The organism is Streptomyces sp. NPDC028907, assembly GCF_055564995.1.
In genome coordinates, this window is sequence record NZ_JBVHVE010000003.1 from 282,080 (window position 1) to 506,200 (window position 224,121).

The 224,121-nt window shown below is 70.4% G+C and carries 217 protein-coding genes, 1 tRNA gene and 9 pseudogenes (1 of these 227 running past the window's edge); 115 read left to right on the forward strand and 112 right to left on the reverse strand.

Features of this window, described 5'->3' with window-relative positions:
- Both ACZ4UU_RS10260 and ACZ4UU_RS10265 read left to right on the forward strand, forming a co-directional pair.
- Positions 1-1,747, forward strand: the 3' portion of a protein-coding gene (locus tag ACZ4UU_RS10260; protein ID WP_468038345.1) for a (Fe-S)-binding protein. 536 nt of this gene lie to the left of the window's left edge; 1,747 of the gene's 2,283 nt are visible here — the last part of the coding sequence; its start codon lies beyond the left edge, outside the window; it ends in the stop codon at positions 1,745-1,747.
- A 101-nt stretch (positions 1,748-1,848) separates the two neighbouring features.
- A complete protein-coding gene (locus ACZ4UU_RS10265; protein ID WP_468038347.1) occupies positions 1,849-2,142 on the forward strand; it encodes a zinc-ribbon domain-containing protein in 294 nt (97 codons plus the stop codon).
- Positions 2,143-2,211: 69 nt separating this feature from the next.
- Here ACZ4UU_RS10265 and ACZ4UU_RS10270 read toward each other — a convergent pair whose 3' ends face one another.
- Entirely contained in the window at positions 2,212-2,901 is a 690-nt protein-coding gene (locus ACZ4UU_RS10270) for a DUF2637 domain-containing protein (protein WP_468038349.1), read from the reverse strand.
- A gap of 423 nt (positions 2,902-3,324) precedes the next feature.
- On the opposite strand from ACZ4UU_RS10270, the gene ACZ4UU_RS10275 reads away from it, so the two are divergent.
- On the forward strand, positions 3,325-3,777 hold the full coding sequence (locus tag ACZ4UU_RS10275) for a GNAT family N-acetyltransferase (protein WP_468038351.1): 453 nt from the start codon (positions 3,325-3,327) through the stop codon (positions 3,775-3,777).
- 17 nt (positions 3,778-3,794) lie between these two features.
- Here ACZ4UU_RS10275 and ACZ4UU_RS10280 read toward each other — a convergent pair whose 3' ends face one another.
- The gene (locus ACZ4UU_RS10280) at positions 3,795-4,463 is read right to left on the reverse strand and encodes a nitroreductase (RefSeq protein WP_468038353.1); all 669 of its coding nucleotides are present in this window, start codon (positions 4,461-4,463) and stop codon (positions 3,795-3,797) included.
- A gap of 166 nt (positions 4,464-4,629) precedes the next feature.
- Between ACZ4UU_RS10280 and ACZ4UU_RS10285 the strand changes: the two genes are divergently transcribed.
- A complete protein-coding gene (locus ACZ4UU_RS10285) occupies positions 4,630-5,280 on the forward strand; it encodes an FMN-dependent NADH-azoreductase (RefSeq protein WP_468038355.1) in 651 nt (216 codons plus the stop codon).
- A 67-nt stretch (positions 5,281-5,347) separates the two neighbouring features.
- Here the strand turns inward: ACZ4UU_RS10285 and ACZ4UU_RS10290 are convergent, their stop codons facing one another.
- The gene (locus ACZ4UU_RS10290) at positions 5,348-5,827 is read right to left on the reverse strand and encodes a MarR family winged helix-turn-helix transcriptional regulator (protein WP_468038357.1); all 480 of its coding nucleotides are present in this window, start codon (positions 5,825-5,827) and stop codon (positions 5,348-5,350) included.
- A 202-nt stretch (positions 5,828-6,029) separates the two neighbouring features.
- Here ACZ4UU_RS10290 and ACZ4UU_RS10295 point away from each other — a divergent pair, with 202 nt between their 5' ends.
- Complete coding sequence (locus ACZ4UU_RS10295; RefSeq protein WP_468038359.1) at positions 6,030-7,340, forward strand: FG-GAP repeat domain-containing protein; 1,311 nt, start codon at positions 6,030-6,032, stop codon at positions 7,338-7,340.
- A gap of 20 nt (positions 7,341-7,360) precedes the next feature.
- On the opposite strand, the gene ACZ4UU_RS10300 is transcribed toward ACZ4UU_RS10295, so the two are convergent.
- Entirely contained in the window at positions 7,361-7,510 is a 150-nt protein-coding gene (locus ACZ4UU_RS10300; RefSeq protein WP_468038361.1) for a hypothetical protein, read from the reverse strand.
- Between the two features lie 204 nt (positions 7,511-7,714).
- Here ACZ4UU_RS10300 and ACZ4UU_RS10305 point away from each other — a divergent pair, with 204 nt between their 5' ends.
- The 4 genes from ACZ4UU_RS10305 to ACZ4UU_RS10320 all read left to right on the forward strand — a co-directional run bounded on the left by ACZ4UU_RS10305 (position 7,715) and on the right by ACZ4UU_RS10320 (position 11,283).
- A complete protein-coding gene (locus ACZ4UU_RS10305; RefSeq protein WP_468038363.1) occupies positions 7,715-8,452 on the forward strand; it encodes a DUF5701 family protein in 738 nt (245 codons plus the stop codon).
- A 132-nt stretch (positions 8,453-8,584) separates the two neighbouring features.
- Positions 8,585-8,887: a hypothetical protein gene (locus tag ACZ4UU_RS10310; protein ID WP_468038364.1), complete on the forward strand. Its 303-nt coding sequence runs from the start codon at positions 8,585-8,587 to the stop codon at positions 8,885-8,887.
- Positions 8,888-9,016: 129 nt separating this feature from the next.
- Entirely contained in the window at positions 9,017-10,033 is a 1,017-nt protein-coding gene (locus ACZ4UU_RS10315) for a Yip1 family protein (protein WP_468038365.1), read from the forward strand.
- A 209-nt stretch (positions 10,034-10,242) separates the two neighbouring features.
- Complete coding sequence (locus tag ACZ4UU_RS10320) at positions 10,243-11,283, forward strand: glycoside hydrolase family 5 protein (RefSeq protein ID WP_468038366.1); 1,041 nt, start codon at positions 10,243-10,245, stop codon at positions 11,281-11,283.
- A gap of 154 nt (positions 11,284-11,437) precedes the next feature.
- Here ACZ4UU_RS10320 and ACZ4UU_RS10325 read toward each other — a convergent pair whose 3' ends face one another.
- On the reverse strand, positions 11,438-11,956 hold the full coding sequence (locus tag ACZ4UU_RS10325) for a phosphoribosyltransferase (RefSeq protein WP_468039178.1): 519 nt from the start codon (positions 11,954-11,956) through the stop codon (positions 11,438-11,440).
- A gap of 20 nt (positions 11,957-11,976) precedes the next feature.
- Positions 11,977-12,552 carry a dCTP deaminase gene (gene dcd, locus ACZ4UU_RS10330; protein WP_030054451.1) on the reverse strand — a complete coding sequence of 192 codons (576 nt, stop codon included), beginning with the start codon at positions 12,550-12,552 and terminating at the stop codon, positions 11,977-11,979.
- Between the two features lie 627 nt (positions 12,553-13,179).
- Here dcd and ACZ4UU_RS10335 point away from each other — a divergent pair.
- Positions 13,180-13,253: transfer RNA gene (locus ACZ4UU_RS10335), tRNA-Gly, on the forward strand.
- 242 nt (positions 13,254-13,495) lie between these two features.
- Here ACZ4UU_RS10335 and ACZ4UU_RS10340 read toward each other — a convergent pair.
- Entirely contained in the window at positions 13,496-14,437 is a 942-nt protein-coding gene (locus ACZ4UU_RS10340) for a TIGR03564 family F420-dependent LLM class oxidoreductase (protein WP_468038368.1), read from the reverse strand.
- Positions 14,438-14,617: 180 nt separating this feature from the next.
- Positions 14,618-15,541: an SDR family oxidoreductase gene (locus ACZ4UU_RS10345; RefSeq protein WP_468038370.1), complete on the reverse strand. Its 924-nt coding sequence runs from the start codon at positions 15,539-15,541 to the stop codon at positions 14,618-14,620.
- Positions 15,542-15,629: 88 nt separating this feature from the next.
- On the opposite strand from ACZ4UU_RS10345, the gene ACZ4UU_RS10350 reads away from it, so the two are divergent.
- Positions 15,630-16,223: a TetR/AcrR family transcriptional regulator gene (locus tag ACZ4UU_RS10350; protein ID WP_468038371.1), complete on the forward strand. Its 594-nt coding sequence runs from the start codon at positions 15,630-15,632 to the stop codon at positions 16,221-16,223.
- A gap of 568 nt (positions 16,224-16,791) precedes the next feature.
- Entirely contained in the window at positions 16,792-17,058 is a 267-nt protein-coding gene (locus ACZ4UU_RS10355; RefSeq protein WP_355842727.1) for a PLD nuclease N-terminal domain-containing protein, read from the forward strand.
- Between the two features lie 112 nt (positions 17,059-17,170).
- Here the strand turns inward: ACZ4UU_RS10355 and ACZ4UU_RS10360 are convergent, their stop codons facing one another.
- From ACZ4UU_RS10360 to ACZ4UU_RS10390, 7 genes are all read right to left on the reverse strand, one after another.
- Entirely contained in the window at positions 17,171-18,409 is a 1,239-nt protein-coding gene (locus tag ACZ4UU_RS10360) for a sensor histidine kinase (RefSeq protein ID WP_468038373.1), read from the reverse strand.
- Positions 18,410-18,678: 269 nt separating this feature from the next.
- Positions 18,679-19,692, reverse strand: coding sequence for a YdcF family protein (locus ACZ4UU_RS10365; protein ID WP_468038375.1), 1,014 nt, complete (start codon positions 19,690-19,692; stop codon positions 18,679-18,681).
- Between the two features lie 151 nt (positions 19,693-19,843).
- A complete protein-coding gene (locus tag ACZ4UU_RS10370; protein WP_048584149.1) occupies positions 19,844-20,491 on the reverse strand; it encodes a response regulator transcription factor in 648 nt (215 codons plus the stop codon).
- On the reverse strand, positions 20,488-21,678 hold the full coding sequence (locus ACZ4UU_RS10375; RefSeq protein WP_468038377.1) for a sensor histidine kinase: 1,191 nt from the start codon (positions 21,676-21,678) through the stop codon (positions 20,488-20,490). Before ACZ4UU_RS10375 ends, ACZ4UU_RS10370 begins: the two co-directional genes overlap by 4 nt.
- Complete coding sequence (locus tag ACZ4UU_RS10380; protein WP_468038379.1) at positions 21,675-22,364, reverse strand: ABC transporter permease; 690 nt, start codon at positions 22,362-22,364, stop codon at positions 21,675-21,677. Before ACZ4UU_RS10380 ends, ACZ4UU_RS10375 begins: the two co-directional genes overlap by 4 nt.
- Before the next feature lie 29 nt (positions 22,365-22,393).
- Positions 22,394-23,329, reverse strand: coding sequence for an ATP-binding cassette domain-containing protein (locus ACZ4UU_RS10385; RefSeq protein ID WP_468038381.1), 936 nt, complete (start codon positions 23,327-23,329; stop codon positions 22,394-22,396).
- A gap of 243 nt (positions 23,330-23,572) precedes the next feature.
- The gene (locus ACZ4UU_RS10390; protein ID WP_468038383.1) at positions 23,573-24,676 is read right to left on the reverse strand and encodes a LacI family DNA-binding transcriptional regulator; all 1,104 of its coding nucleotides are present in this window, start codon (positions 24,674-24,676) and stop codon (positions 23,573-23,575) included.
- 242 nt (positions 24,677-24,918) lie between these two features.
- On the opposite strand from ACZ4UU_RS10390, the gene ACZ4UU_RS10395 reads away from it, so the two are divergent.
- Entirely contained in the window at positions 24,919-26,478 is a 1,560-nt protein-coding gene (locus ACZ4UU_RS10395) for a glycoside hydrolase family 31 protein (protein ID WP_468038385.1), read from the forward strand.
- Between the two features lie 221 nt (positions 26,479-26,699).
- Here ACZ4UU_RS10395 and ACZ4UU_RS10400 read toward each other — a convergent pair.
- The 3 genes and pseudogenes from ACZ4UU_RS10400 to ACZ4UU_RS10410 all read right to left on the reverse strand — a co-directional run.
- A pseudogene (locus tag ACZ4UU_RS10400) lies at positions 26,700-26,885 on the reverse strand (Beta-galactosidase C-terminal domain); the annotation flags it as partial.
- A 452-nt stretch (positions 26,886-27,337) separates the two neighbouring features.
- Positions 27,338-27,748: a PIN domain-containing protein gene (locus tag ACZ4UU_RS10405; protein ID WP_355842771.1), complete on the reverse strand. Its 411-nt coding sequence runs from the start codon at positions 27,746-27,748 to the stop codon at positions 27,338-27,340.
- Positions 27,745-27,966, reverse strand: a complete 222-nt coding sequence (locus tag ACZ4UU_RS10410; RefSeq protein WP_048584141.1) for a type II toxin-antitoxin system VapB family antitoxin — start codon at positions 27,964-27,966, stop codon at positions 27,745-27,747. The genes ACZ4UU_RS10405 and ACZ4UU_RS10410 overlap by 4 nt, the downstream gene beginning before the upstream one ends.
- Positions 27,967-28,643: 677 nt before the next feature.
- Here ACZ4UU_RS10410 and ACZ4UU_RS10415 point away from each other — a divergent pair.
- From ACZ4UU_RS10415 to ACZ4UU_RS10440, 6 genes are all read left to right on the forward strand, one after another.
- The gene (locus ACZ4UU_RS10415) at positions 28,644-28,991 is read left to right on the forward strand and encodes a GntR family transcriptional regulator (protein WP_468038388.1); all 348 of its coding nucleotides are present in this window, start codon (positions 28,644-28,646) and stop codon (positions 28,989-28,991) included.
- Entirely contained in the window at positions 28,988-29,974 is a 987-nt protein-coding gene (locus tag ACZ4UU_RS10420) for a DUF1648 domain-containing protein (RefSeq protein ID WP_468038390.1), read from the forward strand. Before ACZ4UU_RS10415 ends, ACZ4UU_RS10420 begins: the two co-directional genes overlap by 4 nt.
- 347 nt (positions 29,975-30,321) lie before the next feature.
- Positions 30,322-30,933, forward strand: a complete 612-nt coding sequence (locus tag ACZ4UU_RS10425) for a sporulation delaying protein family toxin (protein ID WP_468038392.1) — start codon at positions 30,322-30,324, stop codon at positions 30,931-30,933.
- Between the two features lie 96 nt (positions 30,934-31,029).
- Positions 31,030-31,632, forward strand: a complete 603-nt coding sequence (locus tag ACZ4UU_RS10430; RefSeq protein ID WP_468038394.1) for an SdpA family antimicrobial peptide system protein — start codon at positions 31,030-31,032, stop codon at positions 31,630-31,632.
- Positions 31,632-32,597, forward strand: coding sequence for a sporulation-delaying protein SdpB family protein (locus tag ACZ4UU_RS10435; protein ID WP_468038396.1), 966 nt, complete (start codon positions 31,632-31,634; stop codon positions 32,595-32,597). The genes ACZ4UU_RS10430 and ACZ4UU_RS10435 overlap by 1 nt, the downstream gene beginning before the upstream one ends.
- Positions 32,598-32,703: 106 nt before the next feature.
- Complete coding sequence (locus ACZ4UU_RS10440; RefSeq protein ID WP_468038397.1) at positions 32,704-33,048, forward strand: hypothetical protein; 345 nt, start codon at positions 32,704-32,706, stop codon at positions 33,046-33,048.
- A 36-nt stretch (positions 33,049-33,084) separates the two neighbouring features.
- On the opposite strand, the gene ACZ4UU_RS10445 is transcribed toward ACZ4UU_RS10440, so the two are convergent.
- The 8 genes and pseudogenes from ACZ4UU_RS10445 to ACZ4UU_RS10480 all read right to left on the reverse strand — a co-directional run bounded on the left by ACZ4UU_RS10445 (position 33,085) and on the right by ACZ4UU_RS10480 (position 39,216).
- Positions 33,085-33,285, reverse strand: a complete 201-nt coding sequence (locus ACZ4UU_RS10445; RefSeq protein ID WP_468038399.1) for a transposase — start codon at positions 33,283-33,285, stop codon at positions 33,085-33,087.
- A 491-nt stretch (positions 33,286-33,776) separates the two neighbouring features.
- Positions 33,777-34,073: pseudogene (locus ACZ4UU_RS10450) on the reverse strand (tyrosine-type recombinase/integrase); the annotation flags it as partial.
- A gap of 116 nt (positions 34,074-34,189) precedes the next feature.
- Positions 34,190-35,254 (reverse strand): CU044_5270 family protein, encoded by a 1,065-nt coding sequence (locus tag ACZ4UU_RS10455; RefSeq protein ID WP_468038401.1) that lies wholly within the window; start codon positions 35,252-35,254, stop codon positions 34,190-34,192.
- Positions 35,251-35,871 carry an RNA polymerase sigma factor gene (locus tag ACZ4UU_RS10460; RefSeq protein WP_468038403.1) on the reverse strand — a complete coding sequence of 207 codons (621 nt, stop codon included), beginning with the start codon at positions 35,869-35,871 and terminating at the stop codon, positions 35,251-35,253. Before ACZ4UU_RS10460 ends, ACZ4UU_RS10455 begins: the two co-directional genes overlap by 4 nt.
- Positions 35,872-35,942: 71 nt before the next feature.
- Complete coding sequence (locus tag ACZ4UU_RS10465) at positions 35,943-36,752, reverse strand: class I SAM-dependent methyltransferase (RefSeq protein ID WP_468038405.1); 810 nt, start codon at positions 36,750-36,752, stop codon at positions 35,943-35,945.
- 114 nt (positions 36,753-36,866) lie between these two features.
- Positions 36,867-37,853 (reverse strand): transporter, encoded by a 987-nt coding sequence (locus ACZ4UU_RS10470; RefSeq protein WP_468038407.1) that lies wholly within the window; start codon positions 37,851-37,853, stop codon positions 36,867-36,869.
- A complete protein-coding gene (locus ACZ4UU_RS10475) occupies positions 37,850-38,764 on the reverse strand; it encodes an ABC transporter ATP-binding protein (RefSeq protein WP_468038409.1) in 915 nt (304 codons plus the stop codon). The genes ACZ4UU_RS10470 and ACZ4UU_RS10475 overlap by 4 nt, the downstream gene beginning before the upstream one ends.
- Entirely contained in the window at positions 38,761-39,216 is a 456-nt protein-coding gene (locus ACZ4UU_RS10480; RefSeq protein ID WP_468038411.1) for a GntR family transcriptional regulator, read from the reverse strand. Before ACZ4UU_RS10480 ends, ACZ4UU_RS10475 begins: the two co-directional genes overlap by 4 nt.
- Positions 39,217-39,273: 57 nt before the next feature.
- Here ACZ4UU_RS10480 and ACZ4UU_RS10485 point away from each other — a divergent pair, with 57 nt between their 5' ends.
- Positions 39,274-40,899 carry a glycosyltransferase family 39 protein gene (locus ACZ4UU_RS10485; RefSeq protein ID WP_468038413.1) on the forward strand — a complete coding sequence of 542 codons (1,626 nt, stop codon included), beginning with the start codon at positions 39,274-39,276 and terminating at the stop codon, positions 40,897-40,899.
- A 52-nt stretch (positions 40,900-40,951) separates the two neighbouring features.
- Here ACZ4UU_RS10485 and ACZ4UU_RS10490 read toward each other — a convergent pair whose 3' ends face one another.
- From ACZ4UU_RS10490 to ACZ4UU_RS10530, 9 genes are all read right to left on the reverse strand, one after another.
- Entirely contained in the window at positions 40,952-42,874 is a 1,923-nt protein-coding gene (locus ACZ4UU_RS10490; protein WP_468038415.1) for a protein-arginine deiminase domain-containing protein, read from the reverse strand.
- A gap of 139 nt (positions 42,875-43,013) precedes the next feature.
- Entirely contained in the window at positions 43,014-43,286 is a 273-nt protein-coding gene (locus ACZ4UU_RS10495) for a hypothetical protein (protein WP_468038417.1), read from the reverse strand.
- A gap of 65 nt (positions 43,287-43,351) precedes the next feature.
- Positions 43,352-43,927 carry a hypothetical protein gene (locus tag ACZ4UU_RS10500; RefSeq protein ID WP_468038419.1) on the reverse strand — a complete coding sequence of 192 codons (576 nt, stop codon included), beginning with the start codon at positions 43,925-43,927 and terminating at the stop codon, positions 43,352-43,354.
- On the reverse strand, positions 43,924-45,303 hold the full coding sequence (locus tag ACZ4UU_RS10505) for a hypothetical protein (RefSeq protein ID WP_468038421.1): 1,380 nt from the start codon (positions 45,301-45,303) through the stop codon (positions 43,924-43,926). The genes ACZ4UU_RS10500 and ACZ4UU_RS10505 overlap by 4 nt, the downstream gene beginning before the upstream one ends.
- Positions 45,300-46,109 (reverse strand): ABC transporter ATP-binding protein, encoded by an 810-nt coding sequence (locus ACZ4UU_RS10510; RefSeq protein WP_468038423.1) that lies wholly within the window; start codon positions 46,107-46,109, stop codon positions 45,300-45,302. The genes ACZ4UU_RS10505 and ACZ4UU_RS10510 overlap by 4 nt, the downstream gene beginning before the upstream one ends.
- A gap of 56 nt (positions 46,110-46,165) precedes the next feature.
- The gene (locus tag ACZ4UU_RS10515) at positions 46,166-46,984 is read right to left on the reverse strand and encodes a zf-HC2 domain-containing protein (protein WP_468038425.1); all 819 of its coding nucleotides are present in this window, start codon (positions 46,982-46,984) and stop codon (positions 46,166-46,168) included.
- Positions 46,981-47,541 (reverse strand): RNA polymerase sigma factor, encoded by a 561-nt coding sequence (locus ACZ4UU_RS10520; RefSeq protein ID WP_468038427.1) that lies wholly within the window; start codon positions 47,539-47,541, stop codon positions 46,981-46,983. The genes ACZ4UU_RS10515 and ACZ4UU_RS10520 overlap by 4 nt, the downstream gene beginning before the upstream one ends.
- Before the next feature lie 94 nt (positions 47,542-47,635).
- A complete protein-coding gene (locus ACZ4UU_RS10525; protein ID WP_468038429.1) occupies positions 47,636-48,310 on the reverse strand; it encodes a response regulator in 675 nt (224 codons plus the stop codon).
- Positions 48,307-49,521 carry a sensor histidine kinase gene (locus ACZ4UU_RS10530; protein WP_468038431.1) on the reverse strand — a complete coding sequence of 405 codons (1,215 nt, stop codon included), beginning with the start codon at positions 49,519-49,521 and terminating at the stop codon, positions 48,307-48,309. Before ACZ4UU_RS10530 ends, ACZ4UU_RS10525 begins: the two co-directional genes overlap by 4 nt.
- Positions 49,522-49,641: 120 nt before the next feature.
- Here ACZ4UU_RS10530 and ACZ4UU_RS10535 point away from each other — a divergent pair, with 120 nt between their 5' ends.
- From ACZ4UU_RS10535 to ACZ4UU_RS10545, 3 genes are all read left to right on the forward strand, one after another.
- Positions 49,642-49,839 (forward strand): hypothetical protein, encoded by a 198-nt coding sequence (locus ACZ4UU_RS10535; RefSeq protein WP_468038433.1) that lies wholly within the window; start codon positions 49,642-49,644, stop codon positions 49,837-49,839.
- 11 nt (positions 49,840-49,850) lie between these two features.
- Positions 49,851-50,549, forward strand: coding sequence for a hypothetical protein (locus ACZ4UU_RS10540; RefSeq protein ID WP_468038435.1), 699 nt, complete (start codon positions 49,851-49,853; stop codon positions 50,547-50,549).
- Positions 50,550-50,626: 77 nt separating this feature from the next.
- Entirely contained in the window at positions 50,627-52,363 is a 1,737-nt protein-coding gene (locus tag ACZ4UU_RS10545; RefSeq protein ID WP_468038437.1) for a serine/threonine-protein kinase, read from the forward strand.
- Between the two features lie 113 nt (positions 52,364-52,476).
- Here ACZ4UU_RS10545 and ACZ4UU_RS10550 read toward each other — a convergent pair whose 3' ends face one another.
- From ACZ4UU_RS10550 to ACZ4UU_RS10560, 3 genes are all read right to left on the reverse strand, one after another.
- On the reverse strand, positions 52,477-52,929 hold the full coding sequence (locus ACZ4UU_RS10550; RefSeq protein ID WP_468038439.1) for an RICIN domain-containing protein: 453 nt from the start codon (positions 52,927-52,929) through the stop codon (positions 52,477-52,479).
- Positions 52,930-53,100: 171 nt separating this feature from the next.
- On the reverse strand, positions 53,101-53,910 hold the full coding sequence (locus tag ACZ4UU_RS10555) for a trimeric intracellular cation channel family protein (RefSeq protein ID WP_468038441.1): 810 nt from the start codon (positions 53,908-53,910) through the stop codon (positions 53,101-53,103).
- Between the two features lie 44 nt (positions 53,911-53,954).
- A complete protein-coding gene (locus tag ACZ4UU_RS10560; protein ID WP_468038443.1) occupies positions 53,955-54,083 on the reverse strand; it encodes a hypothetical protein in 129 nt (42 codons plus the stop codon).
- Here ACZ4UU_RS10560 and ACZ4UU_RS10565 point away from each other — a divergent pair.
- The 8 genes and pseudogenes from ACZ4UU_RS10565 to ACZ4UU_RS10600 form a co-directional block, all read left to right on the forward strand.
- A complete protein-coding gene (locus tag ACZ4UU_RS10565; RefSeq protein ID WP_468038445.1) occupies positions 54,067-54,378 on the forward strand; it encodes a hypothetical protein in 312 nt (103 codons plus the stop codon). The genes ACZ4UU_RS10560 and ACZ4UU_RS10565 overlap by 17 nt on opposite strands.
- A 241-nt stretch (positions 54,379-54,619) precedes the next feature.
- On the forward strand, positions 54,620-55,177 hold the full coding sequence (locus tag ACZ4UU_RS10570; protein ID WP_468039180.1) for a SigE family RNA polymerase sigma factor: 558 nt from the start codon (positions 54,620-54,622) through the stop codon (positions 55,175-55,177).
- Between the two features lie 2 nt (positions 55,178-55,179).
- Positions 55,180-56,019 (forward strand): hypothetical protein, encoded by an 840-nt coding sequence (locus ACZ4UU_RS10575; protein WP_468038447.1) that lies wholly within the window; start codon positions 55,180-55,182, stop codon positions 56,017-56,019.
- A 104-nt stretch (positions 56,020-56,123) separates the two neighbouring features.
- Positions 56,124-57,077 (forward strand): hypothetical protein, encoded by a 954-nt coding sequence (locus tag ACZ4UU_RS10580; RefSeq protein WP_468038449.1) that lies wholly within the window; start codon positions 56,124-56,126, stop codon positions 57,075-57,077.
- Positions 57,074-58,546: a peptidoglycan-binding protein gene (locus tag ACZ4UU_RS10585; RefSeq protein ID WP_468038450.1), complete on the forward strand. Its 1,473-nt coding sequence runs from the start codon at positions 57,074-57,076 to the stop codon at positions 58,544-58,546. Before ACZ4UU_RS10580 ends, ACZ4UU_RS10585 begins: the two co-directional genes overlap by 4 nt.
- On the forward strand, positions 58,543-59,229 hold the full coding sequence (locus ACZ4UU_RS10590) for an ABC transporter ATP-binding protein (RefSeq protein ID WP_468038452.1): 687 nt from the start codon (positions 58,543-58,545) through the stop codon (positions 59,227-59,229). The genes ACZ4UU_RS10585 and ACZ4UU_RS10590 overlap by 4 nt, the downstream gene beginning before the upstream one ends.
- Complete coding sequence (locus ACZ4UU_RS10595) at positions 59,226-60,467, forward strand: ABC transporter permease (RefSeq protein WP_468038454.1); 1,242 nt, start codon at positions 59,226-59,228, stop codon at positions 60,465-60,467. The genes ACZ4UU_RS10590 and ACZ4UU_RS10595 overlap by 4 nt, the downstream gene beginning before the upstream one ends.
- 43 nt (positions 60,468-60,510) lie before the next feature.
- Positions 60,511-60,666 (forward strand): annotated as a pseudogene (locus ACZ4UU_RS10600) (metallophosphoesterase); the annotation flags it as partial.
- A gap of 1,228 nt (positions 60,667-61,894) precedes the next feature.
- On the opposite strand, the gene ACZ4UU_RS10605 reads toward ACZ4UU_RS10600, so the two are convergent.
- Complete coding sequence (locus ACZ4UU_RS10605; protein ID WP_468039182.1) at positions 61,895-63,163, reverse strand: PucR family transcriptional regulator; 1,269 nt, start codon at positions 63,161-63,163, stop codon at positions 61,895-61,897.
- 386 nt (positions 63,164-63,549) lie between these two features.
- Here ACZ4UU_RS10605 and ACZ4UU_RS10610 point away from each other — a divergent pair, with 386 nt between their 5' ends.
- Positions 63,550-64,374 carry a DUF4394 domain-containing protein gene (locus tag ACZ4UU_RS10610; protein ID WP_468038456.1) on the forward strand — a complete coding sequence of 275 codons (825 nt, stop codon included), beginning with the start codon at positions 63,550-63,552 and terminating at the stop codon, positions 64,372-64,374.
- A gap of 758 nt (positions 64,375-65,132) precedes the next feature.
- On the opposite strand, the gene ACZ4UU_RS10615 is transcribed toward ACZ4UU_RS10610, so the two are convergent.
- Both ACZ4UU_RS10615 and ACZ4UU_RS10620 read right to left on the reverse strand, forming a co-directional pair.
- On the reverse strand, positions 65,133-65,828 hold the full coding sequence (locus tag ACZ4UU_RS10615; RefSeq protein ID WP_468038458.1) for a type 1 glutamine amidotransferase domain-containing protein: 696 nt from the start codon (positions 65,826-65,828) through the stop codon (positions 65,133-65,135).
- 23 nt (positions 65,829-65,851) lie between these two features.
- Positions 65,852-66,613, reverse strand: a complete 762-nt coding sequence (locus ACZ4UU_RS10620; RefSeq protein ID WP_468038460.1) for a type 1 glutamine amidotransferase domain-containing protein — start codon at positions 66,611-66,613, stop codon at positions 65,852-65,854.
- A 105-nt stretch (positions 66,614-66,718) separates the two neighbouring features.
- On the opposite strand from ACZ4UU_RS10620, the gene ACZ4UU_RS10625 reads away from it, so the two are divergent.
- Entirely contained in the window at positions 66,719-67,627 is a 909-nt protein-coding gene (locus ACZ4UU_RS10625; RefSeq protein ID WP_468038462.1) for a LysR family transcriptional regulator, read from the forward strand.
- A 446-nt stretch (positions 67,628-68,073) separates the two neighbouring features.
- Here ACZ4UU_RS10625 and ACZ4UU_RS10630 read toward each other — a convergent pair whose 3' ends face one another.
- The 6 genes from ACZ4UU_RS10630 to ACZ4UU_RS10655 form a co-directional block, all read right to left on the reverse strand.
- Entirely contained in the window at positions 68,074-68,661 is a 588-nt protein-coding gene (locus ACZ4UU_RS10630) for a TetR/AcrR family transcriptional regulator (RefSeq protein WP_003999404.1), read from the reverse strand.
- Between the two features lie 116 nt (positions 68,662-68,777).
- Positions 68,778-68,918 (reverse strand): hypothetical protein, encoded by a 141-nt coding sequence (locus ACZ4UU_RS10635; RefSeq protein ID WP_468038464.1) that lies wholly within the window; start codon positions 68,916-68,918, stop codon positions 68,778-68,780.
- 560 nt (positions 68,919-69,478) lie between these two features.
- Positions 69,479-70,690 carry a LuxR C-terminal-related transcriptional regulator gene (locus tag ACZ4UU_RS10640; protein ID WP_468038466.1) on the reverse strand — a complete coding sequence of 404 codons (1,212 nt, stop codon included), beginning with the start codon at positions 70,688-70,690 and terminating at the stop codon, positions 69,479-69,481.
- A 162-nt stretch (positions 70,691-70,852) separates the two neighbouring features.
- On the reverse strand, positions 70,853-72,841 hold the full coding sequence (locus ACZ4UU_RS10645) for a zinc ribbon domain-containing protein (protein WP_468038468.1): 1,989 nt from the start codon (positions 72,839-72,841) through the stop codon (positions 70,853-70,855).
- 214 nt (positions 72,842-73,055) lie between these two features.
- The gene (locus tag ACZ4UU_RS10650) at positions 73,056-73,205 is read right to left on the reverse strand and encodes a hypothetical protein (RefSeq protein ID WP_468038470.1); all 150 of its coding nucleotides are present in this window, start codon (positions 73,203-73,205) and stop codon (positions 73,056-73,058) included.
- A 249-nt stretch (positions 73,206-73,454) separates the two neighbouring features.
- Positions 73,455-73,649 carry a hypothetical protein gene (locus ACZ4UU_RS10655; RefSeq protein WP_468038472.1) on the reverse strand — a complete coding sequence of 65 codons (195 nt, stop codon included), beginning with the start codon at positions 73,647-73,649 and terminating at the stop codon, positions 73,455-73,457.
- A gap of 575 nt (positions 73,650-74,224) precedes the next feature.
- Between ACZ4UU_RS10655 and ACZ4UU_RS10660 the strand changes: the two genes are divergently transcribed.
- The 5 genes from ACZ4UU_RS10660 to ACZ4UU_RS10680 all read left to right on the forward strand — a co-directional run bounded on the left by ACZ4UU_RS10660 (position 74,225) and on the right by ACZ4UU_RS10680 (position 82,243).
- The gene (locus ACZ4UU_RS10660) at positions 74,225-77,449 is read left to right on the forward strand and encodes a bifunctional cytochrome P450/NADPH--P450 reductase (protein WP_468038474.1); all 3,225 of its coding nucleotides are present in this window, start codon (positions 74,225-74,227) and stop codon (positions 77,447-77,449) included.
- A gap of 67 nt (positions 77,450-77,516) precedes the next feature.
- A complete protein-coding gene (locus tag ACZ4UU_RS10665; protein WP_468038476.1) occupies positions 77,517-78,923 on the forward strand; it encodes a flavin monoamine oxidase family protein in 1,407 nt (468 codons plus the stop codon).
- A 36-nt stretch (positions 78,924-78,959) separates the two neighbouring features.
- Positions 78,960-79,448 carry an SRPBCC family protein gene (locus ACZ4UU_RS10670; protein ID WP_468038478.1) on the forward strand — a complete coding sequence of 163 codons (489 nt, stop codon included), beginning with the start codon at positions 78,960-78,962 and terminating at the stop codon, positions 79,446-79,448.
- A gap of 73 nt (positions 79,449-79,521) precedes the next feature.
- The gene (locus tag ACZ4UU_RS10675; protein ID WP_468038480.1) at positions 79,522-80,586 is read left to right on the forward strand and encodes a zinc-binding dehydrogenase; all 1,065 of its coding nucleotides are present in this window, start codon (positions 79,522-79,524) and stop codon (positions 80,584-80,586) included.
- A gap of 565 nt (positions 80,587-81,151) precedes the next feature.
- On the forward strand, positions 81,152-82,243 hold the full coding sequence (locus tag ACZ4UU_RS10680) for an SGNH/GDSL hydrolase family protein (protein ID WP_468039184.1): 1,092 nt from the start codon (positions 81,152-81,154) through the stop codon (positions 82,241-82,243).
- Between the two features lie 31 nt (positions 82,244-82,274).
- On the opposite strand, the gene ACZ4UU_RS10685 is transcribed toward ACZ4UU_RS10680, so the two are convergent.
- From ACZ4UU_RS10685 to ACZ4UU_RS10695, 3 genes are read right to left on the reverse strand one after another with little or no spacing between them, the layout of a single operon-like run.
- Complete coding sequence (locus ACZ4UU_RS10685; protein WP_468039186.1) at positions 82,275-82,490, reverse strand: winged helix-turn-helix transcriptional regulator; 216 nt, start codon at positions 82,488-82,490, stop codon at positions 82,275-82,277.
- A gap of 46 nt (positions 82,491-82,536) precedes the next feature.
- Positions 82,537-83,673 (reverse strand): sensor histidine kinase, encoded by a 1,137-nt coding sequence (locus ACZ4UU_RS10690; protein ID WP_468038482.1) that lies wholly within the window; start codon positions 83,671-83,673, stop codon positions 82,537-82,539.
- On the reverse strand, positions 83,670-84,296 hold the full coding sequence (locus ACZ4UU_RS10695; RefSeq protein ID WP_468039188.1) for a response regulator: 627 nt from the start codon (positions 84,294-84,296) through the stop codon (positions 83,670-83,672). Before ACZ4UU_RS10695 ends, ACZ4UU_RS10690 begins: the two co-directional genes overlap by 4 nt.
- Before the next feature lie 356 nt (positions 84,297-84,652).
- On the opposite strand from ACZ4UU_RS10695, the gene ACZ4UU_RS10700 reads away from it, so the two are divergent.
- Both ACZ4UU_RS10700 and ACZ4UU_RS10705 read left to right on the forward strand, forming a co-directional pair.
- A complete protein-coding gene (locus ACZ4UU_RS10700) occupies positions 84,653-85,180 on the forward strand; it encodes a hypothetical protein (protein ID WP_468038484.1) in 528 nt (175 codons plus the stop codon).
- A 138-nt stretch (positions 85,181-85,318) separates the two neighbouring features.
- Entirely contained in the window at positions 85,319-86,605 is a 1,287-nt protein-coding gene (locus tag ACZ4UU_RS10705) for a DUF418 domain-containing protein (protein WP_468038486.1), read from the forward strand.
- Positions 86,606-86,720: 115 nt separating this feature from the next.
- Here the strand turns inward: ACZ4UU_RS10705 and ACZ4UU_RS10710 are convergent, their stop codons facing one another.
- The 4 genes from ACZ4UU_RS10710 to ACZ4UU_RS10725 form a co-directional block, all read right to left on the reverse strand.
- Positions 86,721-86,981 (reverse strand): hypothetical protein, encoded by a 261-nt coding sequence (locus ACZ4UU_RS10710; protein ID WP_468038488.1) that lies wholly within the window; start codon positions 86,979-86,981, stop codon positions 86,721-86,723.
- 199 nt (positions 86,982-87,180) lie between these two features.
- Positions 87,181-89,022, reverse strand: a complete 1,842-nt coding sequence (locus tag ACZ4UU_RS10715) for an ABC transporter ATP-binding protein (protein WP_468038489.1) — start codon at positions 89,020-89,022, stop codon at positions 87,181-87,183.
- Positions 89,023-89,216: 194 nt separating this feature from the next.
- Complete coding sequence (locus ACZ4UU_RS10720) at positions 89,217-89,447, reverse strand: hypothetical protein (RefSeq protein ID WP_468038490.1); 231 nt, start codon at positions 89,445-89,447, stop codon at positions 89,217-89,219.
- Positions 89,448-89,709: 262 nt separating this feature from the next.
- Positions 89,710-92,643, reverse strand: a complete 2,934-nt coding sequence (locus ACZ4UU_RS10725; RefSeq protein WP_468038492.1) for a GH32 C-terminal domain-containing protein — start codon at positions 92,641-92,643, stop codon at positions 89,710-89,712.
- 266 nt (positions 92,644-92,909) lie between these two features.
- Here ACZ4UU_RS10725 and ACZ4UU_RS10730 point away from each other — a divergent pair, with 266 nt between their 5' ends.
- The 6 genes from ACZ4UU_RS10730 to ACZ4UU_RS10755 all read left to right on the forward strand — a co-directional run bounded on the left by ACZ4UU_RS10730 (position 92,910) and on the right by ACZ4UU_RS10755 (position 99,136).
- Complete coding sequence (locus ACZ4UU_RS10730) at positions 92,910-93,944, forward strand: LacI family DNA-binding transcriptional regulator (RefSeq protein ID WP_468038494.1); 1,035 nt, start codon at positions 92,910-92,912, stop codon at positions 93,942-93,944.
- A 142-nt stretch (positions 93,945-94,086) separates the two neighbouring features.
- Complete coding sequence (locus ACZ4UU_RS10735) at positions 94,087-95,388, forward strand: extracellular solute-binding protein (RefSeq protein WP_468038496.1); 1,302 nt, start codon at positions 94,087-94,089, stop codon at positions 95,386-95,388.
- 86 nt (positions 95,389-95,474) lie between these two features.
- Positions 95,475-96,401, forward strand: a complete 927-nt coding sequence (locus ACZ4UU_RS10740) for a carbohydrate ABC transporter permease (protein ID WP_468038498.1) — start codon at positions 95,475-95,477, stop codon at positions 96,399-96,401.
- 1 nt (position 96,402) lies between these two features.
- The gene (locus ACZ4UU_RS10745; protein WP_403338651.1) at positions 96,403-97,275 is read left to right on the forward strand and encodes a carbohydrate ABC transporter permease; all 873 of its coding nucleotides are present in this window, start codon (positions 96,403-96,405) and stop codon (positions 97,273-97,275) included.
- A 38-nt stretch (positions 97,276-97,313) separates the two neighbouring features.
- Positions 97,314-98,804 (forward strand): glycoside hydrolase family 32 protein, encoded by a 1,491-nt coding sequence (locus ACZ4UU_RS10750; protein WP_468038500.1) that lies wholly within the window; start codon positions 97,314-97,316, stop codon positions 98,802-98,804.
- Positions 98,805-98,923: 119 nt separating this feature from the next.
- Entirely contained in the window at positions 98,924-99,136 is a 213-nt protein-coding gene (locus tag ACZ4UU_RS10755; protein ID WP_468038502.1) for a hypothetical protein, read from the forward strand.
- A 77-nt stretch (positions 99,137-99,213) separates the two neighbouring features.
- On the opposite strand, the gene ACZ4UU_RS10760 is transcribed toward ACZ4UU_RS10755, so the two are convergent.
- Positions 99,214-99,771, reverse strand: a complete 558-nt coding sequence (locus tag ACZ4UU_RS10760; protein WP_468039190.1) for an ImmA/IrrE family metallo-endopeptidase — start codon at positions 99,769-99,771, stop codon at positions 99,214-99,216.
- A gap of 191 nt (positions 99,772-99,962) precedes the next feature.
- Between ACZ4UU_RS10760 and ACZ4UU_RS10765 the strand changes: the two genes are divergently transcribed.
- Together ACZ4UU_RS10765 and ACZ4UU_RS10770 are read left to right on the forward strand one after the other, a co-directional pair.
- Positions 99,963-100,658 carry a response regulator gene (locus ACZ4UU_RS10765; protein WP_468038504.1) on the forward strand — a complete coding sequence of 232 codons (696 nt, stop codon included), beginning with the start codon at positions 99,963-99,965 and terminating at the stop codon, positions 100,656-100,658.
- On the forward strand, positions 100,655-101,773 hold the full coding sequence (locus ACZ4UU_RS10770; RefSeq protein WP_468038506.1) for a sensor histidine kinase: 1,119 nt from the start codon (positions 100,655-100,657) through the stop codon (positions 101,771-101,773). Before ACZ4UU_RS10765 ends, ACZ4UU_RS10770 begins: the two co-directional genes overlap by 4 nt.
- A gap of 82 nt (positions 101,774-101,855) precedes the next feature.
- Here the strand turns inward: ACZ4UU_RS10770 and ACZ4UU_RS10775 are convergent, their stop codons facing one another.
- Positions 101,856-102,050, reverse strand: a complete 195-nt coding sequence (locus tag ACZ4UU_RS10775; RefSeq protein WP_468038508.1) for a hypothetical protein — start codon at positions 102,048-102,050, stop codon at positions 101,856-101,858.
- A 69-nt stretch (positions 102,051-102,119) separates the two neighbouring features.
- Here ACZ4UU_RS10775 and ACZ4UU_RS10780 point away from each other — a divergent pair.
- Positions 102,120-102,323, forward strand: a pseudogene (locus tag ACZ4UU_RS10780) (DUF418 domain-containing protein); the annotation flags it as partial.
- 255 nt (positions 102,324-102,578) lie between these two features.
- Here ACZ4UU_RS10780 and ACZ4UU_RS10785 read toward each other — a convergent pair.
- The 3 genes from ACZ4UU_RS10785 to ACZ4UU_RS10795 all read right to left on the reverse strand — a co-directional run bounded on the left by ACZ4UU_RS10785 (position 102,579) and on the right by ACZ4UU_RS10795 (position 106,191).
- A complete protein-coding gene (locus ACZ4UU_RS10785) occupies positions 102,579-104,147 on the reverse strand; it encodes an alpha/beta hydrolase (protein WP_468038510.1) in 1,569 nt (522 codons plus the stop codon).
- Entirely contained in the window at positions 104,144-105,364 is a 1,221-nt protein-coding gene (locus ACZ4UU_RS10790) for a serine hydrolase domain-containing protein (protein ID WP_468038512.1), read from the reverse strand. Before ACZ4UU_RS10790 ends, ACZ4UU_RS10785 begins: the two co-directional genes overlap by 4 nt.
- Positions 105,365-105,576: 212 nt before the next feature.
- Entirely contained in the window at positions 105,577-106,191 is a 615-nt protein-coding gene (locus ACZ4UU_RS10795; RefSeq protein WP_468038514.1) for a TetR/AcrR family transcriptional regulator, read from the reverse strand.
- A 105-nt stretch (positions 106,192-106,296) separates the two neighbouring features.
- Between ACZ4UU_RS10795 and ACZ4UU_RS10800 the strand changes: the two genes are divergently transcribed.
- The 3 genes from ACZ4UU_RS10800 (at position 106,297) to ACZ4UU_RS10810 (ending at position 108,962) form a co-directional block, all read left to right on the forward strand.
- Positions 106,297-107,694 (forward strand): MFS transporter, encoded by a 1,398-nt coding sequence (locus ACZ4UU_RS10800; protein ID WP_468038516.1) that lies wholly within the window; start codon positions 106,297-106,299, stop codon positions 107,692-107,694.
- A gap of 165 nt (positions 107,695-107,859) precedes the next feature.
- Positions 107,860-108,387 (forward strand): aspartate carbamoyltransferase, encoded by a 528-nt coding sequence (locus tag ACZ4UU_RS10805; RefSeq protein WP_468038518.1) that lies wholly within the window; start codon positions 107,860-107,862, stop codon positions 108,385-108,387.
- 53 nt (positions 108,388-108,440) lie between these two features.
- Positions 108,441-108,962: a GNAT family N-acetyltransferase gene (locus ACZ4UU_RS10810; RefSeq protein WP_468038520.1), complete on the forward strand. Its 522-nt coding sequence runs from the start codon at positions 108,441-108,443 to the stop codon at positions 108,960-108,962.
- Positions 108,963-109,243: 281 nt separating this feature from the next.
- Here ACZ4UU_RS10810 and ACZ4UU_RS10815 read toward each other — a convergent pair whose 3' ends face one another.
- Positions 109,244-110,122, reverse strand: coding sequence for an alpha/beta fold hydrolase (locus ACZ4UU_RS10815; RefSeq protein ID WP_468038522.1), 879 nt, complete (start codon positions 110,120-110,122; stop codon positions 109,244-109,246).
- Positions 110,123-110,577: 455 nt separating this feature from the next.
- On the opposite strand from ACZ4UU_RS10815, the gene ACZ4UU_RS10820 reads away from it, so the two are divergent.
- From ACZ4UU_RS10820 to ACZ4UU_RS10835, 4 genes are all read left to right on the forward strand, one after another.
- Entirely contained in the window at positions 110,578-112,077 is a 1,500-nt protein-coding gene (locus ACZ4UU_RS10820) for an MFS transporter (protein ID WP_468038524.1), read from the forward strand.
- 214 nt (positions 112,078-112,291) lie between these two features.
- A complete protein-coding gene (locus ACZ4UU_RS10825) occupies positions 112,292-112,861 on the forward strand; it encodes a TetR/AcrR family transcriptional regulator (protein WP_468038526.1) in 570 nt (189 codons plus the stop codon).
- 310 nt (positions 112,862-113,171) lie between these two features.
- Complete coding sequence (locus ACZ4UU_RS10830) at positions 113,172-114,302, forward strand: 4Fe-4S binding protein (protein WP_468038528.1); 1,131 nt, start codon at positions 113,172-113,174, stop codon at positions 114,300-114,302.
- Positions 114,303-114,497: 195 nt separating this feature from the next.
- The gene (locus tag ACZ4UU_RS10835) at positions 114,498-115,067 is read left to right on the forward strand and encodes a TetR/AcrR family transcriptional regulator (RefSeq protein ID WP_468038529.1); all 570 of its coding nucleotides are present in this window, start codon (positions 114,498-114,500) and stop codon (positions 115,065-115,067) included.
- A gap of 25 nt (positions 115,068-115,092) precedes the next feature.
- Here the strand turns inward: ACZ4UU_RS10835 and ACZ4UU_RS10840 are convergent, their stop codons facing one another.
- Positions 115,093-115,617 (reverse strand): TetR/AcrR family transcriptional regulator, encoded by a 525-nt coding sequence (locus ACZ4UU_RS10840; RefSeq protein WP_468038530.1) that lies wholly within the window; start codon positions 115,615-115,617, stop codon positions 115,093-115,095.
- Between the two features lie 91 nt (positions 115,618-115,708).
- Here ACZ4UU_RS10840 and ACZ4UU_RS10845 point away from each other — a divergent pair, with 91 nt between their 5' ends.
- Complete coding sequence (locus ACZ4UU_RS10845) at positions 115,709-116,524, forward strand: oxidoreductase (protein ID WP_468038532.1); 816 nt, start codon at positions 115,709-115,711, stop codon at positions 116,522-116,524.
- A gap of 107 nt (positions 116,525-116,631) precedes the next feature.
- On the opposite strand, the gene ACZ4UU_RS10850 is transcribed toward ACZ4UU_RS10845, so the two are convergent.
- Together ACZ4UU_RS10850 and ACZ4UU_RS10855 are read right to left on the reverse strand one after the other, a co-directional pair.
- Entirely contained in the window at positions 116,632-117,003 is a 372-nt protein-coding gene (locus ACZ4UU_RS10850; RefSeq protein WP_468038533.1) for a DUF1330 domain-containing protein, read from the reverse strand.
- 84 nt (positions 117,004-117,087) lie between these two features.
- Complete coding sequence (locus tag ACZ4UU_RS10855) at positions 117,088-117,789, reverse strand: SDR family oxidoreductase (RefSeq protein WP_468038534.1); 702 nt, start codon at positions 117,787-117,789, stop codon at positions 117,088-117,090.
- Positions 117,790-118,039: 250 nt separating this feature from the next.
- Between ACZ4UU_RS10855 and ACZ4UU_RS10860 the strand changes: the two genes are divergently transcribed.
- A complete protein-coding gene (locus tag ACZ4UU_RS10860) occupies positions 118,040-118,405 on the forward strand; it encodes a hypothetical protein (protein ID WP_468038536.1) in 366 nt (121 codons plus the stop codon).
- Positions 118,406-118,452: 47 nt separating this feature from the next.
- The gene (locus ACZ4UU_RS10865) at positions 118,453-118,821 is read left to right on the forward strand and encodes a metalloregulator ArsR/SmtB family transcription factor (protein ID WP_468038538.1); all 369 of its coding nucleotides are present in this window, start codon (positions 118,453-118,455) and stop codon (positions 118,819-118,821) included.
- 191 nt (positions 118,822-119,012) lie between these two features.
- On the opposite strand, the pseudogene ACZ4UU_RS10870 reads toward ACZ4UU_RS10865, so the two are convergent.
- The 3 genes and pseudogenes from ACZ4UU_RS10870 to ACZ4UU_RS10880 form a co-directional block, all read right to left on the reverse strand.
- Positions 119,013-119,186, reverse strand: a pseudogene (locus tag ACZ4UU_RS10870) (NAD(P)-binding protein); the annotation flags it as partial.
- Between the two features lie 209 nt (positions 119,187-119,395).
- Positions 119,396-120,511: an ACR3 family arsenite efflux transporter gene (arsB, locus tag ACZ4UU_RS10875; protein WP_468038540.1), complete on the reverse strand. Its 1,116-nt coding sequence runs from the start codon at positions 120,509-120,511 to the stop codon at positions 119,396-119,398.
- On the reverse strand, positions 120,508-120,816 hold the full coding sequence (locus tag ACZ4UU_RS10880) for an ArsR/SmtB family transcription factor (RefSeq protein WP_468038542.1): 309 nt from the start codon (positions 120,814-120,816) through the stop codon (positions 120,508-120,510). The genes arsB and ACZ4UU_RS10880 overlap by 4 nt, the downstream gene beginning before the upstream one ends.
- Before the next feature lie 92 nt (positions 120,817-120,908).
- On the opposite strand from ACZ4UU_RS10880, the gene ACZ4UU_RS10885 reads away from it, so the two are divergent.
- Both ACZ4UU_RS10885 and ACZ4UU_RS10890 read left to right on the forward strand, forming a co-directional pair.
- The gene (locus ACZ4UU_RS10885) at positions 120,909-121,322 is read left to right on the forward strand and encodes an arsenate reductase ArsC (RefSeq protein ID WP_468038544.1); all 414 of its coding nucleotides are present in this window, start codon (positions 120,909-120,911) and stop codon (positions 121,320-121,322) included.
- Complete coding sequence (locus ACZ4UU_RS10890; RefSeq protein WP_468038546.1) at positions 121,319-121,549, forward strand: hypothetical protein; 231 nt, start codon at positions 121,319-121,321, stop codon at positions 121,547-121,549. Before ACZ4UU_RS10885 ends, ACZ4UU_RS10890 begins: the two co-directional genes overlap by 4 nt.
- A gap of 85 nt (positions 121,550-121,634) precedes the next feature.
- On the opposite strand, the gene ACZ4UU_RS10895 is transcribed toward ACZ4UU_RS10890, so the two are convergent.
- Both ACZ4UU_RS10895 and ACZ4UU_RS10900 read right to left on the reverse strand, forming a co-directional pair.
- On the reverse strand, positions 121,635-122,297 hold the full coding sequence (locus tag ACZ4UU_RS10895; protein ID WP_468038548.1) for a response regulator: 663 nt from the start codon (positions 122,295-122,297) through the stop codon (positions 121,635-121,637).
- Positions 122,294-123,421, reverse strand: a complete 1,128-nt coding sequence (locus tag ACZ4UU_RS10900; RefSeq protein ID WP_468038550.1) for a sensor histidine kinase — start codon at positions 123,419-123,421, stop codon at positions 122,294-122,296. Before ACZ4UU_RS10900 ends, ACZ4UU_RS10895 begins: the two co-directional genes overlap by 4 nt.
- 228 nt (positions 123,422-123,649) lie before the next feature.
- On the opposite strand from ACZ4UU_RS10900, the gene ACZ4UU_RS10905 reads away from it, so the two are divergent.
- Entirely contained in the window at positions 123,650-124,078 is a 429-nt protein-coding gene (locus ACZ4UU_RS10905) for a DUF6223 family protein (protein WP_468038552.1), read from the forward strand.
- 142 nt (positions 124,079-124,220) lie between these two features.
- Here the strand turns inward: ACZ4UU_RS10905 and ACZ4UU_RS10910 are convergent, their stop codons facing one another.
- Entirely contained in the window at positions 124,221-124,580 is a 360-nt protein-coding gene (locus ACZ4UU_RS10910) for a hypothetical protein (RefSeq protein WP_468038554.1), read from the reverse strand.
- Between the two features lie 162 nt (positions 124,581-124,742).
- Positions 124,743-125,654, reverse strand: a complete 912-nt coding sequence (locus ACZ4UU_RS10915; RefSeq protein ID WP_468038556.1) for an alpha/beta fold hydrolase — start codon at positions 125,652-125,654, stop codon at positions 124,743-124,745.
- Between the two features lie 114 nt (positions 125,655-125,768).
- Here ACZ4UU_RS10915 and ACZ4UU_RS10920 point away from each other — a divergent pair, with 114 nt between their 5' ends.
- Complete coding sequence (locus ACZ4UU_RS10920; RefSeq protein WP_468038558.1) at positions 125,769-126,386, forward strand: TetR/AcrR family transcriptional regulator; 618 nt, start codon at positions 125,769-125,771, stop codon at positions 126,384-126,386.
- A gap of 281 nt (positions 126,387-126,667) precedes the next feature.
- Here the strand turns inward: ACZ4UU_RS10920 and ACZ4UU_RS10925 are convergent, their stop codons facing one another.
- A complete protein-coding gene (locus ACZ4UU_RS10925) occupies positions 126,668-127,030 on the reverse strand; it encodes a winged helix-turn-helix transcriptional regulator (protein ID WP_468038560.1) in 363 nt (120 codons plus the stop codon).
- Between the two features lie 96 nt (positions 127,031-127,126).
- Between ACZ4UU_RS10925 and ACZ4UU_RS10930 the strand changes: the two genes are divergently transcribed.
- The 3 genes from ACZ4UU_RS10930 (at position 127,127) to ACZ4UU_RS10940 (ending at position 130,389) form a co-directional block, all read left to right on the forward strand.
- Complete coding sequence (locus ACZ4UU_RS10930) at positions 127,127-128,008, forward strand: NAD(P)-dependent oxidoreductase (RefSeq protein WP_468038562.1); 882 nt, start codon at positions 127,127-127,129, stop codon at positions 128,006-128,008.
- A 249-nt stretch (positions 128,009-128,257) separates the two neighbouring features.
- The gene (locus ACZ4UU_RS10935) at positions 128,258-128,923 is read left to right on the forward strand and encodes a hypothetical protein (protein ID WP_468038564.1); all 666 of its coding nucleotides are present in this window, start codon (positions 128,258-128,260) and stop codon (positions 128,921-128,923) included.
- A gap of 251 nt (positions 128,924-129,174) precedes the next feature.
- On the forward strand, positions 129,175-130,389 hold the full coding sequence (locus tag ACZ4UU_RS10940) for a lactonase family protein (protein ID WP_468038566.1): 1,215 nt from the start codon (positions 129,175-129,177) through the stop codon (positions 130,387-130,389).
- An 86-nt stretch (positions 130,390-130,475) separates the two neighbouring features.
- Here the strand turns inward: ACZ4UU_RS10940 and ACZ4UU_RS10945 are convergent, their stop codons facing one another.
- Positions 130,476-131,807 carry a phosphatase PAP2 family protein gene (locus tag ACZ4UU_RS10945; protein WP_468039192.1) on the reverse strand — a complete coding sequence of 444 codons (1,332 nt, stop codon included), beginning with the start codon at positions 131,805-131,807 and terminating at the stop codon, positions 130,476-130,478.
- Positions 131,808-132,064: 257 nt separating this feature from the next.
- Here ACZ4UU_RS10945 and ACZ4UU_RS10950 point away from each other — a divergent pair, with 257 nt between their 5' ends.
- Positions 132,065-132,529, forward strand: coding sequence for a DUF5990 family protein (locus ACZ4UU_RS10950; protein ID WP_468038568.1), 465 nt, complete (start codon positions 132,065-132,067; stop codon positions 132,527-132,529).
- 28 nt (positions 132,530-132,557) lie between these two features.
- On the opposite strand, the gene ACZ4UU_RS10955 is transcribed toward ACZ4UU_RS10950, so the two are convergent.
- A complete protein-coding gene (locus ACZ4UU_RS10955; RefSeq protein ID WP_468038570.1) occupies positions 132,558-132,941 on the reverse strand; it encodes a hypothetical protein in 384 nt (127 codons plus the stop codon).
- Between the two features lie 235 nt (positions 132,942-133,176).
- Positions 133,177-133,494 carry a hypothetical protein gene (locus ACZ4UU_RS10960; protein WP_468038572.1) on the reverse strand — a complete coding sequence of 106 codons (318 nt, stop codon included), beginning with the start codon at positions 133,492-133,494 and terminating at the stop codon, positions 133,177-133,179.
- A gap of 79 nt (positions 133,495-133,573) precedes the next feature.
- Here ACZ4UU_RS10960 and ACZ4UU_RS10965 point away from each other — a divergent pair, with 79 nt between their 5' ends.
- Positions 133,574-133,855, forward strand: coding sequence for a hypothetical protein (locus ACZ4UU_RS10965; protein WP_468038574.1), 282 nt, complete (start codon positions 133,574-133,576; stop codon positions 133,853-133,855).
- Positions 133,856-134,218: 363 nt separating this feature from the next.
- On the opposite strand, the gene ACZ4UU_RS10970 is transcribed toward ACZ4UU_RS10965, so the two are convergent.
- The gene (locus ACZ4UU_RS10970) at positions 134,219-134,968 is read right to left on the reverse strand and encodes a transposase (protein ID WP_468038576.1); all 750 of its coding nucleotides are present in this window, start codon (positions 134,966-134,968) and stop codon (positions 134,219-134,221) included.
- A 486-nt stretch (positions 134,969-135,454) separates the two neighbouring features.
- On the opposite strand from ACZ4UU_RS10970, the gene ACZ4UU_RS10975 reads away from it, so the two are divergent.
- The 8 genes and pseudogenes from ACZ4UU_RS10975 (at position 135,455) to ACZ4UU_RS11010 (ending at position 145,075) form a co-directional block, all read left to right on the forward strand.
- On the forward strand, positions 135,455-136,990 hold the full coding sequence (locus ACZ4UU_RS10975; protein WP_468038578.1) for an alanine/glycine:cation symporter family protein: 1,536 nt from the start codon (positions 135,455-135,457) through the stop codon (positions 136,988-136,990).
- Positions 136,991-137,246: 256 nt separating this feature from the next.
- Complete coding sequence (gene nhaA / locus ACZ4UU_RS10980; RefSeq protein WP_468038580.1) at positions 137,247-138,545, forward strand: Na+/H+ antiporter NhaA; 1,299 nt, start codon at positions 137,247-137,249, stop codon at positions 138,543-138,545.
- A gap of 18 nt (positions 138,546-138,563) precedes the next feature.
- Complete coding sequence (locus ACZ4UU_RS10985) at positions 138,564-138,824, forward strand: hypothetical protein (RefSeq protein ID WP_468038582.1); 261 nt, start codon at positions 138,564-138,566, stop codon at positions 138,822-138,824.
- A 171-nt stretch (positions 138,825-138,995) separates the two neighbouring features.
- Entirely contained in the window at positions 138,996-140,237 is a 1,242-nt protein-coding gene (locus tag ACZ4UU_RS10990) for a cation:proton antiporter (RefSeq protein WP_468038584.1), read from the forward strand.
- A 41-nt stretch (positions 140,238-140,278) separates the two neighbouring features.
- Entirely contained in the window at positions 140,279-140,539 is a 261-nt protein-coding gene (locus tag ACZ4UU_RS10995; protein ID WP_468038586.1) for a hypothetical protein, read from the forward strand.
- A 226-nt stretch (positions 140,540-140,765) separates the two neighbouring features.
- Complete coding sequence (locus ACZ4UU_RS11000; protein ID WP_468038588.1) at positions 140,766-144,146, forward strand: family 78 glycoside hydrolase catalytic domain; 3,381 nt, start codon at positions 140,766-140,768, stop codon at positions 144,144-144,146.
- Positions 144,147-144,210: 64 nt separating this feature from the next.
- Positions 144,211-144,351, forward strand: a pseudogene (locus ACZ4UU_RS11005) (FtsX-like permease family protein); the annotation flags it as partial.
- A gap of 13 nt (positions 144,352-144,364) precedes the next feature.
- On the forward strand, positions 144,365-145,075 hold the full coding sequence (locus ACZ4UU_RS11010; protein WP_468038590.1) for a peptidoglycan-binding protein: 711 nt from the start codon (positions 144,365-144,367) through the stop codon (positions 145,073-145,075).
- Positions 145,076-145,089: 14 nt separating this feature from the next.
- Here ACZ4UU_RS11010 and ACZ4UU_RS11015 read toward each other — a convergent pair whose 3' ends face one another.
- The 6 genes from ACZ4UU_RS11015 to ACZ4UU_RS11040 all read right to left on the reverse strand — a co-directional run bounded on the left by ACZ4UU_RS11015 (position 145,090) and on the right by ACZ4UU_RS11040 (position 153,173).
- A complete protein-coding gene (locus ACZ4UU_RS11015) occupies positions 145,090-146,733 on the reverse strand; it encodes a VWA domain-containing protein (protein WP_468038592.1) in 1,644 nt (547 codons plus the stop codon).
- Positions 146,734-146,752: 19 nt separating this feature from the next.
- Entirely contained in the window at positions 146,753-147,952 is a 1,200-nt protein-coding gene (locus ACZ4UU_RS11020) for an AAA family ATPase (protein ID WP_468038594.1), read from the reverse strand.
- A 698-nt stretch (positions 147,953-148,650) separates the two neighbouring features.
- A complete protein-coding gene (locus tag ACZ4UU_RS11025) occupies positions 148,651-149,676 on the reverse strand; it encodes a hypothetical protein (protein WP_468038596.1) in 1,026 nt (341 codons plus the stop codon).
- Positions 149,673-151,847, reverse strand: coding sequence for a hypothetical protein (locus ACZ4UU_RS11030; RefSeq protein WP_468038598.1), 2,175 nt, complete (start codon positions 151,845-151,847; stop codon positions 149,673-149,675). The genes ACZ4UU_RS11025 and ACZ4UU_RS11030 overlap by 4 nt, the downstream gene beginning before the upstream one ends.
- A 12-nt stretch (positions 151,848-151,859) precedes the next feature.
- On the reverse strand, positions 151,860-152,297 hold the full coding sequence (locus ACZ4UU_RS11035) for a hypothetical protein (protein ID WP_468038600.1): 438 nt from the start codon (positions 152,295-152,297) through the stop codon (positions 151,860-151,862).
- Positions 152,298-152,795: 498 nt separating this feature from the next.
- Positions 152,796-153,173, reverse strand: a complete 378-nt coding sequence (locus ACZ4UU_RS11040) for an ArsR/SmtB family transcription factor (RefSeq protein WP_468038602.1) — start codon at positions 153,171-153,173, stop codon at positions 152,796-152,798.
- Positions 153,174-153,350: 177 nt separating this feature from the next.
- Between ACZ4UU_RS11040 and ACZ4UU_RS11045 the strand changes: the two genes are divergently transcribed.
- Together ACZ4UU_RS11045 and ACZ4UU_RS11050 are read left to right on the forward strand one after the other, a co-directional pair.
- On the forward strand, positions 153,351-154,727 hold the full coding sequence (locus ACZ4UU_RS11045) for an FAD-dependent oxidoreductase (RefSeq protein WP_468039194.1): 1,377 nt from the start codon (positions 153,351-153,353) through the stop codon (positions 154,725-154,727).
- A gap of 28 nt (positions 154,728-154,755) precedes the next feature.
- Entirely contained in the window at positions 154,756-155,214 is a 459-nt protein-coding gene (locus ACZ4UU_RS11050; protein ID WP_468038604.1) for an ArsI/CadI family heavy metal resistance metalloenzyme, read from the forward strand.
- Positions 155,215-155,319: 105 nt separating this feature from the next.
- On the opposite strand, the gene ACZ4UU_RS11055 is transcribed toward ACZ4UU_RS11050, so the two are convergent.
- Both ACZ4UU_RS11055 and ACZ4UU_RS11060 read right to left on the reverse strand, forming a co-directional pair.
- Entirely contained in the window at positions 155,320-155,925 is a 606-nt protein-coding gene (locus ACZ4UU_RS11055) for a TetR family transcriptional regulator (RefSeq protein WP_468038606.1), read from the reverse strand.
- Between the two features lie 78 nt (positions 155,926-156,003).
- Complete coding sequence (locus ACZ4UU_RS11060; RefSeq protein WP_468038608.1) at positions 156,004-156,960, reverse strand: DsbA family protein; 957 nt, start codon at positions 156,958-156,960, stop codon at positions 156,004-156,006.
- Between the two features lie 381 nt (positions 156,961-157,341).
- Between ACZ4UU_RS11060 and ACZ4UU_RS11065 the strand changes: the two genes are divergently transcribed.
- Positions 157,342-158,499 (forward strand): LLM class flavin-dependent oxidoreductase, encoded by a 1,158-nt coding sequence (locus tag ACZ4UU_RS11065; RefSeq protein WP_468038610.1) that lies wholly within the window; start codon positions 157,342-157,344, stop codon positions 158,497-158,499.
- Between the two features lie 2 nt (positions 158,500-158,501).
- Positions 158,502-159,785 (forward strand): acyltransferase family protein, encoded by a 1,284-nt coding sequence (locus ACZ4UU_RS11070; RefSeq protein WP_468038612.1) that lies wholly within the window; start codon positions 158,502-158,504, stop codon positions 159,783-159,785.
- 219 nt (positions 159,786-160,004) lie between these two features.
- Here the strand turns inward: ACZ4UU_RS11070 and asnB are convergent, their stop codons facing one another.
- Entirely contained in the window at positions 160,005-161,852 is a 1,848-nt protein-coding gene (gene asnB, locus ACZ4UU_RS11075; RefSeq protein ID WP_468038614.1) for an asparagine synthase (glutamine-hydrolyzing), read from the reverse strand.
- A 394-nt stretch (positions 161,853-162,246) separates the two neighbouring features.
- On the opposite strand from asnB, the gene ACZ4UU_RS11080 reads away from it, so the two are divergent.
- Together ACZ4UU_RS11080 and ACZ4UU_RS11085 are read left to right on the forward strand one after the other, a co-directional pair.
- Positions 162,247-163,461 carry an MFS transporter gene (locus ACZ4UU_RS11080; RefSeq protein WP_468038616.1) on the forward strand — a complete coding sequence of 405 codons (1,215 nt, stop codon included), beginning with the start codon at positions 162,247-162,249 and terminating at the stop codon, positions 163,459-163,461.
- Positions 163,462-163,681: 220 nt separating this feature from the next.
- Positions 163,682-164,350 carry a response regulator transcription factor gene (locus ACZ4UU_RS11085; RefSeq protein WP_361936974.1) on the forward strand — a complete coding sequence of 223 codons (669 nt, stop codon included), beginning with the start codon at positions 163,682-163,684 and terminating at the stop codon, positions 164,348-164,350.
- Positions 164,351-164,396: 46 nt separating this feature from the next.
- Here ACZ4UU_RS11085 and ACZ4UU_RS11090 read toward each other — a convergent pair whose 3' ends face one another.
- Genes ACZ4UU_RS11090 through ACZ4UU_RS11105 form a run of 4 tightly spaced genes read right to left on the reverse strand, consistent with a single transcriptional unit; the run spans position 164,397 to position 166,969 of the window.
- Positions 164,397-165,188, reverse strand: coding sequence for a 4'-phosphopantetheinyl transferase family protein (locus ACZ4UU_RS11090; RefSeq protein ID WP_468038619.1), 792 nt, complete (start codon positions 165,186-165,188; stop codon positions 164,397-164,399).
- Positions 165,185-166,063, reverse strand: a complete 879-nt coding sequence (locus ACZ4UU_RS11095; protein ID WP_468038621.1) for an arylamine N-acetyltransferase family protein — start codon at positions 166,061-166,063, stop codon at positions 165,185-165,187. Before ACZ4UU_RS11095 ends, ACZ4UU_RS11090 begins: the two co-directional genes overlap by 4 nt.
- On the reverse strand, positions 166,050-166,508 hold the full coding sequence (locus ACZ4UU_RS11100; RefSeq protein ID WP_468038623.1) for a MaoC/PaaZ C-terminal domain-containing protein: 459 nt from the start codon (positions 166,506-166,508) through the stop codon (positions 166,050-166,052). The genes ACZ4UU_RS11095 and ACZ4UU_RS11100 overlap by 14 nt, the downstream gene beginning before the upstream one ends.
- A complete protein-coding gene (locus tag ACZ4UU_RS11105) occupies positions 166,505-166,969 on the reverse strand; it encodes an FAS1-like dehydratase domain-containing protein (RefSeq protein WP_468038625.1) in 465 nt (154 codons plus the stop codon). The genes ACZ4UU_RS11100 and ACZ4UU_RS11105 overlap by 4 nt, the downstream gene beginning before the upstream one ends.
- 395 nt (positions 166,970-167,364) lie before the next feature.
- Here ACZ4UU_RS11105 and pdhA point away from each other — a divergent pair, with 395 nt between their 5' ends.
- The 4 genes from pdhA (at position 167,365) to ACZ4UU_RS11125 (ending at position 171,433) form a co-directional block, all read left to right on the forward strand.
- Positions 167,365-168,474, forward strand: coding sequence for a pyruvate dehydrogenase (acetyl-transferring) E1 component subunit alpha (gene pdhA / locus ACZ4UU_RS11110; RefSeq protein WP_468038627.1), 1,110 nt, complete (start codon positions 167,365-167,367; stop codon positions 168,472-168,474).
- Position 168,475: 1 nt separating this feature from the next.
- On the forward strand, positions 168,476-169,456 hold the full coding sequence (locus ACZ4UU_RS11115; RefSeq protein WP_468038629.1) for an alpha-ketoacid dehydrogenase subunit beta: 981 nt from the start codon (positions 168,476-168,478) through the stop codon (positions 169,454-169,456).
- 30 nt (positions 169,457-169,486) lie between these two features.
- The gene (locus ACZ4UU_RS11120) at positions 169,487-170,746 is read left to right on the forward strand and encodes a dihydrolipoamide acetyltransferase family protein (protein ID WP_468039196.1); all 1,260 of its coding nucleotides are present in this window, start codon (positions 169,487-169,489) and stop codon (positions 170,744-170,746) included.
- A gap of 93 nt (positions 170,747-170,839) precedes the next feature.
- Positions 170,840-171,433: a TetR/AcrR family transcriptional regulator gene (locus tag ACZ4UU_RS11125; RefSeq protein WP_468038631.1), complete on the forward strand. Its 594-nt coding sequence runs from the start codon at positions 170,840-170,842 to the stop codon at positions 171,431-171,433.
- A 14-nt stretch (positions 171,434-171,447) separates the two neighbouring features.
- Here the strand turns inward: ACZ4UU_RS11125 and leuA are convergent.
- The 6 genes and pseudogenes from leuA to ACZ4UU_RS11155 all read right to left on the reverse strand — a co-directional run.
- Positions 171,448-173,166: pseudogene (gene leuA, locus ACZ4UU_RS11130) on the reverse strand (2-isopropylmalate synthase); the annotation flags it as partial.
- Between the two features lie 111 nt (positions 173,167-173,277).
- Positions 173,278-173,529, reverse strand: a complete 252-nt coding sequence (locus ACZ4UU_RS11135; protein ID WP_361925905.1) for an acyl carrier protein — start codon at positions 173,527-173,529, stop codon at positions 173,278-173,280.
- Complete coding sequence (locus ACZ4UU_RS11140; protein ID WP_468038634.1) at positions 173,526-174,662, reverse strand: beta-ketoacyl-ACP synthase III; 1,137 nt, start codon at positions 174,660-174,662, stop codon at positions 173,526-173,528. The genes ACZ4UU_RS11135 and ACZ4UU_RS11140 overlap by 4 nt, the downstream gene beginning before the upstream one ends.
- Positions 174,659-175,705, reverse strand: coding sequence for a 3-oxoacyl-ACP synthase III family protein (locus ACZ4UU_RS11145; protein WP_468038636.1), 1,047 nt, complete (start codon positions 175,703-175,705; stop codon positions 174,659-174,661). The genes ACZ4UU_RS11140 and ACZ4UU_RS11145 overlap by 4 nt, the downstream gene beginning before the upstream one ends.
- 101 nt (positions 175,706-175,806) lie before the next feature.
- Positions 175,807-176,694, reverse strand: a complete 888-nt coding sequence (locus ACZ4UU_RS11150) for an arylamine N-acetyltransferase family protein (protein WP_468038638.1) — start codon at positions 176,692-176,694, stop codon at positions 175,807-175,809.
- A complete protein-coding gene (locus ACZ4UU_RS11155; protein WP_468038640.1) occupies positions 176,691-177,902 on the reverse strand; it encodes an FAD-dependent monooxygenase in 1,212 nt (403 codons plus the stop codon). Before ACZ4UU_RS11155 ends, ACZ4UU_RS11150 begins: the two co-directional genes overlap by 4 nt.
- Before the next feature lie 264 nt (positions 177,903-178,166).
- Between ACZ4UU_RS11155 and ACZ4UU_RS11160 the strand changes: the two genes are divergently transcribed.
- From ACZ4UU_RS11160 to ACZ4UU_RS11210, 11 genes are all read left to right on the forward strand, one after another.
- Positions 178,167-179,009, forward strand: a complete 843-nt coding sequence (locus ACZ4UU_RS11160; protein ID WP_361925897.1) for a 2-amino-3,7-dideoxy-D-threo-hept-6-ulosonate synthase — start codon at positions 178,167-178,169, stop codon at positions 179,007-179,009.
- A complete protein-coding gene (locus ACZ4UU_RS11165) occupies positions 179,006-180,142 on the forward strand; it encodes a 3-dehydroquinate synthase II family protein (protein ID WP_468038642.1) in 1,137 nt (378 codons plus the stop codon). The genes ACZ4UU_RS11160 and ACZ4UU_RS11165 overlap by 4 nt, the downstream gene beginning before the upstream one ends.
- Before the next feature lie 170 nt (positions 180,143-180,312).
- A complete protein-coding gene (locus ACZ4UU_RS11170; RefSeq protein WP_468038644.1) occupies positions 180,313-181,746 on the forward strand; it encodes a class I adenylate-forming enzyme family protein in 1,434 nt (477 codons plus the stop codon).
- Positions 181,743-182,954: an enoyl-ACP reductase FabV gene (gene fabV, locus ACZ4UU_RS11175; protein WP_468038646.1), complete on the forward strand. Its 1,212-nt coding sequence runs from the start codon at positions 181,743-181,745 to the stop codon at positions 182,952-182,954. Before ACZ4UU_RS11170 ends, fabV begins: the two co-directional genes overlap by 4 nt.
- Before the next feature lies 1 nt (position 182,955).
- Positions 182,956-183,561, forward strand: a complete 606-nt coding sequence (locus ACZ4UU_RS11180) for an acyl carrier protein (protein ID WP_468038648.1) — start codon at positions 182,956-182,958, stop codon at positions 183,559-183,561.
- Positions 183,558-184,754 (forward strand): beta-ketoacyl-[acyl-carrier-protein] synthase family protein, encoded by a 1,197-nt coding sequence (locus ACZ4UU_RS11185; protein ID WP_468038650.1) that lies wholly within the window; start codon positions 183,558-183,560, stop codon positions 184,752-184,754. Before ACZ4UU_RS11180 ends, ACZ4UU_RS11185 begins: the two co-directional genes overlap by 4 nt.
- Positions 184,751-185,488: a ketosynthase gene (locus ACZ4UU_RS11190; RefSeq protein ID WP_468038652.1), complete on the forward strand. Its 738-nt coding sequence runs from the start codon at positions 184,751-184,753 to the stop codon at positions 185,486-185,488. Before ACZ4UU_RS11185 ends, ACZ4UU_RS11190 begins: the two co-directional genes overlap by 4 nt.
- Before the next feature lie 50 nt (positions 185,489-185,538).
- A complete protein-coding gene (locus ACZ4UU_RS11195; RefSeq protein ID WP_468038654.1) occupies positions 185,539-186,051 on the forward strand; it encodes a PaaI family thioesterase in 513 nt (170 codons plus the stop codon).
- Complete coding sequence (locus tag ACZ4UU_RS11200; RefSeq protein ID WP_468038656.1) at positions 186,048-186,605, forward strand: flavin reductase family protein; 558 nt, start codon at positions 186,048-186,050, stop codon at positions 186,603-186,605. The genes ACZ4UU_RS11195 and ACZ4UU_RS11200 overlap by 4 nt, the downstream gene beginning before the upstream one ends.
- A 100-nt stretch (positions 186,606-186,705) precedes the next feature.
- Positions 186,706-187,410 carry a 3-oxoacyl-ACP reductase FabG gene (gene fabG / locus ACZ4UU_RS11205; protein ID WP_468038658.1) on the forward strand — a complete coding sequence of 235 codons (705 nt, stop codon included), beginning with the start codon at positions 186,706-186,708 and terminating at the stop codon, positions 187,408-187,410.
- A 40-nt stretch (positions 187,411-187,450) separates the two neighbouring features.
- Positions 187,451-187,618 carry a hypothetical protein gene (locus tag ACZ4UU_RS11210; protein ID WP_361925876.1) on the forward strand — a complete coding sequence of 56 codons (168 nt, stop codon included), beginning with the start codon at positions 187,451-187,453 and terminating at the stop codon, positions 187,616-187,618.
- A gap of 86 nt (positions 187,619-187,704) precedes the next feature.
- On the opposite strand, the gene ACZ4UU_RS11215 is transcribed toward ACZ4UU_RS11210, so the two are convergent.
- The gene (locus tag ACZ4UU_RS11215) at positions 187,705-188,622 is read right to left on the reverse strand and encodes a ScbA/BarX family gamma-butyrolactone biosynthesis protein (protein ID WP_468038659.1); all 918 of its coding nucleotides are present in this window, start codon (positions 188,620-188,622) and stop codon (positions 187,705-187,707) included.
- A gap of 135 nt (positions 188,623-188,757) precedes the next feature.
- On the opposite strand from ACZ4UU_RS11215, the gene ACZ4UU_RS11220 reads away from it, so the two are divergent.
- Positions 188,758-189,390: a ScbR family autoregulator-binding transcription factor gene (locus ACZ4UU_RS11220; RefSeq protein WP_468038661.1), complete on the forward strand. Its 633-nt coding sequence runs from the start codon at positions 188,758-188,760 to the stop codon at positions 189,388-189,390.
- Positions 189,387-190,367, forward strand: a complete 981-nt coding sequence (locus ACZ4UU_RS11225; RefSeq protein WP_468038663.1) for an NAD-dependent epimerase/dehydratase family protein — start codon at positions 189,387-189,389, stop codon at positions 190,365-190,367. Before ACZ4UU_RS11220 ends, ACZ4UU_RS11225 begins: the two co-directional genes overlap by 4 nt.
- Positions 190,368-190,455: 88 nt before the next feature.
- Here the strand turns inward: ACZ4UU_RS11225 and ACZ4UU_RS11230 are convergent, their stop codons facing one another.
- The 8 genes from ACZ4UU_RS11230 to ACZ4UU_RS11265 all read right to left on the reverse strand — a co-directional run bounded on the left by ACZ4UU_RS11230 (position 190,456) and on the right by ACZ4UU_RS11265 (position 199,123).
- Positions 190,456-191,940 carry an alpha/beta hydrolase gene (locus ACZ4UU_RS11230; protein WP_468038665.1) on the reverse strand — a complete coding sequence of 495 codons (1,485 nt, stop codon included), beginning with the start codon at positions 191,938-191,940 and terminating at the stop codon, positions 190,456-190,458.
- Positions 191,941-192,124: 184 nt separating this feature from the next.
- Positions 192,125-192,682, reverse strand: coding sequence for a DUF3291 domain-containing protein (locus ACZ4UU_RS11235; RefSeq protein WP_468038667.1), 558 nt, complete (start codon positions 192,680-192,682; stop codon positions 192,125-192,127).
- 319 nt (positions 192,683-193,001) lie between these two features.
- On the reverse strand, positions 193,002-193,334 hold the full coding sequence (locus ACZ4UU_RS11240; RefSeq protein ID WP_468038669.1) for a hypothetical protein: 333 nt from the start codon (positions 193,332-193,334) through the stop codon (positions 193,002-193,004).
- 162 nt (positions 193,335-193,496) lie between these two features.
- A complete protein-coding gene (locus tag ACZ4UU_RS11245) occupies positions 193,497-194,102 on the reverse strand; it encodes a hypothetical protein (protein WP_468038671.1) in 606 nt (201 codons plus the stop codon).
- Between the two features lie 17 nt (positions 194,103-194,119).
- Positions 194,120-195,598, reverse strand: coding sequence for an ATP-binding protein (locus ACZ4UU_RS11250; RefSeq protein ID WP_468038673.1), 1,479 nt, complete (start codon positions 195,596-195,598; stop codon positions 194,120-194,122).
- Positions 195,595-196,278: a response regulator gene (locus ACZ4UU_RS11255; RefSeq protein ID WP_468038675.1), complete on the reverse strand. Its 684-nt coding sequence runs from the start codon at positions 196,276-196,278 to the stop codon at positions 195,595-195,597. The genes ACZ4UU_RS11250 and ACZ4UU_RS11255 overlap by 4 nt, the downstream gene beginning before the upstream one ends.
- A 23-nt stretch (positions 196,279-196,301) precedes the next feature.
- Entirely contained in the window at positions 196,302-197,939 is a 1,638-nt protein-coding gene (gene murJ, locus ACZ4UU_RS11260; RefSeq protein WP_468038677.1) for a murein biosynthesis integral membrane protein MurJ, read from the reverse strand.
- Positions 197,936-199,123 (reverse strand): lipid II:glycine glycyltransferase FemX, encoded by a 1,188-nt coding sequence (locus ACZ4UU_RS11265; RefSeq protein ID WP_468038679.1) that lies wholly within the window; start codon positions 199,121-199,123, stop codon positions 197,936-197,938. The genes murJ and ACZ4UU_RS11265 overlap by 4 nt, the downstream gene beginning before the upstream one ends.
- Before the next feature lie 217 nt (positions 199,124-199,340).
- Here ACZ4UU_RS11265 and ACZ4UU_RS11270 point away from each other — a divergent pair, with 217 nt between their 5' ends.
- Positions 199,341-200,570 carry a L,D-transpeptidase gene (locus ACZ4UU_RS11270; protein WP_468038681.1) on the forward strand — a complete coding sequence of 410 codons (1,230 nt, stop codon included), beginning with the start codon at positions 199,341-199,343 and terminating at the stop codon, positions 200,568-200,570.
- Between the two features lie 102 nt (positions 200,571-200,672).
- Positions 200,673-201,467, forward strand: a complete 795-nt coding sequence (locus tag ACZ4UU_RS11275; protein ID WP_468038683.1) for a polysaccharide deacetylase family protein — start codon at positions 200,673-200,675, stop codon at positions 201,465-201,467.
- Positions 201,468-201,535: 68 nt separating this feature from the next.
- Here ACZ4UU_RS11275 and ACZ4UU_RS11280 read toward each other — a convergent pair whose 3' ends face one another.
- A complete protein-coding gene (locus ACZ4UU_RS11280) occupies positions 201,536-203,140 on the reverse strand; it encodes an alpha/beta fold hydrolase (RefSeq protein ID WP_468038685.1) in 1,605 nt (534 codons plus the stop codon).
- Positions 203,141-203,296: 156 nt separating this feature from the next.
- Between ACZ4UU_RS11280 and ACZ4UU_RS11285 the strand changes: the two genes are divergently transcribed.
- The 8 genes from ACZ4UU_RS11285 to ACZ4UU_RS11320 all read left to right on the forward strand — a co-directional run bounded on the left by ACZ4UU_RS11285 (position 203,297) and on the right by ACZ4UU_RS11320 (position 209,433).
- Entirely contained in the window at positions 203,297-204,367 is a 1,071-nt protein-coding gene (locus ACZ4UU_RS11285; RefSeq protein WP_468038687.1) for a DNA polymerase III subunit beta family protein, read from the forward strand.
- 24 nt (positions 204,368-204,391) lie between these two features.
- A complete protein-coding gene (locus ACZ4UU_RS11290; protein WP_468038689.1) occupies positions 204,392-204,910 on the forward strand; it encodes a hypothetical protein in 519 nt (172 codons plus the stop codon).
- A gap of 107 nt (positions 204,911-205,017) precedes the next feature.
- On the forward strand, positions 205,018-206,115 hold the full coding sequence (locus ACZ4UU_RS11295; protein WP_468038691.1) for a sugar ABC transporter substrate-binding protein: 1,098 nt from the start codon (positions 205,018-205,020) through the stop codon (positions 206,113-206,115).
- 100 nt (positions 206,116-206,215) lie between these two features.
- Positions 206,216-206,554, forward strand: coding sequence for a MerR family transcriptional regulator (locus ACZ4UU_RS11300; RefSeq protein ID WP_468038693.1), 339 nt, complete (start codon positions 206,216-206,218; stop codon positions 206,552-206,554).
- 239 nt (positions 206,555-206,793) lie between these two features.
- Positions 206,794-206,997, forward strand: a complete 204-nt coding sequence (locus ACZ4UU_RS11305; RefSeq protein WP_007383480.1) for a cold-shock protein — start codon at positions 206,794-206,796, stop codon at positions 206,995-206,997.
- A gap of 219 nt (positions 206,998-207,216) precedes the next feature.
- Positions 207,217-208,683 (forward strand): DEAD/DEAH box helicase, encoded by a 1,467-nt coding sequence (locus ACZ4UU_RS11310; RefSeq protein WP_468038695.1) that lies wholly within the window; start codon positions 207,217-207,219, stop codon positions 208,681-208,683.
- A 26-nt stretch (positions 208,684-208,709) separates the two neighbouring features.
- Positions 208,710-208,997 carry an SCO5918 family protein gene (locus ACZ4UU_RS11315; protein ID WP_468038697.1) on the forward strand — a complete coding sequence of 96 codons (288 nt, stop codon included), beginning with the start codon at positions 208,710-208,712 and terminating at the stop codon, positions 208,995-208,997.
- A gap of 55 nt (positions 208,998-209,052) precedes the next feature.
- The gene (locus ACZ4UU_RS11320; RefSeq protein ID WP_468038699.1) at positions 209,053-209,433 is read left to right on the forward strand and encodes a hypothetical protein; all 381 of its coding nucleotides are present in this window, start codon (positions 209,053-209,055) and stop codon (positions 209,431-209,433) included.
- 58 nt (positions 209,434-209,491) lie between these two features.
- Here the strand turns inward: ACZ4UU_RS11320 and ACZ4UU_RS11325 are convergent, their stop codons facing one another.
- Positions 209,492-211,552, reverse strand: coding sequence for a glycoside hydrolase (locus ACZ4UU_RS11325; RefSeq protein ID WP_468038701.1), 2,061 nt, complete (start codon positions 211,550-211,552; stop codon positions 209,492-209,494).
- A 312-nt stretch (positions 211,553-211,864) separates the two neighbouring features.
- Between ACZ4UU_RS11325 and ACZ4UU_RS11330 the strand changes: the two genes are divergently transcribed.
- A complete protein-coding gene (locus ACZ4UU_RS11330) occupies positions 211,865-212,866 on the forward strand; it encodes a LacI family DNA-binding transcriptional regulator (protein ID WP_468039198.1) in 1,002 nt (333 codons plus the stop codon).
- Here ACZ4UU_RS11330 and ACZ4UU_RS11335 read toward each other — a convergent pair.
- The 3 genes from ACZ4UU_RS11335 to ACZ4UU_RS11345 all read right to left on the reverse strand — a co-directional run bounded on the left by ACZ4UU_RS11335 (position 212,863) and on the right by ACZ4UU_RS11345 (position 216,451).
- Entirely contained in the window at positions 212,863-213,387 is a 525-nt protein-coding gene (locus ACZ4UU_RS11335) for a universal stress protein (protein WP_468038703.1), read from the reverse strand. The two genes, ACZ4UU_RS11330 and ACZ4UU_RS11335, sit on opposite strands and share 4 nt — an antisense overlap.
- Before the next feature lie 18 nt (positions 213,388-213,405).
- Positions 213,406-214,662 carry an arsenic transporter gene (locus tag ACZ4UU_RS11340; RefSeq protein WP_468039199.1) on the reverse strand — a complete coding sequence of 419 codons (1,257 nt, stop codon included), beginning with the start codon at positions 214,660-214,662 and terminating at the stop codon, positions 213,406-213,408.
- Between the two features lie 82 nt (positions 214,663-214,744).
- Positions 214,745-216,451 (reverse strand): amidohydrolase, encoded by a 1,707-nt coding sequence (locus tag ACZ4UU_RS11345; RefSeq protein WP_468038705.1) that lies wholly within the window; start codon positions 216,449-216,451, stop codon positions 214,745-214,747.
- A gap of 254 nt (positions 216,452-216,705) precedes the next feature.
- Between ACZ4UU_RS11345 and ACZ4UU_RS11350 the strand changes: the two genes are divergently transcribed.
- Positions 216,706-217,752 carry a helix-turn-helix transcriptional regulator gene (locus ACZ4UU_RS11350; protein WP_468038707.1) on the forward strand — a complete coding sequence of 349 codons (1,047 nt, stop codon included), beginning with the start codon at positions 216,706-216,708 and terminating at the stop codon, positions 217,750-217,752.
- A 42-nt stretch (positions 217,753-217,794) separates the two neighbouring features.
- On the opposite strand, the gene ACZ4UU_RS11355 is transcribed toward ACZ4UU_RS11350, so the two are convergent.
- Entirely contained in the window at positions 217,795-217,935 is a 141-nt protein-coding gene (locus ACZ4UU_RS11355; RefSeq protein ID WP_468038709.1) for a hypothetical protein, read from the reverse strand.
- Positions 217,936-218,055: 120 nt separating this feature from the next.
- Between ACZ4UU_RS11355 and ACZ4UU_RS11360 the strand changes: the two genes are divergently transcribed.
- The gene (locus ACZ4UU_RS11360; RefSeq protein ID WP_468038711.1) at positions 218,056-219,582 is read left to right on the forward strand and encodes an SDR family oxidoreductase; all 1,527 of its coding nucleotides are present in this window, start codon (positions 218,056-218,058) and stop codon (positions 219,580-219,582) included.
- A 31-nt stretch (positions 219,583-219,613) separates the two neighbouring features.
- Positions 219,614-220,452, forward strand: a pseudogene (locus ACZ4UU_RS11365) (deoxyribodipyrimidine photo-lyase); the annotation flags it as partial.
- A gap of 103 nt (positions 220,453-220,555) precedes the next feature.
- Here the strand turns inward: ACZ4UU_RS11365 and ACZ4UU_RS11370 are convergent.
- Positions 220,556-220,843 (reverse strand): annotated as a pseudogene (locus ACZ4UU_RS11370) (ATP-binding protein); the annotation flags it as partial.
- A 176-nt stretch (positions 220,844-221,019) separates the two neighbouring features.
- Between ACZ4UU_RS11370 and ACZ4UU_RS11375 the strand changes: the two are divergent.
- Positions 221,020-222,291 (forward strand): helix-turn-helix domain-containing protein, encoded by a 1,272-nt coding sequence (locus tag ACZ4UU_RS11375; RefSeq protein ID WP_468038713.1) that lies wholly within the window; start codon positions 221,020-221,022, stop codon positions 222,289-222,291.
- Positions 222,288-222,845, forward strand: coding sequence for a flavoprotein (locus tag ACZ4UU_RS11380; protein ID WP_468038715.1), 558 nt, complete (start codon positions 222,288-222,290; stop codon positions 222,843-222,845). The genes ACZ4UU_RS11375 and ACZ4UU_RS11380 overlap by 4 nt, the downstream gene beginning before the upstream one ends.
- A 130-nt stretch (positions 222,846-222,975) precedes the next feature.
- On the opposite strand, the gene ACZ4UU_RS11385 is transcribed toward ACZ4UU_RS11380, so the two are convergent.
- Together ACZ4UU_RS11385 and ACZ4UU_RS11390 are read right to left on the reverse strand one after the other, a co-directional pair.
- Positions 222,976-223,371 (reverse strand): hypothetical protein, encoded by a 396-nt coding sequence (locus ACZ4UU_RS11385; protein WP_468038717.1) that lies wholly within the window; start codon positions 223,369-223,371, stop codon positions 222,976-222,978.
- A gap of 78 nt (positions 223,372-223,449) precedes the next feature.
- Positions 223,450-224,118: a TetR family transcriptional regulator gene (locus tag ACZ4UU_RS11390; protein ID WP_468038719.1), complete on the reverse strand. Its 669-nt coding sequence runs from the start codon at positions 224,116-224,118 to the stop codon at positions 223,450-223,452.
- Positions 224,119-224,121 lie beyond the last annotated feature (3 nt).

Consider the following 224,121-nt stretch of genomic DNA (forward strand, 5'->3'; position numbering starts at 1 on the left):
CCACGTGGACAGCTACGAGGCCTCGTTCTTCATCTCGTACCCGGTGGTGTCGTGGCTGGAGGGCATGGACCTCTCCACGCTCCAGAACCTCACCTACTTCTTCGCCGGGCTGAAGATCGCGACCTCCTTCATCTGGATGATCACGGTCGCCCTGAAGACCGACATGGGTGTGGCCTGGCACCGCTTCCTGGCGTTCCCGAACATCTGGTTCAAGCGCAACGCCGACGGTGAGACCTCGCTCGGCGCGCTGCTGCCGATGACCTCGGGCGGCAAGCCGATCGACTTCACCGACCCCGGTGAGGACGACGTCTTCGGTGTCTCCCAGGTCGAGCAGTTCTCCTGGAAGGGCCTGCTGGACTTCTCCACCTGCACCGAGTGCGGGCGCTGCCAGTCGCAGTGCCCGGCCTGGAACACGGGCAAGCCGCTCTCCCCGAAGCTGCTGATCATGTCGCTGCGCGACCACGCGCACGCCAAGGCGCCGTACCTGCTGGCCGGTGGCGGCAAGAGCATGGAGGGCGAGGAGAAGGCGTCCGAGGAGCAGCTGAAGGACGTCCCGGCCGCGGCTCTCGCGGAGGCCGAGCGTCCCCTCATCGGCACCGCGGAAGAGAACGGCGTCATCGACCCGGACGTCCTGTGGTCCTGCACCACCTGCGGCGCCTGCGTCGAGCAGTGCCCGGTGGACATCGAGCACATCGACCACATCGTCGACATGCGCCGCTACCAGGTGATGATCGAGTCCGCCTTCCCGTCCGAGGCGGGCACGATGCTCAAGAACCTGGAGAAGAAGGGCAACCCCTGGGGCCTGGCGAAGAAGCAGCGCCTGGAGTGGCTGAAGGAAGTCGACTTCGAGGTGCCGGTCGTCGGCAAGGACATCGAGGACCTCACCGAGGTCGAGTACCTGTACTGGGTCGGCTGCGCCGGCGCCCTGGAGGACCGGGCCAAGAAGACCACCAAGGCCTTCGCCGAGCTGCTGCACATGGCGGGCGTCAAGTTCGCGATCATGGGCGGCGACGAGAAGTGCACCGGTGACTCCGCCCGCCGCCTGGGCAACGAGCCCCTGTTCCAGGAGCTCGGCATGGAGAACGTCATGGCACTGAACATGGCGTTCGGCGAGGAGATGGACGACGAGGGCAACGTCACGCCCGAGTCGAAGAAGCCGAAGTCCGCGAAGAAGATCGTCGCCACCTGCCCGCACTGCCTGAACACGATCGGCAACGAGTACCCGCAGATCGGCGGCGACTACGAGGTCATCCACCACACCCAGCTGCTCCAGCACCTCGTCGACGAGGGCAAGCTGGTCCCGGTCACCCCGGTCGAGGGCATCATCACCTACCACGACCCCTGCTACCTGGGCCGGCACAACAAGATCTACACCCCGCCGCGCGAGATCATCGCCAGCGTCCCGGGCCTCAGGAACGAGGAGATGCACCGCCACAAGGAACGCGGCTTCTGCTGCGGCGCCGGCGGTGCGCGGATGTGGATGGAGGAGCGGATCGGCAAGCGCATCAACAACGAGCGCGTCGACGAGGCCCTCTCCACCAACCCGGACATCGTGTCCACCGCCTGCCCGTTCTGCCTCGTCATGCTGACCGACTCGGTCAACGGCAAGAAGAACGAAGGCAAGGCCAAGGAGTCCATCCAGGTCGTCGACGTCGCCCAGCTCCTGCTGGAGTCCGTCAAGACCCCGGTCGACCCCGAGGACACCGCGGCGACGGAGAGCGAGCCGGAGCCCGAGCCGGTGAAGTAGCCGAGCCCGACAGCACTACAGCGCCCCCTGTTCCGTATGGGACAGGGGGCGCCGTGTTGCGGCAGGCTGTAGGCAGGAACTGATCGGAAAGGACCTCCGACGTGATCATCTTCGGCACCAAGGGCTACCTCTACCAGCTCGCGATACTGACGCTGGTGTGTGGCCAGTGCGGCAACCCCGCCGCGCACACCCTGCGCAAGCGCGTCACCAAGTTCACGCTGTTCTTCGTGCCGCTGTTCCCCGTCTCGACCAAGTACGCGACCCAGTGCACCTTCTGCGGCGCGGAACAGAAGGTGACCGGGGAGCAGGCGGAGCAGCTGCAGGCGCAGGCCCTGTCCGGCGGGCAGGGCGGTCAGCAGCCGTACGGTCAGCCCCAGCAGCCGTACCGGCCCTGAGCCACCGACGGGAATCCGCCGGCCGGGCACCCGCCGGCCGGGAATTCCGTCCGAACCCCCCGGGCCGGGCTACGACTTCGGCTGCTTGGATCCGTTGATCGCGTCGGCGGCGTGCCTGGGACCGGGGCGCGAGGAGAACTGGCCGACGAGTTCACGGAAACAGACCAGAGCGGTGATCGGCGGAATTCCGACGACGACCATCGCCAGCAGGGAATCGGCCGACTGACCGATGCACAGCGCGACCGCGGTGCCGGAGGAGATCAGCATGACGGCCCAGGAGCGGCGGGCGGTGCGGCGCTGGACGGATGCCCGCAGAATGGACAGACCCGCGAGCAGCCACGGCCCGTAGACCGTCAAGGGCCACCAATGGGCCAGCTTCGGCGACACCACGAGCAGCGCGATGGAGCGCAGCTGATCGTACGAATACGAAATGGACCAGGTGAGCATCGTCACCGCGCACAGGGTGATGAGTGTGACCAAGACCGAGACGGTGAGGAACCTCGGGTTTCGGGTGAGCGTGTGCGCGCCGGGCTGCGGGCGCTTGCGGTGGACCGGACGGGGCAGTGGCTGCCTGTCCTTGTCCTGCCGGGGCGGAACGGGATCCGGGGTCTGCGTGGCACCCAGCATCTGTGCCAGCTCCTGGTCCAGGTCCCAGCCCTCCGGCGACATCACCGGGTCCGACACCTGCCAGAGGTTCTGCATATCGAGCTGCTGCGTGTAATGAGCCTGTTCGTCTACCGCGTCATAGTCGGCCCTCATTGCTAGAACTGTTCCCCTTCCAGCGCCGCCCGAAGATATTCGCGCTCCATACGACTGATGGTTTTCAGAAAGTCCTCAAGCAGATCCGAGCAGTGCGTGATGCTTTGCGCAGTGGTCTGATCAGCTGTCCGACACGAACGGAGCGGATCCTCAGCTGCATGTTTTTCCTGCCAAGTCACGCCCACCTAACGAGCGCCACGCGGGGCAGGACATCTGGCATTCGGGGGAATATGCGTCAACGGTGATTATCTGGAATATCCAATGACAGGGCCCGGACGCCGAAATTCAGAATATGTATCACGCGGTCTTATCGAGGGACTTACGATTACCCGCCCCCCGGACCCGGCGATCGCTCGCGCCGGCCGGGCGCCCTGCGGCAGGCGGCCGATGTCCGCGCCGACCCCGCCCGGTAGCGTGGCGATCATGGCGGACTGGAGGCTTCGGGCGGCGGTGGGGGCGGACGTCGAGGCGATCGCCGAGGTGCGGGCCGTGGTGTTGCGGGCGGACCTGGAGCGGCTCGGCCGGTACGACGAGCACCGGGTGCGGCAGCGGCTGCGGGACGGATTCGACGCGGCTCACACCTGGGTGATCGAGGTGGGCGGCACCTTCGCCGGCTGTGTGGCGCTGCGGCCGGAGGGGGACACCCGGTGGCTGGAGCACTTCTATCTCGCCCAGCGTCTGCAGGGCCGGGGAATCGGCTCGGCCGTACTGCGCGAACTGCTGGAGCGGTGCGACCGCGGCGGTGCCCCCGTCCGGCTGAACGTACTGCAGGGCAGTGCCGCCCGGCGGCTGTACGAGCGGCACGGGTTCACGGTCGAGTCGGAGGATTCGGTGGACGTGTTCATGGTGCGCCGGAGCGGCACCGCCGCGCGGTAGCCGTACCGAGGCCGGTGTCAGTCGTCGTCGACGAACGTGACCGTCTCGTCGAGCGGCGCGCGGCCCGTGCGCGGGGCGTTCACCGTGACGTCCTCGAAGCCGATCGACATGCCGCAGAAGAGGATGAGCTCGTCCGGGGGCGAGAGGATCTCCGCGACGGAGCGGTGGTACTTGGCCCACGCCATCTGTGTGCAACTGTGCAGACCCGCGCCGCGCAGCAGCAGCATGACCGTCTGTAGATACATGCCGACGTCGGACCACTGGGCCGGCCCCAGATCGCGGTCGATGTAGCAGAACAGCGCGGCCGGCGCACCGAAGCAGTCCCAGTTCGCGGACGCGGCCCGCTGGCGCGCCTCGACGTCCTCGCGCGGGATGCCGAGAGCGCCGTAGCGCTGCTCGCCGAAGGCGGACCGGCGTTCGCGGTAGGGGGACTTCAGGTCGGGCGGGTACTGCTGGTACTGCGGTTCGTCCCAGGGCTCGCCCGCGGCCAGCCGCTCGCCGGCGCACTTCTTCAGCGCGGCCAGCGGCCCGCCAGTCAGAACGTAGGCGTGCCACGGCTGGAGGTTCGACGCCGACGGCGTCCAGGCCGCGGTGGACAGGACCCGCTCCAGCACCTCCCTCGGGACCGGCCGGTCGGTGAATTCGCGTACGGCCCGTCGGCTCGTGACCGCTTCGAAGACGTCCAAGATCGTCTGCCTCCCGTTTGCCCGTTCACTCGGCGCACCGATCACCGTTGCGCACCGTCGTCACATTCCTCGTCGCATCCCTCGTTGCATTCGCGACGGTATCATTCAATACTATCTCGTGCTTAACTATGGTCGAGTACAAGCCATCACCTCCTGGAGTAAGCCCATGGCCACGCTGCTGCACATCGACTCGTCCGTGCTCCCCGGCGAGGCGTCCTCGTCCCGTTCGGTCACGGCCGCCTTCCGCAAGGCCTGGGAGGAGCAGCACCCCGACGGCACGGTGATCCACCGCGACCTCGCCGCCGACCCCGTCCCGCACATCACCGCCGTCGCCTGGTCCGCCGGCTACGCCGCCCCGGCCGAGCGCACCCCGGAGCAGTCCGCCGCGTTCGCCGTGCGCGAGGCGCTCATCGAGGAACTGGAGCAGGCGGACGCCGTCCTGATCGGCGCCCCCATGCACAACTTCTCGATCCCCTCGACCCTCAAGGCCTGGGTGGACAACGTGCTCCTGCTCGGCCGCACCGCGGGCGAGAACCCCTCCGCCAAGGGCACACCGGTCATCGTCGTCGCCAGCCGCGGCGGCTCCTACCGGCCGGGCACCCCGCGCCAGGACTTCGAGTACGTGCAGAACTACCTGGAGGCCGTACTCGAGCGCACCCTGGGCCTCGACCTCGACTTCATCGTCCCCGAGCTCACCCTGGCCCCCCGCAACCCGGCCATGTCGGAGCTGGTCCCCCTCTACGAGGCCTCGCGCAAGCGCGCCTTCGAGGAGGCGGCCGCCAAGGCCAAGGAACTCGCGGAGCGCCTCGCGGCGTGACCCCCGGACCGGACGCCGTGTGACGCCTCACCCCCGGGGGTCACACGGCGTCCTCACCCCTCCCCGCTCACCCCTCCTGGGGATGGGCGAACCGGGTCAGCAGATCCGTCAACTGCTCGGCCTCGCCGGGCCCCAGCCCGGAGACCAGGCGCCCGGCCTGCGGTTCCGCCGCCGCATGGGCCCTGTCGAAGAGCTCCATGCCCCGCGGCGTGATCTCCACCGCCCGCACCCGCCGGTCCCCCGGCACGGCCTTGCGGACAGCCAGCCCCTTGCGCTCCAGGTCGTCCACGACCCGCATGACCCCCGCCTTGTCGGTCCCCGTCGCCGCGGCCAGGTCGCGCTGCACCGTGGGTCCCTGATTGACCAGCACGATCAGCACCGAGAAGTGCCTCAGCTCGATGCCCAGCGGCCGCAGCGCCTCCGTCATCACGGTCTGCGCGCGCCAGTGCGCCCGGCGCAGCAGCAGACCGAGGGCGAAGGGCGACTGGTCACCCGGGCGATCGGTGGCGTGCGGGGCGCCGGTAGCGCGCGGAACATCGGCGGTCACGGGGCCACAGTACCGCCACCCACTCATTCGATACGGTATCAATTGACACCGAATCGCCCGCCCTCGCACAGCCCCAAGCACAGCCCCACGCACATCCCCACCGCACGTCCCCTCGCAGGACTGGCTCGCACTGGACTATCGCCCCCACTCGAACACGTGCATCATGACCCAGTTGTTGCCCCTGGTGCTGACGAGGTGAGCGGTGCGCGCGCGAAGAAGCGGGAAGTGTACGGCGGCCCTGACCGGCACCCTGGGCCTCGCCCTCGCGGTCGCCGCCTGCGGCCCCCAGCAGCACGACGACGCCGAGTCGGCCCGGCACACCCCCGTCCAGGTGGCCGACGCCCCCGCCCTGCTCCCCGTCCCGCGCGGCAAGGGCAGCAGGACCCCCGCCGACTTCAACGGCGACGGCCACCGCGACCTGGTCCTCAACGACCTGGTCAAGGCGCAGGCACACGCCGACGACGCGGGCATCGGCATCGTGTACGGCGGTGAGCGCGGACTCACCCCGGGCGCCCGGCAGTTGCTCAGCCCACGGCGGCAGGCGGCCCCGACCAAGGGCCGGCTCCCGGCCGTCTTCGACGCGGAGGCGACCTGCGACCTGGACGGCGACGGCTTCACCGACCTGGTCGTCTCCACCGACCCGCCCTACGACGGCCAAGGGCAGCCCCCGGTGCCGTTGCAGATCCTCTACGGCTCCCCGAGCGGCCTCACCGGCAAGGCGGTCAAACTGACGATCCCGGCCCGCGCCCGCGTCGGCAACGACTGGCCCGACCAGCCGGTGTGCGGCGACTTCGACGGCGACGACGCACAGGACCTGGTCGTCCACGCGTCGGCGGGCCAACTCAGCTTCCTGCGCGGCCCGTTCACCCGCAAGGGCAGCCCTCGCACGGCCCCCGCCCCCATCCAGTCCCCCGGCAACGCCCCCACGGGCCCGGCGGCCGACGTCAACGACGACGGGTACGACGACCTGGTGGTCCGTACGGCGGCAGGCACCGGCGGGTCAGCGGTCGTCCTCGGCGGCCCGACCGGCCCCACCCGCACCGGAGCCATCCTCCCCGCCGGCATCGACGTGGCCCTCGGCACCTTCGGCAAGGGCAGGTCGGCCCTGGACGCGGCGGTCGGCACCATGGGCGGAACGTCCCTGCGCTACGACCTGACGACCACCACCGCCCGCGGCACCCTCACCACCCCCGGCTCGGTGCTCGACGCCGCCGACTTCGACGGCGACGGACTGAGCGAACTCGTCACCAGCGGCAGCCAGTTGCGTATCCTCCACGGCCGTACGGCCGGACTGACCACGACCGGCATGGTCACCGTCCGGCCACCCGCCCAAGGCACTACGCGCGTCGTCACGGTCGGCGACTTCGACGGGGACGGGCGGGCGGACCTGGTGGTGCGGACGTTCGTCGGCGAGACGAAGGACACCGTGGCCGTGTATCCGGGGGTGAAGAAGGGGCTGGTGGCTGCGGAGCCGTCGGTGCGGTTCTCCAGCTCGGAGTTCCTGGCCCGGTAGGCGGGCCGACGTCCGTCCCGTCACTCGGCCACCCGGGCGCCGATCGCCTTGGCGCGGCGGCGGGCTTCGGGGCTGCGGCCCTTGCGGCGGGGGTCGGTGCGGTGGTCGTACCGGTGGGCTGGATGAGGCAGTCCAGTCCAGTCCAGTCCGCGCAGTCCGGGCTTGGCCACGATGCAGGCGAACCGGGGGGGGCGCCCGCGTACCAGAGTTCCTCGTCGTAGCCCTTCAGGGCCTCAGGGGTCCAGGGCCGGATGTGTCCGTCCCGGGTCAGCCGAAGCCGGAGGCGTCGTCGTCCACGACGCGGCGCCCGGGGAACAATCCCGCACCGCCCGTCGTTGGCCTCAGGCCAACCGCCCCACGAACCGAGGAGTGCCTTGCCGGACACGTCGTCCAACGCATCCATCACCACCCTGCCCCCGCTCCCGCCGCTCGCCGACCAGGCCGAGCACCTGATCTCACTCGGGGTGCACGAGCTCGCCCGGATACCGGCCGCCGAACTGCGCGCGTTCGCCAAGACCGCACCGACCGCCAAGACCGCTGAGACCGCTGAGAGCACCAGGAGCTCTGGGGCCGCCGGGAACTCTGGGACCGCCGGGAGCGCCGACGGTGACGCCCTGCTCGCCGTCCACCCGGACCGCCTCCCCGCCTCCGCCCTCGCTCCCCTGCTCCGTCGCGACGACAAGCCCGGCTTCGTCGTCGTCGACATGCCCGACGTCGACGGCTTCGCCCCGGACTCCATCGCGCTGCCCGACACGCCCCTCTACGTCGTCACCGGCGTCGACCGCGGCGACCGCATGGCCAACTGGAGCCCCGAGGAGGCACTGCCTGCGCTCACCAAGGAGAGCCGCACCCCGCTGCTGCTCACCGAGGGCATCCACTGGGTGCTCCAGCAACCGGAGGCCCTGGAGCGCAACCGCTGCTTCATGACGATCGGCTCCCGGCTGCGCAAGGCCAACGGCACCCTGGACGCGCGCACCCCGGCGATCTGGATCAGCAACGGCACGGGACGCGACGGCCGAGAGCGGCGCAACGCCCCGAAGGTGGGCTGGTGCTGGTGGGGCAACCGGCACACGTGGCTGGGCTTCGCGTCCGCGACCGGGCGCCACCACTAGGCGTATCCGCACGCGCAAAAACGTCCGTACGGCCTTGGCCGCCGCGGCCGCCGGGCCCACTCACGGTCGGTCTGCTCGTCGTCGCCTCCGGTCGTGCGGCGGCCGCATCCGGCCTGGAGGGCGACGTCAACGGTGACGGGTGCCAGGACACGGCGGTCTCCGCCCCGCGCGCCTCCGTGGGCGGCCACGCGGCGGCCGCGTGACCGTCCTGTACGGCTCTCGACCGGCGCGGGAGCCGGCAAGATCCAGACGCTCTCCCGGAACAGCACGGGCGCCCCGGGCGGCGGCGAGGCGAGCGCCGGCTTCGGTCCGCACACGAGCACCGGCGACATCAACGGCGACGGCGACGGCGTGGCCTTCGCCTCCGACGGTTCCTCACGGCGGCCTGCCTGCCTGGAGTACGGCAACAACCTCGGCTCGGTGATCGCCCAGTGACGCCCCGTCGACTCCGCCCTCGTACCCAGCTCTCCTCCGCTCGGTTTCCCTCTCCGCCGGTCCCCTGACCGGCCCCTGACCTGTTCTCCGACCTGTTCCCTGATCCGGGCCGGTGCCTTCCCTTAGGGGATGTCACAGCTCGGCCGCAAAGCCGGGCCCGAACCGCAGGGCCCGGCACACGGATCTCCGGGACCAGGTACGTTCGAAGACGTGGCTGGATTCAGGATCGGACGGGGCAGCCGGAACAACGGCACCCCGCAAACGCGCCCCCAACAACCTCCGTACGGGCAGCAGGCGCCTCAGGGGCCGTCGTACGGCTATCCCCCGCCGCCGCAGCAGCCGTACGGCGGCTCGGGCGGCGGTGGCGGCTGGCCGCAGGCGAACGGCGGTGGTCAGGGCGGCCACGGCGGTTACCGCGGCACCCAGGCCGGCCACGGCGGTCACGGTGAGCCGGAGTACTTCGGTGACGGCGGCTACCCGCACGGCCCCGGCGGCACCCCGGACCCGTACGCGGCGAACAACCCGGGCCACACCCAGGCCTTCTCGGTCGGCGAGGACCCCTACAACCAGGGCGAGACCTACCAGGCGGGCGCGGCCCCGGCCGGCCCGCGACTGCACTGGAAGGCCCTGCTGCGGGGCATCGTCCTCTCCCCCAGCCAGACGTTCCTGCAGATGCGGGACTACACGATGTGGGGCCCCGCCCTCATCGTGACGTTCCTCTACGGCCTGCTCGCGGTCTTCGGCTTCGACGGCGCGCGCAACGACGCGATCAATGCGACCCTGTCGAACGCGGTCCCGATCGTCCTGACCACGGCCGTGGCGATGGTCATCTCGTCCTTCGTGCTGGGCGTGGTCACCCACACCCTGGCCCGCCAGCTGGGCGGCGACGGCGCCTGGCAGCCCACGGTCGGCCTCTCCATGCTGATCATGTCCCTCACGGACGCGCCCCGTCTGGTCTTCGCCATGTTCGCCGGAGGCGACGCGACGTTCGTGCAGGCCCTCGGCTGGGCGACCTGGGTGGCGGCGGGCGCGCTCCTCACCCTGATGGTGTCCAAGTCCCACGACCTGCCGTGGCCGAAGGCCCTGGGCGCGAGCGCGATCCAGCTGATCGCTCTGCTGTCGATCGTGAAGCTCGGCACGTTCTAGGTAGAAGGACAGTTGGAAGGGCCCTCGGCGGACGCGCCGGGGGCCCTTCTCCATGCCGCCGCGATGCCCTCCTGGCCCCGCCCCGCCCTTTTGGCCCTCCCTGTTCGCTTTGCACTTCCGATGTTGAAACTTTGTGTGCAGATACGTTGACCTGTGTTCGGATCGTCTTCTAGCTTGCGGGAACCATCGAGCCCGCCGAAGGGGATGCCGTGCCACGAAAGAACCATCGCCGGACAGCTTGCTTCGCCACGTTGCTGGCCTGCGCCACGGCCTTCGGGGGCGCACTCGCCTCCCCCGCCTCGGCGTCCCCCGCATCCGCCCACGGCAAGCCGGCCGTGCCGCCCGTCAGCGACTTCCACGGCGTCAACTGGGCCGACCCGCGTGACAACTACGCCGATGACGCGGTCGTACCGTCGGGCCTGTCCACCACGGACAGTTACGCCACCACCTACGCCAAGTCCAAGGCGATCATCGGCGGCTTCGCCAAGCTGGGCGCCAACACCGTACGGCTGCCGGTCAACCCGACCTCCGTCAACGGCCCCTTCTGGAAGTCGTACAAGGGAGCGATCGACGCCGCCACCGGCAAGGGGTTCAAGGTCATCCTGGGCTACTGGGAGGCCGACAACGCCAAGGACGGCAAGATCGACGACCGGGCCGCCTACGACAGGATGTGGGCGCGGATCACCTCCGCGTACGCGCGTGACTCCAAGGTGTACTTCGAGCCGATGAACGAGCCGTTCGGCTACACCTCCCAGGAGTGGCGCGACATCGCCGCCCGCTGGGTGACGACCCACCGCTCCGTACCCCGCGACCGGATCCTCATCGGCGGCGTCAAGTACAGCGAGGACGTCAAGCCCGTGTGCGCCGACAGCCGCCTGAACGGCACGCGACTGGCCCTGCACAACTACGGCTTCTGGCACACCGACTGGACCAGCTACGACCAGTGGAAGCAGGACTTCAAGGAGCGCATCGGCGACTGCGCCTCGCGCACCGTCCTGGACGAGTTCGGCGCCACCATGACCTCCGGCCTGGACTACAACGGCCCGACCAACGGCTCCCACGAGATCGCCTACATCCAGGCGGCCACGGACACCATCCGCGAACTGGGCCTCGGCTCCGTCTACTGGCCCGGCCTGCGCAACGGCGACACCTACTCCCTCACCACCCTCCAGGGAACGGGCACCGACCTCAGCCTCCGGCTGAACAACCAGAGCGGCCTGGACCGCCTGCACTGGGCCTGGCGGCAGTAACAGCGGGGTCCTGACAGCGGGCCCTGACAGCGGGGCCCGGAGTCACATCACGACTCCCACCGTCCTCGGAGGCCGGGACGGGGGGACGGTGGAACGGGGGGGGACGGTGGGGCGGCGGGACGCCTATGACTGCGGGGCCGACGGCCGCCTCGGATCAGACGGCTTCCTTGTTGGGCTTGGCCGTGTCCCCGGACCTGTGGACCGGAGGCAGGACACTCCATGGGAAGTTGATCCACTCGTCGGTGCGCTTCCACACGTACTCGCACTTCACCAGCGAGTGGGACTTCTCATAGACGACGGCGGACCGCACCTCGGCGACATGCTCCACGCAGAAGTCGTGCACGAGCTTGAGCGTCTTGCCGGTGTCGGCGACGTCGTCGGCGATCAGCACCTTCTTGTCGGTGAAGTCGATCGCGTTGGGGACGGGGGCGAGCATGACCGGCATGTCGAGGGTGGTCCCCACGCCCGTGTAGAACTCCACGTTCACCAGGTGGAGGTTCTTGCAGTCGAGGGCGTAGGCGAGCCCACCGGCGACGAACACGCCACCGCGGGCGATGCTCAGCACGATGTCCGGCTCGTACCCGTCGTCCGCGATGGTCTGCGCGAGCTCACGGACGGCGACGCCGAACCGCTCGTAGGTCAGATTCTCCCGTACGCCCATGCCGTCGCCCATTGCGCCGCTCACGCCTCCGCTCACACCTGGGTCCGATGGAAGTTCTTGAAGGACCGCGAGGCGGTGGGCCCGCGCTGCCCCTGGTACCGGGACCCGTACCGCTCGCTGCCGTACGGGAACTCGGCGGGCGAACTGAGCCGGAACATGCACAGCTGGCCGATCTTCATGCCGGGCCAGAGCTTGATCGGGAGCGTGGCGAGGTTCGACAGCTCAAGGGTCACGTGCCCGCTGAACCCGGGGTCGATGAACCCGGCGGTGGAGTGGGTGACGAGCCCGAGCCGCCCGAGCGAGGACTTCCCCTCGAGCCGCGAGGCGAGATCGTCGGGCAGCGTGATGACCTCGTACGTCGAGGCCAGCACGAACTCACCGGGGTGCAGGATGAACGGCTCGTCGCCCTCCGGCTCCACGAGCCGCGTGAGGTCCGCCTGCTCGACGGAGGGGTCGATGTGCGGGTACCGGTGGTTCTCGAACACCCGGAAGTAACGGTCCAGCCGCACATCGATGCTCGACGGCTGCACCATGGATTCGTCGTAGGGATCGATCCGTACCCGCCCGGCGTCGATCTCGGCCCGGATGTCCTTGTCTGAGAGAAGCACGCCCCGAGGATACGCAAGGCGCGCGGAACGACCACAATCACGGCCTCCACGCGCCTGGCGCTGCGCTTGCTGTACTGCTGTTGTTCCTACGGGTACCGCCGGTACGACTGCTGACACCACCGGTACCAGTGCTGGTGCCGGCGACCGCGGTGGCTACCGCTGCCTACTGCTGTCGCTACCGCTTCTCCAACGCCACCGGCACCGGCACCACACTGCGGAGCCGGGCACAGCGGGGGCACCGGAGGAGCCGCCCGGGGCCGAGGCGATCGGCCTGCTGCATCGGGAACGAAGCGGTGCTGAACACGTGCCCATCGGCACAACGGACGACGGTGCGGTCCATCAAGTCCTAGAGTCCCTTCCCCAAAGAGCCGCGTCCGGCTGCTGCCTGCCTGACGACGAGAGGCCACATTACGGGATCAAAGGGACGGCCCTCCAGGCGGCACTCCGACCCCGCCCTGACCCTCTCCGACCCCTCCACCGTACGCCCCAACTCCGGTACCCCGCAGTCACATCCACCCCCTGAAACGCCCTCAGGCCCCACGGCGTCAGCGCCGGGGGCCGGTGATGAGGTACAGTGACCAGGCAATCGGACACCGGCTCCGGATGATCTCGGAACGGGCGTCTTACGCGGGTGTAGTTTAATGGTAGAACATCAGCTTCCCAAGCTGAGAGCGCGAGTTCGATTCTCGTCACCCGCTCCAGAGAGAAACCCCAGGTCAGCGGCCTGGGGTTCGTTTATTGTCTAGACCATTTGGAGGGTTCCGCGCCCTCTGTGTGCCCTAAGTAGAGGATGGCCTGGCCGGCCTCCTCCGCCGTCGGCGCCTTTCTCGGCCGGCCGCGCGGCACCGCACCGGCCTCACCGCGATCCGATGAACTCCCGTTCCAGTCCCGCATCCCGACAGCGTGCCCAGAGCTGGGACGGGTCGCCATGCCGCTGCCGAGGTCAGGCTGAGCGCGTCAGCTCGCCGGCGAGCTGCCATGTGCGGCGGCGGTCTTCTTCGCGGGCGATGTCGCTGTAGGCGACGGTGATCTCGGTGGCGCCGGCTTCCATGTAACGGCGCAGTCCGGCTGCGACCGTCGCCTCGTCGCCGATCAGTGCCAGGTCGACGGCGCGGTGTGCGCCCTCCATGTCGCGGACGCGGCGGTAGGACGGGATCGAGTCGTAGAAGGCCAGATGAGCCGTGGCTGCGGCCCTGGCCTGGTCGATGTCGTCGGTCACGATGGCGGGGACGGAGGCGTTCACCCGTGGAGTGGGGCGGCCGGCACGCGTGGCTGCTTCGGTTATCCGGGGAACGATGTGTTCCTCCAGGGTCCGGGGTCCGGCCAGGAAGGGCATCGTTCCGTCTGCCAACTCGCCTGCCACACGCAGGGCCTGGGCCCCCATGGCGCCCACGATCAGCGGGATCTCCGGTTCGGCGCCGAGCACCTTGGTGGGTCCGACCGGGCGCGATGTCACGGTGCTGCCCTCGTAGGGGGTGACTTCACCGGCGAGCAGTGGCCGCAGGGCGCTGAGGTACTCGCGCAGGTGAGCGATCGGCGGCGGGTAGGGCAGGCCGTAGGCGTGTGTGAGCAGGTCGGGCGCTCCGAGGCCGATGCCGAGTTGGAAGCGGCCGTGGGTGGCCGCCTGGGCTGTCTTGGCCGCCGATGCGAGGATCTGCGGGTGTCGCGGATGCATGGGGACGACGGCGGTGCCCACGGAGATGCGGGGGACCTCGCGGCCCACGACGGCCGCCAGCACGATGGCATCATGCGTGGCCGGCTGGTTGAACCAGACCGAGTCGATCCCCAGTTGTTCGGCTTCCCGGCCCAGTTCGGCGGCGCGGTCAGCAACGTTCTTGAGGTTCTCTGTCGGCGCGAACTGGGGCATGGCTACTCCGACGCGCATGTGTTCTCCCTCGTCTTGGTGAGCGATGCGCTCGTCATAATCGGTGTGAAGGTGCTGGTGAGGTGATGAAGCGGCGGGCCCGCAACCGGGCGGGCATGGCGGTCCGGCTGACGACCGTGCACGTTGCCGGGAGTTCGTCGAGATGGAGGCACAGTCGCGCAGGTGGCGTCTTCGCGGCGGTCAGGCCGTGATGGCGGGGGTGCGGAAGTAATGGCCCTGGTCGAGGTCTTCGAGGAGGCCGGGGTGGGTCGGGTGCCAGTCCAGCAGTTCGCGGGTCATGGTGTTCGACGTCGGGGCGTCGAAGCCGAGGAGGGCGCCGAGGAGGCCGAAGTGCTCGGCCGCGGCCTCGGGGGCCACGGAAGCCACCATGACGTTGAGGTGACGGCCTATCACCTCGGCGATGTCCCGGATCGGGACGCCCTCTTCGGCGATGCCGTGCAGTACTGATCCCGCAGGCGCCTTCTCGACCGCCAGGCGGAACAGCCGTGCGGCGTCCAGGCGGTGGACGGCCGGCCAGCGGTCGGCGCCGTCGCCGATGTGGCCGGAGACACGCTTGGCCCGGGCGATGGAGATCAGCATCGCCATGAAGCCGTTGTCCCCTTCGCCGTGGCAGCTGGGCGCCAGTCGCACCACGGACGAGCGCACGCCGCGCGAGGCGAGTGCGAGCGCGGCCTGGGCCGTGGCCTGCCGGATGGCGCCCGGCGAGCCGTCGATGGCGGCCCTGTCCCGCTCGGTCGCCACCCGGCCGGGCGCGAGGCCGAGGAGATTGGAGGCGATGACGAGGGGACGGCCAGTACCGGCGAGCGCGTCACCGAAGGTGTCGACGGCGCGGCGGTCGGCCTCGGCAGCACCTTGGAGGTCGCCGGCGAAGGCCATGTCGTTCTTGAAGGCGAGATGGATCACCCCGTCCGAGGCGGCGGCGGTGCTGCCCAGGACGTCGAAGTCGTCAACGGTGCCGTGGACTGCTTCCGCCCCGGCGGCGGCGAGGGCGTCGGCGGTGGCGTCGGAGCGGACGAGCCCGAGGACCTGGTGCCCTGCGTCGATGAGCTCGGGTACGAGGGCGGAGCCGATCCAGCCGGACACACCGGTCACGAAGATGCGCATGGGAGAGGACCCCTGACTATTGATGTCAGTCACTGCCATCGGACCCTAGCATCTGATGTCAGTCACTGTCATCGCGTAGGATCCGGGCATGGGCAGATGGGAGCCGAACGCATGCGGTCGCCTGGCGCAAGCGGCGTTGGAGCTGTTCAGTGAGCGCGGCTACGAACAGACCACGGTGGCGGAGATCGCCAAGCGGGCGGGCCTCACCGAGCGGACGTACTTCCGGCACTACGCCGACAAGTGCGAGGTGATGTTCGGCAAATCCGGTGCGCTGCAGGAGCAGTTCGTGACCGCGGTAGCCGAGGCACCGGAATCCATGGCGCCGATCGACGCCGTAGCGGCGGCACTTGAGGCGGTCGCCCAGGCGTTCGCCGACCGCCGCGAGTACCGCCGGCGCCAAGCCGTCATCGCGGCGAACGCGGAACTCCAGGAGCGCGAGCTGACCAAGTACGCCTCGATGTCGGCCGCGATCGCCGACGCCCTGCGCCGACGCGGCATCGCGGAGCCGTCCGCGACCCTGACCGCCGAGGCGGGGATCGCCGTCTTCAAGGTCGGCTTCCAGCTCTGGCTCTCGGCCTCCGAGGAACGTGAGTTGTCCCAGGTGATGCGGGAATCGCTCGACGAGCTCAAGGCCGTGACCGCGCGGCGTGGCGGTGGCCGCCCTCATCATCCTTCCTGCTGACCTCCGTACCTCTCTGGTCGTATGCGGCTTTCGCCCTGGGGAGGGACGGTTGCCGACGGACGGTGGACGAGTCTGGACGCCATGCCGGCACCGCAAAGGTGCCGGCTCATGTGATGAGACAAGCGGGATGGCGGCCGAGGCCCCGGATTCCCTCGCCAGGCTCTTCCGCACGTGCGTCCCGCCCCACCAGATGGAGATGAATCACCACCCCGAGCCCGTCTCGCCATCCAGATCGAAGAACTCGCCGAGCCGGGGGGCGCGGGTCTCCCGCAAGTGGTTCCGCGGGACACCTATGCCGTGGACATGACGGAGGGCTGTCCGTAGAGGGGCCCGAGAGCAACGAGACCTACGCGGGTGAGGACTGACCCCTGCATTGCGCCCCTACACCTCGGACTTGACGCTGCCTCGGTGAAGTGTGGGCGCTCCTCATGAGGCAGCAGGCCGCCTGCGTACCACTTCTGGATTACCTCAGCAAGATCAAAAGTAGGACGCCGTAGGTCTCTCGCAGCAGCCACTATCGCTGCACCTGATCGGTGATCCGATCACCCCACCCTGAGAGGAACGCAGCATGCAGACGCAGCTTGTACACCACATGACCCTCGCCGCCACCGGCGAAGAAGTGGCCGGTGCGGCGGTAACTCTTGCGCTCATTCTCTGTGGCTTTGCCGCCATTGTGTTGTTCATCAGCGCACTGGTCAGCATCCTCAGGTCCCCCCTTACCGTAGGGATGAAGCTGATCTGGATCATTTTCGCCTTCATGGCCCCCTTCCTCGGCTCCCTGTGCTGGTTCGTCATCGGCCGCAAGGACGCCCGGCGCCGGCCAGGCGTCGTCTGACACCGAGAGCGGGCGCGAGGGGCGCTCGCCGAGCAGCCCTCGCGCTCACCGCGCACCGTACTCACGGACCTCGTCGCAGCCGTCCGTCACGGTGCGGGCACAGGGGCTCGGATCAGCCGTAAGCGATGCGGACGCCGGCGGTGCCGGCACCGCCGGCGCCGGGGTCAGCCTCAAGTGCTGGATCGGCCACTGTGGCAGGGAGTACGGCGGTGACCTGCCAGCCTCGGTCGGGGCGTGGCCCGGTGCGCAGTTCGCCACCGAGCGCGGTGACGCGTTCGGTCAAGCCGACCAGTCCGAAACCGCCGCCTCGGGCCGCGGCTGGCAGCGCCGTGCCGCCCTTGCCGTTGTCGAGCACGCTCACCTCCAGGGCCTGGCCGTCATGGGCGAGGTGGACGGCGACTTCCGTGGCGTCGGCGGCGTGGCGGCGGATGTTGGTGAGGGCCTCCTGCACGACGCGGTAGGCGGCGACCTGGACGTCGTAGGAGAGGTCATCGGGAACCGACTCGTCGCGGTGGAGCACCGCTTGCGGGCCTATCGGGCCGCCGAAGCCTTCGACGAGTTCCGGAAGGGATGCCAGCGTGCCCACGCGGCGATCGGCGGCCGCCTTTCCCTCTGCCGTCTCCTCAAGGCTGTCGCGCAGGAAGCCGACGGTGCGGCGCATGGAGGCGAGCGCTTCCGTGGCGCCGTACACGACACCCTCCAGGAGTCTCTCCAGCTGCTCCGGATCGGTGGTCCGGACCATCTGTGCCATCCGGGCCTGCATCAGGATGCCGGTGACGTGGTGGGCCACGAAGTCGTGCAGGTCCGCCGCCATCGCCAGACGCTCGGCGCGCTGAGTCGCGGTAACGGCGGCACGGCGGCGTTTGCCCAGGGCACGCAGATAGCCGCCGAGTGCCGCCATGCCGACGCCTGCGACGATGCCGGTGGGACCGCCCCCGAGGAAGAGCGCGACGCCGACGAGGAGGGAGCACCCGACCACCCACCGGGGACGGCAGTCGCGGACCGCGATCAGCTGCAGACCTGACAGAGCACCGGGCACCGCGAAGGACAGATCGTCTCCCTGCACGACATCGATCATCCGCAGGACCGAGATGATCAAGGCGAGGCCGGCGGGCACGGCGGTGCGCAGTTCGGCGGTGAACCAGGCCGGCCGCCTGGCGACCGGCCACGCGAGGCCGACCAGGCAGAACGGAAGCACGAGCAGGTCCCACCACGGGCTGACGTGGAAATGCCAGATCTGCTCCTGCTCCCAGTAGGCCGCGAACACCAGCAAGGCGACCACGGTGGCTCTCAGGACGCCGCGCCCGCGGATGGGGCGGGCGGCGAGGTCATCGGCAGGGGGCTGCGTCATCACACGTCACCTCGGTGCACGGTGGGCAGGTCCGCCGGAGCGGTGGCGGCCGGACCCGGCCGTCGGCCGGACGGCGCGCATTATGCCCGACCGTGTCCGATGGGTGACGGCCTGGATCACCATGTGGCGATCGTGCGGGTATCCATGCAGGTAAAGCAGCGTCCGTGGTTTCTGCCCGCAGCTGCGTCGTGCGGCCCGCGGAGGGCGCATCGACCTGGCACTGGATGTCACCTGTGCTCGGCCGACGCGTCCGTAAACGGAGGACGGGTTCACAGGGCGAGCACCACGCCGATGACGGCCAGCAGCGCGCAGATGCCGAGATTCAGCACCCGGTGGGACAGGAAGACGGCCACGAATTCACGGATCGTCGCGCTGGGCCAGAAGTACCGGGCCGTCGGAGAGCCGATGACCTGTGCCATGACCTTCTCCTTGCGCGCGATCTGCGCGGCGCGCATGACATGGAAGTTGTTGGTCACCACCAGGGCCCGGTAGTCCGCTTTTCGGTCCCGCATCAGCGCCTTGCTGAACCGCAGGTTCTCCTGGGTGGTGCGGGACCGGTCCTCGACCAGGATCCGGTCGGCCGGTACGCCGGCCGCGATGAGGTGGTCGGCCATCGCCCGCGCTTCGGGGAGGTCCTCGTCCGGCCCCTGGCCGCCGGACGTCAGCAGCATCGGATCTCGGCCCTTGGCCCGTTCGGCGTCGAAGGCGGTACGTCCCCGCTCCAGCCGGGCGGCCAGCAGCGGGGGGACACGCGAGCCTCCGACCAGCCCGGAACCGAGGACGACGACGAAGTCGACGGCGTGGCGACCCCGGTGCCCGATCCTGCCGTAGACGAAGGAGTAGAGCAGGAAGCACGTGAAGAGCAACGAGACATAGCTGAGGACGCCCGTCACCGGGGCCATCACCAACTCCAGCGGCTTCCAGCCGGTGTCGTCGGCCAGCACCTGTAGCCCGAGGAACAGGATGATGCCGACGCCTGCCGCCAGCGACAGCAGGTTCGCCAGGCTCCTGCCCTCACGGCGCAGCATCGTCACCCCGTTGACGATCAGGAAGACGGCGAGCACGAGCATCATCGGGGGCAGGAGGAGGAAGGGGACGGCGAACAGGGCCCCGGCCGCCCTCACCGACACCTGCAGCACTTCCCCCACCAGCCCCACGAACAGGAAGAGGAGCGCGAAGAACAGGTAGACGCCGTTGCGTATGAGTCTTCGGTCGTACGCGAAGCCGCAGGCGAAGATCAGGAAGAAGACGCCTGCGGGAGTGAACAGAACCAGGTGCACCACTGTGCCGGCCCCTTGTACGTCATTGATCGTGCCGGAGGTCTCCGGCCGAAGGAGGGAGGAAGAGGAGGGGGAGGGGGAGAGGGGGAAGAGGTGAGGAGGAGAGATGTGCCGTGGCAGCCGGGAGACACCGGCCGCGCCTGCCCGTTGCGGGTCAGGCTTCGCCGGCCTGGTGGACGAGGATGGCGATCTGGGTGCGGTTCTCCAGGTCCAGCTTGGTGATGATCCGGCTGATGTGGACCTTCACGGTGGCCTCGCTCATGTGGAGCGTGCGGGCGATCTCCGCGTTGGCGGCTCCGGTGGCCACAGCGGCGGCGACCTCGCGTTCCCGGCCGGTGAGCCGGGACAACTTCCCCTTGGCCTCGGACACTTTGCTGCCTGCTCCGGTGGCGAACCGGGTCAGCAGCCGTTTGGTGACGGCCGGGGCGAGGATAGCCTCGCCCTTGGCCACGACCTCGACGGCCCGGGCGATCTCGTCCGGCGGGGCGTCCTTGAGCAGGAACCCCGCGGCACCCGCCTGCAGGGCCAGGTACACGTACTCCTCCAGGTCGAAGGTGGTCAGCACCAACACCTCGGGCGGAGAGGCCAGCGCGCGTACCCGGCGGGTGACTTCCAGGCCGTCCACGACGGGCATGCGGATGTCGGTCAGCAGCACGTCGGGCCGGTGGGCCTGCACGAGCTCGACCGCGCGGGTGCCGTCCGCGTCCTCCGCGACAATTTCGGCGGTCCCGGTGCTCTGCAGGATCATCCGCAGCCCGGCACGTACCAGCGGCTCGTCGTCCAGCAGTACGACTCGGATCATGACGGGTACCTCGGCAGGCTCGCGGTGACCAGGAAGCCTCCCCCGGGGCGGGGGCCGGCGGTCATCCTGCCACCCGCGAGCTTCACTCGCTCGCGCAGCCCCAGTAGTCCGAATCCGGTTCCGGCCGCGGCCGCCGACGGGCACGCTGCGGGTGAGCTGCGTACCGAGACGGTGACCTGCTCGTCCGACACCCCGAGGGTCACGTCCACTTCGGCGCCGGGCGCGTGCCTCGCCGCGTTGGCCAGGGACTCCTCCACCAGCCGGTACAGGGCGCGCTCGGTCGTGCCGGGCAGCTCGGGCAGTTCGCCGGGCAGGCCGACGCGTATCCGGCGGCCGGAGCGGGACGCGTCCTCGACCAGTCGGCGTACCCCCTGAACGGTCGGTACGGGGTGCAGCGGCACGTCCTCGTCCCCCTTGCCGAGCACACCGACGAGCTTGCGCAATTCCTGCAGCGCCGTCGCTCCGGCGGTCCGTATCGCGGTCGCGGCCTCTACTGCGGCGGCGTCGCCGGAGGTCATCTCCAGCGCGCCGGCCAGCAGGGTCATCTGACTGATCCGGTGGGCCACCACGTCGTTCAACTCCCGTGCGATACGGGTGCGTTCCTCGCAGACGGCCCGCGCGGCCAGCAGGCTCCGCTCGCGCTCGGCCTGCTCGGCACGCTCGCGCAGCGAGGCGAGGAGCTGCGAGCGTTGCCGCAGCCACAGTCCGAGCACCACCGGGGCACCGACCGCGGTGACCGCGACGCCCGCCATGACCGGCAGGCCGAGCCCCAAGGGCCAGGTGCTCCACGGCGCGACCACCACCACGCCGCTGACGGCGGCGGTCACCCAGGTCACGGCGGAGGACCCGTACCGCCTCGCCACCGTCCAGCAGGCCACCGGCACCGCGCACAGGGCGCCCACGAGCACCCAGCCCAGCAGCCCGGCCGACGCCGCGGTGAGGGGCAGGCGGCGGCGCAGGACGATCACACACGCCACGGCGAGAGGCACCACGGTCCGTCCGCCGGACAGCAGCCCGAACCCCGAGCCGCGGGCCATCGCCACGCCGAGGGCCCCCACGACCGCCCCCAGTGCCCCGTCCCCGAGCCACCGCAGCAGGCAGTCCCCGCCCCACCAGGGGCGGGGGGTCCCGTCGCCGCGGCTCGCCGAGGTCGCGGCGCTCCCGGGCTGTCCGGCGGACGGCTTCACACGTCCCGCCGTGCCAGCACCGTACCCGCACCGACGACGACCAGCGCGGCCAGCGCCGTCAGGGGCAGCGGCGACTGCCACTTGAAGGCGTCCACCAGCGACGCGGCGGAGAAGAACGGCGCCATCCACCACTCTTTCAGCCACTTCGACAGGAGGCCCTCCACCACGATCGGCACGGCGAGCATCACGATCATGGCCACGGTCGCGTTGCGGGTCAGCGCCGCGAGGCCGAGCCCGACGAGGAAACTCAGCACCCCGTAGACGACCACCGCGGCCAGCACCTGCCCGATGCGCGCCCAGTCGTCCGGCGCGCCACCCCGCAGCACCTGGGCCAGCAGCGTCACCAGCACCAGCAGGACGCCGGTGACAGCGGCGAGGAGAGCGGAGATCACGGCCTTCGACGCCATCACCACCGGGCGGGACCTCAGCGTCAGGATCGTGGTCGTGATGGTCCGGTAGCGGTACTCGTGACCGAACGCACCCACCACGATCGCCATCGGGAACAGCAGGACCAGGGGCAGCGTCGTGTTGAACGAGCCGACGAAACGCCAGAGCCGAGTCTGGTCGCTGTGGCCGGCCGCCACGTAGGCCACGACCAACTGCACGGCCGCAGCGGCGGCCAGGAGTATCCAGGTGGAGCGGATCGTCCGCATCCGGATCAGTTCGTAACGAAGCGCGTTGAGCATGAGGATTCTCTCTTCCAGGTCCGTGACGGTCAGTTGCTGCCCTGCGGCGCATGCGCCTTGTACGCGGCCACGTCGGAGGTGGCCTGGAAGAACGCCTCTTCCAAGTCGGCGCGTACCGCGGAGAGTTCGAGCAAGGTCACGCCGGCGCTCCTGGCGGCGGCGGCCACGTCGTCGGTGGCGGCGTTCACGACGGTGATCCGGCCGTCCTGCCCCTGCGACGCCTCGAACCCCGCGCCCCACAGCGCCCGCAGCAGCGCCTCGGGCTGGTCGGCACGGGTGATCACCTCCTTGCGGGAGTGACGGGCGATGAAGTCGTCGGCCGACTCGGCGGCGATCAGCCTGCCCCCGCCCAGGACGATCAAGGAATCGGCGAGCACCGCCATCTCGTTGAGCAGGTGCGAGGAGACCAGCACCGCCCGGCCCTCCGCGGCGAAGACCTTCAGCAGGTCACGCAGCCAACGGATGCCCTCGGGATCCAGCCCGTTCGCGGGCTCGTCCAGCATGATCGCCGCCGGGTCGCCGAGCAGGGCGGCGGCAAGCCCGAGCCGCTGCCGCATCCCGAGCGAGAAGCCCCCGGCCCGCCGGTTCGCGGCCGATCCCAGGCCGACCATCTCCAGCACCTCGTCCACCCGCCGCCGCGGCAGACCCGCTCCCGCGGCGATCATCCGCAGATGCGCCCGCGCCGTCCGCCCGGGGTGCACCGCCCCCGCGTCCAGCAGCACACCGACCGTCCGCACCGGCTGCTCCAACTCCGCGTAGGTGCGGCCGTCGAACGTGGTGCGGCCCTCTCCCCGGTCGAGGCCCAGCATGAGCCGCATCGTGGTCGACTTGCCCGCACCGTTCGGCCCCAGGAACCCGGTCACCACACCCGGTTCCACGGTGAACGACACGTCGTCGACGGCTGTCACCTGCCCGTACCGCCTGGTCAACCCCTGCGCGACGATCATCCTGATCTGTCCCCTCACGAATCCCGGCACCACCTCGGCACCGGCGGGGCACCAGACTCGTCACAGCGGGTCGGTCAACCGTCCGCCATCCGGCCAAAGCCGCGTACACCAAAGGATGTACGTCCTCAACAGCCAGCCGCCCACAGGCGCCACGAAGTTGATCCGTGGCTCACCGACGTGGCTTCAGCGGGGCACTCGGCGATACTGAGAACTACCGTCAGCCACATCAGGCGCAGGTGGTAGGCGTTCAGACCGCCGTTGTTACGGCCCTGGGTGCCGGCCCGGCACCGGGGCGACCGCGTCAGCCCCCTTGATGAACAGTGCCGTCGTGGCGCGACGCACCAGTCCCTTGGGCTGGACGAGCTCCAGGCGTGGCGGGCCGTCCGCGCCCTCGAGCCGCCGGAAGAGCAAACTCATCGCCAGGCTCGAGACGGCCCGCGGCCTGGGCGAGACGTTCGTGACGGGGCGCGCGTACGACAGTGCGGTGTCGTCCGTGCAGAAGCTGGCGAGCGAGACGTCCTGGCCGGGGGTGAGCTGCCGGTCGTGCAGCAGCCGGACCAGCCACTCGGTGACGCGCGGGGTGCGCGTGATCAGGCCCAGCCGGTCGTCACGGTGGGTGAGGAGCTGATCCGCGCAGGCGGCGATGCCGGCCCAGCCGTCGAACGGGCGCGGGACGACGGTCAGCTCGACTCCGTGGAGGGCGGCCCGGTCTGTGGCGGCGTCGTAGAAGTCGAGCACGAACTGGAAACGTTCCTGCTCATCCGCGGGTTCTCCCAGCACCGCGATGTGCCGGTGTCCGGTGATGGCGAGCTCGTCCACCAACAACTCGGCGGAGCGCCGGGTGTTGAAGTCGACCACGTCGAGGCCCTGTGGATCCTTCGGGCGGCCGACGAGAACCACGGGCAGGTCCAGCTCGTGTGCCGCCGGAACCCTGTCGTCGTCCGGCTGGATGTCCATGATGACGAAGGCGTCGCAGATCGAGCGGCCGGCCAGGCGGGTAACGCCGTCCGGGCCTTCCCGCACGGTGCTCAGGACCACCTCGTAGTCGTGCCGGCGTGCCTCCTCGATGATCGTGTCGATGTAGGGGACCGATTCCGCCGCGTCGGCCTTGGGGCCGAGGTGCACGATCAGTGCGATCACATTCGTCTTCGCCGTACGCAGCGTCCGGGCGCCGGCGTTGGGCTGGTAGCGCAGTTCGCGCATCGCCCGCTCCACGCGAGCGCGTGTCTCGGCGGATACGGCGCGCTTGCCGCTCATGACCGCGGACACCGTGCTCTGTGCGACACCCGCCAGCGCGGCAACGTCCCTGCTCGTGGGCGCGAACCGACCGTTGCGCCGGTCCGGCGACCGCTCATCTCGTGCCATGTGTCGACACGCTAGCCGACCCTCGCCCCGGAGTGTGGCGGCCCTTGTCGCGGCTCCGGCACCGCAGGGATGTTGCCGTTGTCTCGATGCCTGCTCTACGTTCGATACGTATCGCGCGATACGTATCGCTCTTTCGTGTGACTGCCTGTGGTCATTCGCGCGCCCTCCTCCCGCTGAAGGTCGTGATGATGTTCTCCCACCCTGTGCCTGCTCCGCCCGTGGACGGTCTCGAGGAACTGACCGTGGACGACGAAGTGGAGCTGATCCTCGAGGCAGGCGAGCGCTGGTGGGGCGGCGCCGCGGAGGACGGCCTGCTGATGCCTTTTGGCGGGCAGCCGTTCGTACGCGATCTCGGTGTAGCCCTACGGCATGAGTCCGGTGACTGGGCGCCGTCGAATCAGAGCAGCCCGCTCCTGGTATCGACGCACGGGCGGGTGATCTGGTCGGACCGGCCCTTCGCCTTCGCCTTCGCCTTCGAAGGCCGCGAGGGCGGCTTGCTGCGGGTGACGGGACGAAAGGTCCGCGTCTGCCAGGCCGGCGCCACCCTGCGGGAGGCGTACCAGAGGGCCGCGCGTCGCTTCTTCCCTCCGTCGGGGCGGGCGCCCGCGCGGGAGCTGTTCACCGGGCCGCAGTACAACACGTGGATCGAGTTCCCCTACACGCCCACGCAGGAGGCGGTCCTGCGGTTCGCCGCCGATCTCCTGACCGCCGGGATGCCGCCCGGTGTCCTGATGATCGACGACTGCTGGTCGCCCGGCTACGGCACCTGGCGATTCGACGGTGCCCGCTTCCCCGACCCGGCGGCGATGATCCGCCGGCTGCACGACTGGGGCTTCTCGGTCATGGTGTGGGTCGTCCCGTTCGTCAGCCCGGACTCCGCCGCCTTCCGGGAACTCGAGGGCAAGGGGCTGCTGATCCGCGACCGGAACGGCGACACGGCGATCCGCCGGTGGTGGAACGGGTTCAGCGCCCTCCTCGACCTCACCGATCCCGCCGCCACCGCCTGGCTGACGGACCACCTCGACACCCTCACGGCCGAGACCGGTGTCGACGGCTTCAAGTTCGACGCCGGTGACATACGGGACTACCGCGCCGACGACCTCACGGCCACGCCGGCCGAACCTGTCGACCTGTGCGAGGCGTGGGCACGGGTGGGACTGCGATACCCGTTCAACGAGTACCGGGCGTGCTGGCGGATGGGCGGTCAGCCGCTCGGGCAACGGCTGCAGGACAAGCCGCCCCGGTGGGGTACGGCTGGGATCGAGTCGCTCATTCCCGAGATGCTCGCCCAGGGCATGATCGGCTACCCCTTCACCTGCCCCGACATGATCGGCGGGGGTGAGATCGTGGCGATGGGCGAGCAGGGGGCGACGGACCAGGAATTCTTCGTCCGGTACGCCCAGATCGCGGCGCTGAGTCCGATGATGCAGTTCTCCGTCAGGCCCTCCCGCGTTCTCGACGACGTCCATCTCGCCGCGGTGCACGCGGCACTGGCGGTCCGCGCATCCCTCCTGCCGCTCATCCTCGGCCTCGTGGACGAGGCCGCCCGGACCGGTGAGCCGATCGTGCGCCCGATGGCCTACCACGCGGGCGGACTGGAAAACGTCACCGATCAGTTCTTCCTCGGCCCGGACCTCATCGTGGCCCCGGTGACCACGAAGGGCGCCACCGAACGGACAGTCGCCATCCCGGCAGGCCGCTGGCGCGGCGACGACGGCACCGTCGTCGAGGGCCCCACAGCCGTGACGGTGCGATGCGACCTCGCACGCATCCCGCGCTTCGAGCGTCTCGCCGACGCATGACGGACCGTTCGAGAAAGGAGTAGCGGAAGCCATGTCCGCATCAGGTGACGTCCGTTGACCGGCCGTTCTCAGGGCGCTCGCGGTCATCCGCGTCCACCGTTGGATCGCCCGAGCCCGCCACCGCAAGGCAGGAGGGAATCTCCCGGCTTCAGCCGGGACAGCACTTCAACAGGCCATGTTCGTCATGCCGGCAGACGTGACGTCCGCGCACGCCGAGAGTCTCATGCTTCCTCTCTCAGGCTTGGTTGTGCGGGGTCGTCGCGCAGGACCGCCGCGCCGAACGGCGGCAGGCACAGGTGGCCGCTGACGGGTGCAGGGGCGTCACCGGCGAGCAGGTCCACCGGGGTGCCGGTGCCGGAGACGACGGTCACCTCATCAGGGGTGTGGTTGAGCAGGAAGAGGTGTTCGGTGCCGTCGGCGGCTCAGCGGCGGACCGCTTCGACACCCGCGGCGGTGTCCAGGGCGGGCGTCACTCCGGCGCCGGTGACGCAGTCCAGGACCAGGCGGCGCAGGGTCTCGCGGTCGGGTTAGGGGTCTTTCTTTCGGATCAGGTCGGCTCCGAGCGGCGGTGCCTTCTCGCCCACCCGAGCGGGGTCTGGTGCGTGCAGCTGCGAGGCGGAGGAGGGCGTCGACGCGGAGTGCCGGCAACCGACGACAACGCGGCAGATGTGCGTGCCAGGGCCCGCGACGCCGACAAGATCCGAAAGAGAGGCCCGAGAAGTACGACATCAGCAGGTGGCCGCCCGCGCGGACGTACGCGGTGAGGTTGTCGGCGCCGACGTCGTCAGCGCGCCGCCGAAACCAAGGCCGCGTGCTCGCAGTACGTCCCCATCCAGAACCTGCCGGGTGCCAAAGCGCCTCAGGAGACGTCGTGGATGTTGTGCTCGGTCAGGTCGGACGCGTGCCGGGCGATGGCACGGTAGTCGGCGTCGTCGTGGAGAACGGCCAAGCCGTGGTGGGCCGCGGTGGCAGCGATCACGAGGTCCACCGCCGAGGCACTGCGATGCTCCCCGGCCTGGGCCATACGGTGTTGCACCCCGCCGATCCAGCGCCCCGCGTTCTTCGGCACCGACACGTCGGGGTAGAGATCGGTGAACATCTCCACGATCTCGTCGTACTCGCGTCCGGTCCGGGCGCTGTGAAGAAACTCGGTGCGTTGCACATAGCAGGATGCGATGGCCCCGGCGTCGATCGCGTCGTACCAGGCCGATTGCAGTTTTGCATCGCGGAGCAGCCGGACCAGCCCGGACGTGTCGAGCAAGTAGATCACCGGCTGTTCTTCTCCGCCTGGTGCAGGCGCTCGGCGTCCTCGACGGCACCCCACTCACGCGCACGTTCGAAATGACGGCTGATGCGCGCCGCACGCTCCTGCTGCTCGGCGTAGAAGTGCAGAGCGAGATTGACCGCCTCCTTCTTGGTCCTGACCCTGGCCAGAGCCATGGCGCGCTCCAGGGCGTCGTCATCGATGTCGATCTGGGTCACAGACATGTGGCACCTCCCGCACGATGTTGGTGATGTACATAGAAGAATACGTCACCAACATTGACGCGGCCACGTCTTGGTGTCGGATCTGCAGTCGCAACGGACACTCCAGGTCAGCCCGACGATGCCGACTGGTCGGTGCGAAGCGCCGCGCGCACGTATGACTCGATCGCCGGTGGTGCCCATGCCCAGAGCGTGCCCGCAAGAGCGGACCACCACGGTCTACAGCGGCGTGATCGGGGCCGCGCAGCGGTGTTGACACGATGAATCCGCGCAGGTCAGCGGCCATCCAGCCGTGCGAGCGCCGTCGCTTCCCAAGCTGAGAGCGCGAGTTCGATTCTCGTCACCCGCTCCGTCGGCTGGAACTCGCACTACACGCATAGCCGTTCGACTGGCGCCGACAGCCGCACTGCGGAGGCGCCGCCGGACGGGAGGCCACCAGGCCGAACACATGCGAAGTCAATTACGCAGATCAGCAGGCCGAGGCGTCCGGTGAACATCAAGACAGTGGCGGTGAGTTGACCTATCGCGGTCGGCAGCGGCAGTGCGGCAGCAGCCAATGCACGCTGTGGTACTGACAGCATCCCCGCCTGGAACACGTCGACGAACGCCACAAGGCCCGGTTAGGGGTGGCCGTCGCACCACCCGCACATGAAGCGAATGGTGCTATCGTAAGTAGCACCATGCTGCTGAGACTGGATGTCGCAGACAACCGCCCCCTGCACGAGCAGGTGGCAGGCGCGATCCGGCGCGCCATCGCCGAGGGAGAGTGCGGTCCGGGGGACCGGCTGCCTCCGGCGCGTGACCTTTCACAGGCACTGGGCGTCAACGCCAACACCGTGCTGCGCGGCCTGAGGACGCTGCGCGACGAGGGCGTGCTGGAGTTCCGGCGCGGCCGTGGTGTGACCGTGGCAGCCGGGGCGGACCAGCGCTCCGTACTGCTGGATCGCCTGGGCGATCTGGTGGCCGATGCGGCACACCTCGGCTACAGCAAGACCGACCTCATCGAGATGATCAGGGGGATTCCGTGAACGAGTACTCGGGCCGCGGCGGCGGGACCACGTGGTGGCTTGCCGGGTGGTGCGCCGGGATTCTGCTCTTGCTGGTGGGCATGCCTCTGGCTGCGAGCGGACGGTTGCCGGAGAGGCTGGCCACGCACTGGAGCGGAGCGGGGGAACCCGACAGTTCCATGCCGCTGTGGGCGGCAGCGGTCTTCCCGGCTCTGATCTGGGCGGTGCTGGCTGCGGGGGTGGCGTTCGGGTTGCGGCGCACAGGCCCGGAGTCCGCAGGAGCAATACGTGGATGGGCAGGCATCACTCTGGCGGCAGGGGGCGTCTTCCTGGTCGGCGGGCAGGCTTCGGTCGTACGGGCGAACCTGGACCGGTCCGACTGGCGCGAGGCCGGTTCGGTGACGGGCTGGGTCGCGGCAACCGTTGTGGTGGCGGCCACAGCAGGTGCGGTCGCCTGGCTCGCGACCCGTCACGGGCCCACGGCGCCCGGCCGGGCGGCGGACGGCCCGAGCATGGACATCCCTGAAGGCCAGCGACTGGTGTGGCTCTCCCGGACATCCAACCCGTGGCTTCAGACGACCTCCGCCGTCACGGGGCTTGTGGCCCTGGCCGCTGTCGTCACCGCCGCAGCGGGGCTGGCAGATCTGCTTCCGGCACTGATCCTCATGGCGCCGTTCGCGCTCGCCTCACTTCTGGTTCTCGGCTGTGCCTCGGTGCAGGCGCGGGTCAGCGAGGAAGGGCTGAAGGTGTCCTTCGGTCCGCTGGGGTGGCCGGCGCGACGCTGGGCCGTCCAGGACATCGAATCGGCCCGCGTCGAGGAACGCACGCCGGCACAGGTGGGCGGATGGGGGTACCGGCTGAGTGGGCTGGGGACCACCGTGATGCTGCGCCGCGGCGAGTGCCTCGTCATCCGCGCCAAGGGCAAGGACTTCGCCCTGAGCGTGGACGACGCCGAACGGGGCGCCGCACTCCTGAACTCCTTGGGGGCAAAGTCCCCGAGGTGAGAAGTCGGTCCTGGCCCGCGTTTCCCCCGGCGCGGGCCGGTACCGACTCCGACGGAAAGCGATAGGCCGCCGTTCGCATTCCGTCAAGATTTCAATAAAGAGGCGTGGGATTTAACCAATGGAACTTAGCCAGCGGGACGTATCCCCTCCGTGTGACGTCGGCCACTTTGATTCGACTTCCTCTTTTTAGTGTGTGATGATCTTCGACGGCATAACGCGCCGGGGGGAGCGTGGTGACCGCACGCCTATCACCCCTCGGAGCGGTCCATGAAATCGAGGGGAACGAATTGAATATCAAGCAGCGCGGGATTTTGGCTGTAGCCGGCGCCACCGCGGCGGCTCTCTGTGTGGCTGCGGCACCGACGGCGATCGCGGACACCACCAGCACGTCCGCCAAGCCGGCAGCCGTCGCGCCCGCCGCTTCCGCCAAGACCGACGGTGAGAACGTCTTCCGTGGCCTGTTCTTCGGGCAGGGCAAGGTCGGCGAGAACCTGGCCGAGCTGGACCTCTTCTCGGCCGCGCGCCAGCACATCGGCAACGACTCCCGGGACGAGATCCGCGCGTCCAACGCGGTGATCGAACTGATCAACAAGCGCTCGCCCGGCTTCTTCGCGGACCTGAGCCGGAAGTCGCGAAGCGGTGACCCGCGCCAGGTGGAGAGGGCAGTCACCGCAGCTCAGGACATGCTTCTGGCAGTGGCCAAGACGGACAACTCCGCCACTCCAGTGGAGAAGGGGCAGCGCTGCGGCGTCACTGTGGCCGTTGGTGCCGCGGTCGTCCACGTCGCGGCCGTGGTCACCGCCGCCGGTGCCGTCGTGACGGTCACCGTCGCGGTGGGCGCCAACTTCGTCAAGGGCAAGAACTGGTTCTGGAGCGCGAAGCCGACCAGTGGTGACGGGACGCAGTTGTCGAAGGACGAGGCCGTCGCACAGGTCACGAAGGCGCTCAAGGCCGCCTAGCAGCGAACAGGGCGGGGAGGCTGCAGACTCCCCGCCCCTCGACCCGGGCCGCCTTTCAGCGCCCCACGGGGGCAGGAAATCACCAGAACTCACATCATGAAAATAAAACTCCGTCGAGTCTACGAGGCTTTTACGCAAAGCTGCGACGGCTCGGTCTCCGTTTCCGTGAAAGCGGTGGCCGCTGTTTGTGTTGCCTGGGTCATCATCATTGCTTACGTCGCTCAGGAACAGCTGCCGAAGAACGTTATCTCGCTGCCCGCCCAGGAGAAGGTGAAGTACACGGTCGCCAATCTGGCTCCGCAGGGCTGGGCATTCTTCACCAAGTCGCCACGGGACAATGAAGTGGTTCCCTTCAAAAAGGCGTCGCCGGGCGACTGGCAGCCGCTTGCGCTGACTCCCCATGCCTCACCGCGGAACGCTTTCGGCCTCAACCGTGAATCGCGTGCTCAGGGCGTCGAGATCGCGATGCTGCTCTCCGCCGCGAGGAAGAACGACTGGCGCGAGTGCTCCGACGACCGACAGCGCTGCCTGAAGAGTTTCGGCGCGCCCGCCCGGCACGTCGAGAACCGCTCACCGGACCCCACCCTCTGTGGAACCGTCGGCCTGCTGCAGGAACGTCCCACCCCATGGGCATGGCGTGACCTGATGCCCGAGGCCCACAGCCCCGAACGCGTCATGGTGCTGGAGGTGATGTGCTGATGCGTCGACGCACCATCCCCATACCGTGGGCCGCAGGCTATGGCTTGGCCCGCACGCTGCTGGCCCTCGGCACACTCGGCACGCTGGCGTTCAGCGGCGCGGCCACCCTCTTCCGCGAGGTGGCCACGGTCGGCCAGTATCCGCTGTGCCGGGGTGTCACGGCCGGCGGCGCCTTCTGCCTGGTGGAACCCAGCCACTACGACACCATGCGCTGGCTGTGCTGTCTCGTGCTCCTCGTCGCGGCCAGCGGCTGGCGGCCCCGCTTCACCGCCATCCCGCACGCCTACGTGGCCTTCAGCGTCTTCACCGGCATCTCCATCCCCGACGGCGGCGACCAGATCACCTGGGTACTCACCCTGCTGATCGCCATCGTGGCCCTGGGTGACTCGCGACGCTGGCACTGGCAACCCAGCTCGCCGCCCGAACGCCCCCTGTCCGAGGGACGCGGCGTGCTTGCCCTGCTCGGCATCAGTGCGATCGTCGTGGCGCGGATCCAGATGGCCGTTCTGTACTTCCAGTCATGTGTGGCCAAGCTCCCGCATGCCGAATGGGCGGACGGAACCGCCCTGTACTACTGGGTCAACAACTATGACTTCGGCGCCCCCGGCTGGCTGCGGCCGGCGGTCAACACCATCGTCGAGAACCCGGTGGGCGTGGCTGCGATGACCTGGGGGCCGCTCGTCATCGAGATCGCCCTCGCTGCCGCACTCCTCATGCCGCAAAGGGTCCGCTGGAAGCTGCTGCTGCCTGCCGGGGTCCTTCTACACCTGTCCATCGCCGTCGTCATGGGCCTGTGGAGCTTCGCCTTCGCCATGTGGGCCGGCCTGCTCCTCCTCCTGGCGCCCCTCGGCCACGACCCGGACCTCGGACGCATCCTCCGCGCGGTGTCACGACGGACTCCGTCGCCAGAGCCGGTGCGCGACGAACGCATCGATGAACCCGTCAAGGAACCCTCCCTCGCCTGACGCAAGGAACAGCACCATGCCGTCGCATGTGTTCAAAACCGTCGCCTTGGCTCTGGCATCCGCCGGCTCCGTCCTGCTATCCGGCACACCCTCATCCGCTGCAGACGTGTCCTGGAAGCTCGTGCACGGGACCGCCACCGCTCAGGGGACCCGCACGATCGAGAAGGGTCCTCTGAACTCCACGGTCGTCGTCAAGGGCGAGCTGACAAACATCAGGAACGACTGCTACTCCGTGTGGTTCCAATTCACCCATGACTTCGTGCCCGGCCCCACCATCAAGCACGTGACCAAGTGCGGCCCTGGTTCAGCCCTGATCGACTTCCGCATGACGACCAGGCCGACCACCACCGGTTCCGCCCTCATCTGCAGGGGCGAGACCCGTGAGGACTGCGGGGACCGCAAGAGCATCACCTCCTGGCCCCTTCAGACGTCCGCCCTTCGCACCAGCTGACCTGCTGGTGTCTGGAGCTGGCCGCCGTCCGATCGATCATGCTGGAGCCAGAAGACAAGGGCTGTGGCGGTGCCGAGGCGTCGTCCCTGGCCCGAACCGCTCAGGCAGGTCACGCCACTGCACCCCGGACCCCACCCGGTACAGAGTGCTGTTGATCACCTGTCGTCGATCCGGCCACCGGCCCCAACGGTCCGTTGCTGAGAGACAGGAACGGCCGCAGCTGTGCCCACTCCGCATCGCTGTGATCACCCCGCCCCGTGCTCACGGCACGACCCGGAGACGGAGCAGTCACATGACCGACCGGACAGCTCATAGGTGATGTCCACCCCGAGCGGGGTGCGGGTTTTGCGGTAGCTGCTCCGGCCCCTCCACGCGTCGAACGGGTGGGACGCCGCCGAGCTCCGCTCTCTGCACTCTTGCAATGGCGCCCATCGAGCTGGCGCTCGCTTGCAGCGCTTGGGCAGCCACCTGCCAAGGCGAGAGGCTCCGCGTACGTCGGAGCCGACGGCGTGCCCATAGCGTGCCCGTAAGACCGGTCAATCACGGTCAACAGCGGTGCGATCCTGCGCTCTCGGGCACTGCACCCGAGCACATATGCCCAGGTCAGAAGCCATCCGGCTCCCAAGCGCCGTCGCTTCCCAAGCTGAGAGCGCGAGTTCGATTCTCGTCACCCGCTCCATGATTAAGGCCCAGGTCAGAGACCCGGGCCTTTTTGCTGTCCGCTGTGATCAGCTCTCGCGTGCCAGATTCGTGCCAGAAGGCTGATCGTTTGGATCGGCGACGTCTGCTTCTGGCACGACCGCAACTTCCTGAACTTCCTGGCGTGCCTTGCGTACGGTCGCGTCGAGACCGGCTGCAACTTCCTGCTGCCGCTCGTCGTCAGAGTGCTGATAGATCAGCGCCGCCTTCTCGGAGGACTGCCCGGCGCGGACCATCGTGTCCTTCAGGGTGGCGCCGGAGCGCGTCGACAGCGTATGCCCCGTGTGTCGGAGGTCGTAGAACCGGAAGCCCTCCGGCATGCCGACGGTCTGGCTGTGGGCCGATCCCGCATGGGCGAGGGGCGGGCGGCCACGATCGTCCATGCGCAACCTCCGCTGACCGGCGGCTCCCACCGGCCGGCGGAAGCACGAGTGCGCGCAGGTCAGTTGTCGGCTGTGGCGGGTACCTCGCCGTGCTGGTCGACGACCGTGCGCTGCATGATGGCGCTGGTCCCGTTCAGGGTTTCGGAAGTGATGCCCCTGGCCTCGTCCTTGGTGATGTACGCGCGCGCGCCGAGGAACGTGAGAGTCTTCTTGTCGAAGATCCATTCGTCACGTGTCCCGAACGTGGTGTCTTCGCGTGTGATGGCGATGCCGTGACGGCCGGCGGCGTCGACGGCGTCGGGGATCTCCTTGACGCCGGGGATCTTCGCGGCGGCCTTGTAGAGGGCGGCGGCGTTCTCCGGCGGCATGATCGTTTCACTCACCAGCTCGCCGATCTTGGAGAAGACGGCCTGTTCCTTCGTCTCGCGCTCGTCCACCCTGGTCTGGGCGTAGAGCAGTTCGAGCAGCGCGTCGGGGTCGGTGGGCAGCGAGGCCAGCCACTTGTACGTGGGGTGGTCGATGCCCGCCGGGACGGCATCGGTGGACTCGATGGGGATCACCTGACCGGGCATGATGGCGCCCTTTCCGGATTCGCGCAGCCAGCCGGTGGTGGTGGTGATCGGGCCGGGCTCCTGGGACATCCAGGCCTCGCGCTCGTGCACAGGGCTGAGCCGTACAGGACCGTCGATGGTGCCCTCGTTCCCGCGGATCAGGCTCCTGACGTACACGAACTGTCCGTCCTTCACCGGCGTCGCGTCGGTCTCCGCGGCCGCGAGGGCGATCCGGTCGAGCGTGGCGGAGGCGCTGTTGGACCTGGCGGCCTCGGGGGCGGCTGCGGTCCCCGGGGAGGAAGTACGGTCAGCGGCGGAGTACGTGACGACCAGCGCCCCGGCCAGTGCCATCGTCGCGACGGGCAACAGCACCATGCGACGCGGCAGTCGACGGCGGGGTGCCGGGGACGCCTGCGTGGAGGGGGTGGTGCGGTCGCGGTCGATCTGCTGCATCAGAACATCCTTGTAGTGGAGGTGCCTGCTCGGCGGGAGGTCCCATTCGGCCGGAGCCGACAGCAACTCGTCTGCCTCACTCCGGGCGGGACCGGCGCTCGGCGGATTGTTGGTGTTCATCCGGTTTCCTCCTGCAGAAACATGGCCGCGAATGCGGCCTCACTCTCCTTCTCTCCGCGAGGGCCCCGCGGTTCCGGCTTCACGCCGTCGAGTTGAGCGGAGCTGAGCCGGGCCAGCCTCGCCCGGGCACGCGACAGCCGCGACCGCACGGTGCCGACCGGGATGCCGAGCGCCTCGGCGGCCTGCCCGTAGTCCAGCCCGGCCGACACGCACAGGGCGAACACCTCTCGGTCCTGGCGGCGCAACTGGCCCAGCGCCGCGTGGACCACCGCGAGACGGCGGGCATCGTCGATCCGGCCGGCCGTCTCGTCCGCGAAGTCCTCGACGGGACGCGGCTGCGGGCTGCGCGCCAGGAACGCGAGCCGCCGGCGCAGACCACGGTTGATGTTGTGCGCCTTGTGCGTGGCGATGCCGAGCAGCCAGGGCTTGAGCGAACCGCCCTCCGCCTCCACCGTCTCCCGGGTACGCCAGGCGGCGAGGAAGGTCTCGGACATGGCCTCCTCGGCCTCCGACCAGTTGCCGGTCAGCCGCAGGGCATGGTTGTAGACCGCCCGTGCGTACTGGTCGTACAGGTCGGCGAACGCCGCACGGTCCCCTGCCCGTATGCGTGCACGCACTGACTCTTCTCGTTCCGTTTGCCTCACACTCGTTACTCTCCGCAGACCGGACTGAGTTCCTGTGGCCTGCGTTACACCGCCGCGCCTGCCTGGGGTGTGCGGCTGACGCGTATCTTCGACTGGCCGTGCGGGCGCTCCTCCCAGTCCTCCATGAAACGCGCGTGCAGGCCGTGCTTGCGGGCCAGGGCGAGGAGGGTCTCGGTCCGGTAGTAGAAGTCCTCGCGCAGCACTTGGTGTTCGGTGCCCTCGGTGCGGTCGAAGGTGAAGTCGAAGAACCCGGTGTCGGTCAGTACGCGGCCGACGTGGGCGAGGCATTCGTCGATGACGTCCAGCGGCGAGTGGGAGAAGACGCTGTGCGCGTGGATGACGTCGAAGTGGTTGCTCGGCAGGAAGTCCAGGGTGAGGTCGCCGGTGATGGTCAGGTGCGGCAGCTTGTCCTGGAGGCGGCGCTCGGCGAGGGTCTTCTTGGCGGCCATCAGGATGTCGGGTGAGATGTCGATGCCGTAGTAGTTGCCGCTGTCGAGGTGGCTGATGAAGCGCCAGCCGCCGCGCAGGTTGCCGCAGCCGATGTCGAGCATGCGGTGCTCGGGGCGCAGCCCGTGCTCGACGAGGTAGTCGAACTGCATCCGCCCGAGCGCCAGCCATCGGTCGTGGGTCTGACTGCCTACCGCGGCCTCGGGGTTGCGACGGGTGTCGGAGGCCATCACGGCCCGGTAGTAGCCGACGTGGTCGGGGTGCTTCAGGCGCAGCCAGGCGTCCCGGCCGGCCCTGCGGAGGTACGGGGTGACACGGCCGGGATGGGTCAGGGCGTAGCGCACCTTGTGGGTGAGGGCGGCTCGGTTGTTGCGCAGTTTCTTGGGTGACTTGGCGTCTGCGGGCATGGCGAAGTGTCCTCCGTGCATAAGAGGACCGGGCCCCGGACAAGGGGTTCGAGAACGAAAAGGGGAGCCCGGTGAGGGGATGAAAGGAATGAAGGATGCGGTGCTGTCGCGCGCTCAGACGCGGCGGCGCAGGACCAGCACGGTGACGGCCGTGAGCAGGAGGGCGAGACCGCCGAGGACGGCGGTGTCGGTCCACTGGAAGGTCCAGTAGTCACCGTCCGGGTTGGCCTCGTAGAAGCGCGCGACGTACCCGTGCCGGTCCATGCACTCCTTGAGCTGGGTGCCGGACGGGAAGGGGCAGTTCATCACGTCGTCGCGGCGGCCCGAGGCGGTGATCAGGCCGTAATGGCCGGCCGACCACTTCTCGCCCATGGGCGGCTTGGGGATGCTGCCGGCGCTGGTGTAGGTGTGCGGCGGGACGAGCAGGCGGGTCTTGTGCGTCCACTCCAGCAGGTACGTCATCGCCCCGGTCGCCAGGAGAGTCAGACCCATGGCCTCCAGGACCCGGCGGGCCAGCAGACCCAGCAGGGTGCCGGCCGCCAGGCCGAACAGGGCGGCTGCGACGACCCGTGGGCCCGAGCCGCTGAGGGCGGTGTTCTCGTACCAGAACAGGCCGTAGCTCCGGTCGGCGGCCGGTCGCCACCACCACGCGAACACTCCCGCGAGCAGGCCGGAGAGGGCCACCGTGGTCACCGCGGCGAGGGCGAACCGCGAGGCGAACCACTGGCCGCGGCTCACGCCCTGGGCGAGGACCATGCGGTGCGTGCCCAGTTCCCGGTCGCGTCCCAGCAGCGGGGCGCCCCAGAAGACGCCGATCAGGACGGGCAGGACGATGTTCAGCGCCCCGAGGTACTTCAGCGGCTCGATGTCCAGTAGCAGGGGCAGGTCGGTCTCGGATCCGACGCAGTACAGCGGCCCGGGATCGCAGTGGTCGAACAGTCCGCTGCGCAGGTCGTCCAGCATGCCCGAGCGGGAGTACGCGGCGATCGCCACGACGGCGGCCAGTACGGCCGCGCCGATACCGACGAGCACCCGCTGCTGACGCCACGCGAGCCAGAAGGAGCCGTTCCAGAGGGAGCCGCTCCCGAGGGAGCCCTTCACGCCGCCGCCCCCGTCCGCTCGGCGAGGTCAGCGTGTGCCTCGTCGTCACCGGTCTGGAGGTGGCCGACCAGGATGTCCTCCAGCCTGGGCCGCTCGACGTGCCAGTCGCCGCTCACCGGTCCACGCTGCCGTATCAGGGCGGTCATCTGTCTGCCACTGGACCGGCGGTGTACGACGGTGTGCCGTCCGGCCAGGCTGTCCGCCTGGTCGGCATGTCCGGTCACCACGGCGTGGCTTTCGCGCAGCGCCTCGGCGTCCTCGCTCAGCTCGACGCGGCGGTCCCTCAGCAGCAGCACCCAGTCGCAGGTCTGCTCCAGTTCGGGCAGGACGTGCGAGGACAGCACGATGCTCGTGCCGCGCTCAGCGGCCTCGGTCATCAGCGCCGCCATGATCTCGCCCCGCGCCACGGGGTCGAGGTCGGCCATCGGCTCGTCGAGCAGCAGCAGTTCGGGCCGCTTGCCGAGCGCCAGTGCGAGCGCGACGCGGGTGCGCTGGCCAGGGGAGAGCTCGCCGACGCGGGCGGTGAGCGGGATGTCGCCCTCGCGGACGGTCAGCTCGGCGGCCGCCCGGTCCCACGAGGAGTTCAGCTTCTCGCCCATCCGCAGGGTGTCCGCCACGGTGAAGCGGGGGTAGAGCGGCTTGTCCTGGTTGAGCAGGGCGACCCGGGCGCGGGCCTCGGCCGTACCCGGTACGGCGTCCAGCACGCGTATCTCCCCGGAGCCGGCGCGCAGCAGGCCGCCGGCCAGGTGCAGCAGGGTGCTCTTGCCGGCGCCGTTGCGTCCGACGAGGGCGGTGATGCTGCCGCTGGGCACGGTGAACTCGCAGTCCCGCAGGGTCCAGCCACCTCGCGCCCGGTACCGGAATCCGAGTCCCGTGGCGCGCAGCGCGGCCGGCGCGTCAGGCCCGGTCATGCGTCCTCCTCTTGCCGCTCCCGATCGCGCGGGGAGTGGCTGTCTTGCTCGTTGTCGTGGCGGTTGTCGTGGGCGTCGAGGGCGGCGGTGACCAGGGCCAGGATGTCGGCCCGTTCGAGTCCCGCCGCCCGCGCGCGGGCCGTCCAGTCGGTGAGCTCCGCCCGCAGGGGGGAGTCGTCCTCGGCGCCGGGCCGCGCGAGCGATCTCGTCACGAACGTCCCCAGCCCGCGGCGCAGTTCGACCAGGCCGGCCTGCTCCATGTCGCGGTAGGCCCGGAGCACGGTGTTGGGGTTGATGGCGGTCGCCGCCACCACCTCCCTGGCCGTGGGCAACTTGTCCCCGACCTTCAACGTGCCCATCCGCAGCGCCCGTTCGGTCTGCTCGACGATCTGCACATAGGCCGGTACGCCGCTGCCACGGTCGATCCGGTACTCGACCACGTCACCTTCCACGATTGCAGTGTGCTTCCATTAATGAATTAATACAAGCATGATGGAGGCGTGGCAGGGATGTCAACCAGGAGCACTACCCGAGCGGCCCTGGTCGTCGCTGTCGCACTGACCCTCGCCGCGGTGGCCCAGCAACTCCTGCTGCTCGTCGGCCTGGGCGTCCTGCTGCCCGGCCGGCAGCCCTGGCCCTTCCTGCTGGGCGCGGCCCCCGCCTGGTGGCTCGCCCGCCCCCGGTGGTGGCAGGCGGACCCGCCTCGGCCGCTGATACGGGCCATACGCGTGCTGCGCCGCATACCGGCCCCGGCGTACCTCGTGACCGTGCTGGCCCTGGCGGCCGGAATCTGGGCCGCCCTGCAGGATCACGAGCCGTACCTCGGACACGAGGAGGCGGTGTACGCCAACAAGGCCCGCTCCTGGACCGACGGCACCCCCGACGCCGGCTGGGGCAGCTACCGTCCCCCCGGCCTCCCGGCGCTGGGGCGCATCGCCCTCGCGGTCCACGACGACGTGGGCAGCCTGCGCGCGACGGCCCTCCTGCTCACCCTCTTCACCCTCACCGCGACCTACGTCGTCGCGGCCCGCTGGACCACACCCCGCCGCGCCGCGGTGGTCGTCCTGCTCCTGCTCTCCGGTCTCGGATTCCTGCGCCGCGTACCGGAGTTCCTCAACGACATAGGCACCACCGGCCTGCTGCTGATCGTCGTCTTCCTCTTCACCCGAGCCCAGGAAGTACGCCACTCCCGGGCCCTGCCCGCAGCGGCCGCCGTGGCGGTGGTGGCCTTCTACCTGCGCTACGGCAGCGCGGGCAACCTCCTGGCGATATCCCTGGCCGCGCTGTTCGCCTACGGTCCGCGCGCCTGGCTCGCCCAGGGCCGCCGCCTCGCCGCCGCGCTGGCCGTCCTCGCCCTCGGCCTGCTGCCGCACTTCGTCCACGCGACGCAAGTCACCGGATCACCGCTCGGCCTGATTCTGTGGGCCGGCTCCCAGGCCAACCGCGTCTTCGTGGGCGACGGCCTCGCCTACTACCTCGCGATCTTCCCGTACCGCCTGGCCGGAGACCTGGGAGCGGTGGTGATGACCGGCGGACTGCTCCTGGCGGTGCGCGCCCTGCGCCGCGGAAACGGTGGGGCGCGCGCCACACGCCGGGTGTTCCTGGGCTCGACGTCCGTCCTCGTCTTCGTCGTCCTCGGTCTGGCGACCGACGGCGAACCGCGGTTCGTCTACCTCCCCGTCATCCTGCTCACCGTCCTGGGAGTCGAGGCCGTCACGGAGCGGACCGGGCACTGGAACAGGGGGGTGCTCGCCGCTGTCGCCGCACTGGCCGGCCTGACCACCGTCGGCACGGCCCAAGTCGTGGCCCACGGAGCCATGCCCGGCCCCGACCGCCTCAGCCGCTCCACCGTCCCGGTCGCCGAGCGGCTCGGGTCGGACGGTCCCTGCCTCCTGGTCACCGGCTACGAACCGGAGATGGGCTGGTACTCAGGCTGTGACGCGGTCACCTACGCCCAGTACCGCCGCATGACCCCGCCCCCCGGAACCCCCGTGACCCTGGTCCTCTTCGAATACGGCCGCCTACAACCGGACGACGCCTCCCTGGCCCGCCTCATCGGCGACCGGGACACCACCGTGCGCACGATCCCCACGGACGGCGCGCTGGGCACGGCGACAGCGGTCACACTGCGTTGAATTGCGTACCCTTTTCGCAGAGTTGGAATCCGGAGGCAACAGGCCGCAGGACCTAACTCTTCCACCAAGGCGCCGAGATGTCCCGCAGCGTGTTGGTACCGCAGTGCACCTCGCCATTCCTCAGGTGGTAGGTCTCGTAGTCGTCGACGTAGGACACCCACATCCCCGCCTTGCGGTATGCGGCGTTGACCGCCTCGGTGAAGATGTCCTTGCCGCCGATCAACGGCCCCCACTGCTTCGGCGCGAGGTAGCGGTCCTTGGCGAGGACCACGCCGTTGACCGCGCCCGGTATGTACGCGCTGACCATCCGGGTTTCGTCGACGGCCGCGCCCAGGTCCCGCTTGCCGTACTCCCCCGCCGCGTCCGGCACATCGGCCGATGCGCCGAGCCGGGTCAGTCGCCGCGTCCCCGCGAAGTCGCCCTGCTCCTCGTCGTTGGGGCGCGAGTACAGCGCGGGCGCCCGGACCACCTCGGCGTCGGTGATGCCGGTCTCCCGCTTGAGGGTCTTCAGGTTGGCGGCGATGCGCTGCGCGGCGAGGGCGTTGTCCTCGCGGAGTCGGCCGGCGGCGAGGACCTGGTTGATGGTCTCCTTCGGCGCGGACGCGTACTCGCCGCCCTTGAACGAGAACATCTTGGTCGCTCCGTGGCCCGCGGCCTTCGCATCCTTGAGCAGCTTCATGCCCAACTCGGGGTCGGCGATGGCGAGCCGCCAGCCGCGCGGGGTGTCGGCGGGCAGGAACTGGACGAACTCGTCCACATGGCCGACGTCCAGCCACGAGGTGTCCAGCAGCAGCGGGTCCTGCATGCCCTGCGACGCCAGCAGCGTCCGCATCGCCTTGACCGGCTTGACGCCGGTGTCCTTGTACTCGCCCATGACGATGCGCCCGGCGGGGTAGGACCGGCCGCCGTGCTCGTAGGCGGGGATGGTCTCCAGGTTGCCCATGGAGTCGAGGGTCGAGTCCTCGACGCCGCGTCCCAGCGAGACCTGCACCGCCCCCACATTTCGTCCGCGCAGCTTCTCGAACACCAGGCGGCCCGCATCACGCCACGGCTGCGCCGAGCGGATCATGACCCGCATGCCGTGCGGCTTGCCGCCGGGGCCGGCCATGGTCACGTATCCCGGCTCCAGGAAGTCCTGCACCCAGATGTCCTCGTCCAGCTCGTGCATGGGGAACTTCAGCAGGGGTTTGGCGATGCCCGCCCGCTCGACCTGTGTCTCGAGCACCTTGACGAACTTCTTCTGGGCCCGGTCGTACGGATAGTCGCCGCGCTTCTCGATGACCATGACCTGCTGCGCCTGCTGGAGGTGGTGGTGTGTGAGCAGCGGGGCGGCGTGCAGGGTGACGCGGTCGGTGGTGGCCTTTGCGCCACGACCGGGGCTGACCTTCAGTTCGACGACCGCGGTGCCGTCCCACACCGCCCGGTCTCTTATGACGTCGGTGCCCTCGATGCCGAGCTCGACCCCGGCGCGCAGCTCGGCGGCGGACAGCTTGGTCGTCGGCTTGACGACGGTCCAGGCGGTGCCGCGCTTGACGAAGAGCCGGGTGTACTTCGCCCCGGTACCGGTGACCTTGACCGTGCCGACGGCGGAGGCGTGCAGCCCGGTCATCGGTACGGTGCGCAGCCGGGCCAGGTCGGCGGCGTCCGCCTTGCCGTTGACCTTGGTGTCGGCGGCGTCGTTGCACTTGGCCAGCTTGGCGTCGGACAGCGGCTTGCCGTCGGGGCCGGTGGACCTGCACCGCTTGGTGTCGTCGTCGATGTTGGGGAGGAAGACCGCTCCCCGCCCAGTGGTCCAGCTGTCCTCACCGGCGTTGTCCGTGCCGCCGGTGACGTCCACGCGGCCGTCGCGGTCGACATCCGCGCGCAGGTCCGCCGGGGTGGCCGGCTTCGCCGCGAAGGCGGGGGTGGCGGGAGCCAGCGTCGCGCCCGCCAAGGTGATGGCCAGAACGGTCCGTATCGCAAGAGTCTTACGCAACCTGCGTTGTCCTTGTCGTTCATGAGCCCCGGTCAGGTGGACCGGAGTCGGGTGGTTTGTCGGGTGTGTGGTGCCAGAGGCCAACTGCCTTACGCGGGTTGCGCATCGAGCCAGGGGACGGTCGGCGGAATGCGGGAACCTACCTCGCTCCGCGCTCGCGCGGAGACGTCATGCCGTCGGCGGTCAGGACGGGCTTCCGGTCCTGATGGGCGCAGCCGTGGGCCCGCACCTGCGAACCGGCGGCCGGGCCGTCCTGCACCGGCTCCCCGTCGGTTGCCCTGAACGCGGCAGCGACACGGTCGAGCGTGGCGGACACACTGTCCGACCCGGTGGCTCCGCACGCCGGAGAGGAGCGATGTTCACCTAGGGCCAACGTGACGGCCAGCGCCCCGGCCAGCGCCAGCGAGGCCACGGGCAACACCACAGCCGGGCGCGGGAATCGTGGGCGAGATACCGAGGACGTCATGCCTGGACCCGCTACCGCCGCGGTCCCGCGGCTGCGTAGGTTGCCGTGCCGACGACCGCGAGGACGAGGGCCGTCCAGGTGCCCGCCGTCGTGCCGGGCGGCAGCAGCATCCAACTCGCCACCTGCCTCGGCGTATCCGTCGGGGGCGGGGCGAAGAGCGCGAACGACAGCCAGGACATCGGCAGTGTCCACGCGTACTGCGCCCCGAACACCGTCGCCCCGGCGGCGGCCAGCCCCATCAGCCCCGCGCTGTCACGGACGACGAACGCGGTGGTGGCCAGGTCCTCGCCCAACGTCTGCACCGCCACCAGCACCGCGCCGACGACCGTGCCGATGAGCAGCACATGCGCCGCCCTGCGCGGCACCCAGCGGATCGCGGCCGTCCGGTCCAGCGCGACGTCCTGCCCGCCTAGCCCGATCGAGGCCGCCATCACCCCCGCGGCAAGAACGAGTGTGGGCAGTTTCGGATCAACGGGCCCGTCGCTGCCGTCCCGGGCGAGTGCCCATACCGCCAGCGCGCTGATCAGCACCACGGCCAACGACGCGGGCGCCTGCCGCGAACGGGCGTACAGCGTCAGCCACCTCACTGGGACTCACCGCCGGCCAGCTCGTGGAGCGGGTCGCCCTTGCAGGAGACCGCGGCGGCGTGCATCGCCCTGATCCGCGAGAACTGTTCGGACCGCGGCAGTGCCTTGAGCTCCTTCCACACCGGGTGGGCCAGTTCGAGCTGGTCGCGCGAGGAGTGGACGGTGCCATGGAGCGGCTTGAGGTCCCCGAGGACCCAGCCGGCCGCGACGCTCTGCGCGGCGAGCTCACCGGACGTGCCGCTCTCACTGTCGCTGCGGGCGAAGCAGATCGGTGCCATGCCCTGGGCGACCAGGGCCCGGGTCAGTGCCTCGCCCTTCGCGGTGGCGAGCGTCCCGTCGTCGAAGTCGACGAGCACGGCGTCGCGGGGCCGTTCCGGCGTATCCATCTGCGCCCGCAGGGCGGTGGTCTCACGGATCGAGACCGATGCCTGGCTGCCCAGGGCGTCGTGCAGAAGACGCAGCGCCTTCCTGCCGGGACCGGCGAGGTCGTCGAGTCGTGCCTGGTGCGCCTTCGTCACGCACACCGGGCCGTCGCACACCATCGCCGCGGCGGCCTCGTCGACGACGTACGTCCGGCGCGGGTCGGAGGGGAGGACGAGCAGGGCGAGCGCCGCGCCCGCCAGGACGGGCGTCAGGGCGAGCAGCCGGGCGCGCCGGGTCGCGGCAGCCAGCAGGGCGAAGCCCGTCCCGGCCATGCCGAGCAGCCACAGCGTCTGCCCGAGGTGCACGGAGGGCGAGAGCGTGAGGAGCATCTCGCGCACCTCTGCCACCACCGGTGACAGCAGCGAGATCCGGTTCGGCACCGCGGCCGTCGGCACCACCGACTCCGCCGCCTGCCGCAGGAGGATGGTGAACAGGAAGGCGCCCACGGTCAGCGCGGGCGGGATGAGCGGGGACGGCAGCGCCCGCCCGACGCCCATGCCGAGCACGGCCCCCGCGACCAGCGAGAGTGCCGCCACCAGTGAGATCGGCAGCCATCCGAGGTGCGTGTACCCGCTGCCGGCCGACACCTGGATCGCGCCCACGAGGATCAGGAGTCCGAAGGCCGAGGCCAGCGTGAGCGCCGTCGTGCCCGCCAGCGTGGCGGCGCGCTGCCAGGCGGGCCGCGGGGTGCTCGTCAGCAGCTCGGAGACGTTCGAGCGGTGGTCGCGCAGCCCCTGGAGTGCCCCGAGCCCCACGGCGAGCGGCCAGAGGAACAGCAGTTGGGAGCGCGTCCACATTGCCATGGACGTCCACTGGGCCGTCCACATCGCGGTGCCCTTCCACCATGGACCGCTCAGCAGGTACAGGAACGCCAGCGCGGTCGTCAGGACCACGGCCCCGGCCCACGGGGCGACGGAGCGCCTCAGTTCGATGCGCAGGATGCGGACGTTCACCAGGTGCCCCTTCCCTGCCTGGGATTGAGCAGCATGGCCGAGTAGCCGCGCTCCAGCGGGCTGTCACCCTCGTGCTCCGGGCCGCCCACCGAGGCCAGTTCGTCCGGAGCGCCCTGGAAGACCAGTCGGCCTTCGGCGAAGAGCACCACGTCGGTGCAGGCGGCGGCGACGTCCTCCACCAGGTGGGTGGAGACGACCACACAGGTGTCCGTGCCGAGTTCCTGCAGCAGTTCGCGGAAACGCAGCCGCTGCGAAGGGTCCAGGCCGACCGTCGGCTCGTCCAGCAGCAGGACCGACGGGTCGTTGACGATGGCCTGCGCGATGCCGACCCGCCGCACCATGCCGCCCGACAGGGCCTTCATCTTGTCGTCGGCACGGTCCGCCAGGCCCACCCGTTCCACGGCGCGTTGCACCGCCCCCGGGATGTCCGCCTTGGGGACCTCCTTCAGCCAGGCCATGTACTCGACGAACTCGCGCACCGTGAAGCGCTTGTAGTAGCCGAACTCCTGCGGCAGATAGCCGATCCGGCGGCGCAGCGCACGGTGCTCGCCCAGGCCGCCCGCGGACTCGCCGAGCAGCTCCAGGGTGCCCTCGGCGGGGCGCAGTACGGTGGCCAGCGCCCGGATGAGGGTGGTCTTGCCCGCCCCGTTGGGTCCGAGGAGGCCGTGGACACCGGTGCCCAGCGACAGGTCGAGCCCGTCGACGGCCATCCGTTTCCGGCCGGCCCTGACCTTCAGTCCGGTGGCCCGGATCTGCCAGGCGTAGGTCGTCGGTGCGATGTCGGCCGCGCTTACCGCGGGCATCATGCGGTGGTCCTTTCGGGATGGTCCGATGCTCGGATCGGTTCGGTTGGTTCGACTGGTCATCGATGGGCTCCCAGCACGGAGTACGCGCCCCTGCGGGCGATCACGACACCGATGCCGAGCGCGAGGATCAGCCCCCACACGGGCAGCCCGCCCGACTGCAGAGCGAAGGTGGTTCGGCTCGTGGCGAGCGTCGGCGCCACGATGACGGCGGCCCATACGGCCGTCAGCGCGACGGCGGCGCGGGTCACCCCGATGACACCGCCGAGCGCCAGGGTCGTCGAGGTGAAGGCCAGACAGGGCAGCAGCCACTGGGCCGCCATCACCCCCGTCGCCCATCCGCCCATCAGCAGCGCGGGGACGACCACGGCGAGCACGGACGCGGTGCGCCGCAGGACCAGATAGAGCCCGGCCCTGGGCACCGAGGCCGTCAGCTCGTACGCCGGGTCCAGGCCGCGGGACCAGGACGCGGCGACGCCGAGCACGGGCAGGACCGGGGCGAGCAGCAGCACCAGCGACACCTCGCCGTAGCCGGGGCCAGCCAGGTCCAGCAGCAGCGCGATCAGCGTCACGCTCGCGACCATGGCCAGCCACGGCACCATCGTGGGCGTCATCCACATGGACAGCCGCGCCGACCAGCGCCGCCTGCGCGGCATCACGGCGGGGGCGGTCAGGTGGGGTTCGAGGCCGGACCACACGGTGTCGACCAGCGCGGCCACTGCGGGCGCCTCGGCCGTGACGGCGGCCGACAGCCGGTCGCGGCACACCGCGCACGCCTCCAAATGGGCTTCCAGCGCCCACACTTCGTCGGCGGCGAGGTCCGTGCCGCCGCGCGCGTAAGCGTCGATGATCCGCATCGACGCGTGTTCCACGCTCATGCCAGCGCCTTTCGCATCGCGGTCCTGGCCCGGCGGGCCCTGGTCTTGACCGTGCCCTCGGGCAGCCCGAGCAGGACGGCGGTCTCCCGGACCGACAGCCCGTCGAGCACCATGGCTTGCAGTACCTGTCTGAGCTCCGGCGCGAGGCGCCGCAGTGCGTCCCCGACGTCACCGCCGACGGTCGTCGCGAGCGCCTCCTCCTCGGCGGCGGGCGCCACGGGCTGCGGGGCTGCCGCGGGCGGCGGCTCCGCGTGGTGGGCCCTGCGCCGGAAGGCGTCGACGAGGCGGCGCGCCGCGATCGTCCACAGCCATCCGACGGCCGTCCCTCCGGCCGCGGCCCCGGCGAACGAGCCCGCCGCACGCCACACCGCCAGATACGTCTCCTGCATGACCTCGGCGACGATCTGCTCGTCCGCGCAGCGACGGCGCAGCCGCACCGCCAGCCACGGCGACGTACGCCGGTACAGCTCCTCGAACGCGGCCCGGTCGCCCTTGGCGACCAGCCGGACGAGACGCTCCTCGTCCAGCTCCCCCGGTGCCTTCCTTGCTGATCTCACACCCTCTAGACGGCGGGCCCCGGCGGCAGGTTTTCCCCGCGGCGTGATCCCCGTCACACGCAGGTATCCGCGGAAACCCGGCCCGACGGCAGCGTCAGCGGGGCGGGCGGACCTTGCCGTTCTCCCAGGCCCAGGCGGCGACCTCGACCCGGTTTCGCACACCCAGCTTGCTGTGGATGTTCGTCAGGTGGGTCTTGACCGTGGACAGGGACAGGCACAGCTTCGCCCGGATCTCCTCGTTGGTGCGGCCGACCGCCACCAGCCGTGCGACATCGAGCTCACGGTCGGTCAGGGGGTGGGCCCGTGCGGCTTCGTCCTCCGAAGGCAGCCGCCGGTCCTCGAGTTGCCGCAGCAGAGGCAGGGTCACAGCGGGCGAGACCAGCGCGTCCCCGCGTGCCGCGGCCCGCACGGCCTCGATGAGCAGCGCGGACCCGGCGTCCTTGAGAAGGAATCCGCAGGCACCGTTGCGCAGCGCGGTGCGGACGTAGTCGTCCTGGTTGAAGGTGGTCACCACGACGACCCGCATCGGGTCCACCGCCGCGGATCCGGCCAGCGCCCGGACGACCTCCAGGCCGTCCAGCTTCGGCATCCGGATGTCGACCAGGCAGACGTCCGGGCGCAGCCGACGGGCCATCTCCACGCACTCGGCTCCGTCCGCGGCCTCACCTACGACCTCGATACCGGGATAGGCGTTCAGGATGAGGCTGAATCCGGTACGGACCAGTTCCTGGTCGTCGGCTATCAGGACCCGGGTCGCGGAGGTGCTCACGCCGGTGATCTTGTCACAGCGCTGACCAGCACCGGGAACTCGGCGCACACCCGCCAGCCGCCGTCCGCCGTCCCCGCCGCCTGCAGCGCACCGTCGACCGCCTCGACCCGTTCACGCAGGCCGACGATGCCGAAACCGCCGCGACCCCCGGCCGGTACCGTGCGCCGTTCGTGCGGGGCGGAGTTGACCACCTCCACCAGCAGCCGCTCCCCCTCGGCCTCGACCCGGACGGTGACCCCGGCACCGGGAGCATGGCGGCGTACGTTCGTCAGCGCCTCCTGTACGACTCGCTGCACGGACGTCTCGACCTCCGGTGCGAGCTTCACCGTGCGGGCCGCCGCAGCGAACCGCAGACTCGCCTCCTGCTCACCGCCCGAGGAGAAGTCGGATACCAGCGTGGCGAGTTGATCGTTGAGTTCGCCGGGCCGCAGGGTCCGGCTGTCGTCCTCGCGCAGGACGCGCACCAGTCGGCGCATCGAGTCCAGGGTCTCGACGCCGGCCTTGCGGATGTCCTCCAGGATGGGTTCGACCTGGTCCGGGGAGACCTGCAACACCGTCCGAGCGGCGTCGGTCTGGACCACGATCCCGGTCACATGGTGGGCGACGAAGTCGTGCAGGTCCCGCGCCAGTTCCATCCGCTCGCCCTGGCGCACGGCGGCGATCGTACGGGCTCGGCGGGCGTCAAGGGATCGCAGATAACAGCCGAGCGCGACCGCGGCCCCGACGGCGAACGTGAACAGGAAAGCGCAGATGCTCGCCCAGAACAGGCTGCCCCACAACCGGTAGGGAACAGCGATCACGGCGACGCCGAGAGACACGGCCAGCGCCACCGCGGCAGCCGGTGGCGTCGTCGAACGGCAGGTCTTCGCCAGCATGCCCAGCAGGCAGACGAGTTCCAGGAAGCTCCAGCCCTCCGAAGGCACATGCGTCGCCACCGCGAACTCGGTGAGGGCCAGCGAGAGCAGGGCGGCGAGCCCCGCCGTGTACTCCCTGCACAGCCGGCGCGAGGGTAGGAGCAGAAGGAGGGCCGCGACGGGTCCGGAGCACAGGTACACGGCGCCGCGGAAGGAGCCGTACTCCAGCAGGAACAGACCGTCGAGCAGCCACAGCACGACGAGAGCCGCGTACATCGACAACGTGATGACGGACTTGGCCGGTTCCCGGTGCCGGGCGGAACGACGTCGTACACGGCGGGCTGCTTCGGTGATCACGGACGGAAAGGTTACGGAAGAGCGGCCGAGCGACGGGTCGGCCGAATGACCGAGGTGCAGTGATCGAAATCGGTTACTCGGCCGAGGGGCGAACAGGCCATCCGGCGAAATCGTCGAGCCATGCAGATGTTCACCATGTTCCAGGGCCTCATCGCCGGCCTCGCCGGGCTGTGCATCCTCGTCGCCGGCACGGCGTCCGTCATGTACGCCCTCAACGGGACGGGGCCGGAGGAACCGGTCCTCGAGCGCGGCGGCACGACGCCGGAACCGCTCGTACGCATGCGCCGAAGTGACGCCGTCTTCCCAGGGCAGTGCTGACCGAGCCGGCGGTGCAAGCGAACAGTGACCTCGTGGTGATCTCCCTCGACCGGGAGCGCAGTGCCCGGCTGCTGAGAGATGTGCGCAGAACGCAGCTGCTGCCACCGGTGGTCCACCCCTGGGGGAAGCTGCAGGCTTACGGAGAACTCCTGCTCCGGCGACGGCGCCCGCTGGCGGTTCTGGACGTGCCGGACGAGGGATGCGCGCAGCAACTCGGGCAGCGCGTCGCTGTTCTGCGGCGGCTCGCGCCCGTGACCGTCCTCGCGCCCGAAGGCACCTCATCCGCGGCGCTGTTCGACGAGGGTGCCACCAACGTCCTGGACCGCGGCCTGCCGATCGACGAACTGGCCGCCCGGCTGAGGGCGGATCAGCGGTGGCTCGCCAGGGGCGGGGCGTACGCGTCCCGGTCCCAGGAGCGAGTCCCGGTGCCGCCTCCCCTGTGGCCCCAGCAGACATCGCAGCGAGTCCTTCTGCGGCTCATGCTCACCGACCCCGGCCCCTGGTGCTGCCACGACCTGACCTGTCTGCTGGGCTCCACCGAGCAGCCGTTGACCAGGCCCGCCCTTCGTGCGCGCATGGCGAGACTGGACGTTCACCTCGGCCGTCTCGGAATGGCCTTGCGCCGGACCGGCGGCTGGGGACGCTTCCCCTACACGGTCGTCCCCTGGACCGAGCTCAGCCCTGCTGCTCCCCTCTGGCATGCTCTGTGAACGTGCAACCTTTGAAGGCTGAAGACCCCACCCAGATTGGCTCATTCCGGCTCCTCGGCAGGCTGAGGTCCGGCGGCATGGGCCGCGTCTACCTCGCCCGGTCGGCCGGCGGACGGACCGTCGCGGTCAAGGTCGTACATGCCGAGCTCGCCGCCCAGGACCAGTTCCGGCGCCGCTTCGCGCGCGAGGTCGCCGTGCTGGAACAGGTCGGCGGCGTCGGGACCGCGCCCGTGCTCGACGCGGACAGCGACGCCGAGTCCCCCTGGGTTGCCATCGGGTACGTCGCCGGGCCCGCCCTGCGGACGGTGGTGGCCGAGGAGTACGGGCCGCTTCCCCCGGCGTCGGTACGGTCCCTGGCCGTCGGGCTCGCCCAGGCCCTGGCGCACATCCACGCCGCCGGGCTGGTCCACCGGGACCTCAAGCCGTCGAACATCCTGCTCACCGTCGACGGCCCCCGCCTCATCGACTTCGGCATAGCCCGAGCCGTCGACACCGTCACCGACGGCGGGCTGACCAGCACCGGCGCGCTCGTCGGATCCCCCGGCTTCATGTCACCCGAGCAGGTGCGCGGCGAGCGTCTGACGCCCGCGTCGGACATCTTCTGCCTCGGCTCGGTCCTGGCCTACGCGGCGACCGGCCGCTCCCCGTTCGGGTCCGCCGAAAGCGGCGTCCACGCCACCATGTTCCGCATCGCCCACGACGAGCCCGACCTCGCCGGACTCCCGGACGAGCTCGCCGACCTGGTGCGCGCCTGCCTCCACAAGGCCCCGGCCGCCCGCCCCACCGCCGCGCGGCTCGCCGCCACGGTCCAGGCCACCGACCCGTGGCTCCCCGCCGGGCTGCTCGCCGGCCTCGGGCGGCACGCGGCCCGGCTCCTCGACGAGGAAGGCGATCCCACCCCCGCACCGACACCCGTACCCACGCCCTCGCGCAGAAGGAAACGCCCGCGGCCCACCAGACGCCCGCTGCTCATCGGCGTGGGCTCCACCGTCGCACTCGCCCTCGCCGGGGGCCTCGTCTACCTCCTCGAGCCCGGCAAGCGCACCACCACGACCACCCGGTCCGAGATCCCCGCCGCCTTCCAGGGCGCCTGGGAAGGCGTCGTCACGGGCACGCAGGAAGTCCCGTCCGAGACCGCCCGCATCGAGATCACCGACGGCAAGCCGGGCGACAAGGCGGCCACCTACGTCACGGTCACGGGCGAGCGGCTCTGCATGGGGCGCTCGACGCTCGTCTCGGCGAACGAGGACAAGGTCGTGTTCGGCGAGAGCGGCGTGACGACCAGCGTGCCCGCCAAACAGTGCACCCCGGCCGCGCACCAGACGCTGACCATGCGCTCGCCCGACGTCCTGCAGTGGAAGTCAGGGGCGGCGACGGCCACGTTCCAGAAGGTGAAGACGGCCCGGCAGATCGTGCCGGCGAAGCTGGTGGGCCGCTGGCAGCAGGCCCCGAACCCGGAATTGCCGGAGGACCAGCAGGACCTGTGGTCGACCCGGATCACCATCAGCCAGGGCCCGATCGGCGCCTCGCTCGTCCATATCGCGCAGAGCTACCCGGAGACGGACGAGAAGACCGGCGAAGAGACCGGCGGCACCAGCAACTGCGCGAGCACCGCCGTCGTCGGCGGCGCCGGCAACCTGCTGATCATCGGCCCGCCGACACCCGACACGACCGCGGGCGCCTGGGATCCCGGCTGCATCGAGTGGGGCTCGTCGCAGAGCCTGCGCGTCGAACGCGTCGGCGGCGAGGACCGGCTGCTGATGTACGGCATGATCGCGGAGGGCGAGCCCGGCGAGTACGTCAAGGTGGACTGACGGCCCCTGTCAGTCAGACCCTCCCACAGCGCTCGGCCCCACCGGGCCGAAGCTCAGTGGGGCCGAGTTCAGAGCCGTCGCAACCACGGAACGTGAGCGATTCGCCGAATGTTTCAGTCGTCGCTGAAACGCCACTTCGAGGCAGGGTGCCCCATCGGAGTCGGGGTAGTGACCACCTGGTCACCACCCGCCGCCCAGTGGAAGAGCCACCGGACAGTCGCCACGTTCACCACCGACCCGTCCGAGCGGAAATCCCACATCTGATAGCGACCGCCGTTGCATTCCATCCAGTAGACGTCGCCGGAGCTGTTGCTGTCGAGGCACTGGTTGGTATAGGCCCTGACAATGTTGTTACCCCGCCGGTCCCACTGCTGATCATTGCCCCAACGGCAGAATTGGGCGTGCACTTTGCCGCCGTCAGCGGCAGTCAGACACCAGCCGCTGTTCACATTCCTGACCAACGTGTTCTCGTCAGCGCTCGCGCTGGTTGCCGTTCCTCCCACGAGAAATGCGGTCGCAACTGCTGCCGAAGCGGCCCGGGCTACCCACTTGTGCTTGTTGTTCATTTTTCCTCGAGTCGTGTTGCAGTCGAGAGGGACGACTTGACGCGTCCCTCCAGACGTGAGGCGCGTACTCGATGATCATGGTGTAGGTATCTGAGGAATTCGCTGCGGAGCGTAGGCACGTGCGGAAGTCGTTATAGAGAGATGCCGGCGGGACCCGAAAATCCCGCGGACTCAGTGATCCTGGAAATGTGACATACGGCGGTGCCGACCGTTGTGGGGCAGACGCGTTCCCGGTCGCTGTCCGACCGGTTTCCGTGCCGTGCGGGCGAGCGGTGGAGGGGGCACCATGCGCAGCTGCAGGGTGTCGTCGCGCAGGAGGTTGCTCGGCGGGAGCGGGGGAATTGGTGCGGTGCCACGCCGCCGGCACCGCGAGCGGGGCAGGCGCCAATGGAAATGGACGGCGAACAGACGGAAGGCGATTACGGCGAGAACAATGGCGGTCCCCGTGAAGGCGTCGAGTGCGCCTGCGGTGTGGAGTACGGACGTGGTCAACGCGCCGGTTATGGCAGGGACGGCGTACAGGTCGCTGTCCCATCGCATGGAATACGGCAGTTCGCCGGCGATCACGCTGGCGATGACTCCTCCACCGATGGCGGTGCCGACTCCCAGGGCGGCTGACGGAAAAATGCCCATGCCGTGTTCGAGGGCTTTGAGCGTGCCGGTGACACTGAAGAGGCCGAGACCGAGGGCGTCCAGCAGCTCGAAGACGTAGGGCTCACGCTCGTTGGACCGGCTGAGGTAGGCGAGCAGTGCCGCGGCGACAGGCGGGAGTGGATAGCCGGGGTCGGTGAACGCGATGGGTTTGACGTCGAGGACGAGGTCACGCACCAGGCCGCCGCCCAGCCCGACGGCCTCCGCGGCGACGACGGCCCCGATGAAGGAGAAGTCCTTGCGTACCGCGAGGAAGGCTCCCGACAGCGCGAAGCCGAAGATGCCGAGCAGATCGAGGGAGTACATTGCCACGGCGGTCAGTTGGTGCATGAAGTTCGGCTCATTCTCCAGTGACCTCTGGCGGGGGACAGCACCTACGAGCTGACCCTGGACGCCTCGCGTGCCGCCTCCGTCTCGCCGCTCAGCTCGCGCGTCAGCGCGAAGTGGACCTTCCGTTCCGCCCGGACGCCCGAGAACGAGCCGACCGTGCTCCCGCTGTCCACGGTCCGTTTCTCCCCCGAGCTGACCCCGTCCGGCACCGCGCCGGCGGGCCGGGAGTTCGAGGTGCCCTTCGTCGTCGAAGGCGCTGCCTCGGGCGGGCAGCTCAAGAAGCTGGCCTTCGAGGCCTCGTACGACGAGGGCAGAACCTGGAAGACGGCCCAGCCCGTCGACGGCAAGCGTCTGTCGCTGAAGCACCCGGCGGGGACCGGCAGTGTCTCGCTCCGCGCCAAGCTGACGGACCGGGCCGGGAACACGCTGGTCCAGACGATCGAACGTGCCTACTTGGTCTCCCAGTAGGCAGGCAGCCTCACCCGAACCGGATCACACCGCCGGCTCCGGGCGGGGCTCCGTTGTGCCGGGCGGCCCCGCGGGGGCCGCCCGGAAATCTTTTTCAGACGTCTGACAACCTCAGGGACGGCCCACTCCGTTCAGAGTGCATGACGTACTTCTCACCGCTCGGCTCCGGGCCCGTCACTGCCGGATTCCCCATGATCCCGGCATGCTGCGCTCCCGCGACCGGTGAAGGTGGACTGTGAACCTGTTCGCGCCCCGGTCGGCGCTCAGCCGGTCGGACGACGAGGACATCTCCTTCGACGAGTTCGCGCGCAGCCGCCAGGCGCCGCTGCGCAGGGCGGCCTACCTGCTGTGCGGCGACTGGCACCTGGCCGAGGACCTGACGCAGACCTCGCTGGCGAAGCTGTACGCCGTGTGGCGCCGGGTGCGGCGGACGGATTCCCCGGACGCCTACGTCCGCAAGGTGCTGTACCGGACCTTCGTGGACGAGACACGACGGCGCCGTTGGTGGGAGCGGCCCGGGACGTACGAGTACGACGCGGTCGCCCCGGCGCAGGACCCGGAGTTGCGGCTGACGCTGCTGGACGCGCTGCGGCAGGTTCCCGCGCGCAGCCGTGCCGTGCTGGTCCTGCGGTTCTGGGAGGACCAGAGCGTGGAGGAGACCGCGGCGGCGCTGGGATGCAGCACCGGCACGGTGAAGTCCCAGACCTCGCGAGGGCTGGCCGCGTTGCGCCGCATCCTGGGCGACACGCCCCTGGCGGCGGCTTCGCACCGTACTGGCCATCTGACGGCGGAGTGGTGAGCATGACGGACGAGAGCAGCGCGGGCGGGGCCATGGGCGGCCACGGTGGTCGGGACAGCCGCAGCGGCACCGGCGGCGAGGCCGGACTCGCGGAGGTGTTGGGCGGGCTGAGCGTCGGGATGGAGCCACCGATGCCGGATCTGGTGCCGGGCGCGATCAGAAAGGGTGTCCGGATCCGGCGCCGCCGCAGGATCGGCGTGGCGGCGGGCTCCGCCGCGATGGTGGCGATGCTGATGGGCGGAGGGTTTGCTGTCACGCAGTCGTTCCTGGGCGACGACCGTGCGGCGCAGCCGGCCGCGCCGGCGCCGGCGATCCGGTATCCGTCCCTGGAGCTGTTGCGTTCGATCGTCCCGGAGTCGACGGGCACGGTCCAGTCGTCGAATCCGGCCCAACCGCGCGTACCGGGCCGCTACTTCCGGTTGACGACGGACAGGGGCACGGCCGACCTGTACGTGGCCGTCAGCCGGACGGTGACAGGAGTCCGGGTGTCCTCGCCCATGGCGGGCGGGACGACCTGCACGGACAGCCACGGACTGCCGGTCCGCACGCCGTGGACGACCTTCATCGTCTCCTGCGAGGCGATGCCAGCCGCTTCGGGGGGTCGCGTTCTGTCCTACCTGGTGGCGAACTCCGACACGTCTGCGCCGACCGCAAAGCCCGACCCCGCCGACGCCATCGGTGTCTCGTATCTGACACCGGACGGCTGGACGGTCCAGGTGATCGCGGGCGATCTGCACAAGGACGGCTCGGCGACGGGTCAAGCGGCGCCGTCAGAGGCCGAGTTGTCTGCGATCGCCACCGATTCACGGCTTTTCGGCGCGGTCACCGCGGCCGGCTCGTAGGGGTCTGGGCACCAGCCCCTCTGCATATCCCGCATCCCCATATCCCCGTATCCCCGTATCCCCGTATCCCCGTATCCCCGTATCCCCGACTCAAGAGAGATGGCATGACCATGCTCAAAATGCTCCGCAGCTCGCTGACCGTCACCGTGGCGGTGGGACTGCTGCCCCTGCTCGCCGCCTGCGGCGGCTCAAGTGACGAAGCCGGCTCGGGATCCCCCGCGGAAAGCTCGGCGACGCCCGGTGGCGACAAGGCGAAAGGCCGGACGAACGGCGATCTCGCCGTCCCGGTGGACGCGGACCCGGAGACCAAGCAGCAGTACCTCATGGAGAACGCCATCGCCGCCTGCATGAAGAAGAAGGGCTTCACCTACACGCCGTACGTCGCCGACGCGGGTTCCGGCGGCCAGGAGGAGGCGGTTGGCGGAGCCGACTACGCACTGGCCAAGCAGTACCGGAAGAAGTACGGATTCGGTCTGTACGCGGGCGCCGTCTACCCCGACGACCCGAAGGCGCCGAACAGCAAGGCGAGCCGGAAGAGCCAGGAGAACCCCAACACCCGGTACGTCGCCCAGCTCACGCCCGCCCAGCAGAAGACCTACACGCAGGCGCTGGGGCAGTACGCGATCGACGGCGCGAACTCCGGGCCGACCGACGGCTGTCTCAAGGAAGCCCAGCTCAAGGTGTACGGCTCCGGGAAGAACGCCGCCGAGCAGCGGAAGGAGGACGCCGCCGCGGCGGAGAAGAACCGTCAGGCGGGACTGGCTCTGAACGGTGACGCCGAACTGGTACGGCTCGCCCAGTCGTACGCCTCCTGCCTCCGGAAGGAGGGCATCACGGTGACCACGACCCAGCCCACCGGCATCGCGGACGATGTCCTGTTCGGCCTGAGCAGCAAGATGCCCCAGCAGGGCACGGCGCAGATGAGCAAGGAGGAGGCCCTGCCGCTGCTCACCCACGAGATCGACGTCGCGCTGAAGGACCTGGAGTGCGGAAAGGACTTCCGGGCCGCGTACTTCCCCAAGCTCAAGAAGCACCCCTACGCCGGGGGGAAGGGATGAGGCTCGGCCGCGGCGGCAACCGCAAACAGCTGGGAGCGCTGGTCTGCACGGTCGTCCTGGTCGGAGTGGGGGGCTGGTTCGCCGGCACCCACGTGAAGTCTCCGGCCGACGTCGCCGCCGCGCACCGGGCCCCCAAGGCCGGGCCGGTGACCGTGGCGGTCGAACAGCGCCCCCTCACCGCGACCGTGGTGGCGACGGGCTCGCTGGAATTCGGCTCGCCCCAGGCGCTCTCCCTGGCCGGCGCGGTCGGCTCCGGGACGACGGGAGGCGCGAGCGGCGCCGACGGGGAGACGGCTGAACAGCAGGTCACCAAGGCGCCGACCGCCGGGACGAAGCTGAAGGAGGGAGACGTACTGATGACGGTGAGCGGCCGTCCGGTGCTGGTGCTGAGCGGATCGGTGCCGATGTACCGCACGATCGCGCCGGGCGTCTCCGGGGACGACGTGACCCAGCTTCAGAAGGCCCTGCGCCGAGTCGGCTTCGACCCCGGCTCGATCAGCGGCACCTTCCGCCGGGGAACCGCGTCGGCGGTCACCCGCTGGTACAAGAGCAAGGGGTACGAGGCGCAGCAGCCGAGCACGGCGGACCGGCAACGGCTGGGAGAGTTGCAGCAGGCCGTGCTCACCGCACAGGAAGCACTCCTGACCGCGAAGGGCGCGAGCGACACGCAGAGCACCGAAATCCAGAAGCTGCGGCTCAAGTCCGCGCAGCAGGGACTGGACACGGCGAACGCCGCCCTCAGCGAGTTCCAGGCCACCTATGGGACGAAGGTTCCCGTCGGCGAGATCCTCTTCCTCCCCGAACTGCCCGTACGGCTGGACAAGGTGACGGTACGGGCGGGGGACACCCCGTCCGGCCAGATCGGCACCGTGACCAGCTCCGATCTCGTGGTCCAGGCGGTTGTCCCGGGTGCGGACGCCAAGCTGCTGCGGCAGGGCATGACGGTGGAGGTGCAGACTCCGGACGGCAAGAAGGCGAAGGGCACCGTGACCGCGCTGGGCGACGACGCGGAAAAGGCTTCGACACAGGACGGCAAGCAGGAAACGACCTCCGGTGGGGATGCCTCCGGTACCGATTCCTCCGGCACCTCCGCCGACGACGCGTCCTCCGACTCCGCGTCCGGCTCCGGCTCCACGTCCGGCTCCGGCTCGGAGAGCTCGGGAGCGGGCGATCCGTCGGCCCCGGTGCAACTGCGTATCGCGGTGCCGGATCCGGGTCCGCTGGCCGGGCAGGCCGGCGCCTCGGTGACGGTGACCATCGAGGTCGGCGCCTCGGACGGCCCCGTACTGGCCGTACCGGTCGCCGCGATCCACACCTCGGCGGACGGGAAGGCCCGGGTTCGGGTGCAGCGTGACGACAAAGCGGTGGAAGTGCCCGTGAAGGTCGGACTGGCGGCGGCCGGTGTCGTCGAGGTGCGGCCGACGAGCGGCAGGCTGGACAAAGGCGAACGGGTCGTGGTGGGCGAATGAGCGTCATCGAACTGGCCGACGTCCAGCGGGTCTTCGACTCCGATCCGCCGGTGCACGCCCTTCGCGGGGTGAACCTGACGGTGCGGCGCGGCGAGCACCTGTCGATCGTCGGACCGTCCGGCTCCGGGAAGTCCACCCTGCTCAACACGCTGGGCCTGCTGGACCGGCCCAGCTCCGGGTCGTACCGGCTCGACGGAGTGGAGACCACCGGCCTCGGCGATCTCGAACGCACCTCGCTGCGCGGCAGCCGTATCGGGTTCGTCTTCCAGTCCTTCCACCTTCTCCCGTACCGGACGGTGGACGAGAACGTGATGCTGGCCGAGGCGTACCGCAGGCCCCGACACGGGCGCGGGCGCGGCAGCCGTCTCGCCCGCGCCCGGGAAGCGCTGGAACGGGTGGGGCTCGGGCACCGCTCCGGCTTTCGGCCCGACCGGCTCTCCGGCGGCGAGCGCCAGCGGGTGGCCATCGCCCGTGCGCTGATGAGCGACCCCGCGCTGCTGCTCTGCGACGAGCCCACGGGCAACCTGGACAGCGAGAACACCCTTTCCGTGCTGGAACTCTTCGACGACTTGTGTGCGCAGGGCATGACCTTGGTGGTGATCACCCACGACGAGTCCGTCAGTCGTCGGGCGAACAGGCGCGTACGGATCACCGACGGCCGTCTCGTCCAGGAGACCGTATGAGGCGGGATACGGAGATGGCGCTCGAACGCCCCTGGATGGACCCCCGTGACCTGTGGACGGAGGCACTGGCCGGCGTGCTGGCCCGCCCGGTCCGCTCGGCGCTGACCACCCTCGGCACGGTGCTGGGCATCACCACGCTGGTCATCACCATCGGCGTCGCGTCCACCGCGGGCAACCAGATCGTCGGCCGGTTCGACGCGCTCACCGCCACCTCGGTCAGCGTGGTGGTACCGGAGGCGCCCCCCGGCACGGGCACCGGTCCGCTGGTCGGCTGGTCCGCGCCCGACGCCGTCGGACGGTTGGCGGGAGTGACCTCGGTGGCCGCCATCGCCGATACCGAGGCGACCGCCAACGTCCAGGTACGGGCGAACGACGTGGTGTCCCCGGGCGACACCTCCGGCCAGAGCCTCGCGGTGGTCGCCGCTTCCCCGAGCCTCCCGGCCGCCGTGCGCGGGAAGATGACCACCGGCCGGTTCTACGACACCGGCAACATCGCCCGCCACGACCGGGTGGCGGTGCTCGGTGACCAGGCGGCCCGGCTTCTCGGCATCCGCCGGGTGGAGGACGCGCCGGCGGTCTTCCTCTCCGGGCAGTCCTACACCGTGATCGGAATCCTCGGTGGCATTCAGCGCGAGCAGCGGTTGTCCACGGCGGTGATCCTGCCACCCACCACGGCGGCGGACCGGCTGGAGCTGCGCCACGTGACCAGAGTCCTGGTGAACACCTCCCTCGGCGCCGCCCAGCAGGTGGCCAGGCAGGCCCCGGTCGCCCTGGCCCCCGGCCACCCGGACAGCTTGACGGTCCTTGCCCCACCCGACCTGTCCAAGGCCCGCCACGGCGTGCAGAGCGACGTCAACGGACTCTTCCTCGTCCTCGGCCTGGTCTCACTGGTGGTGGGCGCCATCGGTATCGCCAACGTGACGCTGGTGACGGTGATGGAACGCGTCGGCGAGATCGGGCTGCGCCGCGCGCTGGGCGCCTCCCGCCGCCAGGTGGCCGGACAGTTCCTGCTGGAGTCGACGACCATCGGCCTGCTCGGCGGCGTCATCGGCGCGGCAGTGGGAATCACCGTCGTGGTCGGCGTGTCGGTCGCCAAACAGTGGACCCCGGTCCTGGACCTGAACCTGGCCCTGGGCGCCCCGGTCGCCGGAGCCGTCGTAGGCCTCCTGGCCGGCCTCTACCCGTCACTCCGTGCCGCCCGCCTGGAACCGGTGGACGCCCTGCGCGCACCTTCCTGACGAGCGCGACGAGCTGGGCGCTGCGGTCTGGCTTCCTCGGTGAGTGGCCGAGTTGGCCAACCCGACGGTCGCGGGGCTGGAACGGTACGGCGACACCCAGCTGTACGTGTCCCGGGCCGCGGGCGCGCGGGGCCCACCGACCCGGGTCGGGGCACCTTCGGACGTGACGGCGGTGGAACTGGCGTTACGCCAGGCGTGAGGCCGGGCCGAACGGAGGGCGTTCGCCGCGGGCAGGTGTGACCCGCAGAGGATCCAAGCCCGGATCGGCCCGAACAGGCCCGCGTTGCGGGAGCCGCTCCGAGCCGCCTCCGTCCCGCGTTGTTCCGCCGCCGCTGAGCCCTCCTCCATGTGCTCCTGCAACGGCGGCCTTCCCATCGACGCTCGCTTCCAGGGCTCGGCTGCTCGTCGGCAGCCAAGAGGGGTCATCCACTCCTCCGAGCCGACGGCGTGCCCATAGCGTGCCCTTTAGACCGGTCAACCACGGTCGACAACGGTGCGATCCAACGCCCTCAGGGGCCGCGCCGGAGCGCATACGCCCAGTTCAGAAGGCATCCGGCTCCCCAAGCGCCGTCGCTTCCCAAGCTGAGAGCGCGAGTTCGATTCTCGTCACCCGCTCCATGCGAAACCCTCAGGTCAGAGGCCCGGGGGTTCTTACGGTCTCGTCCAGCGCCTGCCCACCAGTTCGGCCCTCACCAGAGCCCGCCAGCGCCTGGGCGACAAGCCGTTTCAGGCGCTCTTCGAACGCCGGTGCGGCGCCCACGCCATCACCGACGCGGCCTTCGACCCGACCGCCAGATTCAGTGAGCACAAGCTCGCCCGCCGCCTGCTCGCCTCCCTGCGGCCCGCCATACTGCTGCTGGCCGACCGCAACTTCACCGGCCATGAACTATGAGGCCTGGTGAAGGCGACCGGCTGCCACCTCGCCTGGCGGATCAAGAAGAACCTCGTCCTGCCACCACGGTGGGTTCTGCCCGACAGCTCGTACGTATCCGTCATGCCCACCCCGGCCGAAGACCAGCGCCTGGGCAACGCCCGCTTCCACGGCCGCACCGCAAGTCCTGCGCGCGGCCCGACTCGAAGTCGTCCAGGAACTCCTCAACGAGCTCCTGCCGCCTCGCCGCGACCGCCGCTGCCGACGACTCAAGAAGCCGCCAGGAAACAGCTTCGAAGCCAAACGCCGGGATGAGCCCCGCCCTCCCAGCCACGTCAGCTACTCACTCAAAGTCACGTGGAACCCAAGACACCCGTCCTCACCTGCGGAAACGCCCTAAATCACCGGCATTGCAGGTCAGACAGCAGATGTCCCGCAAGCGCCGCCGTCAGAGCCTCATGGCAGCGGCCGACGCCCCGACGGGGACCACGTACCCTCCAGCTGCCCGTCTCGGCACGCATCTCGGCACGCATCTCGGCTCGGATGATCGCCCGGTTCAGTGCCACGCTTCCGACAGGCGCCGCGTGACGACCGAGCTGAAAATGCGTACGCCGCGCGTCGAGCCGGGATCGATGCCGGTGAGCTCCCTCACCCGGCGGAGGCGATAGTCCAGGGTGCGAGGGTGGACGTTGAGGGCTGCCGCCGTGGCGCCGCGGTGCATGTCGTGGCGATAGTACGCGTCAAGCGTGACAAGAAGGTCCGGACCGGGCTGCAGGCTCCGGCCCACGGTGTGGAGCCATTCGTCGACGAACGGAGCTTCTGCAACGGCGAGTTCGACGAACACGTCCGACACAGTGTGCGGCCGCAGTCGAGCGGGCGCCCGTCGCAGCGGCGCCGCCCGGCTGATCCGCCGGGCCAGGTCGAGGGCGTCGGCAACCTCGGACAGCGGTGAGGTGGCGGTGCCGGCGGCGCAGGGGCGACCGAGAGCCTGGGCGAAGTCCCGTACGAGATCGGATACGAGGTCGGGCAAGAGGTCGGGGGCAAGGTCGGGTTCGGAGTGCGGCTGTACGGGGTCGGCTGTACTGGGCCCCAAAGACGCCTGGGCTGTGGGGGGATGCAAGGGAATCAGGGCAATCAGCTCACCGCTCCTGCTTCCACTGCCCGGGCACCACATGACCGGCGCATGATGGGTTTTCACCAGCGCCTCGATCTCGTTTTCCAGATCGTGATCGCCGACGGGACGGTCCGGCACCCGGATCACCGTCACTGCGCAGCGCTCGGGCAGTTCCATGCCCAGTGCCGAAGCGAGTTCCGCCGATATGGGGTCGTCTCCGTTCAGCATCGACCTGGCCAGCAGGGCGGCCTGCTCGACGTACGGCAGACGGTGTCGCAGCGCCGTCACGAATCCCTGACTGTAGGCACGGATACCGCGTTCTCCCTGCGGGGCGAACCAGTTCATCATCCGCATGAGTTCGTCGACGCCGACGCGGCGCTGAGCTTCGGTCGCTTCGTTGATCTCGCGCAGCATGAGTGAGGTGTGCAGTCGCAGGACCCGCTGCCGTGCTTCGAGCGACATCCCCGCTGCGGCCCGCAACTCGCCGATCGCCGCGATGTAGCCGAGGTCGTCGTCGCTCAACTCGCTGTTGTCCGGGGATAGTTCGACCGTACGGCGTCGCAGCCACAATGCGTACTCCAGCGTCTCGGCGCGCGCCCGGGAGTTCGTGTCCAGGAACCCGAACTCCGGGATCTCGCGCGCGTACGCCTCGACCTCCCGGCGCGCGTTGGCCGACGCCTGCCGGGCCAACTCGGCGAAGAGGTTCCCCATGGGCGCGAGCATGCCATTCCGGCCGAAGAAGCCGACAGGGGGAATCCGGACGGCGTTCATCACTCTGCGCACATCGGAGACGACCGCGTCTGGGGCGCTTTGTCACAGTGCGCAAAATCCCTGGATCGGGGCATTCCCATCGCCTGTTCCACTTGTGGAGACACTGTGAACTGGCCTTAATTGGAACCGCGTACCAGCCCGTGGGGGAACATCACAGCAATCATTCCGGCCACCACTCCGGGTCAGCGCGGGAATCGGTACGGAAATCTCTCATCTGCGCACCACTCAATGGTGCTTGCTCAAACGGGAGGGAAACACCGATGAAAGCAGGAACGAGAAAGAGAATCGCGGCGGCGGTAGCGGTCATGGCCACGTCGACAGCGCTTATGCTGAGCACGCCGGGCAGTGGCTCGGCCGCTGCCGCCGCCACTCCCAGCCTGCGCGCGTTCGGGATCACAGGTGACGGCACCCAGATGGCCACGTTCACCACCGACCGGCCGAACGTGCTCGACTGGGTCAGGGACGTCGTCGGGCTCAGTGGCGACACGGCTCTGATCGGCATCGACTTCCGGGTGCAGAACGGCCTGATGTACGGCGTCGGCAACAAGGGCGGCATCTACACGATCAAGACCCCGCCGGCCACCGCGGACGTCGTGATCACCAAGGTGTCCCAGCTCCAGTACACGCTGCACGGCACGAACTTCGGCGTCGACTTCAACCCGGCCGCCGACCGGCTGCGTGTGATCAGCGACAACGGCCAGAACCTTCGGCACAACCTCAACGACCACACGACCATCCAGGACCTGAACCTCACCACCCCGCCGATCGAGGGCACGACCAAGGGCGTCTCCGCCGCCGCCTACACAAACAACGACCTCAACGGGGCCACCGGGACCACGCTGTTCGACATCAACACGGCCAGCGACCAGGTCGTCATCCAGTCCCCGGCCAACAACGGCACGCTGGCACCGACCGGCAGCCTCGGCATCGACACGCAGATCAACACCGGCATGGACATCTTCAGCACCCTGTCGGGCGGCAAGACGGTCAGCAACGCCGCCTTCGCCACTCTCACCGCCTCCGGCGCCAACAGGCCCTCCCTCTACAGCATCAACCTCCTCACCGGCGAGGCCACGCTCGTGTCCGACGCCCTCAGGTCCAAGTTCCCCCTGAACATCACGGACCTGGCCATCTCCCTCACCGGGAGCTGAGCCCCTCCCGCAGGTCACTCACTCGCCGCGGCCCGGCCGCTTCCGGCCGCGGCGAGCCTGAAACGTGGTCCTTCGGGCACACCCTGTCGCGGCCCATTCCTGATCGGGCTGCCCTGACCATCACAGCTGGCACATGGCCTCGACCACGCCGCGACTGCCGCCGGCCTCGCGGACCTGGCCGGATCAGGGGACAACCACTGATCGATGCCGTGGAGCTGCCGGGCTCCGGCTACCCCCGCGGGCCAGGTGTCGGATGCATCGCCGGAGCCGTTCCGAGCCACCTGCGCCCCGAGTTGTTCGGCTGCCGCCGATCCTTCCTCCATGTGCTCCCGCAACGGCGGCCTCCCGGCAAACGCTCGCTTCCAAGGCTCGGCAGCTCGTCAGCCGCCAGAAGGGGGCCTCCACGCCTCCGAGCCGACGGCGTGCCCATAGCGTGCCCATAAGACCGGTAAACCACGGTCAACAACGGTGCGTTCCTGCGCTCCCCGGAGCTACACCAGCGCACGTATGCCCAGGTCAAAAGCTATCCGGCCGCCCAAGCGCCGTCGCTTCCCAAGCTGAGAGCGCGAGTTCGATTCTCGTCACCCGCTCCAGAAAGAAACCCCAGGTCATTGGCCTGGGGTTTGTTTGCTATCTAGTCCATTTTGAGGGCCGTGCCCTCTGCGTGCCCTAAGTCGAGGAAAACCCTCAGAGCTCTCCGCCTGTTCGGCGCGCCGCCCAGTCAGGACGGGCCGGGGTGGCCATCCCGAAGCCCTGGGTCAGGCCAGCTTCTTGAGCAGTTCGGCTGCGGCGGGTCCGGCAGAGGCGGGGTTCTGGCCGGTGACCAGGTTGCGGTCGACGACCACGTTCGGGGCCCACGGCTCGCCCTCCTGGTAGTCCGCGCCGATCTCTACCAAGCGGTCCTGGAGCAGCCACTTGGCGCCCGCCGCCAGACCGCTCTGGATCTCTTCTGCGTTGCTGAAGCCGGTGAGCCGGTAGCCGGCGAAGGCGTTGCCGCCGTCGGCCTCGGTGGCTGCCAGCAGCGCGGCCGGGGCGTGGCAGACCACACCGAGCGGCTTGCCCGAGGCAAGGGCGTCGATGAGGAGCTTGCCCGAGGTGGCGTCGACGGCCAGGTCCTCCATCGGGCCGTGGCCACCGGGGTAGAAAACGGCGGCATAGTCGTCGAGGACGACGTCCTCCAGCCTGACGGGGTGCTGGAGCTCGCTGATCGAGGCGAGGGCGTCCGCCATCTTCTTCGCGCCCTCCTCGCCGCCGTTGAACTGCGGCGCCAGGCTTCCCTGGTCCAGGGGCGGCACGACGCCGCCCGGCGTGGCTACGACGATCTCGTGGCCGGCGGCCGTGAACGCCTGGTACGGGGTCACGGCCTCCTCGGCCCAGAATCCGGTCGGGTGCTTGGTGCCGTCGGCCAGCGTCCAGTGGTCGGCGCCGGTCATCACGAAAAGGATCTTCGACATGGTGCGGTCTCCTAGAGCCGGGGTCAGCTGGGTCGTTGTTCGGTGCCGGCCAAGGCAGCGAGGATCAAGTCGCTGACGGCCTTGGTGGACACCGGGTTCTGTCCCGTGATCAGGCGGCCGTCGCGCACGGCGTGCGGCGTCATCGGGACAGTGCCGCGCACATACTTGGCGCCCTTCGCACGCAGTTCGTCCTCCAGGAGGAACGGCACCCTGCCCTTCACGCCGGCCAGTCGTTCCTCGACCGTCGCGAAGCCGGTGACAGTGCGGTTCCGTACCAGGGGATTCCCGTCGGTGTCGCGGAGGTTGATGAGGGCGCAGGCGCCGTGGCAGACCGAGGAGACGATGCCGCCGTCGGCGTAGATGGCCTGGGCCGTGCGCTGCAGGCCGGCGCTGTCGGGGAAGTCCCACATGGTGCCGTGACCACCCGTGAAGAAGATCGTGGAGTAGTCGTCCGGATCTGTGTCGGCAACGGAAGGGGTGGCTTTCAGGGCGTCCATGAAGGCTTGGTCGTCGATATAACCGCGGACCGTCCGGTCAACGAACAAGCGACCGAGACTACGGGGGTCGAGCGGCACCTCGCCGCCCGCCGGGCTCACCACGTCCACCGTGTGACCGGCCTTCACCGCCTTGTCGTAGAAATGGACGAGCTCGCCCAGCCACAGTCCGGTCCGGTGCTCGCTCGCCCCATAGGTGGCCTGATTGGTCACGACCGCAAGAATCCTTTTCCGTCTCACTTTTCCCTCGTCTCCTGGGCGGCCCCTGGTTTCGAAGCTAAAGCTGTCCACGTGTCGGCGCCAATGAAGAGACCGATACCGGGTATCGAAGAACCGATGCCTGGTCCGGGGACATACGGCACCTGGCCGGCATGCCTACCTCGTAGGCTCGAAGCCGTGAGCGATCACGACATTCATGGCTCCGGTCCGCTGGACCTGAACCTGCTGCGCACCTTCCTCGCGGTGCACCGCCTGGGCTCCTTCACCGCCGCGGCGCGTCAGCTGCGCCTGTCGCAGTCCACCGTCACCACGCACATCCGGTCACTGGAGAGGCGCCTGGGCCGCGAACTGTTCGAACGCAGGGCGCAAGGCGTCACTCCGCTGCCCCATGCGGACGAACTCGCCGCCCGGCTGTCGGCGCCCCTCGACCAGTTGGCCGTCATCAGCGGCGAGGAACCGAGCAGCACCGTGGCGCCGGTCCATCTGGCGGGACCCGCGGAGTTCCTGGGCACTCTCGGCCTCACGGTGCTGGCCGAGCTGGTCGAGCAGGGCGTACGGCTGCGGGTGGCCACCGGGCTGACCGAAGCACTACTGGAAGAACTGCATGCCGGGCGCCACGACCTCGTCGTCGCCACCCAGCGGCCCCGTGGCCGGACGCTGCACGCCGAACTCCTCGGCGACGAGGAGTTCGTCCTGGTCGCCGCACCGGGATGGGCGGAACGGCTCAAGGGGCAGGAGCTGCCCACTGCCCTGGAGAGCCTCCCGCTGATCGCCTACGCCGAGGACCTGCCCATCGCCCGCCGCTACTGGCGCCACGTCTTCGACCGCCGTCTGCACGCCCAGGCCTCGATCACCGTCCCCGACCTGCGCAGCGTCCTCACCGCCGTCACAGTCGGCGCCGGCTGGAGCGTCCTGCCCAGCTATCTGTGCCGCACCGAACTCGCCTCCGGCGTCCTCCGTCTGCTGCACCAGCCGGTGGACCCGCCGATCAACACCTCCTACCTCGTCCAGCGCCCGGGCAACTCCACCAACCCACACGTGACACTCGTCCGCGAGCACCTGCTGGCCGCCGCGAAAACCTGGTGAGCCGACCCGGCGGCGCCGGGGCCTGACTCGCTGCCGATGTGCGATGCCGAACTGCCCGCCCGGGATCCGTGTTCTCGCAGCAGCAGGGACTCGTCCGGATCTGAATGCGATGGAGTGCGCCCAGACGATGACCGGGACGCTTGGGTGAGTACACGCAAGGGCGCAAGCTGCCAGCCGAGTCCTCGCGCGTGTCATGGTCGCGAATGACCTGAGGGAACTTGCCGTGCTGCTCGGTGAAGAGCCCGTGCCAGACCCGCGCCAGGTCGTGCGGGGAACCACGGGGAACACCGGGGATCAGGGCGGCGGGAACCCAAGCCCCGACACCGCTTCGCCGCAGGTCAGCACGGCAACCCTCCCCGAACGCACCTAGCTTCCCAAGCTGAGAGCGCGAGTTCGATCCTCGTCACCCGCTCCATGATGGTGCGGCGTCGTGATCGGGAGCGACCTCAGGCCATGGCCAGGACGGCTGAGACCAAGGCCCGCAGGCAGACGCGCTCGGCTTCCTCGTCCGGCAGGGAGAGGTGCTGCATCGTCAGTCCGTCGAAGCCGGCCAGGAAGAACCTCGCGATCGTCTCGGCGGGCTGGCCGAGCTGGTGACCGGTGCGTTCGGCGGCCTGGTCGACCAGTTTCGTCGTCACTGCCAGGACCTCGCTGTAGTGGCTCTGAAGAGCCTCCTTCAGGTGTGGCGTACGCAGGGCGAACATGCTCAGCTCGGTGAGCAGTTGGTGCGAGGCGGGCTGTTCGAGCACGGTACGCCAGAGTGCCTCGGCGAGCGTGACGATGGTTTCCTCGAAGCTCGCGTCCGTCGGCGCGGCCTGTGTCACCTGGTCGATCAGGTCGTGCGTGAGCTGTTCCATGACGGCCCGGTACAGCTCCTCCTTCGTGCCGAAGGTGTAGTGCACGGTCGCCTGTGCCACGCCGAGCTCGGTGGCAATGGCGCGGGTACTGCCGGCGGCGACGCCCTCCCTGGCCATGAGGGCGATGGCCGCCTTGATCAGTTGGGGGCGGCGCTCCGCCGCGGACACATGAGCCATGACGCGATCCTATCCGACTCAGTCTGTCGAACAGGTCGCTCGACAAGGGCCAGAAACCGCCGCCTGTCAGAGGGCGATCCTCGATGCCTCGGAACGGAGCAGGACGTCCAGGGTGATCATGAGGTGCGTCCACCGGCTTGGACCGGGCGGAACTCGAAGGTCTTGCCGACGGTGGCGACGCCGTGGTGGTCGGTGACCTCGATGGCTCCGGCGACCCACTCGGCGTACCGGTCGGTGCGGGAGATGACGTCCCACACCCGCCCGAGGGGGGCGCCGATGACGGCCTGTTCGGATCGTGGTCCTTGCCCCGCTCATCCCGTGCGCGGGCGTCTTCGGCGGCAAGCTCGACGACCGCTTCGCCGTGCCGGGCACCGAGTCGCAGTCGCGCTGGGCACGTTTCGGCAGGACACTGCCCGCAGCCCAGCTCCCGGAGCGGGCGCCCAGCTCGTCTTCGCGGCCCCTCAGGGCACCGCGTCACGGACGCCCCGTACCCCGCGGCCACGCCGAATCCGGGGCGGTGGTCGCGAAGGCGCCCCAGGTCAAAGCCGTCGTAGGCCCGTGCCTTTCCTTGGCTGCCCGGCCTACCGGAGCACGGCGATCGTGCAGGTGCAGTACTCGGTACGGCGGGCCGAGGTACGCCCCCTCGTCCCTGGACGTGATCGAACGGGCGGCCGAGGCGGCCGAGAAGAGCGGGCTCAGGACCTCAGGCGGCGGCAGTGCATACGGCAGCAACGGCGTGCCCCCAGGCCCGTCATCCGGCCTCTGCCCATGCGGTGGGTGATCGAGCGGACCACGCCGGCGAGTCGGCCGCGCTCCGTTACGTGATCGTGCCGGACGGGTGGTGATGCGCCACCCACCAGGCAGCGACCCGGGCGCGGGAGCGGAATCCGAGCTTGGCCAGGATGTGCTCGATATGGCGGTCCACCGTGCGCGGTGACAGGTCGAGCGCCGAGGCGATCTGCCGGTTGCTCATGCCCTCGGCCACCAGCGCGGCCACCTCCCTTTCCCGGGGGGTCAGGGGACATGAGCGGGCAGCTGAGGCACTCCGCCCGGCGTCGGCCGACGCCGTCAGGGCCAATTCGACGGCACAGGCCGGACTGTCGTACCGACTGCCCTCCGTGACGGCCTTCTCGAACGCCGTCGGGCCGAGGGCCTCCACGGTTTCCTTCTCGAAGCGGGCCTGGAACTGGGACATATGAGGGCCGAACGCGCCAAGGGATGTGCCGATGACCCGCCACAGAGCACGTGACGCGCCCTGCAGACGGGCCGCCATCCGGTGGTCGCCGTAGGAGCCGGTGATCCAGGCAAGGAGGCCCACCAGCATCGCGCTTCCTATGGGGTCGTTGAAGCTCTGTTGAATCTCCAGCCCGGCCCGTGTCGACCGGACGGCGGCGTCGTTGTCGCCTCGTAGCCAGGCGTCGAAGCCCAGTGCCCACAGTGCGTAGGCGCGGCACAGCCACTCCCCGTGTGCCTCCGCCACAGCCACCGCCTGCGCACCGGTCCGGGCGGCGCCCGGGTCCCGGAGCTGCCCTTTGGCGACGGCCAGCAGAAAGAGCCAGAACACCGTCGCGCGTGTTTCGTTCAGCGCGTCCAGCCGGTCCACGGCCTGCTCACACATGGCCACGGCTGCCTCCGGACTCCCCCGGAACAGTGCCGACATGCCGCGGAATCCCATGACCAGCGCCCGCGTCCGCTGATCGTCCAACTGGTCACTCAGCGTCCCGGCCTCGTCGAGCCACTGGTCGGCCACGTCCAGATCGCCTTGCAGGAGCGCCACCCAGGCAGCCGCCACCAGGGCGGCTGCCCGCGTCCGGGTGGGTTCGGGCGAGGTTGCGAGCAGTTGGCCGAGCCAGCGGCGTCCGTCACCGAGGGCACCGCCGGCGCACCAGTGGATGCTCAGGGCCTCGGCCAGTGCCAGCGCCGTCCGGGCGTCAGCGGGGTCCGACGCCGCGGTCTGTGCCCGGTCCGGATCCTGGGTCGAGGCCCGTGCGTCTGCTCGCGCGTCTGCCCCTGCATCGCCGCGCTTCAACGCTGCCAGGAAGTTGTCGTGTTCGGTACGGAGGCGTGCCAGTGCCGCTTCCTGTCCGGGGCCGTACCAGCCGTCGGCGGTGCGCTTCGCGAGGGCGAGGAAGTACGCACAGTGCCGCCGCCGCAGGACGGGCTCTTCTCCTGACTCCGTAAGCGTCTCTGATCAGCTAAGTGATCCTGTGTGATCCGCGTGTTGCGGGATCGGTTGGGTCGGTTCCCACCTGGGTGGGGTGGCGTGGGCGTGCAGGTGGAATCCTGCGCCCCGTGCTGCCCCTCGTGACCGGTGTCGGCGGTGGGTGGGTGTGCTGATCGTCGTCACGCCCTGGTGCCGGTGGGCTGCGCGGGGCAGCCGGGCCCGGCCCGTGTGAGCGTGTCCCTCCGGACGCTGGCCCGCCGGGCCCGAGGGCCTGGTGGGGGAGGGTGCCCTGCGTCGCCTGGGCGCGGGGCGTGTGGTCTTGCGGTACCGGGTGGGGCCGGTCTTGGACCGGTCCTTCCGGCGGGTCTCGGTGGTGGCCGGTGCGACCACTGCGGTGGCTTCGAGCTTGTCGACCACGCTGCGGATGACCGTGGTGCCGCTGGGACGGTCTACTACGGTCTTGGCCTGGTGGGTCAGGCCGCGGGCGGCGATTCGCTGCCACGCGCCCATGTCGCGGTCGCCCTGCCAGCCGCAGTCCGGGGTGGGGCAGATGGCCCATTTCCAGCCGGGTGTGGTGGGCCGGTCGGGAGCTTTGCGGTGGCGCAGCGGGACCAGGCAGCGCGGGCAGTGCCGGGAGGTGCCACGCGCGGGGACGGTGACCACGGCGATACCCGCCTCGGCGGCCAGGTGCCGCATCCGTTCCACGATCTGCCCGCGCACGGCTTGGGAGAGGCGGGTGTTGAGGGTGCGGCCCATGCCCCGGGCCTCCATCGAGCGCAGGTTCTCGACGTAGATCACGCTCGCACCGGCGGTGATGGCCTGGTCGACCGTCCAGCGGGCGGCGGAGACGGCCAGGGCGTCGTTGAGGTTCGAGCGCCGGGCGGACAGGTGCCGGATCTCCTCGGCCAGCACGGCGTGCTTGCCGGTCAGACGATGCTCGTCGGCGTTGTTGATGAGCTGTTGGTAGTGGTCGGTCTTGGCGTGCAGAAATTCGCCTGCGCGGCGTAACCGGTGCTGCTTGGCGAGTACTCCGGCGGCCCGGAACTGGGCGCCGGAGCCGAGTGCGGTGATGGTCCCGTTGTCGTGGAGCCTAACGGCGCCCGCGCTGAGCAGTGTGTTCAGCCCCCAGTCCACACCCAGCGCGATCGTGTGCCCGGTGTGCCGGGCCTTCGGCACGGCATGGGTGTAGGAGAGATCGGCCCGTACCCGGCCTCGGTGGATGCGGAGTGTGGGCAGGTGCAGCACCGCGCCGGGCGGGACGGTGGGCGGGAGTGTGATCGGGCAGGCCACCCATGTCCAGTCCGCATAGGAGCGCGGGTCGGGGCGGGTGGGCAGTTGCAGTCGCAGCAGTGCCCGGCCCGGATCATCAGTGCCGGCGAGGGTGGCTTGCTGGCCGTCACAGGCGGACAGCAACAGCATCCGCGCCGCATCGGGCGGGGTCTCCAGCTCGAACACGTCGGCCGGCAACCGGCCGTAACAACTCTGGAAGGCGGCAACCTGCCGGGTCCGGGACCTGATCACACCGGAAGGCAGGTGCCGGCCGTCGGGGACCGCGTCACGGACGGCGTCCCATTCGTCACCGGTCCGCTTCGCGGGGTCGGCGGGCCACGACTCGACCACTCCCGTGGTCAGGTTGGCCCGCCAGGTGGCTGACCGCAGCAGGCGCCCGGCCTGTTCCTGGGCCATGCGCACGATCCGGTCGTTGACACGGACACCCTCCGGTGGTGCCGCAGCCCAGCCCAGACGCCGCAGCGCCATCCATGCCTGTGACGGCAGCCCGCGGCCCTCGGCATCCACGCCCGAGGCCAGCAGGCCCACATCGGCGGCGTTCCAGTGCGCGGCCAGCAGCCCGGTAGCCATGCCGGACACCAGATCAGCGGCCCAGCCCACCCTCTCCGCCAGCACCGTGGCCGACAGCGCCTCGCCCGTCTTCTCCACCACACCGGTGCGCAGCAGACCACGGGCACAGGCCGTGCGGGCCGTCTCCCACTCACCGAGCGGCAGCCTCCGGCTCACCGGCATCCCCTCCCCTCACCCGCGGTGCTGTCATCCGATCAACGACACGGCCGCGGAGAGGTCACGCATTCGATCCACGCACCCATATACGACCGACGGACGACACAGCACTGAGCAGTGTGCATCGTGAAGTCGCAGGTCACGGCTCTGGCGTGAGTCGTCTTCGGGATTCTCGGGCTGGTCGTGGGCGGATGCCTCTCGCGAAGATCATCGGTCAGCGGGCGATTTCGCGGTTGGTCAGCACCAGCAGGGCCCTGACCAGGGCGGTCGCCGACTTCGGGTCGGTGCGGAGCTTGGTGAGGACGCGCCAGTTCTTCAGGTGGGCGAAGCCGTGCTCGACCGGGGCGCGGACTGCGGCCAGCACGGTGTTCGACAGTTTCTGGCCGGGGGGCAGGGGCCGGTTGCGGGCGGCCTTGTAGCCCGGTGATCACGGCCGGGCCCGGGTCGGCGTTGTCGTCGAGGCCGATGAAGCCAAGGTCGGCGATAGCACCGAGGCCGGTCGCGCGCAGGTGGGCGGTGAGGTGGTCGTGCCGGCAGGCGGTGATCTCCGAGGTGCGTCCGGGCCGGGCCGCGGAGACCCAGAGCAGCCGGCCACGATCGTCGGTGAGTGCGATCACGAGTAGTCCGTGGTGCTCTTACTGGAGTAGTTCTTCCGGTTCGCGTCTCCGGTGCGGCGTCGGGTGCGTATCAGCGAGCCGTCCAGCAGTACGATGCCGCCGCCCGTTCGGGCGATCTTCTTGAGCGCGCGGTCCAGGGGCGGGGCGCGGGCGGCCAGCAGGCCGACGACCTCGCGCACCCACCGGCTCACGGTGGTGCGGTGGATGCCGTTGCCGCCGTGTCACCCGGCCCGGCGACCGCACAGACTGCGAATCGGCGCGTGCGTCGGCCACTCCGGTGTTCAAGCGGATCAGCAGTGGACGGGAGGCGCCGGCGCACGTCTGGCCCGCGGTCTCTGGCTCTCCCCACGTCACGGCCGGACTCACTGCCGGCACGCGGCGGGCGTCGGTGCACGTCCGCCACCGGACTGCCCAGCGTTCAGGCTTCGCTGACGGAATGCGACCCAACATGCCGGTCCCACCCCGCGCCGGCACGCGCACACCAAGCACACCACGCACACCACGCACACCACGCACACCACCGACGGATACGTGGTGATGCACGACGCGGGCTGCCCGTCCTCCCCAGTCAAGTCCCCTCTTCAGGACGTCGGGCACGTTGTCACGTTCCCTTTCGGTCCCTGGCCCTTCGCCTCACTCACCGGTCCACACACAGCTCCTTCACACGACTATGTCTAACAACCCAGTCAATCGACATTGTCAGCTGACAATGTCTGCCTGTAGATTGACAGCCATCGCTTGCCAGCCGTGATCGAAAGGCACGCTCATGTCCCATGCGCCTCTCTCCGAAACCGAGCCGATCCCCGAGCGCCCGGCTCTTCCCCTGATCGGGCATGCGCTCGACGTCCCCGGCGGGGCCGAAGGTCTCGCCTATGTCATGAAGGAGGCCAAGGAGCTGGGGCCGCTGTTCAAGCTCCGGATCTTCGGCACCGAGATCAACTTCGTCTCCGGCCTGGATCTCGTCTCCGAACTGGCGGACGAGAGCCGGTTCCGTAAGAACGTCCACCCCGATCTCGTGATCCTGCGGGAGATCGGCGGGGACGGTCTGTTCACCGCCTATGGCGACGAGCCCAACTGGCGCAAGGCGCACGACGTCCTGATGCCGGCGTTCTCCCTGGGCGCGATGCGGGGCTACCACGCGACGATGCTCAAGGTCGCCCGGGAGCTGATCGCCAAGTGGGACCGGGCGGCCGGGGAGCTTCCGGTGGACGTGGCCGCCGACATGACCCGGCTGACCTTCGACACGATCGGACTGTGCGGCTTCGGCTACGACTTCGAATCCTTCCGCCGCGATCAGCCGCATCCCTTCATCACGGCGCTTGCGAGGGCACTGGACTTCGCTCAGGCCAAGGGCGAGTCCATCCCCGGGACCGAGTTGTTCCAGTGGAAGAAGGCGGATCAGTTCCGCAACGACGTCACCCTGATGAAGGACCTGGTCGACGATGTGATCCGGCAGCGCAGGGCGGACGGCGACCAGAGCACCGACGACCTGCTGGGCCGGATGCTGCACACCCGCGACCAGGTCACCGGTGAGCCCCTGGACGACGTCAACATCCGCTACCAGGCGATCACGTTCCTCATCGCCGGCCATGAGACCACCAGTGGCCTGCTGTCGTTCGCGCTGTACTACCTGACCAAGCACCCCGAGGTACTGGCCCGCGCCCAGGCGGAAGTGGACGCCCTGTGGGGCGATGCGGCCGACCCCGACCCGCAGTACGCGGACATCGGCAAGCTCACCTACGTCCGCCAGATCCTCAGCGAGAGCCTGCGGCTGTGGCCCACGGCGCCGGCGTACGCGGTCGAGCCCCTGGCCGACACCGTCATCGGCGGCAAGTACGCCGTGCGCCAGGGCGAGTCGCTGATGGTGCTGATCCCTCAGCTGCACCGGGATCCCGCCTGGGGGGACAACGTCGAGCTGTTCGACCCGGAGCGGTTCTCGGCCGAGCGGGAGGCCGCACGCCCGGTCCACCTGTTCAAGCCGTTCGGCAACGGCGAACGGGCCTGCATCGGCCGCCAGTTCGCGCTGCACGAGGCGACGCTCGTCCTCGCCCTGCTGGTGCACCGGTTCCGCCTGATCGACCACACCGACTACCAGCTCAAGATCAAGCAGTCCCTCACCCTCAAGCCCGACAACTTCACCCTGAACCTGGCCCGACGCGACAGCGGCGAGCGCCGCCTGCCCACCGCCGCCGCCATCGGCACACCCACCGAACAGGCGCGGCCCGCCGCCCGGCGTGCGGCCGGTACGACATTGACCGTGCTGCACGGTTCCAATCTCGGGACCTGCTCCGGCATCGCCGCCGACCTCGCCGTGGACGGCGACGAGCACGGCTTCGCCAGTGCCGTCGCCTCCCTCGACGACGCCGTGGGCGAACTCACCGGCACCGGCGGCCCGGTGGTGATCGTCGCCGCCTCCTACAACGGCAGGCCCACCGACGACGCCGCCCGGTTCGTGTCATGGCTGGACGAGTTGGAGCCCGGCTCGCTCGACGGCGTCGAGTACGCGGTGCTCGGCGTCGGCGACCGCAACTGGGCCGCCACCTACCAGCGCATCCCGACGCTCATCGACGAGCGGCTCGCCGCCGCCGGTGCGACGCCCCTGCTGGAGCGTGGCGCCGCCGACGCCGCGGGGGACTTCGCCGGCACCGTCGACCGGTGGACCGGCGACCTGTGGAACACCCTGCTGGAGAAGTACGGAAGCCCGGTGCGGGCCGGCGCCGAACCGGCCGGACACAGCGGCGAAGCCGACGCCGACCAGGGGCTGTACGAGCTTCAGGACGCCACTCAGTCGGTCACCGGACCGCTCGCGGCACGGCACGGCGTACAGCCCATGGAGGTGCTGGACACCTGCGAACTGGTCGACATGGACCACCCGCTCGGCCGCTCCAAGCGCTTCATCCGGCTGCGGTTGCCCGACGGCGTCACCTACCGCACCGGCGACCACCTCGCGGTGCTTCCGCGCAACCCGGCCGCCCTCGTGCGGCGGGTCGCCGACCGCTTCGGCCTTGACCTGGACCGCACCGTACGGCTGAAGGCACGCCGCCGCAGCCGCAACGCCCTGCCCGTCGATCGTCCGCTGACTCTGCGTCAACTGCTCACTGACTTCGTGGAGCTGCAGGACGCCGCGACCCGGGAGCAGGTCGCCGTACTCGCCGAGCACACCGCCTGCCCGCCCGAGCGCCGTCCCCTGGCGGAACTCGCCGAGGCGCAGCCCGACGTCTTCCGCGAGCGGGTCACCGACGCCGGGTGCAGCCTCCTTGACCTGCTGGAGCGCTACCGGGCCTGTGAGTTGCCGTTCGAGCACTTCCTGGAACTGCTGCCCGTGCTGCGGCCACGGCACTACTCGATCTCCTCGTCCGCCGCGGCCGCGCCCGGTGAGGTGGACCTGATGGTGTCGCTCCTCAAAGCACCGCACCGCAGCGGCGAGGGCACCTTCCACGGCATCGCCTCCCACTACCTGCAGACCGTCAGCGCGGGCGACACCCTCCAGGCGCGGGTGCTCCCCTGCAGCGAAGCCTTCCGTCTGCCGCAGGACCCGGCCGTCCCCGTGATCCTGATCAGCGCGGGCACCGGAGTGGCACCCTTCCGCGGCGCCGTCCTCGACCGGCTGCACGACAAGGCGACCGGGACACTGCTGTGCTACTTCGGCTGCGACCACCCGGACGTCGACTTCCTCCACCGCGAGGAACTCCAGGCGGCCGAGGACGCCGGAGCCGTCAGCCTGCGCCCCGTCTTCAGCCACGCCCCCGAGGACGGCGTCCGCTTCGTCCAGGACCGCATCGCCAAGGAAAGTGCCGAGGTCTGGTCGGTCCTGCGGGCCGGAGGACGGGTGTACGTCTGCGGCGACGGGCGCCGCATGGCCCCCGGCGTACGCGCAGCGCTCCAGGCCGTCTACCGCGAGCAGACCGGAGCCGGCGCCGACGAGGCCGCCGCCTGGCTGACCGCCATGACGCAGTCCGGCACATACGTCGAGGACGTCTGGGCCGGCTGACCCCCGTCGGCACGCACTCCGCACATCACATGACCAAAGCCTTGCATCAGTGACCAAAGGACAGATCATGACCGATACACAGAGCACTGCGGCCGCAGACCACCGCGGGAGCCGCACCACCGATGTGGTGGTGGTCGGTGCAGGGCTGGCCGGTCTGACGGCGGCGCGGGAACTCGTCGCGGCGGGCAAGTCCGTGGCCGTGCTGGAGGCCCGCGACCGGGTCGGCGGCCGACTGCTCAACCACCACCTCGGCGACGGCCAAGTGACCGAGATCGGCGGGCAGTTCGTCGGTCCCACCCAGGACCACATCCTGGCGCTGGCCAAGGAGGTCGGCGTGGCCACCTACCAGGCCGCCGTCCCCGGCGAGACCGTCTACGTCAACGACGGCAAGGCCAAGCGGTTCACGGGTCACACCCCGCCGGACCTGTTCGCCCTGCCCGACATGGGCATCGCCCTGGCCCGCATCGGCCAGGCCGCGGCCAAGGTGGACCCGGCCGCCCCCTGGCAGACCCCCGACGCCCGCGAACTGGACGGCATGACCTACGAGACCTGGCTGCGCAAGGCCGAGATCACCGGCGACGCCGTCGACATGATCAACCTCTTCCTCAACTCCGCCTACGGCGGCGAAGCCCGCGACGCCTCCGCCCTGTTCAGCCTCTGGTACGTCTCCACCTTCGGCAACGAGACGCACCCCGGCACCATGGAACGCGGCACCGGCACCACCGGCGGCGCCCAGGACAGCCGTTTCGTCGGCGGCTCACAACTGGTCGCCCAGCGCCTCGCCGAGGAACTCGACGGCCGCGTCCACCTGTCGGCGCCGGTGCGGCGCATCAGCCAGGACTCCACCGGCGTCACCGTGGTCTGCGACGCCGGCGACTGGCGGGCCGAGCGGGTCATCGTCGCCGTACCGCCACTGGTGGCCTCGCGGATCGTGTGGGACCCGCAGCTGCCCGCACAGCAGGACCAGCTCTTCCAGCGGCTGCCGTTCGGCACCCTGATGAAGTGCCTGGCCGTCTACGACAAGCCGTTCTGGCGGGAGGACGGGCTGTCCGGCATGGGTCTGCTGCGCGGCGGCTCCCCCATCCGCGAGATGTTCGACAACACCCCGCCCGACGGCGGACCCGGCGTGCTCATGGGCTTCCTCGGTGGCAAGGAATGGCGCAAGTGGGCCCACCGCCCGGCCGCCGAACGCCGCGGAGCCGTGCTGCGCTGCTTCGCCCAGGTCGTCGGGGACCGCGCCTTCGACACCATCGAGTACGTCGAGCAGGACTGGACCGCCGAGCAGTGGACCCAGGGCGGCCCCACCTCCGTCGCCGCCCCCGGCGTGCTCACCGACTTCGGCCAGTGGATGGGCCGCCCCCACGGCCGCGTGCACTGGGCGGGCGCCGAGTTCTCCCCCTACTGGAACGGCTATATGGACGGCGCGGTCCGCTCCGGCCGGACGACGGCCGCCGAAGTCCTCGGCCGGGACTGAGCGCAAGAGGCACCCGACAAGAAAGGGAAACCACCTATGAACCACTACGTCGTCACCGAGACCGCCGTCATCGACGCCCCCCTCGGGCGGGTGTGGGACGTCATCTCCCGCACCGACCGGTACGCCGAGTGGGTCGCCGGAGCCATCGAGGTCACCGACCACCACGGCGTCGCCACCGTCGGCAAGACCTACTCCGAGCGCAACCGCACCCTCGGCCCCCTCAAGACCGACTCGGTCTGGACCGTCAGGGAGATCGAACCCCTCAAGCGCCGCGTCGACACCGGCACCGGATTCGCCCCGCTCCAGGACGTCACCAACACCTTCGAGTTCCGCCCGGTCCAAAGCCCGGACGGCCGGGACGCGACCGAGATGCTCTACCGGGTCGAGTACACCATCGGCCTCGGTCCACTGGGCCTGCTCCTCGACTCCATACAGCAGCCCGCGATGCGCGCCGCCATGCGCACTTCCATGGCCAACCTCAACACCCTGCTCCGGTCGGAGGACTCGAGCACCGGTCGACGGTGACGCCGGTCAGCGGTCGCCCGCCCCTCCCCTTCCCGGAGATCCATCCCCTTTCAGAAAACCCGAGGTTCGCATCATGTCCACCACCATGCTGGCCGGACGCCTCCACCTGGACACCCGCACGTTCGCGGTCGAAGAGGTCCCCGTTCCCGTCCCCGGTCCCGGAGAGGTGCTGATCGAGGTCAGGGCCGCCGGAGTGTGCCTGTCCGATGTCCATCTGATCGACGGCAGCCTCACCCCTGCCTTTCCTGTCGAGGCGGTCACCCGTTCGGGCGCGGTCACCCTCGGCCACGAGGTCGCGGGCGTCATCCACGCGCTGGGCCCCGACCTGTTGGGGGACTGGGCCCCCGGCATGCGCGTCGCCCTGCAGGCCGGCCAGGCGTGCGGAGCGTGCGCCGACTGCATGCGCCGCTCCCCCTGTCCACGGCCGCTCACGCGCGGCGTCGACTACGACGGCGGCTGGGCCGAGTACGCCGTCGCCCGGGAGGACACCCTCGCCCCCATCCCCGACCACCTGCCCTTCGACCAGGCCGCCATCATCCCCGACGCGGTCTCCACCCCGTATGCCGCGATCATCGAGAGCGGGGCGGTCCGGCCGGCGCAGTGCGTCGGCGTCTGGGGCGCCGGCGGTCTGGGCGCCCACGGCATCCGGCTCGCCCGCCTGGCCGGCGCCGCGCCCGTCATCGCCGTCGACCCGCTGCCCGAGGCCCGCGAACGGGCCCTCGCCTTCGGCGCCGACCTCGCACTCGACCCCACCGACCCGGAATTCGCCGAAGCCGTGGGCCGGGCAACCGGCGGCCGCGGCCTCGACGCCGCCTTCGATTTCGCGGGTTTCCCAGCGGTCCGCGAGCAGGCTGCCGCGCTTCTGGGCGCCGGCGGTGTCCTCGTCCTGGCCGGCCTCACCCCGGAACCGCTCACCATCACCGACAGCACGTCCTTCAGCTTCCGCGGCAACCAGATCCGCGGTCACTACGGCTCCGGACCCGAACACGTGACCCAGCTCATCCGCCTGGCCGCCGCCGGCAGGCTCGACCTGGCGCCCTCCATCACCGATCACATTCCCCTGGCCGAGGCGGCCGACGCCGTCACCCGACTGGAGAAGAAAACCGGCAACCCGATCCGCCTCGTCCTCACCCCGTGAATCGTCGAGGAGTTCAATAAGATGTTCGGGGCGAGCAGATCTGCCGCATGCTGTCCGACTCCGCGGGGTCGCCCGGTTCAATCTCCAGCGTCCGCATTCTGCGACCGACACTATTCGGCCCGTCGAGCACGAGGCCAACTACTACCCTCGCGTTCAGGTGGGCGGACTGTCGCGCGGAAGATTCACCACTCAGTCGATCACTCAGCGAATGACTACGAACGAGTCCGGTCACCAATTCCCGGCCGGTCGATCCTTTCTGGCGATTGAACGTGCCGTTGTGACCGTCCCTTTATCGAATTCTCATACCCAAGTCGGCGTCAGCCTTGCTAGATTGAGCCCGCCTCCAAGACCAGGTCGGGCAGTTTTCGCAGCTCATGGAGGCATTCCCCCAAGCCTTGACCAAGGCTTTCTTTGGATGCCTGAAAACCGTTGCGGCTGAGTTTCGCTGCTTCCAGCCACGCTTCATGCCACACCCTTTCGGCATCCACGTCCCCAACTCACTGGAAAGCGCACGCAAGTGATGAGATCCCTTCAGCGTTTCGGTCCCCCACTGGCCGTCTCCGCCATGACGGTCGTGCTGAGCACACCCGGACTGGCCGCCGCCGACGAGACGACCGGCGGCAAGGACACCACGTACTACATCTCGCTCGGCGACTCCCTGACCACCGGCTACCAGCCGGACGTCGACAAGGACACCGACGTCGCCTACACCGACCAGCTCTACACGCAGCTCAAGCAGCGCACCCCCGGTCTGGAGCACATACGCCTCGGCTGCACCGCCGAGACCACCGAGTCGCTGATCAGCGGCGGCAAGTGCGACTACCCGAACGCCAAGTCCCAGCTGGACGCCGCCCTCAAGGCCATGGCCCAGCACCAGGGCAAGGTCGCCTACGTGACCCTCAGCGTGGGCGCCAACGACATCCTCCTCAACTGCGTCAGCCGCCCGGCCGGCACCCTCGACGCGGCGTGCCTGAACAGCCAGAGCCAGACCATGGCGAAGAACCTCGCCCAGATCGCCGGCGCGCTGCGCAAGGCGGGCACGGACAACACCCAGTTCGTGGGCTCGAATTACCACAACCCGTTCCTGGCCGCCTGGCTGCAGGGCCCCGCGGGGCAGCAGGCCGCCAAGGAGTCGGCATCCCTGGTCGGGGCCGCCAACACGGGGATCACCCAGGTGCTCAAGTCCACCGGCTTCAAGGTGGCGGACGTGGCCGGGACCTTCTCCTCGGACGACTTCACCACCCAGGTGAACGTGCCCGGCGCGGGCGAGGTGCCCGCGAACGTGGCCAAGATCTGCCAGCTGACCTGGGCGTGCACGAAGAAGGACCCGCACCCCAACGCCGACGGCCACAAGGTGATCGCGGGCGCCTTCGCGGCGGAGCTCGCTGCGAACGACGCGCCCGGTGAGGGCGCTTCCCCGACCCCCAGCGAGCCGGCCACACCTGATGCGGGCGAGTCACCGGCCCCCAGCGAGTCCGCCGCCCCCGGGGCCGGCACCGACTCGGGTGCGAACAGCCCGACAGTCAACGGTGATCTCGCCGAGACCGGCGCGTCGAGCAGCACTCCCGTCCTCGCGGGTGCGGGTCTCGCGGTCGTGGCGGTCGGTGCCGCCGCGATCTACTTCGCGCGCAAGCGCCGTACCGGAGAAGAGAGCTGACGGGGAGTCAGTAGGCAGTCAGTAGACCACCTCAAGCAGCAGGCCGCTCACGGTGTCGCGGGCGGCCTGCTCGGTTCCCCCCCCCCGGCCCCGGACGGTGGGGGATCTCCGCGTACGTCGTGCGGGTGACGATGCCGTGGGCCTCGAACTGACGCAGCCTGCTGGTCATGGGGTGGGGGCTGATGCCGGGCAGGGAGTCGCGCCTGGCGGGATGAAAGCCGGGCTTGGCCGAAAAGTACGGGCCCAGGTCGCGTTCCGCGAAGCGGCGCCGATCCGCGTCGGGCGGGTTGTGCTCAGGCGGGCTGGGCGGGGGCCCGTAGTTCGATCTCGTATCCGCCCTGTGGCGTGGGTTCGGCGATGAGGGCGCCGCCGAGCAGTTCGGCGCGTTCTCTCAGGCCGATCAGGCCGTGCCGGGCGCTGGGCAGGGCGACGGACGGGCGGGTGGGGGCGGTGTTGGTGACGGTGACGCCGAAGTGCTGCGTGTCGTGCCACAGGCGTACCTCGGCGCGGGCGCCGGGGGCGTGCTTGCGTACGTTCGTCAGGGCTTCCTGGACCGTGCGGTAGACGGTGCGTTGGGCGGTCGTGCTGATGCCGGGCGGGAGCCCGCCGGTCAGGGTGGTCTCGATACCGCTGTTGGCGATCAGCTGCTGGAGGTCGGCGAGGGTGGGCTGGGGGGCGAGTTCGGTTTCCTTGCCGCCGGAGGCACGCAGCAGGGTGACCATGTGGCGGAGTTCGTCGAGTGTGTTCACGCTCAGGGTGCGGATGGTGCGGGCGGCGTCGCGGGCGTCGGGATCCTTGGCGGCGACCTGTAGGACTCCGGCCTGTACGGCGATGAGGCTGACCTGGTGGGAGACGACGTCGTGCATCTCGCGGGCCAGTTGGGCGCGTTCGCGGGCGAGGACGGTCTGGGCGTGCAGGGCGCGTTCGTGTTCGCGGGCCTCCTTGACCTCGACGAGCTGGCGGGCCACGTCGTGTCCGGCCTGCACGAGCTGACCGCACAGGATCGGGGCGAAGGCCATGGCCAGCGTGTAGACGAACTGGATGAGCGTCCAGGTCCGGTCGCCGGAGAACGGGTCGCCGGAAAACGTGTCGGACAGGGGCCAGGCGAGGGTGGTCGCCGCCGCGTTCAGCAGGGCGCAGCCGGCCAGCAGCGGGCGGTTGCGGGTGCGCGCGGCCAGTGTGTACAGCGCGGCGATCGGCGCGACTCCCACGTCCATGAACAGCAGCATGGGCAGTGTCAGCAGGAAGACGGCGAGCGGAAAGCGCCTGCGCAGGAGCAGTCCGGCGCTGCCGAGGGCGGCGCAGGCCCACATGAGGGGTGTCGCCTCGTCGTCGAGGTTGATCCAGGCGTCGAGCGCGGCGAGCACGACGAGGCCCGCGTCGACGACCCAGGGCGGCACCCGCCGCCACAGTGCCCGACCCGCACTCATCGCGCGTCGCCCCGTGCCGTGTCGGCGCCGTCGACGCCGAGCAGTCCGGCCCGCTCCGCGAGGAGCGCCGCCTGGACGCGGCTGGAGACCCGGAGCTTGGTCAGGATCGAGCTGACGTGGTCCTTGACGGTGCCGGCGCTCAGGTGGATGCGGGTGCCGATGTCGGCGTTGGACAGTCCTTCCGCGATCAGGACGAGGACGTCACGTTCGCGGTCGCTGAGCAGATTCACGCGCGCCACGCCCGCGTCCTGGGGCGTGCCCGCCTCCGGATGGCCGCGCAGCAGAGCCCGCGAGGCTTTCGGCGACATGACCACCCCGCCCGCGGCCAGGGTGCGTACGAGTTGGGCGAGTTGTTCGGGCTCGGTGTCCTTGAGCAGGAAGCCCGCGGCTCCCGAGCGCAGCGCGGTCAGGATGTACTCGTCGGTGTCGAAGGTGGTCAGCATGGCCACCGTCGGCGGCTCGGGCAGCGTCTGGAGCTCCCCCAGGACGGTCAGGCCGTCCACGTCCGGCATGCGGATGTCGAGGAGCACGACGTCCGGGTGCTCGCGCCGGATCACGTCGGCGGCCTGCGCTCCTTCCGCGGTCGCCACGACCTGGATACCGTCGGAGGCGTTCAGGATCATCTGGAAGCCGGACCGCACCAGGGCCTCGTCGTCCACCACCACTACCCGGATCACCGGCGTTCCGCCTCACACTCGTCACACTCGTCTGCTGCCCAGCTTTTCGGCGACCCGTACGGTGATCGCCTGCTGTCGACAGTACGTCCGGCACGGCGCGCGGCGGTGCGGCCGCCGTGGACACCCGCCACCCGGCGGGCCGGTTCCAGCCGCTCGGGGGTAGTGCTCCGGCCCATCGGCGGGCGGGTGGGCGAGGCTCGGCGGATGGTGTCCATGGTTCTCGTCCGGTGGGATCGGTCCGTGGGCCCGCCCCAGTCTGCGGGCCGCAGTCGATTTCCGTACCGTTCGAGGATCACCCAGCCATGCCCCACTTGTACCTGCGTCAGCCTGTCCGTGCTCTGCGCCGCTGTGCGGCGCGGCCCCATGTGCTGTTCGGAGGCGTGTACGGGGCGGTATTGGCCAGCTCCATGGTGGCCGCCCTGACAGAACAGGGTGAGACGGCGCCCGCCGACCGGTACAGCAGCGCCCAGTGGCTCCTGGTCACGGCCGTCGCATCGGCCTTGGCGCATGGCTACGCGCATCTGATCGCCCAGCGCGGCGACCGGACCCATCATGGTGTGCGCGCCGGGGTGCGGCTGTTGCTGTCCGAGTGGCCGTTGGTGGTGGCGACGGCGCCGACGCTGGTCCTGCTGCTCGGTGCGGCCTGGGGGTGGTGGCCCTCGGCGGGCGTCGAGTACGTGGTCTTCGCCGTGAACGTGGTGCTGCTGTTCGCCTGGGGCTTGGTCGCGGCCCGCGCTGCCGGTCGCACGTGGGGCTCCGCCTTGAGGATCGGCATGGTGGACGCACTGCTCGGGCTTGTGGTCGTGGTGGCCAACGCCGTCATCAAGTAGGGCGGCGGGCCGTCCGGGCCCGCTGACCGGCCGGGGTGCTGGTCCGCCGGTCGGCGGGGTGGTCCCGGCCGGTCGGCGGGGGTGTCACCGCAGGCTGCCGGATGGTCCGCCTCCTGACGACACGGCGAGATTGTCCGTATGACACAGATACAGCCGCCGCAGGAGACTTCGGCTCCGCAGGAGAACTCGCCTCCACCGCCCGCGACCTCGTCCGGGTCCGCCGGGAAGGGCACGGGCGGTCCCTCGATGGGACGTCTGGTCGGGGTGGATCTGGCCCGCGCGCTGGCGGTGTTCGGCATGTACATCGTGCACATCGGCCCGATGCTGGGGAACACGAGCGGCGTCGGTACGTGGGTCCGGTTCCTGGCCGACGGGCACTCGTCGGTCCTGTTCGCCACCCTCGCCGGGTTCTCACTGATGCTGATCGCAGGCCGCTTCGAGCCGAAGACCGGCCTCGCCGGCCGCCAGGCGAAGGCGCGGATCGCGATCCGCGCCGTGATCCTGCTGGTGCTCGGCAGCGTGCTGGCGATGGAGTACGGGGACGTCATCATCCTCGGCTTCTACGGCGTCTACTTCCTCCTCTCCCTGCCCCTGCTGCGGCTGTCCGCCAGGACTCTGGCGATCATCGCCGCAGGACTCGCGCTCGTCACGCCGCAGCTGGCGTTCGTCCTGAGGAAGTGGCTGAGCGGGTCCGTCCTGCCGAGCATCAACGCCCACGACCCGCTCGAGAAGCTCAACGACGTGGGAGTCGTCGACCTGCTGCTCACGGGCCTCTATCCGACGATCACGTGGATGCCGTTCGTGATCGCCGGTATGGCGCTGGCCCGCCTCGACCTGTCCGCCCCCGCCGTCCAGCGGCGTCTTGCCGTGCTCGGTGCCGCCCTCACCGTGGCTGCGTACGGCCTGTCCCTGCTGCTTGCGGGCAAGGACGCGGTGTTCGGCGGGATCGGGGGGTCGTCGAGTGGCTCCGGGTCGTGGTCCGGCGGTTCCGGTTCGTGGTCCGGCGGCTCCGGGGCGGGGTCCGGCGGCAGCGGCTCCAGCGAGCAGCTCGTGTCGTCGGCCTCGGACCTGCTGGGTGCCGGCCCGCACACCGGCACGACGTTCGACATCATCGGCAGCGTGGGCGTGGCGATCCTCGTGATCGTGGGCGCGACGGTGCTCATGGATCGCGTCGTGCGACTGCGCCGCCTGGCGAAGCCGGTCATCGCCGTGGGCACCATGTCCCTGACGGCATACGTCGGCCACTTCCTCGCACAGTCCGCGTGGCCCGCTTCCGGCGCCGGCACCACGAAGTCCTGGGTGCCCGTGCTCCTGTACATCATCGGGGCGATCGTGTTCGCCGCGATCTGGTCCCGCTTCTTCCGCCGCGGCCCCCTGGAGTATCTCCTGAACGCCGCCACCAAGCCGGCCAAGTACATCCGCTGAGGTCCGGTCGGGGTGGCTCGGCTCCATGCCCCATCCCGACCTGGACAGCCCGCCCGGCCCGCAAGGGGATTCCCCTTGCGGGCTTCGGCGTACCCGGAAACGCACATGGCGCCCCTCATCGGGTGCCACGCGGGGAGGGACAGGGATGAGCGTGGTCGCCCGGGTTGATGGGGTTGTCGGCGAACAGGACGTCGTGGAACCGGCCGTTGCCGTACAGCACGGCGAAGGTGCCGAGGTTGCCACGGGGGCGAAGTCCGAGGGTGCCGAGGAGTTCCGGGCGTGGAGCGGGCTGCCGGCCGATGCCCATGCGCACCAGATCGAGCGGGCGGACGTACGGCCTGTTCAGGGAAACCTGCTGGCCCTTGGCCATGAGCACGGGCCTGGAGACTCCAGGATGAGGTGACGGACTGGGCGGGGAAGCGATTACCCGGTGATACAGCCGCTGTCCTCAGCCTCACGTGTGGTGGAGTGCGGCGGTGTCCGGCAGCAGTCCGGTGCCGCCCCGCAACCCAGCCGGGGTGCCCCCGCCGTGCGGCGGGGGCACCCCGTGGATGACCTTTCCGTACGGGCCCGCCTCACTCGCGAGGGCGTCCCGCCGAGGTCAGCAGCTGCGTCGCCGCGAGCTGCGCGTACAGCTCGTCCTCGGCCACCAGCTCCTCGTGAGTGCCGACTGCGCGGACCTGGCCCGCGTCCATGACGACGATGCGGTCGGCGTCCGTGACGGTCGACAGGCGATGGGCCACCACCAGCACGGTGGTCTCGCGTGCCGTCTCGGCGATGACGTCCCGCAGTGCCAGCTCGTTGACGGCGTCGAGCTGCGAGGTCGCCTCGTCCAGGAGCAGCAGCCGGGGCTTGCGCAGCAGCGCGCGGGCGATCGCGATGCGCTGCCGCTCGCCGCCGGACAGTTTCGTGCCGCGGTGCCCGACCGGGGTGTCCAGGCCGTGCGGGAGACGCTCGACGAGGGCGTCGAGCCTGGTCCGGGCGAGGACCTCGCGTATGTCGTCGTCGGTCGCGCCGGGCGCGGCGAAGACCAGGTTCTCCCGCAACGTGCCGGCCAGCACCGGCGCGTCCTGCTCGACGTACCCGATGACGGACCGCAGCTCGGACAACGGCCACTTCGTCACGTCCTTGCCGTCGACCAGGACACGGCCGCCGGTCGCTTCGTAGAACCGCTCGACGAGCGCGAAGACCGTCGACTTGCCCGCGCCGGAGGGGCCGACGAACGCCGTCATCCCGCCGCCCGGCGCCTCGAAGTCCACCCGCTGGTGGATGTCCGGCGACCCGGGCCCGTACCGGAAGGACACCGCCTCGAAGCGAACCGACGCCGGACACGGCCGCACCGCCTGAATTGCCGCGGGCCGCACCGACCGGTGCCGGTCCTGCTTCTCTGCCTTCTCCGTCTTCTCCGTCTTCTCTGCCTTCTCTGTCGCCAGGCCGTCCACCTGGGCGATCCGGGCGATCGCGGCCGCGCCCTCCTGGTAGTGGGACGCTGCCTCGACCAGCTGGTACACCGGCTCCATCAGGAAGAAGAGGTACAGCAGGAACGCGATGAGCGTGGACACGGGCATCTCCCCGGACGCCACCCGCGCCCCGCCGACGGCGAGGACCGCGAGGAACGCCAGCTCAACGGCGAGGTTGTCCGCCGAACCCAGCACGGCCTCCCACTTCGCACCGCGCACGCCGTGGCGCCACGCCCTGCGTGCCGCCGCCTCGACGCGAGCGGTCTCCCGCTCCTCGGCGCCGGACGCCTTCACCGTGCGGTAAGCGCCGAAGACCCGTTCCAGGCCCGTGGACATCTCCCCGACAGCCGCCTGCGCACGCTCGGCGGCCTGCCCGATCCTCGGCAGCACCAGCGCGGCGCCCACGCCGACGATCGCGACCACGCCAAGCGTGACGCCCAGCAGGACGGCGTCGAGGAACGCCATCACCACGACCGCCGCGACCAGCGTCACCGCCCCCGTCGCCCCGGAGACCACCGCCTGGGTGCTGACGGCCCGCAACAGCGTGGTGTCGGAGGTCACCCGGGACATCAGATCGCCCGGCTGCATCCGGTCCACCTCCGCGAGGCGCAGCCGCAGCAACCGTCCGATGAGGCTGCGGCGGGCGGCGAGCACCACCGACTCCGCCGTCCGCTCCAGCACATAGGCACCGAACGCCTCGGCCACCATGCTCAGCAGGACCAGAACGGTCATGGCCAGCAGGATGGTGCCGATCGTGCCACCGGACGAGAGCCGGTCGACCAGCGTCTTCGTGGCCAGCGGCTGCAGCAGCCCGCCGGCGGCCCCGGCCAGCGCGCACAGCAGACCGAGCGCGACGGCCCACCGGTGCGGACGGACGTACCCGTACAGGGCCTTGAGCGTCTCGCGGGCGCGCAGGGACTCGGCATCCGTCGCCTCTGGGGCGGATGCGGTGTTCACAGGATTCCTTTCCTACGTGGTCGGCCGTGCACCGCGTCAGCGGTTGCGGGCATCGGCCCGCGGGTGCGCAGATGGCGCACCGTGTGTCACGCCACCAGCCTGGAATCCCCGGCCTTCCGTGGGCCATCCGGCGATCGTCGGGTGCACCCCCGCCAAGTGGCTGGAGCCACCCGCGAAGGGGGAGGCGGGGCGGGTCAGAGGCGTCGGGCCGCGCGCAGCCCTTGGCTGTCCCTGCTGTTCAGCGGGAACCCCGAGCGGTATCCGTACACCAGCCGGACATGGCCAGAGCTGTCGACGGAGCGCGCGCGGTCCTTCTCGGGACGGCGGGTGACCGTGTCGGGGAAGGTCCAGGGGACGCCCAGGTAGTCGTAGAAGTCCCGAACCCGTGCGCGGCTTCGGCGACTTCGGCTTCCCTTGCCCGGCACGCCCGGAGTCGTCGGCGGTGTCGGGTGTGTAGCGGGCGGCACCGCTGTATTTGACTCCCGCTGCCGTCGTCCGGACCGGGGCACCGGCGACGTAGTCGAAGGCCGTGGCGAGGATGTCGGGGTCGCGGCTGCCGAGCCGGGACCTGCGCCAGGTCCTGGCACGGACAGCCACGGTCAACAGCGGTGCGAACGGCCCCCGCAACGGTACCGACACGGCGAATCCGTGCAGGTGACAAAACCGCAGTTCACGGCACCCGCACAGTCACGTCCGACGGACGGGTACGTTGACGTCGTCGATGTTGATGTGGCCCCAGCCGCCCGGCGCCTTGTCGACGACCTCGACATAAATCCGTTCACCGATGTGGGCCGCCAGGTCGAAGACGACGCGGCGGTACTGCTCGGCGCCGCGGCCGGTCTCCTTGGCGAGCACCTTGCCGTCGTCGGCGCGGACGACGGCCGCGTAGAGGCGGTCGGGGTCGTTGCCGCCCGAGACGAGTAGGTCGACCACGCCGTCTCCGCCGAGGACGACAGTGGTGGAGCGGAGTACGCCGGTCGCCTCGTCGCCGCCGGCATCCGGGTTGAAGCCCCACAGGTGGTGGCCGGCCGGATCGGCGTGGGTCTCGGCCTGGTAGAAGGGGCCGCCCCAGCCCCAGTCGGTGCGGGTGGTGACGTTGGCGTCGCTGAAGGTGGTGCCGGAGACGACGGTCCAGCCGGTGAGGTCCCCGGCGGCGAAGTCGTGGTTGGGGAGGGCATCGACGTCCGTCGGGCGCGGCGGGTCGTACGCGGCGGGGGCGACGGTGGTGTCGTAGGCGCCGTTCATGCGCCAGACGTCCAGGGAGACGACCTGGGCGGTGCCGCCGTCGGCGGTCAGGCGCAGGCCGGTGGCGTCTTTGAGGGTGGGATAGACGCGGCTGGTGAGGCTGTTGGTGCCGTTGACGTACGCCTCCAGCATCGAGCGGTCCAGCAGTACCCTCAACTTCAGTTGTCCGCCGTCGCGTTCGACGGTCCCGCCGTGCACGCCCTTGCGTACGTCCGGGTCGAGGCTGGAGCGGCTGCGGTCGATGGCGAAGCGGTGCTCGGTGGTGTCGTAGGAGAGCAGGGTCTGTTCGCTGCCGTCTGCGCTCGCGCGGACGGTCAGGGTGATGGTGGTGGCGTCGCGCGGGTCGATGACGGCCTCGATGTCGAGCATGTCACCGGATACGTCGGCGAGCCGGCGGTTGGCGTCCTTGATGGTGGTCTGCCTCATCCGGGCGAGCTGCTTGCCGCGCAGGCGGGCCGCCTCGGCGATCGGTTCGACGCCGAGGGTGCCGTCCGGGCGGAGCGAGACGCTGACGGGCATGCCGGCGTTGTGCGCCCAGCCGGACTGGGCGTGCTGCTGTTCGCTGCGGCGGTCCTGGGTGATGCTGAAGAGCACGGAGCGGCCGTCGGGGGTGACGAAGCCGGACGGGCCGGTGAAGTGCTCGCCGAAGTCGAACTCGCGGGGCTTGTCGTGGTCGGGCGTGAAGCGGCAGGTGTCCTTGTCGAAGGTGCCGATCCAGTAGTACGTGTGCTTGACGGCGTTCGGGTTGAACGCTTCCCACCAGGGGCTGACCAGCAGGATGTGTTTGCCGGTGCGCCTGCCCGTGGGGCCGGGCAGGGGGAGCAGGACGGGCAGCTCCCACACCTCGCCGGGCTCGGGCACGGTGGCGAGGTCGTTGTGGTGCAGGGGGCCTCGGTACGTCCACGGGCCCTCGGGTCTGCGGGCGGTGTGGACGAGGGCCGTTCCGCCGTACTTCTTGGTGACCTGGGTGCCGTTGTAGTCGACGATGCCGCTGCCGGTCAGCTGGTACCAGACGCCGTCCTCCTCCCAGACGAAGGGGTCGCGGAAGTTCTCCGCCCATGCCGTGCCGGGGCCGGCCGGGAGTTTGGCCGGGGCTTCGGTGACGGGCTGGGACTTCATCGTCCAGGTGGGCAGGTCCGTGTCCCGGTCGGTCTGGTAGGAGGACACGGCCATGCCGGTGCGCTGGCGGTAGGGGAGGCGGTCGTCGCCGCCGGTGAAGAAGAGCACCGGGCCGCGGTCGCCGTCGACGTACGCCGAGCCCGACCAGCAGCCGTCCGGCCCGACCGAGCCGGCGGCGGGTGCGAGGGCTATGGGCATGTCGCGCCAGTGCACCATGTCGGTGCTGACCGCGTGGCCCCAGTGGATCTGGCCCCAGTAAGGGCCGAGCGGGTCGTGCTGGTAGAAGATGTGGTATTTGCCCTTGAAGTACACGGGCGCGTGCGGCTCGTTCATCCAGTGCCAGGGCGGCAGCATGTGGAACTGGGGGCGGTGCCGGTCGCCGTCGAAACGGGTCCGGTCCAGGGTCGTGTCCGGGCGGGGCGCACGGTGGCCGGGCAGCGCCGCGAGCCGCTCGGCGTGCTCCTGCTGCGCGGTCGCGTCGTCCAGGGCGCCCGGTCGGATCACGAGGCTGTCCATCAGGCCCATGTACATGTTGGCGTGGAACTCGCCGTTGAGCAGCGTGGGCCGGTTGTGCCGGCCGATCAACAGTGGTTCACCCGCCGCCGGTTGAGGCGCCGTGTCCGGAGTGGTGGCGGTGCCGATCGGCCGGCCGTCGCGGTAGAGGCGCAGCTGACGGGCGGTGGGGTCGTAGGTGGCGGCGACGTGGGTCCAGCGGCCCTTGGCGGCGGGCTGGTCGGTGGCGCCCTTGACCTCGATCAGGTCGGTGCCGAAGCCGAGTTGGAAGACGAGCTGGCCGAAGCGGCGCAGACCGAGCAGGAATCCGGTCTTCGCGTCCGGATTGTGCTGGTTGACCAGGGCCTGGGGTTTGCCGTCGATGCCGTGCTCGTAGGCGTACGGGGCGATCCAGGCGTCGACGGTGAGGCCGCCGGCGAGGTCGAGCTCGCCGGGGCCGTCGGCGGTGACGACCGTGGAGTAGCCGTCGAAGTACAGCGCCCGGCCGTGCACTCCGCGGCGCCGTACGGGATCGCTGTCGGGCTTGTAGCGGGCGTCGGTGAAGACGTAGCTGATGGGGTCGGCGGAGCCGGAGACCGCCTCGCGGGTGACCGTGCCGGCGCGCTCGTCGAAGTCCCAGCGGGCGGTGGGGCTTTGAGGACCGCGCCGTCCCTCGGCGGCGGCAGGGGTGGCAGCGAACGAGAGCGGTACGACGGCGCCGCCGATGGCGGCGGACACGACGGTCAGGGCTGTTCTTCTCCTCATGGCTGACTCCTGGGTGGTGCGCGGCTGGTGCTGACGCGGTGCCAAATCGGTTTAACGGGATGGCTCGGCATCGTTCGCGCGCCGCTCCTGCTAACGCAAGAGCTAATGCATACCGTTTTACTTCGACGCCACCTAGAGACCTACCAAATCGTCACATAAGGTCACCGTTTCCCATTCGATATGGCCGGAGTGTTGACATCAGGCCACGCGCGGCTCAGTCTCGTCGCAACTTGCTAATCCGATTTAACAACGGAGCTGAGCCGCCGATGTCTGAACGCCGCGTGACCATGGCCGACGTCGCCCGCAAGGCGGGCGTCTCGCCGACGACCGCGTCGTTCGCCCTGTCCGGCCGCACCGACATGCGCATCTCCGATGCCTCCCGCGAACGTGTGCTGGAGGCTGCCCGGGAGCTGGGCTACCGCCCCAACGTCACCGCGCGCAGTCTGCGGACGAAGTCGACCCAGACCATCGGGTTCGTCTCCGACCGGATCACCACGACCCCGTTCGCGGGCGACGTGATCCGCGGCGCGATGCAGGCCGCCCGCGAGCGGGAGAACCTGCTGTTCATCACTGAGGCGGGCGGCGACCGTGATGCCGAGTCCTCGCTGGTCCACGCGCTGCTGGACCGCCAGGTCGACGCGGTGATCTACGCGTCCATGTTCACCCGGTACGTCACTCCGCCCAAGGAGCTGTTCGGGCGCCGGGTGGTGCTGCTGAACTGCCTGGCCCCCGGCTTCGACGCCCCGTCGGTCGTGCCGGACGAGCTTCAGGCGGGCCGGGACGCGGGCCGTGCCCTGCTCGCCGCCGGTCACACCGACGGCATCTGGGCGATCGGCGGTCACCAGGCCGTTCCGGCCACGCCCGAGGGGATCATCGCCGGCAACGAGCGCATGCGCGGCCTGGAGGAGGTCCTGCGGGAGGGCGGCGCCCGCCTGGACGGGGTCGTCGAGTGTGACTGGGACACGCGTGACGGCTACCGGGAGGTGTCCGCGCTGCTCGCGGCGGGGCACCGGCCCGGGGCGCTCGTATGCCTGACCGACCGGGTGTCCATGGGCGCGTACCAGGCGCTCGGCGAGGCGGGCCTGTCCGTGCCGGGCGACGTGTCGGTGGTCTCCTTCGACGATCAGGACATCGCAGCCGTCCTGCGCCCGGCGCTCACCACGCTGAAGCTGCCGCATTACCAGCTCGGCCGCCTTGCCGTGGAGCTGATCCTCGGTGCGGGGCCACTCGAAGCCGCCGTACACCGTGTGCCCATGCCGTTGCAGGACCGTGCCTCCATCGGCGCGCCCGCCGAGGGCTGACGCGGCACACCCGAAGACGGTTGTCCCGCCGCCCGGAGCGAGACCCGGGCAGCGGGACGACCACCAAGAGCAGCGACCGTGGCAACCGGTCGCCAAGGCGGGTCCGGCAAGACCCGTCTCAGTGAGATGGAGGAACCTCGTGGTGTTCAGAACCAGGCGCCTCGCTGGTGCGAGTGTAGCCGTCGCGGCGGCGACCGCGCTGGTCGCCGGATGTGCGACCGGAAGTGGCAGCGGCTCGTCCGGAGCCGACGGCGACACGATCACCTTGTGGACGCACAACGCCGGCAACTCGGCCGAGCTCGACGTCGTCAAGAAGATCATCAAGGACTTCAACGGGTCACAGAGCAAGTACAAGGTCAAGCTCCAGGCGTTCCCGCAGAGCGACTACAACAACTCCGTCGTGGCCGCCGCCTCGGCCCGCAAGCTGCCCTGCCTGCTGGATGTGGACGGCCCCAACGTGGCGAACTGGGCTTGGGGCGGCTACCTCGCCCCGATCGACGTCTCCGGCGCCGAGGTCCCGCTGTCGGACCAGCTGCCCAGCACCGTCGGCCGCTACCAGGACAAGGTCTACGGATTCGGCTTCTACGACGTCTCGCTCGCCTTCTTCGCCCGCAAGTCGGTGCTGAAGGACAACGACATCCGCATCCCGACCATCGACAAGCCCTGGACCAAGGCAGAGTTCGACGCGGCGCTGGCCAAGCTGAAGAAGAGCGGGAAGTTCCAGTACCCGCTGGAGATGGGCACCGGCGGCAGCGGTGAGTGGTGGTCCTACGCGTACTCCCCGCAGTTGCAGAGCTTCGGCGGCGACCTGATCAACCGCGACGGCTACAAGACCGCCTCCGGCACGCTCGACGGCAAGAAGTCCGTGGCGTGGGCGACCTGGTTCCGCTCCCTGGTCTCCAAGGGCTACATGGCGAAGAAGTCCGGGGCCGACCCCAACAAGGACTTCCTGGCCGGCAAGAGCGCCATCCAGTGGGACGGCAGCTGGAACGCGGCCAAGAACGCCGAAAAGCTCGGCGACGACTTGGCGATCCTCCCGCCGGTCGACTTCGGCAACGGGCCGAAGATCGGCGGCGCGTCCTGGCAGTGGGCGATGAGCTCCAGTTGCTCCAACAAGGGCGGGGCGCAGGCGTGGCTGAAGTTCTCCCGCCAGACGAAGTACTTCGTCGACTACGCCAAGGCCACCGGCACCCTCCCCGCCACCGAGGCCGCGGCGAAGCAGGTCGACGGCTACCAGCCGGGCGGGAAGTTCAACGAGCTCGTCGAGTTCGCCCGGAAGTTCGCGGTGGTACGCCCGGTGACCCCGGCCTACCCGTACATCTCCACCGAGTTCGAGAAGGCGGCCCAGGACATCCTCGCCGGGGCCGGTCCCAAGGCCGCGCTCGGGCAGGCCGCGAAGGACATCGACACCAACCTCAAGACGAACAACTACGACGCCGGCTGACCCGCCCCTGTCCGGTTCGGGCCCCGACCGCGCTCTCCCCGCGCGCCCGAACCGGACCGGTTTCCCCTGGAGCTACCGTGACCACCATGATCGCAGCCCTTGGCCGGCTGCGTCCGGTCCGGCGAAGTCGAACGACCAACACACGCCGCCGCGAGAGCCTGACCGCCGTCGGCATGGCCACCCCGGCCGTCGTGCTGCTGATCGTCTTCCTCGTCGTACCGGTCGCCCTCGCCTTCGCCCTGGCCTTCACCGACGCGAGGCTCATCTCGCCCACTCCGGCCCGCTTCGTGGGCCTGCGGAACTTCACCCAGCTCTTCGAAGACCCGGTCTTCTACAAGTCCCTGCGCAACACGGCGTATTTCGCCGCCGTCGTCGTCCCGCTCCAGGCCGGGCTCGCCCTGGTTCTGGCGCTGCTGGTCAACGCGAAGGTGCGCGGCGTCAACTTCTTCCGCACCGTGTACTTCCTGCCCGTCGTCACCTCGATGGTCGTGGTGTCACTGCTGTGGACGTTCCTCTACCGGCAGGACGGCCTGGTGAACCGCGTCCTCTCGGCGCTCACCTTCGGCCACGTCCACGGTCCGGACTGGCTGGGCGACCCAGCCACCGCCATGCCCGCCATCATCCTGATGTCGGTGTGGCAGGGCGTCGGCTTCCACATGATCATCTGGCTGGCGGGGCTCCAGACGATCCCCGCCGAACTGTACGAGGCCGCCGACCTCGACGGCGCCACCCGCTGGGACCGCTTCCGCCACGTCACCTGGCCCGGCCTGCGCGACACCCGCACGTTCGTGCTGGTCACCATCACCATCGCGGCGTTCAGCCTGTTCACCCAGATCCGGGTGATGACCCAGGGCGGCCCGCTGGATTCCACAACGACCGTGGTCTACCAGGCGGTGCACACCGGCTACGACCAGCAGCAGACCGCGTACGCGGCGGCGATCTCACTGGTGTTCTTCGTGCTGGTGCTGGCCGTCTCCCTCGTCCAGCGTTTCCTGACCCGGGAGAAGGACTGACATGACCTCCTTCCTCAAGCACCTCGGCGGTCACGCCGGCCGCATCGTCCTGGCCCTGGTCTTCGCGCTCCCGCTCCTCTTCATGCTGGTCTCGTCGTTCAAGCCGGACGACCAGATCTTCAGCGACCTCGGCTCCCTGCGCGCCTTCCTGCCGGTCGGCGCCCTGTCCCTGGACAACTACACCAGCGTGTTCGACCGGGTCCCGGCCGCGCGGTTCCTGCTGAACTCCGTGCTGATCTCCTCGATCACCGTGGTGCTCGGCATCATCGTCAACAGCCTCGCCGCCTTCGCCCTGTCCCGGATGCGCTGGCCCGGCCGCAAGGCCGTACTGACCGCGATCATCGCCACGCTCATCGTGCCCTTCGAGACCTTCGCCCTGCCTCTGGTGTGGTGGGTCAACCAACTGCCGCTGCTCCGCGTCAACGGCTTCCACCTGGAGTGGACCACCGGCTGGATGGACACCTACCAGGTGCAGATCGTGCCGTTCGTCGCGAACGCCTTCTCGATCTTCTTCTTCCACCAGTACTTCCAGAGCATCCCCAAGGAACTCGACGAGGCGGCCATCGTGGACGGCGCCGGCTGGTTCACCATCTACCGGCGCATCGTCATGCCGCTGTCCGGCCCGGCGGTCGCCACCGTCGCCATCCTCACCTTCCTGCCCGCCTGGAACTCCTACCTGTGGCCGCTGATGGTCGTGCAGAGCGAGGAGCTGCGGCCGGTGATGGTCGGCATCTCCTACTTCTTCCAACTCAACGTCGGCTGGGGCCAGATCATGGCGTACTCCTCCATGATCACCGTGCCGATCCTCGCCCTGTTCGTGGCCTTCCAGCGCTCGTTCGTCAACAGCATCGCCTCCACCGGCGTCAAGGGCTGACCGCGCTCCGCCCACCCCCACACCGAAAGGACCCCTGCGTGTCCGTCCTGCCCGCAGACCCCCACCTGCCCGTCGCGCACCTGCGCCCACCCCGCAACTGGATCAACGACCCCAACGGGCTGGCGTACCACGACGGCCACTACCACGTGTGCTTCCAGTACAACCCGTACGGACCCGAGCACGCGAACATGCACTGGGGCCACTTCCGCAGCCCCGACCTGCTCACCTGGGACGAACTCCCCGTCGCCCTCACCCCCACCCCGGGCGGCGAGGACGCCGACGGCTGCTTCTCGGGCAACGCCGTCTCCGACGGCGACCGCATCGTCGCCTTCTACTCCGCCTACCGCACCGACCGCTGGGCCCAGCCCGTCACCACAGCCGAATCCCGGGACAACGGTGTCACCTGGACACCCCGGGGAACTCTGCTCATCCCCGAGCTGCCCGACGGCGCCACCATGTACCGCGACCCGTACGTCTGGCGGGAGGCCGGCCGCTGGCGCATGCTCGTCGGCTCCGCCCAGGCGGACGGCCAAGCCGCGGCACTGCTCTACGAGTCCGAAGACCTGGAGCAGTGGGGGTACCAGGGGCCGTTCCTGGCCGGGGCCCCGCAGGTGGTGGCACCGGACGCCGACACCGGGCTGGGCTGGGAGTGCCCGCAGTACCTGCACACGAACGGACGCGGCGCCCTGATCCTCGGCGCCTGGGACCCGGAACTCGGACCCCGCCGCACCGTGGTCTACCCCGGCCGCGAGAAGGACGGCCGCTTCCTCGCCGACATCCCCACCCTGCTCGACCACGGCCCCGACTTCTACGCCCCCGCTCTGCTGCCCGCCCCCGACGGACGGTGGCTGCTGTGGGGCTGGGCATGGGAGGCCCGCGACCCCGAGTGGGTACGCGAGGCCGGCTGGGCCGGGCTGCTGACCTTCCCACGCGAGGTGACACTCGCCGAGGACGGCTCCGTACGACAGCGACCGGCCGCGGAACTCCTCGCGCTGCGCGACGAGCGCGCGGTGAGCGTCGCGGGCGAGACCACGGGAGAGGTCGTTCTTGGAACGGTAGGCCGAAGCTTCGACCTCACAGCCCGCCTGGAACCCCGCACCGCCGGCACCGCATCCGGGCTACGGCTGGTCACCTCTGCCGACGGCGCCGAGTACTTGGACATCAGGATCGACTCCGACGCCGGCGAACTCGTCATCGACCGCGATCACGCCTCCCTCGACCCGCGAGCACACGGCGGCACGTTCCGCATCCCCTGTCCCGAGGCACAGGCCGCGGCCGGTACCCCGGTCGAACTGCGCCTGGTGGTGGACAGGTCCATCGCCGAGCTCTACCTGCCGTCGGGCCAGGCCCTGACTCTGCGGTTCTACCCCACCGGCGGCACACCCTGGCGGATCGAGGCCCGGACCGAAGGCGAAGGAGTCCTCGGCTACACGGTCGGCGCCTGGAACCTGCGTCCGTACACCATGCGGTACGCGAGCGACACAAACGCCGAGTCCACAGGGGCGAACGTCGGTCTCGTCCACCCCTGATCACGCATGGGGTCCGGTCACTGGCCCGGGCCCCTACGCAGACAGCGAGACCTCACGCTTCGATCGCGCTCTTCCGCGACTTCACAACCCTGGAACGCACCAGCCACCCCAACGAGCACGTGAGCCTTCTGGGAAACCTGACCGAGCCGCTCACCGAGCACTTGCTCCAGAGGCCCCTGACCGTGATCGAGCTGACCGGATCGCTGCTCACCTGCGACGAGCCCATCGTCACGAAGTCGGCCCGCTCTATCGCCTCGGCGGCGTCCACCCCGAGCAGGCCCGCGTGGCGGGGGCCGCTCCAAGCCACCTCCGCCCGAAGCGCACAGCCGTAGCAGGTGTCACGTGTGGGGTCCACGTCGAGGCCGGCGAGAAGGCCGCAGATGCGATCCTCGATCTCGCCGTCGACATGTCAGCGGACCACGGACAGCCGCGGCCGGTTGTGCCCACCGCTGTGCCGTTGCCCCTCTCCCTCCTGCGCGGTGACAACGAGCCCGAAGATCAGGTCGTTGAGATCGGCAGGCCGGAGATGAAGCTCGCGAGCCACGTCGGCAGGCCGCGTCCCCTCGGTGCGTAGCGCAGTGAGTACCTTGCCCAGCACCTGCGAGGTCTCGCGGGCGACTCCGCTGTGAGGCTCCGACTTGCGGTAGCCGAGACGGCCGAGTTCCACGAAGTGGGTGCGGTACTGCCATTCGGTGGTCAAGCCCAGTTCGTACAGCCGGTGTGCGAGGGCCATTGCGGCGACCTTCCAACGACGCTTGGCCTGGAGGATCCAACTCGTGCTCGCGCCATGCGGCGCCTGGGCGAGGACGTCCGCCCGCGGCATGAGGAATGCGGCCGCGAACCGGTGCGCTTCCGCCTCGGCCTGCGGGCCCTGCGGTATCTGTTCCTCGCCGTGCGGGACGAGGTGTCCGAGTTCGTGGGCGGCGTCGAAGCGCCCGTGTTCCGCTGTCTTCTCGGTGCTCAGCAGAACGAATGGGACCCCGGTGAGGTGTCATGCCCCTGGGGCTGGAGACCGAGCCGATCATGGACTATCCGGCAGGCGGCTGTGATGTCCCTGCCGAGTGGTGGGCGCTACCCCGCCGTCTGGCTGGAGCTGCCGCTCGTCGGGCCGCCGGGGCTCTGCATGGCTTTAGGGTCGAGGCAGCATGGCCGGACGGCATGGACGAAGGTGAGGCGGAGCGCGTGATCCGGGTAGTGGTGGTGGACGACGAGGCACTGGTCCGCTCGGGCTTCGAACTCATTCTGGGCACCTCGCAGGACATCGAGGTCGTCGCGACCGCGAGCGGCGGCGACGCCGTCGGCACCGTCCGCCGGGAGCGGCCCGACGTGGTGCTGCTGGACATCCGGATGCCGGACGTCGACGGGCTCACCGTCCTGCGCGAGCTGCGGACGATGCCCAACCCGCCGGTGGTGGCGATGCTGACCACGTTCGACGCCGACGAGTACATCCTGACCGCGCTGCACTCCGGTGCGGCCGGTTTCCTGCTCAAGGACACCGAACCGGACCAGCTCGCCCACCTGGTGCGCACCCTGGCCGCGGGCGGCGTGGTGCTCTCCCCCAAGGCGTCCCGGACACTGCTGCACAGCCACCCCGGCATCGAGGCGGCCGTCGGCGAGGAGGCCGACCGGATCCGACTGCTCACCGCCCGTGAGCGTGACGTGCTCGTCCTGGTGGCGGAGGGCCTGTCGAACGCCGACATCGGGGCCCGCATCCACCTGAGTTCCGGCACGGTCAAGGACCACGTCAGCGCCATCCTCACCAAACTTCGGGTGACCAGCCGGGTGCAGGCCGCGCTCTTGGCGCAGCGGGCCGGACTGCTCGACGAGCACCCGCGGTCGAAGGCCGGGCGATGAATCGCGCCCGCGCCCTGTGGGAGCGTGTGCCCGCGCCGGTCGTCGACCTCGTCCTGGTGGCGGCAGCGGCCGTGGACGTGTGGTTGAACCTGTGGGACGACACGCGCCTCAGTGTCGCGCTGGCCACGCTCGGCTGCGCCGCGTTGGCCTTCCGGCGCCGATTCCCGCTCGGCGTGTTCCTGCTCACCCTGCCCATCGCGCTGACGCAGCCCGTCGCCGTTGCTCCGCTCGCGGCGCTGTTCACGCTGGCCGAACGCTCCCGCAATCGCCGGCTCCTCGCGGTGTGTGTCGCCCTGACCGCCGTCGCGAACAGCACTCCGTGGCCCCTGGCCAGCCTCACCGAGGTCGGCCGGACCATGACGGTGGTCACCTTCGTGTACAGCTTGGCGACCGCCGCCGCACCGGTTCTCATCGCACTACTCCTCCAGACTCATCGGGACTTGGCGCGGCGGCTGGTCGAGATCGAGGAGGCCAGGGAACACGAGCGGGCACTGCACGCCCAGGCCGTGCTCGCCCGCGAACGCGCCCAACTGGCCCGCGAGATGCACGACGTGGTCTCCCATCAGGTCAGCCTGATCGCCGTACGGGCCGGAGCCCTGCAGGTCGCCACCAAGGACGCGGACGCCAAGGAGGCTGCCCGCACGATCCGTTCGCTGAGCGTGACCACGCTCGACGAACTGCGCACCATGGTCACGCTGCTGCGCGCCTCCGGCGGCCGGACCACCGAGCTGACGCCTCAGCCCACTCTGGCCGACCTGCGCAAACTGGTGGAATCAAGCGGTACTCACGTGGAGTTGTCAGGTGAGCTGCCGCCCGCCGTGGGCACACCGGCCCAACGAGCCCTCTACCGTACGGTTCAGGAGGCGCTGACCAACGTTCGCAAGCACGCCCCCGGCGCCACCGCTTGCGTCGAGCTGTGGCAGGACGGCGACGGCATCGGAGTGACCGTCACCAACACCCCTCCCACACGTCCCTCCCTTTCCCTGCCCGGTTCGCAGCAAGGATTGGTCGGTCTGCGGGAACGGGCCGAGATCCTGCACGGCACCCTGCAGGCGGGCCCGACCACGGAGGGCGGCTACCGGGTACGGCTGCGAATTCCCCTCGGCACGGACTGACCGACCAGCAGCCCGAGCGCGACCCCCCACCGGTGCCGGACATGAGCGCACATTCTTCTGCGTGTCGTGAGTAGGTGTCGGCTCAGTGGACGAGGGCCTGCACCAACGCTTCGGCGGCCTCAGGGTGCACGACGAACAGGACGAAGGCGCCCGCCGCCGCCGTCAGGCCGAGGAACTCCAGGAACTCGCCCCTGCCAGGGACGGCGTCACGGCCAGGTACGTCGATCGATGATCCGAGGAAGTCCTCGGTCTCCTTGTGTCGTGCACGGTGGGTCATGCAGCCAGCCTGGACGTTCGGCTGCCTCGCGCCCATCCGGCAACTGTCGGGTACACCCCCGCCGAGTGGCTGGAGAAGACCGCCGTCCCGCTCGCGCCGGAGGCCGGTCAGGACGAGACTCCGCCGGTCGGCGGGGGCGTTACCGAAGCCTGCCGGATGGTCCGCTCGATGGGACGCCTCGTCGGGGTGGACCTGGCTCGCGCGTTGGCGGTGTTCGGCATGTACGTCGTGCACATCGGCCCCCCGCTGTCGGCCACGGACGGCGTCGGCAGCTGAAAACCCATGACGCCGCAGCCGATCAGGTCGGCGGAGCCGCCATGCAGGCGCGCACCGCGCCAAGATTTGGCCGTCACCCCGTTCAGCGCCCGCATCCTGCCCTCCGCGTGCCCTGACAGCAGCTAACACGATGAGGTGGGTCGCCACCCGGCGTCTGTAGTGCCGGGTGTCGGTGTACGGATTCTCTCCCCAGCCACGTACAGACGAACGTCCCCCCAACTGTCAGGCCCCTTCGCGTGTGCAGCCCGGCGCTCACCGGGCGCGCGCTCCGCAAGTGATGTCCGTGGCCGGGAGGCGGCCGGTGGCGAGGTAGGTGTTGACCGTGGCGTCGACGCACGGGGTGCCGTAGACGCCGTACACCGCGTGCTGGTCGGCGCCTCGCAGGGTGACCAGGCGGGAGGAGGGCCACGTCCGGCGCACCGCTGTGGCGCCGTCGTAGGTGGTGCGCGGGTCTCCGGTGGCGTTGACGAGCAGGGCGGGGAGGTCGTCCCTGACGGTGGTCGGGCGCTCGCGGGGCGGGTCCCAGAAGGCGCAGGGGTTGAGGTTGTGCGTGACAGGGACGAGCAACGGGTCCTGCGGGCGGGCGCGCTGGATGTCGCGCCAGTAGACCTCCGGATCCCGCGGGGCGGCTTTGTCACCGCACAGGATCGCCGTCTGGACGCTGCCGTAGTGGGAGTCGGCTCCGGTCAGCATGAACTCGAGAACCTCGGCGAGCCACGGGGACGGGGTGACGCGGTGCCCGTCCGCCGCGCGCAGCATGTCCCGTACCCCTTGCGCGAAGTCCCCGTAGGCGGCGTCGTTGTCCTGCGAGAGGCCGTTGAAGGCGATGAGGGGAACGATGTGCTCGTCCACCCGGTGGTCGCCGAGCCGCAGTGGTGTGCGGGCGGCGGCGGCCTGGACGCGGTCCACGGTCGCCAGCACCGCCCCACGGGTGCGCCCCAGGCCGTAGGTCGTGTCACGGGCGGCGGCCCACGAGGCCCAGCCCTCCAGCGCGTGTCGGTTGGCCTTCTCGCTGCCCCGCAGCAGCCGGGGGTTGTACCGGTCCGGGTCGATGACACCGTCCAGGACGACCCGGTCGGTGCGGCCGGGGAACATCGTGGCGTACACCTCGCCCAGGTAACTGCCGTACGAGTACCCCAGGTAGGAGATCCGCCGCTCACCGAGCGCGGCGCGGATGACGTCGAGGTCGCGCGCGGTGTTCCGGGTGGTGACGTACGGCAGCACGTCAGCCGCGTGCTGCCGGCAACGCTGGGCGAGGTCCTGGGAGAAGGCCGCCATGCGGTCGAACCCGGCGCGGTCGACGCCCGCGCTCCGGATCGCGGAACCGGTCGGCCAGTGGCAGTCCAGCGGGGTGCTTCGGCCGACGAAACGGGGATCCACGCCCACCACGTCGTAGCGTGTGGCGACGTCCTTCATCGCCTTGCGCACCCACGGCGGGTCACCGAGCGTCTGTCCGCCGGGGCCGCCGCCGTTGAGCAGCAGCGGGCCGACGCGGTGGGCGGTGTCGGTGGCGCGGATCCGGGAGATCGCGACGGTGATGGTACGGCCGTCGGGGTCGCCGTAGTCCAACGGTACGGTCACGTCGGCGCATTGGGCGCCCGCCTGCTCCAGTTCCTTGCCGGTCGCGTCGTCGGGGCCGAGCACGCAGCTCTTCCAGTCGAGGCGCTGGTGGTGGTAGCGGGCAAGGGGGTCGGAGGCCGCCTGGGCCGGGAGGACCGTGGCGGGCAGCGCGGTGAGGGCGAGAGCGGTGGCGGCCAGGCCCAGGGCCGCCTTTTTCGCCGTTGTCGTAGCGCAACGCAGCGAGCGGGGTAAGCGGATCACTGAGGTTCCCCTTCTGTTGGTTCTGTTCCTTCGGAGGGCCGTTCTTCGCAGAAGGCGGTCTGGACCACGTCGAGGAAGTCCTGTTCGGCCTGGAGCGTGGCCGGTATCGCGTTGAGTGCGACGGCGACGCTCCGCCCGCCGGGGCCCACGGCGGTCAGCGCCCGGTGGCCGCCCGGCACGGTCCCCGCATGTCCCCACCACAGGCCGCCGCAGCGCAGCGGGGAGGCGATCAGGCCGAGCCCGTAGCGGGCGCCGGGCCAGAGCCGGTCTGGGTCGGCGGCCACCGTCCGCCGCATGTCGGCCAGTTGGTCCGCGGGCAGCAGACGGCCGCCGAGAAGCGCGGTGATGAACCGGGTCAGGTCGGCGGGCGTGGAGACAAGGGCGCCGCCGACCCCGCCGAAGGTCGTGTTCCAGGCGGTGCCGTCGGCGAGGCGGCCGTCCTCGGCGGTGAAGTAGCTGCGCGAGTGCGGTCCGTGGATGCGCGTGTCGTCCCCGGGCCAGTACGTGTCGCGCAGTCCGAGGGGCCGGATCACGCGGCGGGCGATCTCCGCCTCCGGAGAGTGGCCGGTGACCTCGCGGATGATCAGGCCCGCGAGGAGGTAGTTGGTGGTGGCGTAGTGCCACTCACCGCGCGGGCGCGGCAGGCCGAGGGCGCGGGCGACGAGCTCGCGGGGTTCGAAGTGGCGGTACCGGATGCGTTCGGGGTGCTCCCACTCGGGGGCGTCGAGGTAGTCGGGCAATCCGCTGGTGTGCCGCAGAAGCTGCCGTACGGTGATCCGGCGGCCGTCGTAGCCGTTCTGCCGGATCAGTCCGGGCAGGTAGCGGTCGACGGGAGCGTCGAGCGCGATCCGGTGCTCGGCGGCGAGCTGGAGCACGACCGTCGCGGTGAACGTCTTGGTGACGCTGCCGGCGCGTAATCGGTCGGTGGCGTTCATGGGGCGGCCCGTGCCCAGGTCGGCCGTCCCTGCGGTCTCGGTCCAACTCCCGCAGGATGCGCCCGCGGCGTCGGTGATCAGGACCGCGGCACCGGTGATCCGGTCGCGATCGGTGAGCGTGCGCAGGGCCTCACGCAGTTCGCCGTGCGGTCCGCAGACAGCGTGCTGCCGGGCAGCGGGCGGCTGTGGGGCAGCCGGAGCGACGGGCACGACGATGGCCGCCAACACGGCCGCCACGCTTGTGCATCTGCCCAGCGCCGAGGTGATGAGGGAGGATGCCATGCGCCACAACGCTAGGCACGCCGCGCGTCGGGGTCAGTCGGGCAGGCAGCCGATTCGCGGGTGGGGGCAGCCACAGCACGGAACAGGGGGCATGCCCCCCGGGGGAGGAAGGAACGCCGCCGACTCGGCCGGCTCGACGACCTGCAGCCAACGACCGTCAGCCCTCGCTGGTTGTCCCCTTCTGCTCAGCGCCCCCTCGAAAACCGTCGATGTCACGCTCCGCCGCCGGTCTCGGGTACCGGTTTGCCCGGTGGCGTGAAGGCGGCGAGCACCGTGGCGGTGATGTGGTCGGCGGCGCGGTCGGAGGTGAGGCGGCCGGCGCGGATCTCCTCTGCGGCGCTGTGCATGACCGAGTGCAGGACGTTGACCATCCAGGTGATCGGCAGGTCCGTACGGAAGGCACCCTCGGCGCGGCCGCGGGCGACCAGTGCCTCGACGCGGGCGGCGGGCCCGGCATGCAGTTCGCGGATGCGTCCGGCGGGAAGTTCGCGTTGGGCTGCGGCGAGCAGTGCCCGTGCCTGATCCACCAGGTGCCAGCCGGCCTCGATGTACCGGGCCAGGGCGAGCAGCGGGTCACCGGTCAGGTCGACCGTGTCCAGCACCTCGTTGCCCCGGTCGATGGCGCGGCTCATCGCCGCGTCGACGACCTCCGCCCGGGTGGTGAAGTGCGCATACAGCGTCACCCGGCCGACTCCCGCGGCCCGCGCGATCTCACTCAGGCTCGCCTCCGGGTTGCGTCCTAGGCATTCCGTCGCGGCCTGCACGATCGCCTCGATGCTGCGCAGAGCGTCCGCACGTTTGGTGGCTGTGGAGTTCTTGCTGCCCATGCGCCTACCGTACCGCTAGCAACTCGTACAACGCTGTTTGGTTTATACCCTCAGGGCGTATAACGTGAACACAGTTGTATGACTTAGTGGCGAGGGGTGAGCGTCATGAGCAACACGGAAACCACCACCGAACGCGCACCGGATGCACCGCATCCGCTGCGCTGGCCGACCCTGGGGCTGCTCGGGCTGGCTCAACTGATGCTGATCCTCGACATCACCGTGGTCGCGATCGCTCTGCCTGACATGGGTGCCGGACTAGACCTGGGTCGCGCGGCGCTGACCTGGGTGGTCAGCGGATACGCCCTCACATTCGGGAGTCTGATGCTGCTCGGCGGCCGGGCCGCGGACCTGTTCGGTCCGAAGCAGGTCGTGCTGGCCGGGCTCGCCTTGTTCACCGCCGCGTCGCTGGCCGCCGGACTCGCCACCGGCGCCCCGCTGCTGCTCGCCGCGCGAATCGCTCAAGGGGCGGGCGCCGCGATGCTCTCGCCCGCCGCCCTGTCCGTGGTGGTGCGGCTGTTCGACGGCGACGAACGCAACCGCGCGCTGGGCATCTGGTCGGCGCTCGGCGGCGGGGGCGCCGCCCTCGGCGTGCTGCTGGGCGGGCTGATCACAGCAGGTCCGGGCTGGGCCTGGGTCTTCTTCGTCAACGTCCCCGTCGGCCTGGTCGTCCTCATCTCGCTCGCCCGGATCCTGCCCCGCCTGCCCCGCGCGGCCACCGGCTCCCTGGACATACCCGGTGCCGTCCTGGTAGCCGCCGCGACGGGCGCCCTCATCTACGCCCTGATCCGTGCCGGCGACCACGGCTGGCTCGACATCGTCACCTTGGCCCTGGTCGCCGCCGCGGCAGCCGCCTACGGGGGCTTCGCCCGCTGGCAACGCCGGGCGGCGACACCGCTGATCGACCTGCGTCTGCTCGGCCGGCGCCCGGTGGTGGCGGGGACCTTCGTGATCGCCGTCACCACGGCACTGATGGTGGGGGCCTTCTTCCTCGGCTCCTTCTACCTCCAGAACCACCAGGGCCACGAGGCCCTGATGACCGGCGTGCTGTTCCTGCCGGTGGCGCTGCTGACGATGGCTGCCGCCGCGGCCGCCGGCCGCGTGATCGGCCGTCTGGGAGCAAGGCTGTTGGCTGTGGTCTCCCTCGCGGTGGCAGCTGCCGGGTTCCTCGTGCCGGTGCTCTGGTCGGGAACCGCCGCGATGGTCACCGGCGTGAGCGTGGCCGCGGCGGGACTGGGGGCCCTGTTCGTCGTCGCCTCGGCCACCGCACTCGCCGGCATCGCTCCCCACGAGGCCGGTGTGATGTCGGGCATCGTCAGCACCTTCCACGAGTTCGGCGCCTCGGCCGGCGCCGCGGCCGTCTCCAGCGCCGCCGCCACGAGCATCGCCACACACACCGGCGCCCGGACCGCCTCCGGCTTCGACGACGCGTTCCTCGTCGCCACGGGCATGGCAGCGGTCTCCGCCGTCATCGCCCTGCGGCTGATTCCCGCCAAGCACCGGTAAGCCCACAAAGGCCGGCAAGGATCGGCGCGCCCAGGACTGCAGCAGTCGCGGCGCGGCCGAAGCCAAGACCGCCCCGTGCGCCCCGCCTGGCCACGGCACCCTGCGGCCCCATTCACCACGGAGCGGGCGTACCGCACACCCTCGAAGTGCTCACGGAGGCACTGGATGAAGTACGGCAAGCGTCGGCTGCTGACGGCCGGCATCACCGCGGCAGGAGTCGGCGCGGCACTGGCCGCGGCTCTCCTGATCGGCGGCCCCCAGCAGGACAGCGGCGAGGGGCGAACCGACCGGCAGAAGGCGGTCGCCGAGCGCGGTCGGACCGTCATGCCCTTCGACCTCGAACAGACCACCCACCACTTCACCCCCACCGAGACGGGCGGGGTCCAGGACGTCGTCGCCGACCAGGCCGACGACGCCAAGCAGGCCGACCTCATACGCACGCACCTCCAGCAGGAGGCCAAGGCGTTCAGCCAGGGCGATTTCGGTGACCCCGCCCAGATCCACGGCGACAGCATGCCGGGCCTGGCGGAACTTCAAGACGGCTACAAACACATCGAGGTGCGCTATCGGGAGCGGCCCGACGGGGCCACTCTCACCTACACAACCGAAGAACCCGCCTTGGTGGACGCCCTGCACGACTGGTTCGAAGCACAGCTCGGCGACCACGGCGACCACGCCGAAGCAGGACACTGACCAACGGGCCGAGCCGGCGCAGGCCCATCACCGCGCACCTTGCACGATCGGAAGTGGACAGCTTGAACGACCCGTATGAAATAGAGGTGGGTGTGCCCTCCGTCGAGGTCTTCCGCCGCCTGCGCACCGATGCCGGCCTCTCGGACAAGGATCCCGAAGCGGTTGCGTCGGCGCTGCCCAACACCTGGCACGGAGTGCTCCTCCATCACCAGGGGGAGCCCATAGGCATGGGGCGCATCATCGGTGACGGCGGTACCGCGTTCCAGATCGTCGACGTGTGCGTACACCCCGCACACCAGGGGCGCGGTCTCGGCAAGCGCATCATGGCCGCGCTCACCGAGGAACTGGAGCGCCGGGCGCCCGCCACCGCCTACGTCTCCCTGATCGCCGACGGCCCCGCACGCTTCCTCTACGAGAAGTTCGGCTTCGCCGACACCGCCGCCCACGACTCGGTCGGCATGTACCGCGTAATGCACAGGAGCCATGGGCCGAGCGGATCACGGGCCAGGCCAGCCGACACTGGGGCGGAAGGACAGGCTCCTGACGACAATCCACTGTTCCAGCAGGACACCTGATCTCGGTGATCACCGAGGCGGGTGGCTGAGTTACGCGCCATAGCCGGCGCGGCTGGTCACCTTGCGGAGGTTGGAAGGCTCCCGTCACCGGCTCGCCCTCGTGCACGGGCATAGGCTGATGCTGGTGCTGGTGCCGAGGGCCCGCAACTGGCCGGCATCCGCGCCAACTACCCACCCGAGAAGGAGCCCTCGGCGCCCTCGCGGTCGAGATCGCTCTGCTCCAGCCCGCCCGTACCGAACCTGGCGCTCTTGGGCCTGGCGGTTGTCGAGGACGCCGGGGATCAGGCCACCGCGTTCAACAGTTCGGCCAGCACGTCGGGCCGTTCCAGGGCGATGAAATGACCTGCCTTGGGGACCTGGGTGAAGTCGGCGGCCGGAAGCAGCTGCCTATTGGCCTCCCGGTCCGAGGGCCGGGACCAGTCTCTTTCCCCGTAGACGAGGTGGACGGGCGCCTTGACCTCGCGGTAGCGCGAGCGGGCGGCGATGAGGCTGGGCAGAGCCTGGTAGACGGCCCGGGCGACGGTCGGGTAGCCGGGTCGGGCGCCCACCTGGAGGAGTTCGTCCACGTAGTCCTCGTGCAGCGCGGTCTTGTCGCCGAGGCCGCCCTGAAGGATCTTGCGGAGGGCCGGCTTGGGCTCCACCCCGGCGATCATCGGGCCCACCCCCGGGGCGAGAACACCGCTGACCACCACACGGGCGAGAAGGCTGGACCGGGCGATTCCGCCGCGGAAGTCGTACGTGTTCACCGCGACGACGCGCCGGACCCGCTCCGGCAGGTCGGCCGCGGTGGTCAGGGCGAGCACCGCCCCCATCGACTCTCCTGCCAACGTCACATCTTCAAGGTCGAGTTCGGTGAGCAGCCGTTCCACGCCCGCACGCATCGCCGGCTCGTCGTACGACGCACCGGGCACGATCTCGGAGTAACCCATCCCCGGCAGATCCAGGGCGTACACGGTGTACTGGTCCGAGATCAACGGGATGAGGGAGCGGAAGTGCTCGGCCTGCGTGCGCACGGTGTGCACCAGGACCAGCGGAGCACCAGCGCCCGCCTTGAGGTAGCGCAGCGTTCCCTCGCGGCTGTGGCGTCCTGCGTGAGGGGCGATCGTGTGGCTGGTGGTGCCGGGAACGTGAATCGTGGGGCGTGAATCCTGGCTGGGCATTTCGCCGACTCCTTGTGTGTGTACTGCGGACAGGTGCCTGGGGTGACCCCTCCACCAGCGCCTCGCCTGTCCACTGCTGTCGCCGGCGCAGAGGACACTCGCGTCCCTTCAGCGCGATCACGACTGCCCTCACGGCGAGAAACCGACCGGTTTCCGCCAGGGTAAACCGATCGGTTTCCGGGCGCAAGCCCGTGCCGCTCACCGTCAACGCCGAGTTGGAGCTCGAAGCCGAGGCCCACGATCGCGCCGTCGTGGCCATGAGGGTGTCCTCACCCGCCTTGCGTTTGAGGTCGCAACGGAGATCACGGCGCCGCGGCGCACCGGCGCGTTGCAAGGTCACCCACAGGTCAAGACGACCCCTTCACTTGCACCGTGGAAACCGATCTGTTTTCCTAGGTGGAAACAGATCGGTTTCCGGCCGATGGTCGGTCCATGACCAGCGACTAAGGGGAAAAGTGAGTACCACCTTCGACCGCGGGGCGCCCGCCTCCGGGAAAACAGACTCGGGCCGCCGCGGCTCACATGCCGTGCGCTGGTGGGTGCTCGTCGTGCTGGGCGTGGCACAGCTCATGGTCACGCTCGATGCGACCGTCGTGAACATCGCGCTGCCCGAAGCGCAACATGACCTCGGTTTCAGTGACGGCAGCCGGCAGTGGGTCATCACGGGGTACGCCCTGGCGTTCGGCAGCCTGCTGCTGCTCGGGGGCCGACTCGGTGACCTGTTCGGACGACGTACGACCTTCGTGACCGGCCTGATCGGTTTCGCGGCCGCATCCGTCATCGGCGGCGCGGCCGGCAGCTTCGAAATACTCGTCGCGGCACGCGTGGCCCAGGGCCTCTTCGCCGCGCTGCTCGCGCCCGCGGCGCTGTCACTGCTCAGCGTGACCTTCACCGACCCGGCCGAACGGCCGAAGGCCTTCGGCATCTTCAGTGCGTTGTCCGGCGCGGGCGCCGCGGTCGGACTCCTGCTCGGCGGCATGCTCACCGAATGGGCGTCATGGCGCTGGGTGATGTACGTGAACGTCATTTTCGCGGGCGTCGCGCTGGCCGGTGCGCTGTTGTTGCTGGCCAAGCCCGCGGTCACCGAGCGACCCAAGATCGACATTCCTGGCACCGTCGTGGTGAGCGCCGCGCTGTTCGGCATCGTCTACGGCTTCGCGCACGTCGAATCCACCAGTTGGACCGACCCGGTCGCCCTCGGCTCCATGATCAGCGGCGTGGTGCTGCTCGCGGTGTTCGCCTGGCTGGAGCGCAGGGTCGCGCATCCACTGCTGCCGCTGCGCGTCGTGCTGGACCGGACCCGAGGCGGTTCGTTCCTGGCCGTGTTCGTCCTGGGCATGGGGATGTTCTCGATCTTCCTGTTCCTGACCTACTACCTGGAGGCCAGCATCGGCTACTCGCCGATCGAGGCCGGTCTGTCCTTCCTGCCGATGGTCGCGGGCATCGTCGCCTCGTCGACCACGGTGCCCTCGCTGCTGCTGCCCAAGGTCGGCCCGAAGGTCGTGGTCAGCGTCAGCTTCCTGGTCTCCGCAGCCGGCATGGCCCTGCTGACGCAGCTCACACTGAACAGCGCCTACGTCGCCGACATCATGCCCGGCATGATCCTGCTGGGTCTCGGCATCGGTGGGGTGATGACCACCGCGTTCCAGGGTGCGACCGCGGGCGTGCATCACGAGGACGCGGGCGTCGCCTCGGCACTGATCAACACCAGCCAGCAGGTAGGTGGTTCGATCAGCACGGCACTGCTGACCACCGTCGCCTCATCGGCCGCGACCGACTACCTGTCCTCCCACAAGCCCAGCGCACTGACCATGGCCCAGGCCGGTGTCGAGAGCTACACGGCCACCCTGGCGTGGGGCGCCGGGATCTTCGTGGCCGGTGCGGTGCTCACGGCGTTCCTGATGCCGAATGCGGCTCTGGCGCCATCGGAGGGCGAGCCTGTGATCGCCCACTGAGCCCGAATCCGACGTGGCGAGAAATGCCCTGCGCTCCGATCATCGCCGGTAGAGGGCATGCACGATGTGGGCTGAATTCCCGAGGCCGGTGGACACGCCGGCCATCGGGGGTGCCACCCCAACAAGGCGCCGCCTGGTTTCTATCGCTTCCTCGCGCACCCCACCCGTAAACCGATCGGTTTCCAACGGGCCGGAATCGAGTTAACCTCGCCATATGACCACCGAAGCCATGCCAAGCTCCCGACAGCGACTGCTGGAGGCAGCGGCCACACTCACCTACCGAGACGGCGTCAACATCGGCGTCGACGCGCTGTGCAAGGCGGCGGGGGTGTCAAAGCGCTCCATGTACAAGCTGTTCGAGAGCAAAGACGAACTGCTGGCGGCGAGCCTGGAGGAAGACGCCTCCGCCTACGTGGCGGCACTCCTTCCCGCGGCGGACGACAACCGTCCACCCCGCGAGCGGATCCTGCACGTCTTCGAACAGGCGGAGGCGCAGGCGGGTGCACCCGGCTTCCAGGGCTGCCGGTACCTCGTCGTACAGATCGAGCTCAAGGACCCGAGTCACCCCGCGAGCCGGGTGGCCCATCGGGTCAAGGAGAACCTGACAGCCTTCTTCCGCGCCGAGGCCGAACAGGGCGGGGCGAGCGACCCGGACCTGCTGGCCCGTCAGCTGATCCTGGTCTTCGACGGCGCGAGCGCCCGTGCGGGAATCAAAGCCGACACGCAGGGCGGGCTCGTCGCCCCCACCGTGGCCGCCTTGCTCGACGCGGCGGACATGCGCTGACGACGCATCGCGTGACACCCGGCCTCCGGCGACCGGCCGACCCCCATGGCGTCACGCCCCTGCCCTGTCCCGCTTGGGGGGTGAGCCCGACGACTGTTCCGCCCGGGGGGAGCCCGACGACGGCAGGGATCTAGCTCTATTCACCTGGCGACAGCCGCGGAACGCCAACGTCCGGGAGGAACTTGACCGTCAGCCCGAAGGAGCGGCGCGCCGCACGGGGTTGCGTCCAGAAACCGATCGGTTTACGGTGGTGAAACCGATCGGTTTCTCGCTGCGGGAGAGCCGGTGACTCGAATCCCGAGGAGTACGGATGACTGCCGCGCGCAACGCCGAGGGGCAACCGACGGCCCCGCCTCCCAGGCTTCCGGCGAAGCTCGCCGCCCACCCCTCCGTACGGGCCGTACTCGCCCGGCGCAGGACCGGCACCTCAGGTCGCCCGCCCGCGGTGATCGACGCGGCCTGGCTGCGCGAGCTGTGCCTGGCGGCCGGCGCCGACGACGCCGCCGCGGTCAGCCTGGACCATCCGGACCTGGCCGGCGAGCGCGAGCACGCACAGTCCGCACTGCCCGGCACCCGCACCCTGATCGCGATGGCGGTCCGGATGAACCGCGACAACTGCCGCTCCCCCGCCCGCAGCGTGGCCAACCAGGAGTTCCACCAGACCGACGAACAGGCCAACCACGCCGCCCGCGGCGTCACCCAGGCGCTCCAGGACGCGGGTTACCGCGCGCTCAATCCCTCCGTGGGCTTCCCCCAGGAGATGGACCGCTTCCCCCACGAGCGGATCTGGGTGGTGGCACACAAGACGGTCGCGGTGGCCGCCGGACTCGGCGTGATGGGCCTGCACCGCAACGTCATCCACCCGAAGTTCGGCAGCTTCGTGCTGCTCGTGACCGTCCTGGTGGACGCGGAGGTCAGCGAGTACGGGCAGGCGCTGGACTACAACCCCTGCATCGACTGCAAGTTGTGCGTCGCCGCCTGCCCGGTCGGCGCCATCGCCAAGGACGGCGCCTTCGACGCACTGGCCTGCACCACGCACAACTACCGCGAGTTCATGAGCGGGTTCACCGACTGGGCGCAGACCGTGGCCGACAGCGAGGACGCCGCCGACTACCGCTCCCGGGTCAGCGACTCCGAGAGCGCCTCCATGTGGCAGAGCCTGAGCTCTCCGCCCGGCTACAAGTCCGGCTACTGCCTCGCCGTCTGCCCCGCCGGCGAGGACGTTCTCGGCCCGTACCTGGACGACCGCAAGACCTTCATGGACACCGTGCTGCGGCCGCTCCGGGACAAGAAGGAAACCCTGTACGTCCTGCCGGGCTCCCACGCGCAGGAGTACGCCCGGCGCCGCTTCCCCCACAAGCCCGTCAAGGAAGTCACCGGCGGCTGGCATCCCCCGGCGAAACGTTCCGCGTCCGCCGACCGAGAGACCCGTACGTCATGAGCGGCAGTCACTGCTTTCACGACCGCAAGGGACTGCACCGCATCCCGGCGGAGACGACGTCGGAGATGACCGCCGCACGGGCATGACGGCAGGTCACCCAAGACGGGCCATTACTCGGAGTGGCCCCGGCGTGCGTCGCCCCGACGGGAAAACCGATCGGTTTTCATTTCGCCCGCTCCGGGTTAACCTCACGGTATGAGCACCGAAGTGAAACTGAGCCCCAGGGAGCGCCTGCTGGAGGCGGCGGCCACGCTCACCTACCGAGACGGCGTCAGCATCGGAGTCGAGGCGCTGTGCAAGGCGGCGGGGGTGTCGAAGCGCTCCATGTATCAGCTGTTCGAGAGCAAGGACGAGCTCCTGGCAGCGAGCCTGAAGGAGCGCGCCTCCGCCTACGTGGCAACTCTCCTGCCCGCGACGGACGACGGCCGGTCGCCCCGCGAGCGGATCATGCACATCTTCAAGCAGGTGGAATCACAGGCAGGGGCGCCCGAGTTCCGGGGCTGTCGGTATCTGGCGGTGCAGGTCGAGCTCAAGGACCAGAGTCACCCGGCGAGCCGCGTGGCCCACCAGGTCAAGGCGAATCTGACGGCCTTCTTCCGCGCCGAGGCCGAGCAGGGCGGGGCGGGCGATCCCGATCTGCTCGCCCGGCAGCTCAGCCTGGTCTTCGACGGCGCGAGCGCCCGCGCGGGAATTCAGGCCGACAACCTGACCGGGCTCGTCGCACCCACGGTGACCACCTTGCTCGACACGGCGGGCGTGCGCTGACGCCCCACCGTCCAGGAACCTCCCCTCACCGCCTGGCAGCCCCGGGAAGCCCGATGGCAGTGAGCGTGTTGCCGAGCATGCCGCAGGCGAAGAAGCGTGCGGTCCTCTCGGTATCAGCGCCCAGCGACAGGTGCACGGTTTCCCAGATGCTCATCCAGCCGGCCCGGACGACCTCTCCGATCAGGTCGTCGCCCTGCGCCTCGGCGGCCGCCACGGCGGCATAACCCTGCATCTGCATCAGGAGCGTTTCGGGGCGCGTCGAGATCAGCTGCGCATAGGCGTCCGCCAGCACCTGCCGGGCTCGCTCGCCTCCCTCGACCCCGTCGGCCGCCCTCTCGAAAGCCAGGCGAGTGTCTTCCGCGCTCCGCACCAGAGCGGCGACGAAGATCGCCTTCTTGTCCGGGAAGAGCCGGAAGAGATACGGCTGCGTGACGCCGACCCGCTCGGCGATCGCCGCGGTGGTGGTGCCGCGGTAGCCGGCGATCGCGAACTCGGCGATCGCCGCGCGAATGACGTTCTCGCGCCGCTCCTGCGCACTGACTCCACCCATGACCCCACCCCCTGCTTGAACTTGCACACGGAAACCGATCGGTTTACTGTAGCGGAAACCGATCGGTTTGGAATGGGAACGGGAGTCCGGGATGACGACAGATCGGCCGGTGGCACTCGTGACGGGTGCGTCATCGGGCATCGGGCAGGAAACCGCGCTCGCCCTCGTCGCAGCGGGTTTCCACGCGGTCGGCACAGGCCGCGACACCTCACACGTCACCCCGCTCGGGGGTGTGACGCTCCTCGACCTCGACGTGGTCAGCGACTCCTCGGTCGCTGCCGCGGTCCAGGAGGTGAGCGAACGGTTCGGGCGGATCGACGTCCTGGTCAACAACGCCGGCGTCGGCTCGATGGGGGCGGCGGAGGAGACCTCCGTCGCACAGGCCCAGGCCGTCTTCGACACCAACGTCTTCGGGGTCATGCGCATGGTGAACGAGGTCCTGCCGCACATGCGCGCTCGGGGACGCGGGCGCGTCATCAACATCTCGTCCGTGCTCGGGTTCCTGCCCCAGCCCTACATGGCCGCCTACGCCGCCTCCAAGCACGCGATCGAGGGCTACACCGAGTCGCTGGACCACGAAATCCGTGACCACGGCGTCCGGGCACTCATCGTCGAACCCGCCTACGCCAGGACCGGGTTCGAGGCCAACAGCGCGAAGCCCGACATCCCCCTGCACGTGTACGCGAAGCAGCGGCAGACCGCCGGCCGCGTGATGGCGGAGGCCGTCAGGGGCGGCGACGCCCCCGCTGTCGTCGCCAAGACGATCGTGGCGGCCGCGACCGAGCCGAAGCCGAGGCCGCGCTACACCGCAGGCCCCTTGGCCGGACGCGCACGCGTACTGCGCCGCCTCGCTCCCGCCGCCGTCTTCGACAAGCAGATCCGCAAGATGAACCAGCTGGCCGGCTGACGCAGGATTCTCCACCGGGCCGCCGGTCTGCCCACCATCAGCCCGAAGCCGCGGAAAGCGAAGGGCCCGCCGACTCCGTTTCGGCGGGCCCCCACGAAAGATCGCGGCTAAGGCTTGAGCACCGCCAGTACATCGTCGAGCGAAACGTCGGCAGGGTCACTCATATCGGAACCATCGAAAGTCTGCCAGATATAGGACGTCGTCCCGCTCTCCCGCAGCGGATGCAGGTCGGCCAATTCCGGATCGTCCCGGAAGCTGTTGAACGCCTCTTCGGACTCCCATTCAACGAGGAACAGAACCTGCCGTGGCGTGAGGTCACCGGCTACGTTGTCCCGGAAGCGGCCAAACGCCACCATTCGACCACCATATTGCGGAGCCGCTTCGGGCAAGCGGCTGAAATACGCCAGGTACTTCTCCACGTCGACCACGTCAAACATGTTCAGGGCGTAAAACTTCTTATTCTCTGAATTCGCACTCATTGCTGATGCCCTCTCCGGTTTCAGGAAACTGACGTTCGCTGCTCTGGGCGGGCGCAGGGCAGGGCCTCTCGCCGGGTGCCAGGTCTACTGGGCGAGCTGGGGATACAGCCCCGCCAGGTCGCCGGCCAGGCCGGCCTTGACCTGCCGCGAGATGTCGTCGGCGAGGACCTCGTGGGCGCCGGTCTCGATGCCGTCGAGGGCGAGTGCGGCGACGTCACGGGGGTCGGACTTGGGGGCGTCGATGCCTGTCGTCAGGTCGGTGTCGACGTAGCCGACGTGCAGTCCGGTGACGGCGATGCCGCGCGGCTGCAGCTCCAGGCGCAGGGAGTTGGTCTGCGACCACAGGGCGGCCTTGGAGGCGCTGTAGGAGCCGCCGAGCGCGATCCAAGAGAGCACGGAGTGCACATTGAGGAGGTGGCCGCCGCCATTGCGCTCGATGACCGGCGCGAAGGCCCGGGCGACGAGGAGCGGGCCGTAGAAGTTGGTCTCGAACTCCCGGCGTATGTCGTCGACCGGGGAGTCGAGGAAGGAAGCGCCCACCGAGGCACCGGCGTTGTTGATCAGCACGGTGACGTCCCCCGCCTGCGCGGCGGCCGCGGCAACCGAGGCCGGGTCGGTGACCTCCAGCGCCACCGGGACCGCGTCGGGGTGCGTCACGGTGCGCGGGTCGCGGGCGGTGGCGTAGACCTTGCCGGCGCCGCGCGCGTACAGCTCTTCCACCAGGGCCTTGCCGATGCCGCGGCTGCCGCCGGTGACGAAGACGTTGGCGCCCTTCACAGCGGTCATGACCACCTCCAGAAAATGGGAAACCGATCGGTTTCAAGTAGAGTAAACCGATCGGTTTCCCAGCGCAAGCCCAAGCGTCAGCCGATCCCCACCGAGTTGACAGGTGAGCTCGGGCCAGGGGTGCCCCTGGAGCACCTCCAGGGCCCCGTACTGCGGAAGGCCGGGCTACGCGGCGGTCGGTGCGCCTGCCACCGCAGGGTCATCAACGGGATTCCGCATCGGAATCGGACCGGGGTGCCGTGGAGGGTTCTTGCCTGCACGTTTCGATGACGGCCGCTACCGAGAAGCCGTCGCGACCGGCGCCCCAGACCGGCGCCCGGTGTTCACCGGCGCCGACGGCTCCAAGGTCACCTGGGCAGACGGGAGCGCCGAGGAGGTCGACACCATCCTGCTGGCCACCGGCTACCGGCCCGACCTCGGTTACCTGACCCCGCTCGGCGCCCTCGACGAGCACGGGCATCCGCTCCACCGGGAAGGCATCTCACTCACCCATCCCGGCCTGGCGTACGTCGGCCTGGAATGGCAGCGCAGCCTGTCCTCCAACTCCCTGCGTGGCGTCGGCCGGGACGCCACCCGAGTCGCCCGCCGCCTGTCCTCGCACCTGCGTGTGCGGTAGTCACCTGCTCCTGGCCGCATTGGTTCGACGTGTGTCAACATAGATGCATGTCGAACGCCAAGGCGCTGCCACTGCTGGAACCCGAGGTCCTGGAGCCTCCGGTGCCCTGCTGCCCGCCGCTGACCGAGCGTCCGTTCACCGCCGAGGAGGCCGAGCGGACCGCCCGGATGTTCAAGGCGCTCGCGGATCCGGTCCGGCTGCGACTGTTCTCGGCGGTGGCGTCCCATGCGGGCGGCGAGGCGTGCGTGTGCGACATCTCCGACGTCGGCGTCTCCCAGCCGACCGTCTCCCACCACCTGAAGAAGCTCAAGGAAGCCGGCCTGCTCACCTCCGAGCGCCGTGGCACCTGGGTCTACTACCGGGTCGAGCCGTCGGTCCTCGCCGCGATGGGGCGGATACTCGGGACCCTGATCTAAGGCGTGCGCGCAACCCCCGGCGCCACCCGGCGGAAGGGCGGCGCCCCCTCATGACGTCACGGGGAGGACAGCAGTACGTCCCCTGAAGTCCGCCCGGACGCCGCTCGGCCACTCGGTACATCGGCAAGCATCCATGTTCCGTCGGCCCAGGGGCTGGGTGAGGGGACAACGGTGTTGCACCGAAGTGGGGAACGCCAGGCACCGCCCGGCGTGGACTGCGCATCAAGGCTGACGAAGTCCACGCCGAGGCGGCGCAGGTGGTAACCGGCGGCGAGCCCGGACTGGCCGCCGCCGATCAGCACCACCTGCGTGTGTTCGTCGCCGGTCACGGTGTCCGGGCCGTGTTGGCGGACCCCGCACAGCATGCGGCGTATGCCGCGTGGGCCGCCGAGCAGGTACGGCACAACAGCCGTCGCACAGGCGGTTCGACCGTGACCGTGCGGTTGATCGGGCTGGTGCAGGTCAGGGACTGTCGGTCAGCTGGGAGTGCTGCGCGCAGACAGCGGCACCGCACTGCCGGCAGACGGCGAGCGCCGTGTCTGGCGTCCTGCGCTGTAACAGTCCAGGCAGTGCATCAGCCCTCCTGCGGTGCCGGCGTCAGCTGCTGGTTGGCGCTGAACTTCCGCCGCCAGGCCAGGGAGACGTACACGAGCGCCACCAGCACCGGCACCTCGATGAGTGGGCCGACCACGCCGGACAGGGCTTGGCCGGAGGTCACGCCGAAGGTGGCGATGGCTACCGCGATGGCCAGCTCGAAGTTGTTTCCGGCCGCGGTGAACGCGAGGGTCGCGGTGCGGTCGTAGGCGAGACCGATGACCTTGCCGAGGGCGAAGGTGCCGAACCACATCACCGCGAAGTACACCAGCAGCGGCAGGGCGATGCGGGCCACGTCCAGCGGCTGGGAGGTGATCGTCTTCCCCTGCAGGGCGAAGAGGATGACGATCGTGAAGAGCAGGCCGTACAGCGCCCACGGGCCGATCTTCGGCAGGAAGTCGGACTCGTACTTCTCGCGGCCCAGCTTCTGCTCGCCGATGCGGCGGGTGAGGAACCCGGCCAGCAGCGGGATGCCGAGGAAGATGACGACGTTCAGGGCGATCTTCCACATGGAGATGTCGAGGTGCTCGCCGTCACCGAGGCCCAGCCAGCCCGGCAGCAGGTCGAGGTAGAACCAGCCGAGCACGCCGAAGGCCAGTACCTGGAAGACGGAGTTCAGGGCGACGAGCACGGCGGCGGCTTCGCGGTCGCCGCAGGCGAGGTCGTTCCAGATGATGACCATCGCGATGCACCGGGCGAGACCGACGATGATCAGGCCGGTGCGGTACTCGGGCAGGTCGGGCAGGAAGATCCACGCCAGCGCGAACATCACCGCCGGACCGACCAGCCAGTTGATGACCAGCGACGAGACCATGAGCTTGCGGTCCCCGGTGACGGCGTCGAGCTTGTCGTAGCGGACCTTGGCGAGGACCGGATACATCATGATCAGCAGGCCGACGGCGATCGGCAGGGAGATGCCGCCAATCTCGACCTTGGCCAGGGCGTCGTTCAGGCCGGGGATGAGCCTGCCGAGGCCCAGGCCGAGGGCCATGGCGAGAAGGATCCAGACGGCGAGGAAACGGTCGAGCGTCGACAGCTTCGCGACGACCGAGGAATCCTCGGTGGGGGACGTCGCGGATGCTTCGGTGCGGGTCACGGGCAGGCCCTCTTGTTGTCGGCGGCGGCACGAGCGGACTCGGCCAGGTCAGTGAACTGACCGGCGAGAGATGCGATGACGTCCGGGCGGAGCTTGTAGTACGTGTAGCGGCCGCAAGGCTCCGTCTCGACGACCCCGGCCTCGCGCAGCACTCTCAGATGGTTGGAGAGGTTCGTCTGCCGGGCACCGGTCTCCTCCACCAAGTGGGTGGTGCACAGCGCCTCTTTGGCCAGCAGGGTCACGATCTGGAGCCTGAGCGGGTCGGCCAGAACCCGGATCAGGTCAGTGTCGACTGACGTCATCATGGACTGATACTCTCACATCAGTGGTGGCTGACACCACCGGGTGCTGAAGTCATTCGCGCCTGATGCCGTCGCGAGACAAGAGAGACCTCCTGATGTCCGACAAGCCCTCCGTGCTCTTCGTCTGTGTCCACAACGCCGGCCGTTCACAGATGGCCGCCGCGTGGCTGACCCACCTGGCCGGGGGCCGCGTCGAGGTCCGCTCCGCCGGCTCCAACCCGGGCGCGGGCGTCAACCCGGCCGCCGTCGAGGCCATGGCCGAGGTCGGCATCGACATCTCCGCCGAGGTCCCGAAGATGCTCACCGTCGACGCCGTCAAGGAGTCCGATGTCTGCATCACCATGGGCTGCGGCGACACCTGCCCCGTCTTCCCCGGCAAGCGCTACCTGGACTGGCAGCTGGAGGACCCGGCCGGGCAGGGCGTCGAGGCCGTCCGCCCGATCCGGGACGAGATCAAGGTGCTGGTCGAGGGCCTGATCAAGGAGATCGCGCCGGAGCCCCAGGCATGAGCACCGCGACGGACACGACCGCGGGCGTACACGCCCGAAGTCCCTGCAGACGCCTCGCCTGTGCGGCACCTTCGGGAATGCCGTCCTCGGCGGACACATGGCAGTACGGCGTGCTGGCCCTCGCCGCCCTCTGGCTGCTCGCCGCGCGCGGAGGCGTCGTCAGCGCCCCTCTGGAGGCCGGGGCTCTTGGCGTGGCAGCGGGCCGGGTCGGCTGGCCGGTGGGCTGACCGCCCCCAAAGCAGCACGCAGGGCCGCAGTCGCGCCGGCAGCGAGCCTCTGCCAGGCTGGCTACGGCGTGTTGCTGAGTAGTCGTCAGGAGTTGCGCGGGGTCACCAGGCCGGATTCGTAGGCGAGGACAACCAGGTGGGCGCGGTCTCGTGCGTGGAGTTTGGTCATGGCCCGGTTGACGTGGGTCTTCGCGGTCAGTGGACTGATCACCATGCGGTCGGCGATCTGATCGTTGGACAGGCCCTGCGCGACCAGGGCGACAGCCTCGCGTTCGCGGTTGGTCAGTTCTTCCAGCCCCTTGTCGATACCGGTGTCGAGCGGCTGGGCGACGTAGCGGCTGATGAGCTTGCGCGTGATCGAGGGGGCGAGCAGGGCGTCGCCGCGCGCGGCGACGCGGACCGCGTGCAGGAGGTCCTCGGGCAGGATGTCCTTGACGAGGAACCCGGCGGCGCCGGCGCGTAGCCCGTTGAAGACGTACTCGTCCAGGCCGTAGTTGGTCAGGATGACGACATGCATCCGGTCCAGTTCCGGGTCCGCGGCGATGCGCCGGGTGACCTCGATGCCGTCCAGGACCGGCATCTGGATGTCGATGAGCGCGACGTCGGGCAGGTGCTGCTTGGCCAGAGCAATGCCCTCTTTCCCGTCGGCGGCCTCGGCCACCACCTCGATGTCGTCTTCGAGGTCGAGAAGCGCGCGGAATCCGCTACGAATGAGCGGCTGGTCGTCGACCAGCAGGACACGGATCATGATGTTGGCTCCACGGGGAGTTCGGCCTGGACGGTGAAGCCGCCCTCGCCGCGGGGTTCGGCGCGCAGGTGCCCGCCGAGGGCAGTGACGCGTTCGCGCATGCCGAGCAGTCCCATGCCGGGTGCCGGGATGATGTCCGGCGCGGCAGTGCCGTCGTCGTCTATGCGGATCACAAGAGCGTCCGGCCGGCAGTCGATGTGGACCGACGCCGCGCTCGCGTCTGCGTGACGGGCGATGTTGGTGAGCGACTCCTGAACGATCCGGTAGGCGGTCCGCTCCACCGTGGCGGGCACGTCACACTGCTGTCCCTCGATCGTCAACGCCGCGTCCAGACCGAACGTACGAGCCCGTTCCACCAGTTCCTTGACGTGCTCGAGCCCGCGCGGCGGGGTCGTATCGTCGTCTCGCAGCGCCTCCAGCGTCGCGCGCAGCTCACGGCTCGCCTCACGCCCCGCGTCCTGGATCGCCAGCAGCGCCTCCGGCACCTGCTCGCCCCGTCTGCGGGCCACGTGGACGGCCACTTCGGACTGCAACTTGATGACCGAGATCTGGTGAGTGAGCGAGTCATGCAACTCCCTGGCAATACGCAGCCGCTCCTCGTCGGCGCGGCGCCGCGCGGTCTCCTCCCGGGTGCGCTCGGCCTCGTCCGCCCGCCGCTCGGCCTGCCGCAACGCCTCACCCGCGGCACCGGCCGCGACGACCCACGCGATCTCCAGGGCGCCCCGAGCCTGCGCGAACGCCTCGCCCGTGTCATGCAGGCCAGAGGCCAGGGCCGCGAGGGGCAGCAGGGCCAGCATTCCCACGCTCGCCGCGATCGTAAGGGTGCGGTGTCCCGCCCGTACGGCTGCGTACACCGCGAACAGATAGGCGACGGCAGGCACGTCGAAACCGGCCGCCTGATAGCCCACCGCGCACACGCCGGTGGCAGCCAGGACGACAACCGGAGCCCGGCGGCGCGCGGCCAGCGCCAGGCCGCCGGCCGCCAGCAGCACGTAGCCGAGCAGGTCGAGGCCGACGGTGGAGGGCTGCCCGGACAACCCGGTGACCAGCAGCGTCGCCGCCACGCCGACGGCGATCGCCCAGTCTCCGCCCCTGGCCCAGACACCGGAGAGTCCAGTCCTCATATGCGCACCCTAGCCGGACGCCACAGCGGGCGAGTCCCGCTCGCGGACGAGGAACCGGCTACCGCACACGCGGTATTTCCCCGTCTTCTGCAGCATCCGTGATAGCCGGATGCGCCATCGGCGGCAGCGCGAAGTGCGTCCGTCTGCGGGACGACCGGGGGCGGGTACGGCGGACATGCTCGAACCAGGTCCAGACGTATCGGACCACGTCCAGTCACAGGAGGAGACATGTCTGTCGGATCTGTGTTTGCCGCACCGGTGGCCGCCCATGCTTCGGTCCAGTCGGTCGCCGCCGATGCCTACGACCTGACCGCCGGGCGGCTTGTGGGCACGGTGGCGGCACTGGTGGCGCTGGCCGGCGTGGTCATCGGCGGGCTGGCTCTGGCCCGCTCCCGATCCGCGGGTCGTATCGGCAACGGCAAGGGGAAGAGGGGGGCCGTTGTCTCACTGGCGGCAGGACTGACCGGCATGGTCGTCGGCGCGCTGAATCTGGCCGTCGCCGACGGTGGCCCAGGCACCGGCAACGGAGTGGTCGGCGGCGCCATGGCCCTGGTGCTGGGGCTGATCGCCGCGGTCCTGGGCGGACTGGCCCTTGCCCGCTCCCTCCGCACCGGCCGACCGTCCGACCGGCCCGATCACGAGCGCGCGTTCCAGTGAGGACAGGGCACGAGGAGAAGACAACGGGAACCGAGAGCCCCGACCTGATCGACGACGCCAAGGCAGGCAAGACGCCAAGGCAGGCAAAGTGGACGGCTCAACTCTGCCTTGAGATGAACATCGGTTGCCGGGTATCGAACTCCTAAAGCGGTGGCTCCCTGACAACCAGCGGCGGCGGCCAGCCGGCGCAGGCCACTAGTGCGCTGCCGTCCTCGGTGAGAAAGAGCAGGGTGGTCCATGTCCGATCGGCAGAATCGATCAGCCCTGTGCGCACGGGTCGGCCATGTTCGCGGACGAGTTGCACTGCTCGTTCCAGCCCGAGTGGTTCGACTCCGTGCATCCGCATGCGCCGAAGACGGCGCTTGAAGACTCCGGCATGCCGGCCTGAGGGTTGTGCCCGGTCTCCCACCCAGTAGGTGGCGCCGCTGCGGAGGGTGGCCAGAGCTTTCACGGACGCCTCGTCATCACCGGCCAACAGCGATTCCAGCACATGCCGTTCCATGGTCACCCCCGTTTGGATCTCGCGGTACAGCAGGCAGGTACCGCAATCTCGGGTCCTCCGCCCGCACAACGGCATCACCGACCCCGTCGGCGAGCACGCAGCTTGCCGTTCCCCTGGTAAACCTGGTGAGGTCCCGGAAGTGCCGCGTCGGCTCGGTGGTTGTCAGTCGACGGAGGCCATGAAGTTCAGCATCCTGCGGTTCATTTCCTGCGCGTGGTCGATCTGAGGTCCGTGCCCGGTACCGGTGATGATCTCGGCACGGGTGCCCGGTATCAGGCGTGGAACGCGCTCCATCTGCCGCTCGGGGTGCAGCAGGAGGCTGCGCTTGCCGAGCACCAGATAGAGCGGCGTACGGATGGTGGACAGTTCCGCGTCGGACAGGGGGAGCGGTGCCGGTCGACGGATGCGGTAGGCGCGGACGGCGGTCCTGATCATCGTGCGCAACTCGGGCATGACCAGGACCGGTTGTTCCAGCCAGGCCGCCAGCCGCGGGCGCAGCGTTCTGGGTGCGAAGCTCGCGAAGAGGCCGGCGAAGAGCCAGACGAAGAAGCGCAGCCCCACCTTCTCCAAGCCGCCCGGGTCGAGCAGGGTGACCGAGGCGAGGCGTTCCGGCCTGCGGTGCGCCTGGTTCAGGGCGAGCCAGCCTCCGTAGGAGATGCCGACCAGGTGGACGCGGTCGAGCCCGAGCCCGGCGAGCGTCTCGTCCAGCCACTGTGCGGCCCGTTCGGGCTGGTGGATCGGCTCGCGCTGCACGCTGCGTCCGGGGTCGCCGGGGGTGTCGACGGCGTAGACGGGGCGGTCGGCGCTGAGGTCGGGGGTGTTCGGGTACCACATGGCTGAGCAGGAGCCGGCTCCGTGCACCAGGACGACCGGGGTGCGGGAGCGGGCCGCGGGGTCGTCGGGCCCGTAGAGGTACACGCGGGTGGTGCCGAACGCGGTTTCCACGTCCTGCTCCGCCAGGGCGGGTGCGCCCAGCGCGTAGACGGCGTCACAGGCGGCGAAGTAGCGGTCGCGCCAGGCGTCGCTCACATAGCGGCCGACGTCGGCCTGGGTGCGGGCAGTGGTCTCGGACACGGCCACCTCCGGAGGATCTCGGTTTCGTGGTACGAACGTATCACAATGTTGATACGGCTGTACCATGAAAAGGCCCGGTGCGGGCCCAGCGGACGATGAGCGGAGAACCAGCCGATGCCCAAGCGGGTGGACCATGCGGAACGGCGCACCGAGATCGCGGAGGCACTCGTCCGGGTCGCCGGGCGACGCGGACTGCATGCCGTGGGGATGCGCGATGTGGCAGCCGAGGCAGGCGTGTCACTGCGGCTGGTGCAGTACTACTTCGAGACCAAGGAGAAGTTGCTGCTCTTCGGCCTGGAGCACCTGACCGGGAAGTTCGGGGAACGGCTCGCCGCCCGCATCCGAGCCGCCGGGGACGGGCCGGGGCCGCGCGCGATGGTCGAGGCGCTGCTGATGACGGCGCTGCCGACCGACGAGGAGAGCCGTGTCTTCCACCACCTCTACACCTCGTACGCCGTTCTGGCCGTGACCGACCGGGCGCTCGCGGCCCAGCCCTTCATCAAGGACCCCGACGCGGCCGAAGGTGCCCTGACCGACATCCTCCGGCAGGCGCAGGTCGCGGATCTGCTGCAGCCCGGTGTGGACGCGCAGTCGACGGCGGCGGGTCTGCTCGCGATGTCCGCGGGGCTCGGCACCAGCATCCTCGTCGGTCAGCGCAGTCCCGAGTCCGCCACCGCGGTCCTGGACGACCATCTCGACCGCATCTTCCGTTCGGCCGATGCGGCCGGTTGACGCGGAACCCGTTTCGGGGTCCTACTTCCCGAGTGCCCGAGTGCCCGAGTGCCCCGTAGCGGCGGGCTGATGCGTGCGGCGCTCCCTTCCAGGTCGACGGAGCGACGTCGACGGAGCAAAGGTGAGCGCGCATGCGAGTTCCCCCGTCTGCTCCTGCACGGCACACCTCCGCCCGGCCCTCGCCTTCAGTGCTCCGCAACGCCTCGACCACCGAGAGAGGCTCAGGGCGAATCCGATCAGACCCAGGTCAGGGACCCGGGGGTTGCGGATTCACCGCAGCCCTAGCCTGCCTTCCCCTCCAGCCCTCGAGTGGTCGGCCGCTCGCTTCCCCAGGCGGCCAGCGGCCGGAGTGCGTCGTTGAGGCGCATACCGTCCTCGGTCAGCGAGTACTCGACGCGGGGCGGCACCTCGTCGTAGGAGACGCGGTGCACGACGCCGTCCGCTTCCAGCTCACGCAAGTGGGAGGCCAGCACCTTCTCGGTGATGCCGGGAAGCAGTCGGCGCAGCTCGCCGAAGCGGCGGCAGGGGTGCTCGTGGAGCGCCCAGAGGATCAGCACCTTCCACTTGCCGCCGATCACCTCCATCGCGGTGTCGATCCCGCAGATATGTCCGTCCGGTGCACCCGGCCGGTTCAGCGTCGTCATGCCCCACCCCTCTGACGTGCTCGCTCACCCCGGGGTAACCACCCACTACCAAGTGCGTACTTGATTACCTCCGGGCCTGTGACCAGCCTAATCGGCATGGCACAGAACACTGTTGAGAAGACTTCCGTCACGCTGTTGGGCCTTGGCGCGATGGGCACCGCGCTGGCCCGTACCTGGCTTGCCGCCGGCCACCCGCTCACCGTCTGGAACCGCACCCCGGCCCGCGCCGCGGCACTCGCCGCCGAGGGGGCACGGGTCGCGGACAGCGCCGCTGCGGCGGTCGCGGCGAACACCCTGGTCGTCGTCTGCCTGTTGGACGACACCTCGGTCGAGGAGGTGCTGGCCGGCACCGACCTATCCGCCAGGGACCTGGTCAACCTGACCACCAGCACCCCTGCCCAGGCCCGCGCCCGCTCCGAGTGGGCCCGCGAGCGTGGCGCCCGCTACCTGGACGGCGGGATCATGGCCGTCCCCCCCATGATCGGCGTCCCGGGAGCCGGCGGCTACGTCTTCTACAGTGGCTCGCGGGAGCTGTTCGAGCGGCACCAGGAGCCCCTGGCCATCCCGGCCGGCACCACCTACGTCGGCGAGGACGCGGGCTTCGCGGCCCTGCACGACGTGGCCCTGCTCAGCGCCATGTACGGCATGTTCGCCGGAGCCGCGCACGCCTTCGCCCTGATCCGCAAGGAGGACATCGACCCCGCGGCGCTCGCCCCGCTGCTCTCCGACTGGCTCGTCGCGATGGCCCCGGCAGTTCACCAGACCGCCGACCATCTGCGCACCGGGGACTACACCAAGGGCGTCGTCTCCAACCTCGCCATGCAGGTGGCGGGCACGCCGACCTTCCTGAGCACCGCCGAGCAACAGGGTGTCAGCCCGGAACTGCTCAACCCCTACTTCGAGCTGATGCGCCGCCGCCTGGCCGAGGGCAGCGGCGAGGAGGACCTGACCGGCGTGATCGACCTGCTCGTGCGCTGACCAGCAAGGCCCGGGGTGAAACTTGACGCACAGCGGACGCGGACTACGTGCATAGGGCACGGCGTCGAAGTGTGCAGTCGCGACGATGCCGATCAGTCCGCCTGCGAGTCGAGTCATGCGCCCTTCGCCTGCCACGCGGTGAACCACCCCGCCGACCCCTCGGCCGGCCGAGCCCGTGGCGTGTTCATGAGGCCTTACGAAACCCTTACGCACCCACACCGCGCGGGGCCCCGCACCTACGATCGCCGCGTGACGACCTCTCTCGTGACGACCCCTCTCGTGGCGAACTCCATACGCATCGCCCTGGTGACCGCCGCGCCCCTGGCGTTGGCCGCGGTGGGCCTCGTACACCCCCACGGACTGTCGACGTCGACGGCGGCGGACTGGACGGACCTGCACATCCTGCTGTTGCCTCTCTTTCCGCTGCTCACCCTCGGTCTCCTGGTCCCGCTGTGGCACCGGCCCCGGCCCGGCTTCGAAGGCGCCGCCACGGTCGTGGCCTGGGCCGGTGCCTTCGTCTACGCGGCCTTCTACACCGGGCTCGACGCCGTCGCCGGCATCGCGGCCGGAACCGCGGTCGAGCACGCCGCCGCGGGCGCGAATCCAGGGCCGTTGAAACGCCCGCTGTACGAGGTGGGTGAGTCCCTCGGACAGGTCGGCGCCTATGCCCTGATCTGCGCGGTCGTGGCCGCCATGGCGGCGCTGTGGCCACGGCACGGCGCCCGCGTCCTGCCGGGCACAGCCGTGCTGCTCGTGGCCGGCTGGTCCTTCGTCGACAGCCACATCTTCTGGCCACGCGGGGTCTGGACGATGTGCGGCTTCGCGCTGGGGTTCGCTCTGCTCGCCTGGGCGACCGGGTCCCACGGCCGGCGCCGGCCGCGCGGGCTGGCTCGGCGGGCTCGTCCCGCGCGGTGAGCGTGCCGCCGCCCGAGAAGCCCGTGTGCGCTGCCCAGCAGGCCACCGCACACCGCACGGCACAGGGCTTGCCCTTCAGGCCGCTAGCCCGTCGATTCATGTGCCGACGCTCTGACAGCCACTGCTTACAAGAGTCTGACGCGGAGCTCGTTCCCCCTCGTCCCACCACACCCACTGGTCACTCTTGTCCCGTACGCAGAGACGGAGACCGATTCGGGTTCCCATGGGCAACGGACTGAAGGAGACGGGACATGAGCACGCACAACAGCCGCAGGGGTCACCGGGGGAAGTCCAGGACACGGCGGGTCGTGATAGGCGGCGGGGCCCTCGCCATCGCCGGGGCGGCCACGGTGGCCGTGTCCCTGGCCTCGGCCAGTCAGTACTCCGGGAGCGCCGGTGCTGACCACGCCGTCTTCGTCCAGGGCAACGAGCTGGACGGCAACACCATCCATGTGTTCGCGCGGGGTGACGACGGCAAGCTCGAACCCGCGGGGACCTACGACGCCGGCGGCAAGGGCGGTGACCAGGTCGACGCCCCCACCGACTCGCTCGCCTCCCAGGGATCGCTGGTCTACGACGACGCCTCGGGGATGCTGCTGGCGGTCAACGCGGGCAGCGGCACGGTGACGTCCTTCCGCGTCGAGGGCCGGACGCTGAAGGACCGCCAAGTCGTGGACTCCGGCGGGGAGTTCCCCTCCAGCATCGCGGTGCACGGCAAGGTCGCGTACGTCATGAACGCGGGCGGTGAGGGCTCCGTCCAAGGCTTCAGGATCACCGGCAATGGACTCAAGCCGCTGCACGGCTCCCACCGTTCCCTGGGCCTGGACAACGAGGACGTGCCACGTTTCGACACCTCACCGGGCGAGGTCGAGTTCACTCCGGACGGCCGCAACCTGGTGGTCACCACCAAGGGCAACAACACCGTCGAGGTCTTCCCGATGAAGCGGAACGGCCTCCCGTCCGTCGCCGAACCGGTCGTCAACGAGTCGGCCGGCGGTGTCCCGTTCGCGATCAGCTTCGACGGGACCGGGAAGCGGATGCTGGTCGCCGAGGCCGAGAAGTCCACCGTCACCACCTACGAGGTGAAGCGCGACGGCAAACTGAAGGTCCTTCAGAAGCCCCTCGCCAACGGGCAGGAGGTCCTGTGCTGGCTGGAGCGCGCGGGCAACTACTTCTACGGCGGCAACACCGGCAACTCCACTGTCAGCGGCTACCGCATGGACAAGCACGGCAAGCTCGCCCTGACCAACGACGTCGGTATCGCCACCCCGCCCTCCGCCAACTCGCAGGGGGTGATCGACCTCGCGGTGACCGAGGACGAGAAGTTCGTCTACGTCCAGAACGCCGTCTCCGGCACCGTGGACGGCTTCCGTGTCGAGAAGAACGGATCCCTCACGAAGGTCACCACGGCTGAGGGACTGCCCGCCTTCGACGAGTCGGGCATGGAAGGCATCGCCGCGGTGTGACACACCCGCGTACGCATGCGGCCCACCGCGGCACCAGGAGGGGCGGTGGGCTCGATCGTCGGACGTCCGCCATGATGCAACGCGGCTCAGAGTGGTTCAGGTTGCGGTTCCGGTTGCCGCGTTGGTGTGACCGTCGGTTTCGGCAGTTTGGCGGTCCGCCCGTATCCATAGACCACCGAGGTCATCGCCAGAATGAGAAGTGACCCGGCCATCACCGGATTTCTTGCCATCTCCATCGGCAGATAGCGGTACGACAACAAGAGCGCGGCAAAGACCGTGGCGCCGTAGATGACCAGTTGGATTCCTGGCCGGTCCCAGCCACGGTCGAGCGAGCGCAGCGCTGCCTCGATGGTGAGCGCGAACACCACGCCGGCGACGAGATCCACGCCGTAGTGGTAGCCGAATCCCAGCGTCGCAGCGAGCGTGGCAATCAGCCAGAACGTGCCCGCGAACCGCAGAATCCGTGGGGCCGCGCGGGAATGGATGAAGATCGCGACGGCCCACGCTGTGTGCAGGCTCGGCATGCAGTTGCGAGGGGTGATCGCGTCGTACGGCATCGGGTGCGGAGTGTTGATCGGCGGCAGTGTGTCCGGCCACAGGTTGGCCGTCGCCCAGTGCACGCCGCCGGTGCCGGAGGCGCCGGGGCCGTAGGCGAAGACCGGTCCGACCACCGGGAAGATCATGTAGATGCCCGGCCCGAGCAGGCCGATCACCAGGAAGGTGCGCACCAGATGCCGGCTCGGGAAGCGGCGCTCGACCGCCACGTTACGCAGTTGGTAGAGCGCGACGACAACCGCAGCCACCGCGAGCTGACCGTAGACCAAGTGGAGAAGGTGGGTGCTGAACGGGGCGGTGGCGTTGACAATCCGGCCGACCAGCCATGACGGATTGCCCAGCGCATGATCGGCGGTTGCCACGTACTGATCCAGGACCACCGGGCGGGTCTTCGACGTGATGAGCAGCCAGGTGTCGCCGGTCTTGCGGCCGGCCACCAGCAGCAGGCCCAGCCCGACGCCCTTCAGCAGCAGGACGCGTTCTGGGCCGGTGCGGCGCGTGACAGCGATGACCGCACAGCCCAACATCACCCACAACGCACCGGTGCCGAAGGAATGGCCGTCGCTCATCCTGGCGTCGACTGCCCACCGCGCCAGCAGGAAGACGAGGTCGATACCGATCGCGGCACCAGCCGCGATGAACCGCTGCCGCCAAGGGAGCACCACCATCATCAACGCCATACCGCCGTACAGCGGTCCCGGTTTCGGGGCAAGGACCAGGGCCTCCACCTGGTTGGTGATCGGCCCCGGCCGACCGTAGCCGCGTGCAGCGATCTCCAGCGTGACGAGGAATCCAAGAGCCACCACACCCGCCGCGACCCACAGTTTCGCGCGCCAATGACTCCACGCGACCAACGAAGTTATGCCGCTTATGCGAGAAAGCACCCGCGATGCTCTAGATATCAATCGCCTACACCGTTTTATTCAAGAGATTGGGTAGATGAAATGCGATAGAGGAAGCCATCGCGAGTTCGAACATATTAGCGGAGCGGTGTCGGAAGGCCCCGAAGCAGGCCATTGGTGGCCGCCACGGCCGAGCGGCAGGGGCTGACGCTTCTTCACCGCCACAGAGGTTCGGGCCGGCTGGCCCCGGCCAGGGCGTTGGCGGGATGATGGCCGGCATGCGCATCCGCATCGACGCCGTCGATTTGCCCGGTCTCATCTGTCCGGCTCCTGTCGACGGCGAAGTTCCTGAATACCGCAACGTCCATGTCGCCGTACAACGCCGCGACCGTCCGGCCGAACTCCTCGCACCGCAGCCCGGTGACGCGCGGTCCGCGACCTGGACCCTGGAGTGCACCACGAGCGTCTCGCCGTCCGGCATCGAGGTCAAAGGCCCCTACGTGCAGGACCGTCTGGGCCATCGGTTCATCTACCTGTCGTGGGGCACGGTCGACGATTCGGGCACCTTCACGATGTTCCGCCGCGCCAAACTCATGCTCGACGCCATCCCCGCTGATGTACTCACCGCCGCACGCGACGGACTGCTGGTGGGGCGCCTCGGCCTGACCGACGCACAGGGCGGGCCTCTTTGCACGCGAGTCCGGCCCCCACACATCACCTGGACCGCCGAACGCGCCGGCTAGGGGGAGTCGCACACCGTACCGGCCGAAGTCAGCTCCGACAGGACGCGCGACAGTCGCCGCCCGCGTGAGGGGGCGTTCGACGCCGTTCCCGACGCGCTCGCGCCGGCCGCCGTCCGAACCAGTCGGAGAGGGCCGCGCCGCCCTGCAGTCCGAAGCTCAGGAACATCAGATGGGGTGCGGTCGCGGACAGCAGGATGTCGGCGGCCTCACTGGGCATGCCGGCCAGGTCGGCCACCGCGGGCACCAGGCCACCCACGTACAGCACGAGCGCGGAGACCCCCTGCACTCGGATCCGCGCCGGGGACCAGCGTGTGCGCGCCCTCTTCGGTGCCCAACCGCGGAGCATGGCTATGCCGAGGGGCAGCAGCACCGCCGTGAACAGGCCGATCCAGCACCACAGGAAAACCACCACGTCCCGCCCCTTTCCCCGCTTCCCTGACGCGAAGTCTGCCCACGCGCACGGGCCGCCGTCAGTGCCGGACTCCGGAAGTCTCCGGGCGGCCTGACTGCCGAGTGAACGTCGTGCAAGGCACCGGCTTCGCCCACCCCGGTCACGACCCCCTGAAGGGCTCTTCGGCCGGGACGCCGCCCGGGAGTCAGATGTCCGGGAGGCGGTGAGTGGGAGCAGCATCGCAGGTGATCGACGCTCACTGCACGACCGGGCAGTTCCCCCAGATCTCGGAGAGGGCTTCGGGAATCTGCGCGATATCGCCGCAGCCCCGTGGACCACGGGGGAAGCCATCGCTGGTGAGGTATGTCCAGGCGCCTTGGGAGGTGCCGCGGAAGTACTTGGTGGCGCCGCCCTCGTCCTGCATGCTCACGAGTTCCTCGTGCGTGGCACCGGGCGTGGGCTCGAATCGGGTGGCGGCATAGCGGACGCCGCCGCACTGGCCGTAGAAGAACTGCTGCGGCACCGGCTGAATATGGAGGAAACGGGGAAAGGCGCGCCGGTATGCCTCCGTCACGGCAGCCTTCACTTCGTTGCCGGCGGTCAGGTTGCGGCAGTCGAAGTGGCTAGCGGACGTGGGGAGGGCCCCCTCGGGAGTGAGGGAGGCGGACCTGGTCGGGGCGGCGGCGGTGCGTGACGGTGTGGGTGTGGTGGTGGCAGGACTCGTCGGCGTCGTGGTGGCAGGACCGCTCGAAGAGGTGCCGGTCGGCGCAGAGGCATGCGCGGAAGGCTCGGACGAGGAGCGGGCGGGTGTGCCCGAGCCGACGTGGGGAGCCGACGAATCATGGCACCCCGCCAACAGCAGGATCCCGCCCACCGCTGCCATCACCGACGAACCTCTGAGACCGGGCATCGCGCATCCTCTCTTCGCCTCATGAAGCCACGGCGTCCTGCGCGACCGCCCTGACCGGGGGTGCGGCGCCGTGCGGCCGGGCGCCGACGCGTTCCTAGACCCGCAAGGGCGCTGCGAGGTTGCGGGGAGAGAGCCAGGGGAGGGTCTCGATTCCGCATACGTGTGCGTTCCGCTCCCCCACGCGCTTCACCACGCCGGGGTGAGCCTCGCCGGGGCGCGTCCGACCGTGGTGCGCATGGCACGGGGGCGGGCTCACGGAAGGGCCATCGTCCAGGTGAACGCCGAGCGTACGGCGTGCACTCTCGGACGCGACCGCGCCGCCGCAGCGTCGAGGTGGTGCCGCGCAGCGGACGCACCCGACGCCCGCCCCTGCGATCAGTGAGCTTCTTCAGCGTTGCCACTCCAGGGTGAGGATGGCTTTGGCGATTGACGTCATGCGGTTCGGACTGCATCGGGATCTGCGGAAGATGCGCCAGGCTTTGAGGCGTGCGACGCCGCGTTCGACCGGTGCTCGTGCTGCGGCCAGGGCCCGGTTGATGGTCTTCTCGGTGAGAGTGAGTTCCCGCAGTGGCCTGCGCTTGATGCCCGTGGTCACCCAGGGGCCGCCGCCCTGGTAGGCGAGGTCGGCGAGGACAGGGACGCCTTGGCGCTCGCAGATGCGGATGATGCGGTGGGTGCGGGCAGCGGTCAGGTCGTGGGCTCGGCCGGGCAGTGCGGGTGAGAGCCATAGCAGCCGACCGCCCGGATCGGTGACCACCTGCACGTTCACTCCGTGCCGGCGGTGCTTGTGGGAGTAGTCAGCTCGTCCGTCGCCGACGCGGTCGCACTCGGCGAGCGTGCCGTCCAGCAGGACGAAGTCCGCATCGGTCTCGCGCAGGACTTTCAGCAGACCCGGTGCGCGTTCGGCGAGCAGGTGGATGACCGAGCTGGTGTAGGCGTGGGCGGTGGACTCGCTGATCCCGAACCCGGCAGCGATCTTCGCCAGGGTGGTGTGTTCGCGCAGGTACACCAGTGCCACCATCGCGCGCTGGGACGGACGGAGCTTGCATCGCCGGTCGCCCTCACGGGTGACGACGAGCATGGTCACCCACTCCACGAGTGCATGGGGCAGGTCGAGTGCGGCAGGATAGATGACCAACGAGGCCCCCGAGCAGCGTGGTTGAGACGTCAGACATCTCGATCAACAGCTCGGGGGCCTCGCTCGTTGCGCTTCGTCGGCGGTCGCCTGATCGGAGGCCAACTCGAAGAAGCTCAGTAAACCGGGGTGTTCGCGCCACGAACCCGTCACGCAGAGATACATGTCCGATGAACGGACTTCCCTCGCCGGATAACGGTCTGATTTCGCCACCTGGCGCTTTTGGGACGACAGGACGAATACGTGACCTGCATCACTAAAGATTCGGCAAAGGCCATGGTAGAACGTCGCAACTCCGCAGGCGGCATGACCCCTCGCTGCTGCGCGGAGCGTCGGCGTGCGTGCCGGCGACAGACCAGGGGCCGTGACGTTCCGAGTCCGCGGACGCGTCATCCCAGGTCGCCGATCGGACAACGGCGTTCGCTCAAAGACCGCACTTCCTCCGGCGCAGGCTTCTGCGCCGGTCCCCGCGCCACCGAGGTAGCCATAGTGTCACTCGACTCCGTCACCACGTCCGTCGACGAAGCAGTCAGCGGATTCTTCGAGCCCATAGCCACATGGCTCGAGGAAGTCGTCTTCTACACGGTCCCCGTAGGAGGGACCGACCTTCCCTTGATCGTCGCCTGGCTCGTGGTCGCGGGTCTCGTCTTCACCGGCTGGTTCGGCCTCGTCCAGTTCCGCAAGTTCAGACTCGCCGTCGACGTCGTGCGCGGGAAGTACGACGAGAAGGGGTCGACCGGCGAGGTCAACCACTTCCAGGCCCTGACCGCGGCCGTCTCCGGCACCGTCGGCCTCGGCAACATCGCCGGTGTGGCCGTCGCCGTGTCCATCGGCGGCGCCGGCGCCACGTTCTGGATGATCCTGTGCGGCCTGCTCGGCATGGCCACCAAGTTCGTCGAGGTCACCCTCGGTGTGAAGTACCGCGAGGTGCACGCCGACGGCACCGTCTCCGGCGGCCCGATGCACTACCTGCCGAAGGGCCTCAAGGAGCGCTTCGGCAGCGGCGGCGCCAAGTTCGGCAAGGTGCTCGCCGTCCTCGCCTCGATCATGATCCTCTTCTTCGGTCTGTTCGGCGGCAACCTGTTCCAGACCAACCAGAGCTACGCGCAGATCTCCTCGACCTTCGGCGGCGAGGACGGCTTCCTGGCCTCCTCCGCCGGTGCCGTCCTCTTCGGCCTGGTCGTCTCCGCGCTGGTCGGCCTCGTGCTGCTCGGCGGCATCCGCTCCATCGCCTCGGTCACCAGCCGGCTGGTGCCGGCGATGGCCGGCATCTACATCGTGGCCTGCCTGGTCGTCATCCTGGTCAACGTCACCCACGTCCCGGACGCCTTCCAGACCATCCTGAAGGGCGCCTTCGAGGCCGATGGCGTCACGGGCGGTGTGATCGGTGCCCTGATCGTCGGTTTCCAGCGGGCCGCCTTCTCCAACGAGGCCGGTCTCGGCTCCGCGCCGATCGCCCACTCCGCGGTCAAGACCAACCACCCCGCGAGCGAGGGTCTGGTCGCCCTGCTGGAGCCGTTCATCGACACGGTCGTCATCTGCACCATGACCGCGCTGACCATCGTCATCGCCAACCCGGCCAGCTGGGGCGAGGCCCGCGCCGGCGAGAGCATCGGCGGCGTCACCATCACCTCCGACGCCTTCGAGACCGTACTGCCCTGGTTCCCGGCCGTGCTCACGATCGCGGTGCTGCTGTTCGCCTTCTCCACGATCCTGACCTGGGGCTACTACGGCCTCAAGGCCTGGTCGTACCTGTTCGGCAAGAGCAGGACCAGCGAGACCGTCTTCAAGGCCGTCTGGAGCCTGTTCGTGGTCGTGGGCGCCCTGATGTCCCTCGACTCGCTGATCAGCCTCGCCGACTCCGCGCTCTTCCTGCTGTCGGTCTTCAACATCATCGGCCTGTACCTCCTCGCGCCGGTCGTCAAGCGCGAGCTCAACTCCTTCCTGGAGTTCGTCCGTGCCCGCAAGGCCGGCGAGATCGACGACGGCGACGATGACCAGGAGTCGGTGAAGACCACCGTCTGACCGCCCCCGCGGCCCGGCTCCTGAGAGGGCCCGTGCTCACCTCGCGCCTTGGTGAACACGGGCCCTCTCGTCATGCCTTCACTGCGTTTCCGCAGGTGAAACAGCACCTAGCGGAACGGAATGACGCCGGTTAGGGTGTAAAGAACGCGTCAATACACAGCCCGCATGGGCTTGTGACCGGCGCGCGGTGTGCCGGGAAGTCTGGTCGGCGTCAGGGGCTCGTATGCCCGCACGACGATCCCCGGAGGACTCCTTCATGGCTGCCGCGCCACGCGCACGCTCCCCCTTTCTCGGCCTCCTGCCGCTGCCCGAGCGCACGGCTGTCGCACAGGCCCTGCGGACGGAGACCGTCGGCGGGCTGGTCCTGCTGGGGGCGGCCTTGGTGGCGCTGGTGTGGGCGAACACGCCCTTTGCCGACAGCTACGAGCGCATACGCGACTTCCACTTCGGGATACCGGCGCTCGGCCTGGACCTCTCCGTCGGGCACTGGACCGCCGACGGCCTGCTCACCCTCTTCTTCCTCGTCGCCGGCATCGAGCTCAAGCGCGAACTCGTGGTCGGTGAGCTCCGCACCCCCGCCACCGCCGCCCTGCCCGTCATCGCCGCCCTCTCCGGCATGATCGTGCCCGCCGCCTTCTACGCGATCACCGCGTCCGCGGGAGGCGGCAGCCTGGACGGCTGGGCCGTGCCCATGGCCACCGACATCGCCTTCGCACTGGCCGTCCTCGCCGTACTCAGCACCCACCTGCCCGCCGCCCTCCGCGCCTTCCTCCTCACCCTCGCCGTCGTCGACGACCTCGGCGGCATCCTCGTCATCGCCGTCTTCTTCACCAGCGACCTGAACGTCCCGGCTCTCGGCGGAGCGTTCGCGGGCCTGGTCGTCTTCTACCTGCTGCAGCGCTTCCGCGTCCGCGGATGGTGGTGGTACGGCCCGCTCGGCCTCACGATCTGGGCGCTGATGTACAACGGCGGCGTCCACGCCACCGTCGCAGGCGTGGCCATGGGCCTCATCCTGCGCACCACCCGCGACAAGGACGAGGACCGCTCCCCCGGCGAACGCACCTCCCACCTCCTCCACCCCCTCTCCGCGGGAATCGCGGTCCCCCTCTTCGCACTCTTCGCCGCCGGCGTCAGCATCTCCGCCGCGTCACTGAGCGACGTGTTCACCAGGCCCGAACCGCTCGGCGTGGTGCTCGGACTCGTCCTCGGCAAGACGGTCGGGATCTTCGCCGGAACGTACCTGGCCGCCCGCTTCACCCGCGCCCGCCTCAACCCCGAACTCGCCTGGGCCGACGTCTTCGCCCTCGCGGCACTCGCCGGGATCGGCTTCACCGTCGCCCTGCTGATCGGCGAACTCGCCTTCCCCGACCCGGCGGCCGCCGGCCCCGTCAAGGCCGCGGTCCTCGTCGCCTCCCTGACCGCGGCCGCGCTCGCGGCCATGCTGATCAGACGCCGCAACGGCGTCTACCGGCGCCTGTACGAAGAGGAGAACCGCGACGACGACCACGACGGCATCCCCGACATCTACCAGCTCGACGCCACCACCGAACGCTGACGCGGAGGGAGGCAAGGGGTGGAACCTTCACTGGCCACAGCGCTGGCCCTCACCGCGGTCCTGGTCGTCAAGACCGCGGTGACGGAGCTGCGCGACCCCGGGAGCGCACGACGGGAGTGGGCCTTCGTCACGGACCGGGTCGCCCTGACCGGCGGTGCCCTGACAGCCGTTGTCGTAGGCGCCCTGGGCTGGACGTACGGAGAGTACGGGGCGGTGGCGTGGGCCCTGCTCGTCGGGCTCCTGGTCGCCCAGGTCATGGGCCGGCGCGCGGAACGCTGACACCCGCGGGCCGCCCTCGATTGCCGGAACCCGGCAAGAACCCACCTCCCCGAGTGCACGTCAAGGACCTGTCAGGAACGCGTAAAGCGCGTGTAAGCTCCCCACTGGTGTGCCGGGAAGTCTGGTCGGCGGTGTGGACAGAGGTCTCTTCGTCGATCGGGGTTCGTGGTCATGGTGCTCGTCGTGGTGTTCGGGGTGGCGCTGCTCATCGCGGTGCTGCTGTCAGGGCTCGCGGCCCGGACCGTGCTGTCGACGTCCTTCCTCTTCCTCGTCGGCGGCGCGCTGGTCAGCGACGGCTTTCTGGGTCTGATCCACATCACCCCGGACAGCGAGATCGTGTCCGTGACGGCGGATCTGGCGCTGTTCGCGGTGCTGTTCACCGACGGCATGCACGTCTCCCTCCCCAAGCTGCGGGAGAACTGGCGCAACCCGGCGCGTGCCCTCGGGCTCGGCATGCCGCTCGCCTTCGTCGGCATGGCTCTGCTCACGCACTTCGTGGTGGGGCTGGACTGGACGACGTCCTTCCTCGTCGGCGCCGTACTGGCACCGACCGACCCCGTGTTCGCCTCCGCGATCGTCGGCCGCAAGGAAGTACCGTCGAAGCTGCGGCAGTTGCTGAACGTGGAGAGCGGCATCAACGACGGGCTCGCCCTGCCGGTCGTCCTCATCATGATCGCGGCGGCCGGGCCGACGTCCGGGCACGCCGAGGCCGGCTTCGGGAAGATCGCCCTGGAGCTGGTCCTCGGGCTGGTCTTCGGTGTCGTCCTGCCGTTCCTCGTGAACGAGCTCGTGCGATTCCGGCTGCTGGGCGCCGAGCCCAAGTTGCAGCCGCTGCTGCCTCTCGCCATCGGCGTGACCCTGTACGCCCTGTGCCACCTCACGCACGCGAACCCCTACCTCGCCGCGTTCTCCGCCGGCGCCGTGCTCACCGCCCGCTCGCCGGAGGCGAAGGAGGCGTTCGAGCCACTGGGGGAGGCGCTGGCGGAGCTGGCCAAGTTCGCGGCCCTGCTGGTGTTCGGCGCGCTGCTGACGCCGCAGTTGTTCGGCGACCTGTCCTTCGGCGGCTACGTCGCGGTGGTCCTCGCCATCGTGCTGATCCGCCCGGCCTCGCTGCTGCTGTCGCTGCTCGGCACGCGGTTCACCCGCCGGGAGAAGCTGGTGGCGGCCTGGTTCGGACCGAAGGGCTTCGCCTCGGTGGTGTACGGGCTGCTGGTGCTCCAGGCGGGGATCCCGCAAGGTGAAGAGGCATTCACGCTCATCGCCGTGTGCATCGCCTTCTCGATCGTCGCGCACAGCTCGACCGACGTGCCGATCGCCCGGCTCTTCAACGTCGAGGACATCGCCGGGGTGCCCGACGGTGACGCGGCACCAGCGTCGCGGGCGGCGGGGCAGTCGCAGGAGGTGGGTGCCTGACCCGGTCTCGCACGCACCGGCAACCCCGCTCCCGCGCTCCCGTGCTCCCGCTCCTCGTGCGCTCGGGCCGCTACCGCGTGCGCGAGCACGGCAGCTGGACCGACAGGATCTCCCACTCCGACCTCGCGGTCGCCGTGGTCGACGAGAGCGAGCGCCCCGCACACCACCGGATCCATCTCGCGGTCGCCCACCAGCGAGCCGGCACCGGCGTACGCGCCAGGGAAAGGAGCACGATCGCGGCTCAGGGAGAGTCCGACAGCAACTTCCGCTCCCGCCTGTCCGACTTCCTTTGGGATCACTGAGCCCGAATGGAGCCCGAACGGAGCTCGAACAGAGCTCGAAATTGATGGGCGGAGACCGTACAGCAGTGCCCCGATCGAGCTGTTCCGGCGGCACGGCAGGCGGTTTGACGGAGTGTTCGGAGACTGTCCCGGTTCCGCGGCGGCGCCACGGCTCGCTCCAACCGCCGCTGTCACACACCTTGTTGGGCGCCACACGCGTACATAGCATGTCCCGGCACGAGGAGGTTTGAATCGTTTCAAGCACGGTTTCGTTGTCCGCGGCGACACAGCGAGCGAGGAACGCATGGGCCAGTCCTGGAACCGAAGACTCTTCCTGAAAGGCACGACGGCGGGCGCGGGTGCCGGGTTCACCGCGTTGTCGGCCGCCCCCGCGACGGCCGCCGGCCCGGCCGTGCCGGAGGGGGAGGGCGACCGTGCCGGAGCTCTCCGCGTCGAGCGCACCACCGTCGAGTACGCCGAGCGGCTCCTCGGCACCGACGTCGAACGCCCCCGCCTCGGCTGGGAGTTGTCCGCGCCGGGGCGCGGCGCCCGGCAGAGCGCGTACCGGATCCAGGTGGCCCTCGACCACGGGGAGCCGGCGAAAGGCGCCTGGGCCGGGGCCGGCCTGGTCTGGGACTCGGGGAAGGTGGCGTCCGACCGCAGCGTGGGCGTCCCCTACGAGGGGCCCGGGCTGCGCCCCCGCACCCGCTACCACTGGCGGGTACGGGTCTGGGACGGTGCCGGGCGGGCCTCGCGCTGGAGCGAGGCCGGCTGGTGGGAGACAACGTTGTCGGAGGGTGACTGGCAGGCCGCGGGTGCCCGCTGGATCGGCGCGGATCCGCCGCCGCAGCCGCCCACCCTCTCCGGTGCCTCATGGATCTGGTCGCGGGGCGCCACGTCCTCCGACGCCCCCGTGGGGCCGTGCTGGTTCCGGGCGGGGCTGCGACTGCCGGAGGGCACGGCGGTGCGGCGGGCCACCGTGGTCGCCACCGCCGACGACGACTTCGCTCTCCATCTCGACGGCCGGCAGGTGCTGCACGCACCGGAGCGGCAGGACGGCTGGCGCACCGGCCGTGCGGCCGACGTCACCGAGGAGGTCCGAGCCGCCGGTGGCCTCCTGGTGCTCGCCGCCCGTGCCACCAACCGCCCCGGCGCGTCCGTCAATCCCGCAGGCCTGCTGGTCCGGCTGATCGTGGAGACGGAGGACGGCGGCCCGGACACCAGCCCGGAAGAGGGCACGTACGAACTGGTCACCGGCCCAGGCTGGCGCGTTTCGGCGACCGAGCCGCAAGAGGGCTGGCAGCGCCCGGAGTTCGACGACGCGGCCTGGACCGAGGCCGCCGTGCTCGCCCCGTACGGGCAGGGGCCCTGGGGCAGCGGAGTGACCGTCGCCGTGCCGGAGCAGCCCGCGCCGCTGCTGCGCCGCGCCTTCACCGTGCGGCGGCGGATCTCCCGGGCCCGCCTCTACATCAGCGGACTCGCCTACTACGAGGCCGAGATCAACGGCCGCAGGGTCGGCCGGCAGGTCCTCGACCCCGGCTTCACGGACTACGACGAGACCGTGCTGTACGCCGTCCACGACGTCACCGAGTCGCTCAGGCGCGGCAAGAACGTCATCGGCGTCACCCTCGGCCGCGGCTTCTTCGGCATGACCACCGCCAACGTCTGGAACTGGCACCGTCCGCCGTGGCACGGCGAGCCCCGGCTGCTGGCCCAGCTGGAGATCGACCATCCCGACGGCTCCCGCACCACCGTCGCCTCGGACGGCGAGTGGCGGATCACCGAGGGGCCGACCCTGTCCAACTCCCTCTACGCGGGTGAGACATACGACGCCCGCCGGGCCCCGCGCGGATGGAGCCGGCCCGGCTTCGACGACAGCGGCTGGCGGACGGCGGGGGTGCAGGAGGCCCCGAGGGGCACGCTCCGGGCGCAGCCGCACGATCCGATCGAGATCGCCGAGACGGTACGGCCGAGGGAGATCTCCGAGCTCCGCCCCGGGGTGTACGTGGTGGACATGGGCCGCACCATGGCGGGTTGGACCCGCCTCACCGTCCGCGGCGCCGAGGCGGGCACCGTGGTCCGCCTGGTCCACGGCGAGAAGCTGAAGGCCGACGGAAGTGTGCAGGCCGAGACCGGCCATGTCCCGGGCCGTTTCCAGACAGACGAGTATGTCTGCGCGGGCGGCGGGGACGGGGATGAGGTCTGGGAGCCGAAGTTCTCCTACAAGGGCTTCCGTTACGTGGAGGTCCACGGCCTGCCCGGGCGTCCGTCCCCGGAGCAGGTCCTGGGACGGGTGGTGCACACCCGTGTCGAGGAGGTCAGCTCCTTCGCCTGCTCGGAGCCGTTCTACGAGTGGCTGGACGGTGCCATGCGCCGCACGGTCCTCAACAACCTGCACGGCATCCCGACCGACACCCCCATGTACGAGAAGAACGGCTGGACCGGCGACGCCCAGGTCGGCACGCCGGTGATGGCGTACGCCTTCGGGGTGCACCGTTTCCTGTCCAAGTGGCTGGGCGATCTGGCGGACAGTCAGAACGGCGAGGGGCAGCTGCCGGTGATCGTGCCGAGCGGCGGCTGGGGCTACCAGGAACTGGCCCCCTCCCCCGAGTGGACGACCGTTCACCCGTTCGTCGTCCGTGAGTTGTACCGGGTGTACGGGGACGAGCGCGCCGCCCGCGAGCACTGGGCGACGCTGACCCGGTATCTGGACTGGGAGCTGGCCCGGCTGCGGGACGGGCTGGCGGTCACGGCGCTCGGTGACTGGGTGGCGCCCGGCTACGAGATTCCCCCGGAGGACACCCGGCTGACCGCGACCGCCTACCTCCACCGGGCGCTGCTGAACACCGCCGAGGTGGGCGAGGTGCTGGGTGACGGCGAGGCCGTGCAGCGGTACCGGGAGGCGGCCGAGAAGTTGAAGACCGCGTTCAACGAGGCGTTCCTGAGTCCCGAGGGCCACTACCGTACGGCGAAGGACCCCGGCTACCGGCAGACTTCCAACGCGATTCCGCTGGCCTTCGGCCTGGTGCCGCCGGGCGCCCGCGCCTCCGTCCTTGACAGCCTGGTCGCGGACATCGAGGCGCGTGGCAACCATCTGAACACCGGCTGCCTCGGAACGAGCGTCCTCCTGAGGGTGCTGTGCGCCCACGGCCGCCCTGACGTGGCACACGCCGTCGCGACACAGCGGACCTATCCGAGCTGGGGGTACTGGCAGGCCAACGGCGCCGACACCATGTGGGAGATGTGGCCGCTGGACTCCCGCTCCCGCGACCACTACTTCCTGGGCACGGTCGCGCAGTGGTTGTACGAGAACGTGGCCGGGCTGCGTCCCGGGGATGCCGGCTACCGCACCTTCTCGGTGCGCCCAGACGCCCGTACGGGAGTGAACTGGGCCCGTACGTCGATCCGTACGGTGCGCGGAGAGGCCGCCGTGTCCTGGTCACGGCTGGACCGGGAGCTGCGGCTGTCGGTGCGGGTGCCGGTGGGCTCGACGGCCGAGGTGCACGTGCCGGGAGGGTCGCGCGCCCGGGTGGCCGCGCCAAAGGGCGCGGAGTTCCTGCGCGGCGAGCCCGCGTTCGTCGTCTTCCGGGTCGGGCACGGGGAGTGGACCTTCACGGGGCCGGCGTGACCGACCAGGTGAACGGGCCGCCCCGGACACCGTCCCGGGGCGGCCCAGCGGCGTCACCGCCACCACGAGCCTGACCGCGATCGAACGCACCCGGGAGTTCGCACTGCTGCGCGCCCTGGGCCTGGGCAGCGGCGCACTGCGCCGAACCATCACCCTGGAAGCCGGCCTGTACGGCGCCCTCGGCCTGGCCCTCGGCGTCCCCTAGGCCTGGCTCGTCGGTGGCGCAGAAGGACCCGCTCGCCACGGGCGGCACCCTGCCGGGATACGGCGGCGGCTCCTCCGCACCGAACCTGACGGCGGTCGCCGATCTCGCCGCCAGAAAACTGAAGTGGTACCAGCACTTCGACGTGGAGACCTCCTCCAGAGCTCTCGTCAATCCGCGGGGCGGCGTCGAGACGAACACCATGAACGTGTGCCAGGTCGAGCTGGTCGGCACCTGCGACCCGAAGACCCACACGCAGTGGAAGGCCGCCGACCAGGCGCACGTCTACTGGCCGGACGCGCCCGACCGGGCCCTTCAGGCTGTCGCCCGCTTCCTGGCCTGGATGCACGAGGAGCCCGGCGTGCCGCTGTCCGGCCCGAAGGCGTGGCCCGCGTACCCCACGTACGGGAGCGGCGGCCAGCGGCTGACGGGCGCGCAGTGGACGGACTTCAAGGGGGTGTGCGGACACATGCACGTACCCGAGAACGTCCACGGCGACCCCGGCGCGACCGACTTCGTGGCCGGAGCCTCCAACGCGTACGTCCTGCAACTCGGCAGGCAACTGGTGAAGCGCGGCTTCGGCGACCACTACAAGGTCGGCCCGAGCAGAACCTGGGGCGAGGCGGACCGGCTGAACACGCGGGACTTCCAGAAGTCACGCAGGGAACTGCGCGGCGACGCCGACGGCAGTCCCGGACCACTGACCTGGCGCCTGCTGTTTTCCTGAGCCCCCGAGCCGGGTCAGATCACGCGGAAGAGGTCGGCGGCGGCGTGGACGTCGGTGAGGTCCTCGACGGAGCGGAGGTTGTCGCACAGGGCGTCCAGGACCGAGTCGGCCGCGGCGACGCGCGGGGCGCCGACGGCCACGCCGAAGACCCGGAAGCCCAACCGGTGCTTGGCGTCGTTCCAGCCGCGCATCCATGTCTCGGTGACGCCGCAGTCGTCGTCGGTGATCATCACGATGTCGCCGCGCGCGCGGGCGGTGTCGTTGAACTCCTCCTCCAGCAGTTCGCCGGCCACTGACAGCGGTGCCTGGTAGCTGGTGCCGCCGCCGAGGAAGGTCTCCGCGAAGTCGAGGACCTGGTCGGTGCCGGCGGGCTGGCCGGCCGGGAAGCGGAAGACCTGGATCTTGTCGGCGGCGGAGAACAGGATGCCCACGAATTCACGCCCCGCATGGCGGGCCTGATCCAGCAGCGCCAGGGCGCACGCCTTGGCCCACGCCTCCCGGGTGACTCCGCCGGGTCCCGCCTCGTACATGGAGTGCGAGGTGTCCACGCACACGATGACGGCGCCCTGGCCGGTGGCCTGCTCTCCCTGTCTGTCGTAGAGCATCAGCTCCCCGGCGGCGTAGCGTGCGGCGAACACCGCTCGCAGCTCAGGCAGGCCGAGGGCCGCCAGCTCGGAGGGGATGACGCGGGAGAGGTCGTCTCCGAGCGTGACGCCGACCAGTTCCCCGGCAGCGTTCTCCACCTTGCGGGCGCGCTCACCGCGGGCCATCTGCCGGAAGCGACCGATCAGCTCGGCCCACTGTGCGAGACGGCCGCTGCGCAGCCGCTCGGCGAGCCGGGCGCGCTGCTCGAACGGCATCCGCTCCAGTTCGCCGTGCCCAACGCCCCACGCCCGCATCAGCGCGGCTTCCTCCCGCACGGTCTCGGCGGCCTTCGCCACCGCGTTCCGCGCGGCGGCGCGGATACCGGGGGCCGCCGCCACGAGGACCTGCGCGGCGTCCCGGGCGGCCTGGCGCGCAGCGGCCTCGGCGGCCTCGATCGCCTGTCGTACGGCGTCGGCGGCCGCGGGCGGCACGGCGCCGGCCCCTTCGGACCAGTCCGCCTCGTCGGCAGCCTGCTGGAGCGCCTCGCCCACGGCGGTCGCCGCGGCTTCGGCGTCCCGCCGGGCCTTCTTCGCCTGCTCGGCCCGTGCCCGGGCATCCCGGGAGTACTCCGGCATCCGGCGCAGCGCGGCGGCCTGGGCGAGCACGGCCATGGCGGCGGCGTAGGGGTCGCCGACCGTCACCCGGCGCAGCTCGGCGAACTCCGGTGACTCCACCAGCGAGGTGATGACCTGGTGGTTGACCATCCGGGAGAGGTCCATCTCCGCGCGCTCGCGCAACCGCGGGGTGACCTTGTAGGCGGCCAGGAAGGCGTCGGTCAGGAGGTCGGTGGCGTAGTCATAGCGCTGGTTCAGCTCCTCGGCCAGTTCGCGCAGTCCGGCCGACTGCTCGTAGGTGTCGCGCCATGCGATCCGGTCGGGGCGGTCCGCGGCGATGGCCGCGGTGTGCCGCTCGGGAGCGGCGCCGGACAGGCCCATCCACTTCGCGGCCCGGCTCGCCAGCTCGTCGAGCTTGCTCGGTGTCCTGTCCCTGGCCCTGTCCCTGGTCCTGTCCATGATCCTGTCCCGCCGCTGTTCAGAGCTGGGCCTGCACCATGCTCGCGTCCACGCCGAGGGCCTCGGTGAGCACGCGGGCGCGGACGGCGCGCTGGCGGCCGGTGACCCGGTCGATGGCGGCGGTGGAGCGGCCGGAGCCGGCCGCCTCCTCGCGCAGCTCCTCCAGCCGCTTCCCTGCCATGGCGAGCTTGTTGTGAGCCTTCTTGATGACCCACTCGCTCAGCGCCTCGCGGGACTGCCCGGCCATGGCGTCGAGCTGGGCCTCCAGCTCGTCGAAGGTGTCGGCCAGGTCGAGCGCCTCCTTGGCGTCCGGGTTGACCAGTTGCAGCACCTCTCGCTCGACGGTCGGGCGTTCGGCAGGCGAGTCCCACAGGACGTGGGTCAGCACCGACAGGTCGGTCTCATCGACCGCCGGGCGGCCGTCGAAGTACGCGGATGCCTGGAGTAGGCCCACCGCCTGCCGCCAGCGGCGGTCGGAGGCGACAAGTTCCTTGCGGCGCAGGGCGGCCCGCAGCGTACACACCGCATCCACGATCACGTCGGGTACGTCCACGGCCGGGACGGCTTCGGTCACGGCGTGCTGCAACGCGGCCAGCTCGATGGTGGTCCGTGTCGCTGCCGCGGGCCGGCGGACGGCGGAGCGGACCAGCGCGGCGAAGTTCGAGGGGTCTGCCAGATACCCGACCTCGATCCGCACCAGCAGGCGGTCGTAGATCGCGGCCGCGTCCTCTTCGCTGGGCAGTTCGTTGCTCGCCGTGATGGCCCCGATCAGGGGGCAGCGGATCGGCTCGCCGCCGTTCTCGGGGTGGTAGATCCGCTCGTTGAGGTAGCCCAACGTCTCGTTCAGCGCCGCCGTGGAGCACTTGAAGATCTCGTCGATGAACGCGACGTGGGCGGTCGTGGCACGGCCTTCGTAGACCTGGCGGTACTCACCCCGGGCCAGCGCGGCCACGTCGATGGGACCGAACATCCTGGTCGGCGCGGTGAACTTCGACAGGAGGATCTCCCAGTAGGCCGCCCCCTCGATTCTGCCCGTCAACTCCCGGGCCATCTCGGACTTCGCCGTTCCGGGCGGGCCGAGCACCAACGAGTGCTGTCCGGCCAGCAACGTCACCACCAGCGTCCGCACCACGTCAGCCCGCTCGTAGAAGCGGTCCGACAGCTCGCCGCTGATCGCCCGCAACCGCTTGGCCGTGCCCTGCGCGTCCTGTGCGCACACGTTCAACTCCCCACCTGCAACGCCTGTTTGGCCGACGAGACGGCCCTGCTCCCCGAACCTACGACGAACCGCAGACGCAAGTGGCCTCGAGCTCCCGCCCGGAGGCCGTCGATGCGGCCCACGCCGCCTTCATGGCCCACCAGGCCACCGCCAAGTGGTTTCTGCTTGCACCTGCAAGGTCATCCGTCGGCTTCCGCCAAGTCGTCAGCCGGGACGGCTCCCACAAGCCCGAGGGTGCCGCCGAACGGCACAAGCCGAGGCCGTGCCCTCATCCGTGGCGAGTCTGCCGTCTGGACGGGTGATCGGGGGGCGACGTTCGCCTGTTCTGTAGCAGGCCAGGGCGGCGACGGAGAGTTGGCGCGAGGTGCGGCAACGGAACTGTGCAAAGACGCGGGCCTGTTGGGACGGCCTGTTGGGGCTGTTTCCGTCGCCTGCATGACCGAGGCCGACGAGACGTACGACCCGACCCGGCACCCCGACCTGCTCGCGTGGCTCGCCGAACGCGAGGGCTCTCACGCCGCCGGTCCTCGAATGCCGGGTGGTTGCCGGTGGGGCTTGCCCTGTCACTCCACCAACCTGTGGCTCAGCTACTCACAAGACGATCACCGTGCGGTCGTGCCGCTGATCATCTCCGTGCCGGGCATGACTGGTGGCCGTCGGCCGCCGCCGCACGGCCCTGCTCCCGAGCAACCTGCCGCTTACCCGCATTCGCTGGGGCGCCAGGTGCACCGCAGGGTCCCCTCGGTCTCCGCCGCGCTGGAGTCGGCGTCACTGCCGACCGTGGCCTGGAGGTCGTTCACCTTCTTGGAGTCGGCGCTCTCACCCCGTGCCGCGGTCCAGATGACGACGATCCGGGAGGTGTCGTTCTTGAGGAACAGGGTCCGATCCGCCTCGACCTCGTCGATGACCGCCTGCTGCCAGCTGTTCGCGATGTGCCGTGCGGGGTCGGCCGCGTAGGACGGGGGGCTGCCGGCCGTGTCCTTGAGGCGCCGCAGGACGTCCGAGCGCCATTGCCCGGCCTGGGACTTCGGGATGTCGTCAGCGATGCCGTCGAAGTGGCCGAGGCCGGCGGCGCAGTTGCGGGCCGGCCCGGTATAGCGGGGGCCGGTGGCCCGGGCGGGGACCTCGGCGAGGCGTGCGGCGCACTGACGGACCTGGGCGGCGCGCAGATCGCCGTACGCGGCGGGGTCCTGGGACACCGCGCGCAGCACCTTCACGAGATCGTCGATGCGGGCCGGCATCCTCACGGTCGCGCCGTCGCGCCACGGAGCATCGTCCTCCCGACGGGTGTACTCGCCGTTGACGCCGTTGAGTATCTCCTGGGTGTCCTGGACGTAGTCCACCAGCGCCGCCGCGAGCGGGGCGCGCAGGTCCGCGGCGACGACGGGCTCCTGGCGTCGTTCGATGTCCTGGGCGACCACGGTGAGGGCGGTCTGCATGACTCGGGCTTCAGCGAGCGTGTGCTGTCCGGGAGTTGCGCCTGTCGCGGCACCCCGTATCGCCGTGCCGAGGGCGCCGCAGTCCATGTCCTCCCGGTACGCATCGCCGAGGGCACGTCGCAGGGCCATGTCGGACGACAGGCTGTCGCAGTCAGGCTCGTCCTCCCGCGTGACGACGGTGTAGCCGACCGCTCCACCGCCGAGCAGGACGATCGCGGCCGCTGCCGCAGCGAGGAGAAGTGTGCGGCGAGGGCGTGCCGTCCGGGGTGCAGTGGTGTTGTTCATCGGCCGATCGCGTCGTTGGCCAGCTTCTCGCCGGTGGTGTGGTCATTGCGCATGTCGAATTGCAGGTCGTTGACGGACGGGTCGTCCATACCCGGCATGCCTGGCCCGTTGGCCCACTCGTCGACGAGGAACTGCATCTCCCGCTGGGACTTGAGGCTACGGTCGGCGACCTCGGCGGCCGCCGCGTCGTTGTTGTAGCCCTTTTCCTCGTTGGAGACGTCGTAGGTCCAGGCGTCCAGCATGCGCTGAGCGGCGTCGCCGATCCCGGGGACCATGGTCACCGGGGTGCCGGCGACGTGGTAAATAGTCTTGGCTTTCCAGTCCTCCTGGGCGTTGGCGCTGTCCCGCTTGTCGTAGATGACGTCCTCGCGCACGGCGTCGTAGGCGCCGAGGGCGGATCCGCCCTTGCGGACGGGTTCCCGGACGGAGTCGGCGGTGTTGCCGCCGTTGTCCTCCATCTGCTTGGCGATGTACGCCGTCTCGGCCTTGTGCATCGTGCCGTACGCCTCCGGGTCCTCGGAGATCCCGCGCATCATGCGGATCAGCTTGTCCGAGTTGGGGGCCATGTGGGCGTCGTCGCTGTCGCCGAACAGGCCGTCGCCGCCTCGCCCGTGCTCCTGGGGGGTCTCGTGCGTGTACGAGCCCTGGACTCCCGAAAGGATCTCGTGGGTGTCGTTGGTGTAGTCGGCGAGGCAGTTCGCCAGTGGTTGCCGCAGGTTGGGCTTGATCTCCTCGTGGCCCGGCGCGGTGTCCATCAGCTCGACGGTGTCGCGCATGACGCGCGCCTGGCCGGCCGTGTGCGGGGGGCCCGCTGCTTCGCCGGTGGTCGCAGCTTCCAGGACGCTGCCGAGGCCGACGCGCGTGTTGGAGGCGTCGATGTGGTCGATGTTTCCGGTCGGCTCCTGCCCGCGGTAGACCTCCCGGACCTCCAGGTCGGGCCAGTCGCGCTGGTCGAGCAGGTACTCCAGACGTTTGTTGCCTCCGTCGTCGCCCGGGTCCAGGTACGCGGTGGCCGTGTCCGGATCACGACTCATGATGCCGAGCATGTCGTCCACCGGGTCCATGACGGCTACGGCGTCGACGTCGGCGCCGGCAGTGGCCTGGTCGTACTCGTTCCACAGGTCCGGGTGCTTCTTCTCGGCCGCGATGATGTCGTCGGTCAGCCCCGTGGTGAGCCGTGGGGGGTAGTCGGCGGTGTCACCGTGCTTCAGCAGGGTGGCCAGGGTCTGGTAGCCGTACGGCTGGGAGCCGTCGTCGCCGGTTCTCTTGACGCCGAGTGCACGCATGTCCTTGCGCCACTCGTCGGAGAACTCCTTGTCCCGGTTGGCGGTGGCGATGTTGTTGGCGAGGGCGTGCTGGATGTTGTTGTACTTGTCCTTGTTCGGGCCGTCGCCGGAGCGTTCGTGCTCCAGGTCCTGCGCCAGGCGCAGGGTGCCCTCGGGGCCGAGGCTGTCGATGACCATGCGACTGAACTCGGGGTCCTTCTGGTTGTGGCTCATCAGCCGGTTGAGCTCGTCGAGTTCGGCGGGCGAGAGCTTGTCACCGCTCTCGTACTTCTTCAGAAGTTTCGAGGCGCGCTGGGACTCGTCCTGGTCGACGGACTTGACGGTCTTGTCGTTGAAGCCCTCGTCACCGCCCTTGCCGGTGTTCCGTTTCAGGGCGATGGCGGCCGACTGGTCCGCGTTCGCGGCGGCCGTGAGGATGAGAACGATGCGGGCCTGCCATTGCAGAATCCTTTCCTCGTTCTGCGACGGCAGTACGCCTCCCGGACCACGCCGCTGGTCACCGTCCTCGTCCGGATCGATCAGGCTCACTTCACCCGTGCCGCTGATCCGCACTCCGTTGCGCTTGGCGTCGGCAGCCAGTTCGTGCAGGTCGGCCTTGTACTTGCGCAACTCCTCGCAGGCGTCTTCCAGGACGGCCCGTATGCCCTTCGCCTCGGTGACCGCGTCATCGAACTCCTTCTCGGCGGCCGCGACCTGGGCGCGGGCGAACATCGCGGTTCCGTCGATGCTGGTCCAACCGGCCTGGTCGAAGGGTTTTACGACGCCGTCACCGAACCCTTGGCCCCACTGCCGGTAGCGACGAATGACATCGCTCCACTGGTCCGCGGCGGTCTTCAGCGAGGCGACGTCGAGGTGGTAGAGCTGTTCGTAGGCGATGCTACTCATGGCAGGTTCCTGTCAGTCGAAGTCGGGCAGCGAGGCGTGGACGGCGTTCATCTCGGACTCGTTCGCCGACTCCGTACGGACGTGGTTGTGCGCGGTCGTGATGCACTTGTCGCCGATGTCGCCGCAGGTGCGGGCCAGACGGCGGGCCTGCTTGTCCCAACTCCCCAGCGTGCTCATCAGGGTCACACCGAGATCACCGCCCCACAGGTCACCGCTGAGGGACCCCACAGCGGCCATCATCTCGGCGTCCTCACCGACGTCCCCGTTGGAGTGCACCAGGCTGGCCAGCTGGTTGGAGTTCTCACCGGCACGGTTCAGCGCCGCCGGATCGTCGACACCGCTGAAGCCGGTGGTCTGCACACCACCAGTGCCGCCACTCGACATCGTCTGGATTCCGCCGTTCCCGGGCCCCGCGGAGTAGGTGCCGGGTGAGGGGTCGAGGTCGCGCACGTCGACGGGCTGATCGGGCGCTGCGATGGGCGAGCTCGCCGGGCCTGAGCCCGAGGTGCCGGATGCCGGCATTTGGTACGCGGCACGCGGATCCGGGCCCGTGTTCGGTGCGGATACAGGACGTATGCCACCTGTGTCGGAACTCATCGCTTCCCCCGTGTAAATGACGCGCTATCACCTGGAACCGCACGTCAACAAACCGTGATCGACTCATGGCCACCCTAGCGAAGGGGCGGTGCCGGCACCGGTGCGGCCTTTCGCGGCGGGGCCCGCGGAGTCCTGAGTGCCGGTCCGGATGCGCGAGAGCAGACAGGAGCCTACGACCGCGGTCCCGCCTCCTGCTGGGCTTCGATCTCGCCGATCAGGCCCTCGAGCGCTTCCGGATATGGACCGGCCGACGCGACGGCGCCGGCGGCACAGCCACCTGCGCCGCCTGGGCCTGGATTTTGTCATCCTCGACGCCCAGACCACCGCGGGCGGAGCCGGCAGCAGCCGCGGTCAGGCCGCGTACGGCGCGATGGCCAGCAGTTGGCCCATGGCCGCGAGCACGGACGGCTCGACCCGGTAGTACACCCACGTTCCGCGCCGCTCCGAGGTCAGGAGCCCGGCGTCCTTGAGCTTCTTCAGGTGATGGGAGACGGTCGGCTGGGAGACGCCGACGTCGGAGATGTCGCATACGCACGCCTCGCCGCCCTCGTGCGAGGCGACCGCGGAGAACAGCCGCAGCCGCACCGGGTCGCCGAGCGCCTTGAACATGCGCGCGGCCGTCTCGGCCTCCTCCGCGGTGAACGGTCGCTCGGTCAGCGGCGGGCAGCACGGCGCCACGGTCTCGGACACCTCGGGTTCCAGCAGCGGCAGCACCCTCGCATTCGACATGCATCTATGTTGACATGCACCGAACCAGCAGGGCCACTGCCACATTCCCGCATTCGGACTCACCCCGACCCCGCCGTTAATTCGGCGAATGTCTATGTTGACGCTTGTCGATACAGGTGTCATCCTGGGTTCCACAGAACATCGACAGACGTCGAAACAAAGGGGAACACCGTGGCTGTGTCCACCAACAGCGTGCCCACCACCGGCCAGCTGCCCGTCGTGGTCGTGGGAGCCGGTCCCATCGGCCTGGCCGCAGCCGCCCACCTCGTCGAGCGCGGCCTCGAACCGCTGGTGCTGGAGGCCGGCCCCTCCGCCGGGACCGCCGTACGCGACTGGGCGCACGTCCGGCTGTTCTCCCCCTGGGCCGAGGTCACCGACCCCGCCGCCGAGAAGCTCCTCGCCCCCACCGGCTGGGTCCGCCCCGACGGCGCCACCTGTCCGACCGGCGGCGACTGGGCGGAGCACTACCTCCAGCCGCTCGCCGACGTCCTCGGCGACAAGGTCCGCTACGGCACCACGGTGACCGGCGTCGCCCGGGCCGGCCGCGACCGCATCGTCGACGCCGACCGCGACGAGCAGCCCTTCACCGTGCACGTCGAGACGGCCGACGGCCACGAGGAGCGCCTCACCGCCCGCGCCGTCATCGACGCCTCCGGCACCTGGAGCGCTCCCGGCCCGATGGGCGCCGACGGTCTGGCGGCCATCGGCGAGAAGACGGCGGCCGGCCGCATCTCCTACCGCGTCCCCGACCTGAAGGACCCTGCCGTCCGCGCCCGGTACGCGGGCAGGCGCACCGCTGTCATCGGTTCCGGCGCCTCCGCCTTCACCGCGCTCGCCCACCTGGCAGACCTGGCCAAGGACGAGCCGGGCACCCACGCGGTGTGGATCCTGCGCCGGGGCATCGGCACCAACACCTACGGCGGCGGCGAAGCCGACCAGCTCCCCGCCCGCGGCGCCCTCGGCCTGCGCGCCAAGGAAGCCGTCGAGGCCGGCCACGCCGGCGCGGTCACCGGCTTCCGCACCGAGGCCGTGGAACGCGCCGGCGACCAGCTCGTCCTCGTCGCCGAGGACGGCCGCCGCCTCGACCCCGTCGACGGGGTCATCGTCCTGACCGGCTTCCGCCCCGACCTGTCCTTCCTCTCCGAGATCCGCCTGGGCCTCGACGAACGCCTCCAGGCCCCGACCGCCCTCGCCCCGCTCATCGACCCCAACGTCCACTCCTGCGGCACGGTCTACCCGCACGGGGTGGGTGAGCTCTCCCACCCCGAGCAAGGCGTCTACCTGGTCGGCATGAAGTCCTACGGCCGCGCCCCGACCTTCCTCGCCATGACCGGCTACGAGCAGGTCCGCTCCATCACCGCCGCACTCGCCGGCGACCGGGAAGCCGCCGAGCGCGTCGAGCTGACCCTGCCGGAGACCGGCGTATGCGGTGGAGCGGGCCTGTACGACGACCCCGATGCCGCCCAGAGCGGCGAAGGCGGAGGCTGCTGCGCGGCCCCGGCCACCCTGCAGATCGGCGCCGGCGCCCCGACCACGGCAGCCGGCGGCTGCTGAACCCGCATCCTCACCAAGGAGGTTCGCCATGTCCCGCGTACAACTTGCCCTCCGCGTCCCGGATCTCGACGCCTCGGTCGCCTTCTACAGCAAGCTGTTCGGCACCGAGCCCGCCAAACTCCGGGACGGTTACGCCAACTTCGCCATCGCCGAGCCTCCGCTCAAGCTCGTTCTGATCGAGGGCACCGCGGACGAGGCGACCCGCCTTGACCACCTCGGCGTCGAGGTCGAGGCGACGGAAGCGGTCCACGCGGCCACCGCCCGCCTGAGCGAGGCGGGCCTGGCCACGACCGAGGAGAACGACACCACCTGCTGCTACGCCCTCCAGGACAAGGTCTGGGTCCACGGCCCCGGCCAGGAACCCTGGGAGGTCTACGTCGTCAAGGCCGACGCAGACACCCTCGCCAAGCAGCAGGACAGCACCTGCTGTACCACCCCGGCCGAGTCCACCGTCGAGGAACCGGCCGCCGCGGGCGGCTGCTGCTGACCCCGCCGATGACCGACCTCTCCACGCCCTCGGGGCCGCGACCGGAACGGGGGACCGGCCTGCCGAGACCGGTGTGGCCGCCGTCATCGCGGACGGCCTGGACCGTCAGGGCGTCAGGCCGCGGCAGGCCATGGCCCACAGGCGCAGGTACTGAGCCAGGGAGACGTGGGCACCCTGCTGATCACGGAGGTCGTCGGGGGGAGCCGGGTGGGCTCGGGTGTGGAGAGCGACGGCGCGGATGAACAGGACGGCCAGTGCGCAGACATCCTCCGGGCGGGTGCCTGCCGGCAGTTCACCGGCCCGGGAGGCCTCCTCGGCGAGTTGCCGCACCTGCGGATGCCAGGCGCTGGACCAGCGCTTCAGGCCGGCCGAGTGGTCCAGTTCCAGGCGGGCGGCCGCGCGTACCGCCGCGTTCGTGTGGAGGGTGCGCGTGATACCCGTGACCACCTGCGAGAGACGGGCCAGCGGCGTGGGCGCGGCCGACAGCGCGTCGCCGACCGACGCCCGGACCGCCGCCAGTGCGCTGTCCACCACTGCGTCGGCGAGATCGGCCTTGGAGCGGAAGTGAAAGGTCAGCGCGCCGTTCGACAGCCCGGCAGCGCGCGAGACCCGCCCCAGCGAGACGCCCGCGTAACCGTCGCGCGCGAACTCCACGGCAGCCGCCTCGACGAGGGCGGCACGCGTCACCGTCGCCCGGTCCTGCTTGGTCACGTATCGGTTCTCTCTCGTTCTTCCTCCCGGCTTGCGGGGACCTGACGGGCCGCCAGATCCCCGGTCGCACCGGCGCCTTCAGTCGCTCGCCGCCACGGCGAGCCGGAGGTGCGGCTGTGCCTGGGCATCAAGCCCGAGCCGCTGGAGCGTGCGCCCGTACAGCATGCGGACGTAGAAATCGTCCGGGCGCTGCTCCACGAGCGGTTCCAGTACGGTCCGGGCCCGATTGAGCTGGGCGGACCCGTAGTAGGCGCGGGCCGCGAGGATCCGCACGGCGGGGTCCTCGGCGAAGTCCGCCAGCAGTGGACGCAGCAGGGTGAGCGCGCCGAGCGGGTCCCGCTCCTCCATCAGCGACTCCGCCCAGCGCATGCGGTTCACCTCGGCCGGTACGTCGGGCTGCCGGCGGATCCCGGCCAGGAAGTCCCCGATCGCCTCGGACGTCTGCGCGCCGGCCAGCGCCTGGCTGCCCACGACGAAGGAGGGTGATGTGCGGACCTTGCGCGCCTTGCCCTGCAGCAGCAGCTCGCGGGTGAGCAGTTCACCGGCATCGGTCTCCAGCAGCCCCGGCCCCGCAGCGAATCCCGCCCGAAGGGCGACGTCACGCAGCACTGCCCGGTCGCCGATGTCCCGCCCCTCGATGAAGTAGGCGTGCATCAGGCCTTCGGCCAGCGCGTCCTGCACTGCGGAGCCGGCGCGTTCGTGAGCCAGCGCGAGGAGCCGGTGGGCGTCGTGGCTGCTGACGCGCCAGCTCGCACCCCGCCAGGGGCCAAGCCCTTCCGCCGCCGCGATCTCCGAGATCCGCACCCGGTTCTCGGCCGGCGTGAGGCCGGGCGCGCAGGCGCGCAGTGCCTCGTCCATGAGCGGGTCGCGCATGGCCTCGTCCATGGGAAGGGCCGTGACGGGGGCGCTCGGGTCGATACGGAACGGCCGCCAGACCACCTCGACATCGTCGCGGTCCGCGATCGCCCGCTCCAGGCGGCGCTTACCGATGTACGCCCACGCGCAGACGACGTCTGCCCAGATCTCGATTCGCATAATCCCAGAGTAGGCAACGACAGTAGTTTATGCAACACGTGTCTATTAGTGCCTCCGTGGAGAGGCCACGCCCGGCAACGCTCACCCTCGTGGAGCGCCGCGGTCCGCCCAAGACCCGTACGGGCTGGCCGATCGAGCAGGGCCGGGGCCGCGTTTCGGCTACCTGCGATGGGCATTGCCCGCTCGCGTGCCCGGCCTGGAAAGTGATGGTGCGCCCGGTCGGAGCGAGGGATCGGCCGCACCGCCATCCCGATCGGCCGCCGGGCCGCCGCGGCCCCGCCTGCCCTGCTCCTGCCGACGGCCCATGCCCCGTCCGGCCCACTCGGCCGGCCGTCCGGCCGGCCCGCCCGAACCCTTCCGTCACGCTTCAGGGAGACACGTATGACCACCGCCCCCGCCGCCGTAGGCTTCGGCGCGTTCATCTCGCCGCTGCATCCGCCGGGTGAGGCCCCCGACCTGCAGATGTGGCGCAATCTCGACCTGATCTCCTGGCTCGACGACCTCGGCCTCGACGAGGTCTGGGTCGGGGAGCACCACTCCGGAGGGTGGGGCACCATCAGTTCGCCGGAGGTCTTCCTCGCCGCGGCGGCCGAACGCACCCGTCGCATACGCCTGGGGACCGGCGTGGTGAGCCTGCCGTACCACCACCCGTTCCACGCCGCGTCCCGCATCGTGCAGCTCGACCACATGACCCGTGGCCGGGTCATGTTCGGTGTCGGTTCCGGGTCGTCACCCGCGGACGCCCACATGCTCGGCGTCGAGGCGGTCGACACCCGCCGTATGACCGGGGAGGCGCTGGAGGTCATACGCCCCCTGCTGGCCGGGGAGACGGTGACCCGTTCCACCGACTGGTTCACCCTGCGTGACGCACGGCTGCACCTGATGCCGTACTCGCCGGATCTGGAGGTGGCCATATCCAGCGCCTCGTCGCCGGTCAGCATGCGCCTCGCCGGACGTTACGGGCTCAGCCCCCTGTCGTTCGGCGCACCGGTCCCGGGTGCGCCCCCGATCGACCTCGCGGCCCAGTGGGCGCACGCCGAGACGGCCGCGGCGGAGGCGGGCAGCGCCATGCGCCGCGGCGACTGGCGGATCGTGCTCCCGGTGCACGTGGCCGAGACGACCAAGCAGGCGTACGCCGACGTCCGCGAGGGCTTCCGGCGCTTCGCCCACGGGTACTTCCGGGACACCCTCGGGCTGCCGGTCGAATTCCCCGGAGTCCCCGCCGGCGAGGAGGTCGCGGCGATGGCCGAGTCCGGCGCCGCCATCGTCGGATCGGTCGACGACTGCATCGAGGCCGTGGAGCGGCTGGTGGAGCGGACCGGCGGCTTCGGCAGGCTGCTCGTCGCGGTGAACGACTGGGCCCCGCGCGAGCAGACCCGGCACAGCTTCGAACTCCTCGCGCGCTACGTGGCACCGCACTTCGACGGGCGACTGGACGGTCCGCGGCAGTCCGGCCGATGGGTTCAGGAGAACCGTTCCGCCTTCATGGGCAAGGCCGTCGCCGCTTTCCAGCAGGCGACGTCCGGATCCGGGGCCTGACCATGAGTGCGACAAGTACGGCATCCCCGGTCCCGTCCCGTCCGGCGCGCGGCCCGGCACCGGCCGCCACCACCACGGGGGCCGAGGCGCCGACGGGCACCACGACCGGCGCGGGCGGCGCCTCCAGACTCGACTCGCTGACGGGGCTGCGGTGGTGGGCGGCACTGCTGGTGTTCGGGGAGCACGCCGGGAAGCTCATGCTGAGCACCCCCGCGGGCTCCACCGACCTCTCCCCGCTGGACACCGCCCTGCATGCGGTGTTCGGAACCGGATTCGTGGGTGTGAGCTGCTTCTTCATCCTCAGCGGATTCGTCCTCGCGTGGTCCCGCAAGCCGAACGACACCGCCCGGAGGTTCTGGCAGCGACGCTTCGCCAAGATCTATCCCGTCTTCTTCGTCACCACCGTGCTGGCGATCGTGTGGATCGCGACCACCACGGACGCGCTCCCCGGCTGGCAGCTGGTTCTGACCCACCTGTTCCTGGTCCAGTCCTGGGTGCCGGACCAGTCCGTGTCCTACGGCCTCAACCCGGTTGCCTGGTCGCTGAGTTGCGAGGCGTTCTTCTACTTCGCGTTCCCGGCCCTGTACGCCGCCATGGCATCGGCCCGGGCGCTCACCCTGCGCTGGGTGGCCGGACTGTGCGCGGTGGCCGCGTTCGTGGTGCCGTACCTGGCGTCCAGCGCCTTCACGCTCAAGCACCCCGGCGGTTCCGAGAGCATTCCGACGGAGTCCATCGGCGGACCGTTCATGTACTGGTTCGTCTACGTCTTCCCGCTCATGCGGCTCGCCGAGTTCGTCTGCGGCATCGCGCTCGCCTGCCTGGTGCGCCGCGGACTGTGGCGGGGGCCGGGCGTTCCCGTGGCGCTCGTGCTGGCCGTCGGCTCCATCTGGCTGGGCACGTACGCACCCGAACCGCTGCAGCGCGTGGCGGTGACGTTCGTACCCTTCGCACTGCTGATCGCGGCCCTGGCCCAGGCGGACGTCACGGGCCGGTGGACGCCCCTGCGCAGCCGCACGATGGTGTTCCTCGGGGAGATCTCGTTCGCGCTGTACATGGTGCAGCTGGTGTTCCTGATGTGGACCGGCGTCCATCTGCGCGGCTGGCTGCACGAGTTGGGGCTGCTGGCCTCACCTGAGGCGGCGGCACCCATGTGGCTGGGAGTGGTGGTCTTCCTGCTCTATCTCGCGGTGTGCTCCGTCCTCGCCTGGGCGCTGTACCGGGGGGTCGAGCGTCCCATGATGCGGGTCCTGCGCCCGCGTAGCGCGGGCCCTGCCGCTCCGAGCTGAGCCCGCCGGCCGCCGTACGCGTACATCCCGGCTCGCAAAGCCGCACCGCCCCGCCGACTCACCACGTGTCGGCGGGGCGGTGCGGCTTTGCGGCGGTCGCGAGCCGACCCTGGCCGGGGATGGCTCCCGACCGCCCCGACACGCCCGGGCCCGGCGCGCTTCTTGCGCACCGGGCCCGGGGCAGGGGTGGGGGCAGGGGTGAGGGTGGGACGGCGGGAATCAGTCGATCACGATGTCGGGGCCGTAGAGGTCGATCCAGGTGGCCAGTTCCAGCACCCGCTCCAGGCCGTGCCGCACGGAGATGTCCATCCGGGCAGGGTCCGTGGCGACGGCGCGGGCCAGCCACTCATCACTGACCAGCGAGAAGAGGGTGCTGTTCGGTTCCGCGGCGACCTGCTTGGCCTGCTGCTGAAGTGACTGCTGGTAGAACGGGTCCTGAGTGGACGGGTAGGGGCTCTTCCTGCGGTCTGCCACGGACGCCGGCAGGACGTCGCGGACGGCGGCCCTGAGCAGGCTCTTCTCCCGGCCGTCGAAGGTCTTCAGGCTCCACGGCGTGTTGAACACGTACTCGGTCAGCCGGTGATCGCAGAAGGGCACCCGGACCTCCAGCCCGCTGGCCATGCTCATCCGGTCCTTGCGTTCGAGCAGCGACGGCATCCACCGGGTGAGGTTGAGATAGCTGATGCGCCGCATCCGCGCCTCCAGGCCGTCCTCACCGGGCAGCCGTGGCACCTCCGCGACAGCGTCGGCATAGCGGTCCCGTGCGTACTCGACCAGCCGCAGCCGCTCCCTGACCTCGGGGCGCAGCAGCTTCAGCGCCTCCTGTTCGGCGTCACCGAAGAGAGCCATCCACGGGAAGGTGTCCGCCTGTTGCGCGGCGGGATGGTGGAACCACAGGTACCCGCCGAAGAGTTCGTCCGCGGCCTCGCCGGACAGGGCGACCGTCGAGCGCTCCCGCACGGCGCGGAACAGCAGATACAGCGAGAGATCCATGTCACCGTGCACACCCGGCAGGTCGCGGGCACGGACCGTGGCCCGGCGCACCTGCTGGTCCGTCATGGCGCGGGAGTCGAGGACGACGTCGTGGTGATCGGTGCCCACATGGGCGACGACCTCGCGGATGTACGGCGCGTCCTGGGTCTCGCGCAACTCCGTCGCCTGGAACGTCTCGGCGCCGTCGGCGAACTCCACCGCGAACGTGCGGACGCGTTCGTCGCCGTGGTCGCGGCGCAGCCCCGCGGCGGTCAGCGCGGTGAGCGCGCTGGAGTCGAGACCTCCGGACAGCAGAACGCACCGGCTCACGTCGGAGACCATCTGCCGGGCGGCGATGTCCTCCAGCAGCTCCCGGATGTGCGAGGTCGTGGTCGCCAGGTCGTCCGTGTGTTCGTGCGCCTCCAGCTTCCAGTACACGCGCTCGCGCACGCCGGTCCGGTCGACGGTCACCATGGTGCCGGGGCGCATCTCGCGCATGCCCCGCCAGATGGCCTGCCCCGGGGTCCGGGTGAACAGGAACATCTCGCGCAGACCGTCGGCGTCGACGGTCCGGTCGCTGTCGGGGTGGGCGAGCACCGCTTTGAGCTCCGAGCCGAACAGGACGCCGTCGGCGGTCGGGCGGTAGAAGAGCGGCTTGACCCCGGCACGGTCACGGACCAGGAGCAGCCGCTCCGACCGGGAGTCCCAGATCGCGAAGGCGAACATCCCGTTGAGCTTCTCGACGCAGGCGTCGCCCCACTCCAGGTAGGCGCGCAGCACCACCTCGGTGTCGCTCCGCGTCGTCCAGGTGTGCCCGCGACCGGTGAGGAGTTCACGCAGTTCCCGGTAGTTGTAGACCTCGCCGCTGTACGTGATGACGACCTCGCCGCCGGGCACCGCGGCGGACATGGGCTGTCGCCCGCCCTCCAGGTCGATGATCGCGAGCCGGCTGTGCGCAAGGGCCGCGTGACGGCCGGTCCAGACGCCGTGGGCGTCCGGACCACGGCAGGACATGGTGGCGTTCATCGCTTCCACGGTGTCGACGTGATGGGCCAGATCCTGGGTGAAGGACACCCAGCCGGTGATGCCGCACATCGGTTCTCTGCCTCCAGGGGAAGTCGCCGCACGCCCGCCCGGGCGCGCAGCAGCGCGCGGGTCGAGCGGGTGCGGAAGGAAAGGGGGATCCGCCGGATCGTACGAACCGGACGGCGGTCCGTCCGAGCCCTGACGCCCTGCACGAACGAGCACTCCGGACGGCGCGCCGCGAGCCCTTCGTTCGTCCGCCCCTTCGGGCCTCCGGGCACGGCTTCGCACGTGGAACGCTGCAAGGGGCCTGCCTGCGGCACCGATCGGCCGCGACAGGAGGCGCTGACCGACGCCCGCATCTAATCAACACGTGTTGTTTAGACGTCGCCTGTTGGCTATTCTGACGGCCCGGCAGCGGCCACCCCCACTGCATCTCCCCCTGTGTACCGAGAGGTTGGACCTCATGGGACTCTGGCTCGCACCAATGGTGCTGGCACTTTTCACCTTCGGCACCGCCGACTTCGTCGTCGCGGGCATCCTGCGCGAACTGGCCGACGGTCTCGGAACGAGCGAGTCGGCCACGGGCCAACTGGTGACCGTCTACTCGATCGTGTACGCGATCTGCGCGCCCCTGGCGGCCGTGGTCACCGCCCGCGTGCCCCGCCGCACGCTCGCCGCCTGGGCTGTCACGCTCTTCATCCTCGGCAATGTCGTCGCCGCGACCGCGGGTTCCTACGAAGTGCTGCTCGCCTCCCGTGTGGCGAGCGCGATGGCCGCCGCCGCGGTGACTCCGATGTGCTTCGCCGCCGCGGGCACCGTCCCGCCGGAGGGGCAGCGCGGCAAGGCGCTCGGCCTGCTCAGCGGCGGCATCATGCTGGCCCAGCTCCTCGGCGTGCCGATCGGCACCTGGCTCGGCGGCACCTGGGGCTGGCAGGCGGCCTTCTGGATGTGCGTGGCGCTCGGCGCGGTCGTCCTCGTCAGCATGCTCGCGCTGCTTCCGCCGCTGGAGCCGCCGCCGGCCATGGCGCTGCGCGAGCGGCTCGCCCCGGTCACCCACGGCCCCGTCCTGAGGGGGCTCAGCGCGATGATGCTGCTGTCCGCGGGCAGCATGATGATGATGACGTACATCGCCCCCATCACCTCGGCGGCGGGCGACGTCGGCACCAACGGCATCGCGGGGCTGTTCGTCGCGGCCGGCTTCGCCGGTCTCGTCGCGACCCAGATCGGCGGCACGGCAAGCGACAAGCTGGGCCCGCTGCGCACCGTCCTCATCGGCGCCGGGACGCTGGTGACCGCGATGGTCGGCCTGTCCGGCTCGGTCCTGTGGGGCGAGACCCCCTTCTGGCTGCTGGTCCTGCTGGTCATGGTCATGGCCTTCGCGATCGGCATGCTCAACCCGCCGCTCGCCGTCTGGCTGCTCAGCCGCGCCGGTGCGTCCGGCAACGAGGTGATGGCGCTCAACGCCAGCGTCATGTACCTCGGCACGTCACTGGGCGGTGTACTGGGCGGCCTGCTGCTCGCCCTGTCCGGCCCCGGGGCGCTCCCCGCACTGGCGGTGGTGGAGACGGCACTGGTCGTCCTTCTGATCGCCACGGCGGGCCGGGGCGCGGCCGGGGAGCAGGGCGCCACCGCCGGCACCGCGCCGGCCGAACGCGAAGCCGCTCCTCAGGCGCACTGATCACGCTGACGCCTCGGTGGCCGCCGGACCCGGGTCCGGCGGCCACCGCATGTATGGCGGTCGTCTCACTGTGCGACCGGTCATTGAAAACCAATCGTTCGTTTTTTATTCTGGGGGGGACACGGAAACTGGATGCCCGTGTCCCCTTCCGGCTCAAAACGCCGTCCCACCAGGTCGAGACACATCTGGGCCCACGCATCCAGGTACCAGGGGGAGAGACATGAACGCCGAGTATCCGACCGCTCGCCATATCGCCGTGGTGCTGCAGGACGTCGTCCAGCGCTATGGCATCGAGGCCATGATCCGAACCGTGGCCGACGGGAGTTCGGTCCGCTGTTTCGCCACCGGTGAGGACGTCGTCGCCCGGCTTCCCGACGCTCCGGATCTCGTCCTCCTCGCCGCGAAGGAGGCCGGTGAGCAGTGGCCGGAGTACGCCGAGAAGCTGCGGAGCCTCGGGACGCGCCTGCTGGTCCTCGTCGACGGCGGCGACGACCAGGACATCGAGCGCGCCGCGAAGATCCACGGGCAGGGTTTCGTGGACCAGCAGGACCTCAACACACAGACCCTGTCCGCCGCGGTGACCGACGTACTGGAAGGCAGGCTGTTCGTCTCCTCCACCCTGGCCCGGACACTGCTCGGCAGGGCGGGACAGAGGCGCTCCATGGACCAGGACTTCCGCGGCACCACTCTGACGCCCCGGGAGCTCGAGGTCCTTCAGCTGCTGGCCGAAGGGCTGAGCAACAAGCAGGTGGCGCGCCGTCTGGTGATCTCCGAGCACGGTGTGAAGCGGCTGGTGAGCAACATCCTGGCCAAGCTGAACTGCCCCAACCGCACGATGGCGGTGGTCAGGGCGATGCAGGAGGGCATACTCGCACCGGAGCCCGCTTGACCGGTGCCCGCCGCCGGCCGGGGCAGCGCGCTCCGGCCAACGCGTCTCAACGCCGTACGACGGCCACGGCGACCGCCGCACGGTGGCCGGGCCCCGCGGGCAGGTCCCGCACCGCCCAGGTGTCCGGCCCGCCCTCGGCACCCCGGTGGCCGACCAGTGCTGTCGCGCGGTCCGGGCGTACCTCCACGCGGCGCAGATCGGTCGCCACCCCGACGCCGCTGCCCTTCACGACCGCCTCCTTGCGGGTCCAGCACCGGGCGAACTCGGCCGGCCACGTCTCAGGGGGACGGCTCGTCAGATAGGACCGCTCGGCAGGGCTGAGCACCGCCTCGTGCAGTCCCGGCGGCACCTGGCGACGCAGGCGCTCGACGTCTGCTCCGACCGCGGTGCCGTCGGCCACCGCGCACAGCCAGTCGGGGCCCGAATGGGACAGGCTGAACTGCACGCCGGTGACCGGGAACGTGATCACCGGGCGGCCGTGCTTCCGCTCACCGCAGACCGGGCACGGTTCACGGCCGAACTCGATCGCGGCGGGATCCGTGTGCAGCACGGACGCCAGAGCACGGCGCAGCGCGGCATGCGCCCCCGCGTAGCGTGCGGCCAGGACGGGGGCGTGGAACGACCGGTAGCGGACGGACTCCTGCGCGGACAACAGGCGCAGGTCCTCCTCGCCCGGCTCGTCGGCCAGCCGGCCCCGCCAGACCGGGACCGGTGTTCCGAGCACGTCGTAGACCCGTCCGGCCTCGGCCCAGTCGGCAGCGACCCGTCCGGAGTCGTCCCGTCCGGAGTCAGGGCCGTACGGATCCGTCTTACCCCCGACGGTCCCCCCGGCCGTCACGCGGCACCGGCCGGGGACTGTTCCCGCTCCGCCCTGAGGCGGAGCCTGATCGCGTGCGAGCGGACCAGCCAGTCCCACAGGCGCGCGCGGTCCTCCGCGTTCAGATCGTCCAGGGTCAGCCCGAACACCCCCGCCACGGTGTCCCACCACTCGTCGGCCGAGGTCAGTTCGCGCACCGTTCGGCTGCCGGAGCGGTCGACGCGGCTCAGCACACACCCGCACAGGCCGTCGACACCGTCCGCGTCCCGCCGGTACACCGAGGCGATCCGCACGAACACCGAGGCCGGCGACATGGACATCACCCGGTGCATGGCCTGGAAGTCGGGCGCGGCGGCCGACGCGGTCGAGAAGTCCATGCCCGCGAACTTGCCGTGCGCGTGGTGGTCGAGGCGCCACCCGCCCGGTTCCGTCGCCGACCGCCCGAGCCGGTACCGGAACGGACCCTGCTCGTACACACCCGCCCGCAACGGCAACGGCTCATGCAGGGCGTCCCCCATACCGACGTCGGCGAGCCAGGTCTCACCCCCCACCGACACGGTGAGGGTCAGATGGTTGCCGTTCGCGCCCGGTGCGGGCGTGCCCCGGTCCACCTGGATTCCGCCGCGGTGCCACGTCACCTCGTAGCCGAGCGCCGTCAGCAGTTGCGCGAAGGCTCCGTTGAGGTGGAAGCAGTAACCGCCGCGGCCCGTCAGGACACGTTCCACCGAGTACTCCGGAGCCATGGACGTACGACGGCCCAACTGGAAGTCGAGCGTCTCGTACGGCACGCGCTCCACGTGCGCGGCGTGCAGCGCCCTGAGCCCCTCCACGCTGGGGCGACCGGTGTGATCGATCCGCAGGCGGTCGAGGTAGCGGCGGACATCAGGCGACCGCATCGGGCAACTCCTCCCCGGGAACGGGGTCGACGGCCACTTCCGCCACACCGCGCGCCACCGTCCTGCCATCCGAACGGCGGGCGACGAGCCGGACCACCGCCCGGAAGTCCCCGTCCCCGGTCCGCGTCACGTCGGTCACCGTCCCGGTGCAGGTGATCGCGTCACCGCCCGGCACCGGTGCCACGAAAGAGGTCCGCAGCGCACGCAGCCGGTCCTGGGACGCCCATGACGTCACCAGTCGGCCCAGCAGCGCCATCGTCAGCATGCCGTGGGCGATCACACCGGGCAGCCCCGCGGCGCGCGCCGCTTCGGGGTCCAGATGGATCGGGTTGGTGTCTCCGGACGCAACGGCGAACGCGGCCGCCAGCTCAGGGGTGACCGCGGGCAGCCGCAGCGCGGGCAGTTCCGCACCGGGACACGTGGCGAAGGCGTCCGTCGCCGTCATGCCGCGCTCCCGGTCGTCGCCCGCGCCTGTACCGCCACGACCTGGCGCAGCCACGCCACCCGACCGCCGTCGGGACGACGGACCACCGTTTCCCGGGCCACGAACTCCCTGGGGCCTCGGCCGGGCAGCGAGGGCACGGCGAAGGACGGCGACAGCAGCAGCGTGTCACCGGCACAGACGGACGAGTCGTAACCGAACTCCTGTGAGACGTGGAGGCAGGACGCCGGATCGGCGCCCGCATCGGCCAGCCGGCGCAGTACGTCTCCCCGTTCGAGATCGACGCCGAACAGGTACGTGGGCGGCGCCAGGATGTCGCGGTGGCCGGCGGCCCTCGCCGCCGCACTGTCGTGGTGCACGTCGTCCGTCGCGCCGATGGCGTCGGCGAAACGCCGGACGGCGTCCCGCTCGACGCGGACCCGGTAGGCGGGCAGCGGACCGGCCAGTCTCTCGGCGATGAGCATCGCTTCTCCGTCGCTGTCGTCGGTGCCGGTCCGCTACGTCCACCAGGACACTCCCTTGATCGGCGTACCGGCTCGAAGTGCCCACTGTCACGGGTGCTCGGGCCCCCGGGCAACGCCGTCCGGGCTGGCACATCGACGCCCCCGATGCCCCCGGGCGGTGACCGGGTGACCGGCCCGCTCGGGCGGGCCATCCAGGCCTCCCGCACCGGCGGGCCGCCTTGGTAGGCATGGCAGGGCGGCGATCCCGTGCCCGACAGGCCCGGCCGGCTCCCCTGCGGATCGCCACGAGCGACACGCCGGCCGGGCCCTTCACGACCGACTGCGCGGACGGACGCGCCGGCCACCGGGAGCGCACAGCGCGCGAGTGGCGATCGACAGCCGAAGGAGCCAACGAGATGACAGCGCCGGCGTGCCCCGGGAGCGAACCGCGGGCCGTACAACTGCTCACCCCGCGGGGTGAGCGGATCAGGAACGCGGAGTACGACGGCTTCACGGCCGATGTGACCGCCGCTGACCTGCGCGGCCTCTACCGCGACATGGTGCTCACCCGGCGTTTCGACGCCGAGGCCACCTCCCTGCAGCGCCAGGGCGAGCTGGGCCTGTGGCCGTCGCTGCTCGGCCAGGAGGCCGCCCAGATCGGCTCCGGCCGCGCCCTGCGAGACGACGACTACGTCTTCACCACGTACCGCGAGCACGGCGTCGCCTGGTGCCGCGGCGTCGAACCGGCCGCGCTGATGGCCCAGTTCCGGGGCGTGGACCACGGCGGCTGGGACCCGAGCAGCAACAACTTCCACCTCTACACCATCGTCATCGGCTCCCAGACGCTGCACGCCACCGGCTACGCGATGGGGGTGGCCAAGGACGGCGCGGACTCGGCGGTCGCCGCCTACTTCGGTGACGGCGCGACCAGCCAGGGCGATGTCGCCGAGGCGTTTACGTTCGCCGCCGTTCACGACGCGCCGGTGGTGTTCTTCTGTCAGAACAACCAGTGGGCGATCTCGGAGCCGACGGAGAAGCAGACCCGGGTGCCGCTCTATCAGCGGGCGCAGGGTTTCGGCTTCCCCGGCGTCCGTGTCGACGGCAACGACGTGCTGGCCTGTCTGGCCGTGACGAAGTGGGCGCTGGAGCGTGCCCGCGGCGGCGAGGGTCCGACGCTGGTCGAGGCGTACACGTACCGCATGGGCGCCCACACCACGTCCGACGACCCCACCCGCTACCGCGGTGACGAGGAGCGCCTGGCCTGGGAGGCGAAGGACCCGATCCTGCGCCTTCGCCGTTACCTGGAGGCTTCAAACCACGCGGACGAGGGATTTTTCGCGGAACTGGAGGCCGAGAGCGAGGCGTTGGGCAAACGAGTGCGCGAGGCGGTGCGTGCCATGCCGGACCCGGACCACTTCGCCATCTTCGAGAACGTGTACGCGGACGGGCATGCGCTCGTCGACGAGGAGCGTGCCCAGTTCGCCGCCTACCAGGCGTCGTTCGCGGACGTAGAGGGGGGTCACTGAGATGGCAGCGGAAAAGATGGCTCTGGCCAAGGCGATCAACGAGTCGCTGCGCCGCGCCCTGGACACGGACCCCAAGGTCCTCGTCATGGGCGAGGACGTCGGCAAGCTCGGCGGCGTCTTCCGGGTGACGGACGGTTTGCAGAAGGACTTCGGCGAGAGCCGTGTCATCGACACCCCGCTCGCGGAGTCCGGCATCGTCGGTACGGCGATCGGCCTCGCCCTGCGCGGCTACCGCCCGGTCGTGGAGATCCAGTTCGACGGCTTCGTCTTCCCGGCCTACGACCAGATCGTCACGCAGCTGGCGAAGATGCACGCCCGCTCGCTGGGCAAGGTCAAACTCCCGGTCGTCGTCCGCATCCCCTACGGCGGCGGCATCGGCGCGGTGGAGCACCACTCCGAGTCCCCGGAGGCGCTCTTCGCGCACGTGGCGGGTCTGAAGATCGTCAGCCCCTCCAACCCGTCGGACGCGTACTGGATGATGCAGCAGGCCGTGCAGAGCGACGACCCGGTGATCTTCTTCGAGCCGAAGCGGCGTTACTGGGACAAGGGCGAGGTCAACACCGAGGCGATCCCGGGCCCGCTGCACAAGGCGCGGGTCGTGCGCGAGGGCACGGACCTCACCCTGGCCGCCTACGGCCCGATGGTGAAGCTGTGCCAGGAGGTCGCCGACGCGGCCGCCGAGGAGGGCAAGTCCCTGGAGGTCCTGGACCTGCGCTCGGTCTCCCCGCTCGACTTCGACTCCATCCAGGCCTCCGTCGAGAAGACCCGCCGCCTGGTCGTGGTCCACGAGGCGCCGGTGTTCTTCGGCTCGGGTGCGGAGATCGCCGCCCGGATCACGGAGCGCTGCTTCTACCACCTGGAGGCCCCGGTGCTGCGGGTCGGCGGTTATCACGCCCCGTATCCGCCGGCGCGCCTGGAGGAGGAGTACCTGCCGGGCCTGGACCGGGTGCTCGACGCCGTCGACCGTGCCCTGGCGTACTGAGGGAGAAGACCTGTGATACGCGAGTTCAAGATGCCCGATCCCGGCGAGGGGTTGACTGAGGCGGAGATCCTCAAGTGGTACGTCCAGCCGGGCGACACGGTCACCGACGGCCAGGTGGTGTGCGAGGTCGAGACGGCCAAGGCGGCCGTGGAACTGCCCATCCCGTACGACGGGGTGGTCGACGAACTCCACTCCGGTGAAGGGGAAGTTGTCGCTGTGGGCGTGCCGATCATCACGGTGCGCACAGCGCCGGCGGACACAGCGGTCATCGCGGAACCGGCCGACCGCGAGCCGGTGCTGGTCGGCTACGGCGTAACCCCGTCCGCCACCGAGCGCCGCCCGCGCAAGGGCCGCGCCGCACCGGCCTCGTGGTCCGGCACTGTGCTCACAGGCGAGCCCCGTCCGCTGGCGAAGCCGCCGGTGCGCAAGCTGGCCAAGGACCTGGGCGTCGACTTGGCCACCGTGACCCGGACCGGCCCCGGCGGCATCATCACGCGCGAGGACGTCCGCGCGGCGGTAGCCCCCCAGGCCCCGGCAGCGGAGCCGGTACCGCAGCCCGCCCCCGCGCCGGTGGTCACGTACGACGCGGTCCGTGAGACCCGTGTCCCGGTCAAGGGCGTCCGCAAGGCGACGGCGGCGGCGATGGTCGGCTCGGCGTTCACCGCGCCGCACGTCACCGAGTTCATCACCATCGACGTGACGCGCACGATGAAGCTGGTCGAGGAGCTCAAGGAGGACAGGGAGTTCGCGGGCCTGCGCGTGAATCCCCTGCTGCTGATCTCCAAGGCCCTGCTGGTCGCGATCAAGCGCAACCCGGACGTCAACGCGTCCTGGGACGAGGCGAACCAGGAGATCGTGCACAAGCACTACGTCAACCTGGGCATCGCGGCGGCGACCCCGCGCGGTCTGATCGTCCCGAACATCAAGGACGCCCACACCAAGACGCTCCCGCAACTGGCCGAGGCGCTCGGTGAGCTGGTGTCCACGGCACGGGAGGGCAAGACCACCCCGGCCACGATGCAGGGCGGCACGGTCACCATCACCAACGTCGGCGTCTTCGGCGTCGACACCGGCACCCCGATCCTCAACCCCGGCGAGTCCGCGATCCTCGCGGTCGGCGCGATCAAGCTCCAGCCGTGGGTCCACAAGGGCAAGGTCAAGCCCCGCCAGGTCACCACCCTGGCCCTCAGCTTCGACCACCGCCTGGTGGACGGCGAGCTGGGCTCCAAGGTCCTGGCCGACGTCGCCGCGATCCTGGAACAGCCCAAGCGGCTGATCACCTGGACGTGACGGGCCGGCCGCCCTGACCATCCAGCGACAGCAAGCGATACACGACTCACGTTGCTTATTCAGCATCTGTCGTGCATCACCTATGCTGGTTCCATGCCGAACAAGCCGACCGCGACCGCCGAGCGCATGGACCCCCGCGTCCGGCGCACCCGTGCCCTTCTGCGTTCCGCGGCGCTGGAACTCGCCGCGGAACGCGACGTGGAAGCACTGACCATCGCCGACATCGCCGAGCGGGCGACGGTGAACCGCGCGACGGTCTACCTGCACTACCGCGATCGTGACGCCCTCCTCCTCGACGCGATGGAGGAGGAAGTGGGCCGTCTGGCGCGTGCGGCGGCACAGTGCCCGCTGACCAGGGCAGCGGGGCGTGCCCCGAAAGAACTGGTGGCCCTCTTCCGCCACGTGGAGGCGAACGACACGCTCTACCAGCGGATGCTGGGCCCGAGCGGTGCCGCCCGCTTCATCAACCGGCTCCGTGAACTGCTGGCGCACGAGGTGGCCGTGCAGTTGAGCGGGTCGGACGCCGATCTCCCGGCGGCCGACCCGTCACTCGAACTGCGCGCGCACTACCTGGCAGGGGCCTTCGTCGGCGTGTTCACCCACTGGGTGTCGATGCCCGACAGGCCGTCGGCGGCTCAGGCGGCCAGGGAAGTCTGGGCACTGTTGCGTGGGGCCTCCCGCACATAGCCGACAGCGTCACGACGGCAAGCCCGGTTGACGGCCGACACGACCGCCCCGAAGGACGCCCGGACGGCGTCCTCATCGATTCCGATGCCCCACAGGACCTTGCCGTCGATCGCGCACTCGATGTAGGAGGCGGCCTGCGCGGAGGCGCCCTCGCTCATCGTGTGCTCCTGGTAGTCCAGTAGGTGGGCGTTGATGCCGATGGACTGCAGGGCGTCGAAGAAGGCCGAGATCGGACCGTTGCCCGAGCCGGTCAAGGTCGTCTCCGTGCCGTCGACGGTGGCCTGCACGGTGAGGACGTCCACACCATCGGTCCCGGACGTGGTCCGACCGCTCTTGAACCGGATACGGCCCCAGGGGTTCTCCGGGTTCGGCAGGTACTCGTCCTGGAAGACCGCCCAGATGTCACCGCCGGTGACCTCGCCGCCCTCGGCATCCGTCTTGGCCTGGATCAGCTTCGAGAACTCGATCTGCATCCGGCGCGGCAGGTCCAGCTTGTGGTCGTTCTTCAGGACGTAGGCGATACCGCCCTTCCCGGACTGCGAGTTGACGCGGATGACCGCCTCGTAGGAGCGGCCGACGTCCTTGGGGTCGATCGGCAGGTACGGCACCGCCCACTCGATGTCGTCGACCGTGACGCCCCTGGCGGCCGCGTCGGCCTCCATCGCGTCGAAGCCCTTCTTGATGGCGTCCTGGTGGGAGCCGGAGAAGGACGTGTAGACCAGGTCGCCCACGTACGGATGGCGCGGGTGGACCTCCATCTGGTTGCAGTACTCCCACACCCGGCGGATCTCGTCGATGTCGGAGAAGTCGATCTGCGGGTCGACGCCCTGCGAGAACAGGTTCATCCCCAGCGTGACCAGGTCGACGTTGCCGGTGCGCTCACCCTGCCCGAACAGACAGCCCTCGATACGGTCGGCACCCGCCATCAGCGCCAGCTCCGCCGCCGCCACCGCCGTACCGCGGTCGTTGTGCGGATGGACCGACAGACAGACATGCTCACGCCGCGACAGGTTACGGCCCATCCACTCGAAGCGGTCCGCGTGCGTGGACGGCGTCGAACGCTCCACCGTGGCCGGCAGATTGAGGATGATCTCGCGGCCCGGACCGGGCTGATAGACGTCCATCACCGCCTCGCAGACCTCCAGCGCGAAGTCCAGCTCGGTGTCCGTGAAGATCTCCGGCGAGTACTGGTAGCCGAACTCCGTCTCCGGACCCAGCAGCTTCTCGGCGTACTCCATCACCAGACGGGTGCCGTCGACGGCGATCTGCTTGATGTCGTCCCTGGAGCCGCGGAAGACGACCCGGCGGAAGACGGGGGCGGTGGCGTTGTACAGATGCACCGTCGCCCGCCTGGCGCCCTTCAGCGACTCCACCGTGCGCTCGATCAGGTCCTCGCGGGCCTGGGTCAGCACGGAGATGGTGACATCGTCGGGGATCGCCCCGGGCTCCTCGATGATGGAGCGTACGAAGTCGAAGTCCGTCTGCCCCGACGCGGGGAAGCCGACCTCGATCTCCTTGTAGCCCATCTTGACCAGCAGGTCGAACATCCGGCGCTTGCGCTCGGGCGACATCGGGTCGATCAGCGCCTGGTTGCCGTCACGCAGGTCGGTGGAGAGCCAGCGGGGGGCGGTGGTGACGCGGTTCTGGGGCCAGGTGCGGTCCGGGATGTCGACCTGCTCGTAGCGGCCGTACTTGTGGATCGGCATGGAACTGGGCTGCTGACGGTTCGCCATGATGCTTCGGCTCCTCAAGAGTTCCGGTACAGGCCGGCGGATGAACCGGGGAACGGACGGGCCGACCCGCGCACGACGCTGTGCGGTGGGCCGGCCCGTGGGGGTCCTTGGTCACACGGCCGCGGTGACGCGGCTCTCCAGGTAGTCGACCGCCGCGCGCACCGTCGTCAGGGCGTCGGCGTCCTCGTTGGGCACGTCCAGCCCGAACCTGCGCTGGACCAGGACGAACACCGAGACCACGGCCAGCGAGTCCAGCTCCAGGTCGTCGGTGAACGAGGCGTCGGGGGTGACCCTTTCGGCCGGTACCTCGGCGACCTCGTCGAGGATCTCCGTGAGGGTGCGGAAGACGTCGTCCCTGTTCATACTGCTGCTCCTTGGTTGTCGAACGGTGTGTGTGATGCCGGTTCGGCCGACCGCGACGCGGGGACGGCCGGCCGGGGTGGCTCGGGTGGGGCCGGGGGAAGCCGGACGACCTGCCCGGCGTAGACGAGACCGGTGCCGAAGGCGAGCAGCAGGGCGAGACCGCCCGGCTCCGCGTCACCGTCGGCGAGCATGCGGTGTACGGCGGTGGGGATGGACGCCGCCGAGGAGTTTCCGTAGTCGACGATGGTGCGGGCCACCGCGACGTGTTCCGGTAGCGCCAGGCCCTTCACCAGTTCCTCGGTGATGCGGAGGTTGGCCTGATGAGGGACGAAGGCAGCGAGGTCCTGGACGCCCACGCCCGCCTGCTCCAGCGCCCGCTGGGCCACCGGGCCCATCTCGTACGCGGCCCACTTGAAGACTTCGCGTCCCTCCATGGCGATCACCGGCCAGGGTGCGTCCCTCGCCTCGCGCAGTGACGCCCATGAGGTGCTCTGCCGGATCGTGTCCTTGTGGGACCCGTCGGATCCCCATACGACGGGTCCGATGCCCGGTTCGTCGGACGGGCCCACCACGAACGCGCCCGCCCCGTCGCTGAAGAGGAAGGCAGTCGTCCGGTCCTCCGGATCGAGCTGCTCCGAGAGCCGTTCGACACCGATCACGAGAACGTGCCGGGCACTGCCCGCGCCGACGAGGTCGGCGGCGAGCGAAAGCCCGTAGCAGAAACCGGCACATCCGGCGGTGATGTCGAACGCCCCGGGCGCCAGGGTGCCGAGGCGGTGCGCCACGGCGACGGCGAGCGAAGGAAACTGCCGCAGGTGGGAGACGGTGGACACGATCACGCAGTCGATCTGCTCGGGCGTCAGCCCCGCGTTCGCCACGGCCTGGGCCGCCGCGGAGACCGCCATCTCCTCGACGGTCTCCTCCTCCGTGGCCCAGTAGCGGGTCCGGATGCCGGAGCGGCTGCGGATCCACTCGTCGGAGCTGTCGATCCGCTCGCACAGCATGGCGTTGCTGACCAGCCGCGACGGTACATAGGTGCCGACTCCGAGGATGCCCGCGGGCGTTCCGTGTGACCGCCGGACGATGCCGACGCCGCTCCCCTCGGCCGCCAGGGGGATGCCGGGGCCCGTCATGCCGTCCCCACCGCCCCGGCGAACTCCGCGGAGGACCGGTCCGGTGCGCCGAAGTCGTCCTCGCCGCACCAGCGCACCAGGGTGGCACCCATGCTCACCCCGGACCCGAAGGCGGCCAGCACGACGAGATCCCCGGGGGAGAGCCTGCCGTTGTCGAGCGCGTCGCGCAGCACCAGAGGGACGCTGGCGCCCGAGGTGTTGCCGTACTTCTGGACGTTCGTCACCGTCCGGTCCTGGGGCACCCCCAACGCCTCCACGATGCCGTGGACGATGTACAGATTGGCCTGGTGCAGGGCGAAGAGATCCACGTCGGACGGGGTGAGCCCGTTGTCGGCCAGCAACTCCTCGATGAAGCCGGGCACCTCGCCCACGGCGAACTCCCGCACCGCGGGGCCGGACAGCTGGGCGAAGTTGTCACCGAACGCGCTCTGCCGGGGCCGGCCGTCCCGGGCGCGGCGTTCCTCCCTCGCCACCCACACCGCCCGGTACCGCGTCGGGTCACTGCGCAGCGACGTGGGGCCGATCCCGGCGCCCGGGGCGCACGGCTCCAGCAGGTAGCACGCCGCGCCGTCGCCGAAGATGACGGCGGGGCCGACGTCCTTCCAGTCCAGTGTCTTGGTGCTGACGTCGGCCATCACCACCGCGACCCTGCGGTAGGCGCCCGAGGCGACGTATTTGGCGCCCACGTCCAGCGCGAACACACTGCCGGGGCAGGCACCGCTGTTGACGTCGAAGCCGGTCGCGCCGGTCGCGCCGGCCTTGTCGATGACGAGCATCGCCGTGGGCGGCGCCATGTTGTCGGGGGTGTACGTTCCGCAGATCACCAGGTCCACGTCGGCGGGCGTGATCCCGGCACGGTCACAGGCGTCCCGCAGGGCCCGGGCGCCGAGATCGGAGGTCCACTCGTCGTCGGCCGCCACGCGACGGGTCTCGACGCCGATGTTCTCCCGTATCCAGTCGTCCCGGGTGATGAGAATCTCTTCCAGGTCGACGTTGCTGAGGACTTTCTCGGGAAGGTAGGCGCCCACGGCGCGGATTCCCACGCCGTGGAATTTCTCTTGCCGTTGGTCGGCAGTTCGCATCATGCAGTTCCTGTCCGTTTTCCAGCGAGCCCGTTCATGTGGAACCCCACAGCGGGAATGGCTCAGCCGATTCCGGGAAGGGGGGCACGGCGGTTCTTTCGGGTGCTTTCCCACAACCGCACAGCCCTTTCCACAAGCTGCTCTTCGTGGCCGTGGAACACCTCGGAAATGGCCTTTTCGGCCTCCGCTGTGGTGGCGAGATATTCGATGTGTTCCCGGCCGTGTTCGGCGCGGACGAAGTTCTCCCGCATCAAGATCAGCTTGCCGTCCGGCACCGCCCTGGAGCACAGCAGGCTGCCCGTGAGGGGGGAATCGGCGGCCTCCATGTGGTAGCCGACGATCCACTCGTAGTCGGCGAGCTCCAGTGGCCGGGAGGTGAAGCGGTAGACCGGGACCCAGTCGCCGTCGGGCGTGCGGCGGACCACGACGCGGTGCCCGTCGGCGGTGCCCACCCGGTACGTCCAGCCGGACTGGGTGTGCTCGCCGCCGTCGGCGCGCAGCGGTTCCAGGATCGTGAGCATCAGGAAGCTGACGTCGACGACCCACTCCGCCCCCTCCGCCTCCACCAGGAGCAGCAGGTGGTCCCAGCGCGGAGCCCACTGGCCGTTGACGCGCCAGGCCTGAGCCGCCACCAGCCGCACCCCGAACCCGGCGTCGCGCAGAAAGCGGCCCAGCAGCGGGGTGGTCTCCAGGCACGTCCCGCCCTCCTGGCGGAGTACCACCTTGTCGAAGACACCGGGAAGGTCCAGCGCGGGCCGCCGTCCGTCCAGGGCGTCGAGCATCTCGTACGGCACGGCCCTCAGATGGGCCCGCACCAGCGATCTCAGGCAGTCGACGGACGGTTCCAGCGGCTGGTCGTGGCCGAGCCGTCGCAGATACGCGTCAGTCGGCAGCCCCGCGCCGAAGGTGCGGTGGGACGTCCCCGACGGAGCCGTGAGCGGCGAGGTCACCCCAGCACCCCTTCCGGGACGCCGGCCCACAGCGGACGCAGCTCGGGCTGTCCCAGCACCATGGGCAGGAAGTCCGGCAGCGCGTCACCGTGCTCCGTGGCCTGTTCACCGGGGAGCGGGGCGAGCGTGGTGCGCTGCATCTCCTGAAAGCCCTCGACGAAGGGCACGCGCAGGCGCAGCACCTCCTCCAGGAACCGCGTCGAACCGCCGTCCGCCGCCGCCCGGACGATGCCCTCGGCCGCCCACGCCGCGTCCTGCAGCGAGGTGTTGAGCCCCTGCCCGCCGAACGCGTGCATCGCGTGCGCGCTGTCTCCGATGAGCAGGACGTTGCCGTCCAGCCAGCGGTCGGGGCGCACCATGTGGTGCTGGACCTGGCGGTGCGGCACCTCGTCCCAGCCACGTGCGGCCACCTGCGGCGCGAAGACGGCCGCCAGCTCGGGAGCCGCCTCGCCGAGCCTCCCGGCCAGCTCGGCGAACGGGGCCGCGAGGGCGGCGTCGACCTGCTGCTCCCGGGTGATCCACACGACGATGAGCCGGTCCCCGGGGTACGGCATGGACAGCACGTAGGCGTCGTCCGTGAAGTGCATGGTGATGCGGGCGCCCCAGCCGGGCGGGGCGGGCACCAGGAAGTCCAGGTATCCCTTGTCGTACGGGAAGACGTGGGTGGGGATCTCGGCGAGGTCGCGCACGGTGGAGAACTTGCCGTCGGAGCCGACGACGAAGTCCGGCCGCAGCAGATGCGTGCCCGCGGCGTCCCGGAAGACCAGCTCGCGCCGCGTGCCTTCACCGCCCCTCAGCTCCGTCACTTCGGCGCCCAGCCGCAGCTCCACGCCGGGCAGTTCGCCGATGGCCGCCAGCAGCGCACCCCGCAGAGCGGTGACCGGCACGGTGAGCGCGTAGGGCAGGGGCACGTCGGGCAGGTCGCTGTAGGCGTACCGGGCGACCTGCCGCCCCCGCACGCTGACCTCGCCGCTGCTGATCTCGCCGGCGCCTGCCCGGACCTCGTCCAGGAGACCGGCGCGCTCCAGGACGCGCAGGGTGACGGGCTGCAGCACCGGCGCGCCCGCCTGCCGGGTCAGGTCGATCCGAGGGCTGCGCTCCAGCACGGTGACGCGATGGCCGGCACGGCCGAGGAGCAGGGCGAGCAGCAGTCCGGCGGGGCCCGCCCCCACCACACATGCCGTCGAGCTCGGTGGATGGTCCGACATTCGTCTTCTCCTTGGGCTGACAGGAACGGGAATTCCCGCTGAATCGGCGGAGGGTGCGCGTGGAATCGCGCATCGGATCCTTCCGGGCGACCGGCACGGGCCGACAGACCCGGCCGCCCTGACCGAATGGCGCACCCTGGCCCCCTCGAACGGTGCACCCGCCCAACGGAATTCCGGTGCCCGGGTCGGGCAGGGTATTCGGGCCTTGGCGCCGCCGGCGCGACGGGTGATCGTTGTGGCGTCGTCGAGGAAATGAGGTTCTGAATGTCACGCTGGTCCCCCGGAAAAAATCTGAGATTGAGCAGGCTCGGTCCGCAGGACGGGCGTTATCTCTTCGTTCCGCTGGACCATTCGCTGGCGGACGGTCCGATCGCCGACGAACAGCGCTTTCAGCAACTGGTCCACGAAGTGGTGGCCGGCGGCGCGGACGCCGTCGTCGTACACAAGGGACGGGCACGGGGTATCGACCCGCGGTCGCTGCGGGGCAGCGCTCTCGTGGTCCATCTCAGCGGCAGCACGCCACACGCCCGGGACGCCGATGCGAAGGTGCTCGTCGGCTCCGTGGAGGACGCGATCCGGCTCGGTGCCGACGCCGTCAGCGTCCATGTGAACGTGGGATCGGACACCGAGGCCGAGCAACTGGCCGATCTCGGCACCGTGGCGAGCGCCTGCGAGCGCTGGGGCATGCCCCTGTTGGCCATGGTGTACCCGCGGGGTCCGCGGATCTCGGATCCGCATGACCCCACGACCCTGGCCCATGTCGTCAACATCGCCGCCGACCTGGGCGCGGACCTGGTGAAGACGACCTGGTCGGCCCCCTTCGGCGCGATGGCCGACGTGGTGGCCAGCAGCCCGATCCCGGTCCTCGTCGCCGGAGGCCCTCCGGGCAGCGGCGAACTGACGGACTACGCCCGTGCCGCGCTGGAGGCCGGTTGCAGCGGCCTCGCTGTCGGACGCCGCGTCTTCCAGCACACCGACCCCCGCAGGGCGGTCCAGGAACTGGCGGCCGTCGTGCACTGCCCGGCCGGCGACCCGAACCGGGTCCTGACCGAAATCTCCTCTTTTCCCGTCTCCTCTCCCTCTCACGCATTGGCAGGTTCCCGGTGAAGTTTGGATGGATTGACCTCCGCGGCGTCCCCGCCGAGCACTACGACGCGGTCGTCGAGGCCGCGATCCACGCGAAGATCGAGGGCATCGTCGCCGACGAGCCCGGCCGCCTGGCCGCGCTGCCCCCCACCGTCAAGCGCGTCCTGCTGCCGTCGCAGCAGATCTTCCCGTCGGCCGTGGCGGCTCCCGCCGAGGACGCCCCGGCCACGCCGGACGTACTCCTCACCCGGCTCACGCACTCGGACGACCTCGACCGGCTGCGGCTCGACGTCGCCGGTACCGGCCATGAGCCGGCGGCGTTCGTGGACGTCGTCGACGACCCCACGCTCAAGCTCGCCTGCTCCGCGGCGCGGGAACTGCCGTACACGGTGGTGCAGTTCCAGGACCCGACCAAGATCCCGCTGGAGATCGTGATCGCCGCCGCGGACAAGACGCCCGGCCAGCTCATCTGCCAGGCGAACGACCTCGAAGAGGCCGGCATCATCCTCGATGTGCTGGAGAAGGGCTCCGAGGGCGTCATGTTCGCGCCGCAGGACGCCAACGAGGTCTTCGGCTTCGCCGAGCTGCTGCGCGTGCAGACCCCGGACCTGGACCTCACCACGCTCACGGTGGAGTCCATCGAGCACAACGGTCTCGGCGACCGGGTCTGCGTCGACACCTCGACCCACTTCGCGGAGGACGAGGGCATCCTGGTCGGCTCGTACGCCCACGGCTTCGTCCTGTGCGTCAGCGAGACGCACCCGCTGCCCTACATGCCGACCCGCCCGTTCCGCGTCAACGCCGGTGCCCTGCACTCCTACACCCTGGGCCTGGACAACCGGACCAACTACCTCAGCGAGCTGAAGGCCGGCTCGCCGATCCTGGCCGTGGGCGCCGACGGCCGCACCCGCCGCGTCGTGGTGGGCCGGATCAAGCTGGAGTCCCGCCCCCTGCTGACCATCAAGGCGGTCGCCGAGGACGGCACCGAGGTCAGCCTCACCGTCCAGGACGACTGGCACGTCCGGGTGCTGGGCCCCGGCGCCTCGGTGCTCAACGTCACCGAGCTGAAGCAGGGCGACAAGCTCCTCGGCTACGTGTCCACCGAGAAGCGGCACGTCGGATGGCCGGTCAAGGAGTACTGCGTCGAGAAGTGACGCGCCGTCAACCACCGGGTTCCGATCCCCCGCGGAGCCCGGTCAGCGAGACCGGCCGTGCCCCGAAGCGGCTCCCCCCCATCCAGGGAGCGCCGCGCCGCCCGGGCCCACGAGGCCCAGGCGCGGGCACGGCCGGTCCGTCCCCCCGACTCGCCGTTGGAGGTATCCCCGTGACTGTTTCCCAGCCCGTGACGATCCCCTGGTGGGGAGCCGAGTTGCTGGGCAGTCGGCCGGACCACGACATCTGGGCCCGCACCTGCCGTGACGTGACCTGGGCCGAGCTGAGAAGCCAGGTGACGCGGAGCATCGACATCTTCGCCGCGCACGGTATAGGCCCGGGCAGTTCCGTGGCCCTGCGTCTGCCGCCCAGCCTCACCGGCATCTGGTCGCTCCTGGCCCTGTGGTCGCTGGGCGCCCAGGTCCAGCTCCTCGACCACCGGCTCAAGCCCGCCGAGGTGCAGCGCGTTCTCGACCTGTGCCGGCCGCGGTACTACGCCCACACCACCGACGAGACCGCCACACAGTTCCAGGACGAGTGCGAGGTGTACGTCGAGTGGCGGCGCGACGGAACCCCGGCCCGTACCGACCACTGCCTGGTGCAGTTCAGCTCCGGCTCGACGGGCCGGCCGAAGGTCATCGGGCGCTCGGCCGCGTCCCTGCGCAGCGAGCTCGACGCGTTCTCGCGCATCCCCGGGATGCCGCGCCGGGGCGAGCGTGTGCTGCTGCTCAGCTCCACCGTGCATTCGCTGGGTCTCATCGGCGGTGTGCTCCACGCCATGAGCGTCGGCGCCACCCTCGTCTTCACCTCCCATCTGCAGCCGCCGTCCCTCGCGGCGACGCTCGCGGAGGAGGACATCGACGCGGTCTTCGGCGTCCCCTTCCACTACGACCTGCTCGGCCGGGTGCCCGACCCGCCGGCGGCGCCCCGGCTCCGTCTCGCCGTCAGCGGCGGCGAACGGCTCCGTGAGGACGTGCACCGAAGGTTCGAGGAGCGCTACGGCCTGCGCATCGGGCAGGCCTACGGGATGACCGAGACCGGCATCGTCGCCACCGACCTCACCGGGGAGTTCGCACCGCCCGTCGTCGGCAGGGTGGCGCCCGGGGTGCACACCCGGGTCCGGCGCGGTGAGCTGTGGGTGCGGCTCGACCGGTCGCCGTACCTCCAGGACGAGGGCACCGAACGCTACGTAGACGGCTGGCTCAACTCCAAGGACCTCGCCCACTACTGCGAGGCCGACGGCACCCTGCGGATCGCGGGCCGCTCGGACTCGCTCGTGGCCGTCGGCGGGCTCAAGGTCGACCTGATGGAGATCGAGCACGAACTGGCGCTGCACCCCTGCGTCCGTGAGGTCGTGGTCGTTCACGCGGAGGGCGGCATCGAGGCGCACGTCGGGGCCCCCGAGGGCCTCACGGTCTCCGAACTGATGGCCTTCGCCCGCGAACGGCTCAGCAACTTCAAGATCCCGCGGCGCATCCAGGTCGTGCCGGCCCTCCCGCGCACCGCCAACGGCAAGCTGCTGCGTTCCGCGGAACTGCTGCGCGCCGCGCAGGGCGCGGCGGCGAGCAGCCCGTCCGCGGCCGGTTCGGCGGGAGGTTCCCCGTGATCATCGAGCCGGTGCGGCGCGGAGCCACCTGGGCCACCGCGCACCCCGACGGCCGCGGCGTCCTCGTCCGCCGCACCATCGACGCCGTCCGGGCGCGCGGCACCCGGCCCGGACCCCGTGCCGTCCTCGTCATCGGTGCCTCGTCCGGACTCGGCCTGGCGACCCGTCTCGCCGCGGCCTTCGGCCATGGGGCCGCCACCGTCGGCGTCTGTCTGGAACGGCCGGGTACCCCCAACCGGCCCGGCACCGCCGGCTGGTACAACGCCGCGGCCACGCAGCGTGAACTGGCCGCGGCCGGACTTTACGGCCGGCTGGTCGTCGGCGACGCGTTCGCCGACGACGTGAAGGAGCGCACCGCCCGGCTCGTCGCCCGGGAACTCGGTGGCGTCGACCTGGTCGTGCACAGCGTCGCGGCGCCGCGCAGGACCGACCCGGTCACCGGCCGGGTGCACCGTTCGGTCATCAAGACCATCGGCGAGCCCTTCACGGAGAAGGCGTTCGACGCCTCGTCCGGGTCCGTCCGCCACCACACCACGCCGGCGGCCACCCCGCAGGAGATCGACGACACGGTCCGTGTCATGGGCGGCGCGGACTGGGAACGCTGGATCGACGTCCTCGAAAAGCACGGCGCGCTCCGCGCCGGCGCCCGCACCGTGGCCTTCAGCTACGTCGGCAACTCCTGGCTCGCTCCCACCTACCGTGACGGCACCCTGGGCCAGGCGAAACAGCACCTGGAGTCCACGGCCCGCGCCCTGCACCACCGCATGGCGGCCCACGGCGGCGCCGCCCACGCGGCCGTCATGCGCGCCCTGGTGACCCCCGCCAGCCAGGCCATGCCGGTGCAGGCGCTCTACACCCTGCTGCTGCACCGCGTCACCCGCGAAGCCGGCCTGCTGGAGACCACAGACGACCAGGCACGCAGATTGCTGGAGCACCTGTACCCGGGGGCGCGCGCCACCGTCGACGCCGACGGCCGTATCCGGCTGGACGACATCGAGATGCGCGGCGATGTACAGGAGGAGATCCGGCGCCGCTGGGACAAGGTCCACGACGCGGCGACCCTGGCGGAGCTGGGCGACCTGGAGGCGTACCTCGCGACCACCCGGCAGCTGCACGGCTTCGGCGTCGACGGCGTGGACTACGCGGCCGAGGCGGACCCGGTCCGTGCCCTACCCGATGCCCTGATGATCCCTGACCCGAGGAACTGACGTGACGACCGTAGACACCCACCGCATCACCGACTTCGTGCTCGGCGTGATCCGGGACATGCTCAACATGCCCCTGCCGCCGACGATCTCACCGGCCACGCCCCTGGGCGCCGACGGCCTCGAACTGGAGTCTCTGTCGTTCGTCGAGCTCACGGTCCACGTCGAGCGCGAGTACGGCATTCAGGTCGATGACGAGACGGTCGACGGGTTCGCCCACACGACCCTCGGGGAACTGGTCGACGGCATCCGGGCCCGCATCGCGGACACGGCTCCGGCCGCGGCCTCGCCCGAGCCGGAGTCGGAGCCGGAGCCGTTCGGGCCGCGGTCGCTCAGCCTGCGCGATGTGAAGAGGCTGCTGGCGCTCAGCCAGATCATCCCCGCCGCTGACGCTGACGACATCGCCGACGACGCGGACGTCGTCCTCGACTCGCTCACCGTGGTGTGGTTCCTGTACCAGCTGAAGGAACAGCACGGCATCGAGCTGGAGATCGACCACGCCCAGGCCGCGGACATCACCTCGGTCGGCGCGCTCCACGACTTCCTGCGTGTCCAGGTCGGCCTTCTCGCGGGAGCGGGAGAAGCGCGGGGGGAGGTCGTCGGATCGTGACCACCGCACCCGACGACGTCCTCGTCACCGGGTACGGCGTCCTGACCGCGCACGGCTTCGGCGAGGAGGCGCTGCGCACGGGCGTCTTCGCGGGCCGCCCGGCGTTCCGCCGAGTCGAGCGCTTCGACACCGGCCCGTTCCGGGGACGGTATGCCGCCGTCCCCGCGACCGCCCCGCTGCCCGGCGCCGGCCCCGAACAGACCCCGAGTCAGCGCGAAACCCTCGTCGCCTGCGCGCGAGCAGCGCTCGACATGGCCGGGCTGGCCGGGCACCCGCGCGTCGACGTGCTCGTCGGCACCCAGGGGGACCACCGCGAGGTGACCACGTTCTGGTCCGGGCGGCAGCACGGCGCCGACGGCGGCGTCGACCAGCGTGTGGTGGAGAGCCTGCCCGCGGCGCTGCCCGGGCTCGTCGCGTCCGACCTCGGTGTCACCGGCCGACGCCTGGCGTTCGTCAACGCCTGCGTCGCCTCGGCCAACGCGCTGATCCACGGCGCGCGGCTGATCCGCTCGGGCCGTGCCGACACCGTGCTGTGCGCGGGGGCATATCTGGTGGAGCGCGAGTTCTTCGCCAAGTTCGACTCGGGCCGGGCCTTCGCCACCGACGGCCAGGTCCGTCCGTTCTCCGCCGACCGCACAGGCCTGCTGCTGGGCGACGGTGTCGCCGCACTGGTCCTGGAGTCGGCATCCCGGGTCCGTGCCCGTGGCGGGGAACCGCTCGCCCGGATCGGCGGATGGGGCATCGCCTCCGACGCGCACCACGTCTGCCAGCCGCACCCGGAGGGGCGGGGCCTGTCCACGGCCATGACGACCGCGATCCGGCACGCGGGCGCGGCACCCGAGGAGATCGGCTACGTCAACGCGCACGGCACCGGAACCAAGATCAATGACAGTGCCGAGACGGCCGCCCTGCACCGGACCTTCGGGACGGCGGCGCGCACCGTGCCGGTCAGCTCCACCAAGAGCACCACGGGTCACATGCTGGAGGGTTCGGGTGCCGTCGAGGCCGCGATCAGCCTGTACGCCCTGCGTCACGGGATCCTCCCGCCCACCGCCGGACACACCGCCGCGGACCCCGCGTGCGACCTGGACTGGATACCCGACGAACCGCGGACGGCCGACGTACGCCGCGTGCTCACCGCCAACGCGGCCTTCGGCGGCGTCAACACCGCGATCGTGCTGGAGCGCCCATGACCACCCCGACCGCATCCGAGAACCTGCGCGCACCGGCCCTAGTGGTGGGGGCCGCGGCCGTTCCACGGCCCGTGGGCGAGGACGGCCCACCGGCCGTTCCCGGCTTCATCGAGTCCCGTTTCAACCCGCTGGTCCGTGCGGCGGTGGATCGCTGCCTGGCCGATGCGGCACCCGCCGGGCCGGCGCGGTTCGCCGACCGTACCGCCGTCCTGCTCGTGACCCTGTTCGGCGACGCCACCACCACTGATCTGGCGGGTCAACGGCTCCAGGAGGGCCGGGCACACAACCCGCTGCTCTTCTACCAGTCGGTGCCGACGTCCATCCTCGGCTACGTCAGCCGTGAACACGGCCTGCGCGGCGCTCTCACCTGTCTGTCGGTCGACGCCGCCTCGATGCCCGAGGCCTTCGAGACGGCCGAACTGATGCTCGCCGACGAAGAGGTGGACCAACTGCTGCTCGTCGGTGTCGAGCTGGTGGCCACGCAGCGCACCGCCGCCGTCCGGCGTCACCTGCCGTCGGACGATCGGAACCCTCCCGAGCACGACGCGGCGGTGGCCCTGCTGCTGCGCCGGGCCGAGCCGGGTCCGGCACCGGACACAGCGGTGACCGTCGATCTGCGCGCGGCGGCGGACGCGGGCGCACCGGCGCCGGCCGGCATCGGGCGGCTGCACGGGCTCGGTTCGCTGTGGGCCACCGCGCAGGCTGCGCGCGGCGCGTTCACACAGGCGCCCTGAAACGGGCCCGGACCAGCACCTCTTCCCCCCTCCACCCAACGGAGACACGTATGGAGAACCACTCCGCACCGGCGGCCGGCACATCCGCGGTCATGTCACCGCCCGGACCGCCGGGCAGTGCCGCCGAGCCGCCCCGCACGATCCTGTCCATCCCGCCCGACCTCCACGACGACCAGCTGATCGTCCGCATGGGTATCGAGGTCGTCTCCTGGGACCCGGAACGCCTCGTGGCGACCATGCCGGTCAAGGGCAACCAGCAGCCCTTCGGCTGGCTCCACGGCGGAGCCAACGCGGTCCTGGCCGAGACCCTCGGATCGATCGCGGCTGCCCTCCATGTGGCGCCGCACGGTGCGGTGGTCGGTCTTGAGGTGTCCTGCACCCATCACCGCCCCGCCCGGGGTGGTCCGGTCACCGGGGTCTGCACGCCCCTGCACCAAGGAGACCGCGTCGCGACGTACGCCGTGTCCGTCACCGACGACAAGGGACGCCTGACCTGCACCGCGCGGGTCAGCTGCCTCGTGCACAAGCGGGGCGGCGCCGGCCGCGCAGGGAGCCGTACATGACCATCAGCGCAGCCATGGCCGCCGGTGGCGGCGGCGTACTCCCCGCGCAGTCGCGTCCCGACGGCGACACCTACCGCCGGGCGATGGGCCTGATGCCGACCGGTGTCACGGTCATCACGTGCGGCAGCGGTGACCGCACCGAGGCGCTCACCGCCAGCTCGGTGACGTCGGTGTCCCTCGATCCGCTCCTGCTGCTCATCAGCATCGGAGCACACGGCCGGATGCGGCGGCGGATCGACGAGCACGGGGCCTTCACCGTCAACGTGCTGGCGAGCGGCCAGGAGGACCTCTCGGCCGTCTTCGCCGCACACGACCGCCCCGGCGGTCCGGCCGCGCAGCAGATCCTCGGCACCCGCGTCGGCCGCACCGGCAACGTCCTGGTGTCCGGAGCTCTGCTCTCGGTCGACTGCCGGGTCGAGCACCGGTATCCGGGCGGCGACCACGTCATCGTCCTCGGCCGCGTGGAGGCGCTGCACACCCGGGGCAATCCCGCGGCTCCGCTGGTGTACCACCGCGGCGGCTACGCGACCCTCGCCCAGGAGGTGGCCGCCTGATGCGCAAGGCGATCCCGGGCGCCGGAGCCGTCCCTGTCCTGTTCCCGCGGCCGGCCTGTCGCCGCGGCCTACCGAACCGCGCGAAAGACGGTGGTACCGCATGACCCGTTCGATCCTCGTCACCGGCGGCAACCGTGGCATAGGACTCGCCGTCGCGCGGGCGTTCGCCGAGCAGGGCGACCGGGTCGCCGTCACCCACCGGGGCAGCGGTGTGCCCGACGGCCTGCTCGGCCTCACCTGTGATGTGCGGGACCCGGACCAGATCGACAAGGCCGTCACCGCCGCGGAGGAAGCCCATGGCCCGCTGGACGCCGTGGTCGCCAACGCGGGCGTCACGGACGACCGGCTGATCCTGCGCATGTCCGACGACGACTTCGGCCGGGTGCTGGACACCAACCTCGGCGGTGCTTTCCGCGTCGCCCGGCGGGCCGCCGAAACCATGGTCGGGCGCCGGCGCGGCCGCCTGGTGTTCGTCTCGTCCGTCGCCGGTCTGCGCGGCTCGGCCGGGCAGACGAACTACGCGTCCAGCAAGTCGGGCCTGGTGGGGCTCGCCCGGTCGCTCGCCCGGGAACTGGGGCCGCGCGGCATCACCGCGAACGTGGTGGCCCCCGGACTCGTCGACACCGACATGACGGAAGCGCTGTCCGCGCGGCAACGCGACCGCATCCTGCAGGACGTCCCGCTGGGCCGCAGTGCCCGACCGTCGGAGGTGGCCTCCGCCGTGCTGTGGCTCGCCTCGGAGCAGGCGGGTTACGTCACCGGCGCGGTGCTGCCGGTCGACGGGGGCCTCGGCATGGGCCACTAGGCCCCTGCTGGAAACCTCATCGTCGAAGGAGCGTGCGCACATGGCAGAACAGACATCGTGGCACCGGCCCGGCCCCGACTCACCCGCCCCGGACGGGAGACTCTGCTGGTGGGCGGCGCTGACCTCGCTCCCCCTCGATGTCCTCCCGGGCCTCGCGGGCTGTGAGGACGACCCGGCGGAGCGCCACATCGTCCGCAGCGTCGACTGACATCCCAGGTCGACCGCTCTACCGGCCGCGGCCGGTACCGGGCCCGGCAGGGCGGTGCTCTGCCGGGCCCGCTCCGGGTCCGCCGCTCAGTCGACGGTCGCGAGGGTGACCACGGACGCGAAGACGTCCTTGTCGTTCTGGTGCCCGACGACACGCACCCGGGCCCGCCCGATGAGGTCGTCGGGGAGCGGGTCCGCCTGGAGCCAGCAGGGTGCGTCGAGTTCCGCGTAGCGGCTGAAGACCGTGTCCATGGCAGCGACCACCGTCCGCTTGGGGTGGGCCAGGGTGTGGGCGGCCTGGCGGGCCGCCTCCAGCAGCAGCATGCCGGGGGCGTGGTCGACGGCGTGGTCGAAGAGCACGGGATGGGCCGTGTCGACGCGGAGCTGCCAGCGGTTGGCGCTGTCGGCGCTGGACAGGACCACGTCGTCGAAGTTCTCGCGGCCGACGGGCACGGCGGGCGCGGGCGAAGGCAGCGGCAGGGCGCGGGCGTTGACCGCGACGATGTCCGCGTACCGGCCGCGCAGCCGCTCGTAGACGGCCCGGCTCTGGATGCCGAAGCGGGTGCGGGCGCTGCCGAGCGAGGCGCCGGCGTGCAGCGCCTCGACGCGCAGGGTGATGGCCGCCGCGCGGCTTCCGCGGTAGGTGACGTCGGAGCAGGTGATGCGCAGTTCGATCTCGCCGGACGCGTCACCGGCGGCCAGGGCGTCGGTGGAGACGGCCCAGTGGAAGTCGTGCCACATCAGCTGGTGGCCGAGCGGTACGTCGTAGGCTGCGTGCGAGATCAGCGGCAGCGCCTGACGGATCGTTTCGCCGAGCAGCAGCGGGTCGTACAGCCCATGTCTCGTGAGGTAGAAACTGTGAGCCTCGGGCCAGCGGGCGGTGACGGTGAAGGAGTCCGGCCCCGTACGCCACCAGCGGTCGCAGAGCACTTCATCCGGGTTGGTCTTGTGTGTCCACGCCTGCGGGACTACCGAGGAAACACCCTGATCGACGTTCAAGGCCATGACTGACTCTCCCCCTGTGTTGTCACGACGAGATGTCGTGCCGCCCGGTGATGGTGGCCGGGGCGCGACACGAATAAGATAGAGGTTGTTCTTTTTGTTTGTCGAGAGATCATAGGTGACGAGGGAGACCGGCCAGTGGCACGACCAATGCAGGAACGAGCCCAGCGGACGCGGGAGTTGCTGCTGCGCGCCGCTGCCGAGGTGTTCGACGAACTGGGCTACGCGGGCACCAGCATCAGCAAGATCCTCCAGCGCGCGGGGGTCACAGCGGGAGCGATGTACTTCCACTTCGGCTCCAAGGAGGAACTGGCCCGCGCGGTGATCCGGGAACAGGCCGCCGACGTACGGTTCCCCGACGAGGGGGACGGTTTGCAGCGCCTGGTGAACATGACCCAGCACCTGGCCGCCGCGATGCAGCGCAACACCCTGCTGCGGGCTGGAGTTCGACTCGCCGTGGAACAGGGTGAGGCCGGATTCCGGGACTACGCCATCTACGAGTGGTGGGCCGAGCAGTTCAGCCGGCACCTGCAGCGCGCCCGGGAGCTGGGCGAACTGCTGCCCGGGGTCGACGAGGCGGAATTCGCCCAGCAGTTGGTGGCCGGCTACACGGGCACCCAGATCATGTCGCAGATCTCCTCGGACCGCGCCGACCTCCCGCAGCGGATCGCCACCCTGTGGCGCTACCTGCTTCCCGCCATCGCCCCGGCCGAGGTGATCGGACGGCTCGACCTCTCGCCACGACGGCTGACGACGGAGACGGTCGCGTGACCACGAAGGCCGTGGGCGGCGTGCGGCGCCCCGTGCGCGTGGTATTGACCGGCGCAACCGGCTTCGTCGGCTCGGCCGTACTGCGCAGGCTGCTGGACCGCAACGGACCGGCCGCGGGAGTCGTCGTCCGCGCCCTGGCCCGTACCGTGCCACGAGAGGCCGTGGAACGACCCGATGTCCACTGGCAGACAGCGGACATCGCTGCCCCCGCCTCCCTGGACGGCGTCGCCCGGGACGCGGACGTCCTGATCCACCTCGCGTCGCGCGTCACCGGCGATACGGCGGCGTGCACGGCGGTCAACACGCGGGGCACCCAGGCCCTGATGGACGAGGCACGCCGCCGGGGCGTACGACGGGTCGTCCATCTGTCGACCGCCGCGGTCTACGGCCCCGGGCCGCACCGGGGCATCGATGTCGACGAGACGACTCCGGCGCCGGTCTCCCCCGCCAGCCGCAGCAGGCTCGCTGCCGAGGAGTTCGCGCTGGCCGCCGGGGCCGTCGTACTGAGACCGGGGCTCGTACTGGGGACCGGTGACCGTTGGGTGGTACCCGCCCTGGCCGAACTCCTCGACCGCGTCCCGGCGCGCTGGGACGGCGGCCGCGGGCTGCTTTCCCTGGTCGACGTGGACGATCTGGCGCGGCTGATCGTCGCCGTGGCGTGCGGCCCGGGGGAGGTGCCGCCGGGGATACACCACGCGAGCCATCCCGTTCCGGTGTCGAACCGGGACATGATGACGCGGCTGGCCGACCTCGGCGTACTGCCCACCGTTGCGGAGGACTGGCCATGGCGGGAGTGTCTGCGCCGGTTGGGGGAGACGCCCGGTCAGGTCTCGGCGCGTCAGTTCGCGCTCCTCGCACAGGATCACTGGTACCGGAGCGAGCGGATCTGGCGGGCCGCCGACTGCCCGGAGGGCCCAGGGCCGCTGACCCGCCTGGCGGCTTCGGCAGTCTGGTACCGGGGCCAGCTGAGCTCCTGACCCGCGGGACCGCCCCTTCGCCCCCGGTGGGGCCCTGCCCGCCCGGCAACGGCGGCGCGGACACCGGGCGGATGCGGTCGGCGAGCTGTCAGAACGGCACGGCGGGGCAGCTGGTGCCCCGCGGCGGGACTGCCAGGTCGGTGAGATAGCCGTCCACGGCGCCCTCCATACACGGGCCGCTGGTGACGCTGCCGTGGCCGTGGCCCTCATAGGTGAGGAGCACGCCGCTGCGGCCGAGCTGCCGGGCCACCGAGACCGCCCACGGGTAGCCGGTGGCGGGGTCGTGCAGCGCGTTGGACACCAGGATCGGCGGGGCACCGTGTGCGTCCAGGCGGTGCTGCGGGTTGGCGGTCGGCGCGCCCAGACACGCCGCTGTCATGTGTATCGGCAGCAGGTAAGGCAGGTCAGGCGCGGTCGCTCTCATCATGGTGACGAGCGAGGCGTACTCCCGGTAGTCGCGCACCGGCAGCCGCCAGTCCGAGCAGAAGACCGGGGTGGCCGGGGGCAGCGGTGCTGTCGAGGTGGGCGAGGCGGGCAGAGGCTTGCTCGCGTCCATCTCCGCGATCGCCGTTGCCAGGCCCGCGTAGTCGGCCTGGTAGAACTTCCGGAACGCGATCCTGTTGACCAGGTCCGAAGACGACAGCGAGGTGCCCGGCTTCGCGGGGGCCTCCAGTTCGCCGCGCCCGGCCCGGGCCAACAGGCCCTGCCAGACGGCGCGGACGTCGCGGCCGTGCAGCGCGCAGTCCGCGGCACCGCCGCACCACTTCACGAACTCCCGGAATGAATCCTCTGCCGTGGCCGCCTCGGACTGCAGGAATTCACGGGTGGTCGGAACGCTGTGGTCCATGACGCTCTCCAGCACCATCGCGCGCACGCGGCGCGGGTAGGTCTCGGCGTACTGCGCGCCGAGCAGCGTGCCGTACGAGCTGCCGTGGAAGGTCAGTTTCCGCTCGCCGAGGGCGGCCCGGAGGGCGTCCAGGTCCCGGACCGTCTGGGCGGTGTCAAGGTGGTCGAACACCGGGCCGGTACGGGCCCGACAGTCGGCACGGAGCCGCCTGTTGTACGCCGTGGTGGCGTCGAAGTCCGCCTGGCTCCTCAGCTCCGGTGACGGCCGCTCGGCAAGCAGGTCGCCGGAGCAGGTCACCGGGTTGCTGCCGCCCACGCCCCGCGGGTCGAAGCTGACGATGTCGAACCTGCGGCGGACCTCGGGGCTGAACCGGCTGACACGGTCCACCACCGTCTCCACACCCGAGTCGCCCGGCCCGCCGGGGCCGAACACCATCGAGCCGACGCGTGCGCCGGGGTCGGCGGCCTTGCGGCGGGCCACAGCCAGGTCGAGTCTCGGGCCGTACGGGTGGGCCCAGTCGACCGGCACCGAAAGAGTGGCACACTCGGCTCCCGGCTCCACCGGGCCGTCACACGGTGCCCACCGCAAGGCCCCGGCGGCAGGCGACGACGCGTGGACCGCGGGAGCGGCGGCGAGACCGGTGACGACAGCCGTGACGACTCCCGCGACCATGGCCGTGCCCCGCGCGGCGCGCTGCCGCAGCGCTGATCCGACCCTTGACGGCATGGATCCTCCTCATGAAGAGAGCGGTTGGGTCAAGCGTGCGGACCTGGCCAGGGCACTGCCGTCACGTTAGGTGCACCGCTGCCCATGTGGGGCCACTGTCAGGGGCTTTTCGGGGTCGGATCGGGGATCGATCAGGGGCGACCGGGGGGCAAGGAGCGAAGAACGGTCAAGGTCGGCTTCCTTGTCAGCGAACCTCGTCGCTCTTCGGCCCGATGCCTTCGACCCTGGTCGCAGCTCCGTCCGGGGCGAACGAGCGGTGGAAGGTGAAGGCGTGCGGCGCGGAGCCGTGGTCGTGGAGGTGCTCCAGCCGGGAAACCCCGTCCTGCCAGGTGGGTATCACGCCGTCGGAGACCCACCAGAACACGTGATTCGGGTGCCCTGTCCTCTCGAACCAGTCGTAACGCCTGTTCAGCGCCTCACGGTGCAGACCGGTGTGGACGGCGTCGAACGCGGAGCGCAGGTCGGTCCAGAGGGAGAGGGTCGCGGCCAGGGCGGTGGTCCCCGGCGTACGGCCCTTGCCGTACCAGGTCGGTACGGCGAACTCTCCCCACGCGCCCCAGTCCGCCTCGAAGAGCGCGCCCCGGTCGCCGTCTGCCGATTCAGCACGCGCGAGGTATCCGGGGTGCCTGCTGATCCTCCGGTAGACGGCCTCACCGATGTCGTAGAACTCGCGGGTGAGAGGCGCGGGATCGGCGAGAGGTGACTTCAGGACGCCGAATGTGTACAGAGCAAGATGGGGCATGCGTCTCTCCCTGGTAGGGGCTGCCTGGCGTGGACGGCGCAGCCTGGACGAACCCCCGTGCGGCCGTGGGCGAGCACCGAGGGCCAGGTGAAGGTAGCTGCCTCTGCGAGCCCTGTCGAAGTTGCGTTCTCCCTGTCCACATGGCCTCTTGCACAGGTCCCCGCGGGCACTGGGACGGTGGCACCGCCCGGTGGAGCACCTGCTCGCGCTGACGGCCTCGGCGGGCGCGAGGGAGTGAGAGAGCGGCCTGCCCGTTGGGGCGGCGGCCGTACGCCTGAGAGCGTCCGGCCGCCGTCCCTTCCCCCCGTTCGACCGGGTACTACTCGATGGTCCAGCCGACGCTGCCGACACCCGTGCTGTACCAGGCACAGGTGGCGGAGGACTGGCCCCACTGGCCCGGGTTCAAGGTCACCCAGTCACCGGAGACGTCGGGGGCCCGGCCGCAGACGACCTCGGCGCGGAAACGGATGGTGCGGTCGCTGTTGTTGGTGCAGCTGGCGATGCCCCGGTCCGTGTCGACTCCGTGGACCGCGCCACGGCAGTCGACCGAGCCCGCGGCGGACGCCGGGGCGGCCAGGGCGCCGACGGACAGGGCCACCGCCGAGACGGTGGTGGCCAGACCTGCGGCGAACATCTTCTTACTGCGGATCATTTTCCTGCCCCCGAGAGAGGTTGCGGTTTGCATGTGCTGACCTCAGTGAAGGCGTTGGGGGCGGTCCCGGGTAGCTGACATCTGTCAGGGTGCCCGGTCCACCGGCATGCCACAGGCGCAGGAGACCCCGCCGGGCGAGCCGACAGAGGCGGGTCGGCGTTCTCAATCACCCGTTTCCGGCGGCGAAGTGCTGCCGGGCGCGAGTCCGCAGGTGCCGGATCTCGATGTGCCGTCCTGTCCCCTCAGTTCCACGACGACCTGGCCGTCGACGTCCCGGCTGTAGGCGATCGTGCACGTCAGCTGGCGTAGAGCGGTCTTGTCCAGCGGCTTCAGGGCCAGGGGCAGGTGGGTTGTGACACGGCCGTTCGAGGAGGGTTCGACCTTGACGGTCCCGCCGGGGCGGATCGTGGGGAGGGCGGTGGTCAGACCGGCGGCCCGGTCGTCCTCCCGCGGGCCGGCGAGCAACGCCAGGACGACCTTCTCCGTAGGCACCGGTCCCGTCGGGTCGTCGGGGTTCTGGTCTCCGGAGGCGAACTCGGCCCCCGGAGGCTGCGTCGTGCGGATCACGGTGCTCAGGCCGCCGTCAGGGGAACGGAAGAAGAGCAGCATGTCGTGGTCGCGGTCGAGGAAGGCCTGGAAGCTGGCGGGGCCGCCCGCCTCGATGACGTCGGTCTCCTGGATCCCGCAGCCGCCGATCAGCGGCGCGGTCGCCGCGACGGCCAGGGCGACGGCGGCCACCGCACGCCCGCGCGTCCCCACACGTCTCACCGGCCGGCCTCCACGCCTCACCCCCCGGGCTCCTCCGCGTGGAGCGGGATTTCGACGGTGAAGACGGCGCCGGCGCCCGGCAGGTTCCCCGCGCGGATCGTTCCGTCGTGCAGTTTCACGTTCTCCAGGGTGATCGCCAGGCCCAGGCCGCTGCCCGCCGAGCGGGTGCGGGCCGCGTCGGCCTTGTAGAAGCGGTCGAAGATGTGCGGGAGGGCTTCGGGGCGGATGCCGGGGCCGCTGTCGCCGACCTCGGCGATCAGGACGGCGCAGGACGGGGAGCGGGTCTCCGTGCGCAGGCTCACCGTCACGGGCGCGCTGCCGTGGCGCAGGGCGTTGCCCACGAGGTTGGCGATCACGAGGTCGAAGCGGCGCGGGTCGAGGCGGGCGCGGATGCCGTCGGGGAGTTCGGCGCGGACCCGGTCGTCGCTCCAGTGCCGGTTGTCCAGGGTCTTGCGGATGGCCTCGGCGACGTCGACCTCGTCGGCGTTCAGTTCGGCCGCGCGGGCGTCGAAGCGGGAGATCTCCATCAGGTCCTCGACGAGCACGGCGAGCTTCCCGGTCTCCGCGCTGACCAGCCGGACAGCGCGGGCGGTGTCGGCGTCCAGGTGGTCCGCGTCCTCGTCGAGGACCTCGGTGACGGCGAGCATTCCGGCGAGCGGGGTGCGCAGTTCGTGGGAGACGTCGGAGGCGAAACGGCGGGCGCGGGCCTCGGCGTCGCGCAGTTCCCGTACCGAGTGTTCGAGTTGGGCGGCGGACTCGTTGAAGGTGTGTGCCAGGTCCGCCAGTTCGTCGCTGCCACGGACCGGGATCCGGGTGTCGAGCCGGCCGCTGCCCATGCTCTGGGCGGCCTGGCGCAGTTCCCGGACCGGGCGCAGCACGCTGCGCGCGGCGATCAGACCGGGGACGAGCGCGACGGCGAGACCGGGCAGGGCGCCGTCGCGGGCGGCCATCAGGAGGGCGTCGACGTTGACCTGTTCGTCGGTCATCGGCATGACGGCGTAGAGGACGAGTCCGCTGGACAGCAGGCTGTACGGGCCGGTCTTGAAGACCATGGGCATGGCGATGGTCAGATAGGGGACGCCGTCCTTGACGACCCGCTCGAAGCTGCCGTGCGGGTCGGCCCGTGCGGCGCGGCGCAGTTCGGGGGTGATGACGGTGGAGACGGGGTTCTCGCCCGAGGAGGCGCGGACCGAACCGTACTCGGCGAACACCACCCAGGGGTGCGGCTTGCCCTTGCGGGCGATGTCTTGCAGGAGTGACTCCAGGTCGTCCCCGCCCTGCACGGGCAGTGCGAAGCCCGTCTGCTGGACCTGGTCGCGGAACGAGGTGACCGCCGTGTCCTGCGCGGTCTGGAGCACCGCGTTGCGGGCCTCGCGGTAGGTCAGCGCGGCCGTCGTGCCGGCGCTGACGGCGGCGACCAGCAGGAAGGCGAGCAGCAGTCGGGTGCGCAGCCCGAACGCCCTGGCCCGGCGCGACCGCTGGATGCCGGTGCTCACAGCGGACCGAAGCGGTAGCCGAAGCCCCGCAGCGTCTGGACGTAGCGCGGACTGCCGGCCTGGTTCTCGATCTTGCCGCGCAGCCGGGCGACACAGGCGTCCACCAGCCGGGCGTCGGCGTGGTAGCTGTGGTCCCAGACGTGCTCCAGCAGCTGCTGCCTGCTGAACACCTGCTCGGGGGCGGCGGACAGATGCAGCAGGAGCTTGAGCTCCGAGGGCGGGAGCGCGAGCGGCCGGCCGGCCTTGGCGACGGTCAGTCCTCCGCGGTCGATGGTGAGTTCGCCGTGGACCTCGATGGCCGCACGGCCCTGGCCGCCGTCGTCCAGGCGGCGCAGTACGGCACGGATGCGGGCCTCGATCACCTCGGTGCGGGCGGGTTTGACGATGTAGTCGTCGGCGCCGGCCTCCAGGCCGATGACCACGTCGAAGTCGTCGCCGCGCGCGGTGAGCATGATGATCGGCAGCTGGCTGCGCTCACGGACCCGCCGGCAGACCTGCACCCCGTTCATCCCGGGCAGCATGAGGTCCAGCAGGAGCAGGTCGGGGCGGAACTCGGCCATCGCGGCCAGGCCTGCCTCGCCGGTCGCGGCCGCCCGTACCTCGTGGCCGCGGCGGCGCAGACCGAGTTCGACCCCCTCGCGTACGGAAGGGTCGTCCTCGATGAGGAGCACGCGGGACATCGGCGGTTCTCCCTCGGTGGTGGTCAGGGGCGGGTACGGGTGCGGGTCACCCTGCGGGCTACGCCGCCGAGCAGCGCGAGCAGTTCGGCCAGGCGCAGCGGACGGGCGAGCAGGGCGAAGGTGAGGATGACGGCGGTCGCGCCGGCAACCGTGGAGAGCACCGCACCGGCCGACGCGGTTCCCACCACCGCGAGGTGGCCCAGCGCGGTGGCGGGAACGGCGGCGAGCAGCAGCCGTAGGTGCGCGCCGGCGGCGGACGAGCGCAGGGGTCGGGCGACGGCGAGGCGGCGGGCCAGCACCCGGCCGGTCACCGCCCAGCCCACGCACAGCGCCAGTGAGTACGCCGCCGCCATGCCGGTCACCGCCCAGCGGGCCGGCAGCAGGTGCGCGGCGGCCAGGGACAGTCCCGCGTTGAGGGCGACGATGACGAGGTTGAGCAGGAACGGCGTACGGGTGTCGGAGAGCGCGTAGAAGGCGCGGGACAGGACGTACTGGCCGGACAGGGCGATCAGTCCCGGCGCGAAGGCCATCAGGATCCCGGCCATGGCGGCCGTGTCGGCGGCGCTGGTCCTGCCGTATCCGAAGACGAGGGCCATCACCGGCTGGGCGAGGGCGAACATCGCGCAGGCGGCGGGGACGACGGCACTGGCGCAGACGCGCAGCGCGTGGGAGACGTCGCGGCGTACGGCGGCGGTGTCCCCGTCGGCGGCGGCCGCGCTCATCCGGGGCATCAGCGCGGTCACCACGGAGACGGTGATGATGCCGTGCGGTACGACCCACAGGGCGTAGGCGTTGTTGTAGGCGCCGTAGCCGGGGCCGCCGTCGAGGCCCGCGGTCGTGGCGAGCCGGGTGGTGACCCAGTAGGCGGCCTGGTTGGCCAGGACCAGCAGCACCAGCCAGCCGGCCGCGCGCAGCGGGCGGGTCAGTCCGCTGCCGCGCCAGTCGAAGCGGGGCCGCCAGCGGAAGCGGGCCGCGCGCAGGGCGGGGACGAGGGCGAGGGCCTGGGCCGCGATGCCGGCGGTAGTGCCCCAGCCGAGGACGGCGGTCTCGGCCGGGGTGAGGGTGTCGCCGCCGCCGAGGGACAGCGCCAGGTACAGGCCGAACACCGCCATGACGACGAGGTTGTTGAGGATGGGCGCCCACATCATCGCGCCGAACCGGCCGCGTGCGTTGAGCACCTGCCCGAGCAGCGTGAACAGCCCGAGGAAGAAGATCTGCGGCAGGCAGTAGCGGGCGAACGCGACGGTCATGGCCGCCTGTTCGCCGGTGTAGTCGGTGTACACGTCGATGATGGCGGGGGCCGCCCAGACCGCGGTCGCGGTGATGGCGAGCAGGGCGACGACGCAGACGGTGACGAGCCGGTCGGTGTACGCGGCGCCGCCGTCGTCGTGCTCCTTGGCGGCCTTGACCAGTTCGGGCACGAAGACGGCGTTGAGCGCGCCGCCGAGGAGCAGCATGTAGACGATGGTGGGCAGGGCGTTGCCGACCGCGTAGCCGTCGGGGACCGGTCCGATGGTGCCGATCGCCGCCGCGACCACGGCGGACCGGGCGAAACCGGTGGCCCTCCCGACCATGGACCCGACGGCCATGACGGTGCTGCCGCGCGCGGCGGAGGCCGGCTTCGCCGCCGTCGGTGTCTGTGTCGGCGTCGGCGTCGTCATCGGCGGTTCAGGTACGCCTGGAAGGCGCGGTAGAGCGTGTGGTTGGCGCTGCCGGCCAAGGGTTGCTCCCATTCCCCCAACGTCTCGACGACGTGTCCCCCGGTGCCGAGCTTCCAGCGCAGCAGTCCGTACGCACGTTCGTCCGGATCGAGAGTGGAGGGTACCCCGCGCATGTCGTAGACGTCGGCGCCGAGGGCGTGGGCGTCCTGGAGCATCCGCCACTGAAGGGCGTTGGAGGGGCGGACCTCGCGGCGGTGGTCGGCGGAGGCGCCGGTCTGGTACCAGGCACGGCGGCCCACCGTGATCATCGTGTGGGCGGCGAGGATCTCTCCACGGTGCCGGGCGAGGTACAGCTTCATCCGGCCGGGTTCTTCGGCGTTGAGCGCTGCGTACTGGCGCTCGTAGTAGGCGAGCGAGCGGCCGAGCCGGAAGCCGTCGCGTCGCTCGGTGACGCCCAACAGCCGGTAGAACTCGGGGAGTTCGGCCGCGCTGCCGACCACGACCTCCACGCCCTCCTTCTGGGCGCGGCGGACGTTGCGGCGCCACTCCTGGTTGAGGCCGATCCACAGGTCCTGCGTGGTGCGTCCGGCGAGCGGCACGTGGAAGACGTGCCGGGGCTGGGCGTCCCCGTCCTTGTCCTCCCCGCAGCGACGCCAGCCGCGGGCCCGCAGCCGCTCGGCGACGGCGGTGCCGAGCGGGTCGACCTCGCTGGCGAGGACGTCGGCGAGGCGGCGGCCCGGTCCGGTGCGCGGCTTGAGGTGGACGGCGTCCCAGCGCCGGTAGGCGGGCGACGGGCCGATGCGTACGGCGAAGGCGCCGGCCCGGCGCAGGTGGTCCAGCAGCGGGTCGAGCCAGCCGTCGATGTCGGGGTCGGTCCAGTCGGCGACGGGTCCTTCGGGGAGGTAGGCGAAGTACTTGCGGGTGCCGGGGAGCTGCCGTAGCAGCACCAGGGCCACACCCGTCAGCGCCCCGGCCTCCGGATCGGGTCCCCAGCCGAGCAGTTGGGCGCGCCAGCCCTCCTTGACGCCGGCCCAGGACGGGCACTGCAGGAATCCGGCGCCGAGCGCGGCGCCGTCGGGGGACGCGAGGAAGGCACGGTAGGTCTCCGCGGTGACGGGGCGCAGGGCGAAGCCCCGGTTCTGTGCTTGGCACACGCGGCTGGGCGGCACGAGCAACGCTGACACAGTCTGAGCCTCTCCTTCTCCCCGGCCCGGTCGCGGGGACACACAGGAGGCTCACAGCGGTCCATGACCGCTCCGTCCGGCGAATGTGACCGGACCATGACCGTTCCTCACCAGTCGCCGTCACATCGCTCGGACGCGGCTGACCTCGACTTTTACGGCTCTACAGTCACGGCATCGCCGCATCACCCACCCCATTCCCGTCCTCCCGGAGGTCCCGTTGTCGCGCATCCGTGTACTGCCGCACAGCCGTGTGCTCGCCCCTGCCCGTGTCCGGGCCGCCGTCGTGGCCGCCCTGCTGGTGCCCCTCGCCGCCTGCTCGTCGAACGGCTCCCCCGGCTCCCCCGGCTCCTCGGACACCGACGCAAAGCCGAACGCCGACGACCGTCCTGTCACGGTCACCGTCACGCCCACCGGACAACGCGTCCCGGCCGGCGAGCCCGTGAAGGTCACCGCCTCGGGCGGCAGACTCACCTCGGTGACCGTCACCGACGGCGAGGGCCACAGGCTCGCCGGCAAGGTCGCCGCCGACGGCCGCTCCTGGATCTCCGACCGCAGGGCCGTCCCCGGCGCGGCCTACGCGGTGACGGCGGCGACCCGGAGCGAGGGCGGCACCGCCAAGAGCACCAGGGCCTCCTTCACCACGGCCGCCGCCGCCAAGGTCAACAAGGTCGACTGGCGGCCGGGCACCGGCACCACCGTCGGCGTCGCCCAGCCGATCTCCCTCGTCTTCGACAACCCGGTCAGGAACCGGGCCGAGGTCGAGAAGCAGCTCAAGATCACCACTTCGAACGACACCGAGGGCTCCTGGGGCTGGATCCGCGACTGGTCGGGCCGGGACCGGGTGGACTGGCGGCCCAAGGAGTACTGGAAGCCCGGCACCGAGGTCACGCTGAACGCCACGCTGAACGGCACCGACTCGGGCACGGCCGGCGGCTGGTTCGTACGCGACTACACGACCACCTTCACCATCGGCGCCCGGCAGATCGTCGAGGTCGACCTCGACGACCACCAACTCACCCTCGTACGCGACGGCAAGACGGTCCGCCGCATACCCGTCTCCGGCGGCACGCCCGGCGGTGACAAGCGCTCCTGGCGCGGAACCGCCGTACTCATGGCCAAGGAGGGCACGATCAACATGAACTCCGAGACGGTGGGCCTGGGCGACGCCTACGACAAGATGGTCGACTACTCGATGCGGCTGACCTGGTCGGGCATGTACGCCCACGCCGCCCCGTGGAACGCCCGCTGGTTCGGCAACTCCAACCAGAGCTCCGGCTGCATAGGGATGAGCGACGCGAACGCCGCCTGGTTCTACGGGCAGGTGCGGCCGGGCGACCCGTTCGAGATCACCGGCAAGGACACCAAGGGTGTGGTCGACCCCGGCAACGGCTTCGGCGCGTGGAACCTTTCCTGGAGCGAGTGGCGGCAGAAGAGCGCGCTGCGTTGAGGGCCGGTCGAATTGTGCGTGATCGGTAACAGAGGGATCCCCCCGCCGCTTTCCCCCCTCTTGCCGGATGCACGGGCCACAGCGACGGCGAGGGACAGGGACATGGTGCGAAGCGGCGGACGGGGATGGTACGGCAAGGTGCTCGCAGCGGCGCTCGGCGTGACCGCGGTAGCCGCGATGACCTCGTTCTGGAACGCGCAGGTCGGTTCCGCCGGCCAACGGCCCGCCCAGGCAGGCGTGTCGGCGCCGCCCGCCAAGTCGCCCGCCCAGCCGCAGGGCCGGACGTCCAAGCCGGTGTCGGCGGAGATCGCGCACGCCTCGGACGGCGGCGCCCGGAGCGTCAACATCACCATCGACGACGGGCCGGACCCCGTGTGGACGCCCCAGGTGCTCCAGGTGTTGCGGGAGAACGGTGTGAAGGCCACGTTCTGCATGGTGGGCACGCAGGCCCGCGCCCACCCGGACCTGGTCAGGACGGTGGTGGCGGCCGGGCACCGGCTCTGCGACCACACGGTCTCGCACGACGTCACCATGGACCGCAAGTCCGAGGCCTACCAGTCCCAGCAGATCCTGGACGCCGAACGCATGATCACCGAGGCGTCCGGCGGCGTCCGCCCGCTGTACTACCGGGCCCCGGGAGGAGCCTTCACGCCGTACAGCCGGCACCTCGCCGCGTCCCGCGGAATGCGTCCGCTCGGCTGGAACATCGACTCCAAGGACTTCGAACTCCCCGGCACGGCCGCCATGGTCGCCACCGTCAAGAACGAGATCTCCAACGGCCCGACCCTGCTCTTCCACGACGCGGGCGGCGACCGATCCCAGACGGTGGCCGCCCTGCGCGAGGTCCTGCCGTGGCTGAAGGGCCAGGGGTACGCGTTCGGCTTCCCGGTCCGCTGACGCCCGGGCCGGGTCGGCGGCCGACCCGGCCCGGGCACCGCGAGAACGGCGGTCTTCACGTCACACGGTCAGCGGTACGTCCCCGTGCCCAGCAGATCGGGAAGCGGGTTGACGAGGTCGCCGGCCGGTGACCGCCCTTCGGCGGACGGGGTGGCCGTCGGCCAGACCGCGGGGCAGTGGGTGCCCCTGCGGGGGGTCTTGAGGGTGGTGAGGTAGGTGTCGATGGCGTCCCGGGCGCACGGGCTCAGCCAGTAGTCGCCGTGGCCGACACCGTCGTACGTGAGGAGTACGGCCTCGCGGCCGATCTGGCGGGCCGCGCTCGCGCCCCACGAGTAGGGGGTGGCCGGGTCGAAGCGGCTGTTCGTCATCAGGATCGGCGGGGTTCCGTCCACGTGCAGCCTGCGCTGCGGGTTGCTCACCTCGGCCGGCCAGTTCTGGCAGCCGGTCTGGACCGTCCAGCCGAGCGGGCTGAAGCGGGTGACGGGGGCGCGGCGGTTGAGCTCGCGTTCGAAGCGGGCGAGGGTGCCGTACGAGGGGACGTGGAGGTCGTAGTCCTGGCACATCACCGAGTAGAACGGGTACCCGACCGGCTCGCCGTACTTCCCCAGGGCCCGCGCCGCCGCGGGGTCGGCGGCGTCCAGGTCGGCGAGGGCCTGAGCGAACTCGAACCAGCCGGCCGGGTCGTACATGTTGCTCAGAGCGATGGTCTGCAGGTCCTCGGGGGTGACCGTGCGAGGCGGGTCGCCCGGCAGGACCAGGTCACCGGCCTCCGCGCGCTTGTGGAGCGAGTCGAACAGAGCGCGCGCGTCACGGTCGTGGAGCGCGCAGGACGGCGTACGGGCGCACCAGTCGGCGAACTGGCCGTACGACGACTCCACCGCGTCGGTCTCGGTCTTCTGGAACTCCCAGTTGCCCAGGCTGTGGTCCATGTTCGAGTCGAGGGTCATCGCCCGGACGCGGTGCGGGTAGCGCTCGGCGTACTGCTGGCCGATCGCGGTGCCGTACGAGACCCCGTAGTAGCTGATCCGCTGCTCGCCCAGGCCAGCGCGGATCGCGTCCATGTCACGGACGACGCTCCCGGTGTCCATGTGGTCGGCCAGCGGCCCGGTGAGGTCACGGCAGCTCTCGCCGAGCGCGCGGTTCGCCTTCCGGAGGGCGGCGAAGGAGGCGGCGCTGTCGGGATAGAGCAGCGCGTCCTGGGCCTTCACCCGGTCCAGGTCGCACTTCACCGGGTTGCTGCGGCCGACGCCCCGCGGGTCGAAGCCCACGATGTCGAAACGCGCCAGCAGTTCGGGCGAGAAGGTGTCGGGCGCCCCGAGCGCGAAGTCCACTCCGGAGCCGCCCGGGCCGCCCGGGTTGATCAGCAGCGAGCCGATCCGCCGCCCGGGGTCGGTGGCCGGGTGCCGGGCCAGCGCCAGTTCGAAGGTCGCACCACGCGGCCGCTTCCAGTCGACGGGCACCTCCAGCGTGGCGCACTCGAAACCGCCTGAGGCGCCCTGCCCGGGCGGCGCTTCACAGGCCTTCCAGGCTATTCGCCCGGCCGCGGGTTCCTCGGCCGCCGAAGCCACGGCCGTCCCGGCGAGCGACTGCCCGACCAGCGCGGCGACCACAGCTCCGACAGCGAGCCTCCTGCGCGCCTTCGCACGCGGGATCGGTGGGGGGTTGGACGTCACTGATGTCCTCCATGAATCAGGGTTCACAGACGGACCACAGCTTCGGCCCAACAGCCTTGTGAATCAAGGGAGATGAGGAGGCATCAGGAGCTGGTGGCGGTTCGGCTCCGCGCCAGCGGTTGACCTTCGAGTCGGTTGAAGCCGGACGATGACGGGGTGCCGAACTCTGAGCTGATGCCGATCGGGGTCTTTGCCCGGCGCACCGGTCTGACACCCAGTGCGCTGCGGTTCTACGCCGACTCCGGGCTGCTGCCCCCTGCCCGGACCGACCCGGTCTCGGGCTACCGCTACTACAGCGCTGACCAGGTCGCACGGGCCGTCGAGCTTCGTCGGCTCCGTCAGATCGCCATGCCCCTCAGTGCTGTCGAGGCGGTTCTCGATGCCGAGCCCGATGACTCGGCCCGGCTGATCGACGAGCACGTCGCGAAGGTTCTGGGCGACGCGGAAGCGGTGCGGCGGAAGGCCGCCCTGATCAAGTCGTCGCTCGCGAACGCGCCGAGCGTGCCGATCGCCACGCTGAAGGGTCCCGTGCTGGCTGACGCGATCGAGCAGGTCCTGACGGCTACCGCACGCGATCCGGGGATGCCGGTGCTCGGGGCAGTGCGTGTCGAGGCGGCCAGGGAAGCGGTCACCCTGACGGCGACCGACCGCTACCGGCTCGCGACACGAACCCTGGTTCCTGCCGAACCGGCGGTCTCGGCCTGGGCGGGCACGGTAAGCGGTGACGAACTGCGGGCCGCTGTGGGCGCGGTTCGCCGCAGCATGCTGGTGCGAGTCGAAGCCGCGTCGCACGGGGTCCGGCTACGCACGGCGGACCGGGAGGACCAGCATTGCCGGCTGCTGTCGGAGGAGTTCCCCGACCACCGGCTGATGCTCACTTCACTGTCCGAGGTCACGACCCGGGTGACCGTCCCCAAGGATCTGCTCTTGGGAGCCCTGGAAGAACATCCGGACGACTGTCTCTCCCTCTGCGTGACCCGTCACGGCCTGAGGGCGCTGCCGGCTGACGACGAGCACCCCGGGTTCTCACTCCCGGCCGCTGTGACGGGAGAAACCCTGCGGATCTCCTTCGAGCTGACCACGCTCTATCCGGCCGTCAGCACCGCCATCGGCCCCGACGTGCTGCTCGACCTGCGAGGACCTGACCAGCCCGGCACGGTCCGCTCCGCCGACCGCGGCGATCTCACCACCCTGGTCATGCCCGTCAGACCCGACCGCTCCGCCTGAACAGAGACGATGAGGACCGCTCCGATGACCACTGCTGCCGCTGCGTCCGCCGGCCCCGACCCGACCATGGAAGCCATCGGCGAGGCCGTCATCGAGGCACGGGCCGGCGACCTCGCCTGCGCCCGCCAGAAGCTGCTGGACCTCTGGTCCACGATCGGCCCCGCCGGCGACCCGCTGCACCGCTGCTCCCTCGCCCATCACCTGGCAGACCTCTACGAAGACCCCGCCCGGTCGCTGGCCTGGGACATCCGGGCCCTGGACGCCGCCGACGCCCTGACCGATCAGCGCGTGCACGCGCACCACGCCGGTCTCCGAGTCGCCGGCTTCTATCCGTCCCTGCACCTCAACCTCGCCGACGACTACCGGCGGCTCGGGTCCTTCGACGCTGCCGCCGAGCACATCGGCGCGGCCCAGGAGAATGCCCCGAACCTGCCCCAGGACGCATACGGTGCCCTGCTGCGCACCGCCATCGAGCAGGTGGCTGAGGCCATCACCCAGCGGAACACCGACAAGCGGGCCTCGCCCCCAAGTCACCCTGCATGACGGAGGGCCACTGCGCGGCGGCCCGCCCCGCCTATCCTGGCAGTGAGTGGCCGACATACACGGTCAGGGGGTTCTCGGACGTTCCGGGACGAGCCAGGGAGGCCCCCGTGAGTGCGTATCGGCGTCGTGCGGTGCTTGCCGCGGCCGCGTTGCCGCTGGCCGTGGTCGTCGCCGTGTCGCTGAGCGGCTGCGGCGCGGGCGGGAGTGGCTCCGGTGAGGGCGGGTTCAAGGTCGGGCTGTTGTTCAGCCAGAACGTGCAGACGCGCTGGGAGAGGTTCGACAAGCCACTGATCGAGAAACGGGTCACGGAGCTGTGCGCGCAGTGCACGGTGGACTACGCCAACGCCGAGGGGGACGTCGCCACCCAGCAGCAACAGGTGGAGACCATGATCAACAGGGGCGTCGAGGTCCTGCTCCTCAGCGCCGTGAACTTCAGATCGCTGCGTTCCTCCGTCGAGCGGGCCCACGACGCCGGCATCCCGGTGATCGCCTACGACGGTCTCGTCGAGGGCCCGATCTCGGCCCATGTCTCCTTCGACAACGAACGGGTCGGCAGGCTCCAGGGCGAGGCGCTCCTGCGGGCACTGGGGAACAGGGCCGCCGGCGGGCAGATCGTCATGATGAACGGCCCCCAGACCTCCCCGACGAACGTCGCGTTCAAGAAGGGCGCGCTGTCCGTGCTCCAGGGCGAGGTCAGGATCGGCAAGTCGTACGACACCCCGGGCTGGAGCCAGGAGACCGCCCACACCAACATGGAAACCGCCCTCGCCGCCCTGGGCACCGACGGCGTCGACGGCGTCTACGCCGCCAACGACGGGCTGGCCGCCGGCGTGATCTCCGCCCTCAAGAACGCCGGCATCGACCCGCTGCCGCCGGTCACCGGCCAGGACGCCGACCTGGCCGCCGTACAGCGCATCGTGCTGGGCGAGCAGTACATGAGCGTGTACAAACCCTTCAAGGCCGAGGCCGACGCGGCCGCGAGGATCGCCGTCGGCCTGGGGCGCGGCGAGGACATCACCGACCTCACCGACACCACGGTCGACACGGCCACCACCAAGCACATCCCGGCCGTCCGGCTCGACCCCGTCCCCGTGACCGTCGCCGACATCAGGTCCACCGTGGTCAAGGACGGCGTCTACACGATCGGCCAGATCTGCCCGCCGCAGCTCGCGGCCGCTTGCCGGAAGGCCGGGCTCACCGAGTGAGGGCGGGCCCCGGCCAGGCTTGGGAAAGTCTGTCTTCGCGGAGCCACATCTCCATGCCCGGCGGCGTTAGGGTTGTCGGAGTCCCCGAAACGAAGGTGCCATGCCCGCTGAGAACGTCCCCGTCGCCGGGAATCTCGACGACGACGACTATCCCGCCTACACCATGGGACGAGCCGCCGACGTTCTCGGCATCACCCCCGCCTTCCTCCGCGCCGTCGGCGGCACCGGACTGATCACCCCGCTGCGTTCCGAGGGCGGCCACCGCCGCTACTCCCGCCGCCAGTTGCGTACCGCCGCCCGTGCCCGTGAGCTCGTCGACCAGGGCACCCCCATCGAGGCCGCCTGCCGGATCATCTCCCTGGAGGACCAGCTGGAGGACGCCCTCCGGCTGAACCGGGACATGCGCCGGAGGCTGGACGAGCGGGACGCGGACGGCTAGATACCTGATCCGGCCGGTACAGAATTATGGTCTACGACGGGACGAGAATTCCTGGGCGGCAGCGAAAATGCATGGGGACTTCCGGCCCGACTGTGTTAGCGTGATACCAGTTGCAGTTTTGGTTGCCAGAGACTTGTTTCTTTGCAGAGCTTTCCGGATCTTTCCGGAGGGGTGATCATCGCGGCGACTCGGATCCGTAAAGTGCGGATTCCGGCACTGCCCCCCAAGGGAGATTCAATATGGCATCTGGCACCGTGAAGTGGTTCAACGCGGAAAAGGGCTTCGGCTTCATCGAGCAGGACGGCGGCGGCGCTGACGTGTTCGCCCACTACTCGAACATCGCTACCAGCGGCTTCCGCGAGCTTCAGGAAGGCCAGAAGGTTACCTTCGACGTCACGCAGGGTCAGAAGGGCCCGCAGGCCGAGAACATCGTTCCCGCCTGACGTCTACTGACGCGAACATGAGGCTGGGGCCCGCGCTCTTGGGGTGCGGGCCCCAGCTCATTGTTTTCCCCGCGTTCTCCGAGTTTCCGGATCACTGACCGCCCCGGCTTCCCCGCCGAGCGGCATTTTGTATTCTCTCGGCTCATTCTTGCGAATCCGCGTGCGGTTCCCCACCGCTGGGCAGAATTCCTCGATACGCCGGATCGAGGAAGGTTCCCCATGAACCGCACCCGCCGTACCGGCGGTAGCCCAGGACGTGTCCGCGCCCACAAGACAGGCCGGCAGAACCCCCGGGCACGCACCACGACCACCCGCCCGCAGGAGTTCACCCTGCCGGTCACCCTCACCGAGCCGCTGCCGGCGGTCGCGACCTTCGCCGAGCTGGACCTGCCGGCCCGGCTGCTGACCGCGCTCGCCGGCGAGGGCGTGACCGTGCCCTTCCCGATCCAGGCCGCCACGCTGCCGAACGCGCTGGCCGGACGGGACGTACTGGGCCGGGGCCGCACCGGCTCGGGCAAGACGCTCGCCTTCGGCCTGCCCGTGCTGGCCCGGCTGAACGGGCGGCGGGCCGAACCCCGACAGCCCCTCGCGCTCGTCCTCGTTCCCACCCGGGAACTGGCCCAGCAGGTCACCGACGCGCTCACCCCCTACGCCCGCGCCCTGCGGCTGCGGCTCGCCACCGTCGTGGGCGGCATGGCGATCGGCCGGCAGGCGACCGCGCTGCGCGGCGGCGCCGAAGTCGTCGTGGCGACACCCGGCCGGCTCAAGGACCTCATCGAACGGGGCGACTGCCGGCTGGACCAGGTCGGCGTCACCGTCCTGGACGAGGCCGACCAGATGGCCGACATGGGCTTCATGCCGCAGGTGACCGCCCTGCTCGACCAGGTGGCCCCCGGCGGCCAGCGACTGCTGTTCTCGGCCACCCTGGACCGCAACATCGACCTCCTGGTACGCCGCTACCTCCACGACCCCGTGGTGCACTCGGTGGACCCGTCCGCGGGCGCCGTCAGCACCATGGAGCACCATCTGCTGCACGTGCAGGACGCCGACAAGCACACCACCGCGACCGAGATCGCCGCCCGCGACGGCCGGGTGATCATGTTCCTGGACACCAAGCACGCCGCGGACCGGCTGGCCAAGCACCTGCTGTCCGTGGGAGTACGGGCCTCGGCCCTGCACGGCGGCAAGTCCCAGCCACAGCGCAACAAGACGCTCGCCCGGTTCAAGGACGGCGAGGTCACGGTCCTGGTGGCCACCAACGTCGCCGCCCGCGGCATCCACGTCGACGACCTCGACCTCGTCGTCAACGTCGATCCGCCCGGCGACCACAAGGACTATCTGCACCGCGGTGGCCGTACCGCACGTGCCGGTGAGTCCGGCACCGTCGTCACCCTCGTCCTGCCGCACCAGCGGCGCGCGATGGACCGTCTGATGGCCGACGCCGGCATCACGCCGCGCTCCGCCCAGGTCCGCCCCGGCGAGGCCGAACTGCACCGCATCACCGGCGCCCGCACCCCCTCCGGCGTGCCCGTCACCCTCACCCCGCCACCCGCCGAGCAGGGCGAACGCACCGCGTCCCCCGGTCGCGGCCGGCGAGGTCGGGGCACCGGCCGCAGCGGCAACGGACGCTCCACCAGCCGGAACCGTCGATCCACCCCGAGGAACACCCAGCGGAACACCCCGTAGCCCAGGCAACTGAAGTGGAGGCACCCATGCGTTGTGTCATCGCCCGTTTCCCCTTCGACCTGATCAAGAGCGAGGTCGAGCAGTCGATGAGCGGCGTCACGCCCGAACCCCTCGCGGGCGTGGCCGTCACCATCGGCCGTCGCGTGTACCCCGTGATGCAGGTCGGGGAAGTGATCACCCGGCAGAACCGTCGCGACTTCACCGCGGGGGAGATGCGCCGGGCGCTGACCCGGCTCGGTTTCACCTGCCACGACACGCCTCCGGTCAGGCCGGCCGGGGACACGCGGGCCGACGAGGGTGCGCTGGGCTGGTGACGTCTCGGCCGCTGCCCGCACCGTGACGGCCGTGGTCGGGCTAGGCTCCTGAGACATGACGCACCCTGACGACCTGCTCGTCGCGATTGCCGCGATGGTGGAGTCGCGGCACAGCAGCCAGATGTCCCTGACCGTGGTGATCCCGGGAGCCGTCATCACGGGACGGCTGGCCCCGGAAGCCCTGTGGAAGGAACGCGTGGCCGAAGTCCTGCGGGACTCCGACCACCTGCGGCCGTTCGCCGCCGCGTTCACCCCGCCCGAGGACGGCGGCGGCCACCGGCCGGATCCCGGAGCCGGACCCACGCATCTCCACTTCCACGTCGCCCGGATCCTCCAGGGCAGCTTCGGCATCCCCGACACGGGCGGCATGTACCGGGTCGCGCTGAAGGACGTGAGCGCCTGGACCATCGGGGACATCGGCTACTCCGACCAGTGAAAGCCCCCGGCTCCTCCCCGCGCGCGGGGAGGAGCCGGGGGCTGACGCGCGGCTCGGTCTACGCGGCGTCGTCACCCGTCACGTCGGTCACCGTCCAGCGCTGGTTGGCACCGGAGTTCGGCTGCCACACGCCGACGGTGGCTCCGTCGTTCGTGGACTGGCCGGAGACGTCCGGGAGCTGTCCGGTGGCGGCGTTGACGAGGGTCCAGGTGCCGTCGCCGGTCGTCGACATGATCCACTGGGCGGCGCTGTCACGGCGGCCCTCGTCGGGCTCGGCCACCAGGGCTCCGTCACGGACGGCGAGGCGCTTGTCCTCGGTCGCCTCGGTGAAGACGTACCGCTTGCGGTTGTCGCTGCCGTTGCCGCTGATCTGCTCCAGGCGCCACTGCCGGCCGCTGGGGTCGGAGGCGTCGGCGCTCCTGATGACGAGGCCGGTGCCGTTGTCGGCGATGGTGAGGTCCTTGCCGCTCTGGACGCCGGTCAGCCGGTAGGTGTGGCCCTTGCGCAGCTCGGCCGCGTCCTTCGCGACCCCAAAGACGCCCTTGACCAGGAACGACGTCACGGACTGGGCGGGCACGGCGATCGTGGCCTGCTTGCCGGTGACCCGGACGGGCTTCTGCTTCTCCAGCTTGCCGTCGGCGCTGGTCACCACTGGGGTGACGGTGGCGCGCGAGGAGACGCGGCCGAACTTCGACAGGTCGAGCGTGACGTCGCGGGCCTCGGTGGTGCTGTTGACGTGGACGACGGTCGCCGAGTCGCCCTTGCGGGAGACCGCCGCGGTGCTGGAGGTGTCGTTCGTCTTGATCAGCCGGTCGCCGGGCTTGATGAAGTGGGTGAAGTTACGGGCCGTGTCGAACTTGGTGTTGGTGTAGATCGGGCAGGACTCCAGGGTGTCCTTCGAGGTGCAGCTGAACGACAGCTGGATCTCGCCCCAGTTGCCGCCCTTCGCGGACTCGCCGCCCGGCTTCATGTTGTCGTAGTCCTCGACGGGCTGCCAGAACACCCAGGCACGGGGCTCCAGTTCGCGCAGGTCGTCGACGATGCGCTGGGCGAGTCCGAGGCCGGGGCGCATGTCCGTGAAGCTCTGGCCGTCGCCCCAGTCGCCCTCGACCTCGCTCATCCACAGCGGCTTGTCGGCGGCCTTGGCCAGGTCGCGGACGGTGGTGCGCTGGCTGGTGCCGTAGGTGTGGACGTTCATCTGGCCGACGAGGTCGCGGACCTCCTGGGGGTATGAGTTCCAGTTGGTCGCGAAGGTGCCGGGGTTGGTCTCGTCCATCGCGGAGATCTCCGCGCCGGTCCTCGACTTCTCCAGGGTCGGGCCCAGCGCGCGGAGCACCTTCTGCTGGAGCTCGGGGCCGATGTGGGCGCCTTCCTGGCGGCCGCCGACGGGCTCGCCGTCCGGGCCGAGCTTGGTGCCCCAGTAGTCGGTGTTCGGCTCGTTGAACGGGTCGAGGGTGTCGACCTTGATGCGGTGCGCCTTCTCCAGCCGTTCGGTGGCGCCCACCAGGTACTTGGCGAAGTCGTCCACGGACTCCGTCTTGAGCTGGTCCTTGCCCGCGTCGAAGTTGCCGGAGACGTAGCCGCTCTCGGTCATGAACCACGGCGGGGAGTTGCTGAAGGTCTCCCAGTGGGTGATGTCCTTCTTGATCCGGTCGACCCACCAACGCTGCGTCTTGTCGGCCTTGTTGTTCCAGTCGGCGGGGTCGTCGGCGTCCCACCAGTCGACGTCCTCGCGGGTGGTGCCGGCCGGGGCCTTCCACCAGCCCTCGACCGCGCCGCCGGCCCGCAGGTAGTCCTTGACGTCGGGGGCGTTGCCGCCGCCGATGTTGTAGCGGGCGATGTTCAGGGCGAGGCCGTCGTCGCCGAAGAGGAGCCTGGCGAGCTTCTCGCGGATCGCGGGCGGGTAGTCGCCGGTGGCGTTGGCGAACCAGACCAGGCTGGTGCCCCAGCCCTCGAACTTCTCCTGCTTGTAGGAGGGGTCGGGGCGGACGGTGACCGAAGCGGCGGCGGCCGTGTCCGCTGGCGCGGCCGGCAGTGCGGTGGCGGCCAGCACGGTGCCGGTCGCGAGGGCGGTGACGCCGATGCCCAGGAGTCTTCTCTTACGGGTGCGGTGTGCCATCTCGAGTACTCCAGCTCTTCCGTGCGCCGCGCGGACCGGTGCGGATTCGATGCGGGTCGATGCGATTCGGTTCGGTTCGGTACGGTTCGGTGTATTCTCGTCCGGTTTCGGCTCGTAATGTTTACGTAAACATCCGCTGGCGGGATGTCTACACTGTGCGAATCTCGGCGGTCAAGGAGTTGGCCGGAACCGAAAGTTGCGCACCCAGGGGGCAGCGTGGGGACGACGGACAGGGAGGACGCGCCGATGGACACGCGCCCCACGGGAGGCCGTACGCGCGGGCGTGCCGCCCGGCCACGCCAGGGCGCGTCCATGGCCGACGTCGCCCAGCTGGCCGGGGTCTCCTCGCAGACGGTCTCCCGCGTCTCGAACGGCTTCCCGGGAGTGACCGAGGAGACCCGGCAGCAGGTCATGGCCGCGATGCGGGAGCTGGGCTACCGGCCCAACAGCGCCGCGCGGGCCCTCAAGCGGGGCGAGTTCCGCACCCTGGGCGTGATCACCTTCTCCCTGTCCACCCACGGGAACATCCGCACCCTTGAGGCCATCGCGACCTCCGCCGCCCGGCACGGGTACGCCGTCACACTGCTCCCCGTCGCCGTCCCCACCCAGGACGAGGTGAACGGCGCCTTCTCCCGCCTCGGGGAACTCGCCGTGGACGCGGTCATCGTCATCATGGAGATCCACCTCCTCGACGCGGCGACGGTCTCGCTGCCGCCCGGCGTCCAGGTCGTGGTGGCCGACTCGGACGCCGGCGACCGCTACACCGTCGTCGACACCGACCAGGCGGGCGGCGCCCGCGACGCCGTACGGCATCTGCTGGACCTCGGCCATGAGACCGTCTGGCACCTGGCCGGCCCCGAGGACTCCTTCGCCGCCCAGCGCCGTGCCAACGCCTGGCGCGACGCCCTCACGGAGGCCGGTGTGACCCCACCGCCCCTGGTGCGCGGCGACTGGTCCGCGGAGTCGGGCTACCGCGCGGGCCTCAGCCTCGCCGACCACCCCGACTGCACGGCGGTGTTCGCGGCCAACGACCAGATGGCCCTCGGCCTGCTCCGCGCCCTGCACGAACGCGGCCGCAGGGTCCCCGACGACGTCAGCGTCATCGGCTTCGACGACCTCCCCGAGTCCGCGTCCTTCCTCCCTCCGCTCACCACCATCCACCAGGACTTCGCCGAGGTCGGCCGCCTCTGCGTCGAGGGCATCATCACCAAGATCCGCCACGGTGACACGACCCACGGCACGACGCTGGTACCGACGCGGCTCGTGGTGCGGGAGAGCACGGGGGCGGGGCCGGGTGCGCGGGGGGACGTCTAGGGCGTACCTCGCGGCGGCGCCGGCGGCAGCGTCCTGAGGTCCGGAGCCGGTTCCGGCCAGACCAGGAGGAGGGGGCAGGGGGCGTGGTCGACGACGAAGCGGCTGGGCGGGGCGAGGCTGTGAGGGCCGAGGCGGGTCCGGTCGCCGTCACGGGCCAGGACCAGTAGGTCGGCGCCGTCACTCGCCGCGACGACCTCGTGCTCGACGCGGCCGGTGCGTTCGGCGCGGGTGCAGGGGCGGGCGAGGCGGTCGGCGGCGGCCTGGAGGAGGGTCTCGGCGGAGGCGGCGGCAAGGTGTTCGACGCGGGTGCCGGGGTCCCTCCCCCAGCCTTCGGCCGGGCGGTGCCCCCACGGGTGGCCGCGGCCGAGGAGCCCGGCGAACGCGCCGTGGGCGGCGTCCGCGACGTCGGGGCCGGTGACGTGCAGCAGGACGATCTCGGCGTCCTCAGGGGCGTGCCGGCGTGCGGCGTCCACGCAGGCGGGCCAGGTGCCCTCGACGATCCAGACGACCACCACCGCCATGGATCGGCCTCCCTCCGGTCAGGTTCCGATCAGGGCCAGTGACGCCCACAGTGCCAGCACCGAGGCGCCCAGGCTCGCCGGTACGGCGAACAGGCCGAGCCGGGTGAACTCGCCCAGCCGCACCTCCGCGTCGTGGGCGTGCACGATACGCCGCCACAGCAGGGTGGCCAACGAACCGGCGTACGTGAGGTTGGGACCGATGTTCACCCCGAGCAGCACGGCGAGGACGGCGCCGGGGCCGGTCGCGGCGGCGGGCGGCAGCAGGACCAGCACGGCGGGCAGGTTGTTGATCGCGTTGGCCAGGACGGCGGCCAGCACGGCGATGCCGAGCAGGGCGAGCGGCCCGGTGCCGTCCGGGATCAGGTGGCCCAACGCCGTGTCGAGGCCGTTGTCCACGACCGCGCGGACCACGATCCCGAGCGCCAGGACGAACGCCAGGAACGGCACCGAGACCGACCGCAACAGCGCCTTCGGCGTCGTACGGCGCCGCAGCAGGGCCCGTACGCCGAGGACCGTCGCGCCCGCCAGGGCCGCCCAGGCCGGGTCGACGCCGAGCGCCGAGGTCAGCACGAACCCGGCCAGCGTGCACGCGACCGTCACCAGGGCGAACAGCGGCAGTGCGGGGGCGTCGCCGGTGGACGGGGCCTGGGCGCCGGCGTCCAGGTCGGTGGCGAAGAAACGCCGGAAGACCACGTACTCCACGACGATCGCGGCCACCCACGGCAGCGCCATCAGCGCGGCGAACCGGGTGAAGCTCAGCCCGCTCGCGGCGAACGCCAGCAGGTTCGTCAGGTTGGACACCGGCAGGAGCAGGGAGGCCGTGTTGGAGAGGTGCGTGCAGGCGTAGACGTGCGGCTTCGGGCGGGCGCCGAGCCGGGCCGCGGTGGCGAACACCACCGGCGTGAGCAGCACCACCGTGGCGTCCAGGCTCAGTACGGCCGTGATCGCCGACGCGGCCAGGAACACCTGCGCCAGCAGCCGGCGCGGCCGGCCCGCCGCCGTACGCGCCATCCACGCCCCGCAGGCCTGGAACAGCCCTTCGTCGTCGCAGAGTTGGGCGAGGACCAGGACAGCCGCGAGGAAGCCGATCACCGGGCCGAGCCGTTCGGCCTCGTCGAGCGCGTGGGCCGGGGAGATCGCCCCGGTGGCCACGACGAGTGCCGCGGCCGGTACGGCGACCACGGCCTCCGGCCAGTTGAAGGGGCGGACGACGGCGCAGACCAGCACGAGCACGAGCATGGCCACGGACAGGGTCTCCGCGAGCGGGGTGTTCAGGTTCGGTCCTTCCAGGCGGTCACGGGGGCGATCTCGCCGCACGGTACTCCGCGCGGGTAAGCGCTCCCGGTACCCCGCCCGGTCAGCGTTCGTGCACCACGCGCCCGTCGAACACCGTGAGGTCGACCTCGGCGTCGGTGACGTCGTGCGGGTCGAGGTCGATCAGCGGGCGGTCCAGGACGCACAGGTCGGCCACCTTGCCCGGCTCGATCGTGCCCTTCCAGTCGTCGGCGAAGTCCTGCCAGGCCGGGGTCGCGGTGTAGGCGCGCAGGGCGTCGGCGAGCGGCACGCACTGCTCGGGGCCGCTCGTCCGGCCGGTGGCCTTCGACTCGCGCAGCATCATCGAGGCGACGCCCTGCCGCCAGTCGGGCTCGGTGATCGGCGCGTCCGAGCTCGCGCACACCCGCACACCGGCCGCCACCGCGGCTTGTACCGGCCACTGGTAGGCCGAGCGCTCCGGTCCCACGACCTCGTCCATCAGATCGGAGACGGTCCACTTGATCGCGGGGTTCATATTGACGCCGTAGCCGTGCGCGGCCAGTTCGGCCAGGCTGCCGGGGCCGATGAAGTCGCCGTGGATGACGTAGTGCCGGGCGTCGGGCCGGGGCGCGGACGCCTGCGCGGCGGCGAAGGCGTCGACGACGGTGTCGATGGCCCGGTCGCCGGTGACGTGCACCCCGAGCTGGAACCCGGCCTCGTGGGCGACGCGGATCATCTCCCGGAGCTCGTCGACCTGGAGGGCGGGGGTGGCGCCGTGCACGCAGAGTGCGCCGTGGCCGCCGCCGGTGTAGGGCTCGGTCATCCAGGCGGTGCGGTTCGGCGGCACTCCGTCGGCGAAGATCTTCACGCCGATGGCGTTCAGCAGCCGCGGGTCCGCCGACCGCGGGCGGCGCAGTTCCGCGAGCCCCTTGCGCAGGTCGTCGGCCGAGCCGCCCATGGGCGCGGGCAGCAGCAGCACGCTGACGCGGGCGTCGAGTTCACCGTCGGCGACGAGGTCGGCGTACGCGGTCCAGTTGTCGGTGCTCAGGCCGCCGAAGAGGGTTCCGGTGCCGCCGGGGCCGAGGCCGGGCTCGGTGTAGCTGGTGATGCCGCGCGCGTGCAGTTCCCCAACGACGTCCTGGATGGCCCGGCGGCGCTGCTCGACGGTCGGGGTCGGCAGCGCGTCCTGCACGAGCCGCTGGGCGGCCTCCCGCAGGATGCCGGTGGGCGCGCCGTCGGCGTCGAGGTCGATGACGCCGCCCGCCGGCGGCACCGTACCGGCGTCGATGCCGCAGCGGCGCAGCGCAGCCGAGTTCACCCACACCATGTGCGAGGAGAAGTCGGTCAGGCAGACCGGGTGGTCCGGCGCGACGGCGTCCAGGTCGCGGCGGTGCGGCAAGCGGCGCGGGTCGGCCAGGCACTCGGCGAGGTAACCGGGGTCCCAGCCGAGGCCCACGATCCACTCGCCGGGCCGGGCGGCCCGTACCGCCTGCCGAACGGCCGCGACGACGTCGGCGATCGAGCCCACCGCGGGGTGGCCGACGGCCAGGGCGAACGGCGGCTTCGTCATCCCGTAAGCGGCCCCGTGCAGATGCGAGTCGTTGATCCCGGGCAGCACGGTCCGCCCGGCCAGCTCCACGACCCGGGTGCCGGGCCCGGCCAGCGCACGCATCCGCGCGTCACTGCCGACGGCCACGATGTCCCGGCCGCGCACGGCCACGCCCTCGGCGACGGTGAAGTCCCGGTCGACGGTGAGGACTTGACCGCCGGTGAGGACGAGGGTCGGAGGCTGCGCGCCGATGGGGCTCATGCCGGGCTTCCTTAAAGGATCGGGGCCGATCGGGACCGGGACCCTGGGCGTCGGGTCGTCCGGCTGTGCCGACCAGGTAAGACCGCTCCGCCGCGCGCCGCCATCCGTAGAAATACCGACCGGGCGAGCGGACCACGAAAGCCCACGGCCCGCGCGCCGCACGTTCAGCCATCCCTTGTCGGGCACCGAGCGCCCTCGTATATTTGGGCCCGAACGAAAATGTGGTCCTCCCGAGCCGCTCCCCGGAGGCTCGTATGCTCAGCCACCACCAGATGCTCAGCCACCACCAGATCGCGGCGGCCACCCGCATCGGCATGCTCACCCGCGAGCACGACACCGTCTCCGCCTGCGCCGAGGCCCTGCGCGAACTCGCCCGCGCCCTCCCCCTGGACGCGGCGACGCTGCTCACCGTGGACCCGCTGACCGGCGCCCACGTCCAGCTGGCGGGCATCGGCTACACCGCCGAGACCGCGCAGGCCCTGGCCGGTGAGTTCGTGGCGACGCCCTGGTACCGCAATGTCGTGGAGCGGGAGCTGCCGCCGTCCATCTCCGCGGACGGCGAGGACCCGCAGGAGTTCGGGCCGCGCTTTCGCCAGGGCTGGTTCTACGCCGAGCGGGTCCGCCCGGCCGGGTTCCGCGACGGCGTGACCGGGGCGCTGCGGCACCACGAGCGCCTGGTCGGGCTGGTGCACCTCAACACGGAGAGCCCGGACGCCTACGACACGGAGGCGCGCCGCCTGCTCGCCTCCGTACTGCCCGCCCTCGCGGTGCTCGCCGACCCGGTCGCGTCCGCCGCCGCCCCGCACCGCCTCCCGGCGAAGGGCAGGGCCTGCCTCGTGACCGCCGACGCGGTGCTCGACCTGCCCGGCCATGGACGCCCCGAGGTACTGCGGGACGCGGAACTGCACGGCCTGCTCCGGGCGTTCACCTCGACGACGGCCGGGAACCGGGTGCGGCTGCTGTGGCCGGCCGACGGCGCCTGGTACCGCGTCGTACTCCACCGGCACCGGCCGGGCCCGGGGTTCGCGACGGACGCGGTGCTGGTCCACGAGACGCCCACCCAAGTGCCGTACGGACTCAGCCCGCGCGAGCTGGAGGTGCTCACCCGCGCCGCCACCGGCGAGACCAACCAGGCCATCGCCGAGGCCCTGTTCCTCTCCCCTCGCACGGTGCACACCCATGTCGAGCACCTGCTCCGCAAGACCGGCGCCACCTCCCGCGCCGAGGCCACCGCCCTCGCCGTCCGCGACGGTCTGCTCCGCCCGGCGCCGGAGCAACTGGCGTTCTTCGTGGAGCGGTGAGTCGACGGGGCGGGGATCGAAGGATCGGGGATCGGTGGGTGGTTACGCGTCCTCGGGGCGGAAGGTGACGGAGTCCCCGGAGAAGCGGGCGCTCAGGCCGTCCTGGGAAGCGACGGTGCTCGGGCTGGTCCGAGGTGTTCGTCGCTCCTGCGAGTTGCGGTGCTCGCCTTCGGCCCCAAGCATGGCCTCAGGGAACAGCGGCAGAGCCCCTCGGAGGGGCACGTCCCGGGAAGACATGAGAGCCATGACGTTTCCTGCGGCCCGGTCCGCCACCCGTCGCCGGACAGGGCGCACCCGACCGGCATGCGTGCGATCGGCATGACCGACGACGACCGGCCGCTGCGCTGTCTGGTCACCGGCGCCACCGGTTACCTGGGCGGCAGGCTGGTGCCGGAGTTGCTCGCGGCCGGGTACTCGGTGCGCTGCCTGGCCCGCTCACCCGGCAAGCTGCAGGACCATCCGTGGGCAGGGCAGGCGGAAGCCGTGCGCGGGGACGTGACGGACGAGGCGTCTGTGCGGGCGGCCATGGAGGGAACGGACGTCGCGTACTACCTGGTGCACGCGCTGAACACCGGGCGGGGTTTCGAGGAGACCGACCGGCGCGCGGCCAGGATCTTCGGTGAGCAGGCGCGTGCCGCCGGAGTCCGGCGGATCGTCTACCTCGGCGGGCTGAGCCCCTCCGGAGTATCCGAGAACGCACTGTCACCCCATCTGCGGTCCCGCGCCGAAGTGGGCCGGATCCTCCTGGCCTCGGGCGTACCGACCGCCGTACTGCGGGCAGCGGTGGTCATCGGATCGGGCTCGGCCTCGTTCGAGATGCTGCGCCATCTGACCGAGCGGCTTCCCGTGATGGTGACCCCGAGCTGGGTGCGCACCCGCATCCAGCCGATCGCCGTCCGCGACGTGCTCCGCCTCCTCGTGGGGTGCGCGCGGCTGCCGCAGGACGTGAACCGAGCCTTCGACATCGGCGGGCCGGATGTCGTCACGTACCAGGAGATGATGCGGCGGTACGCCGTCGTCGCCGGGCTGCCGAAACGCGTCATCGTCCCCGTTCCGTTGCTCACCCCCCGGTTGTCCAGCCTCTGGGTCGGTCTGGTCACCCCGGTGCCGGGCGCTCTCGCCCGCCCACTGGTCGAGTCGCTGAAACACGAGGTGGTCTGCGCCGAGCGGGACATCGTCCGGTACGTGCCGGACCCACCGGAGGGGCCGGTCACCCTCGACCGGGCGATCCGGCTGGCTCTGCGGCGCGTGCGGGACGCGGACGTGGCCACCCGGTGGTCCTCGGCCTCGACTCCCCGCGCCCCCAGCGACCCGCTGCCGACCGACCCGGACTGGGCGGGCGGCAGCCTCTACACGGACTACCGCCGGCGCACGGTCGCGGCGTCGCCGCAGGCTCTGTGGCGGGTGGTGGAGGCGATCGGCGGCGAGAACGGCTGGTACTCCTCGCCGCTGGCCTGGTCCCTGCGCGGCTGGCTGGACACCCTGGTGGGCGGTGTCGGCCTGCGTCGGGGCCGCCGAGACGCGACCCGGCTGCGGGTCGGCGACAGCCTGGACTTCTGGCGAGTGGAGGAGATCGAGCCGGGCCGGCTGCTTCGGCTGCGCGCGGAGATGCGGCTGCCGGGCCTGGCCTGGCTGGAGATGACCGTCGACCCGGACCCACAGGGGTGCGCGGTGTACCGGCAGCGGGCCCTGTTCCACCCGCACGGCCTGGCCGGGCACGCCTACTGGTGGGGCGTGGCCCCGTTCCACGCCGCGGTCTTCGGCGGCATGGCCCGCAACATCGCGGCCGCGGCCGAATCGGCCGCCCCAGAACCGGCCCGCACCCGCTGAGGGATCGAGGAACCGTGCGCGTTGCGTCGCCCTGTTCACCGCGGACCTGCGGGTGCACGACAACCCGGTCCTGCGGGCCGCTCTGAGAGACGCGGAACACGTGGTCCCGCTCTTCGTCGTCGACACCGGCATCCGCCGCGCCGGTTTCGCCGTGCCCAACCGGGCGGCGTTCCTGGCCGACACCCTGGCCGACCTCGACGCCGCCCTGCGGGAACGGGGCGGCCGGTTGGTGGTGCGGCTCGGTGACGTGGTCGAGGAGACCTGCCGGGTGGCGGCGGAGGCCGGCGCCCATACCGTGCATCTCGCGGGCGGGGGGAGCCGGTACGCGGTACGGCGCGAGGACCGCTGCGCGCGGAGCTGGCTGGCGACCGGCGCGAACTTCACGTGCACGACCCCTCGTTGACGGTCGTACCGACAGGGACGCTGACACCCTCGGGCGGCGGCAAGGACCACTTCGCGGTCTTCACCCCGTACTTCCGCCGCTGGGAGAGCTTCGCCGTGCGGGGCGTCCTGCGGGCGCCGCACACCGTACGGGTACCCGACGTACGCTCGGCGGACCTGCCCCGCGCCGAGTCCCTCGCGGTGGGCTCCCCGTCGCCCGGTCTGCCCGCCGGAGGGAAATCCGAGGCGCGCCGCAGGCTGCGGTCATGGCTGTCCGGCCCGCTGTCCGCCTACGACGAGCGGCACGACGACCTGGCCGCCGACGCGACCTCGCGGCTCTCGCCGTATCTGCACTTCGGTTGTCTGTCCCCCACCGAACTGCTGCACCGGGCCCGCGCCCAGGACAACGCCGGGTCGCACGCCTTCGTCCGCCAGCTCGCCTGGCGGGACTTCCACCACCAGGTCCTGGCGGCCCGCCCCGAAGCGGCCGCACGCTGACCTCGAACTCGGCCCAGCAGCGCTTGCCTGCCGGCATCGGATCGAATCCGTGGCGATCCGCGAGCGCGGCGACGAGGAACAGGCCGCGTCCGCCCTCCTCGTCCGCGCCGGGCAGACCGACCTGCGGGACGTCGGGGCTGGTGTCGGTCACCTCGATCAGCAGATGCGCGTCGCTCAGGCGGGCACTGGCCGAGATGGGCCCCTGCCCCGCATGCCGTACCGCGTTCGTGATCAGCTCAGCTGCCACCAGCTCCGCCGTCTCCAGGAGCTCCGGCTCCAGGAAGGCGCCCCACGCTCGTATCGCACCCGCGAGCCGCTGCCGCGCGGACGTAGCGGCAGCAGACGTGCCGGAAACGGGAAAACGGACGTGGTGCACTTCCATGAGCGGCCTCCTGGATCGGTGCTGCTCCTCCACGCAACCGCGCCAGGGACAAGCGGAACCAGGCCGTGTGCTGGGGCTGCATCACCTATGCAGGAGCTGCATCACAGCCAATTGCCCCTCAGCTACGCTCGGTTGAGCAGGCAGGATCGGCGACGGCAGGAGGAGCCGTGGCACAGATGGCCGAGGCACAGAGTGAAGCGAGACGGATCGGTGAAGTGATCCGTCAGGCGCGCGTGTTACAGCGGCGCTCCCAGAAGGACGTCGCCGCCGCACTGGGGTATCACCAGTCGAAGGTGAGCCGCCTGGAGAGTGGCCGGGGCACACAGGACGTCCGCATGCTGCGCGAGGTCGCGCAGGTGCTGGACATTCCACCGCACCGCCTTGGCCTCGCCGCCGCTTCGAATGCCAGCCCCTCGGACCCTGAGACAGAGGACATGCACCGCCGTACCTTTCTCGCCGCCGGCATCACCGCGCTCGCGGCTCGGCCTTCGCGCGCCGCACCTCATCACGATCTGGTCCAGGTCCTGCTGCCCGGTACGACTCCCGCGGCCACCGGCCAGGCCATGAGCATCAACGAGCTACGCGACCGGACACGGACCGCACGCCGGCTGTTCTGCACGTGCGACTACACCGAGCTGGAGCGGACCCTGCCGGGTCTGATCGCCGACCTGCGTCAGGCTGCCGACGGCTCATCCGGCTCGGCCGATGCGTCCGCCTTGCTCGCGACCGCGTACCAGACGTCGGTGAGCCTGATGCTGAAGAGAGCCGACCAAGGCAACGCCTGGCTCGCGGCCGGTCGCGCCATGGCCGAGGCGGAGCGGTCCGGGGACCCCGTTGTGCTCGCCGCCAGCGTCCGTGTTCACGCTCACGTCCTCGTTCGCGAGAAGCACACCGCACAGGCCGTGAACATCATCCGCCACACCGCCGACCAGCTCACCGGCTCCTACGACCAGCGCCCGCCGCGCTATCTGGCAGCGGTCGGCCTGCTGCTGCTCCGCGGGGCGACCGCCGCCAGCAGGAACGGCGACCCGGACACCACCGAGGACTTCCTCACGGAGGCCAGGGAAGTCGCGCGCTACGTCACCTTCGACCGACCCGACGCCTGGGCGAACTTCAGTCCCACCAACGTCGCCCTTCACCAGGTCAGCGCGGCGGTCTCCTTCGGGGACGCCGGCATTGCCCTGAAGACCGCCCGCCCCCTCATGCGCCGGCACATTCCCGTCCCCGAGCGTCGCGCTGCCCTGTGGGTCGAGGCCGCCCGCGCCTACAACCAGCAGGGCCGCCTCGCCGACGGGTACCAGGCGCTGCGCATCGCCGAAAGCTGCGCGGCCCAGGACATCCGCCGCCCCGCTGTCCGGGAACTGGTCGCGGATATGGCCGCCCGCGACCGTCGCCGTACGCTGCCCGCACTGCATCACTTCAGCCGTCAACTGGGAGTCCCCGCGTGAGCGACCAGCCCGACCAGCAGGCCAAGAAGCCGTTCCTGTACATCGTCGTGTGCGCGGCCGGAGTCGCCGACAGCGTCGGCAAGCTGATCACGGCTGCTCAGGAGGCGAACTGGAACGTGGGTGTTGTGGCCACCCCGCAGGGCTTGGGCTTCATCGACACGGAGGCGGTCGAAGCCCAGACCGGCTACCCGATCCGCTCGGCCTGGCGCTCACCCGGCGATCCTCGCCCCTTGCCGCCCGCCGACGCCATTGCGGTGGCGCCGGCCACCTTCAACACGGTCAACAAGTGGGCGGCAGGGATCTCCGACACTCTGGCCCTGGGCATCCTGTGTGAGGCGTACGGCATGGGCATCCCCACCGCAGTCCTGCCGTACGTGAACTCGGCCCAGGCCGCCCACCCCGCGTATCGGCAGAGCCTGGAGCGGTTGCGCGAGATGGACGTCCTGATCGGCTCGTACGAGCCTCACCGGCCGAAGGCAGGCGGCGGGGCGGATCGCTACCGCTGGGATGAGGCGCTGGAACTGCTCACTCCCAAGGTGTCCACGCGGCCGTGATGCCGAGGAGAGTGACGGTGCTGCTGGACTGTCAGGCCAGCTCGAACTGTGCGCCCTGGCGCTGAGGTAGCTGTCCGAACCGGAGATCGGGCGGGCAACTTACGCCAGTTGCAGGCCGCTCTGGTGAGCCTCAGGATCCGGGTAGCAAGGCTGTGACGGTGGACTGGACGAGCTGGGCTGCGGCGAGGACGCCGGGGATGCCTCCGCATCGTTCGACGAGGTTCTGGAGCATGTAGCGCAGGGTGCCGGGGTCCTGATCGGGTTCGTCGAGCCGCGGGGCGATCATGCCGAGGTCGCGCAGGGCGCCGTCCACCTCGGGGTACTGGCCGCGCAGTTCTTCCAGGCGCCGTCGTAGGTCGTCGATGCTTTCACGGGCCTTGTCGACGGCTTCGTTGGTGATGTTGTTGGTCTGGGTGGCGTTCTGGGAGAACGGCGCGGCTTGGGCGGGGCCGGTCATGTGACCGGTGTTGATGATGCCGAAGTTGGGGCCGTTCGGTACGGGGTCGGGCTGACGACGGATGGGCATGCGGGGCTCCTGGCGGGTCCTTGGGTCAGTTCGTCATGGAGGGGTTGACGGAGAACGGAGTGGCCTGCACGGCGCCGGTCATGGTGCCGCCCCCGACTCCACCGCCGACTCCGCCACGGCCGCCGTAGACGCAACCACCTCGGCGACCTCGCACGCCCGCGCCTCCGGCGCCCCGGCCGCGATGAGCGTGGCGATGGCGGTGCAGGTGCCGTCGTCCTCCAGTACCCCGTCGTTGACCGACTCCAGCAGTGCGCCGGTCATCGCTTCGAGGCCGGCGCTCAACGCGGCGGCAGGCGGATGCGTGTGGAAGACGCCGTCGCGTTGCCCGCGCTCCAGGATCGCCGTGGCTGTCGCACGGGTCGGTGCGAGAACCTCGGCCACGCGCTCCGCGCCCAGGTCGCGCTGGGCCAGTGCCAGGAGCAGGCGGTAGCGGTCGCCGACGGGCCACATCGAGAACGCGAGGCGGGCGAGCGACAGCTCGGCGGACTCGTCCCGCGTGGACGGCACTCCGGTCGCCGGCGCGCCCCGCAGGCTCTCGGCGGCCTCCTCGGCGAGGGCCTCCAACAGCGCCTCTTTCCCGGGGAAGTGGCCGAAGGGAGTGCGCCGTACGACACCGGCGGCCCGCGCCAGTTCCTCCAGCGTGGCGTCGGGGTTCCGTCCGAGTTCGCGGCGGGCCGTGGCCAGGATGCGTGCCCGGTTGGCCCTCGAGTTGCGGCGCAAGGGCTCACGGGCGGCCGGCTTGGCCACGGA

Coding starts and splice junctions, on each gene's coding strand:
- ACZ4UU_RS10270 (WP_468038349.1), bottom strand. CDS start 2,901: ATGAGGGCCGACTATGACGCGGTAGACGAACAGGCTCATTACACGCAG.
- ACZ4UU_RS10275 (WP_468038351.1), top strand. CDS start 3,325: ATGGCGGACTGGAGGCTTCGGGCGGCGGTGGGGGCGGACGTCGAGGCG.
- ACZ4UU_RS10285 (WP_468038355.1), top strand. CDS start 4,630: ATGGCCACGCTGCTGCACATCGACTCGTCCGTGCTCCCCGGCGAGGCG.
- ACZ4UU_RS10315 (WP_468038365.1), top strand. CDS start 9,017: ATGTCACAGCTCGGCCGCAAAGCCGGGCCCGAACCGCAGGGCCCGGCA.
- ACZ4UU_RS10325 (WP_468039178.1), bottom strand. CDS start 11,956: ATGGGCGACGGCATGGGCGTACGGGAGAATCTGACCTACGAGCGGTTC.
- ACZ4UU_RS10340 (WP_468038368.1), bottom strand. CDS start 14,437: ATGCGCGTCGGAGTAGCCATGCCCCAGTTCGCGCCGACAGAGAACCTC.
- ACZ4UU_RS10345 (WP_468038370.1), bottom strand. CDS start 15,541: ATGCGCATCTTCGTGACCGGTGTGTCCGGCTGGATCGGCTCCGCCCTC.
- ACZ4UU_RS10350 (WP_468038371.1), top strand. CDS start 15,630: ATGGGCAGATGGGAGCCGAACGCATGCGGTCGCCTGGCGCAAGCGGCG.
- ACZ4UU_RS10355 (WP_355842727.1), top strand. CDS start 16,792: ATGCAGACGCAGCTTGTACACCACATGACCCTCGCCGCCACCGGCGAA.
- ACZ4UU_RS10360 (WP_468038373.1), bottom strand. CDS start 18,409: ATGACGCAGCCCCCTGCCGATGACCTCGCCGCCCGCCCCATCCGCGGG.
- ACZ4UU_RS10370 (WP_048584149.1), bottom strand. CDS start 20,491: ATGATCCGAGTCGTACTGCTGGACGACGAGCCGCTGGTACGTGCCGGG.
- ACZ4UU_RS10380 (WP_468038379.1), bottom strand. CDS start 22,364: ATGCTCAACGCGCTTCGTTACGAACTGATCCGGATGCGGACGATCCGC.
- ACZ4UU_RS10390 (WP_468038383.1), bottom strand. CDS start 24,676: ATGGCACGAGATGAGCGGTCGCCGGACCGGCGCAACGGTCGGTTCGCG.
- ACZ4UU_RS10410 (WP_048584141.1), bottom strand. CDS start 27,966: ATGTCTGTGACCCAGATCGACATCGATGACGACGCCCTGGAGCGCGCC.
- ACZ4UU_RS10415 (WP_468038388.1), top strand. CDS start 28,644: ATGCTGCTGAGACTGGATGTCGCAGACAACCGCCCCCTGCACGAGCAG.
- ACZ4UU_RS10430 (WP_468038394.1), top strand. CDS start 31,030: ATGAAAATAAAACTCCGTCGAGTCTACGAGGCTTTTACGCAAAGCTGC.
- ACZ4UU_RS10435 (WP_468038396.1), top strand. CDS start 31,632: ATGCGTCGACGCACCATCCCCATACCGTGGGCCGCAGGCTATGGCTTG.
- ACZ4UU_RS10445 (WP_468038399.1), bottom strand. CDS start 33,285: ATGCGGAGTGGGCACAGCTGCGGCCGTTCCTGTCTCTCAGCAACGGAC.
- ACZ4UU_RS10455 (WP_468038401.1), bottom strand. CDS start 35,254: ATGAACACCAACAATCCGCCGAGCGCCGGTCCCGCCCGGAGTGAGGCA.
- ACZ4UU_RS10465 (WP_468038405.1), bottom strand. CDS start 36,752: ATGCCCGCAGACGCCAAGTCACCCAAGAAACTGCGCAACAACCGAGCC.
- ACZ4UU_RS10475 (WP_468038409.1), bottom strand. CDS start 38,764: ATGACCGGGCCTGACGCGCCGGCCGCGCTGCGCGCCACGGGACTCGGA.
- ACZ4UU_RS10485 (WP_468038413.1), top strand. CDS start 39,274: ATGTCAACCAGGAGCACTACCCGAGCGGCCCTGGTCGTCGCTGTCGCA.
- ACZ4UU_RS10510 (WP_468038423.1), bottom strand. CDS start 46,109: ATGATGCCCGCGGTAAGCGCGGCCGACATCGCACCGACGACCTACGCC.
- ACZ4UU_RS10515 (WP_468038425.1), bottom strand. CDS start 46,984: ATGAGCGTGGAACACGCGTCGATGCGGATCATCGACGCTTACGCGCGC.
- ACZ4UU_RS10535 (WP_468038433.1), top strand. CDS start 49,642: ATGCAGATGTTCACCATGTTCCAGGGCCTCATCGCCGGCCTCGCCGGG.
- ACZ4UU_RS10545 (WP_468038437.1), top strand. CDS start 50,627: ATGGGCCGCGTCTACCTCGCCCGGTCGGCCGGCGGACGGACCGTCGCG.
- ACZ4UU_RS10550 (WP_468038439.1), bottom strand. CDS start 52,929: ATGAACAACAAGCACAAGTGGGTAGCCCGGGCCGCTTCGGCAGCAGTT.
- ACZ4UU_RS10555 (WP_468038441.1), bottom strand. CDS start 53,910: ATGCACCAACTGACCGCCGTGGCAATGTACTCCCTCGATCTGCTCGGC.
- ACZ4UU_RS10575 (WP_468038447.1), top strand. CDS start 55,180: ATGACGGACGAGAGCAGCGCGGGCGGGGCCATGGGCGGCCACGGTGGT.
- ACZ4UU_RS10580 (WP_468038449.1), top strand. CDS start 56,124: ATGACCATGCTCAAAATGCTCCGCAGCTCGCTGACCGTCACCGTGGCG.
- ACZ4UU_RS10585 (WP_468038450.1), top strand. CDS start 57,074: ATGAGGCTCGGCCGCGGCGGCAACCGCAAACAGCTGGGAGCGCTGGTC.
- ACZ4UU_RS10590 (WP_468038452.1), top strand. CDS start 58,543: ATGAGCGTCATCGAACTGGCCGACGTCCAGCGGGTCTTCGACTCCGAT.
- ACZ4UU_RS10595 (WP_468038454.1), top strand. CDS start 59,226: ATGAGGCGGGATACGGAGATGGCGCTCGAACGCCCCTGGATGGACCCC.
- ACZ4UU_RS10605 (WP_468039182.1), bottom strand. CDS start 63,163: ATGGGGAACCTCTTCGCCGAGTTGGCCCGGCAGGCGTCGGCCAACGCG.
- ACZ4UU_RS10610 (WP_468038456.1), top strand. CDS start 63,550: ATGCTGAGCACGCCGGGCAGTGGCTCGGCCGCTGCCGCCGCCACTCCC.
- ACZ4UU_RS10615 (WP_468038458.1), bottom strand. CDS start 65,828: ATGTCGAAGATCCTTTTCGTGATGACCGGCGCCGACCACTGGACGCTG.
- ACZ4UU_RS10630 (WP_003999404.1), bottom strand. CDS start 68,661: ATGGCTCATGTGTCCGCGGCGGAGCGCCGCCCCCAACTGATCAAGGCG.
- ACZ4UU_RS10660 (WP_468038474.1), top strand. CDS start 74,225: ATGTCCCATGCGCCTCTCTCCGAAACCGAGCCGATCCCCGAGCGCCCG.
- ACZ4UU_RS10665 (WP_468038476.1), top strand. CDS start 77,517: ATGACCGATACACAGAGCACTGCGGCCGCAGACCACCGCGGGAGCCGC.
- ACZ4UU_RS10670 (WP_468038478.1), top strand. CDS start 78,960: ATGAACCACTACGTCGTCACCGAGACCGCCGTCATCGACGCCCCCCTC.
- ACZ4UU_RS10675 (WP_468038480.1), top strand. CDS start 79,522: ATGTCCACCACCATGCTGGCCGGACGCCTCCACCTGGACACCCGCACG.
- ACZ4UU_RS10680 (WP_468039184.1), top strand. CDS start 81,152: ATGACGGTCGTGCTGAGCACACCCGGACTGGCCGCCGCCGACGAGACG.
- ACZ4UU_RS10690 (WP_468038482.1), bottom strand. CDS start 83,673: ATGAGTGCGGGTCGGGCACTGTGGCGGCGGGTGCCGCCCTGGGTCGTC.
- ACZ4UU_RS10695 (WP_468039188.1), bottom strand. CDS start 84,296: ATGATCCTGAACGCCTCCGACGGTATCCAGGTCGTGGCGACCGCGGAA.
- ACZ4UU_RS10700 (WP_468038484.1), top strand. CDS start 84,653: ATGCCCCACTTGTACCTGCGTCAGCCTGTCCGTGCTCTGCGCCGCTGT.
- ACZ4UU_RS10705 (WP_468038486.1), top strand. CDS start 85,319: ATGACACAGATACAGCCGCCGCAGGAGACTTCGGCTCCGCAGGAGAAC.
- ACZ4UU_RS10725 (WP_468038492.1), bottom strand. CDS start 92,643: ATGAGGAGAAGAACAGCCCTGACCGTCGTGTCCGCCGCCATCGGCGGC.
- ACZ4UU_RS10730 (WP_468038494.1), top strand. CDS start 92,910: ATGTCTGAACGCCGCGTGACCATGGCCGACGTCGCCCGCAAGGCGGGC.
- ACZ4UU_RS10740 (WP_468038498.1), top strand. CDS start 95,475: ATGATCGCAGCCCTTGGCCGGCTGCGTCCGGTCCGGCGAAGTCGAACG.
- ACZ4UU_RS10745 (WP_403338651.1), top strand. CDS start 96,403: ATGACCTCCTTCCTCAAGCACCTCGGCGGTCACGCCGGCCGCATCGTC.
- ACZ4UU_RS10765 (WP_468038504.1), top strand. CDS start 99,963: ATGGACGAAGGTGAGGCGGAGCGCGTGATCCGGGTAGTGGTGGTGGAC.
- ACZ4UU_RS10770 (WP_468038506.1), top strand. CDS start 100,655: ATGAATCGCGCCCGCGCCCTGTGGGAGCGTGTGCCCGCGCCGGTCGTC.
- ACZ4UU_RS10775 (WP_468038508.1), bottom strand. CDS start 102,050: ATGACCCACCGTGCACGACACAAGGAGACCGAGGACTTCCTCGGATCA.
- ACZ4UU_RS10790 (WP_468038512.1), bottom strand. CDS start 105,364: ATGGCATCCTCCCTCATCACCTCGGCGCTGGGCAGATGCACAAGCGTG.
- ACZ4UU_RS10795 (WP_468038514.1), bottom strand. CDS start 106,191: ATGGGCAGCAAGAACTCCACAGCCACCAAACGTGCGGACGCTCTGCGC.
- ACZ4UU_RS10800 (WP_468038516.1), top strand. CDS start 106,297: ATGAGCAACACGGAAACCACCACCGAACGCGCACCGGATGCACCGCAT.
- ACZ4UU_RS10805 (WP_468038518.1), top strand. CDS start 107,860: ATGAAGTACGGCAAGCGTCGGCTGCTGACGGCCGGCATCACCGCGGCA.
- ACZ4UU_RS10815 (WP_468038522.1), bottom strand. CDS start 110,122: ATGCCCAGCCAGGATTCACGCCCCACGATTCACGTTCCCGGCACCACC.
- ACZ4UU_RS10825 (WP_468038526.1), top strand. CDS start 112,292: ATGACCACCGAAGCCATGCCAAGCTCCCGACAGCGACTGCTGGAGGCA.
- ACZ4UU_RS10830 (WP_468038528.1), top strand. CDS start 113,172: ATGACTGCCGCGCGCAACGCCGAGGGGCAACCGACGGCCCCGCCTCCC.
- ACZ4UU_RS10835 (WP_468038529.1), top strand. CDS start 114,498: ATGAGCACCGAAGTGAAACTGAGCCCCAGGGAGCGCCTGCTGGAGGCG.
- ACZ4UU_RS10840 (WP_468038530.1), bottom strand. CDS start 115,617: ATGGGTGGAGTCAGTGCGCAGGAGCGGCGCGAGAACGTCATTCGCGCG.
- ACZ4UU_RS10845 (WP_468038532.1), top strand. CDS start 115,709: ATGACGACAGATCGGCCGGTGGCACTCGTGACGGGTGCGTCATCGGGC.
- ACZ4UU_RS10850 (WP_468038533.1), bottom strand. CDS start 117,003: ATGAGTGCGAATTCAGAGAATAAGAAGTTTTACGCCCTGAACATGTTT.
- ACZ4UU_RS10855 (WP_468038534.1), bottom strand. CDS start 117,789: ATGACCGCTGTGAAGGGCGCCAACGTCTTCGTCACCGGCGGCAGCCGC.
- ACZ4UU_RS10865 (WP_468038538.1), top strand. CDS start 118,453: ATGTCGAACGCCAAGGCGCTGCCACTGCTGGAACCCGAGGTCCTGGAG.
- ACZ4UU_RS10880 (WP_468038542.1), bottom strand. CDS start 120,816: ATGATGACGTCAGTCGACACTGACCTGATCCGGGTTCTGGCCGACCCG.
- ACZ4UU_RS10885 (WP_468038544.1), top strand. CDS start 120,909: ATGTCCGACAAGCCCTCCGTGCTCTTCGTCTGTGTCCACAACGCCGGC.
- ACZ4UU_RS10890 (WP_468038546.1), top strand. CDS start 121,319: ATGAGCACCGCGACGGACACGACCGCGGGCGTACACGCCCGAAGTCCC.
- ACZ4UU_RS10895 (WP_468038548.1), bottom strand. CDS start 122,297: ATGATCCGTGTCCTGCTGGTCGACGACCAGCCGCTCATTCGTAGCGGA.
- ACZ4UU_RS10900 (WP_468038550.1), bottom strand. CDS start 123,421: ATGAGGACTGGACTCTCCGGTGTCTGGGCCAGGGGCGGAGACTGGGCG.
- ACZ4UU_RS10905 (WP_468038552.1), top strand. CDS start 123,650: ATGTCTGTCGGATCTGTGTTTGCCGCACCGGTGGCCGCCCATGCTTCG.
- ACZ4UU_RS10910 (WP_468038554.1), bottom strand. CDS start 124,580: ATGGAACGGCATGTGCTGGAATCGCTGTTGGCCGGTGATGACGAGGCG.
- ACZ4UU_RS10920 (WP_468038558.1), top strand. CDS start 125,769: ATGCCCAAGCGGGTGGACCATGCGGAACGGCGCACCGAGATCGCGGAG.
- ACZ4UU_RS10925 (WP_468038560.1), bottom strand. CDS start 127,030: ATGACGACGCTGAACCGGCCGGGTGCACCGGACGGACATATCTGCGGG.
- ACZ4UU_RS10930 (WP_468038562.1), top strand. CDS start 127,127: ATGGCACAGAACACTGTTGAGAAGACTTCCGTCACGCTGTTGGGCCTT.
- ACZ4UU_RS10940 (WP_468038566.1), top strand. CDS start 129,175: ATGAGCACGCACAACAGCCGCAGGGGTCACCGGGGGAAGTCCAGGACA.
- ACZ4UU_RS10950 (WP_468038568.1), top strand. CDS start 132,065: ATGCGCATCCGCATCGACGCCGTCGATTTGCCCGGTCTCATCTGTCCG.
- nhaA (WP_468038580.1), top strand. CDS start 137,247: ATGGCTGCCGCGCCACGCGCACGCTCCCCCTTTCTCGGCCTCCTGCCG.
- ACZ4UU_RS10990 (WP_468038584.1), top strand. CDS start 138,996: ATGGTGCTCGTCGTGGTGTTCGGGGTGGCGCTGCTCATCGCGGTGCTG.
- ACZ4UU_RS11015 (WP_468038592.1), bottom strand. CDS start 146,733: ATGGACAGGACCAGGGACAGGGCCAGGGACAGGACACCGAGCAAGCTC.
- ACZ4UU_RS11025 (WP_468038596.1), bottom strand. CDS start 149,676: ATGAACAACACCACTGCACCCCGGACGGCACGCCCTCGCCGCACACTT.
- ACZ4UU_RS11030 (WP_468038598.1), bottom strand. CDS start 151,847: ATGAGTAGCATCGCCTACGAACAGCTCTACCACCTCGACGTCGCCTCG.
- ACZ4UU_RS11040 (WP_468038602.1), bottom strand. CDS start 153,173: ATGTCGAATGCGAGGGTGCTGCCGCTGCTGGAACCCGAGGTGTCCGAG.
- ACZ4UU_RS11050 (WP_468038604.1), top strand. CDS start 154,756: ATGTCCCGCGTACAACTTGCCCTCCGCGTCCCGGATCTCGACGCCTCG.
- ACZ4UU_RS11060 (WP_468038608.1), bottom strand. CDS start 156,960: ATGCGAATCGAGATCTGGGCAGACGTCGTCTGCGCGTGGGCGTACATC.
- ACZ4UU_RS11065 (WP_468038610.1), top strand. CDS start 157,342: ATGACCACCGCCCCCGCCGCCGTAGGCTTCGGCGCGTTCATCTCGCCG.
- ACZ4UU_RS11070 (WP_468038612.1), top strand. CDS start 158,502: ATGAGTGCGACAAGTACGGCATCCCCGGTCCCGTCCCGTCCGGCGCGC.
- asnB (WP_468038614.1), bottom strand. CDS start 161,852: ATGTGCGGCATCACCGGCTGGGTGTCCTTCACCCAGGATCTGGCCCAT.
- ACZ4UU_RS11080 (WP_468038616.1), top strand. CDS start 162,247: ATGGGACTCTGGCTCGCACCAATGGTGCTGGCACTTTTCACCTTCGGC.
- ACZ4UU_RS11085 (WP_361936974.1), top strand. CDS start 163,682: ATGAACGCCGAGTATCCGACCGCTCGCCATATCGCCGTGGTGCTGCAG.
- ACZ4UU_RS11095 (WP_468038621.1), bottom strand. CDS start 166,063: ATGCGGTCGCCTGATGTCCGCCGCTACCTCGACCGCCTGCGGATCGAT.
- ACZ4UU_RS11100 (WP_468038623.1), bottom strand. CDS start 166,508: ATGACGGCGACGGACGCCTTCGCCACGTGTCCCGGTGCGGAACTGCCC.
- ACZ4UU_RS11105 (WP_468038625.1), bottom strand. CDS start 166,969: ATGCTCATCGCCGAGAGACTGGCCGGTCCGCTGCCCGCCTACCGGGTC.
- pdhA (WP_468038627.1), top strand. CDS start 167,365: ATGACAGCGCCGGCGTGCCCCGGGAGCGAACCGCGGGCCGTACAACTG.
- ACZ4UU_RS11115 (WP_468038629.1), top strand. CDS start 168,476: ATGGCAGCGGAAAAGATGGCTCTGGCCAAGGCGATCAACGAGTCGCTG.
- ACZ4UU_RS11120 (WP_468039196.1), top strand. CDS start 169,487: ATGCCCGATCCCGGCGAGGGGTTGACTGAGGCGGAGATCCTCAAGTGG.
- ACZ4UU_RS11125 (WP_468038631.1), top strand. CDS start 170,840: ATGCCGAACAAGCCGACCGCGACCGCCGAGCGCATGGACCCCCGCGTC.
- ACZ4UU_RS11135 (WP_361925905.1), bottom strand. CDS start 173,529: ATGAACAGGGACGACGTCTTCCGCACCCTCACGGAGATCCTCGACGAG.
- ACZ4UU_RS11140 (WP_468038634.1), bottom strand. CDS start 174,662: ATGACGGGCCCCGGCATCCCCCTGGCGGCCGAGGGGAGCGGCGTCGGC.
- ACZ4UU_RS11155 (WP_468038640.1), bottom strand. CDS start 177,902: ATGTCGGACCATCCACCGAGCTCGACGGCATGTGTGGTGGGGGCGGGC.
- ACZ4UU_RS11160 (WP_361925897.1), top strand. CDS start 178,167: ATGTCACGCTGGTCCCCCGGAAAAAATCTGAGATTGAGCAGGCTCGGT.
- ACZ4UU_RS11190 (WP_468038652.1), top strand. CDS start 184,751: ATGACCACCCCGACCGCATCCGAGAACCTGCGCGCACCGGCCCTAGTG.
- ACZ4UU_RS11195 (WP_468038654.1), top strand. CDS start 185,539: ATGGAGAACCACTCCGCACCGGCGGCCGGCACATCCGCGGTCATGTCA.
- ACZ4UU_RS11200 (WP_468038656.1), top strand. CDS start 186,048: ATGACCATCAGCGCAGCCATGGCCGCCGGTGGCGGCGGCGTACTCCCC.
- fabG (WP_468038658.1), top strand. CDS start 186,706: ATGACCCGTTCGATCCTCGTCACCGGCGGCAACCGTGGCATAGGACTC.
- ACZ4UU_RS11210 (WP_361925876.1), top strand. CDS start 187,451: ATGGCAGAACAGACATCGTGGCACCGGCCCGGCCCCGACTCACCCGCC.
- ACZ4UU_RS11215 (WP_468038659.1), bottom strand. CDS start 188,622: ATGGCCTTGAACGTCGATCAGGGTGTTTCCTCGGTAGTCCCGCAGGCG.
- ACZ4UU_RS11230 (WP_468038665.1), bottom strand. CDS start 191,940: ATGCCGTCAAGGGTCGGATCAGCGCTGCGGCAGCGCGCCGCGCGGGGC.
- ACZ4UU_RS11235 (WP_468038667.1), bottom strand. CDS start 192,682: ATGCCCCATCTTGCTCTGTACACATTCGGCGTCCTGAAGTCACCTCTC.
- ACZ4UU_RS11240 (WP_468038669.1), bottom strand. CDS start 193,334: ATGATCCGCAGTAAGAAGATGTTCGCCGCAGGTCTGGCCACCACCGTC.
- ACZ4UU_RS11255 (WP_468038675.1), bottom strand. CDS start 196,278: ATGTCCCGCGTGCTCCTCATCGAGGACGACCCTTCCGTACGCGAGGGG.
- murJ (WP_468038677.1), bottom strand. CDS start 197,939: ATGACGACGCCGACGCCGACACAGACACCGACGGCGGCGAAGCCGGCC.
- ACZ4UU_RS11275 (WP_468038683.1), top strand. CDS start 200,673: ATGGTGCGAAGCGGCGGACGGGGATGGTACGGCAAGGTGCTCGCAGCG.
- ACZ4UU_RS11290 (WP_468038689.1), top strand. CDS start 204,392: ATGACCACTGCTGCCGCTGCGTCCGCCGGCCCCGACCCGACCATGGAA.
- ACZ4UU_RS11300 (WP_468038693.1), top strand. CDS start 206,216: ATGCCCGCTGAGAACGTCCCCGTCGCCGGGAATCTCGACGACGACGAC.
- ACZ4UU_RS11305 (WP_007383480.1), top strand. CDS start 206,794: ATGGCATCTGGCACCGTGAAGTGGTTCAACGCGGAAAAGGGCTTCGGC.
- ACZ4UU_RS11310 (WP_468038695.1), top strand. CDS start 207,217: ATGAACCGCACCCGCCGTACCGGCGGTAGCCCAGGACGTGTCCGCGCC.
- ACZ4UU_RS11315 (WP_468038697.1), top strand. CDS start 208,710: ATGCGTTGTGTCATCGCCCGTTTCCCCTTCGACCTGATCAAGAGCGAG.
- ACZ4UU_RS11320 (WP_468038699.1), top strand. CDS start 209,053: ATGACGCACCCTGACGACCTGCTCGTCGCGATTGCCGCGATGGTGGAG.
- ACZ4UU_RS11325 (WP_468038701.1), bottom strand. CDS start 211,552: ATGGCACACCGCACCCGTAAGAGAAGACTCCTGGGCATCGGCGTCACC.
- ACZ4UU_RS11330 (WP_468039198.1), top strand. CDS start 211,865: ATGGCCGACGTCGCCCAGCTGGCCGGGGTCTCCTCGCAGACGGTCTCC.
- ACZ4UU_RS11335 (WP_468038703.1), bottom strand. CDS start 213,387: ATGGCGGTGGTGGTCGTCTGGATCGTCGAGGGCACCTGGCCCGCCTGC.
- ACZ4UU_RS11345 (WP_468038705.1), bottom strand. CDS start 216,451: ATGAGCCCCATCGGCGCGCAGCCTCCGACCCTCGTCCTCACCGGCGGT.
- ACZ4UU_RS11350 (WP_468038707.1), top strand. CDS start 216,706: ATGCTCAGCCACCACCAGATGCTCAGCCACCACCAGATCGCGGCGGCC.
- ACZ4UU_RS11355 (WP_468038709.1), bottom strand. CDS start 217,935: ATGCTTGGGGCCGAAGGCGAGCACCGCAACTCGCAGGAGCGACGAACA.
- ACZ4UU_RS11360 (WP_468038711.1), top strand. CDS start 218,056: ATGCGTGCGATCGGCATGACCGACGACGACCGGCCGCTGCGCTGTCTG.
- ACZ4UU_RS11375 (WP_468038713.1), top strand. CDS start 221,020: ATGGCCGAGGCACAGAGTGAAGCGAGACGGATCGGTGAAGTGATCCGT.
- ACZ4UU_RS11385 (WP_468038717.1), bottom strand. CDS start 223,371: ATGCCCATCCGTCGTCAGCCCGACCCCGTACCGAACGGCCCCAACTTC.